Annotated in this window: 192 protein-coding genes and 30 pseudogenes (2 of these 222 only partly in view); 108 read left to right on the forward strand and 114 right to left on the reverse strand. The window is 41.4% G+C overall.

Annotated elements, in window-relative coordinates; genetic code table 11:
• Positions 1 to 467 carry the final stretch of a DUF4041 domain-containing protein gene (locus SJY39_RS12055; protein ID WP_102338698.1) on the forward strand. It extends 976 nt beyond the left edge of the window, so 467 of the gene's 1,443 nt are visible here — the last part of the coding sequence; its start codon lies off the left edge, out of view; the stop codon is at positions 465 to 467.
• A gap of 298 nt (positions 468 to 765) precedes the next feature.
• Complete coding sequence (locus SJY39_RS12060) at positions 766 to 1,674, forward strand: hypothetical protein (RefSeq protein ID WP_133152881.1); 909 nt, start codon at positions 766 to 768, stop codon at positions 1,672 to 1,674.
• A 330-nt stretch (positions 1,675 to 2,004) separates the two neighbouring features.
• On the opposite strand, the gene SJY39_RS12065 is transcribed toward SJY39_RS12060, so the two are convergent.
• On the reverse strand, positions 2,005 to 2,619 hold the full coding sequence (locus SJY39_RS12065; RefSeq protein WP_102338689.1) for a DsbA family protein: 615 nt from the start codon (positions 2,617 to 2,619) through the stop codon (positions 2,005 to 2,007).
• Positions 2,613 to 3,479 carry an MBL fold metallo-hydrolase gene (locus SJY39_RS12070; protein ID WP_102338690.1) on the reverse strand — a complete coding sequence of 289 codons (867 nt, stop codon included), beginning with the start codon at positions 3,477 to 3,479 and terminating at the stop codon, positions 2,613 to 2,615. Before SJY39_RS12070 ends, SJY39_RS12065 begins: the two co-directional genes overlap by 7 nt.
• 113 nt (positions 3,480 to 3,592) lie before the next feature.
• Here SJY39_RS12070 and SJY39_RS12075 point away from each other — a divergent pair, with 113 nt between their 5' ends.
• Both SJY39_RS12075 and SJY39_RS12080 read left to right on the forward strand, forming a co-directional pair.
• Complete coding sequence (locus SJY39_RS12075; RefSeq protein WP_016796941.1) at positions 3,593 to 4,480, forward strand: LysR family transcriptional regulator; 888 nt, start codon at positions 3,593 to 3,595, stop codon at positions 4,478 to 4,480.
• Positions 4,481 to 4,757: 277 nt separating this feature from the next.
• Entirely contained in the window at positions 4,758 to 4,937 is a 180-nt protein-coding gene (locus tag SJY39_RS12080; protein ID WP_390242500.1) for a hypothetical protein, read from the forward strand.
• A gap of 300 nt (positions 4,938 to 5,237) precedes the next feature.
• On the opposite strand, the gene SJY39_RS12085 is transcribed toward SJY39_RS12080, so the two are convergent.
• Complete coding sequence (locus SJY39_RS12085) at positions 5,238 to 6,101, reverse strand: GyrI-like domain-containing protein (RefSeq protein WP_372275674.1); 864 nt, start codon at positions 6,099 to 6,101, stop codon at positions 5,238 to 5,240.
• A gap of 482 nt (positions 6,102 to 6,583) precedes the next feature.
• Between SJY39_RS12085 and SJY39_RS12090 the strand changes: the two genes are divergently transcribed.
• The 3 genes from SJY39_RS12090 to SJY39_RS12100 all read left to right on the forward strand — a co-directional run bounded on the left by SJY39_RS12090 (position 6,584) and on the right by SJY39_RS12100 (position 9,911).
• Entirely contained in the window at positions 6,584 to 7,615 is a 1,032-nt protein-coding gene (locus SJY39_RS12090; RefSeq protein WP_198592693.1) for a glycosaminoglycan attachment site, read from the forward strand.
• A gap of 32 nt (positions 7,616 to 7,647) precedes the next feature.
• Positions 7,648 to 8,886 carry a hypothetical protein gene (locus SJY39_RS12095; RefSeq protein ID WP_198592694.1) on the forward strand — a complete coding sequence of 413 codons (1,239 nt, stop codon included), beginning with the start codon at positions 7,648 to 7,650 and terminating at the stop codon, positions 8,884 to 8,886.
• A gap of 503 nt (positions 8,887 to 9,389) precedes the next feature.
• On the forward strand, positions 9,390 to 9,911 hold the full coding sequence (locus tag SJY39_RS12100) for a hypothetical protein (protein ID WP_372275672.1): 522 nt from the start codon (positions 9,390 to 9,392) through the stop codon (positions 9,909 to 9,911).
• Positions 9,912 to 10,192: 281 nt separating this feature from the next.
• Here the strand turns inward: SJY39_RS12100 and SJY39_RS12105 are convergent, their stop codons facing one another.
• Complete coding sequence (locus tag SJY39_RS12105) at positions 10,193 to 10,996, reverse strand: hypothetical protein (protein WP_372275670.1); 804 nt, start codon at positions 10,994 to 10,996, stop codon at positions 10,193 to 10,195.
• 442 nt (positions 10,997 to 11,438) lie between these two features.
• Between SJY39_RS12105 and SJY39_RS12110 the strand changes: the two genes are divergently transcribed.
• The 4 genes from SJY39_RS12110 (at position 11,439) to SJY39_RS12125 (ending at position 14,751) form a co-directional block, all read left to right on the forward strand.
• The gene (locus tag SJY39_RS12110; protein ID WP_372275668.1) at positions 11,439 to 12,314 is read left to right on the forward strand and encodes a DUF2971 domain-containing protein; all 876 of its coding nucleotides are present in this window, start codon (positions 11,439 to 11,441) and stop codon (positions 12,312 to 12,314) included.
• 147 nt (positions 12,315 to 12,461) lie between these two features.
• Positions 12,462 to 13,187: a hypothetical protein gene (locus tag SJY39_RS12115; RefSeq protein WP_372275666.1), complete on the forward strand. Its 726-nt coding sequence runs from the start codon at positions 12,462 to 12,464 to the stop codon at positions 13,185 to 13,187.
• A gap of 50 nt (positions 13,188 to 13,237) precedes the next feature.
• Positions 13,238 to 13,672, forward strand: coding sequence for a hypothetical protein (locus SJY39_RS12120; RefSeq protein WP_016797326.1), 435 nt, complete (start codon positions 13,238 to 13,240; stop codon positions 13,670 to 13,672).
• A gap of 44 nt (positions 13,673 to 13,716) precedes the next feature.
• Positions 13,717 to 14,751, forward strand: coding sequence for a hypothetical protein (locus SJY39_RS12125; protein ID WP_372275664.1), 1,035 nt, complete (start codon positions 13,717 to 13,719; stop codon positions 14,749 to 14,751).
• Between the two features lie 484 nt (positions 14,752 to 15,235).
• Here SJY39_RS12125 and SJY39_RS12130 read toward each other — a convergent pair whose 3' ends face one another.
• A complete protein-coding gene (locus tag SJY39_RS12130; RefSeq protein ID WP_102338699.1) occupies positions 15,236 to 16,474 on the reverse strand; it encodes a hypothetical protein in 1,239 nt (412 codons plus the stop codon).
• Positions 16,475 to 16,611: 137 nt separating this feature from the next.
• On the opposite strand from SJY39_RS12130, the gene SJY39_RS12135 reads away from it, so the two are divergent.
• Positions 16,612 to 17,778: a DNA sulfur modification protein DndB gene (locus tag SJY39_RS12135; protein ID WP_102338700.1), complete on the forward strand. Its 1,167-nt coding sequence runs from the start codon at positions 16,612 to 16,614 to the stop codon at positions 17,776 to 17,778.
• Between the two features lie 323 nt (positions 17,779 to 18,101).
• Here the strand turns inward: SJY39_RS12135 and SJY39_RS12140 are convergent, their stop codons facing one another.
• From SJY39_RS12140 to SJY39_RS12150, 3 genes and pseudogenes are all read right to left on the reverse strand, one after another.
• Positions 18,102 to 18,389 carry a hypothetical protein gene (locus SJY39_RS12140; RefSeq protein WP_390241971.1) on the reverse strand — a complete coding sequence of 96 codons (288 nt, stop codon included), beginning with the start codon at positions 18,387 to 18,389 and terminating at the stop codon, positions 18,102 to 18,104.
• A pseudogene (locus SJY39_RS12145) lies at positions 18,343 to 20,315 on the reverse strand (AAA family ATPase). Before SJY39_RS12145 ends, SJY39_RS12140 begins: the two are co-directional and overlap by 47 nt.
• A 348-nt stretch (positions 20,316 to 20,663) precedes the next feature.
• Positions 20,664 to 21,696: pseudogene (locus SJY39_RS12150) on the reverse strand (IS110 family transposase).
• Between the two features lie 505 nt (positions 21,697 to 22,201).
• On the opposite strand from SJY39_RS12150, the gene SJY39_RS12155 reads away from it, so the two are divergent.
• From SJY39_RS12155 to SJY39_RS12180, 6 genes and pseudogenes are all read left to right on the forward strand, one after another.
• Positions 22,202 to 23,836, forward strand: coding sequence for a site-specific integrase (locus SJY39_RS12155; protein ID WP_133149006.1), 1,635 nt, complete (start codon positions 22,202 to 22,204; stop codon positions 23,834 to 23,836).
• 15 nt (positions 23,837 to 23,851) lie between these two features.
• Complete coding sequence (locus SJY39_RS12160) at positions 23,852 to 26,191, forward strand: hypothetical protein (RefSeq protein WP_372275662.1); 2,340 nt, start codon at positions 23,852 to 23,854, stop codon at positions 26,189 to 26,191.
• 7 nt (positions 26,192 to 26,198) lie between these two features.
• Positions 26,199 to 28,421 carry a hypothetical protein gene (locus SJY39_RS12165; RefSeq protein ID WP_372275660.1) on the forward strand — a complete coding sequence of 741 codons (2,223 nt, stop codon included), beginning with the start codon at positions 26,199 to 26,201 and terminating at the stop codon, positions 28,419 to 28,421.
• Complete coding sequence (locus SJY39_RS12170; protein WP_372275659.1) at positions 28,421 to 28,945, forward strand: hypothetical protein; 525 nt, start codon at positions 28,421 to 28,423, stop codon at positions 28,943 to 28,945. Before SJY39_RS12165 ends, SJY39_RS12170 begins: the two co-directional genes overlap by 1 nt.
• A gap of 189 nt (positions 28,946 to 29,134) precedes the next feature.
• Positions 29,135 to 29,851 (forward strand): annotated as a pseudogene (locus SJY39_RS12175) (iron-containing alcohol dehydrogenase); the annotation flags it as partial.
• A gap of 249 nt (positions 29,852 to 30,100) precedes the next feature.
• Complete coding sequence (locus tag SJY39_RS12180) at positions 30,101 to 30,982, forward strand: hypothetical protein (protein ID WP_010428896.1); 882 nt, start codon at positions 30,101 to 30,103, stop codon at positions 30,980 to 30,982.
• A 92-nt stretch (positions 30,983 to 31,074) separates the two neighbouring features.
• Here the strand turns inward: SJY39_RS12180 and SJY39_RS12185 are convergent, their stop codons facing one another.
• The gene (locus SJY39_RS12185) at positions 31,075 to 31,509 is read right to left on the reverse strand and encodes a YccF domain-containing protein (protein ID WP_032544929.1); all 435 of its coding nucleotides are present in this window, start codon (positions 31,507 to 31,509) and stop codon (positions 31,075 to 31,077) included.
• Between the two features lie 265 nt (positions 31,510 to 31,774).
• On the opposite strand from SJY39_RS12185, the gene SJY39_RS12190 reads away from it, so the two are divergent.
• Entirely contained in the window at positions 31,775 to 31,900 is a 126-nt protein-coding gene (locus SJY39_RS12190; RefSeq protein WP_016769172.1) for a hypothetical protein, read from the forward strand.
• A 116-nt stretch (positions 31,901 to 32,016) separates the two neighbouring features.
• Here the strand turns inward: SJY39_RS12190 and SJY39_RS12195 are convergent, their stop codons facing one another.
• A complete protein-coding gene (locus SJY39_RS12195) occupies positions 32,017 to 33,093 on the reverse strand; it encodes a low specificity L-threonine aldolase (protein ID WP_010428890.1) in 1,077 nt (358 codons plus the stop codon).
• Positions 33,094 to 33,399: 306 nt separating this feature from the next.
• On the opposite strand from SJY39_RS12195, the gene SJY39_RS12200 reads away from it, so the two are divergent.
• Together SJY39_RS12200 and SJY39_RS12205 are read left to right on the forward strand one after the other, a co-directional pair.
• Positions 33,400 to 34,017, forward strand: coding sequence for an NAD(P)H-dependent oxidoreductase (locus SJY39_RS12200; RefSeq protein WP_010428887.1), 618 nt, complete (start codon positions 33,400 to 33,402; stop codon positions 34,015 to 34,017).
• On the forward strand, positions 34,017 to 35,939 hold the full coding sequence (locus tag SJY39_RS12205) for a monovalent cation:proton antiporter-2 (CPA2) family protein (RefSeq protein ID WP_010428884.1): 1,923 nt from the start codon (positions 34,017 to 34,019) through the stop codon (positions 35,937 to 35,939). Before SJY39_RS12200 ends, SJY39_RS12205 begins: the two co-directional genes overlap by 1 nt.
• A 455-nt stretch (positions 35,940 to 36,394) precedes the next feature.
• Here SJY39_RS12205 and SJY39_RS12210 read toward each other — a convergent pair.
• Positions 36,395 to 36,535 (reverse strand): annotated as a pseudogene (locus SJY39_RS12210) (L-threonine 3-dehydrogenase); the annotation flags it as partial.
• 164 nt (positions 36,536 to 36,699) lie between these two features.
• Complete coding sequence (locus tag SJY39_RS12215; RefSeq protein ID WP_372275657.1) at positions 36,700 to 37,413, reverse strand: KilA-N domain-containing protein; 714 nt, start codon at positions 37,411 to 37,413, stop codon at positions 36,700 to 36,702.
• Positions 37,414 to 38,781: 1,368 nt separating this feature from the next.
• Between SJY39_RS12215 and SJY39_RS12220 the strand changes: the two genes are divergently transcribed.
• From SJY39_RS12220 to SJY39_RS12310, 19 genes are all read left to right on the forward strand, one after another.
• Positions 38,782 to 39,153 carry a hypothetical protein gene (locus SJY39_RS12220; protein WP_372275655.1) on the forward strand — a complete coding sequence of 124 codons (372 nt, stop codon included), beginning with the start codon at positions 38,782 to 38,784 and terminating at the stop codon, positions 39,151 to 39,153.
• A 174-nt stretch (positions 39,154 to 39,327) separates the two neighbouring features.
• Positions 39,328 to 39,630 carry a type IV conjugative transfer system pilin TraA gene (locus SJY39_RS12225; RefSeq protein ID WP_132960179.1) on the forward strand — a complete coding sequence of 101 codons (303 nt, stop codon included), beginning with the start codon at positions 39,328 to 39,330 and terminating at the stop codon, positions 39,628 to 39,630.
• Positions 39,631 to 39,671: 41 nt separating this feature from the next.
• Positions 39,672 to 39,977 carry a type IV conjugative transfer system protein TraL gene (traL, locus tag SJY39_RS12230; protein ID WP_016800278.1) on the forward strand — a complete coding sequence of 102 codons (306 nt, stop codon included), beginning with the start codon at positions 39,672 to 39,674 and terminating at the stop codon, positions 39,975 to 39,977.
• Positions 39,977 to 40,537 (forward strand): type IV conjugative transfer system protein TraE, encoded by a 561-nt coding sequence (gene traE, locus SJY39_RS12235; protein ID WP_048663622.1) that lies wholly within the window; start codon positions 39,977 to 39,979, stop codon positions 40,535 to 40,537. The genes traL and traE overlap by 1 nt, the downstream gene beginning before the upstream one ends.
• Positions 40,534 to 41,256 carry a type-F conjugative transfer system secretin TraK gene (gene traK / locus SJY39_RS12240; protein WP_372275652.1) on the forward strand — a complete coding sequence of 241 codons (723 nt, stop codon included), beginning with the start codon at positions 40,534 to 40,536 and terminating at the stop codon, positions 41,254 to 41,256. The genes traE and traK overlap by 4 nt, the downstream gene beginning before the upstream one ends.
• Positions 41,256 to 42,668, forward strand: coding sequence for a TraB/VirB10 family protein (locus tag SJY39_RS12245; protein ID WP_372275650.1), 1,413 nt, complete (start codon positions 41,256 to 41,258; stop codon positions 42,666 to 42,668). Before traK ends, SJY39_RS12245 begins: the two co-directional genes overlap by 1 nt.
• Before the next feature lie 11 nt (positions 42,669 to 42,679).
• A complete protein-coding gene (traV, locus tag SJY39_RS12250; RefSeq protein WP_102333074.1) occupies positions 42,680 to 43,063 on the forward strand; it encodes a type IV conjugative transfer system lipoprotein TraV in 384 nt (127 codons plus the stop codon).
• Between the two features lie 4 nt (positions 43,064 to 43,067).
• Positions 43,068 to 45,611 carry a type IV secretion system protein TraC gene (gene traC / locus SJY39_RS12255; RefSeq protein WP_372275648.1) on the forward strand — a complete coding sequence of 848 codons (2,544 nt, stop codon included), beginning with the start codon at positions 43,068 to 43,070 and terminating at the stop codon, positions 45,609 to 45,611.
• Positions 45,608 to 45,955 (forward strand): TrbI F-type domain-containing protein, encoded by a 348-nt coding sequence (locus tag SJY39_RS12260; protein WP_048663628.1) that lies wholly within the window; start codon positions 45,608 to 45,610, stop codon positions 45,953 to 45,955. Before traC ends, SJY39_RS12260 begins: the two co-directional genes overlap by 4 nt.
• A 4-nt stretch (positions 45,956 to 45,959) precedes the next feature.
• A complete protein-coding gene (gene traW, locus SJY39_RS12265; RefSeq protein WP_265677622.1) occupies positions 45,960 to 46,685 on the forward strand; it encodes a type-F conjugative transfer system protein TraW in 726 nt (241 codons plus the stop codon).
• Positions 46,686 to 46,717: 32 nt separating this feature from the next.
• Positions 46,718 to 47,698, forward strand: a complete 981-nt coding sequence (gene traU / locus SJY39_RS12270) for a conjugal transfer pilus assembly protein TraU (protein WP_102333083.1) — start codon at positions 46,718 to 46,720, stop codon at positions 47,696 to 47,698.
• Between the two features lie 11 nt (positions 47,699 to 47,709).
• Positions 47,710 to 48,393 carry a type-F conjugative transfer system pilin assembly protein TrbC gene (gene trbC / locus SJY39_RS12275; protein ID WP_372275645.1) on the forward strand — a complete coding sequence of 228 codons (684 nt, stop codon included), beginning with the start codon at positions 47,710 to 47,712 and terminating at the stop codon, positions 48,391 to 48,393.
• On the forward strand, positions 48,390 to 50,135 hold the full coding sequence (gene traN / locus SJY39_RS12280) for a type-F conjugative transfer system mating-pair stabilization protein TraN (protein WP_372275644.1): 1,746 nt from the start codon (positions 48,390 to 48,392) through the stop codon (positions 50,133 to 50,135). Before trbC ends, traN begins: the two co-directional genes overlap by 4 nt.
• A 24-nt stretch (positions 50,136 to 50,159) precedes the next feature.
• The gene (locus SJY39_RS12285; RefSeq protein ID WP_132960197.1) at positions 50,160 to 50,363 is read left to right on the forward strand and encodes a hypothetical protein; all 204 of its coding nucleotides are present in this window, start codon (positions 50,160 to 50,162) and stop codon (positions 50,361 to 50,363) included.
• Positions 50,364 to 50,375: 12 nt separating this feature from the next.
• Positions 50,376 to 51,182 carry a type-F conjugative transfer system pilin assembly protein TraF gene (gene traF, locus SJY39_RS12290; protein WP_372275642.1) on the forward strand — a complete coding sequence of 269 codons (807 nt, stop codon included), beginning with the start codon at positions 50,376 to 50,378 and terminating at the stop codon, positions 51,180 to 51,182.
• A gap of 15 nt (positions 51,183 to 51,197) precedes the next feature.
• The gene (gene traF, locus SJY39_RS12295) at positions 51,198 to 51,635 is read left to right on the forward strand and encodes a conjugal transfer protein TraF (protein ID WP_132960201.1); all 438 of its coding nucleotides are present in this window, start codon (positions 51,198 to 51,200) and stop codon (positions 51,633 to 51,635) included.
• A complete protein-coding gene (locus SJY39_RS12300) occupies positions 51,632 to 52,993 on the forward strand; it encodes a conjugal transfer protein TraH (protein WP_372275640.1) in 1,362 nt (453 codons plus the stop codon). Before traF (SJY39_RS12295) ends, SJY39_RS12300 begins: the two co-directional genes overlap by 4 nt.
• An 11-nt stretch (positions 52,994 to 53,004) precedes the next feature.
• Positions 53,005 to 55,689 carry a conjugal transfer protein TraG N-terminal domain-containing protein gene (locus tag SJY39_RS12305; RefSeq protein ID WP_372275638.1) on the forward strand — a complete coding sequence of 895 codons (2,685 nt, stop codon included), beginning with the start codon at positions 53,005 to 53,007 and terminating at the stop codon, positions 55,687 to 55,689.
• 106 nt (positions 55,690 to 55,795) lie between these two features.
• Positions 55,796 to 56,242, forward strand: a complete 447-nt coding sequence (locus tag SJY39_RS12310) for a hypothetical protein (RefSeq protein ID WP_280556303.1) — start codon at positions 55,796 to 55,798, stop codon at positions 56,240 to 56,242.
• Between the two features lie 131 nt (positions 56,243 to 56,373).
• Here SJY39_RS12310 and SJY39_RS12315 read toward each other — a convergent pair whose 3' ends face one another.
• Complete coding sequence (locus SJY39_RS12315) at positions 56,374 to 56,646, reverse strand: helix-turn-helix domain-containing protein (protein WP_102333062.1); 273 nt, start codon at positions 56,644 to 56,646, stop codon at positions 56,374 to 56,376.
• A gap of 331 nt (positions 56,647 to 56,977) precedes the next feature.
• Here SJY39_RS12315 and SJY39_RS12320 point away from each other — a divergent pair, with 331 nt between their 5' ends.
• Positions 56,978 to 57,799: a restriction endonuclease gene (locus SJY39_RS12320; protein ID WP_372275635.1), complete on the forward strand. Its 822-nt coding sequence runs from the start codon at positions 56,978 to 56,980 to the stop codon at positions 57,797 to 57,799.
• 590 nt (positions 57,800 to 58,389) lie between these two features.
• Here SJY39_RS12320 and SJY39_RS12325 read toward each other — a convergent pair.
• Both SJY39_RS12325 and SJY39_RS12330 read right to left on the reverse strand, forming a co-directional pair.
• Positions 58,390 to 58,989, reverse strand: coding sequence for a Fic/DOC family protein (locus tag SJY39_RS12325; protein WP_372275633.1), 600 nt, complete (start codon positions 58,987 to 58,989; stop codon positions 58,390 to 58,392).
• Positions 58,979 to 59,131, reverse strand: a complete 153-nt coding sequence (locus SJY39_RS12330; protein WP_165901749.1) for a hypothetical protein — start codon at positions 59,129 to 59,131, stop codon at positions 58,979 to 58,981. Before SJY39_RS12330 ends, SJY39_RS12325 begins: the two co-directional genes overlap by 11 nt.
• A gap of 343 nt (positions 59,132 to 59,474) precedes the next feature.
• Here SJY39_RS12330 and SJY39_RS12335 point away from each other — a divergent pair, with 343 nt between their 5' ends.
• The 5 genes from SJY39_RS12335 (at position 59,475) to SJY39_RS12355 (ending at position 64,417) form a co-directional block, all read left to right on the forward strand.
• Positions 59,475 to 60,440, forward strand: coding sequence for a hypothetical protein (locus SJY39_RS12335; RefSeq protein WP_372275632.1), 966 nt, complete (start codon positions 59,475 to 59,477; stop codon positions 60,438 to 60,440).
• 119 nt (positions 60,441 to 60,559) lie between these two features.
• Entirely contained in the window at positions 60,560 to 60,913 is a 354-nt protein-coding gene (locus SJY39_RS12340) for a hypothetical protein (protein ID WP_372275630.1), read from the forward strand.
• Positions 60,914 to 60,931: 18 nt separating this feature from the next.
• Entirely contained in the window at positions 60,932 to 61,369 is a 438-nt protein-coding gene (locus SJY39_RS12345; RefSeq protein ID WP_372275628.1) for a hypothetical protein, read from the forward strand.
• 409 nt (positions 61,370 to 61,778) lie between these two features.
• The gene (locus SJY39_RS12350; protein ID WP_372275626.1) at positions 61,779 to 64,085 is read left to right on the forward strand and encodes an AAA family ATPase; all 2,307 of its coding nucleotides are present in this window, start codon (positions 61,779 to 61,781) and stop codon (positions 64,083 to 64,085) included.
• Positions 64,086 to 64,240: 155 nt separating this feature from the next.
• Positions 64,241 to 64,417 carry a hypothetical protein gene (locus SJY39_RS12355; protein WP_390241977.1) on the forward strand — a complete coding sequence of 59 codons (177 nt, stop codon included), beginning with the start codon at positions 64,241 to 64,243 and terminating at the stop codon, positions 64,415 to 64,417.
• Between the two features lie 11 nt (positions 64,418 to 64,428).
• Here SJY39_RS12355 and ltrA (SJY39_RS12360) read toward each other — a convergent pair whose 3' ends face one another.
• The gene (ltrA, locus tag SJY39_RS12360) at positions 64,429 to 65,901 is read right to left on the reverse strand and encodes a group II intron reverse transcriptase/maturase (RefSeq protein WP_372275680.1); all 1,473 of its coding nucleotides are present in this window, start codon (positions 65,899 to 65,901) and stop codon (positions 64,429 to 64,431) included.
• Between the two features lie 828 nt (positions 65,902 to 66,729).
• Between ltrA (SJY39_RS12360) and SJY39_RS12365 the strand changes: the two genes are divergently transcribed.
• The 5 genes from SJY39_RS12365 to traI all read left to right on the forward strand — a co-directional run bounded on the left by SJY39_RS12365 (position 66,730) and on the right by traI (position 76,965).
• Entirely contained in the window at positions 66,730 to 67,011 is a 282-nt protein-coding gene (locus tag SJY39_RS12365) for a hypothetical protein (protein ID WP_372275624.1), read from the forward strand.
• Positions 67,012 to 67,279: 268 nt separating this feature from the next.
• A complete protein-coding gene (locus SJY39_RS12370; RefSeq protein ID WP_372275622.1) occupies positions 67,280 to 67,696 on the forward strand; it encodes a hypothetical protein in 417 nt (138 codons plus the stop codon).
• A 198-nt stretch (positions 67,697 to 67,894) separates the two neighbouring features.
• Positions 67,895 to 68,680 carry a hypothetical protein gene (locus SJY39_RS12375; protein WP_372275620.1) on the forward strand — a complete coding sequence of 262 codons (786 nt, stop codon included), beginning with the start codon at positions 67,895 to 67,897 and terminating at the stop codon, positions 68,678 to 68,680.
• A 278-nt stretch (positions 68,681 to 68,958) separates the two neighbouring features.
• On the forward strand, positions 68,959 to 70,998 hold the full coding sequence (traD, locus tag SJY39_RS12380) for a type IV conjugative transfer system coupling protein TraD (RefSeq protein ID WP_372275618.1): 2,040 nt from the start codon (positions 68,959 to 68,961) through the stop codon (positions 70,996 to 70,998).
• Between the two features lie 183 nt (positions 70,999 to 71,181).
• Positions 71,182 to 76,965 (forward strand): conjugative transfer relaxase/helicase TraI, encoded by a 5,784-nt coding sequence (gene traI, locus SJY39_RS12385; protein WP_372275616.1) that lies wholly within the window; start codon positions 71,182 to 71,184, stop codon positions 76,963 to 76,965.
• A gap of 20 nt (positions 76,966 to 76,985) precedes the next feature.
• On the opposite strand, the gene SJY39_RS12390 is transcribed toward traI, so the two are convergent.
• The 4 genes from SJY39_RS12390 to SJY39_RS12405 form a co-directional block, all read right to left on the reverse strand.
• A complete protein-coding gene (locus tag SJY39_RS12390; RefSeq protein ID WP_166672906.1) occupies positions 76,986 to 77,345 on the reverse strand; it encodes a hypothetical protein in 360 nt (119 codons plus the stop codon).
• A gap of 585 nt (positions 77,346 to 77,930) precedes the next feature.
• A complete protein-coding gene (locus SJY39_RS12395) occupies positions 77,931 to 78,344 on the reverse strand; it encodes a lytic transglycosylase domain-containing protein (protein ID WP_372275613.1) in 414 nt (137 codons plus the stop codon).
• A gap of 54 nt (positions 78,345 to 78,398) precedes the next feature.
• Positions 78,399 to 78,734, reverse strand: coding sequence for a type I restriction endonuclease subunit M (locus SJY39_RS12400; protein WP_372275612.1), 336 nt, complete (start codon positions 78,732 to 78,734; stop codon positions 78,399 to 78,401).
• A 78-nt stretch (positions 78,735 to 78,812) separates the two neighbouring features.
• On the reverse strand, positions 78,813 to 79,199 hold the full coding sequence (locus SJY39_RS12405) for a hypothetical protein (RefSeq protein WP_372275610.1): 387 nt from the start codon (positions 79,197 to 79,199) through the stop codon (positions 78,813 to 78,815).
• An 864-nt stretch (positions 79,200 to 80,063) separates the two neighbouring features.
• On the opposite strand from SJY39_RS12405, the pseudogene SJY39_RS12410 reads away from it, so the two are divergent.
• Positions 80,064 to 80,507 (forward strand): annotated as a pseudogene (locus SJY39_RS12410) (IS5/IS1182 family transposase); the annotation flags it as partial.
• A gap of 74 nt (positions 80,508 to 80,581) precedes the next feature.
• Here the strand turns inward: SJY39_RS12410 and SJY39_RS12415 are convergent.
• Together SJY39_RS12415 and ltrA (SJY39_RS12420) are read right to left on the reverse strand one after the other, a co-directional pair.
• On the reverse strand, positions 80,582 to 81,517 hold the full coding sequence (locus SJY39_RS12415) for an Rpn family recombination-promoting nuclease/putative transposase (protein ID WP_372275608.1): 936 nt from the start codon (positions 81,515 to 81,517) through the stop codon (positions 80,582 to 80,584).
• Positions 81,518 to 81,746: 229 nt separating this feature from the next.
• Positions 81,747 to 83,219 (reverse strand): annotated as a pseudogene (ltrA, locus tag SJY39_RS12420) (group II intron reverse transcriptase/maturase).
• Positions 83,220 to 83,919: 700 nt separating this feature from the next.
• Between ltrA (SJY39_RS12420) and SJY39_RS12425 the strand changes: the two are divergent.
• Complete coding sequence (locus SJY39_RS12425) at positions 83,920 to 85,047, forward strand: HD domain-containing phosphohydrolase (RefSeq protein WP_237300835.1); 1,128 nt, start codon at positions 83,920 to 83,922, stop codon at positions 85,045 to 85,047.
• A gap of 187 nt (positions 85,048 to 85,234) precedes the next feature.
• Positions 85,235 to 85,831 (forward strand): annotated as a pseudogene (locus SJY39_RS12430) (tyrosine-type recombinase/integrase).
• A gap of 164 nt (positions 85,832 to 85,995) precedes the next feature.
• Here SJY39_RS12430 and SJY39_RS12435 read toward each other — a convergent pair.
• From SJY39_RS12435 to SJY39_RS12460, 6 genes and pseudogenes are all read right to left on the reverse strand, one after another.
• Positions 85,996 to 86,226 (reverse strand): hypothetical protein, encoded by a 231-nt coding sequence (locus SJY39_RS12435; protein WP_004735670.1) that lies wholly within the window; start codon positions 86,224 to 86,226, stop codon positions 85,996 to 85,998.
• Positions 86,227 to 86,592, reverse strand: a complete 366-nt coding sequence (gene gspS2 / locus SJY39_RS12440; protein WP_237300836.1) for a type II secretion system pilot lipoprotein GspS-beta — start codon at positions 86,590 to 86,592, stop codon at positions 86,227 to 86,229.
• Positions 86,549 to 87,674 (reverse strand): annotated as a pseudogene (locus tag SJY39_RS12445) (alanine/ornithine racemase family PLP-dependent enzyme). Before SJY39_RS12445 ends, gspS2 begins: the two are co-directional and overlap by 44 nt.
• Positions 87,671 to 88,876 carry a DUF1611 domain-containing protein gene (locus SJY39_RS12450; protein ID WP_390241981.1) on the reverse strand — a complete coding sequence of 402 codons (1,206 nt, stop codon included), beginning with the start codon at positions 88,874 to 88,876 and terminating at the stop codon, positions 87,671 to 87,673. Before SJY39_RS12450 ends, SJY39_RS12445 begins: the two are co-directional and overlap by 4 nt.
• A gap of 587 nt (positions 88,877 to 89,463) precedes the next feature.
• The gene (locus SJY39_RS12455) at positions 89,464 to 89,667 is read right to left on the reverse strand and encodes a hypothetical protein (protein WP_372275815.1); all 204 of its coding nucleotides are present in this window, start codon (positions 89,665 to 89,667) and stop codon (positions 89,464 to 89,466) included.
• 516 nt (positions 89,668 to 90,183) lie between these two features.
• Positions 90,184 to 90,654: a hypothetical protein gene (locus SJY39_RS12460; protein ID WP_237300821.1), complete on the reverse strand. Its 471-nt coding sequence runs from the start codon at positions 90,652 to 90,654 to the stop codon at positions 90,184 to 90,186.
• Positions 90,655 to 90,974: 320 nt separating this feature from the next.
• On the opposite strand from SJY39_RS12460, the gene SJY39_RS12465 reads away from it, so the two are divergent.
• Positions 90,975 to 91,451 carry a GNAT family N-acetyltransferase gene (locus tag SJY39_RS12465; protein ID WP_372275816.1) on the forward strand — a complete coding sequence of 159 codons (477 nt, stop codon included), beginning with the start codon at positions 90,975 to 90,977 and terminating at the stop codon, positions 91,449 to 91,451.
• Positions 91,452 to 91,909: 458 nt separating this feature from the next.
• Here the strand turns inward: SJY39_RS12465 and SJY39_RS12470 are convergent, their stop codons facing one another.
• The 5 genes and pseudogenes from SJY39_RS12470 to SJY39_RS12490 all read right to left on the reverse strand — a co-directional run bounded on the left by SJY39_RS12470 (position 91,910) and on the right by SJY39_RS12490 (position 98,517).
• Positions 91,910 to 92,431, reverse strand: coding sequence for a GNAT family N-acetyltransferase (locus SJY39_RS12470; RefSeq protein ID WP_237300823.1), 522 nt, complete (start codon positions 92,429 to 92,431; stop codon positions 91,910 to 91,912).
• Positions 92,432 to 93,189: 758 nt separating this feature from the next.
• Positions 93,190 to 94,320, reverse strand: coding sequence for an ISAs1 family transposase (locus SJY39_RS12475; protein ID WP_372275830.1), 1,131 nt, complete (start codon positions 94,318 to 94,320; stop codon positions 93,190 to 93,192).
• Positions 94,321 to 95,240: 920 nt separating this feature from the next.
• On the reverse strand, positions 95,241 to 95,771 hold the full coding sequence (locus tag SJY39_RS12480; protein ID WP_372275328.1) for a LysE family translocator: 531 nt from the start codon (positions 95,769 to 95,771) through the stop codon (positions 95,241 to 95,243).
• 1,009 nt (positions 95,772 to 96,780) lie between these two features.
• Positions 96,781 to 97,369: pseudogene (locus tag SJY39_RS12485) on the reverse strand (IS5 family transposase); the annotation flags it as partial.
• 320 nt (positions 97,370 to 97,689) lie between these two features.
• Positions 97,690 to 98,517 carry a LysR family transcriptional regulator gene (locus tag SJY39_RS12490; protein WP_265677764.1) on the reverse strand — a complete coding sequence of 276 codons (828 nt, stop codon included), beginning with the start codon at positions 98,515 to 98,517 and terminating at the stop codon, positions 97,690 to 97,692.
• A gap of 247 nt (positions 98,518 to 98,764) precedes the next feature.
• Here SJY39_RS12490 and SJY39_RS12495 point away from each other — a divergent pair, with 247 nt between their 5' ends.
• The 3 genes from SJY39_RS12495 (at position 98,765) to SJY39_RS12505 (ending at position 100,407) form a co-directional block, all read left to right on the forward strand.
• The gene (locus SJY39_RS12495; protein ID WP_390241982.1) at positions 98,765 to 98,974 is read left to right on the forward strand and encodes a hypothetical protein; all 210 of its coding nucleotides are present in this window, start codon (positions 98,765 to 98,767) and stop codon (positions 98,972 to 98,974) included.
• A gap of 109 nt (positions 98,975 to 99,083) precedes the next feature.
• Positions 99,084 to 99,512 carry a RidA family protein gene (locus SJY39_RS12500; protein ID WP_237300816.1) on the forward strand — a complete coding sequence of 143 codons (429 nt, stop codon included), beginning with the start codon at positions 99,084 to 99,086 and terminating at the stop codon, positions 99,510 to 99,512.
• Positions 99,490 to 100,407, forward strand: a complete 918-nt coding sequence (locus tag SJY39_RS12505) for a PhzF family isomerase (RefSeq protein WP_237300815.1) — start codon at positions 99,490 to 99,492, stop codon at positions 100,405 to 100,407. The genes SJY39_RS12500 and SJY39_RS12505 overlap by 23 nt, the downstream gene beginning before the upstream one ends.
• A 398-nt stretch (positions 100,408 to 100,805) precedes the next feature.
• Here the strand turns inward: SJY39_RS12505 and SJY39_RS12510 are convergent, their stop codons facing one another.
• Together SJY39_RS12510 and radC are read right to left on the reverse strand one after the other, a co-directional pair.
• A complete protein-coding gene (locus SJY39_RS12510; protein WP_372275330.1) occupies positions 100,806 to 101,285 on the reverse strand; it encodes a hypothetical protein in 480 nt (159 codons plus the stop codon).
• 160 nt (positions 101,286 to 101,445) lie between these two features.
• The gene (radC, locus tag SJY39_RS12515; RefSeq protein ID WP_372275332.1) at positions 101,446 to 101,931 is read right to left on the reverse strand and encodes a DNA repair protein RadC; all 486 of its coding nucleotides are present in this window, start codon (positions 101,929 to 101,931) and stop codon (positions 101,446 to 101,448) included.
• Between the two features lie 108 nt (positions 101,932 to 102,039).
• On the opposite strand from radC, the gene SJY39_RS12520 reads away from it, so the two are divergent.
• The gene (locus SJY39_RS12520; protein ID WP_372275334.1) at positions 102,040 to 102,189 is read left to right on the forward strand and encodes a hypothetical protein; all 150 of its coding nucleotides are present in this window, start codon (positions 102,040 to 102,042) and stop codon (positions 102,187 to 102,189) included.
• Positions 102,190 to 102,489: 300 nt separating this feature from the next.
• Here SJY39_RS12520 and SJY39_RS12525 read toward each other — a convergent pair whose 3' ends face one another.
• From SJY39_RS12525 to SJY39_RS12565, 9 genes and pseudogenes are all read right to left on the reverse strand, one after another.
• The gene (locus tag SJY39_RS12525; protein WP_102556368.1) at positions 102,490 to 102,807 is read right to left on the reverse strand and encodes a hypothetical protein; all 318 of its coding nucleotides are present in this window, start codon (positions 102,805 to 102,807) and stop codon (positions 102,490 to 102,492) included.
• An 8-nt stretch (positions 102,808 to 102,815) separates the two neighbouring features.
• Complete coding sequence (locus SJY39_RS12530) at positions 102,816 to 103,325, reverse strand: hypothetical protein (RefSeq protein WP_237300845.1); 510 nt, start codon at positions 103,323 to 103,325, stop codon at positions 102,816 to 102,818.
• Positions 103,326 to 103,814: 489 nt separating this feature from the next.
• Entirely contained in the window at positions 103,815 to 104,021 is a 207-nt protein-coding gene (locus SJY39_RS12535) for a hypothetical protein (protein ID WP_372050199.1), read from the reverse strand.
• A gap of 63 nt (positions 104,022 to 104,084) precedes the next feature.
• A pseudogene (locus SJY39_RS12540) lies at positions 104,085 to 104,855 on the reverse strand (EAL domain-containing protein); the annotation flags it as partial.
• A gap of 21 nt (positions 104,856 to 104,876) precedes the next feature.
• Positions 104,877 to 106,244: a PAS domain S-box protein gene (locus SJY39_RS12545; protein ID WP_102333035.1), complete on the reverse strand. Its 1,368-nt coding sequence runs from the start codon at positions 106,242 to 106,244 to the stop codon at positions 104,877 to 104,879.
• Between the two features lie 329 nt (positions 106,245 to 106,573).
• Positions 106,574 to 106,894, reverse strand: a pseudogene (locus SJY39_RS12550) (lytic transglycosylase domain-containing protein); the annotation flags it as partial.
• Between the two features lie 54 nt (positions 106,895 to 106,948).
• Positions 106,949 to 107,283: pseudogene (locus SJY39_RS12555) on the reverse strand (type I restriction endonuclease subunit M).
• 78 nt (positions 107,284 to 107,361) lie between these two features.
• Positions 107,362 to 107,747, reverse strand: a pseudogene (locus tag SJY39_RS12560) (hypothetical protein).
• Between the two features lie 38 nt (positions 107,748 to 107,785).
• Entirely contained in the window at positions 107,786 to 108,142 is a 357-nt protein-coding gene (locus SJY39_RS12565; protein WP_102333141.1) for a hypothetical protein, read from the reverse strand.
• 232 nt (positions 108,143 to 108,374) lie between these two features.
• Between SJY39_RS12565 and SJY39_RS12570 the strand changes: the two genes are divergently transcribed.
• Positions 108,375 to 108,506, forward strand: coding sequence for a hypothetical protein (locus SJY39_RS12570; protein WP_372275336.1), 132 nt, complete (start codon positions 108,375 to 108,377; stop codon positions 108,504 to 108,506).
• A 211-nt stretch (positions 108,507 to 108,717) separates the two neighbouring features.
• On the opposite strand, the gene SJY39_RS12575 is transcribed toward SJY39_RS12570, so the two are convergent.
• The 8 genes from SJY39_RS12575 to SJY39_RS12610 all read right to left on the reverse strand — a co-directional run bounded on the left by SJY39_RS12575 (position 108,718) and on the right by SJY39_RS12610 (position 120,279).
• On the reverse strand, positions 108,718 to 109,341 hold the full coding sequence (locus tag SJY39_RS12575) for an AcfA family outer membrane beta-barrel protein (protein WP_102333142.1): 624 nt from the start codon (positions 109,339 to 109,341) through the stop codon (positions 108,718 to 108,720).
• A 54-nt stretch (positions 109,342 to 109,395) separates the two neighbouring features.
• Positions 109,396 to 110,157 (reverse strand): hypothetical protein, encoded by a 762-nt coding sequence (locus SJY39_RS12580; protein WP_102333143.1) that lies wholly within the window; start codon positions 110,155 to 110,157, stop codon positions 109,396 to 109,398.
• A 3-nt stretch (positions 110,158 to 110,160) separates the two neighbouring features.
• The gene (locus SJY39_RS12585; protein WP_102333144.1) at positions 110,161 to 111,240 is read right to left on the reverse strand and encodes a hypothetical protein; all 1,080 of its coding nucleotides are present in this window, start codon (positions 111,238 to 111,240) and stop codon (positions 110,161 to 110,163) included.
• 2 nt (positions 111,241 to 111,242) lie between these two features.
• Positions 111,243 to 111,995 carry a hypothetical protein gene (locus SJY39_RS12590; protein ID WP_102333145.1) on the reverse strand — a complete coding sequence of 251 codons (753 nt, stop codon included), beginning with the start codon at positions 111,993 to 111,995 and terminating at the stop codon, positions 111,243 to 111,245.
• A gap of 15 nt (positions 111,996 to 112,010) precedes the next feature.
• Positions 112,011 to 114,767: a CS1-pili formation C-terminal domain-containing protein gene (locus tag SJY39_RS12595; protein WP_102333146.1), complete on the reverse strand. Its 2,757-nt coding sequence runs from the start codon at positions 114,765 to 114,767 to the stop codon at positions 112,011 to 112,013.
• Position 114,768: 1 nt separating this feature from the next.
• Complete coding sequence (locus tag SJY39_RS12600) at positions 114,769 to 115,413, reverse strand: hypothetical protein (protein ID WP_102333147.1); 645 nt, start codon at positions 115,411 to 115,413, stop codon at positions 114,769 to 114,771.
• A 108-nt stretch (positions 115,414 to 115,521) separates the two neighbouring features.
• The gene (locus SJY39_RS12605; RefSeq protein WP_102333148.1) at positions 115,522 to 116,064 is read right to left on the reverse strand and encodes a hypothetical protein; all 543 of its coding nucleotides are present in this window, start codon (positions 116,062 to 116,064) and stop codon (positions 115,522 to 115,524) included.
• A gap of 849 nt (positions 116,065 to 116,913) precedes the next feature.
• Positions 116,914 to 120,279: an Ig-like domain-containing protein gene (locus SJY39_RS12610; RefSeq protein ID WP_390241985.1), complete on the reverse strand. Its 3,366-nt coding sequence runs from the start codon at positions 120,277 to 120,279 to the stop codon at positions 116,914 to 116,916.
• A gap of 350 nt (positions 120,280 to 120,629) precedes the next feature.
• On the opposite strand from SJY39_RS12610, the gene SJY39_RS12615 reads away from it, so the two are divergent.
• On the forward strand, positions 120,630 to 120,761 hold the full coding sequence (locus SJY39_RS12615; RefSeq protein ID WP_268811442.1) for a hypothetical protein: 132 nt from the start codon (positions 120,630 to 120,632) through the stop codon (positions 120,759 to 120,761).
• 39 nt (positions 120,762 to 120,800) lie between these two features.
• On the opposite strand, the pseudogene SJY39_RS12620 reads toward SJY39_RS12615, so the two are convergent.
• A pseudogene (locus SJY39_RS12620) lies at positions 120,801 to 121,362 on the reverse strand (transposase); the annotation flags it as partial.
• Between the two features lie 301 nt (positions 121,363 to 121,663).
• On the opposite strand from SJY39_RS12620, the gene SJY39_RS12625 reads away from it, so the two are divergent.
• The 6 genes and pseudogenes from SJY39_RS12625 (at position 121,664) to SJY39_RS12650 (ending at position 126,080) form a co-directional block, all read left to right on the forward strand.
• Entirely contained in the window at positions 121,664 to 121,849 is a 186-nt protein-coding gene (locus SJY39_RS12625) for a hypothetical protein (protein WP_102333150.1), read from the forward strand.
• A gap of 408 nt (positions 121,850 to 122,257) precedes the next feature.
• Entirely contained in the window at positions 122,258 to 122,875 is a 618-nt protein-coding gene (locus SJY39_RS12630) for a response regulator transcription factor (RefSeq protein ID WP_102333151.1), read from the forward strand.
• Between the two features lie 377 nt (positions 122,876 to 123,252).
• Positions 123,253 to 123,558: a hypothetical protein gene (locus SJY39_RS12635; protein WP_102333152.1), complete on the forward strand. Its 306-nt coding sequence runs from the start codon at positions 123,253 to 123,255 to the stop codon at positions 123,556 to 123,558.
• 291 nt (positions 123,559 to 123,849) lie between these two features.
• Positions 123,850 to 124,119 (forward strand): Lpp/OprI family alanine-zipper lipoprotein, encoded by a 270-nt coding sequence (locus SJY39_RS12640; RefSeq protein ID WP_102333153.1) that lies wholly within the window; start codon positions 123,850 to 123,852, stop codon positions 124,117 to 124,119.
• 262 nt (positions 124,120 to 124,381) lie between these two features.
• A pseudogene (locus SJY39_RS12645) lies at positions 124,382 to 125,029 on the forward strand (transposase).
• A gap of 106 nt (positions 125,030 to 125,135) precedes the next feature.
• On the forward strand, positions 125,136 to 126,080 hold the full coding sequence (locus SJY39_RS12650) for a helix-turn-helix domain-containing protein (RefSeq protein ID WP_102333154.1): 945 nt from the start codon (positions 125,136 to 125,138) through the stop codon (positions 126,078 to 126,080).
• A gap of 12 nt (positions 126,081 to 126,092) precedes the next feature.
• Here the strand turns inward: SJY39_RS12650 and SJY39_RS12655 are convergent, their stop codons facing one another.
• Positions 126,093 to 126,794: an EAL domain-containing protein gene (locus tag SJY39_RS12655; protein WP_102333155.1), complete on the reverse strand. Its 702-nt coding sequence runs from the start codon at positions 126,792 to 126,794 to the stop codon at positions 126,093 to 126,095.
• Positions 126,795 to 127,047: 253 nt separating this feature from the next.
• On the opposite strand from SJY39_RS12655, the pseudogene SJY39_RS12660 reads away from it, so the two are divergent.
• Both SJY39_RS12660 and SJY39_RS12665 read left to right on the forward strand, forming a co-directional pair.
• Positions 127,048 to 127,595: pseudogene (locus SJY39_RS12660) on the forward strand (transposase); the annotation flags it as partial.
• A gap of 148 nt (positions 127,596 to 127,743) precedes the next feature.
• Positions 127,744 to 128,885, forward strand: a pseudogene (locus SJY39_RS12665) (IS4 family transposase).
• Positions 128,886 to 129,516: 631 nt separating this feature from the next.
• On the opposite strand, the gene SJY39_RS12670 reads toward SJY39_RS12665, so the two are convergent.
• Positions 129,517 to 130,812 carry an anaerobic sulfatase maturase gene (locus SJY39_RS12670; RefSeq protein ID WP_102333156.1) on the reverse strand — a complete coding sequence of 432 codons (1,296 nt, stop codon included), beginning with the start codon at positions 130,810 to 130,812 and terminating at the stop codon, positions 129,517 to 129,519.
• A 54-nt stretch (positions 130,813 to 130,866) separates the two neighbouring features.
• The gene (locus tag SJY39_RS12675; RefSeq protein WP_102333157.1) at positions 130,867 to 132,384 is read right to left on the reverse strand and encodes an arylsulfatase; all 1,518 of its coding nucleotides are present in this window, start codon (positions 132,382 to 132,384) and stop codon (positions 130,867 to 130,869) included.
• A 135-nt stretch (positions 132,385 to 132,519) separates the two neighbouring features.
• Between SJY39_RS12675 and SJY39_RS12680 the strand changes: the two genes are divergently transcribed.
• Positions 132,520 to 133,380 (forward strand): LysR family transcriptional regulator, encoded by an 861-nt coding sequence (locus tag SJY39_RS12680; protein WP_235612483.1) that lies wholly within the window; start codon positions 132,520 to 132,522, stop codon positions 133,378 to 133,380.
• A gap of 167 nt (positions 133,381 to 133,547) precedes the next feature.
• A pseudogene (locus tag SJY39_RS12685) lies at positions 133,548 to 134,158 on the forward strand (hypothetical protein).
• Between the two features lie 86 nt (positions 134,159 to 134,244).
• Here the strand turns inward: SJY39_RS12685 and SJY39_RS12690 are convergent.
• From SJY39_RS12690 to SJY39_RS12720, 7 genes and pseudogenes are all read right to left on the reverse strand, one after another.
• Positions 134,245 to 135,597 carry a TolC family protein gene (locus tag SJY39_RS12690; protein WP_102332072.1) on the reverse strand — a complete coding sequence of 451 codons (1,353 nt, stop codon included), beginning with the start codon at positions 135,595 to 135,597 and terminating at the stop codon, positions 134,245 to 134,247.
• Positions 135,594 to 137,492, reverse strand: a complete 1,899-nt coding sequence (locus SJY39_RS12695) for an ATP-binding cassette domain-containing protein (protein WP_102332071.1) — start codon at positions 137,490 to 137,492, stop codon at positions 135,594 to 135,596. The genes SJY39_RS12690 and SJY39_RS12695 overlap by 4 nt, the downstream gene beginning before the upstream one ends.
• Positions 137,492 to 138,613, reverse strand: coding sequence for an efflux RND transporter periplasmic adaptor subunit (locus SJY39_RS12700; protein WP_157938690.1), 1,122 nt, complete (start codon positions 138,611 to 138,613; stop codon positions 137,492 to 137,494). Before SJY39_RS12700 ends, SJY39_RS12695 begins: the two co-directional genes overlap by 1 nt.
• Positions 138,600 to 140,627 (reverse strand): cysteine peptidase family C39 domain-containing protein, encoded by a 2,028-nt coding sequence (locus SJY39_RS12705; protein WP_372275345.1) that lies wholly within the window; start codon positions 140,625 to 140,627, stop codon positions 138,600 to 138,602. Before SJY39_RS12705 ends, SJY39_RS12700 begins: the two co-directional genes overlap by 14 nt.
• Positions 140,628 to 140,630: 3 nt before the next feature.
• Positions 140,631 to 141,554, reverse strand: a complete 924-nt coding sequence (locus tag SJY39_RS12710) for a hypothetical protein (protein ID WP_102332068.1) — start codon at positions 141,552 to 141,554, stop codon at positions 140,631 to 140,633.
• 94 nt (positions 141,555 to 141,648) lie between these two features.
• Positions 141,649 to 141,858 (reverse strand): hypothetical protein, encoded by a 210-nt coding sequence (locus SJY39_RS12715; RefSeq protein WP_102332067.1) that lies wholly within the window; start codon positions 141,856 to 141,858, stop codon positions 141,649 to 141,651.
• Positions 141,859 to 142,959: 1,101 nt separating this feature from the next.
• Positions 142,960 to 143,822: pseudogene (locus SJY39_RS12720) on the reverse strand (transposase).
• 130 nt (positions 143,823 to 143,952) lie between these two features.
• Between SJY39_RS12720 and SJY39_RS12725 the strand changes: the two are divergent.
• From SJY39_RS12725 to SJY39_RS12780, 12 genes and pseudogenes are all read left to right on the forward strand, one after another.
• Positions 143,953 to 144,249, forward strand: a pseudogene (locus SJY39_RS12725) (IS3 family transposase); the annotation flags it as partial.
• Positions 144,250 to 144,824: 575 nt separating this feature from the next.
• Positions 144,825 to 144,960: pseudogene (locus tag SJY39_RS12730) on the forward strand (site-specific integrase); the annotation flags it as partial.
• 517 nt (positions 144,961 to 145,477) lie between these two features.
• On the forward strand, positions 145,478 to 145,813 hold the full coding sequence (locus SJY39_RS12735; protein WP_102332066.1) for a hypothetical protein: 336 nt from the start codon (positions 145,478 to 145,480) through the stop codon (positions 145,811 to 145,813).
• A gap of 801 nt (positions 145,814 to 146,614) precedes the next feature.
• A pseudogene (locus tag SJY39_RS12740) lies at positions 146,615 to 146,926 on the forward strand (IS66 family insertion sequence element accessory protein TnpB).
• Positions 146,923 to 147,276: an IS66 family insertion sequence element accessory protein TnpB gene (gene tnpB / locus SJY39_RS12745; protein WP_102332065.1), complete on the forward strand. Its 354-nt coding sequence runs from the start codon at positions 146,923 to 146,925 to the stop codon at positions 147,274 to 147,276. The pseudogene SJY39_RS12740 and the gene tnpB overlap by 4 nt, the downstream one beginning before the upstream one ends.
• A gap of 59 nt (positions 147,277 to 147,335) precedes the next feature.
• A pseudogene (locus SJY39_RS12750) lies at positions 147,336 to 148,863 on the forward strand (IS66 family transposase).
• Between the two features lie 33 nt (positions 148,864 to 148,896).
• Positions 148,897 to 149,997: pseudogene (istA, locus tag SJY39_RS12755) on the forward strand (IS21 family transposase); the annotation flags it as partial.
• Positions 149,998 to 150,007: 10 nt separating this feature from the next.
• Positions 150,008 to 150,488: pseudogene (locus SJY39_RS12760) on the forward strand (ATP-binding protein); the annotation flags it as partial.
• A pseudogene (locus tag SJY39_RS12765) lies at positions 150,460 to 151,168 on the forward strand (IS3 family transposase); the annotation flags it as partial. The pseudogenes SJY39_RS12760 and SJY39_RS12765, both read left to right, overlap by 29 nt.
• 190 nt (positions 151,169 to 151,358) lie before the next feature.
• Positions 151,359 to 151,619: a hypothetical protein gene (locus SJY39_RS12770; RefSeq protein ID WP_237300445.1), complete on the forward strand. Its 261-nt coding sequence runs from the start codon at positions 151,359 to 151,361 to the stop codon at positions 151,617 to 151,619.
• Positions 151,620 to 151,624: 5 nt separating this feature from the next.
• Positions 151,625 to 152,014 carry a hypothetical protein gene (locus SJY39_RS12775; RefSeq protein WP_265673912.1) on the forward strand — a complete coding sequence of 130 codons (390 nt, stop codon included), beginning with the start codon at positions 151,625 to 151,627 and terminating at the stop codon, positions 152,012 to 152,014.
• A gap of 23 nt (positions 152,015 to 152,037) precedes the next feature.
• Positions 152,038 to 152,226: a transposase gene (locus tag SJY39_RS12780; RefSeq protein WP_372042840.1), complete on the forward strand. Its 189-nt coding sequence runs from the start codon at positions 152,038 to 152,040 to the stop codon at positions 152,224 to 152,226.
• Between the two features lie 225 nt (positions 152,227 to 152,451).
• Here SJY39_RS12780 and SJY39_RS12785 read toward each other — a convergent pair.
• Positions 152,452 to 153,607 (reverse strand): annotated as a pseudogene (locus SJY39_RS12785) (IS110 family transposase).
• Between the two features lie 96 nt (positions 153,608 to 153,703).
• On the opposite strand from SJY39_RS12785, the gene SJY39_RS12790 reads away from it, so the two are divergent.
• Both SJY39_RS12790 and SJY39_RS12795 read left to right on the forward strand, forming a co-directional pair.
• Complete coding sequence (locus SJY39_RS12790) at positions 153,704 to 153,994, forward strand: transposase (RefSeq protein WP_102332062.1); 291 nt, start codon at positions 153,704 to 153,706, stop codon at positions 153,992 to 153,994.
• Positions 153,945 to 154,145 (forward strand): annotated as a pseudogene (locus tag SJY39_RS12795) (IS3 family transposase); the annotation flags it as partial. The gene SJY39_RS12790 and the pseudogene SJY39_RS12795, both read left to right, overlap by 50 nt.
• A gap of 15 nt (positions 154,146 to 154,160) precedes the next feature.
• Here SJY39_RS12795 and SJY39_RS12800 read toward each other — a convergent pair.
• From SJY39_RS12800 to SJY39_RS12815, 4 genes are all read right to left on the reverse strand, one after another.
• Positions 154,161 to 154,346 carry a hypothetical protein gene (locus SJY39_RS12800; RefSeq protein WP_235612480.1) on the reverse strand — a complete coding sequence of 62 codons (186 nt, stop codon included), beginning with the start codon at positions 154,344 to 154,346 and terminating at the stop codon, positions 154,161 to 154,163.
• Positions 154,347 to 154,354: 8 nt separating this feature from the next.
• On the reverse strand, positions 154,355 to 154,864 hold the full coding sequence (locus SJY39_RS12805; RefSeq protein ID WP_102332060.1) for a hypothetical protein: 510 nt from the start codon (positions 154,862 to 154,864) through the stop codon (positions 154,355 to 154,357).
• 494 nt (positions 154,865 to 155,358) lie between these two features.
• Positions 155,359 to 155,658 carry a hypothetical protein gene (locus SJY39_RS12810; RefSeq protein ID WP_102332059.1) on the reverse strand — a complete coding sequence of 100 codons (300 nt, stop codon included), beginning with the start codon at positions 155,656 to 155,658 and terminating at the stop codon, positions 155,359 to 155,361.
• A 16-nt stretch (positions 155,659 to 155,674) separates the two neighbouring features.
• Entirely contained in the window at positions 155,675 to 156,448 is a 774-nt protein-coding gene (locus SJY39_RS12815) for a ParA family protein (protein ID WP_102332058.1), read from the reverse strand.
• A 190-nt stretch (positions 156,449 to 156,638) separates the two neighbouring features.
• Between SJY39_RS12815 and SJY39_RS12820 the strand changes: the two genes are divergently transcribed.
• Together SJY39_RS12820 and SJY39_RS12825 are read left to right on the forward strand one after the other, a co-directional pair.
• Positions 156,639 to 156,854, forward strand: coding sequence for a Fic/DOC family N-terminal domain-containing protein (locus SJY39_RS12820; RefSeq protein ID WP_102332057.1), 216 nt, complete (start codon positions 156,639 to 156,641; stop codon positions 156,852 to 156,854).
• Positions 156,855 to 156,913: 59 nt separating this feature from the next.
• The gene (locus tag SJY39_RS12825; protein ID WP_102332056.1) at positions 156,914 to 157,111 is read left to right on the forward strand and encodes a hypothetical protein; all 198 of its coding nucleotides are present in this window, start codon (positions 156,914 to 156,916) and stop codon (positions 157,109 to 157,111) included.
• A 319-nt stretch (positions 157,112 to 157,430) separates the two neighbouring features.
• Here the strand turns inward: SJY39_RS12825 and SJY39_RS12830 are convergent, their stop codons facing one another.
• The 3 genes and pseudogenes from SJY39_RS12830 to SJY39_RS12840 all read right to left on the reverse strand — a co-directional run bounded on the left by SJY39_RS12830 (position 157,431) and on the right by SJY39_RS12840 (position 158,281).
• On the reverse strand, positions 157,431 to 157,688 hold the full coding sequence (locus tag SJY39_RS12830) for a hypothetical protein (RefSeq protein WP_102332055.1): 258 nt from the start codon (positions 157,686 to 157,688) through the stop codon (positions 157,431 to 157,433).
• A gap of 54 nt (positions 157,689 to 157,742) precedes the next feature.
• Positions 157,743 to 158,036, reverse strand: a pseudogene (locus SJY39_RS12835) (type II toxin-antitoxin system RelE/ParE family toxin).
• A complete protein-coding gene (locus SJY39_RS12840; RefSeq protein WP_102332054.1) occupies positions 158,024 to 158,281 on the reverse strand; it encodes a type II toxin-antitoxin system Phd/YefM family antitoxin in 258 nt (85 codons plus the stop codon). The pseudogene SJY39_RS12835 and the gene SJY39_RS12840 overlap by 13 nt, the downstream one beginning before the upstream one ends.
• Positions 158,282 to 158,421: 140 nt before the next feature.
• Here SJY39_RS12840 and SJY39_RS12845 point away from each other — a divergent pair, with 140 nt between their 5' ends.
• Positions 158,422 to 158,994: a DUF2913 family protein gene (locus tag SJY39_RS12845; protein ID WP_102332053.1), complete on the forward strand. Its 573-nt coding sequence runs from the start codon at positions 158,422 to 158,424 to the stop codon at positions 158,992 to 158,994.
• Positions 158,995 to 159,005: 11 nt separating this feature from the next.
• Here SJY39_RS12845 and SJY39_RS12850 read toward each other — a convergent pair whose 3' ends face one another.
• The 5 genes from SJY39_RS12850 to SJY39_RS12870 form a co-directional block, all read right to left on the reverse strand.
• The gene (locus tag SJY39_RS12850) at positions 159,006 to 159,242 is read right to left on the reverse strand and encodes a hypothetical protein (RefSeq protein ID WP_102332052.1); all 237 of its coding nucleotides are present in this window, start codon (positions 159,240 to 159,242) and stop codon (positions 159,006 to 159,008) included.
• A 174-nt stretch (positions 159,243 to 159,416) separates the two neighbouring features.
• Positions 159,417 to 160,583, reverse strand: a complete 1,167-nt coding sequence (locus tag SJY39_RS12855) for a replication initiation protein (protein WP_372275348.1) — start codon at positions 160,581 to 160,583, stop codon at positions 159,417 to 159,419.
• On the reverse strand, positions 160,580 to 160,897 hold the full coding sequence (locus SJY39_RS12860; RefSeq protein ID WP_102332050.1) for a hypothetical protein: 318 nt from the start codon (positions 160,895 to 160,897) through the stop codon (positions 160,580 to 160,582). The genes SJY39_RS12855 and SJY39_RS12860 overlap by 4 nt, the downstream gene beginning before the upstream one ends.
• Positions 160,898 to 161,232: 335 nt before the next feature.
• The gene (locus tag SJY39_RS12865; RefSeq protein WP_102332049.1) at positions 161,233 to 161,781 is read right to left on the reverse strand and encodes a phage regulatory CII family protein; all 549 of its coding nucleotides are present in this window, start codon (positions 161,779 to 161,781) and stop codon (positions 161,233 to 161,235) included.
• A gap of 114 nt (positions 161,782 to 161,895) precedes the next feature.
• Positions 161,896 to 162,108 carry a hypothetical protein gene (locus tag SJY39_RS12870; protein WP_390241991.1) on the reverse strand — a complete coding sequence of 71 codons (213 nt, stop codon included), beginning with the start codon at positions 162,106 to 162,108 and terminating at the stop codon, positions 161,896 to 161,898.
• 91 nt (positions 162,109 to 162,199) lie between these two features.
• Between SJY39_RS12870 and SJY39_RS12875 the strand changes: the two genes are divergently transcribed.
• Positions 162,200 to 162,826 (forward strand): phage repressor protein CI, encoded by a 627-nt coding sequence (locus SJY39_RS12875; RefSeq protein ID WP_102332048.1) that lies wholly within the window; start codon positions 162,200 to 162,202, stop codon positions 162,824 to 162,826.
• Positions 162,827 to 163,157: 331 nt separating this feature from the next.
• Here SJY39_RS12875 and SJY39_RS12880 read toward each other — a convergent pair whose 3' ends face one another.
• The 4 genes from SJY39_RS12880 to SJY39_RS12895 form a co-directional block, all read right to left on the reverse strand.
• Complete coding sequence (locus tag SJY39_RS12880; protein ID WP_235612476.1) at positions 163,158 to 163,556, reverse strand: hypothetical protein; 399 nt, start codon at positions 163,554 to 163,556, stop codon at positions 163,158 to 163,160.
• A 516-nt stretch (positions 163,557 to 164,072) separates the two neighbouring features.
• Positions 164,073 to 164,915 (reverse strand): hypothetical protein, encoded by an 843-nt coding sequence (locus SJY39_RS12885; RefSeq protein WP_102332047.1) that lies wholly within the window; start codon positions 164,913 to 164,915, stop codon positions 164,073 to 164,075.
• 455 nt (positions 164,916 to 165,370) lie between these two features.
• Entirely contained in the window at positions 165,371 to 167,497 is a 2,127-nt protein-coding gene (locus SJY39_RS12890; RefSeq protein ID WP_372275351.1) for a P-loop NTPase fold protein, read from the reverse strand.
• A 315-nt stretch (positions 167,498 to 167,812) separates the two neighbouring features.
• Complete coding sequence (locus SJY39_RS12895) at positions 167,813 to 168,193, reverse strand: hypothetical protein (protein WP_102332045.1); 381 nt, start codon at positions 168,191 to 168,193, stop codon at positions 167,813 to 167,815.
• 133 nt (positions 168,194 to 168,326) lie between these two features.
• On the opposite strand from SJY39_RS12895, the gene SJY39_RS12900 reads away from it, so the two are divergent.
• Positions 168,327 to 169,364, forward strand: a complete 1,038-nt coding sequence (locus SJY39_RS12900; RefSeq protein ID WP_102332073.1) for a tyrosine-type recombinase/integrase — start codon at positions 168,327 to 168,329, stop codon at positions 169,362 to 169,364.
• Positions 169,365 to 169,475: 111 nt separating this feature from the next.
• Here SJY39_RS12900 and SJY39_RS12905 read toward each other — a convergent pair.
• From SJY39_RS12905 to SJY39_RS12915, 3 genes and pseudogenes are all read right to left on the reverse strand, one after another.
• Positions 169,476 to 169,616 (reverse strand): annotated as a pseudogene (locus tag SJY39_RS12905) (L-threonine 3-dehydrogenase); the annotation flags it as partial.
• A gap of 128 nt (positions 169,617 to 169,744) precedes the next feature.
• Complete coding sequence (gene tdh, locus SJY39_RS12910; protein WP_010428880.1) at positions 169,745 to 170,776, reverse strand: L-threonine 3-dehydrogenase; 1,032 nt, start codon at positions 170,774 to 170,776, stop codon at positions 169,745 to 169,747.
• Between the two features lie 110 nt (positions 170,777 to 170,886).
• Entirely contained in the window at positions 170,887 to 172,080 is a 1,194-nt protein-coding gene (locus SJY39_RS12915; protein WP_016769168.1) for a glycine C-acetyltransferase, read from the reverse strand.
• A gap of 515 nt (positions 172,081 to 172,595) precedes the next feature.
• Here SJY39_RS12915 and SJY39_RS12920 point away from each other — a divergent pair.
• Together SJY39_RS12920 and SJY39_RS12925 are read left to right on the forward strand one after the other, a co-directional pair.
• A complete protein-coding gene (locus tag SJY39_RS12920) occupies positions 172,596 to 173,528 on the forward strand; it encodes a LysR family transcriptional regulator (RefSeq protein WP_010428874.1) in 933 nt (310 codons plus the stop codon).
• The gene (locus SJY39_RS12925; RefSeq protein WP_010428871.1) at positions 173,528 to 173,911 is read left to right on the forward strand and encodes a VOC family protein; all 384 of its coding nucleotides are present in this window, start codon (positions 173,528 to 173,530) and stop codon (positions 173,909 to 173,911) included. Before SJY39_RS12920 ends, SJY39_RS12925 begins: the two co-directional genes overlap by 1 nt.
• Positions 173,912 to 174,024: 113 nt before the next feature.
• On the opposite strand, the gene SJY39_RS12930 is transcribed toward SJY39_RS12925, so the two are convergent.
• The 4 genes from SJY39_RS12930 to SJY39_RS12945 form a co-directional block, all read right to left on the reverse strand.
• Positions 174,025 to 175,560 carry a PepSY domain-containing protein gene (locus tag SJY39_RS12930; RefSeq protein WP_016789442.1) on the reverse strand — a complete coding sequence of 512 codons (1,536 nt, stop codon included), beginning with the start codon at positions 175,558 to 175,560 and terminating at the stop codon, positions 174,025 to 174,027.
• Positions 175,561 to 175,671: 111 nt separating this feature from the next.
• Positions 175,672 to 176,022: a hypothetical protein gene (locus tag SJY39_RS12935; RefSeq protein WP_016769165.1), complete on the reverse strand. Its 351-nt coding sequence runs from the start codon at positions 176,020 to 176,022 to the stop codon at positions 175,672 to 175,674.
• A 269-nt stretch (positions 176,023 to 176,291) separates the two neighbouring features.
• Positions 176,292 to 176,687 carry a cytochrome b562 gene (locus SJY39_RS12940; RefSeq protein ID WP_010428861.1) on the reverse strand — a complete coding sequence of 132 codons (396 nt, stop codon included), beginning with the start codon at positions 176,685 to 176,687 and terminating at the stop codon, positions 176,292 to 176,294.
• A 166-nt stretch (positions 176,688 to 176,853) separates the two neighbouring features.
• Positions 176,854 to 177,600 carry a phosphatase gene (locus SJY39_RS12945; protein ID WP_010428859.1) on the reverse strand — a complete coding sequence of 249 codons (747 nt, stop codon included), beginning with the start codon at positions 177,598 to 177,600 and terminating at the stop codon, positions 176,854 to 176,856.
• 339 nt (positions 177,601 to 177,939) lie between these two features.
• On the opposite strand from SJY39_RS12945, the gene SJY39_RS12950 reads away from it, so the two are divergent.
• Positions 177,940 to 180,954, forward strand: a complete 3,015-nt coding sequence (locus SJY39_RS12950) for an HD domain-containing phosphohydrolase (protein WP_016789441.1) — start codon at positions 177,940 to 177,942, stop codon at positions 180,952 to 180,954.
• A 31-nt stretch (positions 180,955 to 180,985) separates the two neighbouring features.
• On the opposite strand, the gene SJY39_RS12955 is transcribed toward SJY39_RS12950, so the two are convergent.
• Positions 180,986 to 182,005: a DMT family transporter gene (locus SJY39_RS12955; protein ID WP_016788114.1), complete on the reverse strand. Its 1,020-nt coding sequence runs from the start codon at positions 182,003 to 182,005 to the stop codon at positions 180,986 to 180,988.
• Positions 182,006 to 182,096: 91 nt separating this feature from the next.
• Here SJY39_RS12955 and SJY39_RS12960 point away from each other — a divergent pair, with 91 nt between their 5' ends.
• Complete coding sequence (locus SJY39_RS12960) at positions 182,097 to 183,053, forward strand: LysR substrate-binding domain-containing protein (RefSeq protein WP_016785108.1); 957 nt, start codon at positions 182,097 to 182,099, stop codon at positions 183,051 to 183,053.
• Positions 183,054 to 183,083: 30 nt separating this feature from the next.
• Positions 183,084 to 183,404, forward strand: coding sequence for a heavy metal-binding domain-containing protein (locus SJY39_RS12965; RefSeq protein WP_004730185.1), 321 nt, complete (start codon positions 183,084 to 183,086; stop codon positions 183,402 to 183,404).
• A 199-nt stretch (positions 183,405 to 183,603) separates the two neighbouring features.
• On the opposite strand, the gene SJY39_RS12970 is transcribed toward SJY39_RS12965, so the two are convergent.
• Complete coding sequence (locus SJY39_RS12970; protein WP_016785107.1) at positions 183,604 to 184,860, reverse strand: peptidoglycan DD-metalloendopeptidase family protein; 1,257 nt, start codon at positions 184,858 to 184,860, stop codon at positions 183,604 to 183,606.
• A gap of 145 nt (positions 184,861 to 185,005) precedes the next feature.
• Positions 185,006 to 185,845: a tetratricopeptide repeat protein gene (locus SJY39_RS12975; RefSeq protein ID WP_010428829.1), complete on the reverse strand. Its 840-nt coding sequence runs from the start codon at positions 185,843 to 185,845 to the stop codon at positions 185,006 to 185,008.
• Between the two features lie 325 nt (positions 185,846 to 186,170).
• Here SJY39_RS12975 and SJY39_RS12980 point away from each other — a divergent pair, with 325 nt between their 5' ends.
• A complete protein-coding gene (locus SJY39_RS12980; protein WP_390241993.1) occupies positions 186,171 to 186,638 on the forward strand; it encodes a cytochrome b in 468 nt (155 codons plus the stop codon).
• Positions 186,639 to 186,723: 85 nt separating this feature from the next.
• Here SJY39_RS12980 and SJY39_RS12985 read toward each other — a convergent pair whose 3' ends face one another.
• The 5 genes from SJY39_RS12985 to SJY39_RS13005 all read right to left on the reverse strand — a co-directional run bounded on the left by SJY39_RS12985 (position 186,724) and on the right by SJY39_RS13005 (position 192,165).
• A complete protein-coding gene (locus tag SJY39_RS12985) occupies positions 186,724 to 187,158 on the reverse strand; it encodes a hypothetical protein (protein ID WP_010428823.1) in 435 nt (144 codons plus the stop codon).
• A 198-nt stretch (positions 187,159 to 187,356) separates the two neighbouring features.
• Positions 187,357 to 187,626: a hypothetical protein gene (locus tag SJY39_RS12990; RefSeq protein WP_016785105.1), complete on the reverse strand. Its 270-nt coding sequence runs from the start codon at positions 187,624 to 187,626 to the stop codon at positions 187,357 to 187,359.
• 249 nt (positions 187,627 to 187,875) lie between these two features.
• The gene (locus tag SJY39_RS12995) at positions 187,876 to 189,645 is read right to left on the reverse strand and encodes an ABC transporter ATP-binding protein (protein ID WP_016793619.1); all 1,770 of its coding nucleotides are present in this window, start codon (positions 189,643 to 189,645) and stop codon (positions 187,876 to 187,878) included.
• The gene (locus tag SJY39_RS13000; protein ID WP_016793618.1) at positions 189,639 to 191,402 is read right to left on the reverse strand and encodes an ABC transporter ATP-binding protein; all 1,764 of its coding nucleotides are present in this window, start codon (positions 191,400 to 191,402) and stop codon (positions 189,639 to 189,641) included. Before SJY39_RS13000 ends, SJY39_RS12995 begins: the two co-directional genes overlap by 7 nt.
• Before the next feature lie 244 nt (positions 191,403 to 191,646).
• On the reverse strand, positions 191,647 to 192,165 hold the full coding sequence (locus tag SJY39_RS13005; protein ID WP_010428812.1) for an NUDIX hydrolase: 519 nt from the start codon (positions 192,163 to 192,165) through the stop codon (positions 191,647 to 191,649).
• Positions 192,166 to 192,534: 369 nt separating this feature from the next.
• On the opposite strand from SJY39_RS13005, the gene SJY39_RS13010 reads away from it, so the two are divergent.
• Positions 192,535 to 192,795 (forward strand): DUF333 domain-containing protein, encoded by a 261-nt coding sequence (locus SJY39_RS13010; RefSeq protein ID WP_016793617.1) that lies wholly within the window; start codon positions 192,535 to 192,537, stop codon positions 192,793 to 192,795.
• Positions 192,796 to 192,959: 164 nt separating this feature from the next.
• On the opposite strand, the gene SJY39_RS13015 is transcribed toward SJY39_RS13010, so the two are convergent.
• Positions 192,960 to 193,838, reverse strand: a complete 879-nt coding sequence (locus SJY39_RS13015; protein ID WP_010428806.1) for a YdcF family protein — start codon at positions 193,836 to 193,838, stop codon at positions 192,960 to 192,962.
• Positions 193,839 to 194,194: 356 nt separating this feature from the next.
• Between SJY39_RS13015 and SJY39_RS13020 the strand changes: the two genes are divergently transcribed.
• From SJY39_RS13020 to SJY39_RS13030, 3 genes are all read left to right on the forward strand, one after another.
• Positions 194,195 to 195,565, forward strand: coding sequence for an L-serine ammonia-lyase (locus SJY39_RS13020; protein ID WP_010428804.1), 1,371 nt, complete (start codon positions 194,195 to 194,197; stop codon positions 195,563 to 195,565).
• 474 nt (positions 195,566 to 196,039) lie between these two features.
• On the forward strand, positions 196,040 to 197,518 hold the full coding sequence (locus tag SJY39_RS13025; RefSeq protein WP_010428801.1) for a peptide MFS transporter: 1,479 nt from the start codon (positions 196,040 to 196,042) through the stop codon (positions 197,516 to 197,518).
• A gap of 202 nt (positions 197,519 to 197,720) precedes the next feature.
• Positions 197,721 to 198,503 (forward strand): siderophore-interacting protein, encoded by a 783-nt coding sequence (locus tag SJY39_RS13030; RefSeq protein ID WP_010428798.1) that lies wholly within the window; start codon positions 197,721 to 197,723, stop codon positions 198,501 to 198,503.
• Positions 198,504 to 198,622: 119 nt separating this feature from the next.
• On the opposite strand, the gene gntR is transcribed toward SJY39_RS13030, so the two are convergent.
• From gntR to SJY39_RS13090, 12 genes are all read right to left on the reverse strand, one after another.
• Positions 198,623 to 199,624 carry a gluconate operon transcriptional repressor GntR gene (gntR, locus tag SJY39_RS13035; protein ID WP_081323851.1) on the reverse strand — a complete coding sequence of 334 codons (1,002 nt, stop codon included), beginning with the start codon at positions 199,622 to 199,624 and terminating at the stop codon, positions 198,623 to 198,625.
• A 139-nt stretch (positions 199,625 to 199,763) separates the two neighbouring features.
• Positions 199,764 to 201,272, reverse strand: a complete 1,509-nt coding sequence (gndA, locus tag SJY39_RS13040) for an NADP-dependent phosphogluconate dehydrogenase (RefSeq protein WP_016788106.1) — start codon at positions 201,270 to 201,272, stop codon at positions 199,764 to 199,766.
• Positions 201,273 to 201,275: 3 nt separating this feature from the next.
• Positions 201,276 to 201,773: a gluconokinase gene (locus SJY39_RS13045; protein WP_010428789.1), complete on the reverse strand. Its 498-nt coding sequence runs from the start codon at positions 201,771 to 201,773 to the stop codon at positions 201,276 to 201,278.
• 118 nt (positions 201,774 to 201,891) lie between these two features.
• Positions 201,892 to 203,214 (reverse strand): TRAP transporter large permease subunit, encoded by a 1,323-nt coding sequence (locus SJY39_RS13050; protein ID WP_010428786.1) that lies wholly within the window; start codon positions 203,212 to 203,214, stop codon positions 201,892 to 201,894.
• Positions 203,207 to 203,764 carry a TRAP transporter small permease subunit gene (locus SJY39_RS13055; protein WP_016792333.1) on the reverse strand — a complete coding sequence of 186 codons (558 nt, stop codon included), beginning with the start codon at positions 203,762 to 203,764 and terminating at the stop codon, positions 203,207 to 203,209. The genes SJY39_RS13050 and SJY39_RS13055 overlap by 8 nt, the downstream gene beginning before the upstream one ends.
• Positions 203,765 to 203,829: 65 nt before the next feature.
• Positions 203,830 to 204,846, reverse strand: a complete 1,017-nt coding sequence (locus tag SJY39_RS13060) for a TRAP transporter substrate-binding protein (RefSeq protein ID WP_016792332.1) — start codon at positions 204,844 to 204,846, stop codon at positions 203,830 to 203,832.
• Positions 204,847 to 205,046: 200 nt separating this feature from the next.
• Positions 205,047 to 205,949 (reverse strand): EamA family transporter, encoded by a 903-nt coding sequence (locus tag SJY39_RS13065; RefSeq protein WP_016793615.1) that lies wholly within the window; start codon positions 205,947 to 205,949, stop codon positions 205,047 to 205,049.
• Positions 205,950 to 206,087: 138 nt separating this feature from the next.
• Positions 206,088 to 206,792, reverse strand: coding sequence for a phosphonate utilization transcriptional regulator PhnR (gene phnR / locus SJY39_RS13070; protein ID WP_016769151.1), 705 nt, complete (start codon positions 206,790 to 206,792; stop codon positions 206,088 to 206,090).
• 68 nt (positions 206,793 to 206,860) lie between these two features.
• A complete protein-coding gene (locus tag SJY39_RS13075; protein ID WP_016769150.1) occupies positions 206,861 to 208,570 on the reverse strand; it encodes a putative 2-aminoethylphosphonate ABC transporter permease subunit in 1,710 nt (569 codons plus the stop codon).
• Between the two features lie 20 nt (positions 208,571 to 208,590).
• Complete coding sequence (locus tag SJY39_RS13080) at positions 208,591 to 209,700, reverse strand: putative 2-aminoethylphosphonate ABC transporter ATP-binding protein (protein ID WP_016769149.1); 1,110 nt, start codon at positions 209,698 to 209,700, stop codon at positions 208,591 to 208,593.
• Positions 209,701 to 209,927: 227 nt separating this feature from the next.
• Positions 209,928 to 211,349, reverse strand: coding sequence for an FAD-dependent oxidoreductase (locus SJY39_RS13085; RefSeq protein WP_016793614.1), 1,422 nt, complete (start codon positions 211,347 to 211,349; stop codon positions 209,928 to 209,930).
• Between the two features lie 120 nt (positions 211,350 to 211,469).
• Entirely contained in the window at positions 211,470 to 212,480 is a 1,011-nt protein-coding gene (locus SJY39_RS13090; RefSeq protein WP_032546076.1) for a putative 2-aminoethylphosphonate ABC transporter substrate-binding protein, read from the reverse strand.
• A 323-nt stretch (positions 212,481 to 212,803) separates the two neighbouring features.
• On the opposite strand from SJY39_RS13090, the gene phnW reads away from it, so the two are divergent.
• From phnW to SJY39_RS13110, 4 genes are all read left to right on the forward strand, one after another.
• Positions 212,804 to 213,907, forward strand: a complete 1,104-nt coding sequence (gene phnW, locus SJY39_RS13095; protein ID WP_016796948.1) for a 2-aminoethylphosphonate--pyruvate transaminase — start codon at positions 212,804 to 212,806, stop codon at positions 213,905 to 213,907.
• The gene (locus SJY39_RS13100) at positions 213,907 to 215,328 is read left to right on the forward strand and encodes an aspartate aminotransferase family protein (protein ID WP_016788897.1); all 1,422 of its coding nucleotides are present in this window, start codon (positions 213,907 to 213,909) and stop codon (positions 215,326 to 215,328) included. The genes phnW and SJY39_RS13100 overlap by 1 nt, the downstream gene beginning before the upstream one ends.
• 127 nt (positions 215,329 to 215,455) lie before the next feature.
• A complete protein-coding gene (gene phnX / locus SJY39_RS13105; RefSeq protein ID WP_016769144.1) occupies positions 215,456 to 216,274 on the forward strand; it encodes a phosphonoacetaldehyde hydrolase in 819 nt (272 codons plus the stop codon).
• 329 nt (positions 216,275 to 216,603) lie between these two features.
• Positions 216,604 to 217,668, forward strand: coding sequence for an OmpA family protein (locus tag SJY39_RS13110; protein ID WP_016788896.1), 1,065 nt, complete (start codon positions 216,604 to 216,606; stop codon positions 217,666 to 217,668).
• Between the two features lie 139 nt (positions 217,669 to 217,807).
• On the opposite strand, the gene SJY39_RS13115 is transcribed toward SJY39_RS13110, so the two are convergent.
• On the reverse strand, positions 217,808 to 218,206 hold the full coding sequence (locus SJY39_RS13115; protein WP_010428733.1) for an OsmC family protein: 399 nt from the start codon (positions 218,204 to 218,206) through the stop codon (positions 217,808 to 217,810).
• 196 nt (positions 218,207 to 218,402) lie between these two features.
• On the opposite strand from SJY39_RS13115, the gene msrB reads away from it, so the two are divergent.
• Entirely contained in the window at positions 218,403 to 219,545 is a 1,143-nt protein-coding gene (msrB, locus tag SJY39_RS13120) for a peptide-methionine (R)-S-oxide reductase MsrB (protein WP_022570982.1), read from the forward strand.
• 96 nt (positions 219,546 to 219,641) lie between these two features.
• On the opposite strand, the gene SJY39_RS13125 is transcribed toward msrB, so the two are convergent.
• Complete coding sequence (locus SJY39_RS13125; protein ID WP_010428729.1) at positions 219,642 to 221,009, reverse strand: TrkH family potassium uptake protein; 1,368 nt, start codon at positions 221,007 to 221,009, stop codon at positions 219,642 to 219,644.
• A gap of 9 nt (positions 221,010 to 221,018) precedes the next feature.
• Positions 221,019 to 221,678 (reverse strand): TrkA family potassium uptake protein, encoded by a 660-nt coding sequence (locus SJY39_RS13130; protein ID WP_010428726.1) that lies wholly within the window; start codon positions 221,676 to 221,678, stop codon positions 221,019 to 221,021.
• A gap of 184 nt (positions 221,679 to 221,862) precedes the next feature.
• Between SJY39_RS13130 and SJY39_RS13135 the strand changes: the two genes are divergently transcribed.
• From SJY39_RS13135 to SJY39_RS13145, 3 genes are all read left to right on the forward strand, one after another.
• Positions 221,863 to 222,975, forward strand: a complete 1,113-nt coding sequence (locus SJY39_RS13135; protein ID WP_016796950.1) for a mechanosensitive ion channel family protein — start codon at positions 221,863 to 221,865, stop codon at positions 222,973 to 222,975.
• Between the two features lie 95 nt (positions 222,976 to 223,070).
• Complete coding sequence (locus tag SJY39_RS13140; RefSeq protein ID WP_016796951.1) at positions 223,071 to 224,618, forward strand: mannose-1-phosphate guanylyltransferase/mannose-6-phosphate isomerase; 1,548 nt, start codon at positions 223,071 to 223,073, stop codon at positions 224,616 to 224,618.
• 15 nt (positions 224,619 to 224,633) lie between these two features.
• Positions 224,634 to 226,058 (forward strand): phosphomannomutase/phosphoglucomutase, encoded by a 1,425-nt coding sequence (locus SJY39_RS13145; protein ID WP_016789428.1) that lies wholly within the window; start codon positions 224,634 to 224,636, stop codon positions 226,056 to 226,058.
• Between the two features lie 117 nt (positions 226,059 to 226,175).
• Here SJY39_RS13145 and aroG read toward each other — a convergent pair whose 3' ends face one another.
• From aroG to SJY39_RS13160, 3 genes are all read right to left on the reverse strand, one after another.
• Complete coding sequence (gene aroG / locus SJY39_RS13150; RefSeq protein ID WP_016767690.1) at positions 226,176 to 227,228, reverse strand: 3-deoxy-7-phosphoheptulonate synthase AroG; 1,053 nt, start codon at positions 227,226 to 227,228, stop codon at positions 226,176 to 226,178.
• 353 nt (positions 227,229 to 227,581) lie between these two features.
• Positions 227,582 to 229,972 (reverse strand): bifunctional diguanylate cyclase/phosphodiesterase, encoded by a 2,391-nt coding sequence (locus SJY39_RS13155; RefSeq protein ID WP_016796953.1) that lies wholly within the window; start codon positions 229,970 to 229,972, stop codon positions 227,582 to 227,584.
• A 10-nt stretch (positions 229,973 to 229,982) separates the two neighbouring features.
• Positions 229,983 to 230,686 carry the 3' portion of a spermidine/putrescine ABC transporter substrate-binding protein gene (locus SJY39_RS13160; protein WP_010428706.1) on the reverse strand. The gene runs 334 nt beyond the window's last position, so 704 of the gene's 1,038 nt are visible here — the last part of the coding sequence; the start codon falls outside the window, past its right edge; its stop codon occupies positions 229,983 to 229,985.

Consider the following 230,686-nt stretch of genomic DNA (forward strand, 5'->3'; position numbering starts at 1 on the left):
AACGCAGTGAGATGGAGCAGAAAATAATTCTGCTAGAGCAACAACTAGCTGAAGCTGAAGCTAAAGAAGAAAGAGCTAAGAGTATGGCTGAGCAGACCCGTAAGGGCCATGTTTACGTAATAAGTAATATTGGCTCATTTGGTGAAGATGTTTACAAGATCGGCTTAACACGTAGATTAGAGCCGATGGATAGGGTTAAAGAGCTTGGAGATGCCAGCGTACCATTCCCATTTGACGTACACGCTATGATCTATACGGATGACGCACCTGCACTCGAAACAGCATTACACCGTGAGTTTAGCTCTCAACGTGTTAACGCTGTCAATCTTCGTAAAGAATTCTTTAATGTCGATTTAGACGATATCAAAGAAGCCGTGGAGAAGATTGCTGGCGTAGAAGCTGAATTTAAGATGACCGCACTAGCTGAAGATTATTATGAAAGCTTAAGATTAAGTGAAGCCGCTTAAGCAAGTAATAAATGTACTAGTGTCGTGGCTCTAGCGCATTTCATTACACTTGTTAGTTCATCAATGTTGAAAAATGAGTTAAGCGACTTTCCATACTTATACTAATTGATGCTTTGCTAAGATTTGGATTTCCTAAACTCATTTCTGTCCAAAATCGTCATAGGTTGAATTTTTATCCGTGGCATTTTCTATCCCACAACTTTATAAAACTCTTTCCGTATTGTTGTATATCTACTGATTGAGTATGCAAAGTTTTGATATCATGATTCTAATTTGGACTTTCTGTTGAGGTTAAAAGTTGGCTAAAAAATCTGAGAAAAACGGAGTTCGCTCTATGATGGTCGTAGGTACAGACGTTACTAAATATGGCTACTATGACATTCGTGCCCTTAAACCTTTTTGTATTGATTCTAGAGAACACCCAAATCCAACTTACCAGATGAACGTTGCGTTCCAAGAGGTTGATAGCGTTAAGTTGAACAAAAATAAATCTATTAGTTACTTTGTTCCAAACAATATTTCGTTACTACTTTCGAACAGTAAAAAAGCACTTCAACGTGCAGAAAAAATGCATAAAGACACGATATCTAAAAGCTATGATGAGGGTGAGCTTAGATCTGAAAAGTTGTGGGAAAACTGTACTCTTATATCGGATTACATCGAGCTAGTTCAAACCGCTATAGTATTTGGTTATACCGCACTTGAAGCATTCGCAAACATCAGTATTCCTTCTGAATTTGTACATTATAAAGACAAACCAAAACAAGGAATTCAAGAATCTTATAATAAGGAAGGTATAGAACGTTGGCTCAGTTTGAGCGATAAATTTAAATCTCTATTACCTGAAATCTATAGCTGTAAACAGCTTCCGCAAAGGCTTTTCACCAAATTTAAGAATCTAGAGAAACTTAGAAACTCGATAATTCATCAAAAATCTATAGAAAGTACCGATTTTATGTACGATTACTTTAAAGCTGATGTTCTTGAATGTATAAAAGCTCCTGAAGAGATCATTACGTACTTTCAAAATAACAATACAATATCAACGACTGCTCAGTATAAAGCTCTTTTAGTGTGGCCTTGGATCGAGGGTGATGCAGCATACCCAGTTACTAAAGACCCTACACCTATATTGAATTGGATTGTCGATATGAAAAGCCCACATATGCGAAAAAGGTTAGAAAGTAAGTCTGTAGTGGCTGAGTGAATTTGGCCACTTAATTGAAGGTTTGCAATACCTGAAATTATCCGTGAGATGCTAATTTAGGAAAGCCACTGACAAGGAATTGTCCATTTAAGTGTTTGATCAATATACCACCGATAGACTTCATCACTAGTTTTGTTTCAAGTTTATTATTTCAGGCTACCCTTGGTGGTGAACGGAAACTCCCAGAAGCTATCATATGTGGCATTTGCAAAAAATACTTAAGATGCATAATCATCTGGTTGAAAGAAGTTCGCGCCGCAATTTCATTTGCGTCACGAACATTATGAGTGGGGCTTTATACACTATCTGTTAACGCAAGGTCGCGTTTAGTTAAATTTCTAATAATGTCTTCCATTGCTCTGTTCGGCCATAAAACTCGGTATGAGGCAACCTCTTAAATTCCCCATTGTCTTCAATCATAAGTGTTGGGTAACCCTGAACGCCCAATCGGGTCATCATTTGATGGCTAATATCGATTTCGGCGTCTTCTAAGGGGTCCCCTGTTTGCATTTTCTCTCGCCATAACTGTTGGTCGAGCCCTAATTGAACAGCCAACTCTTCCAAACTGCTAAGAGTATTGACAGCTTTCCCTTCAATGTAATGTGCTTTTTGTATTGCTTTTAACATGTCAAATGGATCAAGCCCTAAAGATTCTCCAACAAGAATTGCCCGAGTAGGAAGATAAGAGTCCAGAACAAGTTGCTCATTATCTGCTACACGTTCGATATAATCCTGTCCGAACTGAGCATTGGTCTGTTCACTAATTCGTCGGTCACTATTTAAAATATGCTGACGAAACGATGGTGCTATCAATTTTGCTGGAAGCATCCCTCCGGAGTGCATTATTAACTGATACTTACTGCTGCTTGCAATTAATTCTACCAATGGAGTCGAGCCATAGCACCACCCACACATAGGATCATAGAAGTAGTGAATAGTTACCATGTCATCTCTCCCATATGAACTTTCGCACCAATGCTTAAAGCAATAGGTAACTTCGAGCCTTTGTATTTCTCAGACATTTTTTCAATGAGTTGTTCGCTATTTTTACTGTTCTTTTTTGACTCACTGAAATCTTCAAGATACTGCAAAGAGTAGTTAATGGATTCAACGTTTAACGCAGTTCCCGATTTCATATGTCCCGGAATAACCGTTTCCGGTTGTAAAGCTTGCATCTCCTTAAGTTGCTCACTCCATGCATTTTGACTCTGCTCGGTTTGCGTATCTGCAGTCCAAAGATGCAAATTTCCAAATATTGCTATGTTACCTAATATTGTTTTACTTGAAGGAATCCATAAGTATGGGCGGTGCGGTAAAATGCCATCCGTACCTTTTATCTCAATCTTGTGTCCTTCCAAAATAAGACTTGTCGCCTCTATTGCTTTAGGAATATAAGGCGTAACAGGTGCATTGCTGCCCATTCTAGGACTCCACACCTTGAGTTTGGAAGGCAGTTTCTTTTCTATGACTTCCTTTACCGCAGGCGTTGTCACAATATCTGCATCGGGAAACAAGGTGTGTAATACTTCAGCGCCAAAATAGAAGTCAGGGTCGGCCTGACTAATGAAAATAGTTTTTAATTCTTTGCCCGTATCCTGTATTTTGGCTGCAATTCGCAGAGCATCTGCTTTAGTAAAGCCAGTATCTATCAGCATTACCTCACTCTCTCCAACAATCAATGTTGAGTTGGCGTGGAAGCTGTTTTCGTCTGCGTTATAAACATCAAAAGTCAGTGTCGTTTGCTCTGTGGCAAAGGCGCTACCTGCGACTAAGATGGATGCAGCTAATAGGCTGATTCTTTTCATGACTTGCTCCGTAAATTATATGGCTTGTTTTGATGTGATAAATCATAAATGATTGACATGATCTGAAAAACATACAAAATCAAACATCATTATTTCTTAATTCGAGCAAATAAATGGATAAATTAACCGCTGCAAAAGTATTTGTTGATATTGCTCAATCAGGCAGTTTTACCGCTACGGCTGACAGACTTGAGATGTCTCGCCCTATGGTGACACGTTATGTTGAAGCTATGGAGAAGTGGTTAAACGCCCGTTTACTACACCGAACAACCCGAAAGGTAACGCTCACAACGACCGGAGAGCGGTGTTTAAAGGAAGTTGAGGTTTGGCTTGAGCAAGCGAACGGGTTAGTCGCTTTAAGTGATAATAGTGAAGAGCTAACTGGGATAGTACGAGTTGCGACAAGTATGTCATTCGGGTTTTCGCAGCTTGTCCCTGCGCTTTTGAATTTCATGGCTATGCATCCCAAAGTCCATGTCGATATCGACCTACAGGATTCAGTCGCTGACCTAACAGAAAAGCAAATTGATCTTGCGCTTAGAATTGCTTCTAATCCGGAACCATCTTTGATTGGTAAACCGATAGCCATTTGCGAATCGGTACTAGTTGCTTCACCTGCATATTTAGCAAGTAGGAAAGACCTCTCGGAGCCAGAGCAACTGAGTATGCATAACTGTCTGGGGTATAAAAACTTTCAGCGACACGTATGGCACCTCACGAATGGTACTCAACAAAAATCAATAGATGTTGAATGTAAACTAACCGCTAACGAGGCTACGACATTACTCCATGCAGCACTTATTGGTGGAGGTGTCGCCATTCAACCAACCTACTTAGCTAATCAATACATCGAGAGCGGCACATTACAGCCAGTCCTATCAGAGTGGAAACCCGCCGATCTGACAATATATGCGCTCTATTCTTCAAGAAAACATCAATCTCCAACCGTAAGAGCATTAATTGATTATTTGCATGAGTATTTCAAAGACAATCCTTGGTAGAACTTGGGGGTTAGATAGTGGTGGGACAAGAGATTCCTGTCCGCATTCGAAACTTACAATAGCCTATAGGTGGTTTGCGCCTCCCCTCCACATCTAGCAGAACATGTCGCTACTTTATCCCCGAAGACTTACTCGATCACAATTGCTTAACCCACAAACGAATAGACAATGATTGGCTGTTTGTTCCTAAGGGCGGCTCTAACTACGCTCAGCCCGTTAATGTGTGACGGTCACAAGTAACTACTCTGTAAATGATAGTTCCATACTTCTCAATGCCGTGATTAATGGCAAAGGTATATCATGTTTAACATTGCCCTTTATTGTCAACAAAATACAAACTGGGACTTTGACTGTCTTATTGGAGGACTTTAAAATCAAACAATTGGCATATGGGCTCTGTACCCCTCAAGGCAATATCGACCCAAACTATCTCGACACTTTTTGGACTTCTGCATAATTGATGCCCGTAGAGTTACGATACTAGAAGTTATGTGATAGTTCAGCGTGTCTGATGGTTCGTAACTCAGAATTGTCCAGAGGCTTCATCGATCTGAATTTTGACTCGTGGCACTTTCTAACTTGAAAGTGCCACGAAACGCGTTAACGTAATTACTCAGAAGAGAACCATGTCACTGAAGTCGCCTTATTTTTCCTCATGGTTAGCAACAGAGAAACCGCAATAAAAAGCACCTATACCAAGCAACATGTAACAAATCGGCGGTGGTTTGATACGCTGACCACCGCTCATAGCCACATACTATTTAATTGGTAGGTAGATCTCCGTTAACAACTCACATTCATTTACTTCATGAACAAAATTTAAGTAACGGAAGTAACAAGGGTAGTCTCTTAATTCTTCTTCACTATTTGGCAGCCATTTTTGATATAAGTGATAAACGGTATCGCCAATGCTGTCATGGCTTCCTTTATGGACTGCCATGGCGCACCTCCCACTTGGTATTGTTCCAGATTTAATTCCATAGGCATTATCTGGAACCTCTCCTTCGTGAGAGCCATAGATATCAAACTGAAACTGATCATCTGGCGTATCGCTTGGGTCTGAGTGAGGAATACCAAATGTTTCGCTGGTTTTTATTGGAGATAAACCTGTTGATTTTCGCCAATTTATAAACTTAGCTGCTGTCTCGTATACTAGTCGTGGGCTACCTTTATGTTCAATTAATGCAACTTCTCTTTTTTCGAAATCTACGATTTGAACATCCATTACACTTTCTCCTGTTATTGGTGGATGATATTCATACTTTGAGCGCCAAGAACGCCACTCAGGCTGATTTCTAAATTGGGAAGGTGTTTGCCCAAATATCCTTGAAAAAGCACGGGTAAAAGCTTCTAGGCTTTCGAATTGAGCTTCAAAAGCAATATCAGTAACACTGAACTCTGACTCAAATGCTAACCTAAAGGAAGCTCGTTTCATTCGTGCAAGTAACACATACTGCATAGCACTGATCCCCATAAACGCCTTAAAGATACGGTGAAAGTGGTACTTTGAACTGGCAGCCACAGTACTGAGATGCTCAAGTGAGAACTCGTCGTCTAGGTTACTATCTATAAAGTCGCACACTTTCTTTATCTGTCGTTCATGACGTTTTATCACGCTCATTGTTTTTGATACTCCAACTTAGAAATCGTAGAGATGATACCCACGAAGATTTAATTATGCCTGATTGAAATTGCTGGATGACGGCTAGAATAAAGCTTATGGAGGACGAATAGGTATGCTTAGTTACCACACCAACAAGTAATAACGCACTTTTTAACTGCATGGTACTCAGTGCTTACTTCAGTCCAGAGTTTTATCAGCAGTGATCATCGTTAGCAAAGTTCTGCCCCATTCCAAGCTAGACAGGGAGCATTGAAAACTTTTTCTCACTAGTTCTTGACCTACTTTTTCTTATAGTAGATTATGAATCTAGTTGTGCATTCTGGGTTATCCAGACATGATCTGTAACTTGTCGGATTCAGAATGAAAGAAGTCTGTGGTGATAGTGTGTTACATGACAGGCGTCGGTATTTTCTATTAATCTTGTAAAGACAATGTCTGCTGAAACAACATATTAAGTAGCACATCAATATCGTGGGGTTATGATGGATTTATTTACACCTATAGCAGAGGATGAAAAGTTACATCCAATATTTAAAATGATGCTTAAGAAACAATATGGACCTGAACGAGAAGTTTTAAACTCATGGGCTAAAGGTTTTGAGGATAGAGATGGAAAGTTTGTGTATGAACTCCAGACTACTTTCGAATCGTCTATGTGGGAATTATATCTTAATGCATTTTTAAATGAACTTGGCGCTAATACAGACTTTTCTAAGCATGCTCCAGATTTTATAACTGAATTAGACAGGCCAATTGTACTAGAAGCAACAATTGCAGCCCCCCCTCAAGGCGGAGAAGCACCTGCTGGACATTCTCAAAAATTTGCGCCAACGGATTTTGCTACTTTCAATCAACAATCAGCAATTCGAATATCCAATAGCCTTTCATCCAAAATAAAAAAATACCGAACTAGTTACTCCAAACTGGAACATGTAAAAAATAAACCCTATGTTATTGGTTTGGCCTCCTTTGATCGTCCTTATTCACACTATGCGGTAAATAGAGCAATTGTCGCAGTCTTATATGGGCTATATGTTGATGAAGAAACAACGATTACAACTGGTGCTAATGAATTAATTAAATATCCAGTTGATGCTGTGATAAAAAATGAAAATGCCACAATACCATTAGGTCTTTTCACCACGGATGAATTCAAAGATGTTAGCGCTGTAATTTATAGTTCTTTAGCTACTTGGGGTAAAATTCGTGCTTTGGCAGATAATCCAAGTGCTCAAACTGTCTATCATACTAGTCATTTACCTGTTGATGGCAGTATCTTCCCTGAGATGCGTACTTCTATGAAAGCCGATTATATAGAAGATATTGCAGATGGATTACATATCTTACACAACCCATTTGCAGAGCACCCTTTGGATGTAAATACTTTTAATCATGGACGAGTAGCTCAATACTTTGTGGATCCTGAAACAGGAATGATGGATGTCATTGCACCGGACGATTTTCTTTTATTGAGACAATTAATGAGTGCAGTCGTACATGGCGATATTTAACAAGTAAGCAGCTAGGTAACTTGGTAAGAAAAATGAATTTTAACCAAAGATTTGAATGTACAACTTGTGAAAGTTTGGTTGATTGTAGAATAGGTATGTCTAACAGAGATGTTCAACCAATAAGATTTTGCTGCCCAAGTTGTGGCGAGGCGATCCATATAGATATTGAAGATGGAAAAGGAATAAAAGTAAAAGGGGCTAAGGCAGTTGAGTTTGAGGGACCTTTTACTAACGAGTATCCATTTGTCGATCTACACCTAGATTTTCCTGTTACTTTTGGTGAGTACAAAATGGGGCATACACCATTTTTAAAGGCTATAGGTCGAATTGGTCATGAAAACTTTGGCATTCACAATGCCAGATTGAATGGCTTGAACATATTGCATTCGAAAACTAAAGAATTAGAGCGTGTTCTACGTTTGTATTCAAAAAACGTGAATCTATTTGGACGGTTATGTGAAAAAGACTTTGGAGAAACTCTAAGGTCTGAAAAGCCTCAAGATGTAAACTTAGCCCTATACTGTGTGATAGCGAAAGTGTTTGCTCCTTTTTCAATGCCATCCGAGAATGCAGAGTCTGTTGCTATTCATATGAAAGGTATTGAGGATGCATTATCTTCCGATGCTGAGGCATTTGATGCCTTTTTTGAAGAGATTATCGGAACCGATTTTTTAAAGAATACACAGCACGATTGCTTAGAAATTTACCCGCAAATTTTGGCAGGCGAGTTAGCATTTAGACCTGCATTATTTCTGGACTTTGACACCGATTACGATAAAGAGCTGGTGGCTTTTAGGGTGTCTACAGATGACTTTCAAAAGTATAAAGATCTATACAAAGATATCTCTGAAATTCTGTCTCGTCAGCTCGTTCTGGTCGCAGGAATTAACAACATTATTTATCGTAAAGATCATAATAAGTTTAAAGATGTTGGCAAGGCAACGCCGAAATCGCTCAACCAATTTGCGGACCTACCATATGGATTTAAAGTCACTCATTTAGACGAGTGTTGGTACCAAATTGGTGAAGATGCAATTAATAATCAGCTTCGCAACTCAATTGCGCACGTCAAAGCGGAATATGATGATACTTCTCAAGTTATCACTTACTACCCTAAGAAAGAAGGTATAAAGCAAGAGAAAGCAGAGACAATGTACTTCGTTGATTTTATGAGAAAAATACTAATATCATACCGTGAAATGCATCGACTACATCAGTTAATTAAATGCATGTTTAACTATGAGTATTTGATGCGTAAAAAAGCTGCTTAACAAAAGTTCAAGGCTTTAACATACTTTTTCTAATCTGGTTTAAATGCGCTAGAACTATAGTTCTAAGACGTTTATGTCCAAGGACGTGCTGACGCCGATCTCGGTAAACACGTCTTTGCCCCTTTATTGGTTTCGCCAAAAAGCCTACGTTCGTAGGTAGCCGAATTTTCCGCAAATTTAACTAATGTGACCCCAAAGTTCACAAAGTATGAAAAATGAGCATTATTGTGTGGTTATTTATTCAAATGAACATACCGATTTTTGATCTGTAACTTGCTCTACAAGCGTCACAAAATCACAAGACACTCTGGAATTGCATCGTCCTAAACAAGTCTCCAAAACCTTCTCTAAGAGCGTTTGTCGCGCTTTGAGGGCTATTTTGATAGCTACCCCGTCCGTTTAACTGAATAGGAATCATAACCATCAGATTTTAGCTAAAAACGCGAACTTTAAATCTCTGTTATGATAGCGATTGATGCTTTGGTGAAGGTGGGTAGTGAGTTATGAGTAAATACGATGTAGATAAAATATTCCGCAATTTATCAACTGTTAATGAAATTACAGAGTCACTAGAAAAATTTAATAAGAGTTTCGTTAACTACGATGAATTTATGGGCCTTTCTAGTGTGAGTCGAATTGAATCCCCATTAGTCAAACTGAATCAGAGTGTGGAGTCTTTTCATCGCGGCTATGATGCAATCGAATCGGCCAAAATGAAAAGCACATTGACTGGGTCTATATTAGCGCCAGAGAGGCTAAATATAGCTATTGACCCTGACTTGATAAAGCCAAGAGGAACAATCGTAAAAAACATTTATAAGATTGACTCAAAAGCTGTTCAGATTGGTGACGGTAATACGCAGACTTCGGTTGAACAAGTTGCAAGTAGTAATGACGAAGGAATTTCCATTGCGCGTCGTAGTTTGAATATAACGACTATCGGGGTGATTGTAGCTATTATCGGGGTGATTGTAGCTATTATCGGGGTGATTGTATCGGTGGTAATTTACCATAGCGGCACTTAGCTATTGCGATTTTACTCATCGCATTAGCTCTTCACAACTGACTTTGCTATACCTGTAGTTATTGATTGCTTTCTAATTTAGTAAAATCCCTGAAACATTTATGTCCAATGGTTATGTTTGATACGCTCGGTATCTCCCAAAAGTAATCTAAACGGCAGCGTTTTAACTACCGCTACGTACAACACTTAAATGATTACTAACTGTAAGTTCTCCCAAAGGACATTTAAGCGCCATCAAAATCGTAATTCAGATAATAGGCGCTATGGTTAGTGCGATAAACGCTAGCTGTTATCTTTTAGATTGCTAAACTTATCAATTAAGTTTGGGGTTTGATTAAATTGCCAACTATTACTTATTTTTAAGCCTTTCTGAACATAATCAGTGGCCTTACCATTAAGCTGCACTGAACGAAGTATCTTACTTTTAAAAAAGTAGAAAAAACGTTCGTTAGCTTTAACTAATAGAATATCAGGTTGAATCTCATACCTATAAATACTGTATTGACTTTGATTAGTATGAACTATCGTGCTTTTTGGCCTACCTCCATCATCACATCTCCAATATATCATTCCATCTTTATAAGTGGAAAATTGTGGATTATATTCAGTGTAAGTCGGCTGACCGCCTCGTTTAATTTGTGCTTTAGTAAGTTGGTAGCAACTGTTTAGGTTCTTCTCTTTAATTTCAGCTGTTTTCACCTTAACATACTTAAAATCACAAAATGATTCTTTAGTTACGCCACTTTTTTCAATTACACGATCACCATCAATTTCATAATCAAAACTTAAGTCCAAGTATCCATTTATGGCATGGCAAATGGACACTTTTTCATCTTTAGACAAAGATTTAGCATCTGTTTGAATAAAATCCAAACTTACTTCTGGATGGGCTTGCAACTTTTCTTGGATAACAATTCCTCCCCCAATAACGCTAATAAGAAGAATAAAACCAAATAATAAAGCAACCTCATCACTTAATTGCCGATTAAAAAGCCTACCGATAAATTTTACAAATAAGACATACAGATACACTGGAAAAACTAATAATATTAAAATCAAATGCAAATCTGATTTCCTTCGTCTCATGCTATTAATCCCATTAACAAACTAAACTTTAAGATGTTTGATAGTATCAAAAAGCATAACGTGTCACTAGGTTGCATATTGTGATTGCTTGCCATACTTTCCTTAATCCGATAGGTATGAGTTAGAGTGCAAGGTCTAACAAGCTTATGTCCAAAATGTCACAATCTAAATTTTAACATTTGGCATTTTCTAGCGCGAAAATGCCCCATTATGAGCCAGAGTAGTTACTCATTCACAACCTGTTCATGTGAGTTTTCCATACTAAAAGTTATCCGAATTCAGCACACCCAGAAATTCTCTCTCACAGAGCAGTCTAACTTCTTAATTTGACTGCTAAGCCTCTGAGTTTAAATTGAATACCTGAACGAAAGACTGCATCATATTAGGATGAAAAACGGCCTTTAGGCATCTAATGAGCGTTATCTTTATGGAGGAATTTTAGTTGAGTACACTTTATCATTACACAAGTTTACAAGGCTTGATTGGTGTTATTACTGGTAAGTCGGTATGGGCTAGCCATTGTGAGTATTTGAATGATTCAAGTGAATTTATTCATGCACTTTCATTTGCTAAAACCGTCTCCGGAAACATATTTATGGACGACGATTACCTTGAGGCATTTGGTTGGGCGGTGCGAGACTCATTAGAACATATGGTAAAGCATGATGTTTACGTTGCTAGTTTTAGCGAAAATGCAGATTTGTTGAGTCAATGGAGAGGTTATTGTCCACAAGGGGCAGGCGTATCAATAGGATTTGACTCTGAAATACTCAATACATACTGTGAAAATCAAGGGTATCGACTGGAGAAATGTATTTATGACACTGGAATACAGTCAAGTAGGGTTATTGATATAACAAGTCAGTGTTTAGATATCTTCCCAAAACCTAGCATCACGCGAGCAGATTACGACGCTTTAAACAGCAAAGAACAAGTAACTTTTACTCTCAGTGAACGTGAAAGGACTACAAATGGTCAGGTTAAAGAAGAGGCAACAGCAGCTACGGATTGGCTCTGTGAGCAAGTAAACGAGTGTGCGCCTCTTATTAAACATTCTGGGTTTCACGAAGAATCCGAATGGAGAATAGTTGCCCGTAATCCGACAAAAAATATACAGTATAGAGTTTCAAAGTCTCATATTGTGCCATACCTAGTCTTGCCTTTGATTAGAGACTATCCAGAGATAATTAAAGAGATCTATATTGGACCTAACCCAAACCCTCATCGGTGTGAAAAATCTGTTAAGCAGTTTCTTAAAAGCGAAGCAATCGAACATGTGACGACAAAAATATCTTCGATTCCATTCAATAGCTGGTAGATAAAGATACAAGCGTTTAAGACGGATTCCCAACGCTTGGCATTCTTAGTTTGCTTTGAATTTAGTGGTTACGGCACAATGGTTTAGGTCTGGTGGTAGCGTTGCTCACCACTTAACGCGGCTAGGCGATAAGAGGAAAGTTCAAGTATGAGAGATAAAGTTGTTCTATTTGCTGAAATCATAACATTGGTAGTGTTATTGGGCATCGGCATTGCTTGGATTATGGAACCATCTGGAAACTTCGAACCGTATTTTGTTGTTTTTACTTTAGTTTTTGTAGCGACAGATCTATCTAGACGTTACTTAAAATCGAGTGAGAAAAAGCCCAAGTTTACTTCGGCAGAATTGATACAACACAGAGAAAAATTACGCCCAATTTTTGAACAGGAAATATTCAAATGTCGTCATGAAAAATTGCGAAAAGACGCAATAATTCGACATGTTGATCGCGTAGACTCCTATCCAAATACAGATGAGTCAAAGTCGGGAATTTCGCCTTGGTTCAAAGTAGCTTTGGTCGACACTTACCACAAAGGCATCATGGTGATTTTAAGTGCTGAACGGCTATATATCTATAATGAGCAATATATAAATAGTGAAGCAGGCTCTTCGGAAGAAGTGCTAGCCTATTTAGTTGGTAAAATCCCTTACGAAAATATAGAAGCTGTTAATATGGACGGTGATGAGTATTACTACTTTCCGCATATTTATTGTCATTTCACTCATAACGATGAACCTTATGAAGAGCTGGTTTATTGCCAAGAAGTTGATATGAATGACGGGCATGTTCACTACAGCGAGTTAGTATCATATTCAGACGTACAAAAGCATAGTAAACAGATCGCGGAAAAAAATCGCCATACAAGCGTTTAAGGGAGATTCGCAAAGCGTGGCATTAAACCGCACATGATATAGGAGATAATATGAACCCTAGAGAAAACTCAGTTAATATTGCTGACGTTAAGCTATATCAAGTATTAAAACTAATGTATGAAACTTACAATAAGAGGCATAAAACTAGCGCCCAGATAGGTTCATACAAATTTATCCCTGAAAAATTTGTCGAAGAGAATCATGCTACATTAGCAACATTGATTAATGAGCAACGTACTCTATCTGGCTTATCGAGCTACAGTGATAAACAGTTAATGAAAGCTGTTTTTAACGGAATGGCTAGAAACAACTTTCTAGAACGTGACCGATGCATGTATTACTTTTCAGAGATGGGCTACAAACAAGCATTAAAATCATCAAATAAACTCAAATACTGGAATAAGTATCATACAGGTACTTTCTGGGGAATTATCATAGCGATCATAAGCTCACCAATCCTTGGTTGGATTTCTTTTGGAGAATGAGAACAGTGGGTTGGCGCTGCGTTATTCATATTTAGAGAGAAAATATGGAAAATATTCCAGTTTATCAAGGTAAGCTGACAGTTTATCTAGATCAAAACATGTTAGATATGTTCGTAAAATCTGGCTTGGGTGAATTTCGAGAAATGCTGGCTCGTGAATACCAAGTTGTTTACTCAGATGAGACTCTAAAAGAAATAAAGCGTTCAGTTGGCTATGAGAGCAAATTTCTTGAGATCCTTAACCAGCTCGGGGCGTTCCATTTGAAGGTTTGTTTGGGTGAGAACTTCCAGCCAACTGGCAAGGCAGCAATTACCGAAAGAGATAGTTATCAAGCCTTTAATGAATACAACTCAAAAGAACCAGTGTACGACCGCATCTACAAATCAATGATGCTAAATGTTCAAAAGGTTTACGGTGGATTAAGTGAGAGTACATTTGAGGACATCAAAGACACACAAATTGATACTTATGATGAGCTACATAACTTCATGCTCAAAAATATTGAAGATTTGAAACCTCACTTTCCTGAGTTAGCGGTGCAATTGGAAGCACAAGCTGATGAAATGAAAAGAAAGTTGTCAGATGCACTTTCTGAGAGCGCAAGGCTCGCCTCAGAAAACGTTAGCGATTCTATCGGTTGGTCGGGTATAAAAGACTTTCGCGAATCTCTAGATATCGGACCAAGGCAGTTGAATAACATTGAACCACCAAACGTTATTCAGCAGATATGGCCTCTTTGTCGTGAAAAACTTCCAAAAGAAGTAAACATAACCCTAGAACAGTTTTTCGGTATAGAAAGTAACCCTATTTACCCAAAAATAGAGTTCTTCAAGTATCAGAAAGTTGATTCAATATACAATATGTTAAACATGTTGGGTTATCATCCAGACTCAAAGGTTCATAAAGAACGAAGATTCGTTGCGGCGATAAGTGACCAAAGTCATGCTAGTTTCGCAACTTTCGCTGACATTTTACTTTCTAGGGACAAGTCTTTTCTTAAAAAAGTCGAAGCCGCGTATGAATTTCTGGGTGTAAACACTAATATTTTTCATGTTGAAGAATATATACATAACAAATAAGGATTAAGCGCTGCGCAGTCAGCGTTAGATCCCGAGTGTTGAAAAAAAACGTAGCCATTTCTTATAGTAAATTGTGCGATCACTTTTAGCAGTGCTCTCACCTTGTGATTTTCTTAACCACTCCCCAAGTGAGTGACCAGTTCGCTTTTGGAGTCATGAAACCGTGAAAATGTCACTTCCCATACCTGTAGTTATTCAAGGGCTGCTAATGTTCGATTTTCCGAAAATCATTTCTGTCCAAAGGTGTTTCTGCGAATGTCGTAAGTCGCTTGCAAGTTAACCTATACTAACTAACCATGATTTTTCATCGAGATGTCAGATCGAGTCTTAGCTACTATTTATAGCGGCTAAGTTTGACATTGAACGTATTAAACCTGATTAGTCGTGTTAGAGAGGTATACCCCCTCCAACACGTTCTCAGTCTATAATGAAGTTTTGTGGCACAAAAACTATAAGTGTTGAGATCTAATTAATGAGTATAATTTTAGGTGTATGATAATCCAGCTTTTTTACATAGATGTTGAGCAAAATACTTCCTCGTAGTTGAACCACCAGAAGCGACTTTATATGTTCCGTCTTCAGATAAAGCAAGAAACGAACACTCTGACCAATGTCGAGCTCTTCTCGAATAGTCCAAACGACCTAATTTTTCAGCTACAGAATAAATATGATTGGTGCGACTCGCAGGAGTGAGGTCAATACAATTATTCCATACTTGATGAAACACCAAACCCAAAGACTGAATCAGTGTCGTAACAAGTTGAAAACCGTTCCTATTCATTGAAAAGTCATCTCCTTGCTCGTAGATCCATGTTTCGAGAAAAAGTATCAGATCGCTCTTAATTGTATTGACATGTGTATCTCCCAAAAGTGCACCGTCAGGCATTTCTCTGGTTCCTTTTAATCGACTCTGCATACTAAACCCACCAATACCTCCAAGCACAAATCGAGTTAATGAGTTTAAGGTCATAATGTATTCGCTAGACTCTGTAATCTTCTCTCCCTCTATCGACATTCCGCCGTGAGAGACAATAACAGGTAACTCACCTAATTCACGAGCGAGGTTGGTTACTGGATCTGAGCGAAGCACTTTCATTAGTTTGTTCATTGTTAGCGGTTGTTGTTGGCCGTTAACGTCAACAAACATCTGAGCAAATTCATCTTCTGTTAAAGCTCCTCCAGAATCTTTGAAAATGAACATTACTGGGATTTCTAATGATGCCATTTGGTCTCGGATTTCGGCTCGTCGAGCAAGGCGTGCGCTTGAATCTCGACTTACCTGAAGCAAGAAGTTATCGAACCCCCCGATAACTGCCCCGCCAGTACTAAGCCTTCCAATACCATCAATGACAAATGTATTCTCAGTCTCTATTTCTAACCAATCACTTAAGTTAATTTGACCAGATTTTTCAAAACTAACGCCATGCATGCAGCCCACTAAAACAGGTGGAATAACACTACCTATATCAGTTGTACCACTTAAATGTTTGTAGCAAAAATCTTCAAATCCATTTCGACGTCTTGGTGTCGCAACTCGCTGAATGTCATCATATATTGGTCTTAGGTGTTCGGGGATAAGGTCTAACGAACAACTCCTCAATAGTTCAGATAATGTCATATGTGCTAAGAAAGTTTTAACACCATTGAAACTGCCTTCACTGGATGAACCATATACTAGTTTTCTAGTGACTCCATGTCGCATAGTTGGCGCAGGGATAGTCATTTCCAAATTAATTGCCTCATATTTGTTTAGTTTTTGAAGAAGGTGATGAATTATTGATCGGGGCGAAGCCCCGATCAAATGTTTTTTTAAATTTTTTGGTAAAGTTATGAGGATAAGAACTGTAAGAATTTGAAATAATGATAAAAAAAGACGTTGTAACGTTAAGAGGAATTGGTGTCGCACCTTTTGGTCGAGAGGCTAGTTCTCTTCAGTGTACGCTCCCTCTTTCTGAGATCTCTGAATTTTGTTCGCTACCTGACGTGTTGGAAGGGGCACAAAACATAATTGCTGATATGTCAAGACCAGTCAACTTATCAGAAGTCAAGCGAGTTCAAAGCTACTTATTAGGCTTATTGAATAACACTAGTATGAACCCGTTATTGACTGTAACAATTGCAGTAGAAGAGTGTTTTAAAGAGGTTATAGATGAGGCTCCGGGTTTAGTATCAATAACCTACTCTCCAAAAAAAGCGTATATAATCAATGGCATACAAACGATAGCCGCATACGCTTCGATTACCAAATACGAAGCTGAAATTGTTAGATCTCCAGCCCTAGGTATTGACGAACAAAAAGCTGAAAGCCTTAACTCTAAGATCGCTATGTTGCCAACTCTTATTAACGTCATTTACAGAAGCAATGAAAATATACGCAAGCGCGAGATAGTTTCACTACTTAACTCATACAACAACCTTGATACTAGAATTCATTCAATGTCACTCGGAGTATACGAGGACGAAACTCATCCAATTATGTTAGCTGTAACGGATATAGCTAGAGCGATCAATATAGAGAAGTTCGGGGGGATGTCGATATCCTCTCGGCTTACAAAAAATGATTCATATGTAACGACTCAAACATCGATGGCCGGATTGGTACTAGCTGCCATTGGCGGAAGAAGCGCAAGGTTGACTACTCCTTTACCCCAAAAACTTCCAAACAAAAAGATGATTACAGAAGATCTCATCAATGAAACCAAACAGTTAATTATCGATTTTTTGAAAGTCTGGTTATCGACTCTTGGGACGCAGTTTGAGAAAAACCCTGACGGGTTTCATTACTCTTCTCAAGTTTGGCAAGCGCTAGGTCTGGTTATTCATCATTTACACGAAGTTGATGTTGCTGATTCCGTAAGTGAATCAGCAAAGGTTCTTGCTCATCTAGACTATGATAAGGCTGCAAAGCATTGGAGTAACTGTAGTGCGTTAAAGCTCGATGCTACTGGTAAGTACTATATTAATGCGACAGGGGGAGGAAGAAGTTTGAGGGATGGAATAGCAAAATATTTCATTTCGCTGCTTTGACTCATGAACATACTGGTAGCTCTCACGAAGAAATAGATGTATGCAGAGACGTTTGAACTTATGTTAATTGTTAGCTCGTTCAGGTCAGAGAAATATAATTCCGAAGTACATGATGTATACGCTCTAAACCATTTCCAACAATGAGCTAGCTATAATGGCTAGCTCAAAGCTGCCCCTTTATGAGTTTGGTATCGAGAAAGTAGTCCGTATTTTCATTAGTAAACCTTATCAACAAACCTTAACAGTTTGGCCAGTTTGCCTTGCCCGCTAGAAAGCCCCCACATTAGTGTTGGTGGCTTTCTAGCGGGAGGGATTGTTATTAACTAAGCGTAATATGCATCGTAGTGTGGTTTGTCATTCGTACGAATTGCTTCATCAATTATGTCCCAAACACCTTGCAATTGTGCTTGTAGGGCATCAGGTAGCTCTACTCCAAAAGATATAGATTGTGCATGGCTACGATCATTTATGAATTCATACAAAGTTGTAGCTTTAGCAGAAGAATTTTCTATCCCTATTAATAAATGTTTTTCTAAGAAACTATTGTTATTTGCTCTGAATGGCTTATTGAATCGAAAAGTAAAATATACCTCCAAGATTTTTACGTACATATGCTTGAACTGAAACAGCATCAAATCGTTCTGGGTTTTGTACTGCTTCTTTTATCTTAGCTATTAAGTAAGCGTATTCAGATTTGTGGTCTTTTAAATTTTTAGGTAATTGCTCTACCGTTGAAGCATTCTGCTTTCGATTTACTAAGTAGAACTCAGCTCGTTTAGGTTTAACAACTTCACCATCACGTTTCACCAGTTTGTAGTAATCAAACCATGTCTTCACCAAGTTGAAGAATTCGAAGTTATGCGTTGATATAAACAACTGATCAACTTTTTCATGATTCAGTTTGTCTTTTATAATCCCAAGTACACTATCGGCTTCGTGTCTTTTAAAGATTCATCTTCCAGTTCAGTGATAAAATATGCGAATGCTATAGCCGTTCGTTCACCATCAGACAGGTGCTTTGCTGGTCGCCCTTCACGAACAAACTGGTAAGTTTCACCAATAGGTTGGATTTCAATGTCAGTCTTGCCAAAATACAACCGAAGGTTATCAGCCCCTTGCTTAACATTACAAAGTTCAGCCTTGATCTCTCTTACTCGTGTATTCAAGCGAATAATTTCAGTTTGGGTGGCTTGGTACTCATCATTGAACGCTTTAATCTGTTTTATCGCTTCTGGATGATCGTATTCACTAGTTTCAACATAAGCATAGTGGCGTTTAATCGCATCACGCGCTTTGGTTTGTTCGGCTCCATGCTGTAATGAACGGCGATTATGCTCGTTTATTGGCGCATTTAACATCCACATTAATTTTGACACATCAGGCATTGGATAATCTGATGGTGAAAATGGAACAACTTCTTCCATACGTTCACGCTTATCTTCCAAGGCTTCAATAAGTGAATTCTTAATACCAGTGACTTGTTCATCTAATGGCTGAATTTGCTCACTAAGTGAATCATAGTTTTGTTGTAAGTCTGAATATAGGTTGGTTGCTTTAGGAATAGAATGCTTTAATTTAATGTCTTGTACTTGCTTGATCGTGTGGTTAATTTTCTTTGATAAATTTTTGTAGGAATCAGAAAAATACGCATTAAGTTCGTCAATACGTAATTGTTCCAAAGGGTTTTTACAGAAGTGGCATACCTCTGGTTCGTGATGATGTTTCAGACCATCTTCAACCCATTTACGAAGAACGGTATTGGCTTCAAGTTCTTCGATGGTTGTACGGGTTACAGATTCCACCAGAATCGATTCTATTTTTCCCAATAACGTCGTGATATCAGGGATGCTGATGGATGCAGGAGGTACAGTATCTGCTTGCTTGGAACGTGCAGTATCCATCATTTGATCAAGTTCTGTGCCTGTCTTTAAGTCTTCAGCTGTAACTTGCGTCAATAAGGGGGTAACGCCTGTACGTGTAAAAGTAGAACCGCCTAAGACGTTCAAGGCACTGACCACCTGACCAACCGTTTTCAGTCGATTATCTTTTTCAGCCTGTTTATGGGCAGCAGACTTTTTATGCTGATCACGTTCTAATTCTTTGGCTGGAACATCAACTTCTTCTATGCGTTTTAACTCTGCTTCCAATTCGATATTAGGTTCGCCAACTATCAACACTGGATTCACGCTTGAATCAATAAAGTTAACGTTGTCCTTGATGTAATCAGAATTGAAGACACGAAGATTTTTGATAGGGTCTAATGCAGCACTTGATACCGATACGCCGTCATTACGCTCAACAGTAAAATGGGCACCTGCAAAGTCTTCATGAAGGTGTCCTTGCTGCATGGCTCTGAAGATACGTGATAGTGTCGTTTTACCTGAATAGTTAAAGCCGTATATAAGGTTAAACTGTAGGAATGGTTGACCTGCATTCATTTTGGTGTCTTTGAAGATACCGAAGTTCTTTATTGATTTTATACTCTTAAACATCAAGTGACCCCGACTAAAATAATCGGAATATTGTACCAGTTTCATTGCCCTACCTATGTGATTTGGACGTGATATTCCCTTGAGATTCTAGGCAGTTTTCGATACATCAAATAATGCAAATTATTATCATTGCTAACATTCATAACTCACATTTGTTCAAATACGTATATGGAATCCACGTATTTACAAAGTGATTTAACAGTAAAAGTTAAGATGCGTACGTATATTCGGCTTTTTATTGAAGGAGCTACCTTCTAGCCTTTGATGTTTGCGCACCTACAGTCCTCATCGTGTTATCAGCTTCTAAAGCGTCACGCCTCTGTCAGGTTTTCATTAGGTTGAACTTACCCTTTATGCATCATCATTTTGTAAAATATTAAAATACATTTATGGTTAATTGTTAAGCAAAACAGGTTTATATTCAGTTCCATATCGAAGCATTGCCCATGCAGTCCGAACTACCTTGTTAGCCAACGCAATACAGGCTTTCTTGAAGCCAATACGATCAATGATGCTCCTCGACCAAGCATCCTTCTGAGTTTTGGTTGCTCAGGCTGTCGCCCAACATAAGACATTGCGCCAAGATAAAGAAGGGAACGCAGTTCTTTGACACCACCGCACTTATCGATCCCAATCATGAATACTTTCCCCCCCCAGAGCTATGCTGTTTGGGTGTAAGACCAATAAACGCAGAAGCTTGTCTTCCGTTCTTAAACTGCTTACCATCGCCAATAGTTGTATAGAGCATTGCGGCAGTCGTTTCACCAACGCCTTCAATTGCCATTAATCGCTGGCATGGTTCTATCTGACGGGTTAAGGCATTCTTCTCTTTTTCGAACGATATTAATTTTTCTTTGAACTGTTTATATTGTTCCCACAGCATAGATAGAACAGAAACAACACTTGCAGGTATCGATGTTTCTCCATCCAGTACAGCTTGAACAGAGACCTTTAATCCTTTTTCACCCATAGGAGTTGCTACTCCGTAGCCTAATTTAGTGCCCCGGATGTGTTGAGCTAGAGAAACCAGACTACGAGATAGAAAGCGGCGACTACTCTCTAAAGATTGCATAGATTGTTGCTCTAGTGACTTTGGACGGCTGTATTTTATCCCGATTTGGATTGCAGCATTTGCGATGGCAAGAGCGTCATTATGATCAGTTTTATGACCCTCTAGGTATCCTTTTACTTTTTTGGGGTTAATGATCCGTACTTCATGTCCAAACTTTTCAGCTAATTGCCCCCAGTAATGGCAACCGCCACAACCTTCCATATCGACAATAGAAGGCTTGGCTTTGGCAAGGAACTCTTTCATTTGCTGTCGACTTAAAGATTTGTTGGAAAGCAACTCTCCATGAACACTGATATGACAGGCTTGAAGAACATTTTTAGCTAAGTCGATAGCGATAACATTATTGGTCAACATATTAGAATCATCGTTTTTGTCTCACTCTGCTAAGTTTAGATTGGCAAAGGAGGGAGTGGATTCCATACATCATGCTATGCCGCTAATCCTGAGTGCCACTTTCTAGCTCAACAACAGAAACAACTCTACTCTCACTTAACTTCCACCCAAAAATAGAACGATTTCTCATGCACACCTCAACATTGGAAAATAGTAATGGTTAAAAAACATATGAGATAAATGTCATATTAATTATCACAATATTATCAAGTCAAAGACAATGTGTGCTTACTTCGTGTGATCGGCATCATCAACGCTAGACATCAAGTTAAGCGACTTTTCCATACTTCACTTAATTCATGACATGTTAATGTTCTGATTTCTTTACAAATGCATTTTTAATTCAGCAGATTAACTTTAGTTTCAATCTTTGGCATTACCTAAATGAGCGTCGGGCTAAAAATTTGACAAAAGATGGACTCAATGCTTAGATTAGATTGTATATTGTACAGTAATCAAATAGCACATGGATTTAGCAGGTGAAACAATGGATGAGGTTCACTTTAGACAAGAGGAAATTGATGCCTTCGGTTTTACTCAGGATGAAATCGATAAGCATGCTGACAAGTCCTCCACGGTTAAGTACAGCGGTCTATTGAAGGACTTCCTTGTCGTAAAAGCGAATGTAACGAAATATCCAAAACTCAAAATATCAATTATAAATGGTGAACAAAAGGCCAGCATTCATGCACAGAACCAAAAAGATAAAGATGAACCAAAAAAGATAGATTTGCCGCTAATAGTAAAACCCAATGGAACTCTGGCCTTCCTTGAAAATACATATATACATTGGAGAGCTAACTCAGCTAGAAAACTCAAATACAGCACTCTTGAGAGAGAGGCTTTAGCGCTAATGGATTTCTGTCGGTACTGTTCTTTAAGTGAATGGTCGCACCCTTTAACCAATATAAAGGAACAAATGACCTACAGAAGTTTGACTGAAAATACAGAACAGGGAGCACCAAGTCTTTACGGAGACCATTTGTTTGATAATTTGCAAGAGATTGACTCTGAGACAGGTATTGCCATAAAAAAAGGATACGCTCCGTCAACAGCAATGCTGTATGTAAGGGTTGTAGCTAAATTCTACTCTTGGCTTATTTCATGTAATTACCTAACAGTTAATAAAGACTACATGCCTTACAAAAAGGAATTAATAAATTTCACTAAAAATTACGAATACGTTAATGAGAGTATGTTGTCTCACCTAGATAGCGCAAAATTCATTACGATAGAAACATCTGATTTAGTACAGCGCTTTGCCAATTCTCCATTAACAAACTCTGTCGAGCCACATAAAAGACTCAAACCAATGACTCCTGACGATAGAGAGATGTTTGAGTATTATTTAAAGCATGAAGCTAACAAAGAATTAAGCCTTATGGCTAAGCTGTCTTTAGAAACTGGTTTAAGGGGGCAAGAGTTAATTTCTTTTCCTGAAACATACATTTCTGACGAGTATCTAGATCTTGATTTCATTAAGGTGAATATAGGGTTACATAATGGATGTAAAACGAAATATGGTAAGCCCAGAACTATTGAAATACCATCATCTTTAATGGGCGAGCTTTTTGAGTACAAGCTATCAAACAAGCGCATGGAAGCACTTAAAAAAGTAGGAATTGAATTAGGTGAAGATGATAATCAAATCGGTGATAATGCTCATGGCCGTTTATTTGTAACTAGAAAGGGGTTTCCTTACGCTAAAAGTACCTTTCAACGGTTTATGAGTGATTCAAGGTCAGATATAAATGATGCAATAAACAAAGGTCTATCAAAAATTGTTAAAGACAAGCTGAAAGAGATATCAAGAGAGGTAATAAATTTTCACGAGGAAAAGAGAAGGCTAACACATAAAGCTATACCACGATGGTATTACAGACCTCATGATTTACGCTCCACCTTTGCTACAAGGTGGTTACTTAGAGAAAGCAAGGAACGAAAATGTCCAATTGACCTGCTTATTGATGAATTAGCAGAGTTAATGGGTCACAAAAGTAATAAATCAACGGAAAAGTATATAAATTTCCTAAATGAAAAAATCAAACGCTTTAATCAAGCGAGGAAGAAAAATACTTTCCTCACATCAGTGATTTACTAAATTTAGGTGACCTAAATGGCAAGAAGAAGTATTTTAGCCAGAAACTCTAAAATTAAGCTAACTCAAAGGGAAGCTAGGGTTGAGAAGGATTTTAATGAATCATGGCTAGAATTCAAGCACCTAAAGCGAACTATTAATTTATCTGAGCTATTTTTTAAGTCAGGGAATAAATCTGGCATTCAAATACCTAAGAGAATTGAATACGTAAAAAACGTTGCAAGAGGCATCAATCTTGCACTTATGGATAAAGGTTCAACATACACATTTACAAATTCTTACTACAGTTTTCGTAGGTATGTGTATTGGTGTGACAAAAATAAACTAGATCCGTTTTCGAGAGACGGATATTTAGGGTATGTAGGTGATGATGGTAAACTAAAAAACTTGATTAAACAAAACGACGAGGCGTTACCATTTCTTTTTGATTATGATGATGGAGACAAGCTTGGAATTACTGAAAAATATGCTTTAAACAGCAATGGGCATATACGAAAATATCTAAAACTTTCAGGAGCATTTGATCCATTATGGGATTCAGCACGTGAACCTTTCTCAGAAAAAGATCAAAAACTAACAATATCTTATTCAAGTGATGTAACAAAAATCGCAGTTAAACGCCTGTCAAATGTATTTGCTTCATTATTTAACGCGGTTAAAGAACATTACTTGAAATGTGGCAATACAGTTCCAGATGACTTAACAGTCGAAGTAACTTCATTAGGTGAGGTTAACTTTAATGGTAATACCCGTCAGTGTGAATCACCAATTAATACTCTCATGCTTTCTGGCTATGCCTTATTCTGTTTTTACACTGCTCTCAATCAAAGTGTAATTCTAAAATCTGCACATCCTATTATCATCGACAAAAGAAACTATAAAGACAAAACTATTAAAATGATATCGTTAAGTTTATGGAAAACAAGATCTGGAAAGTTTGTAGCTAGTGAGTTAACTGATGAAGTTCATGATATTAATAAAAACGAATTTGATGTCGATGTGGAAAAAAAGACAGGGGTTAATCTTGTCGAAAAACTAGTTGAAATTGCTGAAATGTTTGGCACAACAGAAAAGGGAGCACCATTATTCTGGAGTATGAGTAAAAATAGTGAGATCATTGAATTTGATATTGGGTGGATGAAGTTCCTATCAGAAAAGTTGAATATTAAACCAATTGACACTACTCCTTGCAACCATATATTTGCAGCAGCATTATCATTGGCGACTAAAAACGCATTCCTCGAAATTTTCAGCAAGAATAATGAGGAAGGTGAAAGAGTTGTCTCAAAAAAAACCATTAATTTAACTAAGGGAAAAGCTTACAAAGAAGTCTGTTCCTGCGCAATAGCCTTGATCTCTAGCTACAACGAACCTGAATCATTTTATGGAGCGAAGATTCCACTTACTTATACTAAAACTGAAGGAGGGTTTTCAATTGGATTCGAAAATGATATTGGTTCTGGGGAGTTTTATATTCCGGCTGAATATGAACAAACAATAAGAGACCTTGAGTCTTGGGCAATGTCTTTTAAGGAAAATAAATATCTTATTCCATTGAAAGAAGCTCAGCGAGGGCGTCAAGTTTATGTATGGAACAATCCGAAACTACCACCATCACTACATCAAACGATAAAATGGCTCGGAATAGGTCATGGTCATTATTACTTAGACCTAACCTCAAGGCGTTTTAGGTCCTTTACTGCTGAGATGCTTTATTCAGACGAGGATATGGGTGCTGAGGGTTCACTGATCTTGGATAATGATATTAATACTTTTGACGTTGCTTATTCAGGTGGTAACCCAGAATTTAATCAGTTAATATTCTCACAAGCTTTGGAGGTTGCCTCCTTGATATTTAAAGGTATAGAAAAGGAAAAGGCCAAAGAAAAACTACTTAAATATTTAAAGAAAGAAGTTTTAGCTTACGATAAACTAATCGCTGATAAGATGTACTTTAATCAAAACGGCTTTGCATGTAATGGTAAGCCAGATATTAATAAGGATATAGCTAAAGACTTACATCGTTCCGCCTCATTGCGAGCTGAAAATTTAGGTGTCGGACAAGCAAAATCAATTCCATGCTATCAGTTAGATCAATGCTGCTACTGTAATAGTGCAAAGATGGCCGATGATGAAAACCAAATCTATAAGATGATTTCGTTCGTCGAGATATTAAAAAATAAAGCAGTTCAAAAGCCTGATGATGAAAGTGAATTAATGAAATCAGCTCATTACTTAATGCTCATAATTCATGAGAATATACCTCATGAAACTATTAACAATGCTCAAAAAAGACTTTTATTTGAGGGATTGCACCCACTAGTAAGAAGTATGGATGTAGCTGAATTGATAATTTAGGTGGGATATGGACAGTGTTTTTGGAAGTGCATGTAAAGTATCAGCATATAAATTCTCCAGATGGGATAAGTATGCAAGTAAACATATTGAAGGATTAAAGAGCGCCTTACTAGATGTAATAAAAAGTGGCGACTTAAAAAGTTTATATGACTTCCCAATATTAGTAGGAGATGACGGAAAGATACTTATATCTTTTAAAGATAACATTTGGGGATTCAGGAAACATTTGAAGAAATCAAATTTTGATAACCTTTATCTAGCAAATATGAAGTTTACTTCAGTTGATGATTTTGATGGTGAGTTCTATTCTATTATTACTACGTTACCAAGTAAAATGCGTGATGAGATTAAAGTTTTTATGCTCTACTCTCTATTTCTTGAAAGGAAAAAACCCACTAAAATAGATTCTGTTTATAACTATACACAAGAGCTAAAGAATCTATTGATGGAGTTATCTGACTTTGGAATTAGGAGTTTTAGTGAATTGACTTCTCGAAAACTTAGAGAGGCGATAGATAATGGATTTGTTGATATAAATAAAAAGAAAATTGGAGTTATAAACCTGTTTTCAAAAATGGAAGATATACCATTCAGACCACAAGACGCAGGTTCATATATAAATAAAAATTTTCCAGAGGTCAAAAAATCAGAAGTGGAACAGCACTGTGTTATACCTTTGTCAGTTTACAAAACTCTGATCGATGAAGCTGAAGAAATGATTGACAATTATTATAATCATCGTATTGAAATACAGAATAAAATAAGGCACATACAAAAAATTCAATTCGAAGAAACCCAAAGGTATATTCATGAAATGCGAATCGGAGTACGCATTCCATCAGCCAACTATGATCAAAAAACATATAAATCATTAATGAACCATTTCAAAATGAATGGTATTGATTTTGTTGATAACTACAAAGACGGTGAAAGTTGGGTTGATATATATAACGCATTCAATCCTAATATCAAGTCATTTGATATAATGCCATATGCATATAAACCTAGCACGATTTCGTATGACTTAAACTTGTCATTTCATCGTTTTTCGGGGTTAAAAGAGTTCAAAAAGTTTCTTTATCAGGTTGATGCTGCATGTCGATTTATGGTTCAAGCTATGTCGGGAATGCGTACTGATGAGCTATATAGGATGCACTCAGACTATGGCTTGCAGTCTACAACAGTTCAAGGTCAGTTGATATATTTGCTGACAACTCGCCAATCAAAAATAGTTAAAGGCAAAAACTCCATTAATGATGTTTATGTCACAAGTAAATTTGGAGCCAAAGCATATCAATTGATGAATGCTATTCACCAACCATTAAGAGAATTCTTTACTGAAGATAAACACCGCTTCTTTGGTTCACATCAAAAATGGTCGCATAACATTCCCCAGACTAAAGCTGCTGACAAAGTGGCGAAATGGGCAAGAGGCGTTATTACTGAAAAACATGGTGGTCTAACATCTGAGGATCTAAAGCAACTCAATATTTCAGACCCTTCAAGAAGAGTCAATACTGAACTCGGCGCAATCTATCATTTTAATGTCCACCAATTACGGCGCTCTTTAGCATATTACCTTATTGGGTATGAACTGCTTAGTTATCCTCAATTGAAACAACAACTGTCCCACTTTTCTTTAGCTATGACCAAATGGTATGCACGGAATGCTAAGAGTTACGCAAGATTTTATCGGGAGACGGAAGAGGAGCGCTTGGAGCAACAAGCAAACTTAATGGTCAGAATTTACAATAAGATCGCAAGCAAAGGAAGAGTTGGTGGTGGTAAAGCTAAACTTGTCAGTGACAATCTCGCTCAAAGAGGCGTAAATCATTTTGTAGAAGGGACTGGAGATAGGCTTTTATCCAAGGCTTATTGGAAAAGAACTTTGCGAAAGAAGACTCAACATGTCCACGCAATTGCACCAGCCATGTATTGCACCAATAATAAATGCTCAATGCGTATTGCTATTGATTTAAGTGATTGCTTAGATTGTGAGTTTGATTTTATTGAGTTTGCTCAATATGCAGAACAGATTCGCATAGTAGCTCAACGTGATTTACTTATTGCAGAGGAACTCGGGGAGTTATCACCATCGTACGCCGCAAAAGCCGTTGTGCAAATAAAAAGTGCTGAAAAGCTCATGAAAGAATTAAATGTTGATTATACGGAGTATCAACCTACTGATGCTGTTAAGAACATCCTGATTAATATAAAGAGTATTATCTAATGAAAGTTTATATTTCACCTCGAAGACAGGCCAAGATTAAGGTTTTTCTAAAAGCAATAGATAGCATTTTATCTGGAAACCCAAAACAGAAATCGAGAATGGACACCCTTTCACTTAACAACAAAAATGTTGAAATTGAATCAGGACAGTTTTTAAAGCATTTCCCTGAAGTGAAGTCCTTTATAAAGGCAAAAAAGGCTGATTCTACAGTGGCTTGGGCGGATAATGGAGTGTTCGTGTCACCTGAAAATGGCCGGGTTATTACAAAGTCAGAGTTAGAAAGTACTGATAAGATATTGGAGAATGAACGTCTTGAGGAAGAAAGAGATAATGCACGTATGGCAGCCACTATGTACAAGCAACAGGCTGATACCTTATCTAAGACCTTGGAGAAGAAGTTAGGAGAACATCATGAAATGTTTTTTGTATTGCTGGACAATATTCCTGATGCTAAGAAAGAGCGGATAATCAAGAAATTCGAAGACAATGTCAGGCCGATTAATGCCGGATTAAAAGAAGTTTAGAGACACAATGTTGGACGTTTTCACCGATGTTAAACGTCCAAATTTCGTACATTTCTCGTTAAAGTTGGACGTTTTAGTTTTGACCTATGAAAGCTAAAATTTGAAAGTTATAGAACATATAACTAACTGATTAATCATATATAGACACCCAAAAGTCCAATAATTTGTCAAAATAGGTTACCCATTGTAATGACCCGCTTTTGCATCATTACCGATGAAGCTCGTCACATTAAAATGGCTATCGTTGATAAACACACAACACCGCTTATCTCCGTAAACGATCCTGAGTTGATGCTTGCTAAACCTGCATCATTAACTGCTGCAACCGGTATGGATGCGTTAACACACGCAATCGAAGCTTACGTTTCTATCGCAGCAACACCAATTACAGATGCAGTAGCAATTAAAGCGATTGAACTTGTACAAGCACACCTGAGAACAGCCGTAGCACATGGCGACGATATTGAAGCTCGTGAACAAATGGCTTATGCGCAATTCATGGCAGGTATGGCTTTCAACAATGCTTCTCTTGGTTATGTTCACGCGATGGCGCACCAACTAGGTGGTTTCTACGACCTTCCACACGGCGTATGCAACGCTATCTTGCTTCCACACGTTCAACGCTACAACGCGCAGGTTTGCCCTGAGCGTCTACGTGACGTTGCAAAAGCAATGGGTGCGAATATTGAAGGCATGACACCAGAGCAAGGTGCAGAAGCAGCGATCAACGCGATTGTTCAACTAGCAAACGACGTAAATATCCCAACAGGTATCGCAAAACTAGGTGCGAAGCTTGAAGACATCCCTACACTTTCTGACAACGCACTGAAAGATGCTTGTGGTTTCACTAATCCTAAACAAGCAACCCACGAAGAGATTTCAGCAATCTTCGAAGCGGCAATGTAATCTAGATACTAAGACATTTTGACCTTGCTCGGTCAAATATTGTTCTAGAAACAGATCAATGTAAACACAAACGGACTCACCTTCTGAGTCCGTTTTCATTTGTCGGCCTCTACCTCAAAAGTCACGATAAACCACTAAAAAGTCGCATTGTTGTAATCGCTTGGTTATAGTTAAACTATTGATATATAGAATAACAAACAGGTTCCATTGAGTCGTTGGATAGTTAGCACCTCATTATTAGCTTCACTCATGTCCTACTCTGTTAAAGCGGAGGAACAGAATGAGTGTCACAGCCAACCATTAGAAGACGCTCCTTTAGAAAAAGCCTACCACTTCCTAAACAGTAAATTTTGTCAACCCGCCCTGTGGTTCGATAGCTTCTTTGTTGATGACCGTATTACAGAAGATGCTAGAGCTGGCACGTCCGTCCGTTGGTACAACGATTTCATCTACTCTGAAGGTGGTGACGTGGGCTACTCAACAAAACTCAATGCGCGTTTACATCTTCCTTTTGTCAGTAAGCGGTTGAAGTTGATCTATGAATCAGTCAGCGATGAAGAGTTCTTTGATTTCTTCCCTAACGACTCAGAAGAATTAGAAAGTGCATTAGGTTTACGCTACGATGCCTATGCCAAGGGTTACAGTAGTTTCAATATCAAAGCAACACTGCGCCCACGAATCGAAGCTCGCTATCGTTTTACCTACCCTTTGACTACAGATGCCGTAGTTAGGCTGACTCAACGTGTTTATCAAGATAAGCAAGAGACAGGAGAGATCACCGATATCGATTTTGATCTTTCACTAAGTGATGATTTCTTAGCTAGATGGTCGAACTTTGCGGGTTATAACGATGATTTAAAAGGATGGGAATATGGTACGGGCTTGACGTTATACCACTACCTTTCTCAAGATCAAGCTCTCCAATATAGCGCGACTATCAAGGCAACCAACGAACCTTACAACCACTATGAATATTCACAAGTGTCGGTGACTTATCGGCAAAACGTTTGGAAAGAGTGGTTATTCTATGAACTAACCCCTCGCTACCAATGGGAAAGAGAGCCTTATGATAAGCACATTGAAGAAGCCAATTTCACACTTAGGTTAGAGGTTCTATTCAACAACGTTTAGAACTTGGTTTTCTTTTTAAGCAACGAACCAGAGATAAAAAAAGCACATCATGCGATGTGCTTTTTCAGTTCAATCAAGATGATACTGTAATCTTAACCTTTGTAGTTTCTTACTCGCGCCGCTTCTGCTTCACGCTTGTCGACAACCGTTTTACCAATTGGCGCCAAAGAGATAACCGCTAACTTAAGGTGCTGAATCGCAAACGGAATACCGATAATAGTAATGAAACACGCCACGGCTGACATGATGTGACCTATTGCTAACCAGATACCTGCAAATAAGAACCAAATAATATTACCTATCACACCTAGCGGACTAGTACCGATATCCATTTCATTGGTTAGTTCATCACGCGAAATCGCTTCCTGACCGAATGGGAAGAATGAGAAGTTGCCCATAACAAAACACGCTCGCCCCCATGGGATACCAACAATAGTGAGAAATGCGAGCAGTCCGAAGAACCACCAAGCTAACCCCATAAATACGCCACCGAACAGAAACCAAATAATGTTTCCTATTGTTTTCATTCTGTATTCTCCAAATTTTTGAACGTTATTTGTTTTATATGCCGAGTAAGGCAGTGCTTGTTCTATTAGGTTCATTATTGTTGAACCTTTATGAACCGCTTATGAATCACTTACATTTTATGTGATTGATACACACCACGGTTCTCTAAATCCACATAGGGCTCAACCCATTTATTTGATACCATGCACTTAGATTTTTAGTACCACGAAGCTAGACAGCTACAAATACTACTACTGTAACTACAACTAATTGAAGGCCGAATTTATGAACAACCCTGAGCAACCTAAAAAGAAAATGAAGAACTGGGTGCCAATTGTCTTCTTCGGGCTTCTCAGCACGGTTCCAGTGTTCATGTTCTTGGTCGACGTGTACATCAACCAGTATATGTAACAGAGCTGGACATCCTAGCTATATAAATGGATACAAGAACTCTTTCCTGTATCCATTTCAGTTAGATCAGTTCTTCTTCAGTCAGCTCTTCTGTAGTCAACTCAACTCTTCCGTGATCAAATCAGCTCTTCGCTAATAAAATCTAGAATGTCTATCAGCTCATGATCAGGCAAATTTAGTAAGTTATCCCCTACATACCATTCAATCTTACATTGGTTTGGCAACTCACTGATCGCTGGGCTTCCTATCCAAATCTTGTGTTTCTTCGCTATGTTATCTCTCACAATAATGCCGTCTTCGTAGTTCACAGGTAAATAAAGGTGAAGCATATTGACCTGCGGTTGCCGCGGATTAACGGTGAACTGAGGGTAATCTTGTAATATTTGATAAACCTGTTTGGTGCGTTCATACAGAGCTGGCATCAGTTCTAATCGCTCATCAAACTGCATCGCAGCAGATACCACATAAGGCGTTCGGTGATACACGTTACCACCTTGGCGCTTCATCCACGCCGATGCCTTCGCTACAAAAGCTTTATCGCCTAACAGTAGCGAACCACCAAGGCCATTGAGACCTTTATACAGCGAGACATAGGCGCTATCGAACCCCTTAGCAATCTCGCGGTATGGCTTTTGGTAATACGCGCCACACTCCCACAAGCGGGCACCATCCATATGAAGGTGAATCGATTGCTCTTTGCAGTACTGTTTAATCGCCTCAAGCTCTTCCCATTCGGGTAACTGCCCACCAATTTCTCGCATCGGCAGTTCATATAATGCGGCTGCGATTTCATCAGGCCATGCCTTTAAGTCATCGACATTCCAAGTGCGGAATACGTTACCGACAGGAAGAACACTAAAACGATTTTGAAGCTGATACCCTTGGCGTTCATGGCGCATAATATGACTCGATTCATGCATCGCCACTACTGGGTTTCTTCTCTCTTGGCACGCAATTTCTAGTGCAGTCGGTTGATTCATGGTGCCCGTAATAACAAACACAGCCGCTTCATAACCGAGCAGATCTGCCACTTTCTTTTCAAAACTCTCAATAAACTCGCCATCACCGTAGCTATCGTGAGTAACATTATTTGTTTCACACCAGTGAGCCATCTGAGCGAATGTTTGTGCCGGAGTTGGTTCTAAGTGACCAGAAAGCAAAAAATCACATTGTTGACGCAGATCTGTACTCATACTCTTTCCTTTATTCGTTATCATTGTATGAAAAGTTGTCGAATGGTTTCGTTCTAACGTTAAGGTGACATAAAGTAAAAATATTAGCTTTTATTATTAACGAATATTTAGTTTTACAAGCTCATATCCTTTCGAAGTATTGAATTGTATAAACAATACAGTGCCTTAAAACAAGGTAAACTATACGAAATGAGATAATGAAAAAACAATCACTATTAGCTAATTCGTTGTTCTTCAAGCATTCTTCTATTATTGTATATCTATAATCCCAATAGGTATTATTCGTTTATATACAAAGAGGGCTATATGTCGAAAAATCGAGTTTTAGTGCTATTCGCACACCCTTCTCAACATCGTTCTGAAGCAAACAAACCGTTATTTGAGCAAGCAAAACGCGTTGACGGTGTCACGTGCGTCGACCTCTATGCCGAATATCCAACGTTCAAGATCAGCATCGATCGTGAGCAAAAACGCCTATTGGACCATGACATCATCATTTTTCAGTTCCCCTTATATTGGTACTCCACACCGGCAATTCTCAAAGAGTGGCAAGATCTCGTTCTAGAGTATGGCTTCGCCTATGGAACCGATGGCAACGAGTTACAAGGTAAGAGCTTACTGTGTTGCATCACTGCTGGCGGTAAAAAGGATGCTTACCAAAGTGATGGCTACAACCACTTCACTATTCGAGAACTGCTTCACCCAATTGAACAAACCGCGTCTTTATGTGGGATGAACTATCTTGCGCCTTTTGCGCTTTTTGGATCTCGTACCGCTTTAGAAGAAAACCGTATTCAACAACATGTCGATAGCTACAGAACGCTTTTACAGGCCTTGGTTGCAGGTGATATCAACATCAAAAGAGCCAACAAGGCAGAAAAGTTGAACCATATTGTGGAAGAATTGATGGCAGAGGTTAAATAATGACGGGATACTTTCTACAAGCATTTATCTATTTAACTGCAGCCGTGATTGCGGTCCCTATTGCCAAAAGACTTGGACTTGGATCAGTTCTCGGCTACTTAATCGCTGGCGTTGTGATTGGTCCCATCATTGGATTGGTTGGCGAAGAGACAACAACCATCCAGCACTTTGCCGAGTTCGGTGTAGTGATGATGCTGTTCTTAGTCGGGCTTGAACTTGAACCTAAGATGCTATGGGCGATGAGAAACCGATTGATGGGGCTTGGTGGCCTTCAAGTTGGTGGTACGACCGCTATCGTGATGGGAATTGCACAGTTCTTTGGTCAACCTTGGACGATTGCTTTAACTATCGGTTTGATCTTTGCGCTTTCATCGACAGCCATTGTTCTACAAACGTTCAATGAGAAAGGCCTGTCTAAAACGGAAGGCGGTAAAAACGCTTTCTCGGTACTTTTGTTCCAAGATATTGCCGTTATCCCAATGCTGGCGTTCATCCCTTTGTTGGCTCTTCCTGAATTGGTTGCTTTGGCAGAAAGTGCCGCCCAAACCGCTGCACACCATGATGAACTCAGTTTAGTTGCAGGTTTGCCAAGTTGGGCATACGGACTTGTTATTACGGCTTCAATTGCGATTGTGGTCGTCGGTGGACATTATCTAAGTCGGCCACTGTTTCGTTTTGTTGCGAGCTCTGGCTTACGCGAGATCTTCACTGCAACTGCACTGATGTTGGTGATTGGTATTGCCGCGCTAATGAGCCTTGTTGGTTTGTCGCCTGCCCTAGGTACTTTCTTAGCAGGTGTGGTACTTGCCAACAGTGAGTTCAGGCACGAACTGGAATCTAACATCGACCCGTTTAAAGGGTTATTGCTTGGATTGTTCTTTATCACGGTAGGCGCAGGTATCAACTTTGGCGTTCTATTTAACGATTTCGCACTCATCATTGGCTTAACTCTTGGCGTGATGGCGCTGAAAGCCTTGGTGTTGTTTACACTGGCTTTAATCTTCAGAATCAAAAACAGCGACCGCTGGCTATTTACATTGAGCTTGGCTCAAGCGGGGGAATTTGGTTTTGTACTACTCAGCTTCTCAGCACAGAACCATGTATTACCTGCGGATATTGTTCAAACACTATCACTGGTTGTTGCCCTCTCTATGTTCTTAACTCCTGGTCTGTTCATTCTGTTTGATAAAGTCATTCTGCCCCGTTACGAGCAAAAATCGAACGATCGAGAAGAAGACAAAATAGAAGAGAAAGGTACCGTTATCATTGCAGGCATCGGCCGATTTGGTCAGATAGTAAACCGCTTGTTGGTATCAAATGACGTCAATACCGTAGTATTGGATCATCAAGCAAACCAAGTGGACTTATTACGCTCCATCAATATTAAATCTTACTTTGGTGATGCTACTCGTCACGACTTGTTGCATACCGCGGGTATCGAAGAAGCCGCGATGCTTGTTGTTGCTATCGATAATCAAGATTCTAGCGTCGAATTAGTGAAGTACGTAAAACACACGTATCCAAAAGTTAAAATCTTGGCGCGTGCATTTGACCGTGGTCATAGCTATCGCTTAAGAGAAGCCGGCGCCGATTTTGTGGAATCAGAAACGTACCATTCAGCACTTGAGATGGGCGCACAAGCCTTGCGTTCTCTTGGGCATCATCCATTTTTTGTTGAACAGCAAAAATCAACGTATCAACGTGTCGAAAGTCGTAAATCTGAAAAGCTTTATCAAGCTTGGTCTGAAGCCGAAGAAAATCCACGCTACGACAATAACTACCGACAGATCTTCATTCACCTGGAAGAAGCGATGAAAGAAGACATGAAAAAAGACCGTTCAGACAAGCATTCTCGCTCCGAACGTGGCTGGACACCACCGCCAAAAGGTTATGCAGACGGCTTTGAGGAAGAGGAGTCCTAAGCAAGTTCTAGCTAACCATTCTCTATACCAATTCAGAAAGCGGCTCTCATGCCGCTTTTTCTTTGCCCATACCTTTACCTACAGCTCGAACAGGGCACCGGCTAACTAGGTAGAGCGTGCTAAACTCGGCGATCTTTAGGATTTATGTGATCTACCCATTATTTTTAATTTCTCATCGCTCTGTAAAAATGAATTCAATTTTTACATTGTTGAAACATTCCTCGACATATAAACCATACAAGTCGAATGGCTGTACTTGGTTACGCACTCGGTACATACGGCGCTTACATCTGTGGCCTAATCATGCAGGCTGCTGCATTGGGTTAACAACTCATTGCTGTAAAAAATGGGCAACTGAACCTTGATCATATCGCCCATTTTCTTGAGTTCCGAGATGTAAAAAAGGCGACAGTAAAAACTGTCGCCTTTCTAATATCTTGTTACTCAGCTAAAGCTTATTCCCAATCAAGAATTACTTTACCTGACATACCAGAGCGCATCATGTCGAAGCCTTTCTGGAAGTCGTCCACTTTGTAGTGGTGAGTAATGATTGGTGTTAGATCTAGGCCTGACTGGATTAGTGAAGCCACTATATACAGTTGCAAATTAAATCATTTAAGAACAAGGTCTTACAAAAAATATAAATTGACAATGGCGACAAAATGGCGACATATTTTGAGCTATCAGATGAAAACCAAGTCAGGAATATGGTTTTTCTCGTCTAATTTCCCATTGAGTTACTAAAGATTAGTAATACCTATCACAAAATATGTCTTGTCAGCACACTATGATTTCGACTTAACGCCATTACATCATCTACCAACTTCTCGAGTTGCTTTTGCTGCATTTGCATTCGGCCTTGAAAGCTTTGGTATTCACTTCCATCCACTAATGCTAGACCATGCTCTCTCGCTTGCTGCTTAAGTAACTGTAGTTCTGGGATTTGACTACGCAATTCATTTTCTAAGTCTTGTTTAAGTACTCTTTTTGCCAATGCATGTTCGAAACCATGCTCTTGTGACCAAGCATTAGTATTGAATACAGAATTGTAATGCGCATGTACAGTTTGCGTTGTTACGTTTTTCGCCTTGGCCAGTTCAAAGATTAAGTCGTTTAAAGATAGGTCTTGCGGAACGGTTGGAATTGGAAATGCTGGAGCTTGGTTTGTTGTCATACTGTCGAACGCACGAATGACATTTAGATGGAATTTTGGGCTAATCCACATTGCGTATGAGTAGACCAATTCTTTGCATACCCAAGTCCCCGCATTACTACCGCCACGTTTGGTGTTTACAGCAAAGTGCGAATTAGCACTTTGCTCAATTTCATTAATCAACTCTTGAGTTTGCTGGTTGCGAAGAAACTGAACAGGCTTATGTTTTGAATGTCCACCACTTGCTTTATGCAGATCATTTAACGAGTACAAATTATCGAGTGTGCGGATATATTTAGAAAGAATAGTTAGATTGGTCATGGTGACCTCCGAGAGATAAATTAGATTTCTTCACCACTCAGAGGGTCCAATCAATGGGTGGTGAACTGAACAAGGTTGGACCTACCGCTCTCTCGGAACACGGCCAGCATAAAGCTGCCTCGCCCAGCCCACCATAATATTGATAGTACAATCCCTAAACGAATTGCCTATATTTGGATGCGCTGAAACCACACATAAAAAAAACCAGCAATATGCTGGCACTTATGCGCCGAGAAATTCAAACGGGGGTCCAATCCCGACACTGGATTTTGCCAGTGCCTTTACAGATTAACGGTGTGGGAGATCGGTGTCAAACGTTTAAGAACGTTGCATATTGTATAAAGCGCGGTTCTTACAATCAGCTGGCCTACCCCGTGAACATAGACAAGATCAAAACAAAAATAATTCCAGATCCCACTGAAGTAAAAACCTCATGGAAATCGATATCTAATAACGACAACCCTAAAAGATTTCCACTGTTCATAAAAATGTTGAGATCAACGGAACACTAAAGAGTAATGTTCTAATGGACTAGGTTGGGATTCATACAGTGTAAAGAACAAGGAATCATCCTGAATTCATTTGGACCACCTTTGAACACAGGGAAAACGCTCCTGATTGTGCTGACGTTCCTAGCCTATCAAATTTTGAAAAATCAGGTAAATGGACATTTTTCAACCCAATGCCCTTTCAGAAAGTGAATACTTACTTCCCTGGTAAACCCATTCAAGTCTGTAGAGAAGCACCCTACGGGGGCTGGTGTTTTAACGAACACTAAAGTGACTAAAGATATAAAAGCTCTTAGAAAGGCAATATCAGCTTATTACCACTCACGTAAATCTGTTTGGTCTAACTACTTCTTGGATAGTCTCAAACGAGAGTGATTTACATAAAGAAGAGTGTCGAACACCTAGTCCATTGTGCGTTTCCGGTGTTTTCAAACATTGTCTTCCTCATTCATGTTAATTCATACTGACTACGTTGATATCGCAGTCTTTGAAATCAAAGTCGAAAAACACATTCGTCGGATTTTTATTCCATCTGCATACCAACACCCGCATCACCGTAAGAGTGGCTGCCTTCACTATTGCAAAAAGCGCCGCAGATGGGCGCAGGCCTGCGTAATATGCCTAAAAAGTTCAGGAGCCTTATCTGGGGCGACGTCCAAGGCTGTTTTTCTACTCAATTAAGCATGCTGGTTGAGTGGTTCAACAGAGTTACTTGGGAATACCAGACACCACACCCTTTGGGTGTGCGTATTCTACTACAAGAATGCACAAGCCAGTTTGTAGCACGGCTCTTGAGAGAGAGCCCATTGTTTTGTTCTTTTAAAAGAGCAAAACAATGTCCTTAAAAGGAGTTAAAATAATGCAAATTGTATACGGATATTGTCGTGAAGATGAGGCGGTGAGTTTATTGGACCGCTTTGTTGAACAAGGGGATTTTGTCAGCTTCAAAGAACTGGGCTCGGTCGGGCGTGAATACATGGCATTTGCTGCTTTGTTGCCTTTTACTGGCCGCCTCCCCTTTCCTTTCTATTGGAAAGGTGTTCATTTCGTTTCGGTTCAAAAACAAACCCAATCAGTCCGTCAACTCACGCCACCACCATCAAAGAATGCTCGCAAAAAACATTATCGTAAACTCAAGAATACGATCATGACCCCTCAAAATTGGAAACAACACGTCAGTCGCAATCGCGGTTTGAAGTATGTAAACGCTTCCTTGTTGCCTTTAATGTAATCGAGAAGAACCATGGGGCTCAACGGCAACACCTTCACTCATGCGGCCCAAAGCATTCCCCAAAATATGGGGAACTAACAACGACCATTTTTCAACCCACCAGATGCACGACACCCCTTTTGATAAAGGCGGTGCGATGTCGTGCCTCTTTTATTTACATTTAAAGGTAACCACATGAAAGATAAAACCTCACGCTTCAACCTTCCTCTTACGTATTGGCGTCACTTTTGTACGCTCATGGCCGTCTACTTTGCCTGTGCGTCACCCGCTTACGCTGATGACCTTTTTGCCAGTGGTAAAGATACCGTGACCAACACGGTCGGAACGGGGTCTTCTGGCGAGTTCTACATTCTGGTGGCAGGCCTGATTGGCGGCATCATCGTTGGCATCATGCAAAAGAACTGGGTGGGTGGCATCATCGGCTTTTTCGTTGGCGTGGTGTTCTGGGAAGTCGGTAAAGGGTTTGTAGGCTTATAAACCACATAAGGAGAGCGCGAAACTATTCGCCTTATTTCACCATGGATCATCAAGACAAACAAACCCTCTTCGCTTTTCCAAACTACTTACAAACCGACGTCAAAATAGTCGGATTTCCAATCGATGAAATACTCCCTTCTATCTTGTTGTTTTTGATGTTGTTCAACATCAATCGGTTGGTCGCAGTCGCCGTGTGTATCGGCTTTTTCCTCACCATTCGCAGCTTAAAAGTCCGACACGGCCCCAAATTCATCATTCACTTCATCCACTGGTATGGGGATGACACAGCGAATAAAACCATTTTTAAACGCACGCCCCCCGCCACAAAAAAATATTGGATTTACTGATGCTCAATGAACATAACGGCGAGGCGCTTAAAGCGGCTCGCTTTATCAATTACGTCCTCACCGCGGTGGTGTTGATCACCGCCTTAGGAACCGCTGGGTTGAGTTTTGCTTTATTAAGTCAAAACCAAGCGGAAAAGCGCACCTTCGTGCCACCTCATATCGACCGAGCGTTTACGATCTCAAGCGATGCGGTTGATGAAGCGTATCTTTCTATGATGGCCGATTGGTGGATACACCTAAAATTTAATGTCACGCCCTCTAACGTTAAACGTCAATTCAACTTACTCATTACCTACGTGCCGCCTAAATACTGGAGCGGCTTACAAGACAAGTTAATGCGAGAAGCCGAATTTATCATCGAGAACGACGTCACCAGTTTTTTTGAAGTTGACACGCTGTCTATCAATCTCAATGAAATGAAAATACGGGTCAGAGGCACACTCAACAAAACCATCGCGGGGCGCACACTCGACCCTGAGCCCGTGACGTATCTACTCCAAGCCAATTATTCAAGTGGCTTGATTGAACTTCACACCATCGCTAAAGAGATACCGTTATGAAAATACGCTTGATTTATGCTTTTGTTGGTTTGTTGTTACCCATCATAAGCCACGCCCATACGATTGACGCAAAGACCTACTATTTTGAGCAAAATGACACCATTGTGTTGCCCTTATCCTCGGTCAACACCAATCGTTTAGTGGTGAAAGACGACAAGATATTAAACCTTCATTGCCCTAGAGGATTTTGTCTCGCTAAAGCCAATCAACGAGACCAATCGGGCTCTATTACCGTCAAACTCAACATCGCCTTGCCTTTTACCGCGCACGTCACCACAGAAAAAGGCCAAAATTTCTCGCTTTTTATTAATCCTAAAGCCGTCCCTGCGGTGGTCAGCGAGTTCATTTCGCTTCGCTCTACTGAAGAGAAAAGTGTCTTTGAAAAAGACCTCGAATACCCTTTGGCCTTGGGGCAACTCTCCAAACAAATGATACATTGGCAGCGCTCCAAGACGCCTATCCCAGGGTTTCGTGTCCATCCGATTGACCCAGAGACACTCCCTAAAGACACGTCACCACTGGCCATTATTCCGCAAACCCTGTTTGTCGGTCGCCCTTTCTCAGGGCTTATTTATCAAGTTAAAAATCAATCCAGTGACACCGTGACACTGACCGAAGCGCAATTTTACAGTTACGCCAGCCGGAGCGCCTCGCTTGATCGTTATACCTTGGCCCCAGGTGAATCCACCCATCTGTACATCATCACAGGAGGACACTAATGAGACGATTTAAACAGTGGCTTTTAAGAGAGTCGAACTTAGAGGATGGAGTCAATGCCAATAAGCAAAGTAAGCAACGCAACCAAATACTCAGCTTGTTGGCCGTTGCGCTCTTGGTCGCGATTTTTTTTGCATTTAAAGCCTTTAAACAACCTCGCTCCTCGCTTGATAATGCGCAAGAAGTCGGTGAGTCAGCCCCCAATTTTGGGGAAATCATTACTGATGATTTTACCGACAAAGACAACCGCTCAGCCTTGACCTTACAAGGTCAAGACATTGAAGACGTAAAAGAGAAGATGGAAAACCTCAATCGAGACGTCGAACGTTTGATAACGAGCAATGAAAATACGCTCACACAAATGAAAAAAGAGAACGAAACCTTACGCGATGAAATACGCCGCCATCAAGAAGTGCAGCGCACCGTCGCCTTGCCATCAACCCCATCACCAGCCTCAAAGGAAACCCGTAACCTCACCGTCATGGGAGAGCCTGCGCCGTTTGGATCGCGCCCACTTCCTCCCAAACCTTTGCCCTCTTACGCCACCAATGATCTGCAAAAAGAGAGCTTTCAATACAGCAACGCCGATAAGGCCTCGTTTGATGACCAAGGACAAGCGTTTGACTCGTTTGATTTTTTTTGGACAGCCTCCTCAGAGTCAGCGTATCAACGCACCGTCGACAATTACGTCCCGTCGGGCACTTTTGTGACCGCCAAAATCACCGGTGGCGCGGATGCCAATGCCGGAGCGTTTGGTCAAAGTGATACCGCCCCCATCGTGTTTCAAACCGTGCATGAAGGCGTGTTGCCTAATGGCGAAAAGAGCCACCTCAAAGACTGCACCATCATTGGGAGCGTGTACGGTGACCTCTCTTCGAATCGCGGCGTGGCGCGCACTCACACCCTCAGTTGCATTCGGGACGGTCGCATTTTAGATATCCCCGTTCAAGGCACCGTCTTTAACTTTGGTCGCAATGGCATCCGTGGTACTTCGATTTTGCGTAACGGTAAGATAGTCCAAATGGCGGGCATCTCAGGCATCTTAACCGGACTGGGTGAGACGGGGGCGGGATTGGCCAGCACCACCTCAACCTCAGCGCTGGGCTCAACGTCGAGCCTCAACAGCAAGGATGTGGGATTAAGTTTATTGGGCAATGCCACCTCAGACGTGGGGAGTAAGCTTTCGGATTACTACATTGCCTTAGCCGAGTTATATCACCCCTTCATCGAAATCAATCCAGGGGGCATCGTGAATATCGTCTTTACGAAAGGGTTCCCTCTCGATGATGAGGAAGTAATCAAACGCTATGTTGATTATCAAGCAAAAGAGCAAGAGCGAGCAAAACCGGACACCCTTTTAGAAACCATCACCCTCAACCCTCTCGCGGCAGAAGTTAACCAACAACTAAATTAAGGTCGGCTTTTATGACTATCAAACTTTTCACCGCGCTGCTTATCAGCGCCGCCCTCGCCGGCTGCTCGGCGGGCTTTCAAGATGAATTCAGCTGCCAAAAAATCGGCGGGACACCCGGCTGCGCCAGCATGGATGACATTCGCAACATCTCGACCCACCCAACCACCCAACAAGTCGTCGAGGCTAACGTCCTGGCTTCCCACCCTTTTGCCTTACTGCCAAGACGCACGCGTGAAGGCCACCCGATTCGAACCCAAGACACGGTTAGGAAGGTGGTGGTTTTTCCCTTTACTTCGGATGACACCACCACTTACCTCGACACAATGGATATTTACATTGTGTTAGACGAGTCTACCTGGACAGGTCGCCCTGTTCAGGCTATCAAAAAGGATTAACGTCATGGGCGTATCAAAATATTTAAAGGGTTTTTATCAAGAAGCCAAACGTGAATATAACCACCTGCATTCTGAGCTGCCTTACCGGACTTTTGATGCGCAGGACGGCCTCTTTCATAACAAAAAAGGCGTAGGATTTGGATTCAAATTAAGCGTCTTAGCGGGGGCGAATGACGATATGGTGGAGGCGTTTAACCGTCTCATCATGGATTTACCGACTGGCCATAAATGGGATTACCATTTTTCCATGATGGGCCACAACCGCGTGAGTCATTTGATTGAGCAAAATGCCGCGTTGAAATCCGCTCGTGCGGGTATTTGCGGTGAATTAGCAAAACAAGAAGCCGATTACGCCAACTTTGCGGCTCACCACGGCTTTTTTCATCGTCAGAAGCATTACTTTGACATCAAAGATTACAGCGCGTGGTTGTTTGTCTCCAGTACCGACGATGTTGACCAAGTGTTGGATTGCAAAGAGGCGCTCACCACGTCTTTATCCCAAATTGGACTGGAGCTCACGCCGCTTACCCCCGAAGGCTTAATCAACTACGTCGAAGGCATTCTCAATTTTGACCCCACACAAACCGCCCCTCGTGAATCTGACTATGCTCCCGAAGCGTTTATCTACAAACAAGCCCTCTCTCCTGATACCGAGTTTTTAACGCGCCGACATTACACCGACGTTCGCTTTAGTAACCGCCAACATCAAACGGTGACCTCGCGGATCATTTCCTTGGGCTTACGCAGTACGCCTCGCACTTTCCGCCTGTACGCTTTGCCCGATTGTTTTGCGTCCTTAAAAAGCGTGGCTAAAAATGTGCAATGTCCACACCTCATGACACTCAATTTTCGCCATCAAGAATCGGGCAGTTTTGCGACCAAAAATGGCGGGCGCATTGGAGAGTTGGAAAAAACGCTCAAGTCCCCGATGGCATTTTTCTTCCCTCAAGCGAAGAAAGAGCAGGCCGAACGTGAGCAAATTCGAGATGAAATGTCGGATGGCATCAACAGCATGGCATACATGCACCTGACGCTGACGTTATTTACCAACAAAAAATCCGAGCGGCTGCACCGCACTACGGCCATTAACGCCTTTCGCTCTGGCGGGATTGATTTACAAACCGTCTCGATGCTGCAAGGCCAAGCGCTCATGACGACCTTACCGTTCATGATGACCGATGGGTTTTGGGCCGATTGCGACCGTGCTGGACGCATTCAAACCGTAAAAACCGGCAATGTGGCCAACCTCTTGCCTCTAGTGATGGACGTAAAGAATTTCAGTGGCGGTATGATGCTGCCCACCATGCGCCAACAAGCCTTTTGGTTTAATCCGTTTAATTGTGGTTCAGATAACTACAACATCGCCCTGACCGGAGGCTCCGGGGCAGGAAAATCCTTCTTTGTGCAAAAGCTCGCCGAAACCCTCTTTGCCATGAACGGCAAAATCTGGGCGTTAGACAAAGGAAAGAGCTTTAAAAAGCTCACCTTGATGCTGGGCGGACACTACATGACGGCTGAGAAGATTTACCTCAATCCATTTACTCACCTGGAACGCATTGCTATGGGGGATGACTATACCGATGAGAAAGGCGAACAGGTCAACCCTCTTAAGGAAACGCTGCACACCATCACCGGACTCTTTGCGACCATGGCCTGCCCCACGCATGAAATGGGGGATTTTGAAAAATCGGTTCTCGGGGATTGCATCATTACGGCTTGGCAGGCACACAAAAGCGAGACGTTGGTTGACCATGTTCAAGAAGCGCTGTTTGCGGCGGCCGAAAAACAGGGCGGTGATCGCCGCCTTTCTGATATCGCCATGCAACTGAATAAATACCGCTCAGAGGGGATCTACGGGGACACCTTCAATAAACCGTCCATGCTGGATCCCAATGTCCACTTTACCACCATTGAACTGGACGGATTTCCCTCGGACATCATGCGACCGGTGATTTTTGCGCTGATGTCGAGCATTACTCAGCAGATGTACCTGTCTGGCTCTCGTTCAACGCCGAAGATGTGCATCATTGAAGAGGCGTGGTCTCTGATGGCGGGCTCTAATGCACAGGCGCAAGAATTCATCAACACCGGTTACCGCACCGCCCGAAAATTTGGGGGATCGTTCTGCACCGTGACGCAAGGTATTGAGGATTTTTACAGCACACCCGAAGCGCTCGCCGCGTTCAATAACTCCGATATTCATATCACTCTGCGTCAAGGCAGTGGATTGACAAAATTCATCAAAGACAACCCTTCACACTTTTCGCCCTATGAGCAGTTTGTCATCAAGAGCTTTGAAAAGTCCTCCATCGCCGGTTACAGCTCTGTCATGCTAAAAACCGGGGATGTGACCACCTTTCATCGCTTGTTTGCCGACCCCTTTACCCGAGCATGCCTTTCAACAGAGCCGCATGAGTTTGAATACTGTGAAAACTTGATGAACCAAGGCCTATCACTGATGCAAGCAGTCAATCAAACCGCCGAGCATTTTTACGGAAAGGAAATTGAGACCTTTAATACCCTCATCTATGGCAAGGAGGCCAAATGAAATCCATCCGTCACCCACGTCTTATCTATGCCTTGTTGGCTATAGCGTTAATGATGTTCACCCTGATAGCCATCAAGCTCAATACAGCGCCTCAAATCGTGGTCTTCGATCTCGAACAAACGTTATCGCAATATCAAGACCAACTCATTGAAGCCAACCTCGACGATCAAGAGCACAGCGCGCAACTGGCGACCTTTGATACGGATCTCAGGCGACTCTTGAAAGAATACGCGCAAGTGCACCACCTCGTGATCTTCGTGCCAGGCGCGCTCATCAGCGGCGCGCCAGATAGAACCACTGAGATCCAACATTACGTTATCGAGGCGCTTAAAAAGGAGTCATGAGCTTATGATTGTTCCCAGTCATTCATCCCTCACACCCACCGCCCTCTTAAAAGTGGTCAGTGTCACTTTACTGACCATCGCCCCCACCGCGCTTGGCCAACAGTTTGGGCGTCAAGGTGAACTGTTTCCTATTGCAGAAGTGGACATGTTGCAATGGATCAACAACCGATTGACACACTTAGAAGCCACGGGAGAAACCGCAAAGATGCAACAACAGTTTGTGGAGAGCGTAGAAAATAGCGTGCGAAGGCCCACTCCCGTAAAAGGGTTGACCACCACCACCGCGCCCAACACCTTTTACATCGATCCATCATTAAAGCTGGCCACCGATATCAAAGATGCACAAGGCAACCTCCTTTATGCCAAAGGCGTCATCATCAACCCCTTTGATACTGACACTTGGCCAGTCGACATTCCCAAACAATCATTCGATTACTCGCATGTGATTGTCTTTCTTGATGGTGACGACCCAAGACAGCGCGCTTGGGCCAAACAATACCGCGCAGATAAGCCGATAAAATGGACCCTCACCAACGGCAGTCCAGAAGACGTCGCCAAGGAGTTTGACGCCCGAATTTATTTTGACCAACAAGGTCACTACAGCCGTCAATTTCAACTCTCACACATTCCCTCTCTAATTGAACAAGATGGGGCGCGGTGGAAAATCACAGAGATCGATGTGACGCCGTTCACCACAGCCATGAACAAGAGTGAGACGGAAATAAAATAAGGAGAAAGACCTTGAGAACCCATGGGTTATTACTGTTTAGTTTGTTCCTATTTCCTTGGCAAACCCAAGCTCAATCCGCCGCTTGCACGGGGCATTTCTTAAATCCATTGTCTGACATTTGCTGGGACTGCCTATTTCCTATGACACTGGGCAGTGTGCCTCTCATTAGCTCGACATACCCTGACACCACCAATCCAAGTCTGCCTATTTCCTATTGTCCTAAGCCCCCGCCCATTTTTATGCAAATTGGCTTAAACATTGGGTATTGGGAGCCGTATTCCTTAGTGGACGTGACGCGAGTCCCTTATTGTATGGTCAACATGGGGATGCAGTTGAGTAATGACAATAGCCAACAAATAGGAGGCTCGCAGCACGACTCAAGCAGCAAAACCAGCGGCAATGCTTTCTATCACGTGCATTGGTACAAATATCCGGTGATTTATTGGCTACAACTGATGCAGTCGGCGGCCTGCATGGCCACGGATAATTTCGATGTGGCCTACCTCACCGAACTTGATCCCTTTTGGGATGATGATGAGATGTCGTTCATTCTTAACCCCGAGGCGATTTTATTCGGTCACCCCATCACGCAGCTCTCTTGTATCACCGAAGCCATGGCAACCACCACGGGGCGCGTTTTGCCTTTTGATGCACTTTTTTGGTGTTTAGGCTCACAAGGCAGCGTATACCCATTAACCGGTAACAGCGCTTATTCTCATACCGGTCCTCAAGTTGGCACTCTAATGTTAGAGCGTTTTAATTTTAAAATGCACAGGCAAGGCATTGTATGGGAGACCCGGGGCGAGGATGGTGCGGTCTGTTATCAGTGGCCAGAGCCTATCTTACCGAAAAGTCGTTATCGCTATCAATTGTCGGCGCCGATTGGTGATGCCGCTCATTGTTATCCCTACGGCACAACGTCATCACTTTGGGAGCAAGGCAAAGATAATCCAACCACCGGCGGTAACTTTGGTTTTGTGAACTGGCGAAAACGTAACTGCGTATTTTTATAAGGAAAAAGACAATGTTATTTAACCCACGAGCCTCATGGCTGTTACTGATTCTGCTCACGAGCCCTCTTGCATTGGCCGAGACGGGTTACTCGCAAGAAGAACTCAAAGCCCTTGCCAAGCAAGAGCAAAGTCTTGCAGCACCAGCCCATCAAAGTGAACTGGCCCTCCTTCTAGAGCGGAGTCAAAAACATAAGCAAGAAGCCTTGTCGATGAATCAACACCTCGATAACGCGTTGCAAGACTCGCCACTGGCGAGTGTGCTTGGGATGCCTCAAGTCAACCCAAACAAAGAGGCGCAAGGTGTGATGGTGTTTGTCTCACTTTCCATGCCAGATACCGCGCTCAAACAGCTACTCAAACAAAGTCAGCAATATCAAGTACCTCTCGTGATACGTGGGGTACTGCCAGAAGGCATGTTCCCAACAGCCTCTCGAATACTGAGTTTGTTAGAAGCGGACGACGAAGTGGCTATTGGTGGCGGTTTTGCCATCAGCCCACAGTGGTTTCGTCAATTTAACATCACCCATGTCCCCGTGTTTGTGGCTATTGGAGACGCGTGCAATGAAGCGTCTTGCCCGAAAAATGCTTACGACATGGTTTACGGCAACCTTTCCCTTCCCAACGCCTTAGCGATTTTAAGCCAAGGCGATGTCGGACACATCGCCAAACAAGTGCTCAATAGGAGTTCCCCTTGAATACGCCCTTTTTGCTCTCTTTCAGCGCCGCTCTCTTATTTTCCCTTCCTACCCTGGCCGACCCACAAGAAAACACGTTTTACGACAACGTAGAATGGGCGAAAAACGCCCAAAATGAGGCTTACAACCCCTCAGAGATGACGCTTAACCTGTCCGACTTCTGCAGCGACAATAATCCAGGGTGTGAAAGCCAAATCCGACAGCCTGATGAAGCGGGGATGACTGACGCACAAATCACAAACCAATCCACGTTGGAGTTTGGCAGCAACGAACACGCTCAAGCGATACAAGAGAGGTTTAACAATAATAGTGCCATCATTGACCCCAATGATGATACGTATCGATTCGCCACCCTTGGCATTGAGAACGCCTATGAAATCAGTCATGGTCAGTCTAATCAGTACGTGGATTGTGATAACGCCACGCAGTGCGTCATCGATAACATCGCAAAGCAATGTCACCGGCCGACTCACAACCCAGTACCGTGTGAAAAAGTCCCCGTCGCCTCCGTGAGCCTCAGTGAAGTACTCTACCGCTGTCCATCCGGCTGGACACAACAAGGGAAGGATTGCCAACGTCCCCTCCCACAATGCCGGTACAATAATCACAATTACGTGAGGCAATCGGGGGGGACAAGGGGGTTTTCAAGGTCAGAAACCACGTATTTCTGGGATAGGAAGGTGGTCTCTCCCAATCAAGGCTACACGCTTGGCGATTTAAAACAGACCGACCACATTGTCTGGAAAAGTAGCGAACTCTGGCATAAACGCTACCAGATTTGTCGACCCACCACACAAACGAAAAAAGCCACGCTAAGCTGCTCAAACGGGTTCACCTTATCTGGTGGGAACTGCATTAAAAACACCATAACCTGGCGAACACAATGCAGCCTGATGAACTCGTGCAATGTCACTCGCCAGCAGTGTATTGAAGGTCGAGCCACCCGGACCATTAATGGCATTCCGACCACGCTCGATTGCTGGAAGTATCGGGTTGACCACCAATGCACTCGACCCAATACGTGCAACGTCCTGCCCGCCGATTGCACCACGACTTCGATCCATTGCAGCCTCCAGCAAAACGGTGTGTGCATTGAGGAGAAAGTCAATAAATCCTGCCCACAACGGCGCTGCAGTGCCACTCAATTAATCTGTGGAGAAGAGAGCTTTTGTCTGGATGGCGATTGTTTTGAAGCGATGGCGACCACTTCAAACCGCTTTAATGAAAGCACCTCAGCCTTAGCAGCCCTCGCAGAAGCCGCTGACGGTCTTGGCGATCCACCAATGATATTTGCAGGCAAAGGCATGAAGTGCACAGACGCGGCTTTTGGTTTTGCCGACTGTTGCAAAGACGGCGGTTGGGGCACGAGTATTGGCATAGCCCAATGCAATGATGAAGAGAAGGCGCTCGGTCAAGCCAAAGAGCAAGGCATTACGATAGCCCTTGGCAGTTATTGCGCAGAAAAAGTCTTAGGCGCGTGTATCCGGAAAAAGAAGACCTACTGCGTCTTTGATAGCAAGTTGGCGCGCATCATCCAAGAGCAAGGCTCGAAAGACCAACTTGGCATCAGTCTGGGAACCGCCAAACACCCTATTTGCGGCGCCCTTACCCCCGAGCAGCTTCAAGACATAGATTTTAAACGCCTCGACTTTTCGGACTTTTATGACGACATGCACAGCAACACCAACCTGCCTTCGGCCACAGAAATCCAAGAGCGATTACACAGCGCTTATCGCCATTAACTTAATCAATGATGAGGACATGATATGGATCCCCTACTCCCTTTACTTGTGGCTACCCTGTCGACAACCGGGTTTGCTACCACCCTGATCCGCCATCTTCTATTCAAACGACAACTCCATCAGCTCAAGCAAGAAATGATGAAGCACCAACAAAAACACGGCAACGATGAAGCACTTTGGACGTTATTTCATACGCGCACCCACAAGATGCTGAGTTTCTGGCAATAATGAGGTCACACCATGAAGGACTTATCCACAAAAACGGTGAACAACTCAATTAACCGATTAACAATCAAATCCCTACCGTTGTTGTTGTCTTTATTGGCTTTTCACAGTTTCGCCAATGAGCCCCCCAAAGGCTGGCGCTGGTATAACGAGGCCAAAGCGCTGAAAGCCCCACCCAAAGAGGAGGAGCGCCTCCCCCCCAATAGCGTGTCTACTGTGATGAGCGCCACCGAGCAGATGCAATGGTTCCACCGTACATTTGAGGAAGCGTTAAACGATGCCACGATTAACCCAACCGATGAAGAGAAAAATCTAAAATTGATGAAGCTGAAAAAATTCATCGATGGCAAAACCACTCAAACGGGCATGACCTTCAAAAAGCTCATCAACGAACACCCCGAATACTCGTACACCAAAGACCGCCCCACAGAGCAAGCCGCAAGAGCAACGTACTATCAAGGTATTCAACTCAAAAACGAAGCCACTGTGCGTCAATTGGTGCAAGAAGGTTGGGGCCTCTACTTCATCTACGAAGGGCAAGACGCCTTATCTCAAACTCTGGCGCCCTCCATCCAAGACTTTGCCCACCGGTACCACATCGAACTGGTGGGTATCAGCAAAGACGGTCAGACCTTTGAGGCGATTGATGAAAACCGTATTGATAAGACAGGGCGAGTACAGGTGCGCTACACACCGGCTTTAATGCTGGCCAATATTCACACCAAAGCGCTCAGACCCCTCGCCTACGGCTTCATTTCACAAAAAGACTTGCTCTCTCGCTTTCACAACATCGCGACCAATTACCAAGACAGCGACTTTTAAATTAAGGAGCCCCTTATGAACGCTTTTATCCGCACGTTATTGCTGAGTGCGCTGATGATGCTCGCCTCAACCTCATTCGCTCAAACGCAAACTCACCCTGTGATGACAGGTCAATACGCCTTGGTCTTCTTCCATTTCAGTCAATGCCCTGAGTGTCACCACTTTGCGCCGACCATGAAGCGACTCGAGCAAACCACTCAATTGCCTGTGTACGATTTCTCCTTTGACGGACAGCCTATACCCGGTTTCACCACCCCTATCCCGACCACCTCTGACATCACCTCCGCGTTTTTTGGTGAGCTCAAAAACGCCATTACGCCCGCCACGTTCTTAATCAACGTCAGCAATGGTAAGTATGTGCGTTTGAGTGAAGGCAATGTTCCGTACCCCGCGCTGCTTAAGAGCTACCAAGCCTTGCGCGCCGATGTGACCATAATGGAGAGTTTACAATGACAAGACCGACCCTCCTGGCTCTCTTAATGAGTCTTTCATGTTCACTTCATGCCGGCGGCCTGGGCGATGCCATGGACAGCTTTTGGGATGACAGCAGTTTTAACCGCAACATCACGAACCCAAGTGCCTATCAAGGCCAATCCGCCACTTACTATAATGCGGGCAGCTTGTTTGCTCGCACCAACATCAAAAACATTCAATTGGCCGCCATCACCTTGCCTTCTGTCAGCGCAGGATGCGGGGGCATTGATGCCTTTATGGGCGGTTTTTCTCACATTAATTCGGATCAACTGGTGTCTTTTGGTAAAGCCGTCATTGCCAACGCCGTGCCCTTCGCGGTGGATTTAGCGCTGCAAACTTGGGCGCCGAGCATCAAAGAGAATCGGGACAAACTGCAGGCGATTGCTGACCAATTCCTCACCACCTCGATGAACTCTTGCCAAGTAGCACAATCGGCGGTCTCGGGTTTAGCGGCCTTTACCGATGGGGAAGCCAAGCGCCATGCCTGCGCCACACTAGGCACGCAAAGTAATGCCTTTTCTGACTGGTTAGAAGCGCAACACGAATGTCGACACGTCAGTACCAATCAGAGCATGCTGGCCGGCAACACCGATGACGCCACCGCGCACGCAGTGAAAGTGAACTTAAATGTGGTGTGGGATGCGCTCATGAAAAGCGCTTACCTTCAAGACAATCAAGAGGTCGCCGAGTTTATCGTAAGCCTCACTGGCACCGTCATTTACGACGCGCAGGGGACGCCAAGCTACATTCCGGCGATGTTAGTGGGTAACGACACCGCCATTAACGCCCTTTTGACCGGAGGGGATTTGGAGGTGTATCGATGCGAAAACACCGAGACCTGCCTTTCGATGAGCCTAAGCGCCATCCGCTTAAGTGAAAGCCAAGCCTTTAACGCCAAAGTACGCCACACCGTCGATACGCTCTACGCCCACTTACAATCTGACCAACCTATCACCGACTCAGAGAAAAGCTTTGTTGAACTCAGTGACATTCCTATCTTGGCGATGCTCATTGATGATGCGCACCTGAACCTGCAACCAGAAAGCCATTTATACGCTCAAAATATTGCCGCCGATCTCTTGCATACCTATCTCAATAACATGCTGATGATCGTCAATCAATCCATGACCAACCTCGCTTCGGTGAACCCAACCGACGTCAATCGCACTCTCGAAGGCATCAACAGTGCAAGAGATTACTTACAAACCCTTCGAGACCGTCACAAAACGAAATTGAACGCGTACTTAGCCCTCACTGAGCGCCTAAAACGCAAACGAAAGCTCCTTAGCCAATCGGCAAGTGACGCTACCTTATCGAACCTCACCTTTGGCCATTAAAGGAGATCCCCATGACCTTAGACTTTTATCTCTATGGCGCAGGCCCTCAATTACAACGAGCCTTGAACGCTGTCGCCACTTTTTTTACCACCAACACCTTTGGCTCGTTAATCGAAATCGCCTTACAACTGGCTTTTATCATCAGTGCCACTCTGTTTTTTGTGTCTCGAGACGCGAAACATGTGATGCGTTTTATGTTCATTTACTTGGCTATCCCCACTTTTCTTATCAGCATGAAAGCCACCGTCCATATCAATGACGCGCAAAATCCCATGCGCATTTATTACGTGAATAACGTGCCTTACATCGTCGCGATACCCGGTTGGGCGGCCACCACGTTCATGCACGGCTTAACCGAAGGCATTGAAATCGTCTTTAGCAGTACAGAGGATGAAAGCTACAGCTCCTCAGGCATGGTGTTTGGTTCGAATTTATACACGTTGCTTCGTAGCGCCAACGCCGAAACCATTGACCTGCAACGCTATTGGAAAGACTTTTATCACAACTGCATCGTCGGAGACATTCGAATTAACAAAAAATACACCATGCAAAACATCCTGCAAGCACCGGATTTACTCGGTTTTCTCGCCACAAAATCGATGTCCCCCATTCGTGGACTCTATAACCCCCAGGGTCAATACAGAACCTGCCGCGACGCGTTTCCTGAACTCACTAAACAATTTGATGAAGAGGCCAATCAAACCATGAATAAACTGGGCGCGTATATCTTAGGACGAGAGAGCAACATCCAATCAACGTTCTTAAGAAACGCCATCGAGAATAGCCACCAAGATTTAATTGGGGTCAGCAACAGCGCGGTCGATATTTTAAAACAGAACATGGTCATCAACATGACGCGCTGGAACATCGAAAACACGCACCGAGGTATCGCGGCCAACTACGCCTACACCGCCAACCAAATGCAAACCACCACCATGTGGGCCAACATTGGGCTGCAAGCCAAAGAGTTCATTCCAATGATGCACTCAATCGGGGTCATTTTGTTTGTCTGCTTTGGGGCGATCATTGCCATCATCGCCTTGCTGCCACATATGGCGCTGCCTGTCCTTAAAAACTATGTGGGCAGTTTTTTCTATCTGGCCACTTGGCCGATGATATTCACCATCCTCAACGCAATCATGATGTGGTTCTTAGAAGGGGCGACCCAGGGCGCGACACAAGGGTTACGCGGCATCACCCTCTCGAACATGAGCGGCATTGATTACGTCAACACGCGTTACGCCGCCATTACCGGTTACTTGATGATGTCCACCCCCGCGATTGCTTTGGCGTTAACCAAAGGAGCCGCGGCCATGATGAGCAGTTTAAACTACCAACTGGCGGGAATGATAAACCAAACCAATGCCCGCACGTCAGCCGCGGCCTCAAGCGGTGACATCAGCCACGGTAATACGCAACTGCAGACCCACACGTTTAACAACGTCAATGGCAATAAGTTTGATACGTCGACATTGCTGAAACAACACGGCAGTACCACGCAAAGCGAAGACGGTATGCTTTCAACGCAATACGGTGATACAACCGTGTATGACACTAGTCCTACCGCGTCGAATTTCCAGTGGAACGTCGCCAGCTCTAGTCAATACAGCGAAGCGGTGCAAGACTTGCACACTCAAGCTCAATCCAACCTCTCGACGCAACAAGCGGCCTTGTCACAAAGCACACAAAGTGGCACTCAACTGATGGCCGATTGGAAAGAGAATTATTCATCAACCCAAGGTTACGGTTTAACCCATGGACACGGTGCCACTGCAGCGGCTTCAAAAGGCTTAGAGCAAGTGAGTCAAGCGACAGAACAAGTCATCGCAGCAACAGGATGGAGCCATGAGAAAGCCAATGCCTTCTTACACTCTGCGTACGGTGGCTATGACGTGAACGCTGGACTGTCAAGCGGCGCTCTCGGTGGTGCTATAGGATTTAATGGAAGTGTGAACGCGTCCACGGGACAAAAATGGACCCAGGAAGACCGCGAAACGCTCAGCAGCATGAGCAACGAACAACAAAGCCAAATACAAGCCGCCATCGAATCCTACCGCTCTGGTGCCAACCAAACCATTGAGGCGAGCAACCGCCTCACAGCCGACGAACGTAATACGGAGATGGGCACTTACGCCACTGGCTTTACGGCGAACTTTAGTGAGACACAAGGCTTAATAACGTCCACGACACAATCTCAACAAGAGGTCGATACGCTCAGTCAAGTCAACAGCCAAGAGCAACGTCATATGGCCAGCCTGATTGAGAAACTGGAAATACCATTCCAAACGTTTGTTGAAAACGGACGTACGAAAGACGAATCAAGATACATACTCACGGGTCAGAGCGACGATGCTCGCCAAACCCGCGCGAATGAATGGGAAGAATTTAAAACAACCGATACGTTTAAAGATTTTGTGCTCGCCAGCGTACCCACTCAAGAAGAGCACGAACAAGCCTTTAACCCTGAGCCGACCCAAGCCGAGTGGCAAACGATGGTGGGGGAACAATTTAAAGGCCAGGCTCTAGGTAATACCGGTCAAACGGTGCTGGAGCAGCATCAGAAACGCGGCGGCACAGAGCGTTATTACAACCCCGACAACCACTCACAAATCGTGGATGAAACACGTGAACAATTTGAGGGCACCAGCAAGCGTGTTGAGCCACCATCAACCTTTCAGCCAACAAAGAAGGAGTAGGATCAAACCCGTTCTTAATCTATAAATAATGGTTAATTATTGAGCAACCCAAGTGAGATCTCAAAACAACCTAGTATTATACACAGTATAAAATGGAGGATTAGTAATGAATAAATGGACCATATTAGGCCTAATCACATGGTGCTCTTTTTCGAGCTTAGCCAATAGTCAAATTCCAGAAATTGACCAGCTCAGCAGTGGCAAAAACCCTGCAGATATGCGTTACTACGTTGAGCATTATCGAAATCCCGATAGCCCTGAGTATCGAGATTTATTGATTGGGGTTCGTGTTGCTGCGGATACCATAAATCTTTATACCACGCGCTTAGACGCTCGCAACCAACGTATCGATTATTGCTTGCCCATGAAAGATCCCGCCAATCGCGAAACATTATGGGAATGGAAAACCGAAGAGTTGATGGAGCTGATTAATAACCAAATTGAACATAATATTAAAAAATACGGTAAACCAGGCATTAAAGGTTCTATCGGTTATTACTTAGCGATGGGGCTCAAAGAGCAATACCCTTGCCCTGTACAGAAGCAATTTTAAGCTGTTGATTTACCCTGCCAAAAGTTATCCGTTCTTATCATGCTGTTCGCTGTAAATCCCCGTGATATCTCACGGGGATAAATTAGTCCAAGCTACTGACTTGCAGCGTTTTTCAAGGTAATGATGGCTACCTATAGGCTTTCAACCAATCCAAGTTTATTACTTGTGATCTGGTTTAATTTTTTGCTGAAACTCCCCCTGTTGATCCCTAACATCCTAGCAGCCTTTGATTGATTACCACGCGTATGAGCTATCAACTCAGTAAACAATGTTTCTAGCACCGTAGGAGTAACCCAAGACATATCAGGGCTAGCTGATTTATTATCAAACCATGTTAGCTCCAGTTCTGCTCGGATAAGTTTTTTCAAATGGTCTTTGTTGATTGGGGTTAGTTGGTCATTCATATAAATTGAAGGTTGTTAATCGATTTTATCATGTTGGCAAATTTATCATGAAAGTGCCTTAAAATCTGCTGACTCCCTAATTTGATGTCATGCAGGTTTTGATTTGTAGTCGCTTGGTGAGCACAGTCATCTTGACTTGAGTATGTCGTCTACTCGACAACTATGAGTTAGAAGTGTTCGGATTCCGAACAAGAAATCCGAATTCAAGCGTTGCCTTCCCAGCCCTAGCTCATCAATAGCTATCATACTGATAAGTATCACCTTACAAACTATACCCATTATCTACCGCTTGTGTTTTAATGCATCTAAATGCTTATCGGGTAATCTTCAAATGGCACGAAAAAACGATGGAATCATATGGCACTTAATGGACGCTCCATGGTGGTTAAGCATAGTGCTCTCTGCTTGTATTTATTTTGGGTTTTCATATCTATTGCCTAGCTTGGCCGTGGATAGCAATAATTTCATCTTTGAAGCTATTGCTCCAAACTTGCCCTTGATGGCTCCATATTTTACGTTCTTATTTCTTATCCCCGCACCGATAGCGTTTTTCAAGCAATATCAGAGGAAAAGAAGCTATCTCAAGACGAACACTCAGATTAAAATTCAGAGGAATACTTCCCCACTAAATCACCTGACTTGGATCGAATTTGAAAGTTACATCGGAGAATACTTTAAGTCTCAAGGGTATGCGGTCAAACAGTCTTTCGCTCAAAAATCTGATGGCGGTGTTGATATTTGGCTTACAAAAGATAGTGAGTTAAGCCTTGTACAATGTAAGCATTGGAAAACTCGCAAAGTGGGTGTGCAAATTCTAAGGGAAATGTACGGTGTCATGATCGCGAACAATGCCAGTAAGATGATTATCGTAACTTCAGGAGACTTTACTTCTGAGGCTGTCGCTTTTTCCCTAGATAAGCGCTTGTGGCTAGTCAACGGCAGCGAACTAGTACATATGATTGAAGATGGGCGCAGCTTTCAAAATAAACCATCAATATCGCCCCAAACACACAGGGCAGGCGTCGAATCTATGATTTGCCCTAGTTGCCAATCTAAGCTTGTAATGCGTGTTGCTAAGCGAGGAGCTAAATCTGGTATGTCTTTTTATGGTTGCTCTACGTATCCAAAGTGTCGTTATACTTGCGACTGCTGAGTTTTAATCTATTCGCAAAACACGTTTGTTGTAGAAAGTAATCTTTGATGGCCCGAAAGTTGCTGCTGGCATCTATGCTATTTGGCATGACCAACAACTGATTTATTGCGGTATATCTGGAAGACAAGGCTAAGTTTGGCAAGATATTGGAGCAATTGCCTCTTTTAAATGAGCCTTGTCCAGTTCTGAGTCAGCATGTCGTCGCGACTCATGTTCTCAATCTCTATTGTTATGCATCCTTGAAAGTGTAACATCTGTCTTAATGGTTAATATCTACGGTTGTTCCTCGTGAACAAAAATATGTGCTCAACACAAAACATCCAAGTTATCCAAAACTCATCAAAACGGCCAAAAAACACGAAAGTCTTTCGATACCCGGCTTCTATAAATCAGCGACTCCCACTGTAGATGTCCGAGGGCATTAAAGTCTGTTCATTTCCAATTTAGTTTGATCTGGTTTTGGCTACATCAAGTTAGACGGCGAAGATAAGTTAAAACACTTTCGCCCCGTTATTTTTCACAGAAAAAAAGCGGTTCAACACTCCTCAGCTGAGTTTAGGCGATTAAAACTAATGCAATCGCACAAAAATTCAGTCTTGTTTTTCATTAGATAGAGCTAAACGAAATATTGTAATTAACGGTTCTAAATCGAGTGATACCCCTGCAATATTGGCATCAATCCATTCTTGTTGAGTAATTTTAGGCCACTCGATGGTGTAGCCAAGGATAAATACGAGTTCTTCAAAGAAAAAACGTAAAGTTCGGCCATTACCTTCCCTAAAAGGATGTAACAAATTTAATTCGCAAAATAGACTGGCTAATTCTTCGATAAGATCAGGCAAAGCCAAATTGTCTAACGAAGGGATAATATCAAATAATTTTGAAGCTTCAGCTTCAATCCTAGAAACGGTACAGAATCGAGTGTAGCCTTTAGATATATCCACTTCTCGAACTTGACCTGCCCATTCAAAAATATCTTGGAATAGATGGTGATGTAGAGATTTGAGGTGATTAAAGTCTAAATGCTTGATTTCACAAACATTACTTTTGTATGAAAGGTACCTATAACTCGTAAACTCAACTTCGGCTTTTTCAAGTTCATCCGAGTCAAGTATATTCAATCTGTTAATTAAAACATCAGAATTTGAGTAACAGTATTTGTCCTGATCAGCACCATATTTATCTCGCATACTTGCGTTTTAAATCTTCAATGGTTTGAACGTTCGATTTCTTATTTATCGTCATGCCTTCATAACCCAAACTGGTTTTGAAGTTCTTTAAGCTAGGGGTAAATGTAGCTTTTTGGCGCTTCGAATTTGAGACATTGGCCATATCAATGTTCCTCTTGTTGGTTGCATTAATTGTACATGACTAATCAGCTAATGTCATGAAGTAGCGATTTTCGCAAAGCCAAGTGAGCCGCGCAGAAGCATCCTATTCTAGTAATGTCACTGGCAAAGTTTTGTCCAGAGGCTTCATTGGCCTGAAGTTTTACCCGTGGCACTTTTCTCTCAAAGTGCCAGCTAGCTCAGATCTGCCCCAAAGTGTGTTGTGAACCGAAATAAGGATATAAATTTTCAGTTAACTTAGATATACAAAAAGTAATGATTGTCAAAAAGCAATACCTGACCCCATCAGTTCACTAGAATTTATAAGTTTCGTAGGTATCACTCCCATGAAAGCATTTGAGATAGAACCAAAACTAAAACCAGATATGTCTAACTTCCTGATACACATGACGGGAAGATACGCCATTAAAAGTATTCTAAAAGGTGGGAGGTGTAAGAACGAAGGACTGATCCGTTCTCAATTGCCAAATGGTTCCAAGACAGACTCTTTCAAGCATAAGATTGCCTGCTTTACAGAAACTCCAATCTTTGCCCTTGGTGCATTTGTTGCCATATCAAAGCGTAGAGCTGATGAAAAAATGGAGTACGGAGTTGGATTTAGTAAAACCTATATGGTTGAAAATAAAGTACGACCGACCATTTATCTAGACAATGACCTATTAAGGCTGTTGTTTGTCGCGTCCGAATCTACTTCGTCTGAAAACACAGGCTCCCTTCTTAATTCACTCAAAGCTCTAGCTCACCCGCTTGGCGAAACATCTCCGAAGCAAGGCTTTACATGGGAACGAGAGTGGCGCTATATAGATGAGGCTGGTTTCTACTTTGATCACAAAGCGATTGAAGTAATCTGCTGCCCAAAAGAAGAACAGCTAGAACTCAAGCTCATTCTTGGCGAACATGCTGATAAAATACGATTTGTTGATTCTTGGGCACAATATAAAGACTACACACAACATATAGAACATTCTGATTTTAAAGATAAAATTACCCAAAGAATGGCAGTGTACGATCAAGATGAGATCGAAGAATTCTTAAAAGGCTATGACGAGTACATTGACTCCTTGAGAGAGTTTAAAGAATACCTGTCATCTTTACAGGTTGATGTTGAGGAGATAGAGAAACATCTGCAAGAACTCGTAGAGTGGAAACAGTATGTTGATGATCACACTGCAAGCTTCTGTGGTCATTTTTCGGAAGATATCATATGGAGAGCAGATTTCGAGGAGAGTTTTTGTCCCGATTGTTCAAGTGACTTCGATGAAGGTCTAGCCAAAGCTATGAGGGAAGATTAAAAATACTGTAGAGCTGCAGCATTATAAAATGCATCAACATTTGAGCTGGCTTAGCGAATCTTTTTCTATTTGTTGCTAAGGTATTGAACGATTTGGATATTACTATATGGAGAATGGCGATGCGAACGGACAGATACAATGCAAAAACCAAACATGGCAAACAGACTGCCAAGGATCTTAATGGCTTTCTTGATTCTAACAAGCCTTATTTTGAGAGGGATTTGATTCCTGATTTGGATTTTATAAGTCATCAAGCCGAGAATCACACGGGAATTGAGGTTGTCAACGTTGATCATCATATAAATAATGAATACACATTGACCTATAGATTTGATTGGAGCGTTTATAATGGCTGCTCTGATATGGATGAGAGTGGCACTGTTGAAGCGAATATCTCGTTCACTGTACATTCCGATAGAATTGAGTTTGATTTATCCGCTGTCGCATCAAGATCCACAATGGATGAGTTTTAATTAGTTGGGAGATATTTTTTGCAAAATATCGATATGTTCAATCTGACGGTCTCCGAGATATTAGGCCAGTGCTACAAAAATTTTCCAAGCGAAACAGACTTTGATTATAGAAAGGTTGCTCATCAAGTATCCCAATACTATGACAGATCGGACTATCAAGAAAATTGCGTCATGCTTGAGGATATCTGCCGAGATACCATGAGCTGGCTGTATCAGGCAGACTACCTTTGGACTCGGTTTCCTGTTCGCTCTGAACGTGCCACCGTGAACGCAACTGGGGTCAGGCTGTCTCCTAAAGGTCTTGAAGCTTTGAGTTTAATGCCTGACTCTTTGACGCAGAAAAAGCCTGTTGGAGATATTTTGCAAGGCGGAGTAAAAGAGACAGGGAAGATGGCTGCATTGGAAGCGGTTAAGTTTATTCTCTCGGAAGGCGTGAGGATGTATAGTCACCCCTAATTCTTTTAGCCAGAAGCTGTTCATTACTTCGACGATACAGAATAAATGTCCAGATCAGTGTCAGCGCGCTCGCTGCTGACACGTCTTTGCTTTCGTCATGAATTTTGATAACAGTAGACTTCACTAGGAAAAGAATACCAACTTAACCAAGCAAACATTTTCAACTTCTTGTAAACCGTCTTTGCCCCATTATGAGCTAATTTACCAAACTGTCGAATCTTGAACCATTTACCCAGAAATCAAGCTCATGTAAGCGGAGAAGAGCCCATCCTCTAATGTGAAGGTCACCCTCTTTATAACGAAGAAATCGAACCTCCAGACTAGTTTCTAAAGTATGAAGTTACGTGCCTATCTCATTACTAATTGTGTGTTATATTATTTTCCCTAACCTTTTGCTAGTGAGATGAAAATGCTGAAGAAAATTATAAAAATTGAAAACATCAAGCAATGGCAGCATAAGGGAGGGCTTGATCAATCATTTGATAAGCTCAACTTGATTTATGGAAGAAATGGTTCTGGTAAATCTACACTATGTAAGTTATTTGAAGCTATAAACAATAATGACAAAGTAGTCATAGAGTCTCAAAAACCAGTTGAGAAATCAGGTAAGCAAGAGCTGAGATTTTTAATGGATACTCAAACCGTAAGCCTTGATTCATTGGAATGTGCAGATAAATTTCAGATTTTCAATCAAACATTTATCGACAATAATTTATACATTTCAAAAGGTACTGATAAATCTCAACTGGTCAATTACTATGAATTTTCGCTGGGAATGGTATCTGTAGCTCATGAGAAAGAAATTGAACGTCTTAAATCTGAAAATGATTCATTAACTACTAAAATCACCCCGTTATCGAATAAAATTACAGGGCAATTTTTAAACAAAACTATAGCCAAAATCAAGGGTATTAAAGTTGCTAAGAATGGTGATTCTGAGTTAGAAAAGCTTCAGGAACAATTGCAAGATATTAAAAGTATTGAGCATTTTGGAAAGAGACGTAAGTTATCATCATTGAGTATCGACAAACCAGAGCTAAAAACAGATGTTTTTATAACTACAATCGAAAATCTATCAAAAGAATCAGAAGACAAAGTTTCAAAGCACGTTGAACTTAACCTTAAAGAACAAGATAGCTATTGGCTAGAAACAGGAAAAGATTTAGTAACAGATTCAGGTAATTGTCCTTTTTGTGCTCAACCACTTTCATCATCTCCTATTTTTCACTTATACCAAGAGTTTATGAATGAAGCATATCTAAATGCGAGTAACGACTTTGAACTTGCTGGTGATGAATTTGAACTAACTGTGCGTGATGTGAGTGTTAAGTTAGAAGAGTTGGAAGAGCGAGTAAAAATCAATACTGACATAATCAGAGAGTGGTCAGATAGAATAGATAGTATTGGTCTAAGTTATGATTTTGAAGAGTTAGACCGTTTGAGTGAAGATTTGGTTTTTGAATGTATGAGATTAATAACGTTTAAGAAAAAAGATTTACTTGCAACGATTGATTTAACTAAATTCAATGGGCTTTTTAATGAAATATTTTCAAAAATTGATTTTGAAGAATATAACCAGTCTATCAGCCTATTTAATAAATCAATTGATGATTTCCTCAACGGCTTAGGTACAGAAACAAGCAAATCAATTCAAACTAAAATTGATAATATACAAGAAGCTCAACTAAGGCACAGCGATGAAGTTACTAATGATTTAGCAGACTTGAAAGTATTAGAAGATGATAAAAAAGCTAATGCTAAGACGATTAAAGACCTTAGAGAAAAGATTGATAAGGAGCAAGAGGAAAGTATAGGAAATCATAAGGGTGCGATTAATGCTTTGCTTAAGAATTTTCACTCAATGGTTCGTTTATCTGAATTGAAAAAAGATAATAAAGGTGGCAAAGGAGCAAGTCGTGTTACTTACGCCATTACTTTTATAGATAATGAACTATCAATTTTAAGCGACAATGAACACATTTTTGAACATGTCTTAAGTTTAGGTGATAGATCCGCTTTAGCATTGGCATTTTTCTTATCCAGATTTTCAAAAGAGAACGATGATAAATCAATTATTGTTCTTGATGATCCAATGTCTTCTTTGGATAGCTATCGAAGAGATGCAACTATCATTGAGATAGGAAAGCTTATTAATAATAATTATCAAGCTTTTGTTTTTAGTCATGACCCATTCTTTTTATCTGATCTCTATAAACATTCGATTTTATCTAAGTATACAAACTGTTTCGAGATTGAAGCTTCTTATAAAGATGTAGATCCGTTGGATGTGAACAGCGCACAGTATATCTCTAGTCGATTAGTTGATAGAGAAAATTATGATTCACACGTTATTCATTCTTATCACAAAGAATACAATAAATTATTTGATTTTGTGGCTGATGGAAGTGAAGAGCAAAAAGTAGAAATTGCCAGATCAATTAGACCGATACTTGAAGCATATTTAAGGTTCTTGTATCCAAAACAATTTATCAAAGGTTTTTGGCTAGGAGATATGATAACTATGATTCGCCAAGAAACTAATGAAAGCAGTCCATGTTTTGATAAACACAATAGATTCTCGTCTATCGAGAGAATCAATGAATTTTCAAAAGATTACCATCATGCTGACGGGTTCGATACAAAGATACAGGATCTGGACTATCAGACGGTCAAATCTTATGCCAAAGAAACTTTATGCTTCATAACAGGAGTGTAGAGCCTAGAAGACTCTAGGTGTCGTCGTGGATAAGGAAACGTGTCCCGCAACATGTAGGTTAGCCATATTGTAGTGGATGAGTGAAACTGATCATCACTTTGGAGACAATTTCGATGCTTTCCCTTAGTAGAAGTTATCCCAAGCGTCTCGGTCTTATGAAATTCGTAACAAGGTTTTGTCCAAAACCATCACAGGCTGAATTTTTACCCGTGGCACTTTCTAACTCTAAAGTGTCGGGTGGACGACACTTGTTACCAAGTGCCGCCTCCCTAAGAACCCAGCGTGCAACTTTCACTGCACTAGGCTCAAGCCTCCACGAAGGCATCGTTTGATACCCAGCAACTTATAAAGCAGTCGAAGCAGGTTCGTTCCAATAGTTACGAGCTTGCCTTTTAGATTTTCTCTTTACCAAGTATTCTTGGTAAAGAGGGTCAAAGGGTGTCGCTGCACTTCGGATTTTCACATGCCTTTCTATTGGCACTTTGGCTATTTGGAAAAGATTGAACTGGCAATCCATATCCATGATCTTCTGCCAACCGTGAAACTGCCATTGGCCTTTTCGGTTGATGAAGTACTTTAGGGCAATCCAAGTTTTAGACTTTGTTGGATGACGCCTTTTAGCCCAGTGCCATAACGTATGGAATAACTTGTGACCTACATATCCGAATACCTGTTTAGCTACGCAGTGCCGATAATAGTTCGACCATCCCCTGAGTTTAGGATTTATCAGTTTGATAAGATCATTCACTGGAAGGGTTACGTGCTTTTTGATAAGTTCACGCAGATTTCTTAAGAACATCAACATATTGGATTTACTCGGCTTGATGAGCAGTTTCCCTTTGTACTTCCTATGGTTGAACCCAAGAAAGTCAAAGCCATCGTTGATATGAGTAATGTGCGTTTTCTCTTCGGATAATGTTAAGCCTCTTTCTGCTAAGAAATCAGCAATCAACGGTTTGATATCGTTCTCGAGTACTTCCTTTGAAGCGCAAGTGACGACGAAATCGTCGGCATATCCAATAAAGTTAGCTCTTGCTCCTCTCTTAAGCGCGGTAGACTTAATGCGCTGTTCGAGACCCGATAACGTCATCAACATCAAGGTGGGGGATATAATTCCGCCTTGAGGAGTGCCTTCGTCGGTGTCGTAAAACAGCCCTTTGTCTACAAAGCCTGACTTTAGCCATTGCTCCAACATCCGTTTATCGATGGCTATGTTATCCATAAGCCATTGATGCCCGATTTTGTCGAAGCAAGCTTTAATATCTCCTTCAAGAACCCATTTAGCCGATTTCTTTAAAGCCAAACACTTGAAGCACTGGTCGACAGCGTCAGCCGTGCTACGATTTGCTCTAAAGCCATAACTATTCGGGTCGGCAGTTGTTTCTGATATGGGCTCTAACGATAATAGGTGTAGCGCTTGTTGTGCTCTGTCTATCATGCATGGGATGCCCAGAGGTCGAAGCTTGCCATTCTTTTTGGGGATATAGATACGCCTGAGTGGTTTCGCTTGGTAAGCTTTCCGACTCAGTTGATTTACTGCTTTCATACGACGCGAGTCTGTGTTCCACACAACGCCGTCTATTCCAGGCGTTTTACTGCCTTTATTTTGAGAAACTCGCTTAACAGCAAGAAGTTTTGCTGAGAGAGAGTGAGTCAGTATCCACTGCAATGCTTTCGCTTTGCCGTGTTTACCGTCTCTAGTTGCCTTTGCGATACGCATTTGAAGCTTTAAGACGTTCGCCTCTACGGCCTTCCAGTTAATGGATTGCCACAGTGCACTGTCAGAAGATGCACTAATCTCATTCGAAATCGTCATTTGCTTTTCTTCCTTAATAAAGTTCTTCAAACTCTCTCGCAACGAGAGACCAGTTGGAAGTGGGCTCACTTTCGTGATCAGGCACAAACCTGTATCTGCGTCATTACAATGCAGCCTTTGCTTTTTCCAACCTCCTCTACCCGCATCACTATCGGCCACAGAGGCTTTCCCGTAGGGAGAGATACAGGCTTACCGTGTTCCGTATGTCACGCAATGTCAGTTTAGATGCCCGCTATGGTGCGGAGAGTTCAATGATCACGAAAGAGCATGGGGCAATCTCTTTCCGACTCTCGTGCCTTTTGGCTACAGCGTATTAACCACTTCCGCTGTTTCACAACATAACGCACCTTACGCGGATTCACTTATGTTCATCATGCTGACTACCTAGCACTCACCCGATGTTGTGGTTATCAGGAGGATCGTCCTCTCACGATTTCAATCCCGATTGGAAAATACCAACCTTCGTTACATTGTCAAAGCCGCTACTTTATTCAGGCTCCTAGGTTCATCTGGTGATACAGATGGTTCACTCGTTTAGCGGTGAACAGCGCTTCATACGACTTCACGTCGCACGCCCCAAAGTTTGTTAGATCCAACGGACTGAACTCCTGCCAGTCTTGCAATAGACCAAATTAATGTAATCCGTTCTTTGGGCACTTACACGCAAATTTTTCGTAGTTCTTCCCCGAAATTCTCAGTCGATTCAAACAATAGGTTGATACCGGTTGAGTTTTATAATGAATGCCAGCAACATTGATGGAATGCAAAGACGGAAAAATTCCTTCTATAAAGTGTTATGTGCCTTATAAGAAGCAAAAAGGAGATCGAATGCCTGCATGGGAATCATTGAGTGAACGAACTCAAGACATTTATAGAGAACTCGGCACCCGTAACCCTAAAATTATTAAAAAGTTAAAAACTAAGCATTTAGAAAGTGCGATCCGAGAGTCCCAATTTGTTGGATATGATGACGGCGGGGCTTACGATTGGCTGATCTTCGAATACGAACGAAGGAAGAATCTTAAAAACTGGCGGTTAGGTATCGCTGGCGTCATGGTCGGCATTGTCGGTGTTATCGTTGCAGTGATAGCTTTGTATAGCAGCACATAACAAGACCATCAAACATGCAGGTACACTCTCAGAATTACGAATGTGTAACTTTAGATACGACAGTTCAATTGTTGACATATGAATCCGCGTTGATTGACGAAAATGGTCAGGTTAGTAACTTCACTAAGCGCTGTTCCATTTGGGCTCTGGTAGGAGAGTTGTGACAGCTTAAATATCACCAAGGGACACCGTGCGAGGCATTTGAAATAAGGGGTTCGAGTAAGGACACCTAGTAAAATGTTATGTGTATAAATTGTAAGGGTAATAAATGAGAGTTGATTTCGAATATATAAAGGATTTCTTGGCATTAGTTCTCGATAATGAAGAACTAGATTTTAATCTTAACCAAGAGCAATTTAAGCCACTCCATGCTGATTTCGATGCAAAGAAAAAAATGGTGTTTCATTTAGAGATATTGGAAGACCAAGGCCTTATTGAAAGTGTCAGCAATAAAATTCACGGTATAGGCTTTCAAAGAATGGGGCGTAATGACGTTCAAGTAAGCATCATCCCACTTAGGCTAACTGCGACAGGGCACCAATTTGCTGCCGATTTAGTTAAACCTGGAGTGTTTGAAAAACTCGTTAGTAATTTCAAAGATGCTGGACCAACAGAAGCTATAAAAGTTGTTCTTGGTTTAGGGAAGAGTATCTTAGAGAAGAAATTGGCAGAATTAACTGATTAAGGAATTACTTTTGGTTAAGTCGTTACTCACTGTAACAATGCACATAACAAATGCATCAACACGATTACGATTTGCTACACTCGACGTTGTCAGTTTACCTTTAATTTCAGTGATTAAGGCAGTAAAACTCAGTTAGGTCTGTGTCGTAGAAAACGTGTTATACAGGCGTTATGCCTATCCGTGGAAATGGAGAATATTTTGAAAGTCGTCATTTTTGTTGTGGCTATCTGTTTGCTTGGTTGTGGAGCCTACTTTAGCCTGATTGATCAAGTAGCTGCGGCTACTGCTACGTATGCGGCAGCAATTCTAGCTTTAATATTTGCGTTTTTGACGGAGTTCAAAACGTTTAAAGGTTTAGGGATAGAGGCTGAATTATTAGACAGAAAAATAGAAGAAGCTGACGACTTGATTAGTAAGTTAAGGGGGATCACTATCCCAATCGCTGAAATGTTGCTTTCTTCGACGGCTCGTCTGGGACGTTTAGGCACGATAATGCCACGTAAGCAAAGGTACGAGCTATTAAATCAACTTGAGCATGAGTTTCAAAAGTGCGGAGTTAGCTTAGAACAACTTGAAGCTGCTAAAGTGGACTGGCACTTTTTCAATACTTTTGACTTAGCGACTCCAATTTTTGAACGACTAATTAGAGCGCTTAAAAAGCATCAAAATGATCACCAAAAAAAATTAAGCGGCTTTGGAACAGTCACTCCTGACAAATATCAGGAACATGAAAAGTTATGTAAAAGAAACGGTGAAATTCATAATGAAATCAAGTTTGCTAGAAACTTATGGCAACAGCGTGATCAAATTAAACTAGTAGAGTCCATAAATAATTTCATTATCAACTCAACTGTCTTACTTGATGGCGATAAAACAGAAATTAGTGAAGAACTTAAAGACGAGTTTCTGGACCTTCAATACTATATCGAATCGAAACAATTTCGTCGCCCAGATGTCTGGTTTGAACAGGATAAGTCACTATAAAAACTCATATAACAAGCACTTATGGTTTTATATATACTTTTTCTTATCTTGATAAACAATTTAGACCTATAGGTCTAAATTGTTTATGTCCAAAAACGTTTTGAAACTGGTCAATCTTAATTGTGATCACCAAGCGATTCTGTCGAACCTTAACCTTGGCACTCGTAATACACCTCCTTTGCAGCCTGTCACCTTATTTCTGATTTCATTCTACCGACCAAAAGCGCCGCACTCAGTGTGGGCGCTTTTTTTTGTTTTCCTTCACAAGGAGTTTTTCTATGTCTACGACTCGTGGTGGTCAAATCACTTTTCACAACATCCGTATGTGGTGGCAAGTGAACGTGACCACAATCAAGTACCTCAATATCTTCGCGGCCTTGCTAGGGCTCCTCACCACCTACTTCATCACCTCGACTAACACATTCACGGGTGCCTACTACTACAGTCTATTTCAGCTTTTCAACAAGTTAGGTTTTAGCTTAGAGCGCAACGTGGTGGTCGAATGGGAAGAGCAACGCTACAGCAGCACCCTTGGCCAACAACTGCAAAACCCCATCTTGGCACAGTGCTACCAAGAATTGCTGCAAGCCCTGTTTGTTGGCCTACTGGTCTATGTGGCCGCTTCCACCGTGCTGTTTGTGATTATTAACCACTGGTTTAAGAGAAAAGGGCAGAAGCAGAGCGAAGATAATCACATTCGAGGCTTTCAATTGGCTGAGCCTAAAGCCGTCACCGCAGAGCTAAAAAAGAAGAAAAAACTCTCCCCTTTTGCGCTCGATGGTCACAAGCTTTTTGTTGATGGATTTGAAGTCAAACACCTGATGATTGACGGCACTACGGGGGCAGGTAAGTCCGTTGCGATTCGCAAACTCTTACGTTGGATACGAGCACGCGGAGACAAAGCCATTATTTACGATAAAGGCTGCGATTTTGTCAGTAAGTTCTATGAACCGCACAAAGACGTGATTTTAAATCCCTTCGATGAACGTTGCGCAGCGTGGGATATTTGGAGTGATGCTAAAGAGGCTCCGGACTTTGAATCCCTCGCGGCCGCGCTTATTCCGCAACACGGCGAAGGCGACCCGTTTTGGGTAGACTCCGCACGAACCATTTTCTCGGCCACCTCCTATCAAATGATGCTCGATGACAAACACGAATGTACCATTGAAAATTTGCTGCACATTATCTTAACGTCTGAGCTTTCCACTCTCGGTGAACACCTAAAAGACACCGAAGCCAGCTCACTGGTCTCGAAAAGTATCGAGAAGACGGCTATTTCCATCAAATCAGTCCTAGCGACTTACATTAAGTCCTTACGTTACTTACATGGTTTGGATGAAAAAGACGCCCAAGGCCACCGTAAACGGGCGCCATTTTCGATCACTGATTGGGTACAAGACGAATCACAACAAGGGTTTCTGTTCCTATCCAGTAATGCAAGACAACACACCGCCCTCAGACCACTGATCTCGATGTGGCTTGCGATTGCCTCCAACGCCATTCTAGGAATGGAGCCCGATGACGACCGCCGAATTTGGGTGATCATCGATGAAATGCCTACGTTACATAAACTGCCTGAACTCACGCACATTATTTCTGAAGTGCGTAAATTTGGGGGGTGTTATTTACTGGGGTTGCAATCTTACGCTCAATTAGAAACCACTTATGGGCGCAACGCGGCCAGAGTCATTTTTGATTTGCTCAACACGCGCTTTTTCTTCCGCGCCCCTTCAAAAGCGATGGCCGCCATTTCCTCGGAGGACCTTGGTGAGCAAGAAATCGATATCTCACGAGAAAATATCTCTTACGGTGCGAACGCACTGCGTGACGGTGTCTCACTCGGCCATCAAAACAAAACGCGCCCGGTGGTTTCTCCAGCGGAAATCCAAGGTTTGGATGATTTAGAGTGTTACTTACGCACGCCTAACTCCATGCTCATCACGAAACTGCAACTGAAATACGATCGCATGAGCAATCTCCAACCCTCCTTCATCAAACGCAGCATACTCGGAGGGAAAGCAATGGAGAGTCTCGATCAAGCCTTAATTTTTCATGAATTAATTGCTTTGCATGAACTCGATGAAACCCAAAGAAACCGATTACTTGCCATTCAGCAAAGTACGTACGAAAACGAAGAAGAGCAGCAGCAAACCAGAGCCCGTCAGAAACAAACCCTTGCCAAAGCTTCGAAAAAGAAAAACCCGACCAATAACGCAACCCAAAACCAACAACTCGCAGAAGACACACAAAATGCACTTCAGCGAGAAACCGAAGAGGCGTCCATAACACAAATAGAACAGGGCGAGATGTACGATTAACCACACGAAATACAACATCAATGCTCACTGAGAGCAAAAACAATTTAGCCCTCCCCTGTAACAAGCCCTGCCCCCCTCTCATTCGCATCAACACCGTCGCTAACCCATTCGCACGGAATCCAAATCACCGGCATTTCGCTGACGTGGCGGCTTTGCTGCGCCCCAACAAAAGGAGAACACCTTATGATGTCTATTAGCCCTCTTAAATCCGCCTCTGGCGCCACCAAGTATTACTTGAACGAAGAAAACACACCAAATACCTTTGATACGTCACTCGAGAAAGACAGTAACGACAACTACTACCTCAAAGAAAGCAGTACCGATGACAACACTTTTTGGCACGGTCAGTTAGCCGAAGAAGCAGGCCTAATCGGTAAACCGGTTAACCAAAAAACGTTAGAGTCCGTTTTATCTGGACACTTAGGCAATGAAACCATCAAAGGTAAACGGGGCGACCATAAATGTGGTTTTGACCTGACTTTTTCAGCACCAAAAAGATTAAGCACGCTCGCACTCGTTGGCGGGGATACTCGCCTTATTGATGCACATAATGACGCGGTCAAATTCGCGCTATCGCAACTAGAAAAAGACGTGGCACAAGCCACGCACATCAATGACGAAGGCGCTCGTGAGTTCATCAATACCGAATCGATGGCCTTTGCGGTCGTCCGCCATAAAACCAGTCGTGAAAACGATCCACAACTCCATTCCCATGCCTTAACGGCAAACATGACCCGCGACAAAGAAGGGCAACTGCGTACACTCGCCTCTTCTCTCAAACAAAAAGGCGGCGTCATCAATGGGACAGGCGAGCGCATTTACCACTTCCAAAAATACTACGGTATTTTATACCAGAGCCAATTGGCTAAAGAAGTTATAGAGTTAGGCTATACAACGCGAGCCCTCGGCAATGGTCAATTTGATGTTGAAGGCGTTCCTCAAGTATTAATCGACACCTTCTCCACTCGCTCACAACAAATAGAACAACAAACCTTAGACTTAGGCTTTGAATCCCGCGCGGCAAAAGACGTAGCCAACCTTGATACGCGCAAGTCCAAAACCTACGAAAGTGAGGCAACCCTCAATGTTCGCTGGCAACAAACGGTGCGCAACGCAGGACATAAGCCCGAAGAACTGGTTAAAAACGCTCTGGGGATCACTCCACAAGAACAGAACCCTGAAGAAATCGCTAAAGACGCGTTTGGTCGCGCCGTTGAACACTTAGGGCAATACAACACAGCATTAAAACTGGAAAAGATTATAGAATTAGCCGCGGCCGAGTTTACCAAAGGCGGCGTACAAGCCAATGCGATTGACCTTAAAATGGTCGCTGACCAATGGGTGAAAAACGGTGCTCTCATCCCTCTTTCAGAAAAAGGTCAATACACCACTCAAGCCATGCTGAAAACCGAACAAGCGTTAATGGCGGCCAGCAAAGGGCGTACGCGCCATATGCGCACGCCAGTCAATGACGCCACGTTAGATAAACTGAACCTCACTCAAGGCAATCGCCAAAAGGTAGCGGACATTTACCAGTCCACCAAACAGTTTCATGTGGTCAATGTGTTTGGCAACAGTGAGCAAATCGCGCAAAACCTATTGAACGTCGGCAACCATGTCGGTAAACGTGTCCACTTAGTGTCACAAAACGCCAAAGACAAACACCGTCATAGCCAAACCATCCAACGTGAAAGTCATACGATCGCAGCCTGGGTAAAACACCGGTTTCAAGAAGAGCAGCGCCAATCTGTTCATGGTCTGTTGCACTCCGACCTGCCAATGACCAACAAAGACATCCTTCTCGTCGACAGCGCCCAAAAAATGAGCGCCAATGAGTTGATGGCTTTAAACACAAAAGCTAAAGAATCGGGGAGCAAAGTCATCTTGCTGAACAACACGTTCAGCCGCCAAGGCTTCAAGGCCTATAACGCCATCGAGCTTTACCGCAAAGGCAACGTCGTCTCGCACTCTTGGGTAGACAACAAACAGATAGACAGTAAGGTTGCTTTACACAACAGCGATACGCACACCCTCGCCAGAGCGTATACCTACTTGTCAAACAAAGAGGACACACAAGTGGTGGCGACTTCTCACGTTGAACAACGACGATTGACGGACGCGATTCGTACCTCTCTGCAGAACCAGGGCCAACTTGCCCGCAGCGGCATCACCTTGTTTACTCAGCAGCCTCATTATTTGTCTAAACCCCAACAGGAGTTAGCGCAACACTACAAGCCAGGTATGCTCCTTCGCCATTGGGAAGACGGAAAACAGCAAGAGTTAGTGGTTTCAAGCTCGGACAAGACAAGCAATCAAGTCCACGTCCTGAGCAAAACCGATGGACAAGAATACACCCTCGATCCCGCTTCCGCCGGATTCAAAGCCCTTAACGTGCAGATCTTTAAACCTGACTCGCTGCAAGTTAACCAAGGTGAACGCCTTATGACGACCGGTAAGCACTTTCCATCCGGGTTGATCGCCAATGAACGTTACGTGGTCACAGAGTTATCTAAAGACACCCTAACGTTAACGGACACGCAGGGCGAATCGAATACCATCCCCGTTGAAGCCCTGAAAGACGCACCACTACAATACGACTATGTCCATACCGCCAGTCATATCGAACCAAGGGCGCACACCCTCATTTCAGGCAAAGCCTTTACGCTCTCCAAAGCGCTCTTTCACGATCTGACCGAGAAAAGCGCGCGCATCGATGTGTTTACCGACAACCCCGATAAAGCCCTGGCCGCGCTTGAGAAAAGCGAAGTGAAGCTTTCTGCCATCGAGCGAGTGATGCACACTCAAAGCGTCAACGACCGCTACCTGACTGACGCCACCATCACCACTGTCAAAAGCGACATCAAGCAAGCCCTCACCCTCTTAAACAAAGAGCAAAATTCACCACTGCAAGAGAAAGCGTTGAACTTTGCCCTGAGTCATCTTTCTGAAAAAGAAGCGGCGTTTACACAAAAAGAGTTAGTCGTCGAAGCGATCCGTTACGCTTTTGAAGAGGCCAATCAACCGATAATCAAAGAGCAAATTGAAACAGAGCTCGCCAAACGAAGTGATGTCCTCTCTGCCGAATACAGCGACGGCACACGCTGGACCACCCAAGCGGCGCTCGATACCGAAAAGTACATTTTACGGAACATTGATCAAGGGAAAAATCAACACAAGCCGTTTGCCACCCACCAACAAGTCAGAGATTATCTCGATGCACAGCCTCGCCTTACCCAAGGGCAAAAGGACGGCATCACCCTTATCTCAACGACCAAAGACAGTTTTGTGGCCGTGCAAGGTTTGGCAGGCACCGGTAAATCCACCCTGCTCGAATCCAACATTGAATTGATTCAACACGCCACCCAAGCCAGTAACCAGCCACCTTCGCAAGTGATTGGTCTGGCGCCAACGCACGCCGCCGTCAGCGAACTGGAAAGAAAAGGGATACAAGCGCAAACGCTAGAAAGCTTACTGACCGACCTAAGACGTGGCATCACCTTACCAGAGGACTACAAAAACACGCTGTTCTTCCTCGATGAAAGCTCCATGGTCAGCAACCAACAAGCCAAAGAGCTCACCGACCTTGTATTGCAAAGCGGCTCCAAAGCCACCTTGCTTGGGGATAAAGAGCAGCTGCTTTCTCTTAATGCTGGTAAACCGTTTGAATTGAGCATAAGTCAGGGCCGTATCGATACGGCTTACATGACCGACATCGTTCGTCAGAAGAATGAAATACTGCTTGGCGCCGTACACAACATTGTAGATAAGCAGCCAGACAGCGCCCTCGATAAACTCTCTCAGCAAGGCCCTGATACACTCGGTAGCACGCAACATATCGTCTCAACCCTCGATGAGAATGCGAAAGACCAAAGCAAAGCGCAACTCATCGCCACCGAAAAGCTGCCTTACGCGGTGGCGCAGGACTACCTTGCCCGCACGCCCGAGACACGAGAAAACACGCTGATCATCGCTTACACAAATAATGAGCGTGACCACATCACTGAGCACATTCGTGCCGGACTGATGAAAACACAGGAGATAGGCCAAGAAAACATCATCACCACCCGATTACGCTCTACAGGTGATAGCAAAGAAGAGCTGACCACCATGATGCCTTATCAGAAAGGGCTCATTTTAAGCACCAAGCCAGGAGAGTACGACATCATTACCCACGTTGATTCGGAGCACGGTTTGGTGACTCTTCAAGACGTAAATACAGGTAAGACAAAGCCATTTTTGCCACGCAACAAAGACCACAAATACACGTCACTCTTCGTTCAATCAGAAAAGCCACTTTCAACCGGGGATAAAATCATGACCCGATTTACCGACAAAGCGCGAGGCATTAAAGCCAATGTGGAATACACCATCAGTCATGCCACCAAAGAAGAAATCACCGCGCTGTCGAAAGAGGGGCAAACGTTAAGCCTTAATCCAAACCAACTGAAAGACGGGCATTGGGATTACGCTTACACCAGAACCGCAGATATGGCGCAAGGCGCGACGTATCAGAACGTCATTACCACCTTAAAGGGTAAAGGCGCACTGACGAACTTAAGACGCGCTTACATCGATTTAAGCCGGGCGAGTAGTCATGTGAAACTCTTTACTGACAGCCCAAAACAGATGATGAAGAGCTGGTTATCGAAAGAGGTCAATAAACACAGTGCCATTGAAACCATCGAGAACATTGCACCACACAGTACGCCTTACTTTAATGACAAAGCCCTATCTCATGAAGACGTGCGTTATCACAATAGAAACGGAGATTTTGACTACAACCAATTTAAAGAACACATCAGCCAAACGTTACCGAAATACACCGAAAGCTTAGCCATCAACCTCTTGGGGCAACCGAACCCATCTAAATCAGACCGTGATTATCTCACCTTTGGTATTGGAAAATCGGCAATAAAGGTATCGTTAACGGGGGAATATCGAGGGTATTTTAAAGACTATACCACCGGTAAAAAAGGCTCATTAATCAATTTAATGATGATTCATAAGGAAATATATTATAAGGAGGCAATGCAAGAAGCCCACAACATTCTTAATGATCCTGATAAATACCAACTCACCGCCAACCCCAAACATGACCAATTACTGAATACGACGCCAAAACACATGGCACAATTTGAAGAGAGAGCGAAAGAATATATACAAACCAGCCAGCCACTCACAGGCACATTAGCCGAAACTTACCTCAATAATTTGGGGATTGAACACCCTAAGAATGACCATGTTCATTTTCATCAAGAAGTATATTCCTCAGAGGACAAAACATTTCACCCGGCGATGATAACTAACATTCACGATAAAAAAGGAGAAACAAAAGCGATTGAAGTGACTTATTTAGACGGGCAAGGAAATAAAGATCCGGCACTCGACATCAATCCACGGATATTAGGCACGAAATCCAAACAAATAACGCAATTCCATCAAGGCAGTGATTTGCACACCACCATCATCAGTACATCAATCGAGAATGCTTTTATTATTAATCAAGCGCATCAAGGCCAATACGACATTATCAATGTCAATCATAAGAATGACATTCAGAATATCTCTACCGATGAACTCAGACAGAACATTGTGATTGTACTGAGTCAAGGCAATACGGATTTAAATCCCAACAACATTGAAAAAATCATGGCCAACTTTTCAGGGAGAAATATTCAGTTTGTTTCGCCTGACAATATGCTTGAGGAAATCAAACAGGGTATTGAACAATACCATCAACAAACGCATCAACAAAAAGAGGAATTCGACACACCCACTCAAGACCATGATTCATTAACCAACAAGCCGGACACTGATATTAATCAACACACAAAAGAAATCAAAGATAAAGAGCTTGAACACTTCGACAGCAAAGAACCCTCCCCTCAAAAAACGTTTGATTTTAATCAGGAGCGTGACAACAACAATGATCAATATAATAAACTAGATAGAGAGTTAGAGCGGTAGAAAAAGGGGTGTCCAATGGACTACCCTTTTTTTTTGCCTGCCAGAAACTCATCGACTTTATTATCGATATCAGATTTCACCTGTTGCCTAAAGGGTTTGGATTCTTTTTGTTCTCGGAATAATTTTTCACCATCAAAGGTTTGTCCATGAACCACATCAGTGATCGCAGATGAACCACGAACGACACGATAAATCTCTTCCATCAACTCACGATTCGATGGACTATCATCCTCACTGTCATTGAGTTTAATGCGCAGTGCCAACATCAAAAGTTGCCGCGTGGCCTCGGCATCACTTAACGCTTCCTTATCCCTAAACGTCTTAAAATCTTGCGCTAACTTTCCACGTAATGAGCTTTGTAATGGATAAGAACGTGTCATATTGCCCTCCTCAATCCCAATTAAAAGCATTGTTATTCCAATGAAATTTCAATCAATTAATTTTATAAAACACCCATTGAGCCTTGTCAATAAATAGCTCAATCAACATTCAATGATTTCCAATTAAAATAGCATTGAAAAAGTTCTCATCGCTTTATATATAAGGGATCAATCAATATTCATTGAAAATATATATTTATCCATTGAAATTTAAGCGGCTAATTAGTGTAATTTTTGAAAATTTTTCCACGTTATTTTAAACGACTATTATATCTTTAAATTCTTGTTTTTATTATCTTTATGTTTTTAACAGACAACCATTTGCATTGATTTCAATGCGCCGTGGTGTGTGGATGATTCCCAAGCGGTAACAATGACCTCCAATGAGTTTGCATCAAGTTTGTGTTTTTTGGACTTGTTTTAGGAACGTCGAGAGCAAAAGCCGAACCGTTGGCGATTGAATCTAGGGTGATTGAGACCATTAGGGAAGGAATGTAAAACGGAAAAAGAAGATCGTGACACAACTAGCGCCGCACCGTTATGGTGCAAGAAAGGTTATTTTAATGGCGACTGATAATAGACTTTTTAAACTTTTTTGATGTATATTTTTCTGGCGCTTTCGGTACGTTTAAGAAATCCTGCATTATAAGCGCCTACGCTATTCCAGTTATAACCATGGCTGGCAAAGTTAGAGCTTAATACCCACGCACCTAATGAAACATTAAAACAAGGTTCGTAGACATTGGTTTCATTGACATTAAATTCAGCCAGTCGAGGAAACCAACTAGAGTTAATTTGCATGAGTCCAAAATCACGACTGGTTACTTGACCTTTTTTATTTTTGTTTTCGTTATAAGCATTAGGATCAAGACTGCTTTCGACTTGAGCTATCGATCGCAGCAGATCTGGATCAACATTATAATATTGTCCTGCTTCATCAAAACAAAACGAATACCCGACACTTGGAAATACCGACAATAATAAGATTAGTTTTTTCATAAGCTAAAAAATGGAGTCCAAAGGAACTCCATTATATCGCGTGAATTGACGTCATCAATATTCATTAGGGAGTAAAATCGTAGTGCAACTACGATCACGCTCGGTAATTATCCAGACTTGTTCATTACAAATGGTGTAACTGGATAAAACCCGCTCGCCTGTCTTGGTGGCTTCGTCATTGGTAAGTTTATCTTCAACACAGACATTTCCCCAATCACCATTTTGGTGACGATGTAAGTAAATCGGTAAATTCACACCAATATTGTTATTTAGCAGTTCAGCAATACCTTGTGTACAAACAACTTTGCCAAGATCAAACGGCACAGCCGTACAAACATAATTTTTTTCTTTTGTTTCTTCGTTATCGGATGTAACATTTTTAATGTTCATTTTATTTACCCCTGTATTTAAATTGAATTTTCCTTGATATTTGATACAGCAAATATCAAGGCGCTTTACTTTTAGCGTTTAATAAACGTCTTCCGTTTTACGAATGTGATTAAACACCTCATACACTTCATCGTAAGAAATGCCATACCCTTCGAGCTTTTCGACACAATCACAAATGTCATTGGTATAGAAACACTCGTGATTGAATAGCTCACGGCGAATGATCGCTTTTTTACCATTCTCTTCGATGTCTTCGGCGATCCCTTCTTGAGCAATAGAATCTAAACGGGTCATTAATTGCTTCGCATTATCAACAGGGCAAATTAAACCCATACCTAACGACGCATATTTCACGCCCTCTTTTTTTGCTTCATCGAACTGTTTAGTGGAAAAGGCAAAAAATGCCCCAGCCTCATTAAATGCTTGCGTTTGTTTGGCTTGAATATAGTGAGAGAGATATTTCATGACTTACTCCTTACGTTAATACAAAAATATCCCAGTAATTAAAACGGGCAACGGTGAAAGGAAAAGAGGGCTCTCGAAGGGGTTGATACATCCTTCACAATAAAATTGTCAGTTAAGTCCCCGATTTTAAAGTGGTGCAAGATACTCTTCTCAACCTCAGCCAGAGTGGATGGGTAGAACTTAGCATCACGCGAAGTAAATCCTGCGATTTTGAGTTCAGCTAAGGTAATGTCGCTACACGGCGTAAGAGAAAAGCCGTGCTCTTCTCCCTCTGTACGCTAAGGAATTCGCAGTAAAGAGATATCATTTTTTGGTGAGCTTTCGTGCCCAGCGGCGAAACGCTGGTCGCTGAGCGTCAATGTAGAGAGAGTTGGGGTTGAGTTTTGTTGTGCCATGACAAGTTTCCTTTCTGTTTGAGTATCACTTTTATGGAGCCGCTTGGCTGTCCAGATCTCAAACAGGGTTCTTCTCTGCAGGGGCGCGAAGCGTTTATTAACCCTTGCAGAGAAGGTTCTGATTGAGGATGGTGAACAGTCTGCGAGCGCCATCCAGTGATGCGAGTCGAAAGGAAAATCGGCACATAAGAAAACAAGCCCTTACTCGAACTTAATTGAAGCCAGTGAAAGGTAATAAGGAGGCACGACGAAGCGCAGCTACGCAGTAGCAGAGGCGTTGGGTGATTGTTCGCAGTAACTTAATGTCACATCGAGCTTGCTCGATAACAGTGCCATAAGCTATCGCGAGAGGAGTGAAGCGACGGAATGAGCCGACCGAAGGGAGAACGCCCAATATTTAAGTTTAATACGTACTTTATAGATTGATTCGCGTTAGAAAAAGAACCGTCCGTAGTCAATCTTCAAGGGTAAGTGTTCGAAGGCGGTTCAAGTCAAATATAGCAATAAATCTAAAGGGCTATTCGCCGTCTAGCCATTAACTCAATTAGCTCCCACCTTTTTGGTCAGGGAGAGTGAAAAGTGAAAAGTGAAAAGTGAAAAAGCTTGATGCAAAGAAACGCAGAACATAGCAAAAGCTACACTTAGCTGTTCATGTCGATATACTCGAAACCATGAGTGCGGAAGTCAGTTTTGTTGTGCCATGAGCCTCTGAAAAAGAAAGGTTGTACCTCACTGAAACTCACCCCGAAAGAATGTAATACTTTGGGAAGAGAGTGGATCAATAAATGAAGCGGAAAAAGCGCTAACGAGCGGTAAAGCGAGTTTGATATATTACAACGCTCAAATAGGTGAAATGATAGTAAATGTCAAAACTATGAACAAAATTATAGCTCTAGGTATGCCAATTAGAAGCCCACGGTTAGCCATAAACGATGTAGCTTTGTCTCCAGGCAGATTTTATCAACACAACCCTTTATGCTTGAGCGGCTAATGAGAAAGTTGTGCTAGTTCGTCTGTATTCAATCCCGTGACATCCATAATGGTTTGTTGATCTAGACCATTAAGCAGCATCTTACGCGCCATCTCCTTGAGTGCTTCTTGGCGACCTTTTTCCTCACCTAATTGTATACCTTCTTGGCGCCCTTCTTGGCGGCCACGTTGCTCGCCTTGTTGGCGCAATTGTTCTGCAATAGTCATAAGTGTTTCCTCGTGTTTCGGTACTGATGAGACCAGTGACGTAATTAACGCTTCTAGGTTATTCGTTTCACCCACTTGGAGTAGGTAGCTCATCAATGACTGTACTTGCTTATCTGTAGTGTAATCGGTTAAGAGCAATGTGACCAGAGGCTCAAGGAAATCCATGATATCGCGATGCCTCGCGTGCTTTTGTACAAGTTCAAGTAACGCAATACGGCGATGCTGCATTATCTCATCATCGGAGATGACCGTAACATCGACCAATGGAAAATCTTGAGTATAGAGAGCCTTAGCCATCTTAGGGTTAGCAAACCCTTTTAACCAATTCATTTCATATGGGTAGGGCGAGACTTGACCATGGTAAAACTGCAAAGGTATCACCAAGGGTAAGTGCTCATGACCCGCTTCAATATGCTGTTGCATGGCAGCGATAGCGTAACGCATCAGTCTGAATGCCATGTGTTTATCTGGCCGACTCTGGTGCTCGATTAACGCATAGACATACCCTTCCCCCTGAGACGTTTTAAGAGAATAAAGGACATCCGAATAATAAGGCCGTAAGTTTTCTTCTATGAAGCAGCCTGATTCGAGCTTTAGGGTCGTCAAATCACAGATTTCACGCAGCTCAGCAGGCAGGTGAATATCCAATAAGTCCTTAGCGGTTTCAGGATGAGTGAGAAACTGCTTAAAGAGCGCATCATGGGGCGTTGGCGTGGTCTTTTTCATTCCATTATCCTAACATCAAATCAGTACCATGATAAAAATTATGCACCACGTTGGTTTCCTTCTACACATCAATTTAGTTCATTCACACAATTTAGTTTATTTACTCTAAGTAATCTTTGTCGGGTGGACGACACCTGTTACCAAGTACCGTCTCCCTAAGAACCCAGCGTGCAACTTTCACTGCACTAGGCTCAAGCCTCCACGAAGGCATCGTTTGATACCCAGCAACTTATAAAGCAGTCGGAGCAGGTTCGTTCCAAGAGTTACGAGCTAGCCTTTTGGACTTCCTTTTAGCCAAGTATTCTTGGTATTGAGGGTCAAATGGAGTCGCTGAACTTCGGATTTTCACATGCCTTTCTATTGGCACTTTGGCTATTTGGAAGAGATTGAACTGGCAATCCATATCCATGATCTTCTGCCAACCGTGAAACTGCCACTGGCCTTTTCGGTTGATGAAGTATTTTAGGGCGATCCAAGTTTTAGACTTTGTTGGATGGCGCCTTTTTGCCCAGTGCCACAATGTATGGAATAGCTTGTGGCCTACATATCCGAATACTTGTTTGGCAACGCAGTGTCAGTAGTAGTTCGACCACCCCCTAAGTTTCGGATTTATCAGTTTGATAAGATCATTCACTGGTAGGGTTACGTGCTTTTTGACGAGTTCACGCAGATTACTCAAGAACATCAACGTGTTGGATTTACTCGGTTTAATGAGCAATCTCCCTTTGTACTTCCTATGGTTAAAACCTAGGAAATCAAAGCCATCATTAATGTGAGTGATATGCGTTTTCTCTTCGGAAAGTGTTAGGCCTCTTTCTGCTAAGAAATCAGCGATCAACGGTTTGATATCGTTCTCTAATACTTCCTTTGAAGCACAAGTGACGACGAAATCGTCGGCGTATCCAATAAAGTTAGCTCTTGCACCCTTTTTGAGAGCGGTAGACTTAATCTGCTGTTCGAGACCAGAGAGCGTCATTAACATCAAGGTTGGGGATATAATCCCGCCTTGAGGCGTGCCTTCATCGGTGTCTTGAAATAGCCCTTTGTCTACAAAGCCAGACTTTAACCATTGTCCCAACATACGTTTATCAACAACAATATTGTCCATCAGCCATTGATGCCCGATTTTGTCGAAACAGGCTTTGATGTCCCCTTCGAGAACCCACTGTGCTGACCGTTTCTGACTTAAGCAGATAAAACACTGTCCGATTGCGTCAGCAGTACTGCGCCTTGGTCTAAAACCGTAGCTGTTAGGATCGGCAAGACCCTCAGACACAGGCTCTAATGCTAATAGATAAAGTGCCTGTTGCGCTCGATCTATCATGCATGGGATGCCCAATGGTCGAAGTTTGCCATTTTTTTTGGGGATATAGATACGCTTGAGTGGTTTAGCTTGATAGGCCTTTCGACTCAATTGATGTACGGCTTTCATGCGACGTGTGTCTGTGTTCCAAATGACACCGTCTATTCCAGACGTTTTACTGCCTTTGTTTTGCGATACTCGTTTAACAGCAAGAAGCTTTGCTGAACGAGAGTGAGTCAGTATCCATTGCAATGCTTTCGCTTTGCCACGTTTACCTTCTCTCGTTGCCTTTGCGATACGCATCTGAAGCTTTAATACATGCGCCTCAACAGATTTCCAGTCAATTGACTGCCATTGAGCGCTGTCAGGAGCGGCACTAATCTCTTTTGAGATCATCATTTGCATTTCTCCTTGAATAAAGTTCTTCAAATTCTCTCGCAACGGGAGACCAGTCGGAAGTGGGCTCACTTTCGTGACCAGACACAAGTCTGTATCTGCATCGTTACAATGCAGCATTCGTTTTTTCCAACCTCCTATACCTGCATCACTATCGGCCACGAAGGCTTTCCCAGAGGGAGTGATACAGGCTTACCGTGTTCCGTATGTTGCGCAGTGTCAGTGTAGATGCCCGCTATAGTGCGGAGAGTTCGACGATCACGAAAGAGCATGGGGCAATCCCTTTCCGACTCTCGTGCCTTTTGGCCACAGCGTATTAACCACTTCCGCTGTTTCATAACATAACGCACCTTATGCGGACACACTTATGTTCATCATGCTGACTACCTAGCACTCACCCGATTGTGGTTATCAGGAGGAGCGTCCTCTCACGATTTTGATCCCGATTGGTCTATGACCAACCTTCGTTACATTGTCAGGCTCGCTACTTTATTCAGAGCCTTAGGTTCATCTGGTGATACAGATGGTTCACACATTAAGCGGTGAACAGCGCTTCATACGACTTCACGTCGCACGCCCCAATATTAGTTTCAGCCAGAACAAGCACTTTCTTAGCCAGCCTAAATTCTGCTAATGTCAGATGAAATACGCGAAAAAGAACTAGACTTAAAGTTAATATCGATTTTAACGGACTGAAAGCTCTATGAGTATAGATTTTCTTACAAGAAAGAAATATTTAACGAGTCATGACTTCTATCGAGATCTCATTGATTTTTTTGTACAAGAAGCCAAGAGCGATATCGGATATTTCCACTTCTATTCTCATACTAACGAAGAAATCGTATTAAATGTTTGGTCAACCTCTGTTTTGGAACATTGCCATTGCAGTTATGAAACTCACTACCCACTATCATCTGCAGGAATATGGGCAGATAGTATAAGAATGAAAAAGCCCGTAATACACAACCACTATGATGCAAACTATTCCATAGATGACTCTTTACCGAAAGGCCACATAAAACTAACTCATCACTTCAGTCTTCCCGTAATACAAAATAATGACGTAGTTGCAGTCATCGGTATAAGCAACAACAACGAACCATACACTCATGACTTCGTAAGTTATTTTTACAGTATGATCAATGACATCTGGCCTCAGGTACAAACAAAGGTAAGTAAGATCGAATCTGGATTAGCTAAAAACAAGCTAGAATTTGATTCTTCTACCCCAATCGCGATTATGACTAATATGCTAGGCGCAATATCTCGTGCGCTTGAAATTCGTGATGAATACACTTCCTCTCACCAACGTAATGTCGCTCATATATGTAATCTTATAGCTGATAAACTTTCACTAGAAGACTCTGTTAAAGAAGGACTAGTCATTGGAGCATTGGTTCACGACATCGGGAAAATTACGATCCCGTCTCAAATCTTAAATAAGCCTGGGAAGCTCATGCCAGCAGAGTACAAGTTACTCCAAAGTCATTCAGAAGTAGGAGCAAAGATTTTTCATGAAGTAATTTTTCCTTGGCCAATCGTCGAAATGATCGAACAGCACCATGAAAGGTTGGATGGCTCGGGCTACCCAAACGGATTCAAAGGGAATGAAATTTTACTTGAGGCTCGGATTATAGCTGTTGCAGATACCTTCGATGCTATGGCAAGTGATAGACCATATAGGAAGGCTGTCGGAGCGGAGAAAGCTATCAATACCTTAGAACAAGGCCGAAATAAACTATACGACCCCTGTGTAGTAGACGCTTTCCTTACTTGCTACAAAGAAGATGAGACTTTAGGTGGGTTGTATACACCTGTGAATTTACAATAAAAATGTGGCACAAATGTAGTAATAATCTTTAGCCACGCTCCAAGTTAGCTTGTTCCTAATTGCTAAAGAGTTTGGTTTGCCATAAAAAGGTAATTCGAACATACTCAATTTAAGTAATTGCCCTAAATTATTTTTGTCCATTTCCTTGCAACTACAATCGTGATGACCAATCAAAAAGGAGGCCATCATGGTAGTTTTCAACAAAACGAAACGAAGTGGCGTCAAAAAGCCTTTTCGACTTGAGGAAATTTGGCGGATCAGAACCAGATTAGAAATTGAAAATAATTTGATGCGGCTTGCGTTGCTCAACTTAGCTATTGATAGCAAACTTAGAGCAAGTGACTTGCTCGTTCTCAGAGTTTGCGATGTATCTTCGCAAGATAGGATATTTAACCGCGTTAAGCATATCCAGCGCAAAACAGATATTGAAGTTCAATTTGAGATAACGACAAGAACGCAACAGAGTCTAATGAAATGGATTTTGATGGCTTCGCTACATGACAGCAATTTTATTTTCCCAAGCCAAAGGCGAAAGCAATAACCGATTAGCTATTCGTACTATCGATACTTAGTGAGGAGATGGGCTTCTAATCTGGGGTTGAATCCTAACTTGTATGGCACTCACTCGATGAGGCGAACAAAAGCAACGTTAGTCTACGCAAAAACGAAAAATATCCGAGCGGTGCAGATACTACTTGGTCATACCAAGGTAGATAATACAATCCGCTATCTTGGGGTTGAATTAGAAGATGCATTGTTGCTTTCAAAAGGTACTGAGTGTTAATCGAAAAGGAACCTAAATACTTAGTTGTTTCAATTGCCATTACGCTGAAAGTTGTTACCCATTCACCTCTATACTTGATTATTTTCAATACGTTAAGTGCAAATACTACTAATCTGTCCAAGGTTTAGAGGACCTTGAACAGATTAGGCATACACAAGCTTAAATTAAACGTTGGAACGCGCGTTTTTCTTCTTTGATTTATAGGCTTTCATTGAGATTTTTAAAGCAAGCTGTTTTTGTTTAATTGAAATGAGTTGTCTAGTTACGACCTTATGGTGTAACTCTGTGATAAAGTTTTTTTCCCAAGGCGTAAGGCGGTCAAACCTCAATAAAATAGTGTCATTGAGTACATTGAACAACTCGTATTGGCTTTTATCCATTCGACTGCTAAGCATTCAATTAGAGCACTTAGCTAGAGAAATGACGTTAAGGCTTTCTACTTTCTCATTTTTTCCTAAGGTAATGATTCGATAAGAGATCCCGTTGTCTAATAAAGGTCTTATTTCGATGTTGTCACAAAAACTAACGGCGACTTTTTCTACTAAGCGGTCCATATTCAACGTTTTCTTTTTTATGAAAACAAGAGTGACACTATTGCCCTCTGACTGAGCATTTACGAGTGTGATTGAGCCTAACTCTTGTGGCAGTTGGCTTGAGATAACCGTCGCTCTATAATCGGCAAGCCCACTAGATTTCATTGGGCTTATCTGACAACCGTTAAGCATGACACTGACGGAAATAATTACTGCTGTTCGTAGCATTATGCGTTTCTTCTCCCTTTAGGTGCCTTAAAATATTTATGGATATAACGTGAAGACATAGAAGATAAGAGCGCACTGTAATCTAAACCGAATGTGACTTTTTCCCCTACAAATAGTGGTTTTTGTGAGGATTCAAGGACAAGATGATCACTGGTTGAAGACATGATCTTAATCCCATTCGGAGCCTTAAGCCCGCTGACACAAACATCTTGGCGGCCTAATGCTAGAATAGCTTGTGAGACCTCCCCTCTATCTTGAAGGCTTTCTTTTTCACCAAAAGCATTTAACCCCCGACTCCCCCAAGGCAAAGTCGGTTTAGCCTTGGATTCAATCACTTCAGCGGTCAAAGAAACCGCATTCGTATGTAAGCCTTTGATATTTTCGTGCTCTAAAGGCTCACAGCCTAAAAAAATTGCTTCTCCTATACGAAGGTTATTTACTCGAGTTAAGCCTGTTCTCTGAAGAGCCCAGTTAACTGAAGCAGAATTACCCCCTGAAATAATTTCTAGACTGATCCCAAATGTAGCTTCAATTCCATCGGCAAGCTCAGAAAGAATATTCATATTTTGATCATCTGGAGCGACACCATACCGACAGGCTAAATTCGTACCAATTCCTTTTATCGTGATGTTTGGTAAAGAAATAACTTCTCGGATAAAATCAATAATATGATGGGGCATCACACCTTCTCTGAGATCGCCAAGCTCAACCATAATAATGATACCGTGACGGCAATTTTGTTGTTCCGCTGCATGTGAAAGCCTCTGAATTACTTCAACTTCAGAATTTAAACTCATATCACTGTATTTTATTACGCTCGCCACTTGACTTAGCATGGGTGTACGTATGAGCATTTTAGGGATAGCAATGCCAGATTCAGTCATCTTTTGAAGATTTTCGATTCTTGAATCGGCTAACATTGTTGCGCCAGCATCAATAAGAACTTGTGCGATGATAGGGTGGCCGAGGAAGGCTTTTGTTACAGGCGTAACGGATATATTTTTTAGTGAGAGCTGAGTAATCAGGAACTGAGCGTTATGGTGAATCTTCCCACAATCAATGTCTAATCTAGGGTAGTTCACCCTTTTGCGGCCAGTTTTCTTGCTATCATAGGGAAGGCTGACGTTACGATGTGCAGTAGATGTTCGACAGGCTGTGATAATGCATCAGTAACCGGTATACCAAATTCGGTAGTGTAGCTGTCTATCACACAGCGTGTTTCATCTAAAGACATATCTTCATGATTCAGTGTTAGTCCAATAACATCGGTATTAGAAAACGTTTCGATAAGATTGATTTCTGAGGCAATCGAAGGCATTGGGCAATCAGAAAAATCACTACGATATAAACGTTTAGGAGCATGTTGCAATATCACACCCGCTGGACAACTGCCACGTAAGATAAATGCGCTGGTTGAAAACGCAGGGTGACTCAAGGCTCCTTGCCCTTCAATAATAATCAGGTCCGGATTTTCTTTTTCATAAGCCTGTACAATGACAGATTCCAACTCACCGGCACAAAATTGTGAAGGGACAGCATCGAGTGCAACGCAGTATTGTGCGCCTTGCATAATACCTGTTTGACCAGTGGCAATCAGAACGACGTTAAGGCCTTTTCTAGTCAGTTCATTCGCCAATATTGTTGCTGTTGTTCGTTTTCCTAGCGCGCAATCCGTCCCCATGACAGCAATTCTCGGACATTTAACGTTGTGTATTTTGCCGCTAAACGTTTTCAGATCGCCTTTACTTTTGGGTTTGCGAGTATCGAATATTCGAACGTTATTCTTTAAGCTAGCTTCTAAAAATAGAGGATCATCAGTTAGGAATTCATGCAAGCCATTTACGATGTTCATTCCTAGTGACATGGCATTTAAAATGATGCTTTTATCTAAGTCAGATAAAAAACCACTTGATGGCGCAATGCCAAAAATGAAGTAATCGGGAATGCTTTCCGCGTGAATGATAGCTTCTTCAGCATTGGCAAGGATCGGTATTCCATTGGCTTTGTTATCAAGTACTTCTCCAGCATCTAAGCCGGCAGATACACTATCAATAACCGATAGAATACGATAGCTTAATGAATGCCTCACTAGCCCATTAGCGGTTTTACCATCAATTTCACCGAAATTACCTTCGCAATATATAATTGCCGAAGGGATGACAGGATTTACTTTCTGAGCAAGTGGTAACCAAGGTGCGGAATGGGGTACGTCGTTGTTGATTTCTACATTTTTAATTCTAGTGAGTTTGAAGATGTTTCTTAACTTTTGGGTTGAAATGGACATAATTAAAGCCTGCGGTGAGGCTTAGGAGGGCAACTAAGGAGTGCCGAGATGCGAGTTCGGAAAAGAAAAGAAGTCCCCACTAAGCGGTAGGGATAACAACCAAGGTAACACACTCACCAGGCTTTTGTTGATTATTATTAATACGCTTTCTAAGTCTATCACTTTCAGGCTTCACTCATACTAACGTGACTGATTAGAGATCTAAGATTCATTGTTCAACGTCGCCGTATCAACCTCTCAGCTTTAAGGTTTCAAGATACTTTTTCTAATATCAGTTAAGTGAGTTAGAGTTTTTGATCTAACGCGTTTTTGTCCAAAACCATCACAGGCTGAATTTTTACTCGTGGCACGTTCTACCTCAGAAATGCCCCGTTATTGGTTTCGGCAACATGTTAGCGTTTTTAAACAACATGAATTTCCCCAAATACAATTCATGTGATGTCTAAAAACTATAAGGTGTCAATTATGGGTAGCATTATGTGTAAGTGCAAAGTTGTAACGTCCAGTCAGACTGACACTTCACTAAGCGCCATTTTACTTAGATAAACCTATAGCTTGATATAGGTGCTTAATTTATGACGGCCGCCTTAGAGGTTCATGAGGCTTTCAATGGACTCCTCAATCGAATCAAAATGATAGGAGTGAATCTCACAACCATCACTAGCTTCGATTCTAACTTTAGAAATACCATTGTTAATTTCAGCCTCAAGAAGGCTGAGAGAATGCTCGACTGACTGACAAATAAAGATATTTTGATTGGTGAAAGTTATGCGGCATGATTGTAAAACCATAGTGTTTCCTTTTCTAGCCTAGGCGACAGAATCTTTGTGTTCTGGTTGCCAATTGATGACGTTATTAGAAGAATCCCTTCTATTTTTAACAGTAGACTAGATTGTAAAAAAATATAGTTTATTTTCTAGTGGACATCGAAAGTGTGACTTTGAAAAGATAAGGCTCTGTTATCACGGGATTTAACACTTTGTTAAGCGAAGCATTATTCTATACCTTGCCGTTAAGCTAGGAGATGCTCTAAGGTTCAAGGAATACTCATTAGGTTTTTCTAGGATTCTGAAAAGTCAGTGCCCAAAGATTGATAGAACAATGACTCCTACTTCTTAGTTTTTAACACTTGTAGTGATAGTGAGGTACGGAACCGTGATGGCAGAAAGAACGCGTTGAGTGAAGCCCGTAACTTAATAGTACTATGCGCCGTTTGTCACTGAGATAAGTAACATCTTCAACTTATATTTGCACTAGCCTTATTGTTGCTTCAGCAGCTTAAGGTTTGGCCTTACATGAGAAGTAGTTCAGCTTTTTACTTGAATGTTTGCAACGAGTTGCGACACTTGAAAGGTTATTTGGTCTACGACCTCTTTTACAAACATGGTTCTGTCATTCCCTGATAATTCTAGGGCGGATCCAAGGTTGGGGACATTCCAGCGAAGCTTGTTTGGTATGTGTGAATAAACCACGTTTACGCATTCAACAAACAAATTACACTGCTCAATACTTATTTGGTCACACAGCGTAATCACGTAATCGAAGTTTTCTTTTGTCTTTTTGTATTCAAAAACAGTTTTGCTTTCGGTCTGTATAGGTACACAAAGTAAGTTAGACAATTCGTCTAAGATAGCTTGGGGTGTTCCTCCAGTCTCAAACCCTGAGCAAGTTGCTTGTACCATCCCATTAAATTGCTGCTCTACAATTGCTTTAGCGATAGCCGCTCTTACGCCTTTTTTAACGCAAACAAACAGAATGTTGATAGGAGTTGCACTCATACTAAAAATAATCCTTACAAATTAATATCGTATATTAAACATAGATATTTTGAGGAGCTTTTCAACATGGTGATGACTTTAGACACAAAAGAAGCTAAGAGCTTAGCTCATAACTCTACTGTGACTATATACTTAGTTAAAAACGATTGGCGAGTTCTAGCATGCGCCAAATAGAAAGAGCTATAAAATAGTTGAAGAGCCTCTGTTAAAAGACAGGAGCCAAAGCGACATTACCATTTTGATAGCTCAAGATTGGCTTACTCAAGATCCTTGCATTGGTCAGTTACTTTTAATGAAATACCTATCCAAGGTAAATAAGCATGAATAAAATTAGCTTCTTAAAAATAAACAGTACCATCATCGATGACATTATTGAGCTCTCAGTGGAAGAGTCTCAAAAACAACTGATTGCTAACAACACAGAATGGCTTGTAGAAGCCAGCTTTAACGACGATAGCATCAACCACGGTATTTACTTAAACGATAAACCTGCGGGCCTAATCTCTCTGATTGACCCTAGAATACTGGACTCACACGATGAACACTTTCAAAAGGAGCATTTATATGTATGGCGCATCATGATTGACCATCGTTTCCAAGGAAAGGGATTGGGGAGTCAAGCGATTAACTTCAGTAAGAAATACGCTTCCATTATTGGTTTAAAAGGCGTCTCCCTGACCACGATGGATAAAGAAAAAGGCAATGCGCTCTCCATTTATCAAAGGATCGGTTTTATACCAACGGGCAGAAGACTTGATGATGAAATTGAATTAATTTTTGGCTTACGGAATGAGTGAATAAACAAGTCAGATGGTGTGCCTGGGACGGCTATTTAGCCGCCTCATTTTAGACCTAAACTGTGAAGATATTGAAGAGTCCATTCAAAAATGACTGATCCCTCCGGCACTCTCACCTCCAGCCGGTCACGGCATAACCAAAAATCAAATTGACACTTGTTCAGTATCCGTAACCTTTAAAGACCTTGAATCGCTTCGATGAGTTTCTTGTTTGGAGTATGGTCTGACTCTACCCCATTGTCCATATACCTCACTTGCCTATGTATGACATCTTGACGTCAATTAATACCAAGTTCCTCTCATACAGGGGCACTTTCGCCCCCAAAATACAGGCTAAAAATGACGAAATTACGGTTAACGGCAGTTATCGCTAGCACGCCTCTAGACATTTCTGAGATAGGACTTTGACCTAGCTCACCCACTTGATATTAGAAAAAAGTATCTTGAAACCTTAAATGTTATCTGTGATGTTTCCATTCTGAACGTAATACTCCAAACTTGATTGAATCGTAATATTTACCTTGGTAGTATCGAACTTTACGTAACCAAGCTTCTTGTTGAAAACCTAACTTTAATGCCAAAGACATCATTCTAGGGTTTCCCGACCACGTTGTCATACCAACTCGCTCAATGTCATTAATGCTGAACAAGTGTGTAACCCAAAGGGGAACTGCTTTTGCTGCTATCCCCTGCCCCCAATAGTTTGAATCATAGATAACCACGCCAGCTTCAAGCCAACGGGTATCTTCACATTCCCAGTAACTATTGACCACACCAACAGGAGCATTATTAGCTATAACCAATTGTAAATCAGAACCTTTAAGTAACCGTTTGAAAGTAGATTGTTCAAATTCACTTAATGTTGGATGCTCATAAGGAAAGTACGGCCCATTAAACTGAGTCCACTCATTATGAGATGTGACAAGAACAAAAATTGACTCTAACTCACTTGGTTGTGCTGCCCTGATCTCTACTGTCATACCTTGCTTCATGCTTTCCCTGTACCCAATAGTAGCTAACGAAAATTATAAGTCTGAATGACCTATCTCTTCACTTAACTGTGCAACAGTTCCTCATTACGTTCAACGTCCAATTAGTAACTTGCTAAAATAATATGATTGCAACCTAGCAGCTTAAACAAACCCAATAGACAAAATAATATGTATTAGATTTGTAACTGGTAAATTATTGAAGATGAAATTAGGTAAAAGCAAGTCAGCACGTAATGGAGAACTTTTTAGTTAGAAAGTGCTATGGGTTACAGTTCAACCTGAAACGGGCCCTATATTTTTGAATTATAGCAATTGCTAAGCTAATTCCAGTTTTAAGCTTAATTTTGGAATGAGTCGCAGTGAGGTTGAGGCAACGCATTCGTGTAGCGTGATACCAAAAGACTAAAAAATCTCTGGCAATTCTTATCGCACTGAAAACTTAGCCTCTAAATGGGCCTACTGTGCTTTTGAGGTGAAAATGGAGCGAAACGAATACTATTGCTGTGATCAGTGGTGACATAGTAAAATCGACTAAGCTATCGACGGAAGATTATGGCGATTTAGTGAAAAGGATTAAGGCTATCCAAGATCTAAGCTCAATATTCAAAGGACCATAACGGGTATTCAAGCTCTATTCTGCGTGGGGATGAGTTTCAGTCCATTGTACTGAATCCTGAGAAAAGCTTGATATATGCTCTTAAAATAAAGGGAACAATCAAGGCACTTGGTAAGCAGCCAGGGCAAGATTACGAAGCACCTTGTCCAGCAAGGACTTGCGAAAGGTAACTGTTGCTACGGTTCGCTTTTTTCTGCTTTCTTTTTATTCCAGCTTTGAAGCTAGTTTCTTCCGTCAACAGGTTTAAGGCAATATGCCTTATAACAGCTAGGTTCTCACCAGCTTGCTCTCGACGTATTCGACACTCATCTTCTTTAAAGCCAACGTCTAATCGCCAATGCATCTGATTTTCGATGCTCCAATGTGCTCGCGTGCTCTCTAGTAAAGCTTTAGCCGTCAGTTTTGCTGAGCTTATGTAGTGCTTGATTTGCATTGTTTCTGCTGGCTTATCACCTTCTTGACGAATTGAAACGACCATACCAATTGTGGAGAGTCCCGCCCAATCAAGCGCTATATCGCCTAAGAAATCCGTATTGTGAACAACCATACTCAAACGCGTTTCTGTGCGACCATGCCCTTTCTCTTGAGTGACGTATTTATCACCGTCAAAACTATTAAGCATACTAGAGTTAAACACTTGACCAATCGCTTGCTCCAATCGTTTTTGATTCCCTTTTACTGCTAAGAGATAATCTGCGTCTTGAGCAACTATCTTTTCAGTTATCTCCTTTTGGCATCCCATTGCATCAATCGTCACTAAGCAACCTCGCAAGGAAAGTATCTCAAGCAGTTCAGGGATCGCTTTTATTTCATTGCTTTTATCTGCAGTTTTAACCTGCCCTAACACAACTTGATTTGCTGCACTAAAGGCACTAACCATATGAATTGCGCCACAACGTTTGTCTTTGTTGTATGTGCCTCTGAGAGTTTTGCCGTCGATAGCAATCACTTCCCCCTCAGTCACCTCATGACAGTCTTTCATCCACGCAGTAAAGCATCGTTGCAGTTGCCTGGCGGAAATAAGATTGATAACTCGGGCAATGGTATCGTGTACTGGTATGCCCTGTTTGAAATCACCATACTGTCTAAGCCACTCCAAGTTATCTTCACCAAAATCTTCAATATCCTCCCAACCTTCAGCACCAGCAATCACTGCTGCAATTGTTAAGAAGATAATGTCGGTTAGCGTGTGCTCTATTTTCCAAGCTTGGCGAGGGTCTCGAATAACTGAAATATGGTCCAAAAGGCTTAATCCGTTCATTAGGCTAAATATATACTGTTAAAAAACAGTATATGATCACACCTAAATCTGATCATCAAATCGATCTTGGATGTATTGAGATTATTGTGACTTCAGTATCTAATTAGTGAAAAAATGACTTCACTTCATCCCTTATTCCATAAGGGTTTTTCATGATCTTGCCCTGGGTAAGCAGCTTGATAATCGTATCTAGTCCCATATTACTGCTCTAAAGATCGCAAAGCCTCACCTAGTAGGTCTGCCGGCGAAAGGTTAGAGTGGGTGTTCATTATACTTTCGATTCTCCTTGTAGAAAAAGAACTACAAGTCTTCCCTTTACCATCAAAGTCCTCTTGTCTTCTGCCGTATGCAATGTAAACATTAATGAAAGTACATTCCCTCTCTCTCACTGAGCAGTTAATTTTTCTGAGTTTTTTTTGAAGACCTTCAAACATTCTATCGAGACTTTGGTCACTATTTGCCTTAGTAAAGTGGCCATAGACTTCAGAGATAGTGCTATTTATTGATAGCTCAAACCTATGTACTTCTTGTTTCATTTAAAATAACTCAAGTATTATTAGAATTTTGTTACACATACTATAACCAAAAAAATTGAAAGTTATTCGTTAATCAATTTAGTCGGCTTTAGCTCTCTTTGTTATCAGCTCTTGCCGACAAAGCCAACTTGCTTCCAGTTGTAAAATACATCATTGTAACTAGCCTTGAGTCGCGACGACATGCTGACTCAGAGTTGGACAAGCCGAGTTAGGGCCTGCCTCTAACTCGTTTCATTCGGATAAGGAAAAGTATCTAAAACCTTAAACGCTGGTATACACAGATTACTTACTTGTAGCTAAACGGGCAGCAAGCCCCAAAAACACCACACCCAATGCACCATCAATATGACGGTTTAAACTAAACTTACGACCTAGCAAAGAACCCTACTTACTAAAAGACAATGAGAAAATAGTATTGATACATAAAACAATACTACTAAGAATGGTTCCAAGTATGAGTATCTGGCTGGTTAAAGCACCATCAGAATGAGTAAACTGAGGCAAGAACATACTAAAGAAGAGTAACGCTTTGGGGTTCATAATATTGTTAAGTAAACCACGGTAGACTAGCTCTTTATTACCCAAAGACTGAATCGTCTGACTTGCAGATACGTCTCCTTTATTCTTTAGCCATCCACGTAATAAATTTATTCCAAGCCAAGATAGATAAATTGCCCCAACAATTTTGATTGCCAATACCAAAGGTGGCATCGCTTGCATCAGTTTTCCTAAGCCAAATGCTACTAACAGTGTTTGAATTAACCCTGCGATGAAAATACCAAGGGACACCATTACTCCAGATTTAAATCCACGAATCGAAGAATATGATGATATGAGTACTAAGTCTGGACCTGGAGAGATTGCTAAGAATATTGTGGTAACAAAGAATAGCGGTAATATCGTGGTATCAATCATTTTTACTGGCTCCTTGCAGTTCGTCAGATCCTACCAACTAATCATTTGAGATAAAAGCTGAATAATTGCCACAGGTTTAGCATGAACTCAAAGCTGATCGGTTTCGAGTGTTAAGAAAAGATTGTTTATCATTAGCATGATTTATGCAAAGTTATTGATATAACCTGCAATGAGTTTTACTCTATGCTGATATGGGGCAGATCCGAGCTCGACACGGTAGTTAGCTCCCTGTGATCACCAAGCGATTCTGTCGTATCGTAACTACCAAGCGACTTTGCTCAATTAGTAAATAACTAAAACTATGGAAAATCGCTTAACTTAGTGTCTAATCTTGGCGGTGCAGATTAAGCTGATCGACTCTAACCAAACTGCACACTCCATTAAGCCATTAAGCCATTAAGCCATTAAGCGACATTTTGCTTTTCAAAGTTATAGAGATACCCAAGAACAGGGACTTACCTTCCTTGAGTCTAACCATTACTCTAGCTAGACATTGACCTTCGTAGCTTGTCACTTTGGGCAAAAAGTGAAAATAGAATAAAGCAGATGAGGGCAAGTCCTGAAGATATCCCCAACATCAATAAGCTTTCTTCATATATCAGAGGTAAAGCTATTGATAAAAAAGCGAGTATGACAACAAATAATTCACACCCCGCCCCAAAAATAGGGCGCTGATGACGAAATACTGCCCATTGATAAACCATTGTTGATAACCTCCATCCAGCTGAACTTAGTTATTCTCTTGCACAGGTGATTAATTGTCTTATTATTTATATATAATTATTGAATTAATGGCCACTCCTAGGCATAAAGAGATTGTCACTTCAATTAATACCTACACACAACCTAAGCAACAACTCTTTTTCAATGGTGAAATACACTACATTCTATTTATGTCATTTCTATAGTCCCATGTTAGTTCTCGAAATAATAACCTCTAAAATTAGGCCCCTATAAATAGTCATGCCTAGATTAAATTTAATAGAAACCAGTTTAAGCTCTCTCTCGCAACGGCTCGCTTAATCATAATTGCATCGTGATAGACACTCGGGTCGTAAGTACAATGACCAGATACCTTAAGGATACTTAGGCGTGTTTGTTTCAGTAAGTTCGGGAGGACTTCTCCATTTGTAACCGTCGATAAACTTAGCTCGGCTGCAATAATTTCATGAGTGCTTGTGTCGACGGCAATATGCAGCTTTCCCCAGACTCTACGCTTGCCATCCGTCCCGTGTTTTTTGACTTTCCATTCACCTTCGCCATAAACCTTAAGGCCAGTAGCATCAATCGCTAGGTGCTGTATTGCTCCTCTCGTTTTAGTCTTAAATGAGACCTCAACTTGCTTTGCTCTACGACTGATGCAGGTGTAATTTGGACAACTTAATGGAACATGAGCAAGTCTAAATATCGAGTCGATAAATCCTTACAGCGCTCTCAGTGGCATAGAAAACACGCGTTTCACCATGAATCACTAATCGACGTGGCCTACCACGCTTATTCTGTTTGCTTTGCGCCCAGCTACTTATCGCTTCTTCATCAATCCAAAAGGTCAGAGAGCCACGGTTAATGAGTGATTGGTTGTATTGCTTCCTGTTGATTGTTTTGTAACGAGCTTTAGGCTATGAGGCTATGAGGCTATGAGGCTATGAGGCTATGAGGCTATGAGGCTATGAGGGATAATGAATGTAGCTGATCAGATCGTATAGATTTAGTTCAACCGAATTACACAACAAAGCCACTTCTAAGTAATTTTTACTCCACTCATTAGTACATGATAAAACTAATACCCAATTTAAAGTAGTCGCATTTTTTAAAACCTCGACCAAGTCTTTAGGTAACGCGCACTAGTCCAAGACATTTAAGCAAATGGCTAAATAAAAATTGTCATCAACTACACCGTTAGAAAAAGGAGCTTCTATTAACGTAAAATACTAGCCAATTCTGCTCTAATGAAAGTTGAGATTTCGGCCAACTTTCTCGGCAGTGGATTTTGATAAGGGTAAGCGATATACATCGATCTTTCCGTATCGAAAATTTCCACAGTATGGATATGGCTATTTATGTGGCTATCTTTCATGAGATAATTTGGAATGACGCCAACACCGACTCCTCTAGCAACAAAGTTAATTAAAATGGATGTATTATCAACTTCAATGACATCATTATAATTCTTCTTTATCAACTCTTTGCTCGAATGGTTTTTATAGATGAGTAAAGTGTTATTTTTAGTGTCGTCGATTTTTGATATTAAAATATCGTTATAATTTGCTACTTTATGTGCAATCAATGCGTCATCAACAACGTTATTAAGCCTAATTGCCATGTCTACATTGCTTTCTAATAAGTTTTCAATGTTATTACTTGATGATATTTCAAAGTTCACAGCAGGATATCGTTCTTGAAGGCCTTTAAGAATATCACCAAAAATAGAAGATGCTATTGAATTAGGCATTGTTATTTTAAATTTCCCATTAATGCAGTCACTCAGTGATTTTGCTCTGTAAGTCAACTCTTGCAAATTATCCAAAGCTTCGATGGCAAGCTCTTTGATGCTTTCACCATGATCAGTCAGAACGAGTTTTCTTGTTGTTCGGTGAACCAGCGTAACCCCAAGCTGTTTTTCTAAGGTTGCCAGTTGACGGCTTACTTGAGCCTTCGATTTTCCAAGCTCCTTTGAAGCCTCTGTCAAGGAAAGGTGCTTACAAACTGCCGCAAAGCAGATTAGCTCATTGTTCATCAATTCCATGATTGTTACCTATTTGCAACTCTGAGTCACGTTGTCTTTTAAATGCCCACTTAGTATAACTAGCTTTCGTTGGAGGATGAAAGTGATATTTTAATTATTAATCAGACTCATTTGAGATTCTGAATTTTAAGAGTTTAGTTAATGAAAACCTCATTATTGTTAACCGTTATTTTCTAATAATAGAAATAACTATTGTTCTGTTTTTTTAATCTTTATCTATAAGCTAATAAAATTAGAGAATTAAACCATGAAAGTAGAAAGTCAAAATAAAAAGAAATATATATTTTCTCACAATTTTTTTTATAACCCGATAAATTATGCTCTCCAGTATTACACAAAAGTGTTTGTTACATTATTTGGTGATGAGATGAGAGCTCGCCACAGAAAAAGTAACATCAACTTACCAAGTACATATGAGCTTAGTGAGCACATGAAACGAGATCTTGGTTTAGATTGATTGGCAGTTTCCACTCGAACAATCCGAAACGTATTTGCAATAAAAAGAATAGTATCCACGAGATTTCTATTTATACCATTCAAACAAGAACTACTAAGGAAATCACAAAGTGGAATTCATTAATACCGCTTGCGCTAAACAACCAAATGGTCATTACAGTCAAGCTACCTTGATAAGTAATACATTGTACATATCTGCACAACTTCCTGATACTGCGGCAAGTGTTGAAAAAAAAGACATGGCGAAAGAGGTTGAAAGGCAGACTCGTTCTGTTTTAAACAACACTCTAGCGCTCACTCAAGCGGCAGGCGGCACACTACAGAGTATAGCGTTGGTCAGGTTTTATTCTACAGATGTGAAGTACTGGCCAATACTAGATCAAACTTTTGCTGATTTTATGGGTGAGCATAAACCTGCTAGAGCAGTAATATGTGTCGCTTCAATTAAACAAGATTTTTGGGTGATGGCGGAAGCTATCGCAGAAATCACTATGCCAACAGCAGAGGAATCGTGCGATGGTTACCATTTATGTGGTTGATGCATTTACCAGCGAACCTAACACTGGAAATCGGGCGGGAGTTGTTTTAGATGCAAACCAGCTTACCACTCAGGAGATGCAATATATTGCTGCATTTACGGGTTATTCAGAAACGGCCTTTGTTTTGTCACCTAAAGATCAAAGCCATGACGTATATGTTCGATACTTTACCCCCACCAATGAGGTTCCAATATGTGGACACGCGACCATAGCTACTCATTTTTTGCGAGCCAGTACAGGGCATCTATCAGACTATCCGTTAATAGCGAAGACAGGGGCAGGCAATCTACCTGTATCAATTTCGGGTAGCCCAAAAGATATCTTGGTGAAAATGACTCAGGGGCGCGTGGAGTTTCTACCGCCATTTAGCCAAAATCAACGGAATGGGCTGGCAAATGCCCTAGGTATTAGTGTGAGTGATTTTGCTGAACTGCCAATACAAATTGTCTCGACAGGTCATTCCAAGGTTATGGTTCCTATGCTTAGCAGGAAGAAGCTTGATGGATTAACCCCGGATAACGAGAAGTTAAAAGCGCTCAGTGATGAGATAGGCTGCAATGGATTCTTTCCCTTTTTTTTAGAGGGGAGCAAGCAAAAACCTATAACTTATGGACGAATGTTTGCCCCTGCAATTGGGATTAACGAAGACCCTGTAACGGGTAATGCCAATGGCCCCGCAGGAGCTTATCTTGTTCAGCACAGTTTGATTGAGTGTAACTCGAAAGCATGTTATTGGGGATATCAGGGACTGGCAATAGGAAAACCCGGCCGAGTACTAGTGTCAGTGGAGAAAACCGATACACAATTACTCGTCAGCATTGCAGGGCAAGCCGTACTAGTTGGTAAGAGAGTCGCAGAGTTGTCACTGAAACCTGTAAAACTGCTCCGCACCTAGCAGTTTTGGACTCTGAGTTAAGTTACTCACCATCCCTATAGTTATTCGAGAACTGTTAATTTAGCAAAGTGGTCAGCACATTTTTGTCCAAAAGTGTGTTTAAAATAGTCAGATATATTTTGGTCAGACAATCAAGCCTGCTCCGAGAAGCGGGCGCCAAACATTTAAAAACGCATCACGTTTCAAGGAGACAAAGGTGACCAACTATTGTATGCGGTTCCCCCCCCTTGTACGTCCCTATAGCTGTACTCAATGCGCTCACTTTAACCTCCCAGAGCCCGAGAAACTGCACAATCCGTATAAAAAGCCAACTAACATTCAGCAAGCGCCAATGTCATTAAATCATTAAATTGACGTGACACTCGCAAAAGCCGCTCCGATGACTGATACATCAATTATTAACGGTCGATGGGCTCGACTCTAACGCGTTGCCGTAATGCCTGCCAAATTTCAGGTAATCGGTGCCCGAGTTTTTGCAGTACCATCACCCAATGCGAATGATGATGCTCATCTTTCGCCATATCATGGCCAAAATGCGTGACTTTACAGCGCCGAGCTTGTTCAACGTGGTCAAGGTCCACCGTCAGTTCAAGTAACGCCTGCTCTACCTGACGATAGTTATAGGGCTTTGTTGACAGTGTTCGCACTATCACGCTCAACCCCAAATGCATGGCCATCATTTTGCCAAGTTCACGTTGAATATCAACACTGTCATCGATGCGGCACTGATCATAGAAAGGGATTAGGTGTAGATAAAGGTGAGCGGGGGTGACATTCACAATCAATCGCTGGCGAACCATCAACGACGAGGCATTAGGGTAGCGCTCTAGAATACATTCAATACGGCGCCTTAGTTGGGCCTCATTATCTTGGCTCATCACGACTCGATATTCAGGAGGTTACAATAAAGCTATCTTGCCACACCCCGTCCCATGTTTGATCTTGTATATTGTGATATTGGTCGCATATTGATATATCATAATCCATCACATCGCAACAAAGTACACTGTAAAAATAAGCGGCTTATGGCCGCTTCATTTAAATCCAACCTCGTTCAGAAAATGAAACTACACTCTCGAATGAAACCACGAAGTGGTCCAATACTCGGATATCAACCAATGCCAACGCGTCCGTTAGTTGGCGGGTAATGCGGCGATCTGCTTGACTTGGGGTGGCGTCGCCACTTGGGTGGTTATGATAGAGAATAACCGCACTCGCGTTCGTGACCAGCGACGCTTTAACAACCTCGCGCGGGTAGACCGAGGCGGCATTAATGGTTCCGTAGAACATCTCTTTGGTGCGCAACACTCGATGTTGATTATCGAGGAAGATAATCCCAAACACTTCAGACTCACAAGCGGCCAAGGACGTTTGACAGAACGATTTCACCAATTCAGGCGAGGTTAATGGCGTTTGTTCTGAAATAAACAGTTTGGATTTGAGAATGCTTGCGGCTTGGTCAAGGATGCCCTTTTCTTCTGATGTGAATAACGAAACATTTGAGTATTGAACAAGTGCTGACATGGTATTTCCTTTCGGTCTTGGTGAGCGTCTGACTGTCCGTACCCAGTTGCAGGTTCTGTAGCGCAAGGGCGCGCAGCGGCGAAGCCTCCCTAGCGCGAGGGTTCTCAAATGGGACGGTTTAAAGGAAGTCGCGACAACAAGCCAAAAGGACAGCCTAAGCCAGTACCTCAACCCAAAGCACGTCGCCCAGTTAGAAAGGTCCCTTCCCCACCAAGAGGGCGCCCTACTGGTTACTCGAATTACGCCACTCGATATTAATGCCTGCTCGTTACGAGCGTTTTTCCCGGTTTACTTGACTGGGTGATAACACACCGAATGTTCGCATCCCCCTCAACCAAGGACTCCCCCTCCGACGACGCGATCATATTTGTCATCAAAGGGCCTCAATACGCACACTCGATAACCTTGGTCACTTAAGACAAGACCGAACAAGGCGTTGCTCGTCGAAAAACATAACCCGTTTGAATGCCGCTACCGGCTAGAATATCGAAACAAAATCCAGACACACTAATGACCTTCTCTTATGAGTGTTTGATGACGTTACACAATAAGCAGACTTCAGTCGTCATACAGAGAAGAGAGTAAAGCCTTAGCCGATGCACGATGCTCGGAGGTGGTTTCTATCGTCCTTTCCGTTTTCTTCGCGTAGGCGTAGTCTTCTCGCATCTGCTTAATGGTGGTAGTGTTATCACACACACTGATACTCACCCCCTTCCCTCGGTTGCCTTCCTCTAGTATTAAAGAGTCGGTATACCCAAACTCATTCACCAAAATCTCATGAACCTTGACGGCCTTTACGGTGGAGTAAAAGTCGGTTGAATTCACCCAAATCACGTGCATGGATATGTCAGCGGATACTGTAGAGCGAACTGTCATGTGACCCCCTAAGCGCCAAAACGCACATCGAAACAAAATCCTGAGCACTTAAACGTTCCCGCCCCCGTTGTCACAAAGCGCAACGCTGGAAACACAGACCCGTAAGTGGTGTACATAATGATGTGATCCACTCGCTCGTGAAGAAACCATTCACCAAAGCCAGCGCCATTTAATTCGATGAAAAAGTCACGGATTTCATGGAAAGCAAAACGACGCGACACCAATTGCGGAAACTGCTGCTTGATAGCGTCAACGAACCCTTGGTCTTTTAACGCTGCGATATCAGCCAGTTGCTCCGGCGACTGACGACGACTGAACATTTTCAAACGCTGGATTTTGGAAACAAAATCAGACTTTCTTTTCGTCTCATCACGACACTTTTTGACTTGATAGCGCAACTTCAATACCGCCAAAGGACTAGAGATATCATTTTTTGGTGAGCTTTCGTGCCCCAGCGGCGAAACGCTGGTCGATGAATTTGAATTAGAGAGAGTTGGGGTTGAGTTTTGTTGCGCCATGAGAGTTTCCTTTCTGTTTGAGTATCACTTTTCGGAGCCGCTTGGCTGTCCGCTCTCTCAACATCGTTCTGCTTTGCAAGGGCGCGCAGCGGCGAAGCCTCCCTTGAAAAACAGGTTGTGGGGAGAGACGGTTAACAGCCTGCGAGCCCGAAAATGAGGCGAGTGAAATAAATCGGCGCATAAGAAAACAAGCTCTTATTCGAACTTATTCAAAGACAGAGAGATCAACGAGAAGGGAACGACAAGGCGCTAAGACTCTTAGGGCAATCAGGCCTAGCCCGCAGGGTGACGCCTAAGACAACGATAGGAGTCGTGATAAAGACACGTTTAAAGTGTTTGTCTTTAAAATGAGAACAGGCTCAGATGTGTGAACAAAACTCTCGCGTTTCATGTAGACCAATATTGGAAGTTAAGTCCGCGCCAAGGTTCTTTAAAATGGCTACTCATCAAATCAAAGCTAATGGGCGTAATAAAAAAGCGAAAACGTACTTATTGTGCATTCAAATAATGGATCATATTAACAGTGTCAATCATACCCACATAGTCTCCAGAATCGTTGATGACAACCCAAGGCAAAGGAATATGGTTCCGAATTTTCTCATGGATTTCGCTCGCGTTTATTGTTTCGTGAACACAGGTAATCAATGGTTCCATCATCGCACTCACCACTTTATCCAAAGAACGATACTCTTGCATCGTTTCTCGGTCAGTGCCGAGTGTGGGCGTAGCATGGAGATTGTATTTTTCCTTGGTTAGGACGCCCACACACTGCTTATCAATGATTACGGGTAAAACATGAACCGAATTACGGTCAAATAAGGCTTTGACCTCTCTTAAGGTGTGAGTGGGAGATAACAAAGGAGGAGTAGTAAATAACACCACGTCTTGAATTTCTGGCTCGACCAAGTCACGGAGCTCCTCTCTATCGTTGATTTCAGCTGAGAGGAGTTTAACTGGTAGGGGTTTTGCGAAATAAAACCCTTGTAAATAGTCCACTTTAAGGTCTTTTAATATATTAACTTCTTTAATACTTTCAACACCTTCAGCCACCACTTCTACTCCTAAAGTATGAGCAAGTTGCGTAATCATTTTAACGATGTAGTAATTATGAGAGCCGAAAACGAGATTAATAATAAAATCCCGGTCGATTTTAAGTACATCGAAGTTACCATCTTTCAAGTAGGAGAAAGAAGAATATCCAGTACCAAAGTCATCAATAGCTATCTTTACCCCTTTTTTACGTAGCTCAAACAGCAGATCACTGTTCTTGTTTTCATTGCTAAAGTAGGCTGACTCTGTGAGCTCTACGGTAACATAAGGGAGATGCTTACGATGTTTTCTGAAAAGCGACATCAAGTCTTTGAAGAGGGACTTCACTGGTTTATCTGAGTTCAAAGACACATTAATGGTGATCTCGACTTCATTGCCATATAGTTTAACCAGTTGATTTCGTTGCTCCATGGCTTTATCTGCTACGGCCAAATCTAACTCAGAAACGAGACCCATATCTTCTGCAATCTGTATCATTTCCTGAGTCTCTAGGTGCTCGCCTTAGCTGTCTGTAAATCGACACAATGCTTCGAGTTTACAGACTTTAAAACTTTTGGTTGAAATAATAGGTTGAAAGAAAACCTGCATAGCCTTTGCCTTAACCGAATACCTCACTATTTCTTCTAACACCTCGCGTCGTTTGACTTTCTCATGAAGGTTTCGGTTATAAAAGCATATGTTATTATTAGAAGTATGCCTTTCATACATCGCTTGTAAAGAGTGAGATATCATCTTGTGTGCATTATTCGCATCCAATCCAAGTACTGATACACCAATAGTGCCTCCCATACTTCGTTGATATACTTCTTTGTCCATTCTTGTTTTGATTTTCTTAAAGCGTTCTCGAATCGCTTCGAAGATAGAAAGCGAGTGAGGTTTAGCTTTGTCATGCTTATAAATGATGGCAATTGTAAACACAGTCTTTTTAATAAAGCCTGCCGTACAGTCACTTTCATGGTACGCGAGCGCGCTTGCAAGTTGTTTTTTTTCATCAAACTCCAATGTTTCATCAAACTTTGGTACAAAGGACAGTAGTAACATCCCTTCGCTATCTTTTAGTTCAGCCTGTCCATTTTGTACCTTAGCCAAAAATTCTTCTTCACCGGGCAGTTGAGTCAATAACTCAATACCGCCATGTTCAATACCAGCAACGCGGTAGAGTTTACTCGATAAATCTAAGGTAACCCCCAAGTAATAGGTGTTGCCTTTTAGAGACTCTAACTTCTGGATGAGTAGCTCTTGAGGCTTGACGTTCCCGGATTTGGCTTTACTTAAAATGAGACCGCTCCAATAATCGTGTTGGATAATTTCCTTCCACATGTTGCTAAAGAACGGTGCTCCGTGCTTGCCAGCATTGAAAATAGACGTCTTTTTACCAAGAAGCTCCTCTACTTTATAACCGGTTGATTTCTCAAAGTAACTATTGTAGGCAACAATACGGGTGTGTTTGTCCGTCACCACAATAACGTGATGGTGATTTTCAAATATTTGATAAAAAAAGGACGATAAGTCTTGTTGAGTTGGAGACAAGAGCATAGGCATTATCATACCTGCGATCAGATTTTCAGTGATTTTTTTTACGGATACTAAACTCAGGTTAACGTTAGAGCCTCGCGTGACTATGAATGCTTTAATGGGATCTGGCTCCTCCCCTCTTTTTACTTGTAAGAGCATCTCAGAGACTCGGGCTTTATTAGAAGGTGAAAACAGATCTAGAAAATGTTCGATAGCAGTCACGGTGCATGTGACCCCCAAGACTTCTTGTAGATCACATGCATCGATAGTTAAATTATTGGTATTCACTTGCCACGTAAAAGAAATCTCCCTTTTTTGATGAAATTGGACAAATTCATTTTTAACTAACTGCATAGTTGAGGCCCATGTGGTTAACGGTTTACTACTTAAAACTATAGAAGATTTTTAACTATTTTCCTTTTAATTTAAGGATATGGTGTTATTCATGAACGTGGCAGGTTGATTATTGAAGAGTACAAACAAGGCAGTCATAGAGCGTTAAACATCTTAGCGAACAACGGAAATAAATATGATACTTATCACAAATTTTCATGAGCGATTATTAGTCACGAAATAGTTAAATAAGCTTGACGTTTTCTCTCCTATTGCTGTCCACTGACGTAACTTCATATTCATTAAAGCTAGGCGAAAACAGTTGTTTGTGTGCATCTCAATACATTTGGGCTAGCAAAGTTAGAGCTTAATACCCACGCTCCTAATGAAACATTAAAACAAGGTTCGTAGACATTGGTTTCATTGACATTAAATTCAGCCAGTTGAGGAAACCAACTAGAGTTAATTTGCATGAGTCCAAAATCACGACTGGTTACTTGACCTTTTTTATTTTGGTTTTCGTTATAAGCATTAGGATCAAGACTACTTTCAACTTGTGCTATCGATCGCAGCAAATCTGGATCAACATTATAATGTTGTCCTGCTTCATCAAAACAAAACGAATACCCGACACTTGGAAATACCGACAATAATAAGATTAGTTTTTTCATAAGCTAAAAAATGGAGTCCAAAGGAACTCCATTATATCGCGTGAATTGACGTCATCAATATTCATTAGGGAGTAAATCGTAGTGCAACTACGATCACGCTCGGTAATTATCCAGACTTGTTCATTACAAATGGTGTAACTGGATAAAACCCGCTCGCCTGTCTTGGTGGCTTCGTCATTGGTAAGTTTATCTTCAACACAGACATTTCCCCAATCACCATTTTGGTGACGATGTAAGTAAATCGATAAATTCACACCAATATTGTTGTTTAGCAGTTCAGCAATGCCTTGTGTACAAACAACTTTGCCAAGATCAAACGGCACAGCCGTACAAACATAATTTTTTCCTTTTTTTTCTTCGTTACCTGATGTAACATTTTTAATGTTCATTTTATTTACCCCTGTATTTAAATTGAATTTGCCTTGATATTTGATACAGCAAATATCAAGGCGCTTTACTTTTAGCGTTTAATAAACGTCTTCCGTTTTACGAATGTGATTAAACACCTCATACACTTCATCGTAAGAAATGCCATACCCTTCGAGCTTTTCGACACAATCACAAATGTCATTGGTATAGAAACACTCGTGATTGAATAGCTCACGGCGAATGATCGCTTTTTTACCATTCTCTTCGATGTCTTTGGCGATCCCTTCTTGAGCAATAGAATCTAAACGGGTCATTAATTGCTTCGCATTATCAACAGGGCAAATTAAACCCATACCTAACGACGCATATTTCACGCCCTCTTTTTTTCTCCATCGAACTACTTATTAGACAAAGCAAAGAACGCCCCCGCCTCATTAAATGCTTGCGTTTGTTTGGCTTGAATATAGTGAGAGAGATATTTCATGGCTTACTCCTTACGTTAATACAAAAATATCCCAGTAATTAAAACGGACAACGGTGAAACGAAAAGAGGGATCTTGAAGGAGCTGATACATCCTTAACAATAAAATTGTCAGTTAAGTCCGCTATTTTAAAGTGGTGTAAGATACTCTCCTCAACCTCAGCCTGAGTGGATGGGTAGAACTTAGAATCACGCGAAGTAAATCCCGCAATTTTGAGTTCAGCTAATGTAATGTCGCTACACGGCGTAAGAGAAAAGCCGTGCTCTTCTCCCTCTGTTCGCTGAGGAGTACGCAGTAAAGAGATATCATTTTTTGGTAAGCTTTCGTGCCCAGCGGCGAAACGCTGATCGCTGAGCGTCAATTTAGAGATAGTTGGGGTTGGGTTTTGTTGTGCCATGACAAGTTTCCTTTCTGTTTGAGGATGGTGAACAGTCTGCGAGCGACATCCAGTGATGCGAGTAGAAAGGAAAATCGGCACATAAGAAAACAAGCCCTTACTCGACCTTAATTGAAGCCAGTGAAAGGCAATAAGGAGGCACGACGAAGCACAGCTACGCAGTAGCGGAGGCGTTGGGTGATTACTTAATGTCAGATAACAGTGCCATAAGTTATCGCGAGAGGAGGTGTACTTGAACCCTGAAAAGTGTGCAGCGCAATCATTCATGTTATTAAATTGTAAAAAAGACGACAGCTTGCTTGAAAAACAGCGTATGCAGATGATCTTCATCAAAACCTATCGTCTCTATCTCAACACCAAATAAACTTCGCAGTAACTACGGCATAACCTTTCGTAAGTAGCTGCACATACCAGGATTCAGGATTTTCCGAGGATACTTAGCTACCCAAACTACGTGATATTTCGTGTAATAAACACTGTAGGGCGATGGATAATATTGCATTTATCCATCGTACCGCCTCCAAAAGCATTCATCCAAGGGTAAACCCGTGGTTTTCTGTATATACAGAATAAAATTAAAAATAATATCTAGTCATCAAATTTAAACTTGTCATTGCATTAAATTTGTCCATTTGATGATTGATGCTAGCCCCAAGTGATAGCATGGGCGAAAAATCATAAACTATAGCCCCACCAATTACACCACCAAAATGATTTTCTTCTAACTTGTGACTCAAAAGTACTTCACTTAGTTCTTCGCCATTTACATTCTGATTGTCAGTTTTTCTAGATTTTGCACGATATTGATTATATGTGACGCCGGTTTTAAGTCTAGCACTCCATTGGCCATCTAATGCGAGCGTATACACTGAAGATAATTCTACTTGCTTAACGTTCATAGATGCATCCCACTCTTTATCGAAATATAGACCAGGGGTATCAACACTAATATCTTTCCGGGACTCACTTATTTTATATTGGCTATAGCTGAGTTCCGCGGCCCATTTTTCATTGAATGAAAATCCAGACGTTGCACTAACAATACCATAATCAAACTCAGGTTTTAAAGTGACGCCATCAGAAAAGTTTGCGTTGAATTGACTCTTGTGAAAACTAAACCCATATTCCAGGCCTATATAAGGTGAAGCTAACGATGTTAATGGAGCCAGAAAAATGGCAATTAATAATAATTTTTGCATAATAACCTACACAATTTAAATTAAAACCTATAACCTTAAAATTTAAAAAAATTCTTACCTTCGACTTGGGTAATATATAATTTCGCTTGGATAAATAAGGTCAATTGAATTTCTTTTTAGCGCTAGTTGCGGATTAGATAATATTAATTCATGTAATGGAACACCTAACTTACGTGAAATAAATGTAAGATTATCACCTTTTATCACGGAATATTTTTTATAATACGTATTTTTTACGCGTTTATCACCATCAAAATTTTTGATACTTGTTGTCGGACGAGATAGAACAATAAAATCATCCTTAACATTATCAACTTGAATTGGATTTATTTCAAACTTATAATTTATTGACAACAGTAATGAATATATATTGTCATTTATATCCGAAATTAAGGTTTGATAACCAGCATCAACATACCAATCCTTGTGAAACTCAAAATGGATACCAACATTGATTCCTGGATAGATTTCTTTATTAAGATAATTAACTCCTGCGCCCACATAATAAGAGGCATAATCACTTAAAGGAAATACCCTACTAGATCTTAAAAAATAATTGTCAGGATTAAATTCGTTACTACTATTAAGTTTTGACAGTCCCGTTTCTACCAAAAATCTGTCTTGATATATATAGCCGAAAGAAACCTCATAACCATGATATTCATCATACCCTTCACCTGATTCAATTAAGCTTCCAGCATAACCAATGCCAAACTTAATGTTATCGTTAACAGTAACATTATCTTCTTGAGAAAACACTTTACTCGTTACAAGAATAGAAAACATCAAAAAGACTGCTCGATTATATTTTCTCATTATCTATATCTCTGGTTCAATTGCAAAGTTGACAGTATCCATATATTCTCCAGAAGTTAGAGTTGTACCATCTACATCTATATAGCCAAATGCTAAATTAAATATAATTGGATCATTTATTAGAGAGACACCACTCCCGATAGTGACCCATTGATTTAAAATCGTACCACTATCATTAACCAACACTTTATTTTCATTTCGATTAGCACCACAACCTTTACAGTGAATATAATATGGTATTTTAATATTGACATTATTAGTGTTTTCTAAAAAGTAATTATTATCTAAAAGAGATAATCGAATACCATTACTAAAATAACCATCAACTTTAACTTGAACAGCAGCTTCATTACTCGACACAAGTCGACTAGTTGGGTAATAAATAGGTTGTAAAACCACGTTTTCTGGAATCAAATCAACATTAGTAATCCAAACTGGATCATAATCTATTACAATAATAATGACGTCACTGAACTGACGGTAAGTTAGTGTCGACCCGATATAATAAGGTACTTTAATTGAAACAGGCACGGATGCTGAGTAAACACCTTGATTAGAACCATCTAATGCACCTAGAAGCTCAGCATTATCAATAGAAATGATTGGTCGATACAAAACGAATGGCACGGATAATATATCATTATCTATACGGATATTTGATACACAATTATCTCCCCGAACATCTATAACAGATCCAGAAATAAGTTGAGAGTTACAACCACTACCAATTCCAGAAGAAACTTTTGAGCTTGCAATACCAATAGTGTTGTATTGCATCCCCGTCACAGAAAAACTAGAAACTTCAATTGAATCACTGCCGTTTAAAGTCGAATAGCCAAAAAATTTAATTCCTTTCGCAGGAGGGACTACAAACGTGCTTGGCACCCAACTTTTTACCGTAGGCAATCCCAATGAACTGGCTTCATGCCAATTAGAGATCACCTTTTCATCCGCGGAAATATCGACAGCGTTTTCCCATTGAATGCCGTTAGCACCAACTTTAACTCGATATTCTATTTTTGCCTGTGCTACTGAACTTGAAAAAATAACAATTTGAAAAAAAATTAGATAGAATAACTTCATTGTTAATCCTTAAACTCATCGTTTATATTTAATTTACCATGTTTATTAAATGAATTGTCATAGGATGCAACATCAACAGTAATTTCTTTGTTTTCTATTTCAGATGGTAATTGAAAGACCTTCGTTCGGCCTGCAATTACAATATATCTAACAAAACAACCAGAATACATTTTATCATTATCACAACTATTAACAGAAACATATATTAGAGTGTTACTTTTATTTTCAACTACTAAATTATCATCTGTACGATTAATTTTGTATTTTATATCTGGTTTGTCTGTTGGAATAATAAAAACTGGAGAAAAACCATAATTAAGTTGCATAGCGGAACTCATATCAGAGCTATCGCCCGGATCTCGATACGGCGATGGCATAAATGTCACGAAAAACATTAAATCTCGGGAACTATCACATGTCACATTGTAACAAAGACTTCTAATACCTACATTGTTTGACTCACCAGAATGGAGAACTAGCTTATTTTGAGTTGTACTAATTTTCCAGTTTTCTACATTATTAGCGTTATAGGGCGTTTTAATAAAATCAGATCCGTCTTCGTTTACATGAAATTCATCAATATTCGCCGAAATAAACAAAGGCAAGTCACTAGTATTTGTTAATGTTAACAATCCATTCTTTTTTTCGTCTGCAATAATAAACATTTTATCCACAACTAACCCTGACGCTTGGGCCAAAGATAAAAATTGACAAAATACAAAAATCAATACAGAACTTACTTTTAAAAATCTCATATTTGACCTCTTAAATTATTGTTTCGCCACTGGAAAAAAAATATTGTTAATATATTTTCTTTTAGCATTTTCTTTTAATTTCTCTACTGAATCTATATGATTTACGAGCAAATCCGTCATTTTTACTCTATTGTTGGCTATATAAACAGCGTTTAACTGACCAACTGGTTTAGTGATAATATGATAACTATAATTCTCTAACTGTTTAATTATGCCGCTTTGCTCTAATTCTGCATTAGTAAATAATCCGACATAAATCGCTTCATAACCTCTCCCATCAACATTTACAGCAAATACGCCGTCCGTATCCGTTGGCAAACAATAATTCTTACCAAAGTTCATATATACATTATGTTCATTTCTAGGTATAAAACACTCATTCCCATCACTGACTAATCTAAAATCAAACCCTTCTAAAACAGTGACACGATAAACACCATCGATAAGTTGAACAACCGATATACATCCGTCGCCTAAGCATTCTACGTTAGAGACGAAGTTATTATTAATATTATTAAAGCCACTAATAAATGAAACCGTTTTATGTACTTGTGGAACAAATTTTAAAACTTTACCTGGCGTAGAAAAAAACATCGCATTTTTATCTCCGGTATTGTTTAATCCAACACTCTCAGCATCAAAATTCACTCGATATTGACTATAGCTCGAGAGCGGGATGATATTAAGCGAATCCGTTGTGGATTTCTTAACTAGATTACGCCCATCCTGATTAACCGTCACAAAACCGTTTACTTCTTTATCGATTAAATTCTTATTTTTCTCTTTAATATCCAATGCTAAATAAGATGAAGCCGATTTTGATGAAATATATAGTTCATCAGAAAATATTTGTGTAGAAGATATAGTACCCGTTGCCCCAATAGTACCGTCACTGTTTGCATAAAGCGAACCACCAAAATGTGCTTTATCACCAATACCATTAGCCGTAATCATACCTGTTTGAGAAACTGTGCCTTGGCGCCTGTCATACAAATTACTTATATTTAATGAACTATTAATCAGGTCAGACTCTAATAAATCAGCTTTATTTAGCGTATTAGAGAAGCGATTAGCTGAACTCTTGTCACCCATTACCGACGATATCAAATCGACAGTATCAGATAATGGTAAAGTCCACATTATCGAAAAAGAACCCTCTTCAAAGTCACTATCAGTTTGAACAGTGATATCGAATGACGAACGGCTAAAAGAACCAAATCTATAACCTAACAATACATCATCATAAATACGCTCACCTTGTTCCAAGTTTTCATCTTTACTTAACGTATACACAGCATATAAAGAAGAACCATTATCAAATCTGTAGTTAGATGACCAAAACAACTTTTCATAACTTGATGAATTATAGAGATAAGTAGATAAATATCCTCCTTCACTGTTCATTTTTTCATAATTTAGACTACCCCAATTGGATGAAAACGTCGTGTTCAAAAAATGACCATCGCTAAAAACATGACTATTTAAGACTATATCAGCATCGAAAGACCCAAGTGAATACTGCATGCCAACTTCAAATGCGGCTTCATCTTCAATTACTTTCGTACCAAGGCCTATAAGTAATCTAGGTAATAATTGATAACTAAGACGCCCTTGAACAAACGCTTTGCTTTCTATTTCTTGACCGTTTTCATACTCAATTGTTGAAATTCCATTGCCCGATGACGTTTTTCCAGCTGAAATTAAATAATCAAATTGCCCCTGAGTTAGGCTATCTTCAATACTATTAAAGATGAAGTAAACACCCTGATTTACCGGAGCTCCCCCTGTACGCAAAACCAACTCAACTTCATAACGTCCTGATGGCAATTCATTGTAACTAATAGAATTTTGACCTTGTTCAACATTTCCTTGATATATAATTCGACCATCTCGAATAAGCTCAACATCGCCGCTTTGAGCCGAATAAAAGTTAAACTGTTTATTCGCATTACTCCCGCCGACTATCATATTTTTTGATGAACCTAGAAAAAATGAAGTTTGTGGCATAATTGAACTAGAACCAGAGAGAAAGTCAGTGGAGTTTACTTTCGGCAAGTATTGAAAATAACCGGTTTTTATGAGCTTGTCATCCCAGTCTAAATTATAAGAAATATCATACAAAGTAAGATCGTTTTCTTTATTACTATTTCCAAAACCAACATTAGTGCCAACATTAGATGTGATATACCCATAAGGTAAACCCGCAACCAACTGATCATTAATCGACACAGATGTATCTTGATCCAAATATGATGAAAAATACATATTTACGTTATTTACAATCCCAGAATGCTCGCTATAAGCTGAGTGATAAGAAATCGAATCCGGACCTTTTCCTAAATCTAAAACTTTAGGGTGAACAAACAAATATAATTCTTTATCTCTATTATTGAAAACAAACTCGAAAATTTCAGGATATAATACACACTCAGTAATATACCCGCGACATGAACTTTGGTTAGAAACTCCATCCGACAATGCTTGGATTATTTCATCTACATATTTGGCATCAATACGATTATCGTTTAAAAAGTCACGAATCTTAGAATGACTTTCTACAGTTGTCAGCTTAACTGTTTGATAATTAGACACAAGCAAAATAGGATCTGTAAAGCTACCATCTAAATTTCTAAGTTTTATTTCGTTAATACTATTTCTAAAGAATTCATCAAAACCACTAGGTATGTTATTTTTCAAAGAGCTTGCTTCAACCAATGCAGGAAGTAAACAAATTGCTATCATCGCTTTTATTTTGACAAGTCGAAATAACATATCATAAACCTATAGTAACAGAAAAAGAGAGGCTACCAGCACATTCAGTGTTCATTGCACTACCACTAGGCATCGCTTGTGCAATATCCGATATTGTTAAAAAGCTCAATTCAACCTTGTGCGTATTCTTTTTAACCAATAGCCCATTAGATAGCGAATCTGTTTCAGCGAAATCATCAACTACAACTGAACCATTCGAACTTCCGACTCCAACAAACTGATAATTATCACTGCCAGAACCAACGTTGTTAATTAACGTGGAAACAAATATAGGATTTGCTGATTGTGTAGCTGAAAAATCAACGGCGTCATTTAAAAAGTTATTATTTATACAGTGAGCGTCATTCTGAACTAACTCAATTGAATAAGGAACATCAATACTAACATCTGGCACATTAGCAATACCTGAAGGAATATCTGTCTCTATAATTAAATGCACATCTTCTCTTTCAAAACCGCTCTTATCCGCCAATAATTTCAAATTGATTTTATTTGGGACAATAGAAACTCCAGTGATTGATTCTGTATACAAATTATAAATTTCAATTTTTGTAGTAACATCTGTGCTACCTCTGAAATATTTTGTTTTTGCAAAGCAATTAGCACTCAACAAAATCAAGCACATTATATAAACCAGATATCTCATTATTTTTTTCTATAATAAAAATAGCACAAGAGTTTACGTACTCTTGTACTATTAACACAATCACACGATCACACGATCAACAATATCATTGACTAGAGACCTAATATCTTAAGCGGCTGTCGCCGATAAATTTACTTCCACAACAATATCACGACCGGCTACTACACTTGGATCCAGTGCTTGCTGATTACTAACTTTAACACCAATTCGATTAAATGATGTATCACTGTAACTCGCGCCTTTGCTTACATTTTCACCATTAATAGACACGACAATAGGAAGCGCACCACCTGTTTGTGCTTGCAAGTCAACACCATCAATATCAGCAACTACATTATCAAGCGTCCAAGTAACAGTACCGCCAGACCAAAGATCACCAGCTACAGGACTTGTAGCGTCTCCACTATTCGCACGCATTTCCAATACAATATGCTCAGAATCAAATGTTGCATTAGGTTGAATATCTAAAAACGCCCCTTTAAATGCATCAGCAGATGTAGAACCATTATTACCAGTAATCATGTAATCATTATCAGCCAAATTCGCTCCAACTTGACCATTCCATGTTAATACAGCTGTAGCATCGGCAAATGCAACTTGGCTAGTCAAAGCACTCATAATAACTAACGATAATGCAGTAATTTTTTTCATTTTACTTTTCCTTTTCCTTTCTTTTTCAAATAAAAACGTTTTGCTTGCATTTAAATAAACTAAAAATAATTCAAAAATAAAATATTACAACCAAAACTAAAACTAAAACTAAAACTAAAACTAAAAAAAGCCTCAATTTGTAAACGTATTTTACATTAAATAACGCGCATCTAGTTAGCAGATGGAATTTTATCCCACCACAAATGCTAACCTGGAAATATTTACGTCTGTAGGGATATGTCCCTTATCGATCAAGCTCCCTTAGAGGGCTAAATATGCAAGACCTCTCGAAAAGCGGAAACCAGAATATTTTCTTAAAAAACGAGCACTAGCTCTCTGGCTAAGCAACTTAAGCACTTATAGGTCCTTAAAAAGGATGTACCAGCATCTGAGTGGTGACTCTGGTTAATTAACTGATGATGCTAAATCTTCCGCGCTTTTTATTTACCGCATATAGTGGGAAAGGTATAGACAAAGATTGTATAGATTGGCGTTAAAGTCGCTTGGTCGAAAATTAGGTATACGGCAATTTCAAGTAGATATTACAAGTTAGAGGGAAACCATGCCAACATATCAATGATTTATTGTATTGACAAAAAAGATCAATACGCCTTAATAAATCTCCTCGAATACGAAAAGGGGTAGGAAATAAAATTTTGGGGCGAGGACAGTTTTTAGACAAGGACTGCTGGAATGAAAAAATTAATTTAACGATATGTACGACATAAAGGTAAACAGGACATAGAGTATGATCGCCAATTCCAGTTATTGAATACCTAACAGCATGGATACCATTTTTTAGAGAATTATGAGGAAAACCCACCTTCTAAGAAGGCGGGCATTTATAATCTAAAAAGATTGGCCACAGAGAAAAGTACTAGTATCTGTTTTCCAAGTAAAGGACTCAGAATTATTACTCATATTATATAAGTACCGTTCGCTACCACTCTTCTCGTTCCACACCCCATAGTATGTGCCATAAGGCTTGCCATCATCGTTTAACTGATTTACAAACATGTCATGAATTTCTTTAGCTACACCAGCGTTATAAATTTGCTCTGAGGTTCCAAGGCTTAAAGCAGCCCAATCAGAATCTCTTCCGCCCCAATCTTCACCTTGTACACTTGCTACATTTCCACAAAACCATTTCGACCCCGACCAATTTAATTCGCTCCTAGAAGGAAATGAAATTCTCATGTTGTTAGATGATACATAAAATGAGTTGTACAACGTTAATGTAACAGTGTCACTTGTAATCCCATTTAATTTGGCAACAAAGTCCAAACTTCCACTTCTTGTATATCCAACGCCAACCGTTACTTGCGCCCCGTTTATGGTCAAACTACTGTCGTATCCAGAAGAAGTTTTAGACCATGATACTGTATCAGATATGTCTGCGGTGGTTCCGTCTGAGTACGTACCAATTGCGGTTAACTTTTCAGTTTCTAACCTACTCATTCGCCATGAATCTGGCGAAGCATTTATACTAACAAGAGAAGGACCTGTCACGGAAATTTTCGTGCTACTAGACAATGTACCTGTACCATAACGCGCATTACACTCAGCAGTGATGTTAACGTCGCCTAATTCGCTGGATGCATTTGTTGAGACTTTACCATTGACATCCACAGTTGCTCGGTTTGAGTTTGAAGATGCCCAAGTACACCCACTGACGGTTTGAGATGAGGCATCACTATATGTACCAATAACAGTGAGATCCACGCTAGTACCTCTGGGTAAGATGTGGTGACTTGGCGTTAGTGTAACAGACATCAAATAGGGTTCTGCTATTATGACACTTTTACATATAGACAGCCCATTCAACCAAGCTTTAATTGGCTGACCGTATCCACAATCATTGGGATTTCTATTAACTGCATGACCAGTAAATTGGTTGAATGACGTACTTGATTGATTAACGTAGCTACTATCATATTCCCAGTTTTGTTGTTCAATCATTGATGTTACATCACGTGACACACCATCTGTAAATATACCCATAACAGTGAAATAAAACGGACGGCCTATAGCAAATTCATTCGCTACTAAGTGCGAGGTACTATCTTTCGTTACGATACTTTCTAGGTTGACCAGGACAGCTTCAACAATGGTCACTTTTTGTGGGTTAGACTCGACACCGTCAATCATCCAATAGATCTCAAAAGTTCCTTGATTTACACTTGACTTTAACGTCCAATTTGAACCGTCATATGTAATATCATCAACATAATAGTGAGACCCCGTACCAGTATATTCGGATTTATCAATCATCCATGTAATGCTCGCTTCATCACTGACTAGGGAACTCGAATTATCACTGTACTCTATTTGTCCATCAAGAGTAATCGTTGAACCTTGCGGTACCGTACTCGAAGACACGGATAGCGTACCATTTGTAACTACAGCAGTTGTAACTTCAATATCAATAATATTAGACCGCAATGGGTCTTTATTAGCATTATATTGACCATATAAATCTGTGTTACCAATAGTATGTGCGATAAATCCAAAGCTATCTTGAGTCAAAAGCTGACTACTTTGTACGAACGTGGTCAATGACTTATCGAATAAAAGCATGTCATTCTCTACCGAACCGTCGTTAAAATAGCCGGTCAGCGTTGTATTAATTGACTTGCCATTTGGCACGGAAATGGAAGTAGTACCAGAGCGTAACTTGGCTGATAATTGTAAACTCACTAACATACGATCTGTCGCATCACTTTTCTCGACACATGCAGGATAGTAACTGATATCCGAAAGAGGGTTATCTAACGTTGTTATATCTATAGTATACGCACCAGCTGAAATATCGAGAATTTTAATGTCTCCAGAAATACGGTCTAAAACTAAATATTCACTATTTTGGGGCCAAAGTGCTGTGTTTAACCAACCTCTATCTACTAGTGATTTTAGTTCTTCACTTGTTGCTAACTCTGCACTTAGTTGAGAGCAATATTCAATAACGCTATCGCTATATAATCCAGCTACAGAGTAATTTATTCCAGATACACGAGTGGTGATTGATTCGTCAAAGGTATAACTATTTGCTATTGCGACGTTTAAAGTCTTTGGTGCGTAAAACAATGTATTGGATTGTTCGTCAGTTACATCAACCCAAGGAGCCATATCATTTTCATCCAACACGGTTACACTAATATGGCCAATTTGATAACTACCTTTATGATCACTGACGGCATAAGTGACGAAATGGACATTTTGGGTTGATGCTTTAAATGTAAATTTAGTATTAGTTAAATTATTTTGATTTGCGCCATCAATGCTTGTTTGAGGGGCAGTTAATGATTTCACATAAATAAGTTGAATATCGTCCCCATCCAATGAATTCACATAGGGGCTAACGTCGATTTCAATGCCATTAATCGCGTCCTTAAGAGGGACATAAGTTTTGCCGTTTAAACCATAAATGGCATTGGGAGTTAACAACTCAATCCCTTGGTTCGCATTTTCAGCGACTGCAATGTCTATAACACCACTATATGCTTGACCAGCAGAGTCATCAATATAGCTGTACATTAGTCTGTCAATACCGCTGGTCCCTGGAGCTGGTATATATTCAATAAGGTGATTTGTAACATCAACGTTAACTAAAGAGCCTTTGGTATAAGGCTGCGTGATTGAAGGAGAGAGCGTCCAATTAGACACATCGGTTCCAACTAAGCTTAATTCATTAATTAGATTAATTTGAATTGGTTCGTAGTTATAGTCTGGATCTGTTGTTGTGTTTACTTCATTGATTTTTGCAACATGCGAAAGTGCTGGCAGTTGAAACATGTCGCCATCACTCACAACAACGCGCACCATACCACTACTATGTTCGTTTACATCTGTTTGATTGTTAGCAATAACAGCATACGCGTAATCACAAACTGTAGCTTGCTTACGGTTAATCGTAAAAGACTGCTGTTCGATGGAGATAGGGCTGCATGATGAATTACTATTTATAACGGACACGTCAGACAGCCTAAAGACATTCTCAGATTGATTAGCTAATACAATAGTGGATAAATCTACAATATATCCACTATCATTAATTTCAGTTTTAAGCAACGCATCTTGAGCAACGACTTCCACTATGGAATCTTGTGGAGAAGATGGTTCCTCCTCGCCTGTACCACACCCATTTAATGCAAGTGTAACAAGACCAATAGAAATAACTTTTGAATTATATAACAATCTATGTTTGCCTTTTCTCATTCTAACATGACCAATTTAATGTTTGATTTATTTACATCTATGAACGATTAATCATAGATAAATTGTTTACAAAGGCCGAGATGTTACATGTAGAAAATTAGTTGCAATCCTAATATTGCTTTTACTGATAACATTCAACCATTGTTTGAAATATAAAGGACAAAAAAAAAAGCACAGCAGAAATATAAAAACATTGAAAATTTAAGACTTTTCCTACACGGAAGGATGGACCTTCGCTTAATTTGATAGAGCTAAATTAAGCTTTGAAATTTTATCGTTCACAATATTTCGTCCTTAATATAATTAGCATCGCACTCAGATCAAACAGTAAATTCGCTAAGAGTATTAATATGTTAACATTAATTAAAGTGGCTCTTTGCCTCATTGAATTAGTAAAAATCCCCGCCCTGAAAGGTGTTACACATTTAGCATTAATGATGACTATTCCAAGTAAACACCGTGTTAAGGGCTTTGTTGCGTGATTAAATTTAGAAGTAGAGCCTATCTGTTTCGTGTATTTCTTAGTCGATACGACTAGTTGCAGGCATACTTAAGCCAGTGAGCTTGTTCAACGCTTTTGTCATCGCGTAAGTTACCCACCGGTGCATTGTAGTTCTTAAGCTCAATCGTTCTCCTGGCAACTGTTTAAGTCAATACATCGCAGTTTCTGAGAGTGTGCGTTTGTGGTAACCATACCGTTATTTCCAATACTTAGCTGAGCTGTATAATTTGTTCAACCTACTGCGAGATTTCTGGGACGAGCACGTTCCCATAAGTGCCCTTTGCCTTGGAAGAATAATCGTAACAACACACTTAATCCTAATGACATCGTGATAGGCACTTGCACCATAAGCGCCATCACCAGATACCTCAAAGATGCTTCGGCGTGTTTGTTTTAAGCAAGAACCAACATGCTTTGTTCTTGACTGAATACAAGTGTGTGCGGACAATTTAGTGGAACATGGGCTAGCCTAAATATCGAGTAGATGAATGCTTCAGCGCTCTCGGTGGCATAGAAAAAACTCGTTTCACCATGAGCGCTGTCGTGATAGATAAATCACTGAACCAACGTGGATTCCCGCGGCTAATGAGCAATTGGTTGCCGTACTTCAAGCTGATTATTTCGTTAAGAAATTTAGCATAGGCTACAACAGGTCGTAGACGTAGCTTATCAGATCGTAAGTTCTTGATTTAGTTCGACTGAATTACGCAACAAAACCAAGATTAATGGGAGTAGTTATCGCAAATCCTAGCTTCTTTATATTCATCGATCTAAGCAATAAACAAGAAAGAGCTTACATGCTTTTACGAATAATCTTACTTACCAGTAAAGCCCATTATTTTATATTGAATTTGATTGCAATTATTTATCAGGGAGAATGAAGTGGAATCGAAAAAATTTGAAAAGTTAAAAAGAACGTTACAGTTAAATCAACTAACCGTATTACAACGGAGTGAACTTCAACGATTAATTGGCGACCAGATGAAAATAAACGCCATTACGTTAAGTGAAGAAGAGCAGCGCTTTATACTGATGATGTTTTCTGAAAAAAAACCTGTAGCGGGTTAAACAACACACGCTTCGCCATACAACCTATTGGTATGGCTAAGTCACTGAATGGACGCGACCTCTCGCACTTGAACCTAACCATTTACTGCTTATCTATCGTTCCCAAAGGACGGTGTGTTATTTTTAGTTGGTTGTTTTTTAAAGAAACTCAAGCATCAAGTGATGACAAGTAGTGGACGTAGTTGAACAGATCGTAGGTTATGGATTTAGTTCCAGTGAATCACGCAACAAAGTCGTCTCTGATATACATTAACATTTTCAGCCTGTTAGCATCTTCACTTAAGTAAATTTCAATATGACAACGCTATTTCAACTGCTAATAGATAAAATCAATTCACTTTTTTGTAGGAATTGACTGAAGTTTTATTGGTGTGAGCAAATAAAATTTGGGACCAAATGAGGTAGATTTTGAAAAACGTTCTTATTGTTGATTCACAACCACTTTACAGTGAAGCACTTGCTAATCTTGTAATTGATGTAATAAATACTGTTGACGTACAACAATTGACTAGCTGTGCAAAAGTAATGGCATTAGTTCGCAATCAAAGTATTGATTTAATTATTTTAGATGTTGTTATCGGTGATAGAGATGGCATGCGTTTAGCTAAAAACATCTTGGCTAGCGGATATCAAGGGAAGATCCTTTTTGTTTCCTCCAAAGATTACTCTAGCTTGAGTAAAGCCGCTTATGAACTAGGTGCCAATGGTTTTTTACACAAAAACCGAAGTAAGAACACAATCAAGGACGCGATTATTAGTATTGTTCGTGGCTATTCTGTATTTGATCTTGACCATTCACAGTTTTCAAGTAGCCCTGCATTGTCAAAACAAGAGGCTTTAGTGTTTCACTACTTAGCTCAAGGTTATTCGAATAAACGAATTTCTGAACAGTTATCGTTAAGTGCGAAAACGGTCAGCACTTATAAAACGAGAATCTTGAAAAAATACCATGCAAATTCATTGATTGAGCTTTTACATACGTTTGCGGAATCAGAGAACACAAAAACTTTTAGTATTTTTTTGTAATTCTATATTTGGTGATAGTAATGATACAAACTGGTTATGATACATCATGTTTAAGTTAATTGTCCGTCTGACAGGATTTGTATAACATAGTACCTATAAATAAAATTTGAATTTGTAAAACTAACCGAAAATCTGCAGATAAGAGTTGAAACGGAATTTTTTTTGATAATTTTGCACTGGAAGCAAATAAATCTAAAACATGCAATCTTGGATCTTACACTTTTGATTTTTGACTTAAAAAAAGGTGGCTAAAATGTATGAATATCAGAAGAAATCTTAGTTTTTCATGCTATTATCCATAGTATTAGATGAGACTGAGAATTAACCAACTTTAAGAAAAATGTATTTTTCTTAAGATATAAATATTGAAGAGTTATATGCCTTTCCCTAAAGATACGAACAGAACATTTATTAAAAAAGCAATAACAAAATGGGGTAATTACTACGATTACTCTCTTGTTCAATATGTAAACAGTCGGACACCAATTGTTATTATCTGTAAGAAGCATCAACAAGAGTTTGAGCAAACCCCCAAAGCACACTTTTCTGCAAAGCATCATTGTTGTAAATTGTGTTACCAAGAGGTGGCGGGTAGTTATCAAAATGAGTGGCGGTTACGGAATAAGCCAGCAAGTTTAGATAAATTCACGCGATTAAGAGAAAGCATTTTCCTGGACATTTAGAAATAGACGCGCAATTCGTTAATCTAAAAGCCTTAAATAGGAGAGCGATCAACCCGAGAAAGAAATAATTTAAGGAAAGAACCACAAACTAGAACTTCAAAATTTGAAACTATTTTTATAAATCACGCATATAAACAGAATCGGTCTTGCGGCTTTTGTGCAAGTGCAAGTGCAAGTTACATTAAATCATTATTATTTTTAATTCTACATAACAGACCAAATCTCAAGTGTAGCCAACCTCACCGATAAAGTCGCATCGGTTTTGATATTTACTTATATTCAAGGATATATATGAATAAAATGCTAGTCTCAGCAGTAACTTCTTCAGCACTTCTACTCGGAGGTTGTTCTTCAAGTCCAGATGAAGAAACAATGACGAAAATAAACAATCTTAATAACCAGGTAAGTCTGTTAAACCAAGATTTACAAGACCTTAAGGAGCAAAAAGTAACACTAACATCTGAAGCTCAATTAACTAAAAGCACAGCAGTAGAAGCCCAAGAAGAAGCTGATCGCGCAAACGAACGAATCGACAACATAACACAGTCTTGCAACAAATAGTTCAGTCAGTGTGCTTACACCTCCCTCGGGGAGGTGTATATTCGCATCACAAGCATTCGCTCACTGAAGTAGCTATGTATTAAGCAACACACTCTATGAAAATATACAAGAATATAAACATCATACAGTTGCTTACACCTTTATTTCCCGAAGTAATGTTACTGTTAATTAATAACAAGAAAGGACGTTGGTATACTAAATCAGTTGAACCGCTCTTAAATCCTGTAACCTAACCTCATGTAGTTGATGTAATAGTAGCGACATAGGAAAGTCAAAAAAGAAAATAACTGACCGGAGTGAATATAATAAAACTCTATACAAACGAAGTAGAGGCTTTCCGTTTTCTGATGCTCACATCGAAACCGTTTTAACGCCGCCTTACACTTACGCGTGCCTCAAGGCTTTATAGACTCTATATTTGCATTGATCATTGGTTGACGCCCCATTTTTGATTACACAAGCGTAAGTAAGCGGTTAAATATAGGAACAGTTCCAAAGGTCCAATTCGACACATCGCGATAGATTCAACAGGCCTGAAAGCCTTTGGGGAAGGTGAATAGAAAATTAAAATACCTGAAGCTGAAAAGTTAGGACTTGGAGTAAATTGCACTTTACCCTGCGATTGATATTGATACCCATAATGTGATTAGTGCTGAGTAAGTCTTGTTAACGTTGGTTCAGTAGAGTTCATCCGATATTACTGAACCCAGCAAAGGAAATGAAGCCGTTGAAACGCTCAAAAACGATAAGTTAGCTTAGTGCAAAACTGCCCTTATATCACGACCGTTGTCTCTATATAAGGGGCTGACTATCGATACATTGAGCTTGATATGTTACAACTCCCAAATTGGAGAGGTCATAGTTAGTATTGAACAACGCCCTAGGATTAGGTATACCTATTATAAACTAACAGCTAGATAATGCAGAGGAACTGCATTCCTTACCTAATTTGATCAACAACGCCACTAGAAAGCATTAGAATTTTAAAGCACGCATCTAACCAAAGAGAAGAATCAATGTTTAAAGAATTATTAAAGAAAACGAGGCAAGGGAAAAACCTTAGTCAAACAGACATGATAGACCTGTTATCCACACATCCAAGCTTTGAAAGATTAGATAAAGGTACTTATTCACGCTGGGAGAATGGCCGCACGGTACCATCAACCCAAAGACAAATACAAATAATGTTAATTAATTCATCGCTAAAGGATGCGCTATCAATAGCAAGGGAAGCTGCAGGCCTGACATTAATGAAATCAAAGGCAGACATTGAACAAAGATTATTTGATAAAAGGTTTCCTAATGTAAGTCATTCCGACCTAACAGAGGAAATAAGTGAATTTCATTATGAACTAAACTATTCAACAAACTGTAATGCTATAACAACCCCACAGCATGCCGACCCTAAAATAAGCAAGATATTAATGCGTGAATGGGGAGAACAACGGTACAATGACTTTCAAAAACTAATCAACCCTGACAATTCAAACTATTTACTTCTTGAATATCATAATTGTGAAGGCGAACTTCGAGCGCATCATGTAATTTATCTAACTACGTTACGCGAGCTAATCAAGGTCAACAAAAATAGGCCACGCATTATGCAGAATAACTTAGTACATGATAATGTACTTTCCACACCAAGCACTTATTCCTCATCAACAACAATATTTTGCTCTAGCATATTAGAGAGCATATCATTCTGCTTAGAAAGAAACTTCACTGCAGAGTATATATATATACAAACATCTCGCACGGCTTTCAAAGAGTATCTAGAATCACTTGAAGGTACCGTCACCAACTTTGGGGATGAATCTAAAAGTGGCTTAAAGCACTTCAATAAGACTTACAAATGGGTCGGCATACTAATACCCTTTAATAAAATGGTCCAACAAATACCCATCTTTGAAGCGATCTACAGTTCGCTTGATAACAAAATAGAAATAAAATATCTAAAATAATACAGATATAATCTATACCAACGCTAGCTCGCAAGCTGAAGTGGGCTTAGCGAAAAAGTACCCTTGCACAAAATCAACACCCAACTCTTTTAACGTTTGCACTTGGCATTGAGATTCGACCCCTTCCGCAACCAACTTTAAATTAACATCCGAAGCAAACCCAACTAACATTTTAATAAACATTTTTGTCTTTTCTGCGTCTAACATATCGATTAAGGATTTATCAACTTTAACCTCATCATAGTCAACACTCAAAAGATTACATATAGTTGCCGAATCTTTTGCAAAATCATCTAATGATATTTTAATATTATGACATTTCAACTTCATGACCACTTCCCGTAGCCTTAAAGAATCCACAGCTTCCTTCTCAGAAATCTCCAATGTAACAATGCCTTTATAACATTTTCTAACGCTTAACATTTTAGAGACGAAAACATCATCTAACAATTGATTTGAATATATATTAAATGATACCTCAACATCAAGTAAGTCATTTCTATTTAACTCTAAAAATGAACTTTCAATAAATAAAATTGTATAATCATTTATTAAACACCTATTATTTAAATTCGACAAATACAATTCATGATCAATCTTCAAACCGCCCTCAAACGTTCTAGTCAGTGCTTCCAACCCACTTACCTTGTTATTTATCAAGCAATACTTAGGTTGATAAACAATATTAACCTCCACACCATCATATAAAAACATTCCAACCCCTTGCAAATTAAACCATTAACTTTACCCGGCAGAAGTGAAAATTACGTTATCATATCAAAACCCACTCAAGCAAAAATGCTAACAACCTATAAACATCCGAATACGACTCTGTAGCGTGACTTCACTTAGAGGTAGAGCGGACTTTATTACGTGATTCAGTGCAACTAAATCCATAACCTACGATCTGAACAGCTACGTCCGCTACCTCTTGTAGCCTCATGCCTAAGCTTCTTTTCAAAACAACCTGTACAACCGTTCACTCAATTACCGCAGTTCTCTGACCTTTTGGGTTGATGAACACGCGGTAAATGACTAAATTGAAGCGTAGGAGGTCGCGTCGATTCTGTGATTTAGCCACACAATAGTGTTCATGGTGAAACGAGTGTTTTCTATGCCACCGAGAGCGCTGAAGTATTCATCTACTCGATATTTAGGCTAGCCCATGTTCCACTAAATTGTCCGCACACACTTGTATTCAGCCAAGAACAAAGCATGTTGGTTCTTGCTTAAAACAAAACCGCCGAAGCATCTTTGAGGTACCTGATGATTGCGCTTATGGTACAAGAGCCTATCTCGATGCCATTAGGATTAAGCGTCTTGTTACGATTATTATTCCAAGGCAAGGGGCACTTATGGGAATGTATTCGTCCCGGAAACCTCACAGTAGGCTGCAAAAAATTATACAGCTCAAATGAGTATTGGAAACATCGGTATGGTTGCTACAAACGCTCACTTTCAGAAACAGTAATGTACAAAGTTAAACAGTTGCTTGGAGGTTGTTTAAGTTTTAGAAAAATCACAATGCCCCGTGGTGGAAACTTACGCCTTGAGCTTGCGAATCCCCTCATAATCAGGCGTAAAAACAATGAGGTAGACGCGCATCGCCGTCTTTGATCTAATGAATATCGCTGAACACACATTTCGAACAAGTGGGTTAACAATGCGCGACATTCAGATTCTACAACAAACCATACAAGACCAAAGCCCCTCCATTCACAAAAAACGCTCGAGTTCTCTGATACTTGCTACAAAAAGTGTACTTGACGGTTCAGACTCAACGCTGACTAAACTAGGTCGAAAACTGGAAACTACATCGTGAAAAAGACCTTATCTATAAATGGCATGCCTACTTAATAACGGGGGCTAACCCATGCCTTGTCATCCTTGTTGATTGGTCTGATGTTCGTGAACAACTTTGTTGTTATATGACGTTAAGTACATCCGTTGCACTTGATGGTCGAGCCATCACAATCTTTGAACAAGTTTTTGAGTATGGCCAATACAATTCACCGAAAAGTCACCAAACATTCCTCGATAAATTGCAAAGTGTTTTGCCGAATAAAATCAGTCCAATCATCATTTCTGATGCGGGTTTTAGAAATACTTGGTTCCGCCAAGTACAGGAGAAAAGTTGGTTTTGGTTAGGTCGTGTCCGAGGTGAAGTATCAATCAAACAACCTCAAAAACCTTGGGCCTCAAATAAAACCTTTTATCCAAACGCTGTCCATAAACCCAAATATATTGGCCACTGCTTATTAGCAAAGAGATCACCGATATCTTGTGAAGCCTATGTTTATAAGGGATTAGAAAAAGGCAGAAAAGCCCAGCGCCATAGCAGAACCAGCCAAAAACACTCCGCTACATATCTCTATCAACGCAGTGCAAAGGAGCCGTGGCTACTCGCGACTAATGTCCCTCGACATATCTTAAATGAAGTACAAATTACCAATCTGTACACCAAGCGTATGCAGATAGAAGAGGCATTCCGCGATCTAAGAGTACCGCCTATGGAATCGCACTTCGTCACAACAGAACTCGCGGTACTAAGCGATTGGATATCCAGCTTCTTATTGCGTTGCTCGCTGAAATCTTGATGTGATGGAATGGCCTAATTGCAGTACAGGCCAAATGGCATTTTGACTTCCAAGCCAACAGCATTAAACACCGCCGAGTTCTATCCATACCTCGTCTAGGGAGAGAGGTACGAAATCATCGGCGATATCAAATTAATGAATCCAATATCAATGGGGAATGTTCGAATATCAAAGGCTCACACACAACGCAGGACTAGGGAAATTATGAAGAGATCCGTCAGTGCCTTGAGTAAAGCACTGAATAAGCTTACAAGCTTGGTATACCTGAAAACTTACTGTATTGATAAAAAATACAGAACAGACCGACCTATCTTTAGACAGAATTAAACAATAATATTATAAAAACGACAGCCTAAACCTAAGATAAAGCGACATGGTAAAAGAATAGCCGCTATTGCGCCGGCAAACAAGAAGGTCAGAACTACCGGTGGGATTCAGCGTAAGTGACGTTAATCAAACTTTTAGTTCAATGGCTTAAATAAAATAACTAACAACAACTAATGGTATTCAGATACTGTTTTATGGCATCAAAGGGCCAAAATAGCCATCCCAAAAGGACCTTGTGCAAGTCCTCTGTCCGACTCAACTAGCAAGCTATTGAGCAACCTTCGAGATCGTAGTAATACAAGAAATCTCCTAATTTTCTGTCAAAAGTTAGAATACTCCAATAAGATTAAAAAACTACCGACTGTCCAAAAACCTTTACTATAAAAAAATATAATACATTGAGTTAAAAATTGGCTAAGCAATAATTAAATAATCCAGATAAATAACAACGTAAAGATTTGCTAAATTCACACTATGCTCAACTGCAAAATATACTTAATGACCAACTATACTTAATATTTACTGTTTTGCTTTTGCAAGATCTGCGATAAACCAACCAACATAGGCAATGTATCATCGAAGAATCGGCGGATACCAGAACAAAGGTAATTAAGCCCTTGTTCACCGTCAGGGGTCATGATTAAACGGTTTTTCGGGCATTCGCCCCAACAATATTTTAGGTAGGGACACTGCTTACAATATTCTGGTAGTGAGTCACGCTTTGCCATACCAAAAGTAAACTGTCGAGTAGAAAATACCATTTCATTCAACGTTTGGTCGTGAATGTTCGACAACTTGTATTCGGGATACACATAATGGTCACAGCTATATACATCACCGTTATGTTCAATCGCTAAGCCTTTGCCACAGAATTCTGCGGTAATACAAAGCTGAGAAGGCTTTTCCATCACTTGAGCGACAGCAGTTTCAAATAGGTTGACCAGCACTTGACCTAAGTCATTGTTGACCCATTCGACAAACATGGTGCTAAGAAATTCCCCCCAATCATCAGGATCAACTGACCAATCAGTGACAACTGACATTGGATGTCCCGGTTTAGCTAACTCACTCCCCAGCTCTGGGATCATCTGTTCATTCCAGAACTGTGGTGCGGTCGTATGAAAATCATTTGGCTCGACCACAGGTGCTAACTGGATATAAGCCACACCAAGATCGCGGGTAAGGAAACGGTAGATCTCCAATGGATACTTCACGTTGTGGCGATTTACCGTCACCAAAGCGTTGAATCGCACCTGACGTTGCTGCAGTTTTTCAACTGCTTTCATTACCAAATGGAAAGTAGGCTTACCGCTACGAGTTTTGCGATATTTGTCATGCAGCTCTTGTGGACCATCAATCGACAATCCAACTAAAAAGTTATTCACATGTAAGAACTCACACCACTCATCATTAAGTAGAATGCCATTGGTCTGTAGATCGTTTTCAATACGTATGCCTTCTGGCTGGTATTTCTTTTGTAGCTTAACCACTTTGCGGAAGTAGTCTAATCCAAGCAGTGTTGGTTCACCGCCCTGCCAAGAAAATACGATTTGCTCTCCGTCTTGACTCTCAATATAACTCTTAATAAATAATTCTAATGTTTCATCATCCATTTTAGGTTGCTTTGGTTGATGAAGCAGGTTTTCTTTATGTAAATAAAAGCAATATTGGCAGTCAATGTTACATTTTGCACCGCCGGGTTTTGCCATCACGTGGAACCGACGTTCATTTCCTTGTAAGGATTTAAACGCCGTTTTCATTGGCACAATTGGCATAGTGGTAGAGTGACGTGGGGAAGTTTTGCTCATGCATATCTCTCTTCGGATTGTGGCACCCCTATGAGCGCCACTTGTAATTATACGTTACTTAGGAACAAATGAAGCAGCTTCCATTCGAGGAGGGTACTCCATAAAGGTGTCCATAACTTCTTTAACCTTCGCAATTGCAGGCATAACTAAGAACGTACGTTCGTACATCCAACGGTCGTAACCCATACCTGTGTCACCACGTTCGAATGGGTCGATGCTTAAGTCATAGAACTGCGGAACGCGCAGTTTAGTAAATGGTTTCTTCCAAATATCTAAACCAGTTTCATTCTCTTGAATCAAGAAATGGAACTTATACTTACCTTGACGTAAAGCGAGTAGATCGCCGTCATCACTCCAATAGACGAACTCATTACGCGCAGACTTATCTGTTTTACCTATTAGGTAAGGTAGCTGGTTGTATCCATCCAAGTGAACTTTGTAGTTCATATCACCAACTTTTTTTCCCTTAAGCAACTCATCAGTCACTTTATCGTTACCAGCGGCCGCGACTAACGTTGGAAAAAAATCTTCTAGAGACATCATACCATTGAACGTTTTACCCGCTTCTATCTTACCAGGCCACTTGATCAACATAGGCACACGGAAAGCACCTTCCCACCCCGTGTTTTTCTCAGAGCGGAATGGCGTCATCCCCGCATCTGGCCACAAGTTGATCATAGGACCGTTATCTGTGGTATAAACGATGATGGTGTTGTCATCAACACCCAATTCCTTTATTTTATTTAGTAGATCACCAATTTGGTCATCGTGTTGCTTCACACCATCAGCGTAGAAACCCGCACCTGTTTTACCCTTGTACTCTTCTGGTAGATGAGTGAAGTTGTGCATACGAGTGGCGTTGAACCAAGTAAAGAACGGTTTATCTGCTTTGACTTGTTTTTCAATGAAGCTTTCAGCTGCGTCGAGGAATTCGCCATCAATGTTTTCCATGCGCTTACGTGTTAGAGGGCCTGTATCTTCAATTTTTCCGTCAGCGTACGAGTGGATAACGCCGCGTGGACCAAACTTCTTCTTGAACTCAAGGTCCGTTGGGTAATCCACGTTTTCTGGCTCTTCTTCCGCATTCAGATGGTACAGGTTACCGAAAAACTCATCGAAACCGTGGGCTGTTGGAAGATGTTCATCTCGGTCACCTAGATGGTTTTTACCAAATTGACCTGTCGCGTAACCCATCTGTTTTAAAATGGTAGCGATGGTTGGATCTTCTTTAGAGATACCTTCAACCGCACCAGGTAAACCGACTTTTGATAAGCCAGTACGCTTAGGCATTTGGCCTGTAATAAAAGCAGAGCGGCCAGCGGTAGAGCTTTGCTGTGCGTAAAAGTTTGTAAACTTAGCGCCCTCTTGAGCAAGAGTGTCGATGTTTGGCGTATTGTAAGCTAACATATTTTGGTTATACGAACTTAAATTCCAGTAACCTACATCGTCGCCAAATATCACCAAGATGTTGGGTTTGTCAGCCGCGTTTGCGGTAGCAGAAGCAGCACCTAACGCGAGCGTACAGGCGTTAAGCACCAGTCTTCTCCCTTTTTCTTTGGTTGCCTTTTTCATACCATCTCCATTAATTCTCAGAAATTATAGGAAGTTCATCTTAAACTCCCATACAGGTTAGGTTAAACTAACAAGTAAACGAGATAAATATAGTGCAATTTTGTTAATGTATAAATTCAATTTATGAGAACGATAATGGACTTAAACCTAATTCAAACCTTTCTTGTCGTAGCGGATCTCCAATCTTACACTAAAGCAGCAGAGCATCTGCAACTTACGCAGCCTGCAGTCAGCGCATCGATGAAGCGCCTAGAACAACAAGTAGGAAATAAACAACTGTTTGTAAAGAAAGGCAGAGGTATCACGCTGACTTCAACAGCGTATCAACTGGTCCCTCAATTTCAACAAGCCATTAACATTATCGAAAGCGCAGTATTAGAAGAAAAAGTATTTGAAGTGTATTGCTCAGAATCTATTTTGCACAAAATCAAATCACTAAATGGCGCAGTATTACACGAATCCCCCCCGGAAAAATGCTTTTTATTTGAGCAACTTAGACGTCAGGAAATGGACCTAATCGTAGATACAGTGACCACCAAAGACCCTGCGTTTGTTATCGAAGAAGCTTACCAAGAGCCTGCTGTAGTTATTTGTCGTGGTAAACACCCTCGAATTCAGGGTTCGCTAACCAAACAAGAGTTTTACAATGAAACTCATTGTTTGTTTTCTGGAAGGTGGCAAAACGCTACCGGTTTTGAGCAACTAGCTAAAGAAGCGATGCAAGAGCGTAAAACCGGTGTAGTTACTTGCTCGCTGGCAGGGATGGCAATGAACGTCGCGCTACATGATTACTTAGGGCTCATGTCCAAATCATTTGCAACAAAGTGGAGCAAGAGTCTCGATCTACAAATAATCGAATGCCCCATCGATATTTACGAAATTCCTTATAAACTCATCTATCATAAACGTGATACGCATAACCCCGCTCATATGAAGTTACGCGAACACATTAAGATGCAAATCAACAACTTTAACTCCGTCCCTTTGGCATTGTAATATTTCGGCACATGACGACATAGTTAAATGAACTTCCTCACAGAAACTGACAAACTATATTACAACGAACAAACAAGTATTTAGAGCCTGATTCAATTTGCTTTGTTGCGTAATCCAAACTAGATCCATAACATAAGAGCTGATTAGCTAATTCCATTCATAATCTTATTCCTAAATCTCTTTACAAAAAAACCAACTGGAAGCAATACAACCAATTTCTCATTAACCGCGGTTCTCTGCTATTTTGGGGGTAAGTGGCGAGTCGATTCAGTGACTTAGCCTTCACGACTGCCCTCAGGGGTATGGGAAAACGAGCATTTTCTATACCACCGAGAACGCCGCAATGATTCACCGACTCGATGTTTAGGTTCATATTCCGTTTAGTATTAAATACAACACTTTTGTTAGCCGAACACAAAAGCAAGTTGAGGTCACATTTAAGACAAAAACGAGAGCCTGCCACGATGCGATTAAGATTAAGCGAGCCGTTGCGCTTATTCCTCCAAGAGAAGGGGCTACTTTCTGGGAGCGGGGTCATCCCCGAAATCTCACAGTAGGTAACCAGAAGTTATATGGCTCTAATGAGTATTGGAAAGAGCGTTATAGTTACCACAAACGCTCCCTCTCAGAAACAGCGATATATCGAGTTAAACAGTTGCTTGGTGGTCGTTTAAGTTTAAGAAATTACAATGCACAAGTAGGTGAAACTTACGCGATGATAAAAGCGTTGAACAAGCTTACTGGGTTAGGTATGCCTGAAACTTATCGTATTAACTAAGAAATGCCCGAAACAGGGTGGCATTAGCTCTAAATTTAATTACGCCTCAAAGACAATCAAAGACAATCAAAGACAATCAAAGACAATCAAAGACAACCACGATAATCGAGTGCTGAACATAACTCAACTTTTGCAGTCACTAAATTATACTGAGCATCGATTTCAGTCAATTTGGAATTCAGAAAATCAAATTCTGTAAGAAGATCTGCATACTTTGATGTAAAGCCTGCGTTATAATTATTCAAACTGTAATATCTAGTCAACCTAGCTGTCGATAACTCAATTTGACTAATTTCATAATGCCTTTGCGCTGCATATAGATTAATTAAAGAACTGTTCATAACGTCTACGACCGAACTAATTACATTTTCATAATTTAAATGTGCCGTTGTTAAATCAGCATTAACTAAGCCCATATTAGTAGTCCGCTTATGCCACTCAATAACAGGAAAAATCAATAATGAAGACATAGAACCAAACGGATTTTCAAAAATTTCACGCAGTTTTTCACCTTGAGTACCAATGCTCCCAGATATCGAAAATTGTGGATACCAGGCAACTTCTTCAAGTTCGAAATTTAGTTCACTAGATTTAATTTGAAGCATAGAACCTAATACGCTATGATGTGTACCTGCGAATTTTGGCAAATCAGAAAATGTCACGTCAGGTAAATTTATGACATCAACTTCGCTAATTTTAATTATATCGATAAATTCAGTATTCCCAGAAAAAAATTCAATTCTGTTAACTGAATTGAAAATTTCTTCCTTGATATTTTCAATTATAGCCACCGCGGAGTCTAAAGATTGTTGAGCGGACAGGACCTCAGAACCAACAGAAACGCCAGAGTCTAATCGTTCCCTTTCAATTTTCAAGATATCAATACGGATATCTTTGATTCTTTTATATACATCGAGCTTCAACTTGTTAGAAGATATTGACACATACTCGTTAATAACTAAAGTGGTTATGTCATTCTTAAGGCCTAAAAAGTCTAAAAACGATAACTCTTGGTCTATCGACATCAACTTATCTTCAATATTTTTTTTACCAAAAAAATCAACATCATAAGACAAACCAAAAGAGGTACTATAGTTACCACTAGATTCATCTCCGTGGTCCAAATATTTTGAATGAGAAGAACTAACATTAATATTCATCTGAACACCCTGTTCATCATCTTTCTTTTTTGTATTTAGTTCCCCTTTTTTGATGTCTAGTATAGCTAAGTTTAACTCGAAATTATTGATAATGACACTAGCTAACAATTCATTAAGGTAAGGGGCAGTTAACAAATTAGATTCTTCTATATCATATAACCAATCACCCTGTTCATTTTCCACCTTCGTTTTTTTTTCGTAATCAAAGTAATTACTTTTAATATTACTACAACCAATGATAAGCAATAAAAACAAATATAAACACTTTTTAAAAATCATCGAGAAAGCGCTTCTATAGGGTTTAATTTCGAAGCCTTAATGGCAGGTAACAAGCCGAATAATAACCCAGTAAATAAGGAAAATGTCACGCCAACAAAAATGGAATAAGAAGACAATATAATCTCAAAATCAATTAATATATTTTTCATCACAATTAATGTACCAACGGACAATAGAACACCTAAAAAACCACCTAACAATGTAACAAAAAGGGACTCAATCAGAAACTGTTCAAGTATATTTTTTTTTGATGCTCCAATTGCACGACGCAATCCAATCTCTGAATACCGTTCACTAACCGAAGCCAACATTATATTCATAATTCCTGATCCTCCAACAAACAAAGAAATAAAAGAAATTGACAAGATAAAAATTGAAAATAAATTTTTCACTCGATTAAGAGATTCCACATACTCTTTATCTGACCAAAATGTATAACTACCTTTTGTAATCTTATATAAGTAATCAATAATGATTTTTTCTAAATCAGACTCAATTGCTGTAAAGTGAAACTCGTTAATAACATTTGAATTACTAATTCGATGGATAAATGTAGTATACGGGATCCAGGCAATAGGTTGTGGTGTGCGTACGTCACTCTGTTTTACTATACCTATAATAGTAAAAACCATGTTATCGATAATCAATTTATTGCCAATTGAATCATGCGTTCCAAATAGTTGTTTGTTTAGAATTTCATTAATCACAACAACAGTTTGACCAAGTTCCACCTCTTCTTGATTCATTAACCGACCAATTAAAAGCTGTAACTTAATTAGATTCTTAAATTCATGAGATACGCCAAGTATTGTACTGGCATCATTTGAAATATTATTATCATATTTTTTGAAGGCTCGCTTTATTTTCTTTTGCGTGCGTAAATATGGCGAAATATATTTAATTTCTTTAAATGTTTTTAATTTATTGAACGTATCTTCTATTAGCAGTCCATCTTGCTCTCCATAAGATGCAGCTTGAACCGTATTATTTCCCATTCGTGACAACTCTGATATCACTTGTTTTTCTACACTTTCAGATACAGACAAACTAAGTACAATAGTTGCAATACCTACTATTACTCCTATGAGACTTAAAAAAAGCTTTATCTTATTATTTTTATACAAAAAAAATAAGTTTAACAACACGGTTTTCATACGATACGGAAAATTATAACCTTGTATTTCATTATGATTAATTTTATCATTAACAACAGAATCCTCATTAATACCATTTATAACCTTACCGTCCGAAATTGAAACTTGCCTATCGCACAACTCAGCAATACTCATATCATGAGTAACTATTATTACTGTAGTTCCATCTTTATTTATTTCCTTTAAAATATTTATTACTTCTTCACTATTTCGTATGTCCAATGCACCAGTTGGCTCGTCAGCCAAAAGAATTCGAGGTTCACTAACCAAAGCTCGCGCAATAGAAACCCGTTGCTGCTGCCCGCCCGATAGCTCACTTGGCTTATTAGAACTCACTTCTTTAATATCTAACCGGTTTATAGTCTCTACAAGGGTATTCGAATAGTAATGTTTTTTGCACTTAAAGTATAACAATGGTAATTTAATGTTCTCTAAGCAACTAAGGTAAGGTATTAAATTATATGATTGAAAGATAAAACCAAAATAACAACTCCTAATCTTAGCCCATTGTTCATTGTCATAAGACTGCATATCACAACTATCTAAATGATAATCTCCACTCCAGTTAGAATCCAAGCCAGAAATAATATTCATTAATGTAGACTTTCCCGAACCAGAACTCCCTACTATAGCTACTAACTCGCCTTCATGAATATCTAAGTCAATCTTGTCTAATACAACAGTATTATTACTATTTTTATGGAATGATTTAGTTAGATTTCTAATTTTAATCAAAGGCATTAATCGATTCCTTCTAAAATCAAAACATCACCAACTTCAATTCCGGAAACCACTTCGGAATTTAAAAAATCATACAAACCTAATTCGACTGTTTTGGTGATAACATTACCATTATCTAGTACAGTAATATTCGCAACTCCATTTGTGTCATATCGAACATAATGGCTAGGAACAATAACAACATTTATTTCTTCCATTATTTTTATTTTCGCACCTACTGACATACCAATACGAACGTGTTCTGACAGTTCTCGGGGAACATGGAAAGAAACATTATAAATAACACCTTTTGAGGTTGAACTGTTACTTAATGGAGTCAAATCAATATTCGATATTTTTGATTTATATGTCTCATTTGAAACACCCAAGATATGGAAATCCACAACATCTCCAATAGATATATTCGAAATATCGTACTCCGATATAGGAATTCTCACAATATATTGGTCAGAACTTGCAACTTTTATCAAGTTACTTACTTGCTGAGTTGAAACCAAAGTTTGACCTTTATCAACCTGTATTGACACCACTGTTCCGTCAATTGGAGAACGTATCATTGTGTAAGTCAATTGAGCTTTTTTTGAGTCCACCGCCAACATCGCTGTCTCTTTAGAAAGTTTGCTACTTTGCAAGGACGCTTTGCTTTCCAAGTATACAAGATTTTGCTCTTTCAACTCTTGTGATGTTTTGCTTCCAATCTTTACTAAATGTGCAATGAGCTCTAACTGTTCTTGTTCATATAGAAACCGTTCGCGACTCACATCAAAATTTGCTACAGCTATCTTCAGTTCATTCTGTGCTGTTTTAAGCTCGTTTGCACTTACAGTAGGGTCAATTTCGATCAACAATTGACCTTGTGAAACTTTATCGCCTACACCAACCATTAATTCGGTAACTTCCCCTGAAACACTGGCACCAACATCAATCATTTTAGCGGCCTCAATCACACCGATAGACTCTACATTACGAGTGATACTGCCAATCGAAACAACATGCGTCTTCCGTCCCTGAAACTTATTTGGACTGCCAATGATGTTCACATAAATAAAACATAATAAAATTAGAATAAAAAGTAACAAAAAAGTGTTTTTTTTATTAGTTGCAATTTCACGAGAATTCACTTTCATGATCCTGATTTTTAATATTAAGATCAATGATTTTATCTGCCTTCCTAATTGAAGAAGGGTTATGACTAGTAAAAACAATCGTTTTTCCTGTTCCTTTCAATGTACTCATAATTAAATCACAACTCAACTCGTCCAAATTACTCATAGGTTCATCTAACAATAAAGTATTCTTATTTGAAAGTAATGCTCTACATAATAATACACGTTGCTTTTCTCCTGAAGAAAAGGGATTTGTATAATCATTAATTTTCGTATCTATACCTTGGGGTAATGATGCTATAACCTGTCCCAAACCAAGCTTTTCTATTAAAGTAAGGATATCAGAGTCACTATGATTTGCATCAAACATTGTGATATTCTCACGTACAGAACCACTAATAAAGTCTTGATTGGTAGCATGATAATAATTTGATGAAATAATCACGTTATTATCCATCTCGCCCCCATCATCATTCAACAACTTAATATTACAATATAAACCAGACAATATTTTTAATAACGTAGTTTTACCCGAACCAGAGCAACCAGTAACAGCAACTAACTGCCCTTTAGTTATTATCAATTCGGGGAAAATAATTGAATTTCTATCAGACTTTTTTTCGACAATGCCTACATGATGGAGCCCTCCGACTCTATCGCTATCGAACTGGTGAATGCTGTTATCTTTTTCAAATTCAATAACGTCTTTTCCTCTTTCCTGTGCTGCATCAAAAGCGCCAAACGAGTCATTTATTTCAATCAAACGATTAAAAGAAGTAGAAAACACCTGCTTAACATAAAAAAACAAAAATACAGATGATAAAGGGGTGTTATTATATTGAATCAACCAAAAACACAAACATAATGTCAATATCATATCAAATATCCCAATAATTTCTTGCATTATTGGGAATTTCAGATGCTTTAAACCAGATTCAATGTTAAAGTCTACGAGTTGATTCACTTTCGAATCATTTACTACGCAAAGATTCTTACTTGCCTTTTTTGACTTTATGTCAGAAATTGAATTAAAAGATTCCACAAAATGCTTAAATATATTTTCTCGATAAGATTCTTCAACTATGCTAATTTGACTTAAATTCTTCCTCGACACCCAAGCTAAGAATGATGATATGCAAGATACAGATAGTAAAAAAAAGGCCAAATATGGGGAAATGTAACCAACAATTAAAAATGAAATTATAAGTTGAATAATACAGATAATTAAAGTGTTATAAATAGTCGATTTTGCAACTTGCGCACCTACAAATTTAAGTGCCCTATTAGCAACATCTGTTGAGGTCCGACGCTCAAAAAAAGACATCTTATTATTTAAAAATCGAGCATACATTTTATTACTTTCTTTGGCCATAGTTGCGCCTTCTATTATCATAGTTCGCTTATAGCCTTGCCTAATTATAACCACAGAAATTATTTGCGCTATTGCCAGATAAAATAACATATGAAAATCTAGGTTTTCAAAGTTCTTAAAACCGTTATTTATATTTAACATTATTGCCGGCAATATCAAAGATAGTAATGTGGATAATAAACCATAAATTAATAAAAGAGCGTCAAGTTTTATGATTTTATTCTTAAACTGGAAAATGTTAAAAAAGGAATTATTAGCGTTAAGCTTCTTTTCTTCATCCAATACGATAGCGTATCCGGATAAGCTCATTTTTAATATTCCAAGTTTTAATACCTGCCTACCTAAAGCGGGATTCATTACAACTGCACAATAACTATTAACCTTCTCCAATACGACATAATGGCTGTCATTGAGATGAAGAATGCAAGGAGTAGGCAACTCTTGAATTAGTTGAATGTTAAATAAAACTGCACGAGCATTAAGATCTAATTTCCCAAAGAGTTCAGTTAAGTCATAAAGGCTAGTCCCAAGATCTGATGGTCTGCATAATGTTCTTAAATAACTCAAAGGCGCATTTTTATTATGGAGCTCAGCTATACTACTTACACAAGCCAACCCACACTCAGCCATTTCACCTTGTAAACACACTGTATTCATTATTTAACCTTGTCGATAGAAGAATGAGGGAAAATGCCAAAGTAACCACTGCTTGTAATGCATTCCTCCAATTACATGCTCTATCAATAATGGAAGATCATGCTTAACATTATTTTTTTCAATAATAGGTAATATTTCGATTTTCAAACGCCCATTTTTTAAAAAAATATAATATGGTAATACATCTTTTCGCATTAAAGAAGGAAAATTAAAGGGGCCAGCATGTAAATTAGATTCTTTACCAAACAATATTGATTTTTTATAAGAGTGACTTTGACCACTCCTCCTGGTGTATTCTGGTAGTGCGTCAGGAAAAACTGCAAAATCAGCGGTATTATTTCTTACTTTCTTTACTATTTTTCTTATACCTCGTGAGGCGTCAGTTTTCGATTTCACAAAGGGATTGAATAAATACAAATCTCGATTGTTTTTTTTCCATTTTTCAACGACATCCCCCCAACGCTTTTTCCAATCACCTTCATCAACATCACTAATAACATATAATCTATTATTTGACGCACCCAAGCCAACAATCACTGCTATTTCATCAGAAAAAACATGCAACGGATATAAAATAACATCACAGCCAGTTTGGTTCTTATATTCAACTCTAGATTCTTCAAGTTTTTCAGAACAAAAGTTAATTTCATTACAAATAACTTTATTGCCATAACACATCATCTGTACATACAGTTTACAATACATATCAAAAAATGCTTTGTTAGGTAAAAAACTATGTTTACCTACGATTTTTTTTGTGTTACTTCTAACACTAAACCCATTAACACCCAAACAAAAAATAAGTGAATATAAAGCACTAAACGAAAGACAAACATATAAACACACTTTAGGAAATGAAGTATTACAAGACCCAATGATTACCCTAAAAATCAAATAAAAAAAAGCCGCCATCCTCTTTAAAAGCATAACACCCAGTTCCAATAGTGAATAAATACAAAACAAAATTTCACTTCCATAAGAATGGTGGCGCCTTTCTTTAAAACGCCACCATGATTAAATACTAAATACTTTTATAACCTTGAGAATAATTACCGCTACCACAAACGTCGTTAGCTTTTTTGTTGCTCATCTTTTTGTCATTGGAGTATCTAGTGAAATTATACCCACGTTCTACAACTTGCCCACCACTAATATAACTAGGAGCGTAACAATTTATTTCCCACTTCCCACCAACAATCATTCTTGATTCATCTAAATTTACATTTTTCATTTTTCCACCTTACATTTTACATTTTTACATTTTACAACATTTAATGTACAAACAGAAAGAACAGGCACATACCACAACCCATTGCTAAATCATTTATACACACCTTCATTAACTAATATTTTTGCAATGAATTTTATTTTCACCAAGCGTATGAGTCGAAGATGAAAATGAAAATGAAAATGAAAATGAAAATTGACAGCTAACTTTTATCAACCTTCAAACCAACGCTCACCTTTCTTCCATTGTCGTAACCGAACTTCCATTTGCAAATGCAAACATTGGTAACTGAATAAACACAAAAGAATTTTCCATCCAACTTTTCAGACGCAAGCTGATTATCGCTAATTAGATTAATTTTAAATCCCAAACCCAAGTCAGTGCAATAGCATCTCGCCGAAAATATTTTTCTACCTGCCAACAAATCTTGAATGTAAGAAATTAAATACACTCACCAAAGATTAATAGGACATTAATCCTACGATTTTTATATTTCCTTGCTTTTATTTTAAACTTTTGAACTACGTTAGTTTTTGATTAACGAAACCCTTAGTTCTATTCAATAGCCCTTTTGTACCAATTTCTCCATAAAAATAATGTTCCGTTTTTATTAGCTTCGTTAGTAATGATGCGCCCTAGATTCTTAATTTAGTTCCACTGAATTACATAACAAAGCCGAGTCGCTGCGTCAGCGAAACAGCCAGGGTTAGCGAAATGGCGTCAGGAAAACCACCAATACCAGTCAGTGCGAAAAACCCTAACAGCTGAAGTTGCTAAGCTCAAAAGGCAATTGGCTGAGCAAGCTGAAGAGCAAGATATCGTAAAGAGGTCTGCCACCTGCTTCGTATATGGAATCTACGAGTTTACAAGATAAGAATGTGCAATGGAGTAAGATCCGGTCGTATATTCGGTTTTTCATTCAAGGAACGACCTTCTAACCTTTGATGCATGCGTATCTACTGTCCTTGGCGCGAAAAAACTTTTTATAACATTGCGAAGTAGTCAGGGCCTCAGTAGGCTGATCTAACCATTGAACATAATTATTTGTAATCTGTTAATTCATTTTGCAAGCAAGTAAAATACCTTTGACTGATGTTTTGTGTTTTAGCGTAGCATTGCCCAAACTGTTCTGACTGTTTTGTTCGCTAATGCGATACAAGCCCTTTTGAAACCGACCCTATTGACAAACTAGATAAGCCACGTCTGTTTTTCGTTAGTAGGTGCTATGGCTGTCGATATATGTATGCCATATCACCAAGGTACAGCATCGAGCGAAGAGCCCTAACTCTGCCAAGTTTATTAGTCCCTTCATTGTCATTTTACCACCTAAACTGTATTGCTTAGGTGGTAGCCTGATAAACGCTGATGCTTGTCGACCGCTAGTAAATTGTGTCCCATCACCCAAATTAGCATAAAGCATGGTGGTGGTTACCTCACGAACACCTTCAAGAGCCATGAGTCTTTTACAGGGTTCTATTTGGCTAGTGGTCGCATTCATTATTTCTGAATATGGTTTAACTCATCTTGCAGGTAGAACATCCCTTTCATAATGTGTTGAAGTCACTAATGCAGCTAGGCCTTTAACAATACCGTATTCGTTATATGATATTTCGCATGTGCAACCCCAACGACACGATAGTTTTCGAAAGAAACTGGCGATTTGCTTCAAGATACATCAAAGTTTGTTGTTCAATCGATTTGGGTTTGCTGTATTTTCTTCTTATTTGAAATGTTGCATTAGCGCTAGCAAACGCATCATTGGCCCCAGTTTTATGACCCTCAACATAGGCCTTCACTTTTTAGGACTAATTATACGCACTTCGTGGCCGAAGGACTCAGCGTATCTCCCCCTGTAGTGATAAGTAGCCTTCTAGATCAACAAGGGATGGTTTGGCTTTAGCAAAGAGCTCCTTAAGCTTCTGCCCGCTGATAGCTTTGTTACAGAGCAACTCTCCCTGGGGGCTTATATTGCAAACCTAAAATAGATTTTTCTCTAAGTCTATGCCGATTCCGTTAGTTCTTAGCATGATGACACCTCATTTTACTTTTCCTGCCGATGCTTAAGTTTGGCAGAGAATGAGTGGACCCCATACATCGCAAAAAACTAAAGTAGATTACGATGAGTTTATGTTCGAATACCTACAATGTTCTCCGCATAGCTATGGTGTTAGAAGCTTCACGAAGTGGATTTTATTACTGAATTAAGCATCGCCACAAGGTCACCCAGCGTGAGGCAATACACCAAAAGCTTGATAAAAAATTCAAAATAGCTTTTGACAATAGTAAAGGTCGTGGTGGCTCAATGCGTATCCACAAAGAGTTGGCTGATAGTGGGGAGATCCGTAATGCTAAAACCTTACCACCAGTATGAAGTGTCAGGAATTAACGCCGAAATCGTTATACCGTCTTATTGATGTCGCCCTTCTCTATTAGCGCAAATCGTAGCGATAAAATATCACTATGCATGATCTCTTTATCGACAAGAATCGATGTTCGGCCAATATAGTATATCAAGCTAAGTTGTAAAAAGATGATTTAGCGAATACAAATGAGCAGCGAGGACTATAGTCATCTTCTTGCTTGGAACGCGGCAAAGAACTAATAACAATCCGTCCAAAGATCGATAGGAATGAAAGACACCGTATTAGTTGGCGTATCTGTGTTGATGCTTGAAAATCAATGAGTCCATTTAAAGACACTTGCTCTATAAGCAACTCTTAATCAAAAAATCTCTCGGTGCTAACTATCTTCTTGATATTTTAGTCAATAATCTCATCACTTGACTTTTTGTATCAGATGTAACTTTAGTTATTGTTATGACATGTTGTTGTAAGAAAAAATGGATTGTAAGGATACGCCGGACTTTGATAGAAAAGTTTCTAGGTGTAAAAGCAAAATACATGTGTAGACATTGTCGTACTACGTTCAAAGTCAAAGGACACTAATAGTCAGACCGAACACTGTATTAAGCGACACATGTTCAACGGCATACATTTGCTTCGCATTTTATGATGAACAAGGGGATATTTTGTTGTTACAGCGTATTCTTATTTTGCTCCAGAATATTTGATACTAGCTGTACACATCAATCCTTTAGATAATTAATGGCGGCAAACGTAGTAATCGACAGTTTTCACTGTCGACTTTTGCTATTCAGAGCATCATTTTATCTATTCCAAATCAAGGATAACCTTGCCAGAAAGCCAGCTACGCATAGCATCAAAGCCTTCTTGGAAATTATCAATATTGAAGAATTCGCTTTATGTCTAGAACTGACTGAATCAAAGAGGATAAAGTAAAAAAACTGATGCACAGAAACTGAGGACATGGCAATAGTTACACTTAACTGTTCATGTTGATACACCCTAAACCATGGGTGTGGAAGTCAGTTTTGTTGCAACATGAGGCTCTAAAAAAGAAAGTTGGTATCTCATTGATACCAACTAAAAAGAATGCAATGCTTTGGGAATGATGTATTTTATAACTAGAAGCAGTTAACTTTGTCGACAAGAGCTAATAACAAAGAGAGCCAAAGTTGACTAAATTAATTAACCAATAACTTTTAGTGTTTTTGGTTATAGTATGTGTAAGACAAATCCCAATAATACTTGAGTTATTTTAAATGAAACCAGAAGTACATAGGTTTGAGCTATCAATAAATAGCACTATCTCTGAAGTCTATAGCCACTTTACTAAGGCAAATAGTGACCAAATCCTCGATAGAATGTTTGAAGGTCTTCAAAAAAAACTCCGCAAAATTAACTGCTCAGAGAGAGAAAAGGAATGCACTTTCATTAATGTGTATATTGCATACGGCAAAAGACAAGAGGACTTTGATGGTAAAGGAAAGGCTTGTGAAATTTTGTCTACAAGGAGAATCGAAAGTATAATAAAGACTCACTCTAACCTTTCGCCAGAAAACCTACTAGGTGAGGCTTTACGCTCTTTAAAGCAGTAATCTTGGACTTTGACACTTTCTGATTTAGCGCAGGATAGCTAAAAATATGAGCAGAAAAATTAAGAGTAATTAAACATCATTAACTCGTTTATGTCCGTGCGACCTGAAGTCGTATGAAACGTTGTTCACCACTATAAGAGTGACTGAAGGTATGGTACGCCCCGACCCTGTAAATAATAACGTGCTGATTTGCGCCAATGTATTCAGGGTTTTTATGAAGTCACTACACAACTTCGCTCTGCGATGAGATCCGCGCCAGATTGTCTTCATAACCATCGAAGCATTTTAATTTGCTTGTCCACTCAACAGGTTTCAATCTGGTGGTCTAACCATTTTGTCATCACTTATCATCATTGCAAATCTGGTTTAAATTTTTAGTGAGAATTCTTTATTTGTGACCAAAACAGACCACGCTATTTTTGCGAGCTTATTAACTAAAGCAACAACAACCACATTAAATGGTTATGCACGTTTTAGATTTTGCATATTTCGGGATTATCCGATCACCCATTTCGGTTTAAACCGATCACTGATTCCGCGATTATCCGGTCACTTTTAACTTATCTCCGAAATCGGTGTTCGGAATAGCGAAAACCGCGGTCGGAATGTCCGAAACCCTACCTTTTTCTCTTTTAAATCAATAGCTCGCTATTCTTTACTTCTTAAACAAAAAAGTAAGGAAGCGACCGTGGCAAAAAAGAGAACTCCAATGAACAAAATCGTAAGCGCGTCATAAACCCCGCATTCTAATCGCCTAGCGCGAAGAATAAGATCAAGTCTCCAACCATAAGGAGATTTGAAATGGGAAAACGACGCACCAATCAAGAATGGCAAACGCTTATCGAGTAATCTGAATCGAGTTCACTGTCGACACTCGCGTTTTGTAAGCTCAATGAACTCAATCCCTCAACGTTCTATGCCAAGCGCCAGCAACTCAATAAAACGGACGTATCTCTAGGCTTTATCCGAGCTGAAGTCGTCGAAAAGACAACAAAGTATCAAGCTCAAGTAGCAACGGCTAACATGACGCTGCTAGTCAATGATGTTGAGCTGAGCATTCCACAAGGCACGCCAGCGGTCTATCTCGCAGAACTCATCGGTGCGCTATCATGAAACGTATGCTCAGCGCTCCAGAGATTTATCTATATCGTGACAGCGTCGATTTTAGAAAGTCGATCAATGGTCTTGCTGCGATTATCGAAAGTGACACCGACTTACCCTTGGCAAGCGGCGCACTGTTCCTGTTCACCAATAAACAGCGTGACAAAATCAAGATATTGTACTGGGATAAAACTGGCTTTGCTCTTTGGTATAAACGCCTCGAAAAAGCCAAGTTCAAGTGGCCATCAAAAGAGAAAAATGAGGTGTTTACCCTAACTCAATTCGAGCTTGATAGACTGCTTTCTGCCTTCACGATTATCGGCCATAAACCCGTTCGAATAAATGATTTCACAATGACTTAATCGATAATAAAGCCTTATCCACCAAGCGTTAACGGCATGACTTTAGTATAATAAATGCCATGAAAAAGACGCCAAATATCAACCCAGAAAGTCAAAATATTGCCGAGCTACAAGCGATGGTGAAAGCGCTAATGGCGTCAGAAAGCCGATTGAAACAAGAGCGTCAGTCGCTACTTGAACAACTCAAGCTTGCCTTCGATCGCCAGTTCGCTAAACGCTCGGAGGTGTTAAAGCCTTACGATGCATCTCAAGGTGACCTCTTCAACGAAGTGGAATGTGAAGCTGCCAAGGAAGAAGAGGTTGAGGTTACGACGAGCACCACAACGAAGAAGCGCGGTAAACGTAAGCCACTTCCAAAGACCTTGCCTCGTGAGGTTATCGAACTCGATTTAGATGACAACGAAAAACAGTGCGCTTGCTGCCAACATAGCCTGCATAAAATAGGTGAAGACCGCAGTGAAAAGCTAGAGTTCTCGCCAGCGGTACTCAAAGTGCTGGAATATGTTCGTCCTAAATATGCTTGTCGTCAGTGCGAGCAAACTGAAGACAACAGCCGTATCGTTCAAAAGCCAGCGCCAAAGCATTATCCCTAAAAGCTTTGCCACAGAAAGCTTGTTGGCCAATATTATCCTTGGCAAATACCAATACGCAATGCCACTGTATCGCCAAGAGTCGCTATTTACCCAATCGGGTATCGAACTATCGCGCACTACTATGGTGAGGTGGGTTATCCAAGTCAGTGAGAAGTTCGCACCGCTTTATGCCGCCTTGAAAACACACCTATTAGAGCAAGTAGTGGTTCAAGCGGATGAAACACCGTTCAATGTGCTCAAGGAAAATAAGCAGTGCTATATGTGGCTCTACTGCTCGGGCGCAGACTCGCCAGAAGCCGCACTTCCCAAAGTGAAAAATATCGCCTTGTACGACTCTCAAAACAGTCGCGCGAGGGCGTGCCCTGTTGCCTTCTTGGGGGATTACAGTGGTTATCTGCAAACCGATGGCTATGGTGCCTATGACGGCCTTCACCAAGTGACCAATGTTGGCTGCTTGGCGCATGCACGTCGTAAGTTCATGGATGCTAAGAAGCTTCAAGGTAAAGGTAAGTCAGGTAAAGCAGATAAAGCGCTGGCTAAAATCCAGAAGCTCTATGGGATAGAATCCCGCTTAAAAGGTGCGTCTCTCGAGACACGAAAAGCAGAACGTCAACAGTACGCTAAGCCAATACTGGACGAGTTGTACGAATGGATGACAACTCAACAAGTGATAGCGTCTAGCCCGTTGGGTAAAGCGATTAAGTATACGCTCGGCCAATGGCCGAAACTTATCCGCTATATCGATGACGGTCATCTATCTATCGATAATAATCGAGCTGAACGGGCAATTAAACCGCTGGTCATTGGCAGGAAGAACTGGTTGTTCTCGACCACTGCAAATGGCGCTGACGCGAGCGCGATGCTTTACAGTATCGTCGAGACTGCGAAAGCCAATGGCCTTATCCTTTACGACTACATGGTCAAGTGCATGAAAGAGCTAGCGAAGGCTGAGCCAGATATCGATGCGCTCCTACCTTGGAACTTCAAACACTAACAACATCGCCCCGTGGGTTCATGGGGCGCATACGAACAAGCTTACGCTTACACTCAGTTCTGCGAGCACTTCACTCGCTGGTTCAAAACCAAAAAGCGCAACATGCGTCCGCTCCATGTCGCAGGTGACAAGCTGTTTATCGATTACTGCGGGCCTCGGCTTCAAGTGGTAAACCCTGATACAGGTGAAGTGCGCGAAGCCGAAGTGTTCGTGGCGACCTTAGGCGCGTCAAATTACACCTATGTTGAAGCCTTCCCTAGTCAAGGTAAGGCTTACTGGTTAGAGGCGCATGTGAATGCGTTCGAACACTTCGGCGGTATACCACAGATCTTGGTTCCCGATAATCTGCGTAGCGCGGTCACCAAAACCAATCGCTATGAGCCGAGACTTAACGACAGCTATCAAAAACTGGCAAATCACTATCAAACCGCTGTGATGCCTGCTCGCCCCTACAAACCGAAAGACAAAGCCAAAGCAGAGAATGCCGTGCCCCTAGTTGAACTCTGGATCATGATGCGGCTACGACACCAAACCTTCCATACCTTCAAAGAACCGAACCTCGCCATTCGTGAGCTTATGAATGACTTAAACCAACGTGAGATGAAACAGTATGGTGCAAGTCTTAAAGCGCTGTTCGACAAACTCGATAAACCTGCATTGAAGCCGCTACCTAAGCAGCGATACCTATATACCGAAACCAAACAAGCCAAAGTCGGGCCTGACTATCACATCGAATATCGCCGTCACTACTACTCGGTTCCTCATCAACTTGTTGGTCACCATGTTGAGCTAGAAACCTCCAACCGTCTGGTGCAAATTTACCATCAAGGTAACTTGGTCGCCCAGCACCCACGTAGCCAAAGGGAGCGCGGAAACAGCCCTCAACCAGAGCACATGCCGAGTAATCATCAAAATCAAAAGTGGTCGCCTGAGCGCTTACTCAACCTAAGCAAAGCCCATGGAGAGTCGCGCCTAAAGCAAGCCTGTAAAGATTCACTAATACTGACAAAACCCAATTACACTTTCGTCAACAATCTACTCAAGAACAATCGTGAAAGGCAACTGAGTAAAGACAAAGCGAATACGCCGAACCTTGTTCACAGTAATGTTCGAGGCCCAAACTGTTATCACTAGGAGAAAGGATATGAACGCACTCAATCATCAACTCAAAAACCTCCGCTTGAGCCATGCGGCGACAGCAACAAGAGCAACTGACTACTTACGCAGAGCTGGACTTCAAGGAGAGGTTAAGCTTTCTTCTGGAAAGCGAGATCTTGAACCGTAGTCAGAGCAAAATCCAACGCTTAAAACGACAAGCTAAACTGAGAGTGTATGCGCAACCGAGCCAACTCATCTACAAAGAGGGACGAAACCTCAATCGCAAAAAGATGAGCGAACTTCTGACGGGGAGTTATCCGCACAAGCACCAGAACATCTTGAGCACAGGCCCAACAGGAGCAGGTAAAACGTATCTTGGCTGCGCACTTGCAACCAGCTCCTGCGACCAACAACAAACGGTCAGATACTACCGATTAACTCGCTTGCTTGATGATCTGACCGCAGGCCGCCTGGATGGTAGCTATCAAAAGCAACTTCAATCGTTGGCTAAGAAAGCGCTACTGCTCTCTTGATGTCAGACTCCCTGAACGGTTCTCGATGATCTAGAAACTCAAGAAGAGTTATGCGGTGAAACAGCTTTGCGAAGTGTTCGGGGTTCATCGCAGTAGTTATCGTTATTGGGTAAATAGAACTAAAGCTCTAGCGTCAGAGCGTGTACTTATTCGCGCCGAAGTTCGACAAGCTCATGAGATTAGCAATGGTTCCCCCGGAGCGAGAACCATTGCAGACATAGTGACAACAAAAGGTATTCCGCTTAGTCGTTACCGTGTGAGTAAGTTCATGAAAGAACTAGAGTTAGTCAGTTGCCAAAACATACGTACAGAAAAACACAGCAGGAGCAGGCTCCTGTACCTAACCATCTTAATCGTCAGTTCGCGGTAACTGAGCCAAACCAAGTCTGGTGTGGCGATGTGACCTACATCTGGACGGGGCAACGATGGCCTTATCTAGCTGTTGTCATTGGCTTATTCGCTCAAAAAATCCTTGGTTGTGCAATATATCACTCACCAGATAGCGCATTGACTGGGAAGGCGTTAACCATGGCTTATGAGAGCTGAGGGAGACCACCTGGCGTGATGTTCCACTCGGACTAAGGTTGCCACACTATACGAGTAAGAAATATCGTCAACTACTATGGAGATATAGAATCACTCAAAGCATGGGCCGTCGAGGTAACTATTGGGATACTGAGATTAGAATATAAGTACAGACTGTTTGTACTGACCCGTGCTGGGATTGGCTGAAATGTCTTTGTATTGACCTGTCTTTCAAAGAGTCTATTCAATTCTATCGACTCAGTTGTAACTTAATAAGAGCTTTGTATTGCATCTCCAGTGTCCCGTCCTGCTGGGCGATTCACACAGGAGAGTGATTAAATGAACAGTAACGATCCCCGCTACAAATTGTATTTAGGTGTAGATACTCATTTGGATCTTCATGTTGCAACACTTATCAATGAGCTTAGTCAGGTTGTTAAAAGTAAGTCATTTAGTGTCGATCTTGCAGGTTATCGTGAGCACTTAGCATGGTGTAAGTCTTACGGGTTCCTTCAAAAAGCTGGCATCGAAGGTACGGGAAGCTCTGGTGCTGAACTGACTAAATTCTTGATAAGAATGGTATTGATGTATATGAAGTGATACGAATGAATCGAATGGAGATACGTCTGAAAGGCAAAACAGACGTTATAGATTCAGAGAATGCGGCTAGAAGCGTATTATCTGGAGAAGCAGCAGTCATTCCTAAAAACCATGCAGGACCAGTCGAGTCATTACGGAGCCTGCTAATGACCCGCAATAGCGCTGTCAAAGCAAGAACTCAGGCGATGAATCATATACGAGCTCTTCTTGTATCAGGTCCTGATGAGCTAAAACAGTCCCTTTACCAGCCAAAGCCTAGTGCGTGTGCAACCGCACGCTTAGCTCGGTGCTCTAATAGTAGCGAGCCATTAATGATTTCGCTTGTGCTGTTGGCACAACGTTGGAACTTCCTTAATGACCAAGTAAAATCTCTTGATAATGCTTTGAAAAACTGACTTTGAACACAGCTCAAAGCCTTGTGTCAAGGTTTGGGGTCGGCACAAATGTGGCTGCAACGCTCTTAGTTGCGACTGTAGACAACGCCAACCGATTAAGGAAAGAATCATCGTTTGCAGCCTTGTGTGGCGTTGATATGACCCCTACTGTCAATAAGAGCGTAGAAGTTTCTGCTCCCACATTTCAGAGCCTTTTGTTTATTTTGAGATAGTGTTAACGCATAGATGAAGCAAGTAATTTCGTCGGTTCTCATGCTGATATACGTGGATTACTCATCGCGTGATGAGTAGCGCCTACCTTACTTATTTCGTCGTGGCACCTGTCTTCAGTCTATGCTCATGGTTCAATAAAGCGCGAGCTTTATTGCCATCCTAACGCCGTCGGTGTTTGTGCCACACCCGATGCTCCATCAAATGCGTTAACACTAATTCTTTTCTCATGCAGGCAGCCTTGCAATCCGTGTTTTTGGATCGACTGCGCTCACGACCACCTCTCTCGCGATAGCCCAGATATACGCGATCATTTCTCTTGCGATAGCGGCGGAGACGACATTTCGATGTTTGCCTTTTTGTAGTAATCGTTGATAGCGGCGACATAATCGTTGCTGAGCATGCCAAGCAATATCGACAATTTCTTTGGGCAGCCCTTCTTGTCGCAGTTGCAGTTCGACGGAGATATTAGCTTTGTGCTTATAAGTATGTGCTCCCTCAATAATCAATCGTCGTGCTCGGCTGTTTCCGCATTTGGTTAGGCTCCCTCGTTTCATTTTTCCGCCACTTGAGCTTTCCGTCGGTACGAGGCCTACATAAGCCATAAGTTTTCTTGGATGGTCGAAGCGACGTAGATCGCCTAGCTCGGCAATGATGCCGAGAGCAACAAGTAGTCGCCTCCCCCCCGCATGGCCTGGATGGCTTTGACAACAGGGTAGTAACGCCAGTTTTTGACTTGGTGTAATAACTCGTTATCCAACCGTTGTAATCTTTGCATCCTCTCACTGATGGTGATGATCATCTCTTGCAATACAATTTGTTGGCTGTGATGGGGAATAATGAGGTCGGTTAGCCACCGTAGATGCTTTTAGACCAGTTATCATTCACAGTTGCTTGTACATTATTGCTTAGAAGAAAGCCTTTGAATTGGAACTTTGCATCTTTAAGGTCTTTCATCGCGGTTTCTCGAGCCCTTGATAAATCTCTTATCGCCTCGTCTTCAGATTCAGGAACATAAATAGGTGTTAGCTCTTCAGCCTTAAAAAGCTGGGCAAGTTTTACAGCATTTCTCTTATCTGTTTTGACTCTATTCCCTGACTTCTTAGGAATAAGGGAAGGGGCGATGACACAGCAGCAATGCCCAAGGCTGGTGAGCAATCGGTATGTCCAGTATCCACAAGGCCCGGCCTCGTAGACAAAATGGAGGGTGGCTTTTGGGTATTTAGATTGCAGTTGCTGTGTGAGTTTAATGAGTGCGTACTTGTTAGACTTTATCAGTCCCAAATGTTCAAGTTTAGTCCCGCGTTGTTCTTGCAAGACGGCGACTTGGATAAATGACTTATGCGTATCTAAGCCTATGAAAATTATGCTATCGTTATTCATGCTAGCCTCCAAATTTAGTTGTTCGAACACACTAATTATGGCTCTGGCTTTACGCTAACCCACGAAATTGGAGGCTAGCACCTCGTGTGGGTCATTATGTCTAATCCAATTCCAGTGTCATCGGGGAAAACTACCCGGCATAGGTTGAATCGAGGAGGTAGCCGTAGTGCGAATAACTCTCTTTGGACCGTGGCAATAGTTAGAATGCGTAGTGATCCCAGAACAAAAGACTATGTTGCACGAAGAACAGCAGAAGAGTTATCAACTAAGGAAATAACTCGCATCTTAAAACGTTATATAGCGAGAGAGCTATTCCCGTTAATACTGAAAGATCTAGCGAGTATTCAGAAGCTTAAAAACGGAATGGGTGCCAACGAATGGCGATAGAAGTTTTACAGAGGCGTGCCAAGCAATAACAGATTATCTGGTTGATTATTACAACCAACATCGGCCACATCAATACAATGGTGGATTAACACCAAATGAATCAGAGCGACAATTCTGGTTTACCCATAAAACCGTGGCCAGTTTTACTTGACCACTTCAAGTGTTATCACACACTGATACTCTCCCCCTTCCCTCGGTTGCCTTCCTCTAGTATTAAAGAGTCGGTATACCCAAACTCATTCACCAAAATCTCATGAACCTTGACGGCCTTTACGGTGGAGTAAAAGTCGGTTGAATTCACCCAAATCACGTGCATGGATATGTCAGCGGATACTGTAGAACGAACGGCCATGTGACCCCCTAAGCGCCAAAACGCACATCGAAACAAAATCCTGAGCACTTAAACGTTCCCTCCCCTGTTGTCACAAAGCGCAACGCTGGAAACACAGACCCGTAAGTGGTGTACATAATGATGCGATCCACTCGCTCGTGCAGAAACCATTCACCAAAGCCAGCGCCATTTAATTCGATGAAAAAGTCACGTATTTCATGGAAAGCAAAACGACGCGACACCAATTGCGGAAACTGCTGCTTGATAGCGTCAACGAACCCTTGGTCTTTTAACGCTGCGATATCAGCCAGTTGCTCTAGCGACTGACGACGACTGAACATTTTCAAACGCTGGATTTTGGAAACAAAATCAGACTTTCTTTTTACCTCATCACGACACTTTTTGACTTGATAGCGCAACTTCAATACCGCCAAAGGACTAGAGATATCATTTTTTGGTGAGCTTTCGTGCCCCAGCGGCGAAACGCTGGTCGATGAATTTGAATTAGAGAGAGTTGGGGTTGAGTTTTGTTGCGCCATGAGAGTTTCCTTTCTGTTTGAGTATCACTTTTCGGAGCCGCTTGGCTGTCCGCTATCTCAACATCGTTCTGCTTTGCAAGGGCGCGCAGCGGCGAAGCCTCCCTTGAAAAACAGGTTGTGGGGAGAGACGGTTAACAGCCTGCGAGCCCGAAAATGAGGCGAGTGAAAGAAATCGGCGCATAAGAAAACAAGCCCTTATTCGAACTTATTCAAAGACAGAGAGATCAACGAGGAGGGAGCGACAAGGCGCTAAGACTCTTAGGGCAGTCAGGCCTAGCCCATAGGGTGACGCCTAAGGCAACGATAAAAGTCGTGATAAGACACATTTAAAGTGTTTGTCTTTACAAGGAAATGAGGCTCAGAACAGGTGACAAGACTCTTCAAGTGTCATGTTCATCAGTGTTTGAAGTTAAGTCCGAGGTAGGCCCTATGACAACGCTTAAAGTCTATAACGAGCCTTTATATAAGATATGTAGTACATATGTAATACATATTTAATTCATTTTGTTGATCAACTCAATGAGATCTTCATCATCGATCTTATCTCGATATAAAGCCAAGGCTCGGTACAGTTTCGCTGCAGACACATTTCTCTCTGTCTGCTCTTGCAGATTTGCTACCCAATCAGTTATCCGTTCTTTATCAGTCAGTGACATTCTAAGAGTCAGAGGAGGCACCTTATAAGATGTCGTCACCTTCTTTTTGACAGTCGTAATTCCAGTCGACTTACTTGAACCCTCGTTCTTGTCACTAGAGATAGCTGTTATAGCTCCTCGTTTCTTTAACTTGCTCATGTGTATTACCTATGTATTACATTAAATTTAAAAGAAACGCAGCGAGTTTTCGGTAATCGTTATTAACAAGAGAGCCCGATTTATAAAAGCGCACAGGAGAAGAAACGGCATTAGCTTGTCCGACATGCTCAGAACGACGCACAGATACTGGTAGCAATTTATCTTGTACTACCTCCAATTCCTCATCAATGAACTCATTAATAATAGCGTTTCTTGAATCGACCTCGTTCCTCAGAATCAGATAGTTGCCCTCGTCATCCTTAATTTCAGAGACAGCTTCGAGTAAAGGACTAATGCCGTCCAGTGAAAATGCACCAGAATCAACAGGGATCAAAATAAGGTCTGAGGCCTGGATTGCGTTAAGAGTCGTTAGGGATAAGTTTGGTGGAGTATCAAGAAGAATGAAATCATAGGTATCACCTAACTTCGCCAATTGCTTCTCTAAAATTCGTTCACGATTAATCTTTGTCAGTGATGTTTCGATGACACGTGACAACTGAACATCAGCGGGAGCAACATAGAGGTTTTCAATGGAGTTCCCATTAAGCTTTGCAGGTTGAATTAGATCGACAATGGACACAACTTTAGGTTTATCAAACAAAGCAGCAACCGTATCTTCAAACTTAAAATCACGTTGTCCCGTTAACGTTTTGGAGCAGTTCCCTTGAGGATCAAGGTCAATGACTAACACTTTTCGTTTTCGTGCAAGCTCAGCTCCTAAATTGACAAGAGTCGTGGTTTTTCCAACACCACCTTTTTGGTTCGCTGCGCTGATGATCTTTGTTTTCATAGTAGACACCTAATGTATTACATGTGTAATACACAATAATAAACATACATCGCCCTGTCAATGTATTACATATGTAATACACTTTTCATTAAAAGTTATCCAGCCGTTACTAATCAATAATATCAAGGCTATAAAAACCCTAAAGAAGATGGCACCAGCCGCGAGAGCTCTATCCACGTTGAATTAAGTTATTAGGCTTCTCACCAACCAATACCTGTTGTTTAACCTAACCTCAAGACTAGAATCAAAGTCGAGTTCTGAAATTGAAAATATTGTAACTACGACTGGTACACTGTTTAAGCATAAATCTGATTCCTCAAGTGCCGTATTTGGAGCGAGCATATCGACAAACAAGTCGACGTCCGTAGATCATAAGAACGAGCTTAAAGAATCAACGTACGAGTGAAAGCATTTACACGCCACCAGTAATAAGGATAACCCAGGGAATAAACAGCCTTCTCGCGCATGGTTATTTACCGCTGGAGCATCATTGGGATGATTTTAAAATCAATGTCGACCGCGCGCGAACTTAATCCCAAAGAATTGCTCAGTTTTACCTACTGGCGTGAGAAGCATCGCCAACAGGTTGAGCGCCACAGCAAAATTGAGTCACGCCCCAACAAATCGCGCCTTGGGCAGAATTTGACAAAACCCTGGAAGTGAAATCCCATTGTTCATTGCGACTATTACAGAGTGCCAAGAAAAAGGAGTGAACCTTCTACCCCATAGATTTAACAACCAAACTCAGGAGCACCTGGCTGGCTCGCCATTGAGCACCATCGATTTCTCATTTCGGTTATTAATAAGACGGTATTGCAAAGAATGGGAAGACGGCGGATATAGTAAATAAACGCATTGAGTATTTAGACCACCCACACCCGATTCTCTGGTACTAAGGTTGACTACGCTGTAGTCTACAAGTTTCGGAAAAAATTTTTTGAAAGGCAATCCCCGAAAGAAAACATCCCAATGAGCAGCCCATTTAGTCTTCTACTCTTAACACGACCTCGCCCTGATCTAACAACTCGACAATCGCTTGTTGGTAAGCTTCTTCGACGATGGTTTGTTCCCATACACGTTCGTAATCGGGTAAGACTTGCTGTCTAGAGATGGTCGACACCCCGAAGCTTAATGTGCCCTCGATACGATGTCGTCGAATGGTGACTAGCTTGGCCTCCGTCCACGAAGGTCCTGGTTGGGTGATGCGTCTAGATTGGAGTGCTTTTTTCTTTTTCGCCACGCTCATGCCTTAATAGATGTAGGCCATCAGCTTATCAGAAGTGGCACAAACGCTTTACTGTTTGCTCAGCAAAAATCGACGTAAACCTCGCTCCGCGCACCTTACAAACAAGATGTACACCTTGTCACCCTCTGCTTGTAAAAAACGCGACAAGGGTTGATACGACTTTACTATAATTAAGGTGCTCAGGAGGCTGGCGCCCAGACTCCGGAAAGTCATTGAGGCCTTCAACTTCGTCGAAAATATTTTAAACCAATTGCCTGGCCGCAACCCGATTTTCAAGGGCAATGTATTCCGCGATATCTTAAGGTCAGATAACGCGGGCTCACTCCAAATCACTTCAGCCATTTAGACATTTTGTCCTTAGCTTCATCATGTCTCAGTGACGTGCCTTCTGAGATGACGCGCTCACCGCGAGCGATCCCTTCAAGGATAGCCCAACGGTTTTGCATAAACTGATAGTCGTCCACATCAACCAAATACGCGGAAGGTTTGCCATATTCGGTGATTAACACAGGCTCTTTGGTATCGTGTAGTTCCGCGAGGGTTTTGGTGGCTTGACGCTTAAGGGAAGTAACGAGCTCGACTTTCATAAGTTACTCAAAAAGCAGACCAATAAAGTGATATATTGTATCGTTTTCACTGTAGCAAGTTGCGTCACTTTGGTTTCGACCTTAGAGCCTTGCTATTCTTATGATAAGATACCCTCACCAATAAATAGTCAATGTGAACAATGTCAGAACATTCATATCATCAACTTCTTAAGTCGACCTTCGAAAACACTCTTCTCCACCTTTACTTCAAAGTAAACGTTGCCAGTCACTTTGTTAAAGAAGAGCAACGAAACAAAATCATCATTGAATTCTTGAAGCCAAAAATCAAACAAGCTCGATATAGCATTATCAAGAAAAAGCTTAAAACGGTTTGTTTGATGAAGAATAAGTTTGGTTCAATCGAAAAACACTTAGAGAGCGTTTTATCTCAATATTCAGCGATAGAAAGTCAAAACGACGTTGATAAGCTTTACGCCTTGTTAGAACACTTCGAGAAGAGCGGATTAGAAACAAAACTTATTGAAGAGACCCCTAAACAGGAAATGGACGTTGTTTATATCGACAGAGCACATATCGATAACTGCTTCGATAATGAAAACCGTCAGATTGCACCAATTTCGCTGTTTATACATACGAATGAATTAGACAGGTTCACTCAGTGCTTAGTCACCCAGCCTTATTTCACATTTGAGTTGTGCCAAACAAGTGAAGAGTTGAAGAACTATCACTATCAAGTTCACCCAATTAGCTAACACAACCAAATCTAAAAAGCAGGGCACTTCCAACCCATATCAAGATGTGTTTGACGCGACTTACCAAGTGGTACTACCGGCCTTTTCCTTTTATCATCACAATCAAGGGAAATCTTTTGATCTTCGAGCAGTAAGCTGATCAGGTATAAGCCTAACGCTGAATGATCTTGGCCATTTGTCTTCACCGCCACGGCTTCAACAATGAATTCAATTCCTGTTGACAGTGTCTCTGTATCTTTAAAAGACATAAATCCCCCCTCTTTATGTACTGTATAGATATACAGCAATCTGGGGTGTGTAAATCCATATTTGCACGAATTGAGACATTAATCGCATAAAATGGGGTTATGTCGACTCAAACTCATTATTAAATTTACCAAGAGATCTTATTTTGACTCGATAGTTACTCATTATTCTTCAACTCAAGGAAAAGCTGACTCAAGCACCGCCTTCTTCTTCCCTACTTCATACTCCGCCCAGTATAACGTTATAGGGGCAGATATCTGATGAACAGCATAATCACCACGATGCTCTGGCCCATTTTGCCTATTTTCGGATAAAGCAGACTTGACCCATTCAAACAAATAGATGTAACGACTGACGGTCTGGCGACACAGGTCCGCATTACGCGCCACCAAACCAATGGTGAGCTCCTGATTTTTGCGTAACAAAACCTGACATGTGCGGATAATTCGGCGAGTGGTCTTCGTCCTACGAAGGTTATGGGTTCTTCTGGCCGCTCTACGCTGCTTTTCCTGCAGACTTAATCCACTATCCAACCTCATCACACCTCGTTGGCAGTCTGACCGAGCACAATATTTATCCCAGGTCCAACGGGAAACACTTTTCACCACCGCCAACACCTCACAGCACTTCAGAGGCGGCTTATCCGGGGTGCCGGTATTTTTATAATGAGCGAAACTCTCGACACGGCGTTTAAAGCTCGTATAACTGCCCTTTTCTCTTTCTTCGTCGACAATGTCATACGCGTATCGGCGAGTGTGTTCAAACAAAGTACAGTTTCGAGAATAAGAGACATCAGTATCTTGACGAAGCCATGGCCGCGTTGTCTCCGGCTCAAGAGAATCCGCTAACTCATTGAGTTCATAGACACTCCGATGGAGTTCGGTCGTCTGCCACCAAGGATGAAAGGGCGTTTTGGCAACAGGGCCTGAATAACTCAAGTCCGCCTCAAGTCGTAATGCTAAGGCGCGATAAATGGCTTTGAGGTACTGAATGGGTTTGGATCGTGCTTGATCGCTGGTGCAAACCGGCACAATAGCGTAAAAAAGGTGGGCTTTATTACTGGTGCGGTTTCGAACGATTAGATTAGGGGGTGGCAAGCCTTCATCTTGCCAAATATAGAGGTTGGGGACAGCTCGATGGTCATGATCGATGTCAAACACCATCCACGCCTGCATATCTTTACGATTAACCTGCATATACGGCCATCTGACCGCATAGTTTCGAGGTCTGATGAGCATCGCGGTTTTATTGTCACTGCACCTCGAAAAATAAGGCGCTTCCTCAAGTAGCCGACTCAAACACGAAATGGATGAAGACGCAGCGTATTCAGAGTGAGCCGTCATCTCATCACCCTCGGTGCACCTTGCCCATACTCACCTTTAGAAAAAACAAAGCAAGAGAGATTGTCTTGAGCGTTGAGCGCCGTTACTGAATCAGTCCTCTTGACTCTCTCTGACAAGATTTGAGAGCCAGTCAAAGCCATTCCTTTCGAGCTTTCGTAGCCGCCACGGGTGTCAATTTTTATCGAACGCCTTTTCGAAGGACAACAGACTGCATCACGCCACTCTTCTTTACCTTTTAAGACTAAATTGAAGACTGCTTCAATACTGGTTTGAATAACTTTACCCTGTACGACCGCAAACACATGATGATTCATAAAGTTGACCTCGGCTAAATAACGCTCACCTTCTGAGAAACCAATAACGCAACTCTGGAAAATTAAAATGCGTCAAAGCCAACGTTGTCTGATTCTTTGTATTCGCTTCTCAAGGCCGAATAAACGAATTCGCAGTCGTACTTGTTCAAACACATGGTTCGAACGCCTTAATTGGGTCATTAACCTCGCCTGCTCAACCCATAATGAAGAAAGTTGACGATCACATAACTCGCGTCGAATACGCCTGATATACCTAAGGCCTCTACGCTTATCTTCCTCCGTCAATCCATGACCAGACGTTTCAGGACATGACTTATCGCACGGAGTAATAGACATCATTGCTCCGAATTGATGTTTGAAACAAATAAACCATTAGCGTCTGCCGCCTCCTCTATGGCTTTAAGCAGACAACCACCTTGATTCAGTTTTTCCAGGCTCCTGATGAGTTTTACCTGAATGCTGATGCTGGTGTGCGCGGTATGAATAATCTTATGTTTTTGAGTGCGAGTTAGGCGATGATTTCCTGCATACTCCAACGCCATTCGAGACAATTCACCCGAATAGATCGAGTTCTCTAATGCGCTTTGAACAAAGGTGTCTTCCGTGCTATCAGATGTTATATGAGCGGTGACCACCCCCAACCCAAGAAGCAAGCTGTTTACGATGGTATGATTGCCACTCACTTTGGCGAGAGTGATGGCTTCAACACAACTCAGGACATGAGGCTGCTCAGGGTTAAGTTTATTCCGCAGCATGGTCGGACTCATCCCTATAACCTCTGCCAGCCTAGCCATATTCTCTGACCTAGCAAACACGCAACACGCCTCATTAAAGGCCCCTTGTTTTGTGCGAGAGAACTCGCCTATTGAGTCAGTTCCGTTCATAACCAATACTCACTTGAAGACAAACGAGACGACAACGAAACTCCAACCAAGAATGTTTAGCCCCAACGGACAAAAATCTTTGGACGAAATTATGAAAGATAAACACATGGCTACTTACCCCATTCTCTCCAACGTTTCACGCGTTGCCATTTCTAGCAACATGACCATATTGATGAGAGGGGTTTCTTTACCTTTTGCTTTAGTTTTAATAGGTAAGCGACCATCATCGACCCAATCCATAATGGTGCGCTTCGGCATTCCAGAGAACTGAGAGTATTGATCGTACGTCATGAAAGGCGTATTTAGGACTACTTGATATGAGAGCATAATGATATCCTGTTTAGTCATTGAATGTTTAATTTCGGAATGACGAGTTGCACCCCACCATTCCGAACTCAATTGCGATTATTGATCACATATGAATAACAAGCAACTTAAAATAGACCAAATATCGTATTTGGGAGGTAGGGATATTATCAAGAAGTTGATAGATATCACGAATTCAGACCGCCAACAGGATGTAGCAGACGTATTTGGCATCCCAAAATCAACAATCGCGACTTGGCGACAGAGAAACCTTACTCCCTTTGAAATTGCAGTGAGGACTCATTTGAGCACTGGAGTCTCACTTGAATGGTTACTTCTCGATAAAGGCGAACCGTACCCTAAAACACCAACCCAAAAGCATATTAATAAGAAGAACGAATCGAAAACTCTTTTCGATATCGACTGTTTCTCTATTGACGACGGTAAATTGGTTGGGAAAGGGATACTTGCATTCGATAAAACTCTTCTAGACGAGTTAGATGTGAGTAATGTAATAGCAATCAAAGATGGAACTACTACGTTCCTTATAAATAAAGAATCTCACCAAGCAGTAAGCGGTACATACCTAGTTAATATGGACGGCCTACTCTCGCTAAACGACATCCAGCGCTTACCAGGCAAAAAACTAGCAATCAGCTTTAACGGTTCGATTCTAACCGTCGAAGAAGATGAAGTAAGGGTTGTAGGTAGAGTCGCGTTAGTAATGGAAAAGCGTTAACTGTTGCACTCACCTGTTTGAGAGCACTGCAGCTAATTTGATTAATAGCGTCACCGATACTTAACGAGCCTCTTATCAGCCTCCCCTCTTGGGGAGTGGCACTTGCAAAGAAAAAGGCTACCTTATGGCAGTCTTCTTCTTTGGCCCAGTATTGGTCGTTGTGCAATCTCTAAGTAGTTCTGAAACATTTTTGGACAGAAACGTGCTAGCACTTTTTCTAAATTAGCAAATTATCAATAAGTGCAGGGCGCACAATTTACTTATATAGAGGCTCGGGCTTGTTCAACACTTGGGATTTAACGTTGGCTACGCAACGCTTAATCCTTATTTGTTAGGGCTTGTAGCCATATATTCTCAACCCTACCTTGTCCATCTCTACTTCGAAACTCCCGAGCATATTTAAATGCTCTAATATTGGCGTTAAATCCTGCGTTTTGTATTGCGTTGGTGCATTTTTATATGGCTTAAACTCAACTCGATAAGGCAATAAAAGCCATTCAATACGCCTGAATTCAAAAGGACCATTCAAAGCGCCGCAGTCGCCTACGTAATTGTCACCAAGTTGTTCTAAATCGGGAACGAAGCCATTTCGGCATTGCTGTTCACCCACAAGTTTCCACGTACATTGTACCATTTTCAAACTTGAGTCATTAACAACCCCGAACAGTTTTCTCCATTTAGAATCGGACATGCACTTGTATGAAAATTTAGCGATATCTTTGTTTAACACCGTATTCTCCTAGAGCCCTAACGCTTATTAGACAACAAATTGTTGTCTTTCATCCTTAGGTGAGGCATTCATTTTCATATTAACTCAACTGACAATCAATACCTTATGCCACATAAAGGGGAGTTAGCGTACAAGATGTCACCTAGTAACGGAATGATGAGTTATCAGCTCAATCGAATAAGTTTTAGTAGGGTAAACGCACGCCCTCTTAATAGTGTAGAGTCTTTAATCTAAGTGATTTTGGGGCAGATCTGAGCTAGCACTTTTTAGAAAAGTGCCATAAGTAAAACTTTAGGTCTATGAAGTCTCTGCCATTCGGTGAGCTTACTCGCCTTGAGAAAAGCATCAAGGCCGCCAACCTTTAGAGCAGATTGCACAATTTACTTATATAGCAACTCGGGCTTGTTAAACATCTGGGATTTAACGTTGGCTACGCAACGCTAAATCCTTATTCGTTAACTGTATTATTTTTTGTCTCTAGGCGGGACACTTCCTAATACTGAACGTGTATCTGGCTTACTTGGTGGCGGCGGTGGTGGTGGGTTTTTCTTGTTCGACATTGTTCAAGTCCTCTTTAGCGTTTTGGTGGTTTACCATTTTCAATAATTTTTCTTGGTTTTGGAGCTGTTGGTGCATTTGGCGGAGGTGGTGTAACACCTGATTTTGAGTTTGTAGCCATTCTCTCTGATCCTCCTGGAAATTTTGGTTATTTGAGGCTGCCTGCTCTATGTTATGACTCAGTTTATCAACTTCTTCAACAAGCGAGCGATTATATATCAGGGTTTCTTTACGTGGTGATGATGTATCAAGGTCAAAGCTTACAAATAGCGCGCTCGCTATTAAAAAAGGAATAGCTGAAACTAAAAGCCACCTAATAGAGTTGTGGGTGTGTGCGAACCTAGAATCATTCACTTTGGTATTGTGAGAAGAACAATCTCTCAATTGTTCATAGATGAATTGTGAAACCATGTCATCTACATCGACTATCGGCTGCTTATTATCGGGATATTGTTCATTATATTCGAAAATCGAAGACGCGTACTTTTGCACCTCTAGGCGATAATTATCCGTTTCTAATGGACTCGACATTCCTTTGTATTCACTTCCCCAAAAAGCAATAACCAAATGTCGAACACCGATTAGAGAAATAAAACCACTTACAATTGTTAACGCTGCGAATGTTGTTGCCACCTCCTTATATGAGGTGAAATCAAGCATTCTTAACATGTAACTGGCGATTGAATACCCAGTAAAAAATAGAGCAAAAGTTATTTGAATACGGGTAAATATTTTTTCGCGTGTTTCCATTTCATGAAAGTAAATTTTTTCATAAAACGAAAACAGTTTTTCTCTATCCACGAAACCTCCTATACAGTCAGCGCTTTATCGACGGACTTTTTCTGTAATTATATGCAACCAATCATAACGCTAATGATACTCACGCTCAATCTAATGCCCGTATTGCCTTGCGCCTAGGATGTGAACTTCAGAACTTGCCGAAGTAAGTTCTCAATTGATTCCAGCGATATTGAGCAATATGATTTTCAACAAATTCATGCCTCAAGTACGCATGGTCTAATCCTGATGAATTGGATTAGATTTGATAGGGGAAATACACGCCGTTAAAATATATAGAGTATTAACTCTGAACGATCTTGGGGCATTTTCGAGCTAGAGAATGACAAATATTAAGATTCAGATTCAGATTCAGATTCAGATTCAGATTCAGACATTTTGGACAAAAATGAGCTAGATTAGAAGCTCTAGCTCGGTTGGTTAAGATGAGGGAAGTGAGATCTTGAACTCTTGTGTAGCTAATCTATAACTACCTCACCGTCAGCTAAGTAGTGTGCTTTTCCATCAACAATTGAACGTGCAATGACGATATCTTCTCGAGACAATTCACTTTCTTTCACAGTCTGAGATTCTTTTTTGAGCCTATCTAAGTTGAGTACACTACATGCTTTATCTAGATTTACCGAGAGATAATGGCCTTTCACACTATCTGAACCAATCTGCCCTAAAAGGAACCAGCCAACTCTGAAGACATTGTCTTGGCCTATTTCCTTAATAATACTTAGTGCTGCATCCTCATCATAACGCCACAATGGTTTAATTACTTGATATTCCAAAGCTTTTGATTGAAATACATCATCAAGTAAAACTGCGCGAGCTTTAGGAATATATTCTTTAATCATTTTGTTAATTGTTTCTTCATCTAGCCAAGGAGGTTCATAATTTCTTTCATTATATTGAGCTTTAAGCAGAACGATTGAACTAGCTACAAACGGTAACAGAACACACTCTTGCATGACTGAGCAAACAAAAGCTTCTCTGTTCTCTGATTCGCGTAAAGTTCGGTTGAGTAACCTACAGATATTGCCGTAAAGATTGCTCTCAGCAAATAGCCCTGAGTGTAAAATACCAAACCCATCAAGTAGATCTTCTGACAACAATGTGTCCACAATAACTCGAATTAATAGGAGAAGTTCATCATCATTAAACTTTCTTCTGTCCAAAAACATTTCGAATAACTCAAGAAACCTTTTGATAGCTCCATTGGAGATTGCGCTTTCAAGAATATCAATACGTTGACCAGAGCTTTCAATAAAAGTTGCCACATCTTGGTCTGAAACCGAGCCTCTTGGTGTACTAATATGGAGCGCTGTAGAGAGTCTACTGATATGATCCACTCTTCCTGAAGCATCAGCGTCATAAACTTCGTAAGTTTGGTAGCTTTTTGAATCTAGCGAAGGGAAAATTTCCTTCAGTAAGTCTTCATATACGTTGTTTTCATTAATCAAAAGTGCATTATAGATACTAAGGCGTTGCTGCTTACAAAGGTCTGCCGCTTTTTCCTTGTCAAGTGACCCATAATCAAAATAGCCAGAGTTGCGTTTACCTGCATACAGAGCTGGATTTGACTTTATATGGCTATATATCTTGTGGGCTTTTGTTGCGACAACTGATAAAACAAAGAGATCAGTGACACACACTTGATTTTGAACAAGGTTGTAGACGAATTTAAAGTGGTTAAACACTCTCTTAACGTCACGCGGGCTGGTGATTATGTATCGTAGATATCGTTGATAAATATATGCTAATCGATTCTGTTCGTCTTGGTAGTGGGCAAGAGAGAAGTTATCTCCCATCATATCAAAATGTCTATCTACAAGCGCATCTAGATCTTTACTTGTGATTGTTGGTAGTGGAATCCTCAACTGCACAATCTTGTCTATATACTCATTTGCATTGTCGATATTATTAGAAGCCAATACCGACTCTAGGTAATTAGGTTCAAATGCTAAAATGAACGCTGTTCTAGGAAAGTCAGCCACAGCTTTTACCAGACGAAGAACTTGAAAGCACTCCTTAGGAGTTAAACGATCTATGTCATCGATAATGACCACGATTGGCCTATCAATTTTTCTTAAGCTTTCTTCTACTCGTGCCTTTTTACCTGCAATATCTAATTCCTTTAAGTCACTAAGCGATTGTGTTGCATCTCCGACAGCCTTGAATACGTTTTCGACTAAACTGCCCCACGGCTCCACACCAGGAACCAATTTAGCTACGCTAAACAACTTAGAATAAGAAAGAAGTTCTTCAGCTACTCGCTTTCCTTCTTCTGCATGATCTGCAAGGCCCAATTGAGAAGTAAACTGAATTAAAAAATCCTGAAGTAACGACTCGGATTGACCGTTCGCCCAAGCGTTGTATTGAACTAAAACAGGGGGAAAATCCATTTGACTAAAGACTTCCTGCACCATGTTCAATATTGAGGTCTTTCCTTGTCCCCACTTCCCTTCCAGAGAAACCGTCAAACATGGAGCATCGGCTTCAAGAACTAAAAGGCTAGCTATTTCTTTTGCAAAATGTTGTCTATTTAGTTTATCTTCGCATTCAGACGCAATAGGTTGGTCATTGTTATAACTAGTCATATATCACACAAAATAAGGAGTATAAGAGCTTTAATATCTCATTAAAGCAATTATCAAGTTTTCGATAAAAAGTTCAGTGACTGGATATGCATATCCAGAACTAAGCAGCTCAACATAGTAACATGCACAACCAAGTACATAAGTATGCGTGAGAAAAATTAGAGCAAACAGATTACAAAATAAATGTTACGAGCAATTACTCTAAACAAGTTTGGGGCAAAAATGAGCTAGCCAACTTGCTAATTTAGAAGATCAAGCCGACAGTACGGACTGTAAGTTTCTGGTCTAACTGATTTATAAATTATCACCTCTACATTAAAACAACCCAAACACATTGTTTTTCCCATCTTGTTCAAGACCTTTAATCTGATGGTGTTTTGGCTCTCCACCAAACAATAAAATATACAACTTCCGGTCTTGATACGTCCCCACTACATAGTGGTCTTTTTGTATCACGTACTCGATAGTTTCGGCTTCCTCATCGGTGCACAGATATTTAATATCAACTAGCTTCACCCATTTCAAACCGATCACGTTCTCTGCTTCTATAAACCCACCAAATGGCGCAGTAAAACGGTTACCTAGCTTCAAAACTGCATCAATCATCCCTTGGTTCTTCTTACTTACCCCAATTGGACCATCACTGTTAATTTTGAAGTGACTGTATCCAGCAGTCACATGAATTGATTGATACATAGCAATAACCTATTAGCTTTCTTAGCACTTTGAGATAGGAGCCTAACCTGTGCTTTTTGTCCGATATAAAACATTGTTCTACGTTCTAGCCCCAATTATACTGTTTTTATATACAGTAATTTTAGGCTTTATTATGTCTATCCGCAATTTAAAAGATGGTTCTACTAAATCTTGGCTCTGCGAATGTTACCCGAATGGGCGAACGGGGAAGCGTGTTCGTAAAAAGTTTACGACTAAGGGCGAAGCAAAGGCTTTTGAGCTTCACACTATGAAGGAGATTGACGATAAGCCATGGATGGGAAGTAAACCCGATCACCGTAGAATGAGCGAACTGTTAGACACTTGGTGGACCATACACGGTCATACGTTGAAATCGGGTAAACAAGCTCGGGATCTAATAGCCAAGACAATTGAAGAATTAGGAAATCCAATTGCCTCCCACTTTAAAGAACGAGACTACTTAGACTATCGTGCAGCGCGAATACCCTACCGTGGCAAAAATAAATCTATTAAGATTTCACCAACAACACATAACACGGAATTGATTTATCTAAAGGGAATGTTCAAGAAACTAATTAAGTACAATCAATGGAAATACCCCAATCCACTTGAAGCTATCGAAACAATCAAAACAAGTGAGAAGAACCTAGCATATCTAACCAAGCCACAAATTGAAGAGTTCTTAGTTAACCTGAAAAATTGCAATCGAGTCATTACAGTCTCAATTCCACAGCTCATTGTAATCTCTAAGATTTGCTTAGCCACCGGTGCCCGTATAAGTGAAGCTCTAACTCTTACCCGTTCACAGGTAGCTGAATTTAAACTGACTTACACCGAGACAAAAGGTAAGAGAAATCGAAGTGTGCCCATCTCACCTGCTTTATATCAAGAGATCTTAGATATCGCGGTGAGCAACCATGAAATTTTCAACACTACTTACAAGGATGCCTGGCGCTACATTAAAAGGGCTCTACCTGGCCACGTTCCGAGTGGACAAGCGACGCATGTTTTACGGCATACTTTTGCTTCGCATTTTATGATGAACAAAGGGGATATTTTGGTGTTACAGCGTATTCTTGGACACACTAAAATTGAGCAAACAATGGCGTATTCACATTTTGCACCAGAACATTTGATACAAGCGGTACACCTCAACCCATTAGAAAATTAATGGCGACAAAATGGCGACACACACTGTAATCGACCGTTATTTAGCGGTTTTATTAGTCAAAAAGGCGACAGTTTTCACTGTCGCCTTTTACTATTTAGAGCCTGAGTTTATCTATTCCCAATCAAGAATAACCTTGCCAGAAAGCCCACTACGCATAGCATCGAAGCCTGCTTGGAAATCATCAATTTTAAAGTGATGAGTAATGATTGGTGACAGGTCTAACCCTGACTGAATCAAACTTGCCACTATATACAAAAACAAAAATAACCATTAAATATCAATAGATTAAATTTATCACCAATTAAAAATGGCTACAGAATGGCGACAAAAAAGGCAACAGTTTTACCTGTTGCCTTCTGATATTCAAAACCGGTAGTAACCTACTCCCAGTCTAAAATCACCTTACCAGACATACCAGATCGCATCATGTCGAAGCCTTTCTGGAAGTCGTCCACTTTGTAATGGTGAGTAATAATTGGTGTTAGATCTAGGCCAGATTGAATCAAAGACGCCATCTTGTACCAAGTTTCGAACATTTCACGACCGTAGATACCTTTGATAACCAAGCCTTTAAAGATTACTTGGTTCCAGTCTACTGCCATGTCTGATGGTGGAATACCTAGTAGAGAGATCTTACCGCCATGGTTCATGTTAGTCAGCATACTGTTGAACGCAGATGGGTTACCAGACATTTCTAGGCCTACATCGAAGCCTTCAGTCATGCCAAGATCAGCCATTACGTCTTCAAGCTTCTCTTCCATCACGTTTACTGCGCGAGTTACACCCATTTTTTTAGCGAGATCTAGGCGGTATTCGTTTACATCAGTGATAACAACGTGACGAGCACCAACGTGCTTAGCAACAGCTGCAGCCATGATACCGATTGGGCCAGCACCCGTAATTAGCACATCTTCGCCTACTAGGTCGAAAGAAAGCGCTGTGTGAACTGCATTACCAAACGGGTCGAAGATTGATGCTAGGTCGTCAGAGATTCCTGCAGGGATCTTAAATGCGTTGAACGCAGGGATCACAAGGAACTCAGAGAACGCACCTGTGCGGTTTACACCAACACCTGTTGTGTTACGACAAAGGTGAGTACGGCCACCACGACAGTTACGACAGTGACCACATGTGATGTGACCTTCGCCAGATACACGGTCGCCGATTTCAAAACCACGAACTTCTTGGCCAATACCAACAACTTCACCCACGTATTCGTGACCTACTACCATAGGTACTGGGATTGTATTTTGTGACCACTCATCCCAGTTATAGATATGTACATCAGTACCACAAATTGCAGTTTTCTTAATGCGGATAAGAAGATCATTATGACCCATTTCAGGTTTTTCAACCTCGGTCATCCAGATGCCTTCTTCAGGCTTAAGCTTAGAAAGTGCTTTAATTTTCATAATGTTATCCAGTTCATCTCGCCTAACTGTAAGGCGAGAATCAAAAATCTATATGTTCTATTGGGTGTTGCTCTATCTAATTAAAGGATGCTCGTGGCACCCCTTTAAAATTAGATGATACCCATGTCTTTACCAACTTGGATGAACGCATCGATTGCGCGGTCTAGTTGCTCACGAGAGTGTGCAGCAGACATTTGCGTACGGATACGAGCTTGACCTTTTGGTACGACAGGAAAAGAGAAACCGACAACGTAGATGCCTTTCTCTAGAGCGCGCTCTGCGAATTCAGCCGCTACTTTTGCATCACCAAGCATGATTGGGATGATAGCGTGGTCAGCACCACCCATTGTGAAACCAGCGTCTTCCATGCGAGTACGGAAGTGAGCAGAATTTTCCCATAGTTGAGTACGCAGGTCGCCAGATTCCGCAAGAAGATCTAGAACGCGGATAGACGCCGATACGATTGCAGGTGCAACAGAGTTAGAGAACAGGTATGGACGAGAACGCTGACGTAACCAGTCGATTACTTCTTTCTTACCAGCAGTGTAACCGCCTGAAGCGCCACCCATTGCTTTACCAAGCGTACCAGTGATGATGTCGATACGGTCAACAACGTTGTGGAACTCGTGAGTACCTGCGCCGTTTTCACCCATGAAACCTACTGCGTGAGAATCATCAACCATTACTAGTGCACCGTACTTGTCTGCAAGGTCACAAATAGCAGGAAGGTTAGCCACTACACCGTCCATAGAGAATACGCCGTCAGTTACGATAAGCGTGTGACGAGCGCCCGCTTCTTTAGCTGCGATAAGTTGTTGCTCTAGCTCTTCCATGTTGTTGTTTGCGTAGCGGAAGCGCATTGCTTTACACAGACGAACACCATCGATGATAGATGCGTGGTTTAGAGCATCAGAAATGATTGCGTCTTCTTTGCCTAGAATCGTTTCGAATAGGCCAGCGTTCGCATCAAAACAAGATGTGTAAAGAATAGTGTCTTCTTTACCTAGGAACGTAGATAGCTTTTGCTCTAGTTCTTTGTGAGAATCTTGAGTACCACAGATGAAACGTACTGAAGCCATACCAAAACCGTGCTGATCCATACCATCTTTAGCAGCTTCGATAAGAGCTGGGTGGTTAGCAAGGCCTAAGTAGTTGTTTGCACAGAAGTTTAGTACTTCTTCACCTGTCGAGATAGAAACCGCTGCTTTTTGAGCAGAAGTGATAATGCGCTCAGACTTGTAAAGACCTTCTTCTTTAACTTCTTCGATTTGGTTTTGAATCTGTTGGTAAAATGCAGAAGACATTGTTCTATTCCTTCCTAGTTATTATTCAGCAGCATCGCGCGCCGCATTATGTAGGGAATGTAAACGATTTCAATTCGATCATTTACACTGTAAAACTTATACCTCTATTCTAGTTGAACATGCCCTTTTCGATTATCCCTCCAGTTGGAAAAACATTAATGAATCACAGGCACTAATAATGATTCATCCCAGTGATACAGAGCACATTAACACCTCAATGTTGTTCTTTTTAACGCCAAGCTCCCATCAATTACCGTCTAATTTTGCTTTCATATCGAATATCAATTTTTCATCTCAGTACGATATAGTGATGATTCTCCGCTTACCTCAGAATGTATAGCCTCTGTGGCGCTATACAGATGAGATGGAAACACATAAAACGATCAGGCCGATCAGGCCGATCAGGCCGATCAGACTACGTAATTAATGCAATTAATGAAATTGATTCACAAATAACAAGTAATCACTCACAATTGCCATAGCGCTCACGTTGAAACTTGTTTAATTGGATACTTATGATCAACCCAAAACTGATTGCCCTACTCCCAGATCTCGCATCCTTCATTTTGGTGGTAAACGAAGGAAGTTTTACCGCTGCTGCAAAACAGCTGGGCGTGACGCCTTCAGCACTCAGTAAGTTGATTACTCGCTTGGAAAAGGCCTTATCAGTAAAGCTGTTTGAACGAACAACTCGTACCCTAATCATCACTCAAGCTGGGCAACTGGTTTACGATCAAAGTGTCGTTATGATAAATGCCGCCCAACAGGCTGTTGAACTGTCGACGTCCGATCATACAGATCCTGCAGGCTCAATAACGGTAGCAGCGCCGGAAGCCTTCTTGAATTCGGTATTACAACCCTTTGTCGTTCCTTTCTTAAATCAATATCCTGAGATTCAACTTAAGTTAAGAGCCGCTGATGGCGACATCGATATCTTACGTCAAGGTATCGACATCGCGTTTCGTCTTACCGATAAACCCGACGAGAGCCTGGTTTTGAAGGAGTTAGGGAAAACTAACCTCGTACTGTGTGCGAGCCCTGACTACCTTGAAGCGAAAGGAACTCCTTACCACCCGACAGAGCTTTCAGAGCACGATTGTTTGTATCTTGCCGAAACAGACAAAGACCACATTTGGGACTTTCTTAAAGATGATGAATTTCACACAGTACCCGTCAGTGGGCGTTACGCTGTAAACCACTCACAGATGCGACTTAAAGGCGTTAAAGAAGGACTTGGTGTAGGTATTTTCCATGATTTTGTAATCCAAGATGCGCTGACTGAAGGTTCTGTTGTGCAAGTGCTAGAAGATTGGACCATCAAGAGTAACTACCATGGCGCAATCGCGATGCAGTTTGCTCAAACCAAATACATGCCTGCTCGATTGCGTGTGTTCATCGATTACGCAATGGAACACTTGAGCGATAAGCTGGCCGGAGAAATAAACTAATGCTGAAAGGAATACACCACGCCGCCATTATTTGCTCAGACTACGAAGTCTCTAAACGCTTTTATACGGAAGTTTTAAAGCTTGAAGTGATTGCAGAGAATTATCGTGAAGCGCGCCAGTCGTACAAGCTTGACTTAGCTCTGCCTAATGGCGCTCAAATAGAATTATTCAGCTTCCCCGACGCACCTGAAAGACCAAGCTTTCCAGAAGCTCAAGGGCTGAGACATTTGGCTTTTTGTGTTGATGACGTTCAACATGCCAAAAGCTATTTGGAAGAACAAGGCATTGAAGTCGAACCGATTCGAGTTGATGAGTTTACGGGGAGATCATTTACGTTTTTCGCAGACCCAGACGGCCTGCCGCTAGAGCTGTATCAGATCTAAAGCTTTATCAAATCTAGAGCTGTATCAAGTCTAAAGTCTTCCTCACAAAGGAATCACCCATCTGATTAATAAAACGGACTTTCTAAAGTCGAGAAAGTCCGTTTACGTCTCAATTAACTCAATGCCGTCTTGAATTTCTCAACTCGCGAAACCAACAACCAATCCAGTAGCATTGCCGTCACAATGGTGGCACCTGCGAGTGGAAACAGTACTGAAATAACCACCACGGTCGCTAAGCCCACTTTCCAAAGTCCAACATCGCCAAACTTCGGTGGCGTTCCCAACTTTCTCTGGCCTGAAGGTCTGCGCATCCACCACATTACTCCACCAGTCACTGACACCAAAATGAATGCCAGACAGAACAACGCGTTTAGAAGCTTGTTGATGATACTGATATCACCTTGGTGCAGAGAAATACCCACGGCTAAGGTTTTGGCGAATAAATTGTAATCTTGCCACGTCACCTCTCCTAGGATGCGCCCTGAATATTGGTCTAGGTGAGTCGTGCGATCTTGGGTTGGATCGATAATGTCACCGCCCATGGTATTCGCAGCCACGGTGTAAACACCCGTTTCTGAGCGCGGGAGATTGACTTTATATTGCGTAAAACCAAGAGATTGAGCTTTTGCTATCACATCATCAATCGAGAAATTACTCGCAGATAATGCATGCTGAGAATGATCCTCACCCATCTTAGAATGATCATGAGCTTCAGACGCTTCTTCTACTTGGTGGACGTGTTCTGCTGGCTTATCTTGAGACAAAGGCAGTGGCGTTTGTTCCAGATTCCATGGTAACTCCTCTTCTGATCCATGGTTGAGGGAAGCGTGAGTCTTGTCAGAAAGAGGGACGTCGTCCCACATTTGAGCAGGAAAAGTACTCCATGCTTGCACTAGCTTACCGCCCCAAAAACCTGTCCATGACAATCCCGAAAGAATAAATAACAGAAGAATTAATGACAGTGTTCCACCGATGTTCGCATGCAGATCACGCATTAAAATACGCGTTCCTGAACCAAATCGAAGCTTAAGAAAACCAGCGCGGCTAGCGTTATCTCGAGGAAGCCATAAGTAAATGCCACTGATGAGTAACAGAATAGACAAGCTTATTGCGACTTCAATTAGGTAATCACCCCAATCACCAATCAACAAAGTGCCGTGAATGTCATTCGCCAGTTGGTACAGGCTATCGCTGCGCGGGATTTCTCCTACCACTTCACCAGTGTATTGATTCACCGTGGCGAAAACGGAAGTGCCATCTTCAAGCGATACAGAAAATCGGTTCGCAAGATCAGGGACTTTACTCGGAACAAACTGTGTCACCGTACCTTGTGGGTATTGATGCTGTACGGCAGCTAATTGTTGCGACACCTTGATCGGTTCGCCCGATGCAACAATTTCAATCGCGTCTTGATGGAAAGCGAGTTCAATTTCATCATCAAACAACATCACCAAACCAGTAATACTTAGCATCAACATGAATGGGATAACGAATAGCCCGGCATAGAAGTGCCAGCGCCAAGTGAGGAAGTAGAGAGTTTTATTGCGGTCTTTGTTTTTTATATTGGTTCTCGAACCGGTTGTTGCACTGCTTGTAGACTGCGAAGTCGCTTGTGCTTTCGCAGAGCTTTGAGATTCATTTCTCAACATTATTATTTCCTTTGACACATGCAAACATACCTTCTGAAAAATCAGAAAGTAATCTGAGCATGTTTAACTTTACTTAATACTTTATTTTTTAATTATTTTAGTGGGTTAGGTTTAAGAAATATCAAAGGGAGGGCCGCGCGGGGCTTGCCTCGTATAGCGTTCGCTTAGAGCCAAAAAAGCGTAGCTGTCAGAGACAATAGAACTCAGTCGAGTTGTCAGTAGTGTAGTTGGAAGTTCATCTTGGTGAAACGTGGAAAAATGGCTAAACGGACACGGTTTACCTTTATGTGTGTTTGGTTCACCTTCTTCAATTTGAACCAGTTCAAAGCCATTAACCGTACATAACGACGCCCATACTCCCGCACTATTACCATGAGCATTGATAACAGGCATTAATGTTACCAATGCCCAGCTTAGTGCTGTTGCAAGTAACATAGAGAAGTTGAACGAGGTTCGGCGCATCATTCCAAATTTTTATAAATTTCCCTTATTATGAGGCACTTGGAATATAGGTACACGTAAAGATTAACATCAGGTTAAAAAATTGAAGCTAACGCACACTCTTTTTCGTTATAAACCGGTTACAGCATCAGAGCTAAGAAAGTATTGCGTATTTCTTTGCAGTAAGCCTTCGGGAAAATAGGCAATAAAAAACGCCGCCTTACTTCGTCCTCTCAAGAAGGAGATGTAAGTCGGCGCTATATACGTTACTTGTTTTAGTCTTGGTTTGTTTAACCGAAGATCTTGCTCCAAATACTCGGATTACGCTTCTCGTGATACTCTTCACGAAGGCCGTCAATAGTACGAAGTTCTTGCTGTGCAGATTCAAAGTCACCTTGGTCTAGCTTCTGCTCAATGCTATCAATTGATACACTAATTTTTTTGAAGCCTTCCATGAAGTGTTCTTCTTTTTCAATTGGGTAAACACCCGTTTTCAGCTCAGCAACTAACGTGTCGATACGTACTATAGGCTTTTGCATCTCTTCGATGCTTTGAGCTTCAGCCGCTTGTTTGAATGCAAGCTTCATTTCTTGCATATTTTTCTTAAGATCGACATTAGCAAATGCGTTGCCAGACAATAACGCAGCAGCGATTAAGCCAGATAAAAGGATTGAGCGAGTTTTCATTGTTTCTCCAGATGAAGCGATGTCTTTGAAGATAGCGCCATCGTTGTTGAGGCACTTCGACTTTATTATTTTCGGCTAGTGTATACAAAAATCCATCGAGCACAAAAATTGATTGTGTCGAAATGCAAACTAGCTAGCTAATTACTGACAAGTACCAGGCAAACCATCATTCAAATACCGAAAACTCGGCAATCGATTGACGACCACGCAATGCCAAAAAAGCTAAGAATTGCTGTGGTGAATGGGTAATAACCTTGCTCGAATCCACGCCCACCTCATCAAGTAGTGAAGACACGAGATCCAACCCGCCCACATCTATGCAGAAATGCGCATCGCTACCTGTCGTAATAAACGCACCTTTCGCTTTAGCAATTCTTGCGATCTCGTAACAACGATCAACACTGCCAACGCGACTATTGCCTTTAAGCGTGGTGTTATTAATTTCGATTGCGACATTATGTTCCGCCGCACATTGAATCACAGCTTCAAAATCGAAATCAAAATTTGGGTTTCCTAAATGACCAAGTGCATCAATTCGGCCGCCTTTAATCACATTCAACAATGCTTCTGTATGGGTAGTGACATCCGAGGGGCGAAATACTGGCTCATGAAAACTCGCGATCACCCAATCCAAGTTCTTATCCACACTCGGATGAATATCGATTTCACCCTGTGTGTTCATGATGTTTGACTCGACACCTCGAATAATAGCGACATCTTCAATAAAACGAGGGAGCACACGCTGGTTGCTGAAAAACCAATAGTGTGGCGCGCCTGGCATTGACTCTGAATGATCGGTAGTACAAAACATGGTTAATCCGTTTTGCTTTGCCGATTTTGCGTTTTCGATCAGCGTGCTGTATGCATGACCACTGGCGTATGTGTGGGTGTGAGTATCTACTTTGAGTTCCATGAATCAATGCCCTTTTAGCTCGGTCTTTAAACGTTTCTCAGAAAAAACACTCCTGTACCTTCTTCTGAAAATAAGTGCCTCGTGGCAACAATTTGACCAGTTTATCAGTTGAAAGTGACAATTAGCATCTAAACATCAAGGTTTATTATCACTTCATTTACGCGTCACCATAAAGCTTCGTTAGTAAAGCCTTGTTTAACGATTAGATTTATCCATCCCGCATCGAAAAAACGCAGAACCTTGGCTCAAGAACCTGTTTGATTTCGCAAATTACACCAATTTTTTGCAACCTACCCAAGTTCGTCAATACTTAAACCAGTTAACAAACCGGAGTGTTAGATGAAACGCAGACGATACCCGCTGAGTATCCACATCACGAGCCTTTTCTTAATTTTGACGACGCTGGTCGGTACCGTTTTGATATCGATAAGCTATCGCCATTCTCAAGATTTGTTATTGGGTACCGTTCGCGAAGTAAGTAACGAACATCGCGATAAGCTGGAATCGATATTTAAACAAGCCATTGCGCCTGTTGTTACCACTTTAAATGTGATGGCGGTAAGCCCGTTTGTGGATCATCAAAACGCTTCAATTGAAAAAGAGTCTTGGTTGGCGTCAGTCGATATTATCTTCAAACAGAATAACAATTTAATGGCTTTGTTTTATGGCTCTGATGATGGTGAATTCAGAATTTTTCGCCCTTTGACGTCTATTAAACAAAGAGCTGAAAACAATGCGCCATCCAAGGCTACCATGATGGTCAGCACAACCAATCTAGACGGCGAAAACGTGATTAATTTTCTAGATGGTGCACACCAAGTGATCAGCACAGTACAAGCTGAGAGCAAATTTAACCCCACGACTCGACCTTGGTTTCGCAACGCAAAGCCCGATGGTTCAATACAACTTTCTGAACCCTATCAGTTCTATTTCCTTCAAACCCATGGTATTACACTCTCTAGACGTTCTGCAGACGGCAAGCATGTGGTTGGTGCCGATTTCACGCTAAAATCTCTCTCTTCTCAAATCAGTAAGCTGGCCTACTCTCCGCAAACACGATTAGCTCTATTCGACCAACACTTTAACCTTCTTGGCGAGCATCAACTTGATCTATCAATACCTAACCTAGCCCCTCCAACCAATCAGGAAGCAAAACTAGGTGGTCACCCTGTAGGAAAACTATCGGGTAGCGAACAAGATCCAAGCTTTTTTAGTATACCTAAACGTGAGCAGATGGCAGCTCTGAAAGCATCCGTATTAGGGCCCCTTATCTCAGATGAAGAGAAGTTTAATCTCAACCTAAAAAACGTGGAGTACAATTTAAATACTTGGGCATTAACGTTAACACCTGTCGAACTCACTCAACATGTCACACTATATTTGGCAGAAGCGACACCACACAATGATCTACTGGCTGACCTCATCTCTATGCGTGATAAGCAAGTGGCTGTTGCAATTGGTATGTTGTTTATCTGTTTCGGCATCGTATGGTTTGTGGCGAATCGCTTATCTCAACCACTCAATACACTCATGCAACTCACAGACAACATTGCGCGATTTGACTTCAGACGAACCCACTATCCAAAAAGCATGATTCAAGAGGTAGCAAACCTTACACACTCTATTGAACTCATGGAGCACACTCTTCATGACTTGATCACCCTACTTCGAGATACAGCGGGTAATCAGGAATTTTCGATACTCGCTAAGAACATTGCTCATCAAAGCTATTTAATTACCAAAGCTGAAACCATCGTGCTTTTCACTCAATCAGAAGAAAAAGATGTGTTTGATACGGCTGCTAATCTCGCCATTATTCCTTTTAAAGCGGACATCAATGACTTCATCAAGCATACCCCTTGGTTACTATGCCAACTTAAAGCAGGCGAAACCATCCATCTAAACCGCGAAGACAACGTTCTTAATTATTATCAAGACTCGATCTTCAATTCAGACCTGTATCTGTTTCCACTATTGAACCGCGAAAAACTGTTGGTCGGCATTGTTGCCATTGGTTATGAAAGACCGATCACTAAGATGCAGGCCGACAAGCATGCCTTTTTAAGAGAACTGCTCAGCTTTGCTGAAATAGCTAAAGACAATATCGACCAAATACAACAACAAAAAAACATGCTCAATGCTTTCATCGAGCTGATTGCATCGGCAATTGATACCAAATCACCTTACACCGGTGGCCATTGCCAAAGAGTCCCAGAACTCACTAAATGGCTAACCCAAGCCACGATTGATGATGACCGTTATTACCCGCAATTTTCATTAGATAGTAAGCAGTGGGAAGAGTTGATGCTCGCTGCATGGCTTCACGATTGCGGTAAAGTCACCACGCCGGAATATGTGGTAGACAAAGCAACAAAACTCGAGACGATTTATGACCGAATCCACGAAGTTCGCATGCGTTTTGAGCTGTTAAAACAACAAGCGGAAACCGACTATTGGAAAGCCATAGCTAACGGGGCGCTTCAAGAAGATCAACTTAAAGTACTCGAACAAAACTTGTCAGAATTAGATGAAGAATTTGCCTTCGTTGCTGATTGCAACCTGGGCAGTGAATCAATGACGGAAGAGCAGCTTGCACGCTTAGATCAAATAGCAAAACGTACATGGAAGCGCACATTAGACGATCAATTAGGGTTATCTTGGTCTGAAAAAGAGAGATTTAACACTCAACAGAACATCACAGAACCAAACGAGAAGCCATCAAATAGCAAAGAGCCTATTTTACCTGTGATGGAGCCGTTACTTGCTGATAAGCCAGAACATAAAATACAGTGGGATAATGGCTTTAACCCTGCAGATATGTGGCAAGAAGAGTTCGTTCTTAAACCTGGAGAAGTAAAATATAATCAAGGTGAACTGCATAATTTGAAAGTACGTCGTGGCACCTTAAACGACGAAGAACGTTTCATGATCAACGACCATATCATTCAGACTTTCACCATGCTCAATAAGCTCCCTTATCCGTCTTATCTCAAAAACATTCCAGACATCGCGAGCGGACACCACGAGCGTATCGATGGTAAGGGATACCCAAGAGGCCTAAGCGAGGATCAATTGCCTTTACCGTCTCGAGCCATGGCGATTGCCGATGTGTTTGAAGCTCTAACCTCAAGCGACCGTCCGTACAAAAAAGGCAAACACTTAGACGAATCGCTCAATATCATGACCGACATGGCCACCAGCGGCCATATCGATCCAAAACTGTATTTGCTATTTTTGGAGAACAAAATCTACGACAAATACGCAGAGCGATTTCTTGAAGCTAACCAACAGTCCGAGATTGATCAGAAGAAGCACATAGATCGAGTAAAAGAGTACATACGCTCGTTGTTCTAGGTATTTTCCAATAGTCATGGATTCTTAACGTTTAACTTTTAACGACAGAACCTAACGCCTCAGAGTTCAAAGCATTCACTGTCGTTATTGGGAGTTGCTTGGTTTTGACTTTATATTGCCTTTTAGCCAGTAATGTATTGGTAATGCTTGCCACGACAATCAGATTAATACCAAGGATCTGCTGGGTAGAGAAGACGTCATCGAAGAACAAGCCCTGCCATAACGCACTGAATAGCATATTAGTAAAAATTAAAGGCGCGAGTTGAGAGCCGCTTTCTGCAAGTTTATAGGCTTTAGAGCGGAAGATTTGCGTATTAATGGTAAACAACGCGAGTCCAAATGCTCCAAGTCCAATCCAACCTAAACCATCAATAGACAGTAAAACTGTTAAGGCGCCATCCCCTCCATCAGCTTCAAGGACGTCAGGCATAACAGAAATGGAAGTGAATAAAACCATTGGTAACACGAGTATGGCTGCGACTAGAAACGTCCATGCATTTAGCTCTGCTGGCGTAAGGCTCGTCTTAGAGGCTCGATACAAACTCACTTGCGAACCCGAGTTAAACATTCCCGCTAACAATCCTAGCAACAGTGCAGGCCTAAAGAAATCCGAGCCGAATTCAAACTGCGACCAATCCCCTGCCATCATCACTACACCAACAAAAGTGATCGCTAGGCAAACCACCGTGGTTGTATGAACTTTTGTGCCAAATATTAATTTTTCTAACAAAGGAATAAACAAAGGGCCGGTGCTGAATAATACAATCCCCTCAATAAGGGTCAGGGTTTGTAGTGACGTTAGAAAGCACCACTGACAGGCCACCATGAAAATCGCCCGCATCACTAAAGGCTTCCACATCTTTCGTGTCGGTTTGCTAATTTTATAAAAGATCAAAAAAAGAAATAGAAAAAGGCTGGGTAATAAGAAACGCACAAAACTCAGCAACGAAATGGGCATGGTTTCAGATAGGTACTTAGCCACTAAACCGCTTATAGACAAACTGAATGTCGACAACAACATAAAAGTCGTCGCCTTGGTAATATCAGACATAATTATCACCTCCTATGGCACCTATTTTAGAAGCGTGACGTGATGAAAAATAGCGAGTAATATTAACCATAACTGTAAGGAAAACTTACCTATGAAAAAGCTCGTTCCGCTTAAATCCGTTTATGCTTTTATTGCTGTGGCTGAAACTGGCAGTATGACCGAAGCCGCACGTGTTTTGTATGTCAGTCACTCTGCGGTAAGCCAAGCCATAAAGTCACTAGAACAACTGGTTAATAAGCCTCTATTTCAACGGGTAGGTCGTCGTGTCGTTCTTAATGCCGCGGGTAAGCGGTATTACCGAAAAGTCGCTCCTGCATTGGAGCAAGTCATAGACGCGACAGAAGAGCTGGCCAAAACGCCTAACGATCACCGCATTACACTCAATATGGTGAATTCACTGGCGATGCATTGGTGGATTCCTCGAGTCCCCGACTTCCAAGCCTTTGCTCCTTCTCTTGATATCCGTATTTCCACGTTAACCGGCCCTTTTGATATCGAGCAGGAAGGGGTAGATATTGCCCTTGTCCATGGCAAACCTAACGAATGGGATCGCTATTACAGCGAGAAATTAGGCGATGATGATCTGGTATTGGTGTGTAGCCCTACCTTGTTGAAAAACCAAACGGGACTGAGCGTTGAGCAACTCGTGAAACAGAACCCGACCATTGGCGCATTTAACCCTAGGCGAAAGCACGACTGGCAAGTGTGGTGTGATCATTATCAAATCCCAATGCCCGCATTTCATAGCAACCTAACATTTGATATATCCATTCAAGCCGTGCAAGCTGCGATTCGTTCTCTTGGAGTGTTGGTTACCCATCGCTTGTTTGTGAAAGATGACATCAGCCACGGCATGTTAGTGGAACTGGGTAAACCCGTTGCTAACCCGCACCAAGATTTCTACTTTGTTTGCCCAAAAAACAAATTAAAACAAGAAAGTGTGCTAAAACTGAGATCATGGTTAAGGCATGAATTCACACACTCAGAGACAACATTGAGCGATGATACTCAAGGACAAGACCAAACTATCAATCCATGCAGCGAGTAGAAGCTCAACAAGCGGACAAGAGAGGCTATTATGATTATTACCACCACACAATCAGTCGAAGGCAAGCGCATTGTCGATTACAAAGGGGTTATCGCAGGAGAAGCTATTCTAGGCGTTAACGTTTTCAAAGATATGTTTTCAGGCATCCGTGACTTTGTTGGTGGGCGTTCTGGCACTTATGAAAAAGAGCTAGAGAAAGCACGTAACTACGCCTTCAAAGAGCTAGAACAAAAAGCCATTGAAGCGGGCGCAAACGCAGTTGTAGGCGTAGATATCGATTACGAAGTGTTGGGAACAGGCAATGGCATGCTAATGGTATCGGCGAGCGGTACAGCGGTTGTCGTTGCATAGTCAACCCATGCCACTGATAAGCCAAGAAAACGAGATACTAAGCTACTAAGCTACTAAGCTACTAAGCTACTAAGCTACTAAGCTACTAAGAAAACAGTATCTGGCTGATGAACTAGTCAACAATTCTCCCTTCCTGTCGAACAGGAAGGGAAATCAACGACCAATAGTTATAGGTTAAATGAGTCGTGGCCACCGTAAATCAACTTGCACTGCTCTTTTGATCAGTAATCAAACCATCAAATGAAGCAATTCGGGCAAGGAACTCTTTCTTATTTTGAGGAAGAATAGAGCTTGCCATTGGTAAGTTCGCCTTCATCGCGTTGACCGCTCGACCACGTACCAAAACTTCAAAATGCAAGTGAGGACCGGTTATACGACCTGTTGCGCCAGATAGCGCAATTTTCTGGCCTCGTTTCACTTGTTGGCCTTTCTTAACTAAGAAACGGCTCAAGTGTAAGTAACGAGTTTTGTAAACACTGTTGTGCTCAATCACCAAGTATTTTCCTGCATATGGGTGATTGCGAATCGCTACAACCCGACCATCACCCGTTGAATAGACTGGCGCACCAACTGGTGTCGCAAAGTCAGTGCCATTATGAGGCGATATACGCCCTGTCACAGGATGCTTTCGGTATGGGTTAAATGATGAAGTAATCCGACGGAACTGACGAGCGACCGGATATCTATCGAAGGCTTGCTCTAAGCTGTTACCCGCTCTGTCGTAAAAGCGACCATCTGAAGCTAAAAAAGCCGCTACTTCTCGGTTTCTCAAGTTAATAGAGATACCTTGAACTTCCGTTTTGCCTGTTAAGTGATTATCGGTGTACTGCTCTTTAACCAACACATTAAAGCTATCACCTGCTCTTAGCTCCCTTGCGAAGTTGATTTTGTCTCTCAAAGTTCTGGTTATATTAGCTATCTGGGCCGTTGTTAACCCCGCTTTATATGCTGACGTCGAAAAACTGCCATGAACGGTGCCTGCATAGAGCTTTTCCTTCCATTCTCCAGGCACTTCATGGAATTGGTAGTCAAAGCTTCCATCATTATTTTTAGTAAAGACAGCCTGTTCTACGAGACTTTCATGGAAAATTAACTCAACGAGCTGTTTAGAGTCACCATCCAGAAGCAACTCTAGATGATCACCAGGTTTTATTGTGTCCAATTTCAAAGACTCAAGATCTGCTTCCATCACCTTTTGAACCGTTCCATAAGGCAGTTTCCATGACGAAAATATGTTGCTTAGCGTGTCGCCGACTTTCACAAAATAATGGACTTTAACGAGAGAGTTGGAACCCGATTGCGAATGCACCTTGGCCACATCACTCGATTGAGAATCTTGATAAGGTGTTATTTTGATAGAGACTTCTTGTACTGGTTCTGAATGAAAAGAGAGCAAAGTAGCAAGAGAAAATGCGCTGATCGCAATAATGATCAGGCCGGAGCGGAGAAACTTCATAAAATATTTAACGGTTTATAACGATGAACTCATTCAAATGTTATAACATAACAATTTAGTTTATTGAACAAGTGAAATGTAAGAAACCGTTCTGTAAATCCAATAAAAAGATGATGGGCTAATAAAGCCCATCGCCTTTCAAATATTACTCTTCGAAAAGAGCCTCAAATCGTTCTAAACCTCTTAGCATCTCAAAATCAGGCTCTTCAGCTAGTAGCTCTCTCATAGAACCACTTGTTTCAATCGAACGCTCTAAATCATCGATAGCTTGACCTTCTGCACCTAATCTAGCGTAAGCACAAGCGCGTTGGTACAGGGCATGAGCATTTTGATCATCTACCTCAAGTACGCGGTTGCACAGACTCATCGCCCAATGGTATTCCCGCATGTCCATTGCAGCATCCGCTTTGTGTGTCAACGCTTCCAAGTCACCCGGACGAACCTTCAAAATTTCATCATAAGTTTCAATTTTTTGTTCAGCAGTCTGGGCATTTTGCGCTCTCAGCCATAAATTGTGAATCTCATTGATGATCTCAATCTCTCGGTTGTTCTCCGATATGATTCTGGTCTTACGCTTAAGGTCCCTTTCAAGAAGGTTAAATTTCTTTTCATAATCTTGAGCAATCGAATTCAGCCGCTGGTCGGCCATTTCTTTGGTGGTATGTTTGAGCTCTTTAAGTGATTGCCACCCCACCAACGCAATGAGTGAAGCAACACCTGCAATAATGTAGAAGAAATACGTCACGGTGACATTCGCATAGTTGAGCGACTTGTCGGCAACAGACAGTTCACGATCGGTCATCTGTATAGTTAGGCGTCTCTCAAGATCTTGTTGTTCCATTCGCAACTGCTTCAACTCATCTAGGATGTAGCGCTCCATCAGTGGTCGGTCTACATACTCTTTGTCTGAGTATTTAACTTCCTCGCTTGCAAGGCTCATGGTTGTTACCAGTGAGAACACTGCAATCAATAGAATTCGAAGCATTTATACTTTCCTTATATGTCTTATCTTTGTGTCACTGTATCTCGTTATGGCAATACAAGCTAGGGAGTCAGATGATTTGCTGTCTCGGCATTGGAATTAACACTCTAAAACATCATTGATAATTATAAAACACTTGAAGCAACATCATTAATTTCTAACTAATAAAAATGCCCAGTATTACTGTTCTATATAATTAATTCGTGATGCAAATATACCGATGATTGATTTATAGCATCCCGTGGAATCTTATATTTATAATAATTAAACCGAGGTTAATTTGAGTAATACGCGATACGATTTAATGAGCCGTGTACTGCACTGAGTCATGGCTTTCGTCATCATCTATGCAACAACCGCAGGGTATGTGATGCACTATGTCACTAGCCATCCAGAACTGTTTTCTTTTCTGTCTATGCTTAATATGTCATTGGCAACCATTGCAACACCGTTGCTCATTGCACGTTATATTTGGAGCCATTTTCGCTCATCACCGGAGATGCCACTCTCAATCCCAAAGCGACAACAGTGCGTTGCCAAACTGACTCACTCATTGATGTATCTAGTGATGTTCATGGTTTTTAGTTCCGGTTATTTGATGCTGAAAGAGCCTTATTCTCTATTCTGGTTAACGAACGTCAATAATCTAATTACCGAACCTTCAATCAACCACTTCTTTTTCTATTTACATAGTGCCAGTTGCATTACCTTAGCCTGTCTAATTGTTTTGCATATTAGCGCCGCACTTAAACATCACTTTGTCTCTAAAAACTATGTATTAAGAATGATGCTTTAACCAACTCCACGTTACTAACACAAAAAAAATCTGAGTACAAAAAAAAGCCATAGCAAATCGCTATGGCTTTCTTCTTTCGATTTGATTACTTAGTTTGAGTATCAATCATCACTTGCCAGTATTCGCATTTGGCCAAGAATTCTTTTAAGTAAAGCTCTGGGTTTGCAAGCTTCTCGCCGCCTTTGACATTAGCTCCTGTCACTTGCCAAAAGCCACGAGTCACCAAGTTTCTATGATAAATAAAATCGTTAAGTTCATTTTTACTAAGAGGAAGTTGCGCCCCAAACATATGTTCATAAAAAGTCAACATGGTGTCTTGTTCACTTGGTTTATCTCTTAAAAAAGTTGCCAAGTCTAAATCTAGGGACTGCTGAGCTTCTTTTGGCAATGCCTTAGCTAAGGTAGAGATAACACTGAACAGAGCCCACTCAACTTTCTGAGACGCTAATAACGATGCACCTAAAAGTGCATGTTCATTGGAAATGTGTTGCTCTGTTGATGAAACGGTCGGTGTTGTCACTGTGTTAACCTCAAATAGTCATAACGGATGTTATTGAACTCGTTTGTTTTTGCTGAACTTCTCGCCAAATACTAGAATAATCGCTTTATTGCTTAGGCGTTTTTACTGAACTAGTAGAGTCTTGCGTTTAAGCCGAACCTTGCTGACAAGCAAAATATAGATGTTAAGCAGAATATAGATGTTGAACAAAAGTTGCTGCTAAGCAGAATTTTTTAGCTGAATACGCTCAGCATCAACAACGATAAAACCTGATGCAGCCGCAGTACTCTTCTCTACTTGAACGAGACCTTTAAAACCAACCTGCGCCAATTTCTTCGCAAGTTGACCTGGTGCAGCTTCAAAAACTACGTTCATAAAAGGTAAAGACTCCGCGTCAACAAAGCCATGCTCGTTAAACAACTCCATTGCATGAGATAAATAGTCTGAGTCGGTTAATTCAATAATTTCTACAACTTCTTCCAACAACATTTTCGATTCCATATTCGCCAGAAAGTGACTGACACAAGCAACATTCGTCTTGCTCGCATACATCCCGATGCCCAAAGACACCCCTTTAGTAGTAGGGAAATCATAACATATTAATAGTCGTAAAATATGTTTTATTTCCCCTAAGCTATTGGGGATATTAGAAAACTATAGAAACTAGTTAAGTATAGGTGAGGCAAATCTATCCTATTAAAGTGGTGATCAGACGTCGAGCTTTCAAGCGACTGTAGCTTAAGAGTCGTTCGTTGCTACGATTGATTCCTTCAATAAACCGGCATAAACACCATTTTGTATCACCAGCTGCTGGTGATTACCTTGCTCAACGACTTGACCCTTATCTAATACTAGAATCGTGTCAGAGTGACGAACGGTGCTCAGACGGTGGGCAATCGCAATCACGGTTTTTTCCTTGAAAAGACGCTGCATCGCTTTTTGGATAAAGTCTTCAGTAATAGAATCTACCGAGCTGGTTGCTTCATCAAGCATCATCAGTTGTCCACCTTGGGCAACTGCTCTAGCAAACGAAATCAGTTGCGTTTGACCAACAGAAAGGTTGGAGCCATTCTTTTCCAAATGGAAGTCATAACCTTGAGGGAGTTGTTCAATAAACTTATCGGCATAAACATAGCGCGCAGCCTGTTCAACATCAGTTCTAGATAGGTGCGCTTTTCCCAGTGCAATATTGAATTGGATTGATTCTTCAAACAGGTGCACATCTTGCATCATCATTGAGAACAAATGAGCGGAGTCTTCGCTTGAGATCTGTGACAGCTCAATGCCATTCAACAAAATACTGCCTTGATAGTCTTGATAGGTTTTAGAGATCAAACGCAGAATCGTTGACTTCCCAGAGCCAGTCGAACCCACCAGCGCGATTTGGTGCCCTTTCTGCAACACAAAAGAGACATTCTTTAACACGTATGGAGAGTCGTCTTTGTAACGGAAACTCACGTTCTTAAACTCAAGACTCACAAACTGTTCGAGCTGTCTTTCAACCTTGTTAGATGGCAGCAGGTTGCGCCCTTCCTCTTCTGTCGGCTCAACAAACAACTCTTCAATATGGTCAAAAGCGGCAAATGAACTCTGAATCGAAGCTATTTGGGAGGTAAAGTCTCGAATAGGTACAAACACTTTCTCTAAGGTGTTGATGAAAGCAATCAGCACACCTAAAGTCAGAGCCCCTTCAATAACTTGCTCTGAGCCATACCAGATCATGATTGCGATAGTGACTGAAGTAATACCAGAAATAAACGAGAACAAAATCGCATCGTATTTATTAATCTTTTTCTGCGCTCTCAAGAATTCATCAGTATAGCCTTGATAGCGCTTTTCGACTTGCTCTTCCGCTCGGTACATCTGAACGGTTTTCATGCCAAACAAAACTTCTTGTAGAAAGCCAATACCGCGAGCCAATGTAGAACGGGTAACTTTATACAATGCTCGAAGTCGATTTCTCACATACACCGTTAAGTACATCACTGGCGGCATGATAACCAAAACTATCAATGTTAACTGCCAATCAATGAAAAACATCATCACCAACAAAGCAATGGTATTGATACTATCTTTCACTAAACCGACAACTGATTGAACAAAAGTCTCGCCGATGGTTTCCAAGTCACTGGTTAACCTTGAAAGCGTGACACCAATCGGAGTGTTATCAAAATAGCTGCGTGGGAGTTTAAGCACGCGAGCAAACAATACTGAGCGCATGTCAGTTATCGTGTATTGCCCCGTTTTACGCAGGTTATATGAATAAGTGGTATCCACTACATAGCTAGCCACCAGCACAACAACGAGATAGAAGACATACTCGAGCAATCCATCCATATCCCCATGACTCAGTTGTACATCGATCACTTGAATGATCAGCCACGGGAACAACAAACTCGTGATGACAGAGAGAGGAAGCATTGCGATACCCAGAATCGCAGAGCCTTTGTATTTCTTAGCAAACTTAAAAAAGTGCTTGAGGTACTTGAGATCAACACCTTTTAACATGCTGCTGCCTCCGTTTCATTCTGCTGTAGTTGCCATGTATCGTAATAGTAATCGCACGTTTTCAATAACGTGGCGTGGTCGCCCTTCGCGATCACTTTGCCTTCATTCAAGACGATGATTTCATCCATATATTCAAGGGCATTCACGCGGTGTGAAACCACAAGAACGGATTGATTTTCCAAACGCTTAAACAAGCCTTCTAAGATCCTACGTTCTGTTTCATAGTCGACAGCCGATAAAACGTTATCCATAATAATCAGGTCGGTTGGCTGCAATAAAGCACGAGCAATACTTAATCGCTGCTTCTGGCCACCAGACAACATGATCCCTTTTTCACCGACTAAGGTTTGATCGCCATGCTCAAAGCGAGTGACATCACTGGCTAACTGACTTAGCTCTAAAACCTCATTAACCTGACTCTTCGCTAATTCAGTATCTGAACTACCAAAACGAATATTGTCTTCAACAGTTGCGGAGAACAAATAAGGGTCTTGAGTCACAGTTTTCACGTAACGACGTAAGTCACTGCGTGAGAAGCTAGTGATATCTCTTTCGCCAAGGAAAATAGAACCTTGTGGTACATCCAAGTGGTGGTTCAAGCAGTTCACTAAGGTTGTTTTACCCGCTCCGATTCCGCCTAGCACACCTACTTTCTTACCTGCAGGAATGTCAAAGCTGATGTCATCGAGAATCAGACGTTCTTCACCTGAATAGCTGAAGTTGAGGTTGCGAATAGAGAACGTTTTTCCCTTCAACGATTCAACGTCTAACTCAGTAAGCTTACCTTCATCAAGCTCTGGAACTTTGGCATTAAGAATGGTTTGTGCACTTTGAATGCCCACCATGCCACGTTGATAAATGGTCGCGATTCTGCCTAATTGCATCAATGGCATTGCCAACAAAACGGAGTAAGTCAGAAAGGCGGTAATCTCACCAAGGGTTAGCTCTTGTCTCATTAACATGTAGCCACCAAGCCCAAGAATGATGATTTTCATCAGGTCATTGGCGTAGTCGAGTACCGGCATAAAGAAGACTTGGATACGTGTAATTTTAAGGCGGCATTCAAGTAATAACTGATTAAGCTTTTCAGTTTCAGCTTTCACCCAAGGTGACATCTGCTGGCTCTTAATCAAGTCAATCCCAGATAGGTAACTCATTAGCTGAGCAGACAGGTTTTGCAGACGTTTCATGTGATCTAAATGCAGTGCTTTCATGCGTTTAAAACCCACACGGAAAATCACAAAAGCGATTGAGATAGGAATAATCGAATAAAGCGTTAATTCTGGCGATATGCGCCACATGTAAAGAGGTGTCAGCGACAACGCCAGCAGCGCATTAAAGAACTGGAGGAAACCCACACCAAACAACAAGCGTATGCCACCAAGATCATTATTGATAATGGATATTAGCCGACCAGAAGCAAAACGCTCATGAAAACTATTCGGTAAACGATTTAACTTTTTGAGCAATGTACTTTTAAGTGCAGCCTCTGTAATTCGCCCTGGATTAAGCGCGTAAATACGAGACAGAATACGTACTACTACCATAGCGACCGACATGCCAACTACCATCCACACATAACTTTGAAGTTGTTGATGGCCACTGGGAGAAGCATCATCAATCAAATCTATGGCGAGTTGAATATAGCGAGGGATCTCAACTTGCAACCAGTTGACGAGAAAAATGAACACAATCGCCAAAAAGTAAGAGGTGCGATTCATGCGCAGGTAATGGGCAATAAACTGTCTTTTATTCATAGTATTCTTTGTTTAGGGCAGGCTCACAGCGAGATTTAGCGATTTAGCGATTTAGCGATTTAACCGAGCAGTTTAGCTAAATAGGGTCATCGCTGAGGTAAAGGTACATCAAAAACACATAGTTGACAATATCAACCATATTTAATAATTAGTTTTCGCTATTACATTTTAGCATCGCTAGAAACAAGTTTGCCGCCAAAAGTGGCGGCAAGTAAAAAGCTTAACAGGCTTGTATTGATAAAGGCTAAAGCATCTCTTTGGCAATCAAATGCAGCAAAAAGGTTTCACGTTCAATACTCATACCCTTTTTAGGGCTCTCGGCCATGGTCTTCTCGTTGTGAGCGATCGCTTCATGGATATTCATCCAAACCGGTTTCATCCCGTTTTTCACTTCATAATCTTCGTAAGCCGTTTCACCAAGCTCACTATCGATCTTGCATGAGTAGCAGTAAGAAATCATGTGCACTATGTCCGCATCATCTTTGTACCAAGGACGAAATTCTTCAAAAATGCCGAACGGCTTGATGCTATGGATATTCTTAGCGCCAGTCTCTTCTTCCAATTCACGAACCATACCAGCAATGACATCTTCACCTTCGTCCAAGCCACCACCAGGGATGGTGTAGTCGTGATAACGCTCTGTATAAAGCATCAGAATGTCTTCGCCATCTAACACAATGGCACGGGCAGCGTTGCGCTTATAGACCGTTTTATTGTCTAGATGATCGATATCAGGATGGATGGTTGTTTTTAGGTGTCTCATGATTCTGACTGCTTTACTGAATTTGGCGGCATCATATCATAATCATCAATAGATTCGAGGCTCACATCCCCACACAAGTACACCTGCTTTCTCCATGTTGCCTTGGTGAGTTCATGGCTCTCGATTCGCAATAACCAGCGCACACCACTAACCAGCCGAAAGTAGCTCAATAGTCACTTCACTCAAGTTAGCTTGATCAAGCACTCAAAAAGTTATTAAACATAAAGAAATATCAACCTATTTCAATATCTTGACCAAATTAGGACAACCTTTTCTGAAATCTAAAATATACTCATTTCATAGAGCTTCTAAACTGGTTCTGTAGAACTTAACGTATTCACTTTTAGATTTATCACGTAGGAGATGAACATGAAGAAAATTGGTTTGATGGCTGTATTTGCCGTTGTATTGGGCGGTTGTACGAACGATTATGCAGAATATAGCGAAGGCCAACGTGTATCAGTGGCTAACCCTGCTGCGGTTTACTGTGTTCAACAGAATGGTGAGTTAGATACTGTCACTGAAAACGATCAACGTACAACTTACTGTGTATTCGAAGACGGTGAACGCATTGAGCAGTGGGAATACTACCGCAACCACCACGAGCAAGATTCAGAAACCCAAAGTTAATCACTGTAATACAACACATGAGCCTTTTGGCCAATGTGACGGGCGGTGATTACGTTCGCGTGATTAAAAAATCGCAGAAGAAGGCACAAAGCTTCGAGCTTACTGTCTGATTGCCTTTGCGAGTTTAAAGGCCGTTATTGGCATCACGAGAAAGAAATAATCACCTATCGCCACCAGCGATGTGTGAGATCCGATTCCGGATCTAAATAACGGTTCAATAAAGTCAGGTTAGTATCTAGCAGTGCTAGATATTCCCTGACTTTTTTTATGTCAGTATCGACAGGAGTTTGCTGGATACAGCGCTCCAATATTGGGAGTAAACTGTCCACAATTTCAAAGTGAGATGAACGCCCAACGAGTTCCTTTGCGGCTATCAGTGCTTCCAAGGACAACCTTTCAGGCTCACGCCTTACGGACTCCAAGTCTCTCTCAAATGCGCCCGCAGAGACACCTTCAAGATAGACTCGGTAGGTCGTCAGTACATCCATCAATAGAAACAATTGCCCTTGAGTACTTTGATGAGGATATGGCACCGCAACATGAGCCTCTAGCTGACGATCTATTTGCAGCTCTACCCCAAGTGCAGAACACTTCTCGACTAGAACCTTAAGCAAACCTTGCTCGTCCATCAACATCTGGATGTCAAAAATACGTTGCAAGTGATAGTCATTAGAAATGAATGTTACCCGTACACTCTGCCCACGAGTAAACAATCCACTGTCAATCATTTCTGAAGCTAGGTTTTGAATATTCTCTACTGTATTTGTCGAAAGCTGTTCTAGTAAAACTGCACTCAGCATAAACGGAACTTCACATTGACTTTCCAGATTTCGAAAATACGCGTGCATTGCATCAGCTTCGGAGATTGTCTGGCCCTTTGTCACTCCACCACAAAATGCAACCGCAGTTTGCTGATTCGACTCTTCTACCAAAAGCTCAGCAAGATATTCAACCAGAGCATCAACTCGACTGATTCCTTCATCAGTCAATTTATTCTCATTAAGTCGCTTACCCAGCACAATAAGGAGGTAATTAACGCTCATTTTATGTTCAAGTCTCGTTTTTATGATTAGATGGAGTGAATTATGTATACAATACTTATTAACAAAAGTATTTTGAAATCCTTATGGGTAGTTCGCAATCATGCTCACGATTGCAAGCATCATCATAAGTGCGCAAGAGTTAACGTGCAGCTATAAAACAAAATAGCACGATCTTGGGTTTCATCGCTCTACGCTTGTTAACACGAGCTTCAATAAAAGAGACGTTTCAAGCAAAGAACCAGTTTAATCGAAGAACTGTTTCACCCAGAGAACACGTTCACTGAAAAAAGTGAAACGAACAAAATACAAATTTTACACAGAGTTCGTTCATCGAACCGTCTTCACAGGAAGTTACTATGCTGTCTATTTTTGACATTTACAAAATCGGGGTCGGGCCTTCCAGCTCCCACACCAATGGACCAATGATCGCTGGGTTCAATTTTACCCAAAAGATTGAACCTGTACTTGGTCAAGTTACCCGTATTCAAATTGACCTATACGGCTCACTATCACTAACAGGCATCGGTCACCATACCGATCGTGCAACCCTGTTAGGTTTACTTGGTAATCGCCCTGACACCATCAAAATAACCAGCGCTAATTTAGCTATGCGTAAAGCAATTGAAGATAAATCTTTGATGGTTAGCGGTAGCCACGAAATTCATTTCGATGCAGAAAGCGATTTACTCTTCCACAAAACCAATCTTCCACTTCATGAAAATGGCATGACTATCTCTGCGTTTGACGCAAGCGGCAGTCTTCTGGAGATGGAAACATACTACTCCATTGGTGGTGGTTTCATTGCGACCGCTGATGAACTGCAACACGGAAAGCAAGAGTCGAAAACACAAGTAGAGTTCCCTTTTTCTTCTGCCGATCAGCTTCTTGAACTGTCTGACCAGAATGGACTTAGCCTCGGTGGCCTAGTCCTGAGAAATGAAATTTCTTTCCAAGGTATGGATGTGATTGATCAGAAGGCGGACCAAATTTGGAAGGTGATGTCACTGTGCATGCAACGTGGTTTTGATACAGAAGGGATACTTGATGGCGGTTTGGATGTGACGCGCCGAGCCCCTGCTCTTTTGAAAAAGCTTGAGGCGAATGCTTCGATTGAAAACGATCCAATGGAGATCATGGATTGGATCAACCTTTTTGCGTTTGCTGTGAGTGAAGAGAATGCAGCGGGTGGGCAAGTTGTGACATCCCCTACCAATGGCGCAGCTGGGGTAATCCCAGCAGTATTGATGTATTACCACCGCTTCATTAAAGAGCTAGACACTAAACAACTCAAAGATTTCTTGGCAGTATCTGGCGCAATTGGCATCTTGTACAAAACCAATGCTTCAATTTCTGGAGCTGAAGTCGGTTGTCAAGGCGAAGTCGGCGTATCTTCATCAATGGCGGCTGCAGGTTTGACAGCTTTACGCGGCGGCAGTAACGAACAGATCTGTATTGCGGCAGAAATCGCGATGGAGCACTCACTGGGCATGACATGTGACCCTATCGGCGGGCTTGTTCAAGTACCGTGTATTGAACGTAATGCTATGGGTGCAATGAAAGCCATCAACGCTTCACGTATGGCATTGAAACGCACCAGCAAGTGTCTCATCTCGTTAGACAAGGTCATCGCAACCATGTACCAAACAGGTAAAGACATGAACAAGAAATACCGTGAGACATCTTTAGGCGGCTTAGCGGTGATCCACATGGCGCCACCTTGTGAATAGTTAATTTACGGTGAGCGATAGAATAGGGTGAATAGTGGATGTAATAAACTGTTTAATACACTACAACGATTCGTCTAGATAACCTCTCACCCAGGCCGTATTATTATATAACTTAGTTATCAATACCCCGACAAAGCCAGCCGACAAGCTGGCTTTTTTAATGGCTAGAGCCCAAAGGCGAATTGAAATGGATAAGTACCTAGCAACCGTTACAAGACAGTCAACGTTAATTTTCCCTTTAATAGCTGGTTATTTAACCACGAACACAAATGGCTAAACTTCACGCAACCATGCATCCACTAGCAAAATCTAATATTGCACATTTCATTCATGAAAAATATCAATGGTCTCATGAGAAAAGATATATCGAGTAAAGTTCTGTTTGGGATGCACGTTTCATTTTATGTATCGCTGCTAATGATATTATAATTGGGTAATTAAACTACATATCAACACAAATGTGAGAATAAAATAATGTGGAATAGATTAAACAAATCAATGATGTTCTGCCAGATGATGTTTGGACTTTCGTTCTATGGCGTCATGGTGATCTTGACTCGTTTCTTCCTTGAAGATCTTAACTACAATGAAGCCGACACCATGATGGTTGTAGGTGCTTTCTCTGCAATTGGTCCACTATTTGCGATTGCAGGTGGCTTTATTGCTGATAAGTTTTTAGGCGCATACCGATCTTTAACCATTGCCTTTCTTGGATTCGCAAGTGGTTATGCTCTACTGGTACTCGGTGCTGCAGCGACTAATGTGCCGATGGCATTATGTGGTATTGCTTTAGCGAGTTATGCGCGTGGTTTGATGTCCCCTTCTTACCCAAGTCTTTACAAACGCACGTTCAAAACTCAAGAAGATTTCGAAAACTGCTACCCAATCAACTACTCAGTCAACAATATAGGTGCTCTGTTAGGTCAATATCTGTTCCCAATGCTAGTTCTTATTGTTGGTTTCAACGGTGGCTTCCTTCTTTCAGCTATTTTAGCGGGTGCCGCGCTTCTGATGATGATCTTTGTTCGCAAAGGCCTTGTTGAAGCCAGTGCTGAAATCGATCAAACCCCTGTAAGCACTAAAAACTGGGCTGCGTTCCTTGGTCTCTCTGCCGCTATGATTGGCTTGGTATTCTTCATGTTCTCTAACATGGATATTGGCCAAAACATCGTCTACGCAATTGGCGGTGCAGCGATCATCTACTTTGTATCTTTGATGATAAAATCGAAGAAGTCAGATATGCTGAAAATGGGCACCATCTTAATCATCACATTCTTGACGACATGTTTCTTCGTATACTACGGACAAATGATGACTTCGATGACAATGGTAGCGATCAACACTATGCGTGGCGATCTATTCGGCTTCATCCCTGTTGCTCCAGAAGCTTCAATGGCAATGAACCCACTGTGGTGTATGGTTGCCGGCCCTATCATTACGGGCATCTTCTCTAAACTAGAAAAGAAAAACATTCACTTCTCTACTGCAACCAAAGTAGGTTTCTCTTTCATTCTGACGGCAATCGCTTTTGGTATCTTAACAATGGCAGTAACGACCGTTGGTGACGATATTCTGATTCGCCCTGAAGTATTCCTAGCTATCCATTTCTTCCTAGCATTTGGTGAAGTTATTGTTGGTTCTATGGTTGTAGCCTTCATCCTGTCTGTTGCACCTAAGCACATCGAGAACTTCTCAGTAAGCTTGTTCTCTGTTGCAATTGCACTATCAGGTATTGTTGGTGCGGTATTCTCGACCTCTATCGCTCTAGAGAAAGGTCAACAAATCACGCAAGAGATCGTACAAACGGTTTACGGCGATTACTTCCAAATGCTAACTGTTTTAGCGGTAGTGATGGTGGGCATCGCAATGGCTGCATCGTTCATTATTCGTAAGATGCTAGAAGCCGCGAAAACGGCTGAAGAAACGATTGAACTAGAGCAAGCAAACAGCTAGTTCCGCTCGCTTCAACCCTCTCTAATACATCAAGCCCTTTAGTTTTCCTAAAGGGCTTTTTTGTTGAGATTGTTACTAATATAGACGAGAGCATTCAAGTCATGTGACATCTGTGTAAATAAAAGTAAATGATAACCATTAGTATTGAGTGTGCTCTGATTCAGGATTATGATGTAGAAATCAAAATCTAAGAGAGCCTTATATGAGCAAGCCTAGCCCCATCACATTAACCGTTACTCAAACCTCAACAATTACACCGAATATGCAGCGTATAACGCTTAGTGGTGAGGGATTAAGTAAGTACCCAACAGAGTGTGCCGGTGGCTACATCAAGCTTTTGTTCTCGCCACTAGGCACGACTGACTTAAGCCAACTGAATGACGGTGAGCGCCCAACCATGCGCACTTACACCATTCGTCAATACAACCCTACAGAGAAGTTTATTGAGGTTGATTTCGTACGCCACATCACCACAGATCTGCAATGTGGCTTTGCTGCAAGATGGGCAATGAACGCAGAAGTAGGTGACACGGTTTCAGTGGCAGGCCCTGGATTAATTCAAGGGCTGAATCTAGAATCGGATTGGTTCTTCTTGGTAGCAGATATGACGTCGCTACCTGCGCTCTCTGCAAAAGTAAAAACGCTTCCGGAAACAGCAACTGGTCACGCTGTCATTCAAATCAATTCTGCAGCAGATAAGCAAGTACTTGAAACCCCTCGAGGCATCAATGTAACCTGGTTGATTGAAGATGAAACCTCAGAGTCACTTTCACAAACCGTGCGTAACACAGAATGGTTAGATGGTCAGGTTTCAGTATGGACAGCGTGTGAATTTGAAAGCATGCGCGAGCTAAGGCAGTACTTCCGCAACGAAAAAGAAGTCGCGAAAGAAAACATCTACATCAGCAGTTACTGGAAACGTGGCGTCACTGAAGATGGTCACAAAGTATTGAAGCAACAAGATGCTCAATCTTTAGCGGGTTGAGCCTGTTACTACATACACTTTTTGCTAGATAAATAGAAAACGCCCTTAGGAAATTCATATCGTTAAGGGCGTTTTAGTTTGAATCCGATGAAGATGAAGATCAAAGCCGAAGTGTAAAATTAAATACTCTCCCCCACTTCAATCTCATAACCGAGGTCCAACTTCGCTATCCATTCTTTATTACCTTGTAGACGCGCTACTACTTGCTCTGCAGCGACTTTACCAATCTGCTCCCTAGGTGTTACGACAGTCGCTAAACGAGGCGTCATCGCCACCGTAATGTCATGTCCGTGGAAACCTGCAATCGCCATCTGCTCGGGTACTTGAATACCACGTCTTACACACTCGTAAAAAGCACCAATCGCTAAGTCATCGTTAGTACAAAAGATGCCATTCACTTGTGGGTGTTTCTCAAGTAGCTCACCAATCAGTTTTGCACCAAGAGTAAACGAGGACGCGTCTTCCGTTTGCAGCGTTACTGGCGTTTTATCGACTTCTTGCATCGCATGCTCATAGCCTGCCATTTTCAATCGAGTACGTTCATCCATTCGAGCAGCCAAATAAGCTATATTGGTACGCCCTCGTTCGAGCATGGTTTTGGTCATCGCTCTAGCCGCTTCGAAGTTATCAAAGCCAACCGCTTGTTCAATTCTTGGCGACACTGAATCCATAATTTCAATCACAGGGATAGAAACAGTCTGCAGCATTTTACGCGCTCTATCGGTGTGCACGTTTTCTGAAAGGATAATCGCATCAACGTTGTAAGAAAGCAGTGAAGCAATGCTCTGCTCTTCGAGTTCAGCGCTATAGCCATAGTGAGCAATCATGGTTTGGTAGCCTGCAGGTGCGGTAACTTGCTCAATACCACGAATAACCTCAGCAAAAACTTGGTTGGTTAACGAGGGAACTAGCACACCAATCGCATTGCTTTTAGCGTTGGAGAGAATATCTGGCGCACGATTAGGGATATAACCTAGCTCGTCTACTGCATAGCTGATCTTATCTCGCAGCGCTTCTGATACTTGAGAAGAGTCTCGCAGGCAGCGACTGACGGTCATTTTAGTGACACCAACGAGGTTGGCAACATCTTGTAATGTAGGACGTTTTTTCTTATTCGACATAATTAGTAATTATTATTTTTGAGTTATGTTACTGGTAACAGTGTATCCGACTGACGTGGAATTTGAAGCCTAATTTAGTAAAATATTGATACAGCCTCATAATTACAAACGCCCTCTTGTTGAGGGCGTTATTGATTGTTTAAACGTTCACTTTGACTTCAGTTCTTGGAGACTGACTCCAAGTGACATGGAATTTTTCAGCTTCATCTCTATCGACTCGCGAATAAGTATGAGAGCCAAAATAGTCACGTTGCGCTTGCAAAAGATTTGCAGGCAACACCTCACAACGTAATGAATCGAAGTAACTCAGAGCAGAGCAGATCCCCGGCATCGGCACACCGTACAGAGCTGAGTTCGCTACCGCGATGCGCCAAGCAAGCTCGCGCTCTTCCACTTGTTTGATGAAAGCCTCATCAAACAATAGATTCGCTAGCTCAGCATTTTGTTGGTAAGCCGATGTGATGCTTTGCAGGAAAGCGGCACGAATAATACAACCCGCTCGCCAAATCTTAGCAATTTGAGTGAAATCGAGATTCCATCCCTCTTTGTCTGACGCTGTTTTCAGTAAATCAAAACCTTGCGCATAAACAGACAGTTTGGCGCAATACAAAGCATCATGAAGTTCAGAGACAACCTCTGTTTTATCCAACTGACTCGCATCCGCAATATTACCTTTCAAGAGTTTGCTTCCCTGCACTCGTTGCGACTTTTGACCGCTCATTGCACGCGCATAAACCGCCTGTGCAATCGTTGGAGTCGGACACCCTTCTTGAAGACTGTTAACTGCTGTCCACAATCCCGTGCCTTTCTGTCCCGCTTTATCAAGCACAACATCAACAAATGGCTTACCCGTTACAACATCTTCTTGTTGAAGGATGTCGGCACTAATCTCCATCAGATAGCTGTTCAGCACACCGTTGTTCCATTGCTCAAAGACTTGTCCAATCTCTTGAGCTGGCATATCAAGCACACCACGCATGAACTGGTACACTTCGCAAATAAGCTGCATATCGGCATATTCAATACCGTTGTGTACCATTTTTACATAGTGCCCAGTGCCAGAAGGACCAACATACGCCGCGCACGCTTCACCCGCTTTAAACTGAGCAACCGGTAGCCCATTAGCATCCACTTTTGCAGCAATCGCTTCCCACATCGGTTTCACATATTGCCAAGCCGATTGGTCGCCACTCGCCATTAGCGCAGGGCCAACACGAGCGCCTTCTTCACCACCAGAAACGGCGGTGCTAAAGAAACGAAGCTTGCCTTTGTAGTTCACTTCGCGTGCTTCGGTATCTGTCCAAAGGCTGTTACCCGTATCGATAACAATGTCGTCATTTTCTAGGCCAGCATCAAGCAAGCTATTCACGACGATATCGACAGGGTTTCCAGCAGGAACCGACAACGCAATAACACGCGGTTTTGCTAAGCCCTGCAGCACATGTTCAAGGCTAGTGCCTTTTGTGAACCGCCCTTTACCTTCAAACGTCTCATTGAGTTGCTTAGCTTCCACACAAGCGCGATCAATGTTGTCGATGTTTAGATCGAAGCCTGCAACATTAAAGCCGTTATCCAATAGGTTGAGCGCAAGGCTTTTGCCCATCACTCCTAAACCAATCATCGCGATGTCATTTTTTATCTGAGTCATGGTTTAGCCTATCTGCTTAATTTGTTTGAGTGCACTTTCTACGACTTGCTCAACATCTTGCGATATATCGACAAATAACGCTTCATCTAGTTCAGGTTCAACCAAGGTTGCGAATTGGCTTTTCAACATTTCTTGACCATTAAAGTAATGGTTTTCACGAGCTTTATGGCGATTCCAAATCGTATCGAAACTGCCTTGAAGATACACAATCACTAAATCTTCATTGTTCTCTCGAAGAATTTCGCGGTATTGAGGTTTCAGTGCAGAGCATGCAATCACAGCACTCGGTTGTTCGATATATTGCTTATTCAGTGTTTCTAGCCATCCTTGACGATCTTCGTCTGTCAGTGGAATACCTTGACGCATCTTTTCTACATTGCTTTGGGGATGGAAGTCATCCCCATCAAAAAACTGAAGCGTTAATGCTTCTGCGATACGGCTACCAATCAGGCTCTTTCCGCATCCAGATACGCCCATCACGAGTATTTTTTTGCTTTTCATAAGGCAAGCCTTCCCTAGGCCCCAACCAAAACAGGGGCTGACAATCGAATCTAATAGTTAAACTTGTGTTGCCGTTGATAGGTTCCTGAACATTAAACTCGCTCAGGAACCTTCGCTGTTATTGCCACCAAAGCGCGAGCTGAGGGAAGATAATAACCAGTGCCAGAACCAATACTTGAAGTGCAATGAACGGCAGTAGTGAAGAGAAAATCTCACCTAAGCTGATGTCTTTTGGTGCTACTGATTTCAAGTAGAATGCCGCAGGACCAAACGGCGGTGACAAGAACGACACCTGCATGTTTAGACAGAACACAACGCCGAACCATACTGGGTCAAAACCAAGGCCAGTGATGATTGGAACGAAGATTGGCATAGTCAGTAGTGCCACACCTACCCAGTCAAGGAACATGCCTAGTACCAGCAAGATAGCCATCATGATTAGCAATGTTACTGTCGCGTTGCCGCCACTGAGTGCAAGGATGGTTTCTTCAACAAAATCAATACCACCCATCAGGTTGTAGATACCAACCAATGCACTTGCACCGATACCAATCCACATAATCATGCCGCAGGTACGCATGGTTGCGATGGCACTCTCTTTCAACATACTGAAGTTCAGTTCACCACGGATCAGCGCACTGATCATGATGCCGACTACACCCAATGCAGACGCTTCTGTTACTGAAGCGATGCCTGTGTAGATACTGCCCAAAACCGTTGCGACAGAAAGCAGTGGGAAGAACAGAGCTTTGAAGTAGCTTGGCTGATTGGCGATGTCTTCTTCTGTCTCATCATCGCTTGGAATTGGCGCAAGAGAAGGATTCAGCTTACAGCGAATCAATACATAACCGATGTAACAGCCCGCAAGGATAAACGCTGGTAAGAAAGACGCTTTAAACAGGTCGCCAATCGATACGCTGGCTGTCATACCGTAGATGATCAGTACGATACTTGGCGGAAGCATAGTTCCAAGTGCGCCACCCGCACAGGTTGTACCGATAGCAAGCTTACGGTCGTAACCTAAACGAAGCATTTGTGGCAGTGCGAGAATACCCAGTAGTACCGTTTCACCACCTATAACGCCCGACATCGAAGCCAATAGAACCGCGACTAATAAGGTTTGTACTGCCACACCACCACGAACTTTACGGCCGACAGATTTCATTGCATCAAACAGATCTCGTGCGATGCCCGAGCGGTCTAACAAAGCGGCCATCAATACGAACATTGGAACCGCGAGGAAAACATAACCAGAAGCAAAGCTGTAGGTACGGCTCGCAATCAAAGGTAAAGCATCAGGACCAAACCAACATAGAGTGAAGAAAATCGCGACAAAGCCTGTTACGAAGGCCAGCTGCATACCAGTCAGTAGCAAGCCAATCATCATAACCAACATGAGCAAACTGCCCCATGCGATACCAATAGAAGATAAATCAAACATCGTCATTCTTCCTTAGACCCATCAACTCTTGGATTAGGTGCAATACAAACTGGACAACAAGAACACACAAAACGACAAAGATCAGGCCTTTCAACAATGCAGGATAAGGCGCGTTTAACACTGAACCAGATGTCTCAAGACGGAATTCACCCCAAGGTGCAAACCACGCTTCTTCCGCAGTGAAGTAAGCGGCGTAAGCGAGCATGCCTGCAAAGGCCAAACCAACAATGTGGTGAACAAGATTAAGATATTTACGTGCTTGGTTAGACACTGAATCGTAGATAAGAACCACACGCACGTGTTTATTCGCAGCAAACGCGTAGATACCACCAATAATGAATAAAGAACCACCGATGAAAGAAGCTGTTTCATGTACCCATGTGGTCGGGGCATCGAATGCGTAACGCATCACAACTTCATAAAATGAAATCAATACAGTAAAGATAAAAAACCAGCTCACGAGATTACTGAACTTTATAACAAAACGATCGAGCGCATTTCTTGGTTGCTCGTCGTTTTCAGCTGGGGAATGGGGAGTTTTGTCTGTCATGGGGCAAATTTCCTGGGAAATAACGGGAGAGCAACGCCCTCCCCCTTCAATAAGCTAAGTTTAAATTACAGCAAGCCGTTTTCTTCTAGGAACGTAGTTACTGAAGTGTAAACTTTTTGTGCGTTGTCAGAACGCTCTGCAAATACTTTCCATTGGCCTTTTGCGATTTCACGGAACTTTTTACGCTCTTCTTGAGACCAGTCGTGGATAGTGATTTCTGGGTTCGCTTGAGCTTCTTTCAGCGCAGCTTGGTCAGCCATTTTCAGCTGAGTTGTCATGTCGTAAGAGAAGTCACGAACGGATGTTTGCAGAATCGTTTGTAGGTCAGCAGGCATCTTGTCCCATTTCTTCTGAGAAACAGAGATATCGATAAGCGGCAGTGAGTGAAAGCCCGGTTGAACTGGGTGTGTTGCAATGTCGTTCATACCCGCTTTTTGGTTGGTAGAGAATACCGTGTAGTCCGCGGCATCAATTACTCCTTTGCTCAGGCCAGTAAATACTTCAGAACCCGGCAGGTTTACTGGAGTCGCACCCGCGGCTGCAAACACTTGTTGTACTAGGCCTTCAGGTGCACGTAATTTAAGACCTTTAAGATCCGCGACACCATCAATTGGTTTTTTGGAGATGAAAGACTCAACACCCGTTGTAGATGCTCCGACGAACTGAACCCCGTAAGGCTTGTACAGTTCAGTCATTAGCTCGTTACCGCCGCCGTAGTTCATGTACTGAAGCAGTTGCGTTGTGTCCGACCATGCACCAACCATGTTACCAATTAGGCCGAATGCTGGATCTTTACCAGAGAAGTAACCTGTTGCTGTGATGTGACCATCTAGGATGCCCATTTTGATCGCGCCTAGCGTTTCTGTGTGCTTAACCACAGCGCCTACAGGCAGAAGATCGATATCAATACGTCCGTTAGACATCGTCTCTACTCGCTCAGCCCACTTCTGCTGAACCTTGAAGTTCAAATCACCAGATGGATCTGAAGATTGAATCTTAAGTTTAAAATCTGCAGCCATTGCTGAAGTAGCAAATAGACCAGTGAGGGAAGCGGCAATCAGCGTTTTAGTCAGAGCTTTCATTTGGGTATCCTTATGAGTTTCACAGAGTCCGGCTTGTTATTATATGTTACCGGTAACGTTGGGGTGGATGTTACCGGTAACTTTACAACCTTGTCTATGAGAAGGATCACATCTTTAACATTAGTAAAACGTTTGCTATCAATAAGAAAAATGCGACTGAAAAGTCACATTATAGGTTGGAGGTAGAATTTAATTCCTTTTTAAGTCAGTGAGATAACTAAACCTGCAATGATAAAAACGACGCCTACACCACGTGTAACGTGCCACTTTTCCTTTAAAAAGTAGATCCCCATCACTACGCCGAAGATGATACTTACTTGCCTAAGTGCAACAACCAAGCTGACATTTTCAGTCATGCTCATCGCAAACAAAACCAATCCATAAGTCGATGCCATCATGATGCCAGCAAGTGTTGCTCTTTTACGAAATAACCAAGCATTATAAAATTCTATTTTTTGATTCGACACGAATAACCAAACACTCAGCGGAATCACAATCGCCCAAAACTGAGTACCTAGATAGAAAATCGCGGTGTGCTTGTTAGTGATACTAGGTGTACTTAGAGTCTCCAACAATAGAAGCGCCTCTTTATCAATAATCGAGTATCCCGTGGTACCAATAGCGGCGATTAACGCCCACAGTACGCCAAGGTTGAGATACGCTTTTAACCTAAGTTCTGAAAACTGTTTAAGTGGTACAAACAAGCAGCCTAATGTTATTAAAGTGAACCCAATCCATTGATTAGACGACAGTTCATAACCAATCAACACTGTACCCAAGCCAACCATCAACACAGGCAGTGCTCTTGCCATTGGGTAGATCACGCCGATATCTGCTTGTTTATAGGCAGTCCCTAGCCCAATCAAATAGATGATTTGGCAGATACCACTCAAGAAGAGCAATTGCCAGAATGGAAGTGAGATATTTGACAGCCCTACACTGTGAACATACCAAATCAAATATGGCGTCAATATCGCTGCGGCGGCAAAGCCAGAGGCTAAGAAGAATGACGAACCCGATCCTTGATTAGATTTACCTAGAACGTTCCAACCCGCATGAAGCAAAGCCGAAATAATCACGATTACAATGGCAGATAATTCCATTTCATTCCTAAATTATTAATGAATTAGCACAACGGCTGACAACAGGTGATAAAAAAGGCCTCCGAATAAGAGGCCTTTGAGCGTTTCAATTGGGCAATCCTGCATAATTGCAGGTATGCCAGCATTCTAAATGTATGACTAGCGCTCTAGCTGTGCTATCGACTCAATGCTGATCGCGTCATGACGCCAATATTCAATATCGCAGTCAATCAAATCACCATCTTGGTTGTAGTTAACACGCTCAACCACCATCGCTGGAGACCCAGAAGTCGCACGCAGAGCTTGCGCGGTTTCGCCAAGCAAAGACGTTGTGCTCACTCGGTAACGGATCTTCTGATATACCACACCAAAGTGCTCACGGTAGATGTCAGTCAACGATTTAGACAAGTCATAATCCAGCAAGTTAGGGAACAACTCTGGTCGAATGTAGTTGGTCACATACACAACGGGCCTGTCTTCAAGATAACGAACTCTGTTTACTCGATAAACATCCGAAAAAGGTTGCAGCTCCAGAAGCCTAGTTGCTTCCTTGGTCGCTAACATGCCTTTCGCTGCCACTAATTCTGTTTTCGGCTTACGATTCTGCGACAAAGCCATATTAGTGAAGTTCAGTGTTTGTGTTGGGTCGTAACGCAGTGGAGCTGGCGATATAAACCAACCACGGCGGTCTTCTCGATAAATACGCCCTTCCGCTTCAAGTGAAGACAAGGCTTCGCGTAACGTAACACGTGTGGTATCGAACGATTCAGCCAGTTTACGCTCAGCAGGCAGTTTCTGTCGCGGCGTTAACATCCCCGACTCTATCTGCTCTACGATGACATCTTTGATTTTTACGTACTGCACTTCATTTCCTTTTATTCTTGTTCTTGTCGTCAGCCACTCCTTGGCCAACTGCAATATAAAATGGTTTGCTAGCGTTTACGCCAAGCTTGGGTGCGCTTCTCGAATAACTTATTGATTAACATATGAATCAACTTCGCGCTCGCTGCCGATATCATAATCATCACCGCCATGGCAGCAGCTGCACCCGTTTGCCCCGCGTCGTCCATATTCAGTACTGAAACTGACGCAGGTATCGTATCGATAGAATACAAGAATACTACCGCAGATGTCGTGGTAAGTGCATTAATAAACAGGTATGTCGCAATATCTAAAATCGCAGGCAGACAAACAGGCACCGTCACCTTAAAGAACAGCTTGTATTGCGGTAAGTTCACCGAGGCTGCGGTCGCTTCAATTTCATCAGGTAGTTGTTTTAATGCAGTCAGCGCCGTCATGTGACCGACTGTGTAGTAGTGAACCACTGTATTAATCACCAAGAACGCCATCGTGCCATACAAGAAGTTGAGTGGATTACTCAAATCATTGAAGTAGAAGATATAACCCAAACCCAGAACCATACCCGGAACGGCCATCGGCACCACACTGAGCATCTGCATTGCTTGACGAACAAGGCCGAATGCGCGGCCTTTCTCAATACAGTATGCCCCTAGGAAAATCAGAACCGTACCGATAATAGCAGTCCAAGCGCCGAGGGTTAATGAATTGAAAAATGGCGTCCAACCATAAGTACTCATCTCTGCGAAGTTATAATTATTTAGCGTTAGCGTTTTATTCCAAGGCCAGAAGGTGACCATAGATCCGTATATCGCCATGCCCAGCACGATAACCACGGCAGCAGAGATGATGGTGCAATAGAGGAAACATAAGCCATCACGTAGAGAGCTAGGTTCAGGTTGGTACGCAACAGAACGAGTATCAAACAAGCTCTTTTGTTTCTTTTGAACCCAGCGATCAACGGAAAACGCAAGCAACGCAGGCAATAGCAGCAAGATACTGGTTACCGCTCCCATAGAGAAGTTCTGTTGACCAACCACCTGCTTAAAGATGTCAGTCGATAGAACGTTATAACTGCCACCAATCACCTTTGGCACACCAAAGTCACAAACCACCAGCGTAAATACAACAATCAGAGTGCTGATCAAACCATACTTTGCCGCCGGTAGCGTCACCATGAAAAAGGTTTTTAATGATGAAGTATTGAGTGCTCGTGCCGCCTCATACAGACGAGCATCAGAGGTTCTCAATGAAGTAGTTAAAATCATTAGGGCGTGTGGAAACGTCCAGAATATTAAGCCCAGCGAGATACCAATCAAGCCGTACACCGAGTTCCCCCCTAAGACTTCTTTAGCGATACCTTGGTTGCCAAATAAGAAGATCAAACTGATCGCAGGAAGCAACGACGGAGCTAGAATCGGCGCTGATCCCAACACCTGAAAAAGCCCCTTAAAAGGCATACATGAACGAGTCAATGCATAGGCATAACCAAACGCTAATACACCCACAACAACCGTTACTAGCAGACCCAAAGTAAAAGTGTTCCCTACAGATTGCCAAAGGCTTTGAGAAGCAAAATACGTTGCGAAATTTTGTAATCCTACAAAATCACCGTCTGCGTTCTGAACACTCTTTTTCAACATTGCCCACAGTGGCATCAGAATAAATAGCGTCATGACCACAGACAAAAAAGCTAGAAGCCCGAATAGGATTACGTTGTCTTTACTTAACCGAGCAAGGAAAGGCGTTACTCGTCGTTGAATTAGCAGCTTAGATTGCATCATTTGAGTCGATTCCATGATAGTTACGCCGCCTCGTCTTTCATCACTTGCAGGCTTTCAGATGGGTAAGCTCTAAGGCCTTCTTCATCAAACGCTACGTAACGAATATCGCTGCGACGCAGTTTCAATCGATTAAACTCTTTAACTGATACATCAACGATGATCTCTTTCGCCGTTGAGTCATGTTGCAATTGACACTCAACACGATAAAACGCCCCTAAGAATTCGCTGGATACGATTCTCACGGGTAATGACTCACTAAAACGATCAACAAATTGGATTTGCTCTGGACGAACGGCAATATCAAAAACATCACGTAGATTTGGCGTGAGATTATCTAAGCGAGGTAATGGTAGCATTGACTCTGCAATGCGTATCTTGCCTTGAGCCGCAACAGAAGCTTGAATGAAGTTCATGCTGCCAACAAACTCAGCAACAAAACGACTGACAGGTTTTTGGTAGATCTCTTGTGGAGCACCGACCTGCTCGATAACGCCATGATTCATCACGACAATACGGTCGGCCATCGTTAGGGCTTCATCTTGGTCGTGCGTCACCATAATAGTGGTGATACCCAGCTTACGTTGCAGTCGGCAGATCTCATCACGCAGGTGTGTTCTTACCTTCGCATCCAACGCAGAAAGCGGCTCATCAAGTAATAACAAACCTGGAGACAACGCCAATGCGCGAGCCAGAGCAACACGCTGCTGTTGTCCACCAGACAGTTGATTCGGATATTTTTGGCCAGACGTCGGTAAACCAATCGTTTCTAACCAAGACTCTACTGTTTCCAGAGCTTCTTTGGTCGACATCCCTTGATTCTTCAGACCAATCGCAATGTTTTCTTCCACTGTGAGATTGGGAAACAAAGCATAAGATTGAAACACGATACCAAAGTCACGCTTTTCTGGTGGCAAGAAGGTCGTATCATTACCGTTCTGCTCAATCGAGCCTGAGGTCGGTAAATCCAGTCCTGCAATCGCACGTAGTAGTGTCGTTTTACCGCAGCCAGACGGGCCAAGGAAACAGACGAACTCACCTTTATCTATCGATAGGGAGATGTCTTTTAACGCTGTAAATTGGCCAAATTGCTTTACAACGTTTTCAATATTCAAATAAGTTTGGTTGCTCATACTACAGCACTCTCTATATGGTATATACCAAATTTAAACTGAGAATATTGCAGTTGAGTGACAAATTTATAGTAGCTAAATGACAGTTATATTGCAGATATAATAAGCATTAAAGGTTGCTATTTGTTCAGAATTAACAGTTCGTTCAACGTTAAAAGCCCTCAGTGACTTGCCCATAAATCACTGAGAGCCTCAATGCAAACTTCCAATTTAAACGCTAGATTGATCTATGATTCAATCTTGTCGGCTTTGCCCGCCGCACCTGCGAGTTTGGATAACTGTTTATCTAGCCATAATGGCGTGTTACCAGAATCTTCCACGTTCTCTTTTCTTCGAACAGCATCTCTAACCATCATAGCCCCAACCCAACGAAATGGCTCTGGAGGGAAGTAGCCTCGTGGACCGCTAGTTAAACCACTACGTGTCCATTCGTTATCATCTCCTAACACCAATGAAGACAAAATTTTCCCTCCCATACGAGTTTGAGCAACACCATTACCTGAGTAACCGAGCCCATAATAAATGTTGTTTTGGCCTTTTAGGTTACCGAAAAATGGCAATCCGGTGACGGAACGATCTGAACCACCCGACCAGTTGTAATCGAATTCACTTTGCTCAAGTTTAGGGAACAATTTTTGGAAGGATTGATTGAGAATCGGCAGATAATTGGTGGTTTGGTTGAACATGCTTTCGACTTTATTCGCAAATGAGAATTTATTGCCGCCTTTGCCCAACATGAGTCGTCCATCTTGGGTGTCTCGGTAGTAATGAACAAAGATTCGAGAATCCACCACTGCAGCTCCTTTTTCGGGGCCAAACTGCTTGAGTTTTTCCGGGATTGGCTTGGTTACAACCATATCTGACGAGACAACCACAATACTGCGTTTGAACTCTTTGAAATGATCGAGCATCCACGCGTTGAGCGCCAAAATAACTTTATCGGCAAAGATAGATCCGCCCTTAGTTTGGATCCGAGCCAGAGAGCCATAATCGAGCGAAGTCATCTCTGTGTTTTCATGAATTTCGACACCTAGATCAATAGCCACTCGGCGTAAGCCTCGAGCCAATAAAGCGGGTTGCACACTGCCTGCAGCTTCTGAGTAATAACCCTCAATGTGGCGTTCAGATCCCGCTTTATCAGCCAAAGAATTATCGCACTTCTTCCAACTATTGATACCCTGCTTGATCAACTCATTAACGACAGGTTCCATTCCACCTTTTTGCGCATCATTGGTTGCCGTGTAGTAAGTTCCGCTGCGATATAGATGCGCGTCAATCTTGTGTTCGTTACAGAAGGCTTCGATCTCGTATATAACCTTTTCCGATTCCTTAACCAACCATTTCGCTTGTTCTTTTCCGTAGAGCTTTTTCAGCGTCGGATACTTAGTCGACCACGTCAACATGCAACCGCCGTTCGCTCCAGAAGCACCGCTACCACATAGGTCTTTTTCAATCACCACAACATGCTTTTCGGGTTGCTGTTGTTTGATTAAAATCGCCGTCCATAAACCCGTATAGCCACCGCCAACAATAGCGATATCACAGTTGACGTCTTTTTTCAGTGGCTTCGCGGATTCTAGCCCCGCGTTAATATTGCCAAACTCTTGTTCCAACGCTTGCTTGAACCAATATGAGTAGTGCTTTGTCATTTGTTGTACCTTACTTAAAATCTAAAGGCGTAAAACTAAAAAAGGAAGACCGAAGCCTTCCTTTACTGATTTCTAACTTCTAATGAACTCAATAGTTAATTAACTGAATAGGTCATCAGATTAAGATTTAGGCTCTGATTTAGCGTCAAACTTCTCAGACCATGTTTTCAATACGTCTGTACGCTCGCTGCCCATGCGTGCAAAGTCCATTTTTGCCATGTTCTTTTCTACGTTAGGGAAGTTTTCAATTGTTGCTGTCACATCTTGGTGACCAACAACTGGGTACACTTCGATGTAAAGCTCGTTTGCGGCTTTAGAGATAGACCAATCAACAACGCGCTGCGCCGCATCAGAAGCCTTAACAAGACCTACCGCTTCAGATTCCCAGCCGATACCTTCAGGCGTAATCACAGAAAGTGGCGCACCTTGAGTTTTCAGCTTAGCGCCACGGCTCGCCATAGAAATACCGATAGCCACTTCACCCATGCCCGCTTGAACACATGGCTTCGAACCTGAGTGCGTGTAGTGAGCAATATTTTGATCTAGCTTCTGCATGTAGTTCCAACCTTGGTCTTCACCCATGTTTTGTAGCCAAGCCGAAACCTGCATGTAACCCGTACCAGAAGAGGCTGGATTTGGCATAGCAATGTGGCCTTTGTAGATAGGTTTCGTTAGGTCATCCCAAGACTTAGGTGCCGGTAGGTTCAATTGCTTAGCAACTATTTCGTTAAAGCAAACTGCATTGAAGAATGCATCATTACCATACCAAGCTTGAGTCGATTGTGAGTCGTTAAGGTTTGCACGCAACGCTTCTACACCTTGAGGTGTGTAAGGCTTGAGAATGCCCTCTTCTTTAAGCAAAGCCATAGAAGAACCCGCAAGACCCCATACTACTTCTGCACGAGGGTTGTTTTTCTCAGCCAATAATTTCGCCGTCATGATCCCGGTAGAATCACGCACCCATTTGATGTTGATGTCTGGGTTTTCACTTTCAAATGCGTTTTTGTACTTCGCTAAAATGTCAGTTTCAAAAGCGGTGTAAACCGTCACTTCCTGTGCTGCATAAGCATTACCAGCTAATAGAGTAACTAATGCTGCAAGTGATCCTTTCATAAAACGGTTTTTCATCATTTTCTCCAGTCAGGCCCAATGCCAAGGTTAGAAGTTAGAGGCCTTAAAAAAGGCACCTATATCCATAAATTCATTTAGGTTGTTAGCACATACTTAACTTGGTATGTACCAGATAACGAGTATTAACCTAATCGACTTTTGTGACGGTTAAATGAACAAGAAATGGCAGTTTCAAGATCGAAAAATTTCTTAAGGCAAGTGACACATTTGAATATGAAGCTTTTATGAAAATGATGTTTTGTCTATTTACGACCGTTTAAATTGGTTGTTAAAGTAGCTTTAAATATTGGTATAGTCCAAAATAAAAATCACGAGAATTGAACATGAGAAACGAATACTTACTACTGACACCGGGCCCTCTATCTACTTCTGAAACCGTTCGCCAAGCGATGCTAAAAGATTGGTGTACTTGGGATGATGAATACAACAAAGACGTTGTTGAAGTGATTCGTAGCAAGCTAGTGACTTTAGCCACCAAGCAACCGGGCTACACAAGCGTATTAATGCAAGGTAGCGGCACGGCTTCAGTTGAAGCAACGATTGGTAGTGTTATCTCTAACAGCGGTAAACTTCTAGTTGTTGATAACGGTGCGTATGGTGCTCGTATTGCTCAAATCGCAGAATATTTAAACATTCCATGCCATGTCGTTTCCCCAGGTGAAACATCACAGCCTGACTTGAACAAAATGGAAACGGTATTGGCCATGGATTCAGACATTACTCACGTGGCGATTGTGCACTGTGAGACCACCACAGGCATGCTGAATCCAATTGAAGAGATTGCCAAATTGGCAAAACAACACAACAAAACCGTCATTCTTGACGCGATGTCGAGCTTTGGCGGTATTCCTATGGATATTGCTGACTTGGGTATCGATTACATGATCAGCTCAGCAAACAAGTGTATTCAAGGTGTACCTGGATTCGGCTTTGTTATTGCCAAGCAGTCAGAACTGGAGAAGTGTAAAGGCCAAGCTCGCTCATTAAGCCTTGATTTGTTTGACCAATGGCACTGCATGGAAAGCAACCATGGTAAATGGCGCTTCACCTCTCCGACTCACACGGTACGTGCTTTCTACCAAGCCCTGCTTGAACTAGAACAGGAAGGCGGTATCGAAGCTCGTCACAATCGCTACCAAACCAACCAAACCACATTGGTTGCTGGCATGCGTTCTCTTGGCTTTGAACCTTTGCTAAATGATGACCTTCATTCGCCAATCATCACCTCTTTCTACTCTCCAGCTCATAGCGATTACCAATTCAAGGAATTCTATGACCGTTTGAAAGAACAAGGTTTTGTGATTTATCCGGGCAAGGTTTCAAACGCAGACTGCTTCCGCATCGGTAACATCGGTGAAGTTTACCCGTCAGACATTGAAGCCCTCATTGGCGCAGTGAAAAACGCTATTTACTGGGACATCAAATAATGACGACGACCAATCAAGAGCCTGTTCTGAAGGCAACACACTTTCGAAGTGAAGGCGATGTGAACACCACGCCAGCGCGTGAAAAGTGGAATGAGTCGCTAAACGATGATGCGACTCAAGCGATGTTAAAGCGCGATTCTGACGTGTTTCTTCATCAAGCGATGTCAACGCCTTGCCTAGACACACTTGAAGCTGCAGAAGGCATCTACATACAAGATGCAACTGGCAAGAAGTACATGGACTTTCACGGTAACAATGTTCATCAATTGGGCTACGGCCACCCACACATCATTAATAAAGTGACTCAACAAATGGCGTCATTACCGTTTTCACCGCGTCGCTTCACCAATGAAACAGCCGTTCAGTGCGCTGAAAAACTCACGCAGATCTGTGGTGGTGAATTGAACCGTGTGTTGTTTGCTCCAGGTGGTACTTCAGTTATTGGTATGGCACTCAAACTGGCTCGACATGTCACCAACAACTTCAAAGTCGTTTCATTGTGGGACTCGTTCCATGGTGCGTCACTGGATGCAATTTCAGTGGGTGGTGAAGCCTGTTTTCGTGAAGGTATGGGCCCGTTAATGGCTGGCGTAGAACGTATCCCACCAGCGGTCTCTTATCGTGGTGCTTTTTCGCTTCGCGGGCAAAACCCAGGCGATGCGAACGAGACCGCATGTGATGTGCACTACGCCGATTTCCTTGAGTATGTGATTGAAAAAGAAGGTGGCATTGGTGCCTTCATTGCCGAAGCAGTGCGTAACACCGATGTTCAAGTACCAAGCAAAGCTTACTGGAAGCGCATCCGTGAGATCTGCGATAAGCATAACGTCATGTTGATCATCGACGACATTCCAAACGGCATGGGTCGCAGTGGCGAATGGTTTACACACCAAGCTTTTGATATCGAACCTGACATTCTTTGTATCGGTAAAGGTTTTGGCGGCGGCTTGGTTCCAATTGCAGCCATGGTCACCAAAGATAAATACAACACGGCAGCGCAAGTCTCACTGGGTCATTACACCCATGAGAAAAGCCCTATTGGCTGCGCGGCAGCACTCGCAACCATGGAAGTAATTGAACAAGAAAACCTACTTGAAAAAGTACAAGCGGACAGCGAATTCGTACGTGAACAGCTGCTTCAAATGAAAGAGAAGTACCCAGTCATTGGTGACGTTCGCGGCATCGGCCTGCTCTGGGGGGTGGAATTGGTCACAGATCATATCACCAAAACCCGAGCGTTCGATGAAGCGGAAGCAGTACTTTACCAATGTCTAAACGATGGTCTGAGCTTCAAGGTGTCACAAGGTAACGTGATTCAATTGAGCCCACCATTGATCATCAGCCGCAGCGAACTAGAAGTCGCGATGTCTGTATTCGAAAAAGCGATAGCAAAAGTCTGCAAAGACTTTGAATACCTTTGAATCACCTTTTAAAGCACGTCTTGAAGCAATAATTTCAAGCAACCAATAACCTAAAGCAACCCGTAACCTCCCGACTGAACCTTTGAATTTTAAACAGGCGGGAAGTGACACACAATAGGACATTATTATGAACACTACATCACCTATCCAAGCGGTTATCTTTGACTGGGCTGGCACTATCGTTGATTTTGGATCGTTTGCTCCAACAAGCATCTTCGTTGAAGCATTCAGACAAGGTTTTGACTTTGATATAGACCTAGCAGAAGCGCGTGAACCTATGGGGATCGGCAAATGGGATCATATCCAAGCGGTCGGTCGAATTCCAGCTGTTGACGCTCGTTGGAATGCTCAGTTCGGACGCTCGATGACCAGTGAAGACGTTGATGCGATCTACGCGGCATTCATGCCTCTTCAGAAAGCAAAAGTAGCCGACCATGCCGAACCAATCTTGAATGCAATAGAGGTTGTGAATAACCTAAAGGAGAAGAACGTAAAAATCGGTTCTTGCTCAGGTTATCCGCGCGAAGTGATGGATGTTTTAATTCCTGCTGCTGCAGATTACGGTTACCAACCAGACAATGTAGTAGCAACGGATGACTTACCGCAAGGTGGCCGTCCGGCTCCATTCATGGCGCTTAAAAACGTCATTGATCTAGGTGTAACTAGCGTTGCTGCATGTGTGAAAGTAGACGACGCTGCACCGGGGATCGATGAAGGTCACAATGCAGGTATGTGGACAGTAGGCCTTGTACTATCAGGTAACGAGGCTGGATTGACGTACCAAGAATACTTAGACGCAGACGAAGCAACACTTGCATTGGCACGTGAAAAAGCGAGCGTGAAGCTAAACAAATCAAACCCTCACTACCTGATTGATACTATTACAGACTTACCTGGTGCAATTGCCGATATAGAGAAGCGTTTACTCGCCGGCGAACGCCCATAAAATTTATAAAACACGAGCAGTAAATACACACAAAAAGTAAAAATTAAACCTCGAGAACCGAACAATGGCACGAGGTTTCTTCATTTCCAACATTTGAGACAACATACTATTGACAAATAAAACAGTAAATAGCACTTTAAATATATAATTTTTAACAATTTCATTGACTACGATACGCAATCAGATTAACAATATAAGTACTAAGTAAAAAATAGATCCAGCTGGACCAACGCCTTGATTTACTTATTATAAGCAGTGTCATCAACTAATAAGTGATCGTTTTACTGGCAAGTTCAGATAACAATAATAGTTAATCCAAGGATAAGATTATGAAAAGACTGTCAAAAATCATGTGTGCTGTTGTTGCCGCTTCAGGCTTAGCTGCTGCTCCTTCAATTGCTGCAACCACTTATGTTGGTGCAAAAGTCGGCCTAGGCTGGTTAGACAGCGCGTGTGTAAGCGGTACTAAATGTGATGATGATGCAATTGGTGCTGGTATCTACTCTGGTTATAATTTCACAGAAAGACTTGGCATTGAGTTGAGTTCTGATTTCTTAGGTGATTACAAAACTAGCTTTTCGAAGAATGGCACTACATCATCGTTTAGCGATCCTTTGATCGCAATTTCCTTAACTCCAATGTACCGCCTACCGGTACAGCAAGAGTTTGACGTATTCTTCAAAGCGGGTCCCGCTTACATTTCTCACGGTGGTGAAGATGATGTTGTTTTCGCTGCTGGTATCGGCCTAGAGAAGCAGCTGTCTTCTAATTGGGCGGTGCGTGCTGAATACCAATACTTCGATGATTTCGACGACAACTATGTTCAAGATCTGAACTCAAACCTACTGTCTGTTGGTGTTAGCTACAATTTCGGTACAGGCAACACAACGGCATCTGCAGCAGCAGCTTCTGCCGTTGCTGTAACACAAGCACCATCTGAGCCAATCACAGAGCCTGCAGTTGTTGTGGAAGAGAAAACAACGGTAGTTGTTACTAAAGCGCAAACTGAAAGCTTCTCTCAAGGTATGTTTGAAACAAACAGCACTGAACTGTCTACAGACGGAAAAATTGCTCTAATGCCAATCGTTGAAGTACTTAAAGCTCACCCACAATCATCAGTTGATGTTGTTGGTCACACCGATTCAACAGGTTCAGCAGAATACAACATGATGATCTCTAAGAAACGTGCTGCTGCTGTAGCTGCATACATCGAAGAGCAAGGCATTGAATCAGACCGCATTTCAGCGTCTGGCCAAGGTGAAGAGAATCCTATTGCATCAAACGATACTGCAGAAGGCCGCGCTCAAAACCGCCGTGTTGACGCAACTATCCCTGCTTTTGAATACCAGCAAGAAGTACAAGTAGAAGAAGTTATCGTAGAAGCTGCTGAGTAATAGCACTCTACCTTAATTGCAATAATAAGGGCAGAGTACTTGAAAGTGCTCTGCCCTTTTCTTTATCTACCTTTGCCCATTAACCGTAAGCTGTAAGCCGTAAAAATCAGCCTCACGCCAAAACGGTACAATCAGAAGACTAGACGATTTCCCAACTGTGGGTCATTTCTACGCCCTCACCCAGCATTAGGCACACTGAACAGTACTTTTCTAACGAATCTGCACATACCTTAGCAACAAGCTCAGGAGTAAGATTATCACCAGACACTTCAAAATGAATATTAATTACGGTAAAGATTTTTGGTGCGGTTTCACGACGTGTCGTTGTTAGTTTTGCGTTACAACCTGTGATGTTCTGACCTGCAGATTTCAAACCATCAACCACATCAACAGAGCTACAACCACCTGCGGCCATTAATACCATTTCCATAGGGCTTGGCGCCGTAGCACCGCCACTTCCATCCATCACCACAGAGTGCCCTGATTGAGACTTACCCAAGAATTTAAAGTCTTCGACCCATTTAACTTCTGCTTGCATGTTGTTCCTTAGATGTACAAACGTCATCATTATCTAGTGTTTTATATCAATGCCTACACCCTACTACTGGCGGCATTTAGGAGCAAGATTTTCTCTATGGCATATTTTTTTGTAAATGATGTAATTTTTTCCATCCAAAACCTGTCTCTATACGTACATTCAAAATCGAATGAAAGAACGTCAAGATGAGGTATTTATGAATAAATTATCTAAAATATTGGTATCACTCGTGGTTGCCCTGCCACTGATTTCGCTATTTGTGAGCCAAGCTGGCACTGCCAATACAATGGATAAAACGGCCAATTCGGGAAAAAATGAAATAGCAACACTGGCCGGAGGTTGTTTTTGGTGTACAGAATCTGATCTAGAAAAACTACCAGGCGTAACTGACGTTATCTCTGGATATTCTGGTGGCGAATTAGAGAATCCAACCTACAAGCAAGTCTCATCCGGTAAGTCAGGGCACATCGAAGTGATTAATGTGACTTATAATCCTGATGTCGTTAGCTACGAGCAGGTACTTGACCAATTCTTCAGACACATAGACCCAACTGATGACAAAGGATCATTTGTCGATAGAGGTCCACAATATCGACCTGCTATTTTCTATCGTAGCCAAGAGCAAAAAGACGTAGCTCAGAATTTCATGATGGAAATCGACAAAGCTCAGATCTTTGGAGAGCCATTGAAAACCGAACTGATTAAATTTGAAAAATTTTGGCCAGCAGAAGATTATCACCAAGATTATTACAAGAAGAGCAAAGTTCGTTACAACTACTACCGCTATGCATCGGGTCGTGATCAGTATCTAGATAAGATCTTCGGTGAAGATAGAAAAGAAAACCCGAAAACTATCCGTCAGCTCATAGACAGCAAAAATACGACAACCAATACTAAGACCTACGTTAAGCCGTCTGATGCAGAGATTAAAGCAACGCTAACCTCACTGCAGTACGATGTGACACAGGATGATGCAACAGAGCGTCCGTTTGATAACAAATACTGGGATAACAAGCAGGAAGGTATTTATGTCGATATTGTAACGGGTGAGCCGCTATTCTCTTCAAAAGACAAATACAAGTCTGGTACAGGTTGGCCGAGCTTTACTCAACCAATCAGTGAAGCATATGTCGTAACCACCACTGACTACAAACTGCTTTACCCAAGAACAGAGGTTCGCAGTAAGTTTGGTGATTCTCACCTAGGACATGTATTTAAAGATGGTCCAAAGCCAACGGGTCTACGATACTGTATGAACTCAGCCGCCATGCGCTTTATCCCAGCGGACAAACTGGCAGACGAAGGCTACGAAGAATATGTAGAACTATTCGAGGGCTAATAGCTAATAGCTAATAGCTAATAAATAAAGCTAGATATTAAACATCAAAGCCAGCATATCGCTGGCTTTGTTTTAGTTACCGTAAAACCCACAAACTTAACCTGTTAACACCGTATCTTCTGGGTATTTCAACAAAGAAGGCTCTGGGCGAGCTAACATGTAGGCCAAAGTCAAAGGTCCAATCCGTCCAATCACCATCACTACAATCATAATGTATTTTCCCGGTTCAGAAAGATTAGCCGTTAACCCTGCCGTCAACCCAACCGTAGCAAAAGCAGAGATCACTTCGAACATCACTCGATCAAACGCCGCCTTTTCAGTCAGCATTAACAAAAACATCGCGGTCGTTAATAGCGCTCCGCTGACCACAATAATGGCCAAAGACTTTGTTACCACTTGCCAAGTTACCGTGCGTTTGAACATCACTACATGCTTTTTCTGACGCAGGAACGTCCACGTCGCGACAAATGCCACAGCAAAGGTCGAGACCTTAATCCCACCCCCTGTTGAAGTAGAGCCTGCACCTATCAACATCAGTACTATCATCACCAACAATGCGGGCTGAGTGTACTGAGACAAATCGACACTATTGAACCCAGCAGTACGTGCACTCGCAGACTGGAAAAACGCCGCTAACCACTGACCTTGGATAGACAAACCTTCCATCGTTGCAGGGTTACTTCTCTCCAGTAACCAAAACAACACAGTACCAACTAACAATAGGGTAGGAGTCGCCGTTAGCATTATCTTGGTATGCAAATGTAAATGCTTGAAACCCTTGCGCCAGTTACTAGATAAGTCACCAACGACCGTAAAACCTAAACCACCAAAAATAAATAGACCAGCCAGAGTGAAGATCACCAATGGATCGTCAACAAAGCTCATCATACTGTCTGAAAACAGAGCAAAACCAGCGTTATTGAATGCGGATATCGCATGGAAAAGTGCGTAAAAACTTCCCGTTGTCCAGCCCATTTCAGGAATCCAACGAAAACAGAGCAACACAAAACCAATAAACTCTGCAACCAATGCAAAAATGATGATCTTCTTCACCAATTTCCGAAGGTTTATCTTACGATCTTGCCCAAGCGCTTCTTTCGCTAACGCTTGTTGTTTCAAACTTAGCCGAACACCAAACATGTAGAGCAATACCGCAGACAGCGTCATCTGCCCCAACCCACCAACTTGCATCAAAAACATCAACAAGATCTTTCCAGATAGAGTGAAATGCTCACCAGTATCAACCACACCTAAACCTGTCACACTGATCGCTGACGTCGCTGTAAACAGTGCATCTGTAAAGCTGAGCCCTGTCACAGAGAAAACAGGTAACGTAAGTAGTATCGCCGAAGGAATAAGCACCGCGAGAAAGCTCGTCAGGATAACCTTAGGTTCAGAACCTTTCTTGCGCTTTTCATCTTGCTCTAAAGCGTAAAACAGCCCTCTTCGATTTAACGAATTCATAGACTCACCTTACGATAAGTTTTTGAGTTTATGAGCCAACAGCGTCTTAGGTCCCGCAATAATGACCACATCACCAATTTCCAAACTGATGTCTAACGATGGCGCTTTGGTTAAGTTCGGGCCACGCTTAAAGCCCAAGACTTGTACATCAGTTTCTTTACACAGACTTAAATCGCAAAGTCGTTTGCCTAAGAATTTATGACCGATTACGATTTCTGTCATCGCTAGTCCACTGCCCAGGTCGATAAACTCAAGCACGCGTTTGTCTAACATTTTTCGGGCAACACGTATTCCCATATCTCGCTCTGGCATAATGATATGATCGGCACCAATCTTAGAGAGAATCTTGCCGTGAAACTTATCATTGGCCTTAACCCAAACCGTTTTAGCCCCAGCTTCTTTGACGACCAGTGTCGCTAGAATACTAGAGTTAACATCCGCCCCGATAGAGACCATGACCATGTCATAGTCGTCCAATCTAAGCTCAACCACAGTCTCTTCATTGGCACAGTTAGCAACAATCCCCTGCGACACAAAAGCGGCCGCTTCTTTCACTTTCTCTTCATCAATATCAACAGCAAGAACTTGAGCTCCTGAATCTTGAAGCTCCTTACACACAGACAGACCAAAGCGCCCTAATCCAATAACTGCAAATTGTTTGTCACTCATTCACCGCTCCATTTAAAAAGCTACTTAACGTCGAAAACCGATGACTAAATTGTCTTCATACCGAAAAACGACTATATATGCATAGATAAATAAAAATGTCAGCTAATCGCTTGATTTATAAAGGTAGAGAACAAAAGTGATTTCTGCTAATTTCTAACCCATAATTTCTGCGGCAGTACACACAATGAATGAATTCGTAACCCAAGTTCAAACCTACATCAACCAGAGCCATAGTGATTGGGCAAATAGTGTTCTATTTATCACCATTGCGAGTTTTTTCGCTTGGGTAGCTTGGCGACTTATCCATAACCGTCTAGAACTACTGGTTCAGAAGACCCAATTTCATTGGGATGATCTATTACTTGAAGCACTAAAAGCACCTGTCAGCACGTTACTTTGGTGTTGGCCTGCAACTGTCTCTATCGGCTTAGTCCTTCAAGATCAATTTGGTAATGAGATCAACTGGTTAAAAACACTTAAGCATATATTGATTATATGTACATTTGTATGGTTTACATTACGGATGATCAGCAACTCTGAAGCGTATGTTTTAGAGCAAAAAAACAGAGATGAAACCACAGTTCAAGCTATCGCGAAGGTCGCTCGGCTGTTCTTCATGGTGATGGGTGGCCTAACTATCATGCAGGCGTTTGGGCTCAGCCTATCTGGTTTACTCACCTTTGGTGGTGTCGGTGGTTTAATTGTCGGCCTGGCTGCGAAAGATCTACTATCTAACTTCTTTGGCGGCATGATGATTTACTTCGACCGACCGTTTAAAGTCGGCGATTGGATACGCTCTCCCGACCGTCAAATTGAAGGAACCGTAGAACGCATTGGCTGGCGTATGACGATAATTCGCACTTTTGATAAGCGTCCTCTTTATGTTCCAAACTCAGTATTCAGCAGTATTGTAGTAGAGAACCCATCGAGAATGCTAAACCGCAGAATCAATGAGACCTTTGGACTTCGTTATCAAGATGCAGACAAACTCGCCCTCATTGTTGATGACGTAAAAACCATGCTTGAAAACCACAAAGATATCGATGCCAAGCAAACACTCATCGTCAACTTTGATAAGTTTGGGCCATCAACGCTAAACTTCTTTATTTACACTTTTACAAAAACCGTCAACTGGGTGAGGTACCACAAAGTTAAACAGGATGTGCTGTTACAGGTATTAGATATTATTCATAAGCACGATGCCGATATTGCATTCCCAACTCAGACACTTAAGATTGACTCTCAAGACATTGATCGCTGTCAAGACATTAGTCGCTCTCAAGATCTTAGTAATTAACACCCTGAGACTAATAGATAGCCAAGGTCGATAAAAAAGATGTGTAAGGCGTGATAACATGGTGGTAGTAGTCCTATATAACTCATTACCACTTTATGATTTTACCTGTCATCTTAGCTGGCGGCTCTGGTAGTCGCCTCTGGCCATTATCTCGCGAACTCTACCCTAAGCAATTTCTAAGTATTGCTGGTGAGCATTCAATGTTGCAACAAACACTGCAACGCTTACGTGGTCTAGAAAAATTTGTTGTTGATACTAATTGTGATGCCCCTTTCATCATCTGCAATGAAGAACATCGTTTTATCGCTGCCGAACAAGTACGATCGGCAGAGCTTCAACACAGTGGTATTCTGTTGGAACCCGTTGGAAGAAACACGGCTCCCGCGATCGCATTAGCAGCCTTACAAGCTTTAGGTAATTCGACAGATAACAGAACAAATGATTCTGACCCGATCTTGTTAGTATTGGCTGCCGATCATCACATCGTTAAAACATTGGAGTTTCAACAAGCCGTGAGTCGTGGTGTCGAGTATGCCGAACAAGGCAAACTGGTCACATTCGGCATTACTCCTAGCTCCCCTGAGACAGGTTATGGTTATATCAAGCAGGGTCTGCCTATTTCCTCTATTAACCAGGCAAACAACAGCACTACAGCGACAGACAACAAAACTACAGAACAACCCGTCCATCATGCTTATACCATTGAGTGCTTTATTGAAAAACCAGATAAATCAACAGCAGAAAGTTACGTTAGCTCTGAGCAATACTTGTGGAACAGCGGCATGTTTATGTTCAAGGCGTCACGCTATCTTGAAGAACTAGCCGAACATCACCCAAGAATTTTAACAGCCTGCAAGCGAGCTCTTGCAAAGCAAAATACCGACCTCGACTTTATTCGTATCGATGCCGAAGCATTCAAACATAGCCCAAGCGATTCCATCGATTATGCGGTGATGGAAAAAACTTCACACGCTGCAGTGATCCCAATGGACGTCGGTTGGAATGATATCGGCTCATGGTCTGCTATTTGGGACGTAAGCGATAAAGATGAACATAACAACGTCATTGAAGGTGATGTGTTAACCGTCGACTCTCAGTACAACTACATTCATTCTGAGAATAAACTGGTGGCGACTGTGGGGGTTGATAACCTTATCATTGTAGAAACCAAAGACGCCATACTGGTTGCTGATAAGAACAAAGTCCAGGGTGTTAGATCGATAGTAAACCAACTCCACCAAGCTGGTCGAACAGAGCATCTTCAACACCGAGAGGTATTTAGGCCTTGGGGGAAATACGATGTTGTTGATTTAGGAAAGCGCGACAAAGTGAAGCGTATTACCGTGAAGCCTGGCCATAAGCTTTCGCTACAAAGGCATCATCACAGAGCTGAGCATTGGGTGGTGGTGGCAGGTACTGCAAAAGTAACCAATAACGACAAAACGTATTTAATCGAAGAAGATCACTCCACTTACATCCCTTTAGGTCATATTCACAGCCTAGAGAATCCAGGGAGGCTCCCACTCGAGATGATTGAAGTACAAACAGGGAGTCACTTGAGTGAAGACGATATCATCCGATATCAAGACAGCTATGGACGAGAAGTTTTAGACGACCATCAATCTAAAAGCACCACGGAATAAAGTGACGACTGCATAATGAAACCAACATTAGATCTCAGTTGCTTTAAGAACAACGATATTCGTGGCATCATCGGATCTCAAATCAGTGAGCCGTTCGCCTATTTGCTCGGCAAGGCATTTGGCGAATACACCCTATCCACGACACCTGAGACATCATTCGATGGCTTAGCTCAAGTGGTGATTGGTCGTGATAACCGAGAAACGTCCCCTTCATTACAAGAAGCCATGACCAAAGGCTTAATCGAGTCTGGGATAGCCGTCATAGACCTAGGTATGACTGGCACTGAAGAAGTCTACTTTGCGACTCGTCACCTAAAAGCGATTGGCGGAATACAAATCACAGCCAGCCATAACCCAATCAATTACAACGGAATGAAATTGGTAGGCGTAGGTGCCAGTCCGCTCAGTAAACATAGCGGTTTGAATGAGATAAAGCAGCGAATTCTCAATCTCGAGTCTAAGCTAGTTAACCTTTGCGATAACCCAACCGTGGCTCAGCACGCCGATGCTGAACATCTATCTACTTTACAACCTTATATCGACCACCTGCTTTCATATATAGCTCCTTCTAAACTGTTACCAATGAAAATTGTGGTGAACGCAGGAAACGGCGTTGCCGGGCATATAATAGATGCTTTAGAAGACCGCTTTACTGCACTCGATACCCCTATTACTTTTATCAAGGTTCAACATACACCTGATGGAAAATTCCCAAATGGCATTCCCAACCCATTGATTAAAGAAAATCAAACAGCGACTCGAAATGCAGTCTTAGAACATTCCGCAGATCTAGGAATTGCGTGGGATGGCGATTTCGACCGTTGTTTTTTCTTTGACGAAAAAGGCAATTACATTGAGGGTTATTATATTGTTGGTTTGTTAGCTGAAGCATTCTTAATGAAGGAGCGTAACGCAACCGTATTGCACGACATGCGTATGACATGGAACACGATTGAAGTCGCCAAGCAACTTGATGGAAACGCTATTGCAGTTAAAGCTGGACACGCACTGATAAAAGAAAAAATGCGGCAAACCAACGCTATTTATGGCGGAGAAATGAGTGCTCACCATTATTTCCGTGATTTTGGTTACTGTGATTCAGGAATGATACCTTGGCTATTAGTTATCGAACTGGTCTCGAAAACTCAACAGTCCCTTTATCAATTGACTAGTGTCAGTATTAGTAAATTCCCGTCATCTGGGGAGATAAATCGAAAAGTATCCAACCCAGATCTAGTCATAGCTTCGGTATTAGCATACTACCAAGACTGCGCCGTTTCGATCGATTACGTCGATGGTCTTAGTATGGATATGGGATCGTGGCGCTTCAATTTAAGACAATCGAATACAGAGCCATTAATACGTCTCAATGTAGAGACCAAGCAAAATCCAACTTTATTATCAGACAAAGTAAAAGAGCTACTGTCTTTTCTCGTATAAACGAGCTTACCCCCCAAACCTAGAGCCTAACCTAAGCGGTGTAACCCACATAAAAAGCCCTCATTAGTTTTCGCTAATGAGGGCTTTTTATGTCTAAGCTACCTTTCGGTGGCTATTCTATTTATTACGACGCGCTTCAACAGCGTCTGCTAGTTGACGAAGTACTGTTTCAGTATCTTCCCAGCCAATACAAGCATCGGTAATAGACTGACCGTATGTTGCCGCCTTGCCATCAACCAAATCTTGACGACCTTCAACTAGGTGAGACTCAATCATCACACCGAAAATTGCTTTGTCTCCGCCAGCAACCTGTGCACTTACATCGTCAGATACGTTCATTTGACGTTTGAACTGCTTAGAGCTGTTTGCGTGGCTAAAATCAATCATTACTTTTTGTGGTAGACCAGACGCCGCCAGTTCCGCTTTGATCTTACCTACATGCTCAGCACTGTAGTTTGGCTCTTTACCGCCACGCAGAATGATATGACAATCAGGGTTACCTGCCGTTTCAACGATAGCTGAATGACCATACTTAGTCACTGATAAAAAGTGGTGAGAAGCACCTGCCGAACGAATCGCATCTGTTGCGATCTTGATGTTGCCATCAGTACCATTCTTAAAACCAACTGGACAAGACAGACCAGAAGCTAGTTCACGGTGAACTTGAGATTCAGTCGTACGTGCGCCAATTGCGCCCCAGCTAATTAGATCAGCCACATATTGAGGCGTAATCATATCTAGGAATTCACTTGCCGTTGGCATGCCAAGATCGGTTAGATCAAGCAGTAGTTTACGCCCTAAACGAAGACCATCGTTTAGTTTGAATGTATCATCCATGTACGGGTCATTAATTAGCCCTTTCCAACCAACAGTTGTACGTGGTTTTTCAAAGTAAACACGCATTACGATTTCAAGCTTATCGCCTAGTTCATCACGCAGTACTTTCAAACGTTTACCGTATTCAAGTGCCGCTTCTGTGTCATGAATAGAACATGGGCCTACGATAACAAGTAAGCGATCATCGCTGTCTTCTAAAATATTGTGAATCGCTTTACGGCTTTCAAAGGTTGTAGAAGAAGCAATTTCTGTCGCTGGAAACTTTTCTAAAACAGCAACAGGTGGTAATAACTCTTTTACTTTGTTAATTCTTACATCATCAGTCTGGAACATTGCTTACTTCTTCCTTTTTTCTATCCTTGAGCTGAATGTACGTTGTCTCACGTAACTTTCTATCAGCACTAATCTTCTTGTTCCCTGTAACTTAACTAGTAAAAACTCTAGTTTCAATCACTAATTGAAAATAAACGCAATTTTTTTTGTGTTTTATATTTAAAACACCCTGTACAACATTATTTACACGCTATCGATTGCGTAATTTATAGGGAAGGAAGAGCATCTATTCTGCATGTATGTAATAGACCTGCATCGCTTGATAAGGAGCAGCCTAACGTCACCGAGAAAGCAGGAAAAGCGATGTATCATTCCAAAACTCAAAACCAGTATGATTTTATAGTGTCGGATCTCTAACTGTACTCAGGCAAAGACCCTCTTTTCCACGCATCGATAAAATCATTTTCTCTTAAAGGTTTGGATAGTAAAAATCCTTGTACTGCCTGACACCCTTTGCTTCGAACGTAATCCAGCTGACTTGCTGTTTCTATGCCCTCTGCAATGATATTGAGATCATAAATTTTGGCCATTTCGATGATCACTTCGATGAGCTGTTTATCTGTTGATTCAGAATCAATAGCGTTAACAAACATACGGTCGATCTTAAGCGTATCGATAGGGTAACTTATCAATTGACTAAAGGCCGTATAGCCAGTACCAAAATCGTCGAGAGAAACCTTTACTCCTAGCTCTTTCAATTCCTTAAGCCTCTCGATGTTCTGTTTATCTCCAGGTATAAAGCAGGTTTCAGTGATTTCCATTTCGACCATGTGGGCTGGAATTTCATAGCGCATTAGCATTCCAGAAAGTACATTGACAAAGTCGGAATTAGAAAGCTGCCAAGATGAGAAGTTAATCGCTAACGTACCATCGAAGTCCAGGTCTTGTATCCAAACTGATAGCCTCTGCAGAGCATTCTCTAAAACCCAATAATCAATATGTTTAATTAAGCCTGACGATTCTGCTATTGGTATAAAATCGGCTGGCCCATATGACCGTAAAGCCTCGTAGTTCGTTCGTATTAAAACTTCAGCACCTTTTATCTTGCCCTTTTCTATATCATAAACAGGCATATAGGTTAGATACATCTGATTAGTTCTAATCGCCTCTTTCAGATCTTCATTGATTTGAGCATGACGCTTTATCTCCCTATCCATCTCCTTTGAATAGAATTGATAATGATTTTTTCCCGCAATCTTTTTGCAACTATACATCGCTGAATCTGCATTGTTGACCAATTTGGTGACCGTTTTAGCATCATCAGGGTATACCGAAATACCCACACTAACACCAACATCAAATTGAATCCCATCCACTTCGAAGCCGCTCTCAAAGAGAGATAGAATTCGATCAGCAAACTCAGTAAGTATATTTAAGTCGTCCAACCCTCCCACGATGATGGAAAACTCATCACCTGATAACCTCGCAAACTCAACATCAGATATAGTTAGTGTTTCCCACTCAAAATCAACAAAGCTCTCGACGAGGCGCTCTGCAAACACGACGAGTAAGTGGTCCCCTATATGATGCCCATATTTGTCATTCACGTGTTTAAAGTTATCGATATCAAAGTAAATAACCGCGCCCTTTTTATCCGTTTTAGTGCAGTTATTCATTATTCGTGTGATATCTAGATTGAATTTTTTTCTATTTGGTAAGCCCGTCAGAGAATCTTTTTTTGCTAATCCATCGAGCTCAGTGATCAAGTTAATAAACTTATTAGTAAGGATGGAGACTTCGTCGTTACTTTTAGAACGTTCTATGTAGACCAAATCATCATAATTTACGGACTCTACTTGCTCACTAAGCCTCTCTACTGGCTTAATAACCTGTTTTACGATAAGCCATTTTAGTATTAAGAAAGTAACCACAGTGACTAACAATACAATAACGGCATAAAGAAGCTGAAAGGGTTTATACCACTCATTGAGTTGTTCTTGGGGGAGACAAATTTTAATAGACCATAAGTCATGCTCTAATTGAAAACCAAATTCATAGTCTGGCTGGGTAATCTCTTTTATCTGTTCTGCGTTCGTCAGCGAATGCGAGGTAGAATTAGGTTTAAGTATTAGCTGGGCATATGGACCAACCTTACTTTTTACCGACTCTTGGAATTCGTCATAGTGGCCCGCTTTAGCGCGAATCACTGCTGTTAGTAACGTCTGGCCTTTAGAAAAAGTTGGGATAGTAAAACTTTGTTCGGGTGTAAATGTCTTTATGATAAAAAACTCAGGGCCTTCAACCCCGTCGTCTAGTTTGTAAGTAGAGGCGTTAACGCGAGCAACACCTTTCAAATCTAATGCTTGTTTAATCGTAGCAAGGTGGTCCGTCACAACCGTATCAGCAGAGTATTTTTTAAATGGATCTGACGTATTAAAGTATATAAGCTCTTCGCCATTAATATCCACCAGAGCAAAGCTTTCGATCGCACCGTGGTTGAGCTTCAACTGATTAATATACCTCGCTAACTCTTTCTCCATGTAATACTGAGTGGTGTCATCATATATTTCAAAAAGATACTTTTGAATATAGTAGCTCTCTAGACTCATTCTAATTGCGAAATCTAACTCTCTAAACGCTTCATTAAGGTCATGAGAGATATAACCAAGCTCGTTATGTAATTTTTCAGATAGCGACGAATTCAGATGCATTTTTTGACTGGTATACGAAAACACACCGGCGATGGAGAAGATAACCACCATAACGGGAAGCAAAATATAATTGATCTTTAGCGACAGTTTCATTTTCTGTCTTTTATTTTTGGTTATGAATAACAGTGAGTATTTGACTTCTCAGATCTGAAGCTTCTTTACTCAATGTTTTATAGGTAAACGATGAAGTGTTATCTAATGCCATTGGGAACAACTCTTCATCTTGCAGATACTCATCAGTTGCGAAATCCAATACGTGTCTATTCGAGCTTGCGAACCACATCTCCTCGGCATTTACTGCTGCTATCTCTGGTGAATTAATAAAGTTGAGAAACTCAATTGACGCCTTACTAACAGGCTTTTCTTTATGAACACTGAAGCATTCATGCCACATCAGAGTTCCTTCTTGAGGAATCGTGTAGGTCCAATCATCTTGCTCTGTATACGACGCAATTTGTTCTTTTTCTCCTGAGTAGATAACGGTAACTTCCATTTTAGAAGCAGATCTTTTATCTAGAGCATAGCCAGTACCGGCTCTCATTACTAATAGCTGATCACGGACCTTCATCAATAGTTTGTACGCTTGGGCTAGTTCAACTTCATTTTCGGTCATAGGATCAAACCCTAACGCCAATAATGCGATTGCTATGGTGTCCACATCATCATCGGGGATCACGACGGTCTGGGGATTCTGTAATGCGTAATCGAAAACATCCATCCAAGAGGTTATCCCTTCGGTAGCCTTTGAAGAGCGAAATGCGACCCCCATTGTACCGTTAGAATATGGAATACCGTACGACCCACATA

Origin of the sequence: Vibrio sp. R78045, assembly GCF_042466085.1 — a bacterium.
Lineage (GTDB): Bacteria > Pseudomonadota > Gammaproteobacteria > Enterobacterales > Vibrionaceae > Vibrio > Vibrio cyclitrophicus.

Excerpts from the sequence above, each read along its gene's own strand:
- SJY39_RS13075 (WP_016769150.1), bottom strand. The coding sequence starts at position 208,570 with ATGATGCAATCTAAGCTGCTAATTCAACGACGAGTAACGCCTTTCCTT.
- SJY39_RS12510 (WP_372275330.1), bottom strand. The coding sequence starts at position 101,285 with ATGAGCCAAGATAATGAGGCCCAACTAAGGCGCCGTATTGAATGTATT.
- SJY39_RS12850 (WP_102332052.1), bottom strand. The coding sequence starts at position 159,242 with ATGTCTTTTAAAGATACAGAGACACTGTCAACAGGAATTGAATTCATT.
- SJY39_RS12095 (WP_198592694.1), top strand. The coding sequence starts at position 7,648 with ATGAATTTTAACCAAAGATTTGAATGTACAACTTGTGAAAGTTTGGTT.
- traD (WP_372275618.1), top strand. The coding sequence starts at position 68,959 with ATGTCTACGACTCGTGGTGGTCAAATCACTTTTCACAACATCCGTATG.
- SJY39_RS12115 (WP_372275666.1), top strand. The coding sequence starts at position 12,462 with ATGAGAGATAAAGTTGTTCTATTTGCTGAAATCATAACATTGGTAGTG.
- SJY39_RS12710 (WP_102332068.1), bottom strand. The coding sequence starts at position 141,554 with ATGCTTTTAAAGAGGATGGCGGCTTTTTTTTATTTGATTTTTAGGGTA.
- SJY39_RS12875 (WP_102332048.1), top strand. The coding sequence starts at position 162,200 with ATGAATAACAAGCAACTTAAAATAGACCAAATATCGTATTTGGGAGGT.
- SJY39_RS12390 (WP_166672906.1), bottom strand. The coding sequence starts at position 77,345 with ATGACACGTTCTTATCCATTACAAAGCTCATTACGTGGAAAGTTAGCG.
- ltrA (WP_372275680.1), bottom strand. The coding sequence starts at position 65,901 with ATGACGATTTCGAATGAGATTAGTGCATCTTCTGACAGTGCACTGTGG.
- SJY39_RS12670 (WP_102333156.1), bottom strand. The coding sequence starts at position 130,812 with ATGAGCAAAACTTCCCCACGTCACTCTACCACTATGCCAATTGTGCCA.
- SJY39_RS12690 (WP_102332072.1), bottom strand. The coding sequence starts at position 135,597 with ATGATTTTTAAAAAGTGTTTATATTTGTTTTTATTGCTTATCATTGGT.
- SJY39_RS12460 (WP_237300821.1), bottom strand. The coding sequence starts at position 90,654 with ATGAGTGCAACTCCTATCAACATTCTGTTTGTTTGCGTTAAAAAAGGC.
- SJY39_RS12860 (WP_102332050.1), bottom strand. The coding sequence starts at position 160,897 with ATGAATCATCATGTGTTTGCGGTCGTACAGGGTAAAGTTATTCAAACC.
- SJY39_RS12400 (WP_372275612.1), bottom strand. The coding sequence starts at position 78,734 with ATGAACATTAAAAATGTTACATCCGATAACGAAGAAACAAAAGAAAAA.
- traI (WP_372275616.1), top strand. The coding sequence starts at position 71,182 with ATGATGTCTATTAGCCCTCTTAAATCCGCCTCTGGCGCCACCAAGTAT.
- SJY39_RS12180 (WP_010428896.1), top strand. The coding sequence starts at position 30,101 with ATGTCCTACTCTGTTAAAGCGGAGGAACAGAATGAGTGTCACAGCCAA.
- SJY39_RS12805 (WP_102332060.1), bottom strand. The coding sequence starts at position 154,864 with ATGGCGCAACAAAACTCAACCCCAACTCTCTCTAATTCAAATTCATCG.
- SJY39_RS12520 (WP_372275334.1), top strand. The coding sequence starts at position 102,040 with ATGGGACGGTTTAAAGGAAGTCGCGACAACAAGCCAAAAGGACAGCCT.
- SJY39_RS13145 (WP_016789428.1), top strand. The coding sequence starts at position 224,634 with ATGAAACCAACATTAGATCTCAGTTGCTTTAAGAACAACGATATTCGT.
- SJY39_RS12200 (WP_010428887.1), top strand. The coding sequence starts at position 33,400 with ATGTCGAAAAATCGAGTTTTAGTGCTATTCGCACACCCTTCTCAACAT.
- SJY39_RS12465 (WP_372275816.1), top strand. The coding sequence starts at position 90,975 with ATGAATAAAATTAGCTTCTTAAAAATAAACAGTACCATCATCGATGAC.
- SJY39_RS12810 (WP_102332059.1), bottom strand. The coding sequence starts at position 155,658 with ATGAGCAAGTTAAAGAAACGAGGAGCTATAACAGCTATCTCTAGTGAC.
- gntR (WP_081323851.1), bottom strand. The coding sequence starts at position 199,624 with ATGTCGAATAAGAAAAAACGTCCTACATTACAAGATGTTGCCAACCTC.
- phnW (WP_016796948.1), top strand. The coding sequence starts at position 212,804 with ATGAGAAACGAATACTTACTACTGACACCGGGCCCTCTATCTACTTCT.
- SJY39_RS12340 (WP_372275630.1), top strand. The coding sequence starts at position 60,560 with ATGCGAACGGACAGATACAATGCAAAAACCAAACATGGCAAACAGACT.
- SJY39_RS12490 (WP_265677764.1), bottom strand. The coding sequence starts at position 98,517 with ATGGAATTGATGAACAATGAGCTAATCTGCTTTGCGGCAGTTTGTAAG.
- SJY39_RS12715 (WP_102332067.1), bottom strand. The coding sequence starts at position 141,858 with ATGAAAAATGTAAATTTAGATGAATCAAGAATGATTGTTGGTGGGAAG.
- SJY39_RS12070 (WP_102338690.1), bottom strand. The coding sequence starts at position 3,479 with ATGAAAAGAATCAGCCTATTAGCTGCATCCATCTTAGTCGCAGGTAGC.
- SJY39_RS12505 (WP_237300815.1), top strand. The coding sequence starts at position 99,490 with ATGGTTACCATTTATGTGGTTGATGCATTTACCAGCGAACCTAACACT.
- SJY39_RS13045 (WP_010428789.1), bottom strand. The coding sequence starts at position 201,773 with ATGAAAAGCAAAAAAATACTCGTGATGGGCGTATCTGGATGCGGAAAG.
- SJY39_RS12840 (WP_102332054.1), bottom strand. The coding sequence starts at position 158,281 with ATGAAAGTCGAGCTCGTTACTTCCCTTAAGCGTCAAGCCACCAAAACC.
- SJY39_RS12610 (WP_390241985.1), bottom strand. The coding sequence starts at position 120,279 with ATGAGAAAAGGCAAACATAGATTGTTATATAATTCAAAAGTTATTTCT.
- SJY39_RS12125 (WP_372275664.1), top strand. The coding sequence starts at position 13,717 with ATGGAAAATATTCCAGTTTATCAAGGTAAGCTGACAGTTTATCTAGAT.
- SJY39_RS12915 (WP_016769168.1), bottom strand. The coding sequence starts at position 172,080 with ATGTCTTCTGCATTTTACCAACAGATTCAAAACCAAATCGAAGAAGTT.
- SJY39_RS12205 (WP_010428884.1), top strand. The coding sequence starts at position 34,017 with ATGACGGGATACTTTCTACAAGCATTTATCTATTTAACTGCAGCCGTG.
- SJY39_RS12960 (WP_016785108.1), top strand. The coding sequence starts at position 182,097 with ATGAAAAAGCTCGTTCCGCTTAAATCCGTTTATGCTTTTATTGCTGTG.
- SJY39_RS12930 (WP_016789442.1), bottom strand. The coding sequence starts at position 175,560 with ATGTTGAGAAATGAATCTCAAAGCTCTGCGAAAGCACAAGCGACTTCG.
- SJY39_RS12100 (WP_372275672.1), top strand. The coding sequence starts at position 9,390 with ATGAGTAAATACGATGTAGATAAAATATTCCGCAATTTATCAACTGTT.
- SJY39_RS12455 (WP_372275815.1), bottom strand. The coding sequence starts at position 89,667 with ATGGTTTTACAATCATGCCGCATAACTTTCACCAATCAAAATATCTTT.
- SJY39_RS12495 (WP_390241982.1), top strand. The coding sequence starts at position 98,765 with ATGAAAGTAGAAAGTCAAAATAAAAAGAAATATATATTTTCTCACAAT.
- SJY39_RS13005 (WP_010428812.1), bottom strand. The coding sequence starts at position 192,165 with ATGAGACACCTAAAAACAACCATCCATCCTGATATCGATCATCTAGAC.
- SJY39_RS12615 (WP_268811442.1), top strand. The coding sequence starts at position 120,630 with ATGTTAACATTAATTAAAGTGGCTCTTTGCCTCATTGAATTAGTAAAA.
- SJY39_RS12545 (WP_102333035.1), bottom strand. The coding sequence starts at position 106,244 with ATGCAGTTAGTTAAAAATGAATTTGTCCAATTTCATCAAAAAAGGGAG.
- SJY39_RS12605 (WP_102333148.1), bottom strand. The coding sequence starts at position 116,064 with ATGAAAAAAATTACTGCATTATCGTTAGTTATTATGAGTGCTTTGACT.
- traW (WP_265677622.1), top strand. The coding sequence starts at position 45,960 with ATGATTGTTCCCAGTCATTCATCCCTCACACCCACCGCCCTCTTAAAA.
- SJY39_RS13155 (WP_016796953.1), bottom strand. The coding sequence starts at position 229,972 with ATGAAACTGTCGCTAAAGATCAATTATATTTTGCTTCCCGTTATGGTG.
- SJY39_RS12970 (WP_016785107.1), bottom strand. The coding sequence starts at position 184,860 with ATGAAGTTTCTCCGCTCCGGCCTGATCATTATTGCGATCAGCGCATTT.
- SJY39_RS12575 (WP_102333142.1), bottom strand. The coding sequence starts at position 109,341 with ATGCAAAAATTATTATTAATTGCCATTTTTCTGGCTCCATTAACATCG.
- SJY39_RS13060 (WP_016792332.1), bottom strand. The coding sequence starts at position 204,846 with ATGAAAGCTCTGACTAAAACGCTGATTGCCGCTTCCCTCACTGGTCTA.
- SJY39_RS12330 (WP_165901749.1), bottom strand. The coding sequence starts at position 59,131 with ATGGCCAATGTCTCAAATTCGAAGCGCCAAAAAGCTACATTTACCCCT.
- SJY39_RS12695 (WP_102332071.1), bottom strand. The coding sequence starts at position 137,492 with ATGCCTTTGATTAAAATTAGAAATCTAACTAAATCATTCCATAAAAAT.
- SJY39_RS12075 (WP_016796941.1), top strand. The coding sequence starts at position 3,593 with ATGGATAAATTAACCGCTGCAAAAGTATTTGTTGATATTGCTCAATCA.
- SJY39_RS12655 (WP_102333155.1), bottom strand. The coding sequence starts at position 126,794 with ATGTTTTTATATGATGGTGTGGAGGTTAATATTGTTTATCAACCTAAG.
- SJY39_RS12965 (WP_004730185.1), top strand. The coding sequence starts at position 183,084 with ATGATTATTACCACCACACAATCAGTCGAAGGCAAGCGCATTGTCGAT.
- SJY39_RS12990 (WP_016785105.1), bottom strand. The coding sequence starts at position 187,626 with ATGTTGTTGGAAGAAGTTGTAGAAATTATTGAATTAACCGACTCAGAC.
- SJY39_RS12980 (WP_390241993.1), top strand. The coding sequence starts at position 186,171 with ATGGCTTTCGTCATCATCTATGCAACAACCGCAGGGTATGTGATGCAC.
- SJY39_RS12940 (WP_010428861.1), bottom strand. The coding sequence starts at position 176,687 with ATGAAAACTCGCTCAATCCTTTTATCTGGCTTAATCGCTGCTGCGTTA.
- SJY39_RS12120 (WP_016797326.1), top strand. The coding sequence starts at position 13,238 with ATGAACCCTAGAGAAAACTCAGTTAATATTGCTGACGTTAAGCTATAT.
- SJY39_RS12855 (WP_372275348.1), bottom strand. The coding sequence starts at position 160,583 with ATGACGGCTCACTCTGAATACGCTGCGTCTTCATCCATTTCGTGTTTG.
- SJY39_RS12935 (WP_016769165.1), bottom strand. The coding sequence starts at position 176,022 with ATGCGCCGAACCTCGTTCAACTTCTCTATGTTACTTGCAACAGCACTA.
- SJY39_RS12405 (WP_372275610.1), bottom strand. The coding sequence starts at position 79,199 with ATGAAATATCTCTCTCACTATATTCAAGCCAAACAAACGCAAGCATTT.
- SJY39_RS12085 (WP_372275674.1), bottom strand. The coding sequence starts at position 6,101 with ATGAGCGTGATAAAACGTCATGAACGACAGATAAAGAAAGTGTGCGAC.
- SJY39_RS12370 (WP_372275622.1), top strand. The coding sequence starts at position 67,280 with ATGAGAGTTGATTTCGAATATATAAAGGATTTCTTGGCATTAGTTCTC.
- SJY39_RS12190 (WP_016769172.1), top strand. The coding sequence starts at position 31,775 with ATGAACAACCCTGAGCAACCTAAAAAGAAAATGAAGAACTGGGTGCCA.
- traE (WP_048663622.1), top strand. The coding sequence starts at position 39,977 with ATGCTCAATGAACATAACGGCGAGGCGCTTAAAGCGGCTCGCTTTATC.
- SJY39_RS12140 (WP_390241971.1), bottom strand. The coding sequence starts at position 18,389 with ATGTACGTAAAAATCTTGGAGGTATATTTTACTTTTCGATTCAATAAG.
- traF (WP_372275642.1), top strand. The coding sequence starts at position 50,376 with ATGAAGGACTTATCCACAAAAACGGTGAACAACTCAATTAACCGATTA.
- SJY39_RS12640 (WP_102333153.1), top strand. The coding sequence starts at position 123,850 with ATGAATAAAATGCTAGTCTCAGCAGTAACTTCTTCAGCACTTCTACTC.
- SJY39_RS12450 (WP_390241981.1), bottom strand. The coding sequence starts at position 88,876 with ATGTCCATTTCAACCCAAAAGTTAAGAAACATCTTCAAACTCACTAGA.
- phnX (WP_016769144.1), top strand. The coding sequence starts at position 215,456 with ATGAACACTACATCACCTATCCAAGCGGTTATCTTTGACTGGGCTGGC.
- SJY39_RS12945 (WP_010428859.1), bottom strand. The coding sequence starts at position 177,600 with ATGGAACTCAAAGTAGATACTCACACCCACACATACGCCAGTGGTCAT.
- SJY39_RS12065 (WP_102338689.1), bottom strand. The coding sequence starts at position 2,619 with ATGGTAACTATTCACTACTTCTATGATCCTATGTGTGGGTGGTGCTAT.
- SJY39_RS13130 (WP_010428726.1), bottom strand. The coding sequence starts at position 221,678 with ATGAGTGACAAACAATTTGCAGTTATTGGATTAGGGCGCTTTGGTCTG.
- radC (WP_372275332.1), bottom strand. The coding sequence starts at position 101,931 with ATGTCAGCACTTGTTCAATACTCAAATGTTTCGTTATTCACATCAGAA.
- SJY39_RS12865 (WP_102332049.1), bottom strand. The coding sequence starts at position 161,781 with ATGAACGGAACTGACTCAATAGGCGAGTTCTCTCGCACAAAACAAGGG.
- SJY39_RS12955 (WP_016788114.1), bottom strand. The coding sequence starts at position 182,005 with ATGTCTGATATTACCAAGGCGACGACTTTTATGTTGTTGTCGACATTC.
- SJY39_RS13085 (WP_016793614.1), bottom strand. The coding sequence starts at position 211,349 with ATGACAAAGCACTACTCATATTGGTTCAAGCAAGCGTTGGAACAAGAG.
- traV (WP_102333074.1), top strand. The coding sequence starts at position 42,680 with ATGACTATCAAACTTTTCACCGCGCTGCTTATCAGCGCCGCCCTCGCC.
- SJY39_RS12650 (WP_102333154.1), top strand. The coding sequence starts at position 125,136 with ATGTTTAAAGAATTATTAAAGAAAACGAGGCAAGGGAAAAACCTTAGT.
- traF (WP_132960201.1), top strand. The coding sequence starts at position 51,198 with ATGAACGCTTTTATCCGCACGTTATTGCTGAGTGCGCTGATGATGCTC.
- SJY39_RS13000 (WP_016793618.1), bottom strand. The coding sequence starts at position 191,402 with ATGAATAAAAGACAGTTTATTGCCCATTACCTGCGCATGAATCGCACC.
- SJY39_RS12635 (WP_102333152.1), top strand. The coding sequence starts at position 123,253 with ATGCCTTTCCCTAAAGATACGAACAGAACATTTATTAAAAAAGCAATA.
- SJY39_RS12090 (WP_198592693.1), top strand. The coding sequence starts at position 6,584 with ATGATGGATTTATTTACACCTATAGCAGAGGATGAAAAGTTACATCCA.
- SJY39_RS12470 (WP_237300823.1), bottom strand. The coding sequence starts at position 92,431 with ATGACAGTAGAGATCAGGGCAGCACAACCAAGTGAGTTAGAGTCAATT.
- SJY39_RS12925 (WP_010428871.1), top strand. The coding sequence starts at position 173,528 with ATGCTGAAAGGAATACACCACGCCGCCATTATTTGCTCAGACTACGAA.
- SJY39_RS12800 (WP_235612480.1), bottom strand. The coding sequence starts at position 154,346 with ATGGCCGTTCGTTCTACAGTATCCGCTGACATATCCATGCACGTGATT.
- SJY39_RS12585 (WP_102333144.1), bottom strand. The coding sequence starts at position 111,240 with ATGAAGTTATTCTATCTAATTTTTTTTCAAATTGTTATTTTTTCAAGT.
- SJY39_RS12890 (WP_372275351.1), bottom strand. The coding sequence starts at position 167,497 with ATGACTAGTTATAACAATGACCAACCTATTGCGTCTGAATGCGAAGAT.
- SJY39_RS12580 (WP_102333143.1), bottom strand. The coding sequence starts at position 110,157 with ATGAGAAAATATAATCGAGCAGTCTTTTTGATGTTTTCTATTCTTGTA.
- SJY39_RS12790 (WP_102332062.1), top strand. The coding sequence starts at position 153,704 with ATGTCTAATCCAATTCCAGTGTCATCGGGGAAAACTACCCGGCATAGG.
- SJY39_RS12680 (WP_235612483.1), top strand. The coding sequence starts at position 132,520 with ATGGACTTAAACCTAATTCAAACCTTTCTTGTCGTAGCGGATCTCCAA.
- SJY39_RS12525 (WP_102556368.1), bottom strand. The coding sequence starts at position 102,807 with ATGACAGTTCGCTCTACAGTATCCGCTGACATATCCATGCACGTGATT.
- traL (WP_016800278.1), top strand. The coding sequence starts at position 39,672 with ATGGATCATCAAGACAAACAAACCCTCTTCGCTTTTCCAAACTACTTA.
- SJY39_RS12815 (WP_102332058.1), bottom strand. The coding sequence starts at position 156,448 with ATGAAAACAAAGATCATCAGCGCAGCGAACCAAAAAGGTGGTGTTGGA.
- SJY39_RS12395 (WP_372275613.1), bottom strand. The coding sequence starts at position 78,344 with ATGAAAAAACTAATCTTATTATTGTCGGTATTTCCAAGTGTCGGGTAT.
- SJY39_RS13080 (WP_016769149.1), bottom strand. The coding sequence starts at position 209,700 with ATGAGCAACCAAACTTATTTGAATATTGAAAACGTTGTAAAGCAATTT.
- SJY39_RS12310 (WP_280556303.1), top strand. The coding sequence starts at position 55,796 with ATGAATAAATGGACCATATTAGGCCTAATCACATGGTGCTCTTTTTCG.
- SJY39_RS13065 (WP_016793615.1), bottom strand. The coding sequence starts at position 205,949 with ATGGAATTATCTGCCATTGTAATCGTGATTATTTCGGCTTTGCTTCAT.
- SJY39_RS12135 (WP_102338700.1), top strand. The coding sequence starts at position 16,612 with ATGATAAAAAAAGACGTTGTAACGTTAAGAGGAATTGGTGTCGCACCT.
- traK (WP_372275652.1), top strand. The coding sequence starts at position 40,534 with ATGAAAATACGCTTGATTTATGCTTTTGTTGGTTTGTTGTTACCCATC.
- SJY39_RS12300 (WP_372275640.1), top strand. The coding sequence starts at position 51,632 with ATGACAAGACCGACCCTCCTGGCTCTCTTAATGAGTCTTTCATGTTCA.
- SJY39_RS12160 (WP_372275662.1), top strand. The coding sequence starts at position 23,852 with ATGGCAAGAAGAAGTATTTTAGCCAGAAACTCTAAAATTAAGCTAACT.
- SJY39_RS12155 (WP_133149006.1), top strand. The coding sequence starts at position 22,202 with ATGGATTTAGCAGGTGAAACAATGGATGAGGTTCACTTTAGACAAGAG.
- SJY39_RS12530 (WP_237300845.1), bottom strand. The coding sequence starts at position 103,325 with ATGGCGCAACAAAACTCAACCCCAACTCTCTCTAATTCAAATTCATCG.
- SJY39_RS13050 (WP_010428786.1), bottom strand. The coding sequence starts at position 203,214 with ATGTTTGATTTATCTTCTATTGGTATCGCATGGGGCAGTTTGCTCATG.
- SJY39_RS12305 (WP_372275638.1), top strand. The coding sequence starts at position 53,005 with ATGACCTTAGACTTTTATCTCTATGGCGCAGGCCCTCAATTACAACGA.
- SJY39_RS13015 (WP_010428806.1), bottom strand. The coding sequence starts at position 193,838 with ATGAGCGTTAATTACCTCCTTATTGTGCTGGGTAAGCGACTTAATGAG.
- SJY39_RS12325 (WP_372275633.1), bottom strand. The coding sequence starts at position 58,989 with ATGCGAGATAAATATGGTGCTGATCAGGACAAATACTGTTACTCAAAT.
- SJY39_RS12315 (WP_102333062.1), bottom strand. The coding sequence starts at position 56,646 with ATGAATGACCAACTAACCCCAATCAACAAAGACCATTTGAAAAAACTT.
- SJY39_RS12995 (WP_016793619.1), bottom strand. The coding sequence starts at position 189,645 with ATGTTAAAAGGTGTTGATCTCAAGTACCTCAAGCACTTTTTTAAGTTT.
- SJY39_RS13100 (WP_016788897.1), top strand. The coding sequence starts at position 213,907 with ATGACGACGACCAATCAAGAGCCTGTTCTGAAGGCAACACACTTTCGA.
- SJY39_RS12355 (WP_390241977.1), top strand. The coding sequence starts at position 64,241 with ATGAAATTCGTAACAAGGTTTTGTCCAAAACCATCACAGGCTGAATTT.
- SJY39_RS13030 (WP_010428798.1), top strand. The coding sequence starts at position 197,721 with ATGAGCAAGCCTAGCCCCATCACATTAACCGTTACTCAAACCTCAACA.
- SJY39_RS12415 (WP_372275608.1), bottom strand. The coding sequence starts at position 81,517 with ATGAAAAAGACCACGCCAACGCCCCATGATGCGCTCTTTAAGCAGTTT.
- SJY39_RS12425 (WP_237300835.1), top strand. The coding sequence starts at position 83,920 with ATGAGTATAGATTTTCTTACAAGAAAGAAATATTTAACGAGTCATGAC.
- trbC (WP_372275645.1), top strand. The coding sequence starts at position 47,710 with ATGTTATTTAACCCACGAGCCTCATGGCTGTTACTGATTCTGCTCACG.
- SJY39_RS12350 (WP_372275626.1), top strand. The coding sequence starts at position 61,779 with ATGCTGAAGAAAATTATAAAAATTGAAAACATCAAGCAATGGCAGCAT.
- msrB (WP_022570982.1), top strand. The coding sequence starts at position 218,403 with ATGAATAAATTATCTAAAATATTGGTATCACTCGTGGTTGCCCTGCCA.
- SJY39_RS12335 (WP_372275632.1), top strand. The coding sequence starts at position 59,475 with ATGAAAGCATTTGAGATAGAACCAAAACTAAAACCAGATATGTCTAAC.
- SJY39_RS12900 (WP_102332073.1), top strand. The coding sequence starts at position 168,327 with ATGTCTATCCGCAATTTAAAAGATGGTTCTACTAAATCTTGGCTCTGC.
- SJY39_RS13135 (WP_016796950.1), top strand. The coding sequence starts at position 221,863 with ATGAATGAATTCGTAACCCAAGTTCAAACCTACATCAACCAGAGCCAT.
- SJY39_RS12705 (WP_372275345.1), bottom strand. The coding sequence starts at position 140,627 with ATGAATACAGTGTGTTTACAAGGTGAAATGGCTGAGTGTGGGTTGGCT.
- SJY39_RS13090 (WP_032546076.1), bottom strand. The coding sequence starts at position 212,480 with ATGATGAAAAACCGTTTTATGAAAGGATCACTTGCAGCATTAGTTACT.
- SJY39_RS12595 (WP_102333146.1), bottom strand. The coding sequence starts at position 114,767 with ATGTTATTTCGACTTGTCAAAATAAAAGCGATGATAGCAATTTGTTTA.
- SJY39_RS12185 (WP_032544929.1), bottom strand. The coding sequence starts at position 31,509 with ATGAAAACAATAGGAAACATTATTTGGTTTCTGTTCGGTGGCGTATTT.
- SJY39_RS12950 (WP_016789441.1), top strand. The coding sequence starts at position 177,940 with ATGAAACGCAGACGATACCCGCTGAGTATCCACATCACGAGCCTTTTC.
- SJY39_RS12920 (WP_010428874.1), top strand. The coding sequence starts at position 172,596 with ATGATCAACCCAAAACTGATTGCCCTACTCCCAGATCTCGCATCCTTC.
- SJY39_RS13140 (WP_016796951.1), top strand. The coding sequence starts at position 223,071 with ATGATTTTACCTGTCATCTTAGCTGGCGGCTCTGGTAGTCGCCTCTGG.
- SJY39_RS13110 (WP_016788896.1), top strand. The coding sequence starts at position 216,604 with ATGAAAAGACTGTCAAAAATCATGTGTGCTGTTGTTGCCGCTTCAGGC.
- SJY39_RS12320 (WP_372275635.1), top strand. The coding sequence starts at position 56,978 with ATGGCACGAAAAAACGATGGAATCATATGGCACTTAATGGACGCTCCA.
- tdh (WP_010428880.1), bottom strand. The coding sequence starts at position 170,776 with ATGAAAATTAAAGCACTTTCTAAGCTTAAGCCTGAAGAAGGCATCTGG.
- SJY39_RS12215 (WP_372275657.1), bottom strand. The coding sequence starts at position 37,413 with ATGACCAATCTAACTATTCTTTCTAAATATATCCGCACACTCGATAAT.
- SJY39_RS12220 (WP_372275655.1), top strand. The coding sequence starts at position 38,782 with ATGCAAATTGTATACGGATATTGTCGTGAAGATGAGGCGGTGAGTTTA.
- traC (WP_372275648.1), top strand. The coding sequence starts at position 43,068 with ATGGGCGTATCAAAATATTTAAAGGGTTTTTATCAAGAAGCCAAACGT.
- aroG (WP_016767690.1), bottom strand. The coding sequence starts at position 227,228 with ATGTTCCAGACTGATGATGTAAGAATTAACAAAGTAAAAGAGTTATTA.
- SJY39_RS12845 (WP_102332053.1), top strand. The coding sequence starts at position 158,422 with ATGTCAGAACATTCATATCATCAACTTCTTAAGTCGACCTTCGAAAAC.
- SJY39_RS12245 (WP_372275650.1), top strand. The coding sequence starts at position 41,256 with ATGAGACGATTTAAACAGTGGCTTTTAAGAGAGTCGAACTTAGAGGAT.
- SJY39_RS13025 (WP_010428801.1), top strand. The coding sequence starts at position 196,040 with ATGTGGAATAGATTAAACAAATCAATGATGTTCTGCCAGATGATGTTT.
- SJY39_RS13010 (WP_016793617.1), top strand. The coding sequence starts at position 192,535 with ATGAAGAAAATTGGTTTGATGGCTGTATTTGCCGTTGTATTGGGCGGT.
- tnpB (WP_102332065.1), top strand. The coding sequence starts at position 146,923 with ATGAAACGTATGCTCAGCGCTCCAGAGATTTATCTATATCGTGACAGC.
- SJY39_RS12600 (WP_102333147.1), bottom strand. The coding sequence starts at position 115,413 with ATGAGATATCTGGTTTATATAATGTGCTTGATTTTGTTGAGTGCTAAT.
- SJY39_RS12225 (WP_132960179.1), top strand. The coding sequence starts at position 39,328 with ATGAAAGATAAAACCTCACGCTTCAACCTTCCTCTTACGTATTGGCGT.
- SJY39_RS12365 (WP_372275624.1), top strand. The coding sequence starts at position 66,730 with ATGCCTGCATGGGAATCATTGAGTGAACGAACTCAAGACATTTATAGA.
- SJY39_RS12895 (WP_102332045.1), bottom strand. The coding sequence starts at position 168,193 with ATGTATCAATCAATTCATGTGACTGCTGGATACAGTCACTTCAAAATT.
- SJY39_RS12590 (WP_102333145.1), bottom strand. The coding sequence starts at position 111,995 with ATGAGATTTTTAAAAGTAAGTTCTGTATTGATTTTTGTATTTTGTCAA.
- SJY39_RS12735 (WP_102332066.1), top strand. The coding sequence starts at position 145,478 with ATGAAACCAGAAGTACATAGGTTTGAGCTATCAATAAATAGCACTATC.
- SJY39_RS12535 (WP_372050199.1), bottom strand. The coding sequence starts at position 104,021 with ATGCAAGAGTATCGTTCTTTGGATAAAGTGGTGAGTGCGATGATGGAA.
- SJY39_RS12260 (WP_048663628.1), top strand. The coding sequence starts at position 45,608 with ATGAAATCCATCCGTCACCCACGTCTTATCTATGCCTTGTTGGCTATA.
- SJY39_RS12105 (WP_372275670.1), bottom strand. The coding sequence starts at position 10,996 with ATGAGACGAAGGAAATCAGATTTGCATTTGATTTTAATATTATTAGTT.
- SJY39_RS12435 (WP_004735670.1), bottom strand. The coding sequence starts at position 86,226 with ATGCTTAGCAGTCGAATGGATAAAAGCCAATACGAGTTGTTCAATGTA.
- SJY39_RS13055 (WP_016792333.1), bottom strand. The coding sequence starts at position 203,764 with ATGACAGACAAAACTCCCCATTCCCCAGCTGAAAACGACGAGCAACCA.
- SJY39_RS12285 (WP_132960197.1), top strand. The coding sequence starts at position 50,160 with ATGGATCCCCTACTCCCTTTACTTGTGGCTACCCTGTCGACAACCGGG.
- SJY39_RS12565 (WP_102333141.1), bottom strand. The coding sequence starts at position 108,142 with ATGGCACAACAAAACCCAACCCCAACTATCTCTAAATTGACGCTCAGC.
- SJY39_RS12770 (WP_237300445.1), top strand. The coding sequence starts at position 151,359 with ATGAACAGTAACGATCCCCGCTACAAATTGTATTTAGGTGTAGATACT.
- SJY39_RS12775 (WP_265673912.1), top strand. The coding sequence starts at position 151,625 with ATGAATCGAATGGAGATACGTCTGAAAGGCAAAACAGACGTTATAGAT.
- gndA (WP_016788106.1), bottom strand. The coding sequence starts at position 201,272 with ATGACTCAGATAAAAAATGACATCGCGATGATTGGTTTAGGAGTGATG.
- SJY39_RS12475 (WP_372275830.1), bottom strand. The coding sequence starts at position 94,320 with ATGAACGGATTAAGCCTTTTGGACCATATTTCAGTTATTCGAGACCCT.
- SJY39_RS12870 (WP_390241991.1), bottom strand. The coding sequence starts at position 162,108 with ATGCTCTCATATCAAGTAGTCCTAAATACGCCTTTCATGACGTACGAT.
- SJY39_RS12825 (WP_102332056.1), top strand. The coding sequence starts at position 156,914 with ATGGTTATTTACCGCTGGAGCATCATTGGGATGATTTTAAAATCAATG.
- SJY39_RS12170 (WP_372275659.1), top strand. The coding sequence starts at position 28,421 with ATGAAAGTTTATATTTCACCTCGAAGACAGGCCAAGATTAAGGTTTTT.
- SJY39_RS12480 (WP_372275328.1), bottom strand. The coding sequence starts at position 95,771 with ATGATTGATACCACGATATTACCGCTATTCTTTGTTACCACAATATTC.
- SJY39_RS12195 (WP_010428890.1), bottom strand. The coding sequence starts at position 33,093 with ATGAGTACAGATCTGCGTCAACAATGTGATTTTTTGCTTTCTGGTCAC.
- SJY39_RS13020 (WP_010428804.1), top strand. The coding sequence starts at position 194,195 with ATGCTGTCTATTTTTGACATTTACAAAATCGGGGTCGGGCCTTCCAGC.
- SJY39_RS12975 (WP_010428829.1), bottom strand. The coding sequence starts at position 185,845 with ATGCTTCGAATTCTATTGATTGCAGTGTTCTCACTGGTAACAACCATG.
- SJY39_RS13115 (WP_010428733.1), bottom strand. The coding sequence starts at position 218,206 with ATGCAAGCAGAAGTTAAATGGGTCGAAGACTTTAAATTCTTGGGTAAG.
- SJY39_RS12675 (WP_102333157.1), bottom strand. The coding sequence starts at position 132,384 with ATGAAAAAGGCAACCAAAGAAAAAGGGAGAAGACTGGTGCTTAACGCC.
- SJY39_RS12165 (WP_372275660.1), top strand. The coding sequence starts at position 26,199 with ATGGACAGTGTTTTTGGAAGTGCATGTAAAGTATCAGCATATAAATTC.
- SJY39_RS13125 (WP_010428729.1), bottom strand. The coding sequence starts at position 221,009 with ATGAATTCGTTAAATCGAAGAGGGCTGTTTTACGCTTTAGAGCAAGAT.
- gspS2 (WP_237300836.1), bottom strand. The coding sequence starts at position 86,592 with ATGCTACGAACAGCAGTAATTATTTCCGTCAGTGTCATGCTTAACGGT.
- SJY39_RS12130 (WP_102338699.1), bottom strand. The coding sequence starts at position 16,474 with ATGACTATCCCTGCGCCAACTATGCGACATGGAGTCACTAGAAAACTA.